We start from the raw sequence: 230,401 nt of genomic DNA, 5'->3' as shown, positions 1-230,401 counted from the left end.
AATGCCTGGTGACAACGTAGAAATGTCAGTAGAGTTAATCCACCCGATCGCAATGGACCCAGGTCTACGTTTTGCGATCCGTGAAGGTGGTCGTACTGTGGGTGCTGGTGTTGTTGCTAAAGTAACTGCATAAGCCCAATACTGTGTTACACTCAAATCGGAAGCTTCGGCTTTCGATTTGCATAATAGGCTAGTAGTTCAATTGGTAGAGCGTCGGTCTCCAAAACCGAATGTTGGGGGTTCGAGTCCCTCCTGGCCTGCCACTTTTTTTTTATAAAAAAGCTTAATTCTGGCTGAGTTGTCATATAATAAGTCGCGAATTCTACGACGAGTAAAAAAATGTCGAATGATAAATCGCGTGACGCATTAAGCGACGCGCCAATCCCTCAAAGAAATAATGCTGCAGAAGTTGTAAGCTCTGGTACTCCACTTGATGCTGTCTTGTGGCTGATTGCTATCGCTTTATTGATCGGTTCAGCATTGGTAAATCAACATTTACCTGCCTATTGGGCACCAGCAAATGATATTTGGGTGCGCGTTGGGGTAATTTTGGCTTGTATCGTCGTCGCTTTAGGTTTATTATACGCCACCCATCAAGGCAAAGGCTTTGTGCGTTTGTTGCAAGATGCGCGAATTGAACTGCGTCGAGTGACCTGGCCAACAAAACAAGAGACGATCACGACTTCGTGGCAAGTTCTTTTGGTTGTACTTGTTGCATCATTGGTTTTATGGTGTTTCGATTACGGGTTAGGTTGGTTTATTAAGTTAATTATCGGGTAAGAGTGCGATGAAACGTTGGTATATTATTCATGCCTATTCAGGTTTTGAAAAACAAGTGATGCGTTCACTTAATGACCGAATCCAGCGCAGCACTGTTGCTGATAGCTTTGGTGAAGTCCTTGTCCCTACTGAAGAAGTAGTGGAAATGAAGGATGGTAAGAAGCGTAAGTCTGAACGTAAATTCTTTCCTGGCTATGTGTTAGTCGAAATGGAAATGAATGATGATACTTGGCACATCGTAAAAGAGTGTCCAAAGGTTCTTGGTTTTATCGGTGGTACACCAGAAAAACCAGCACCGATTTCACAACGTGAAGCTGATGCGATTCTTGCGCGTGTACGTAATACTGGTGAAGCACCACGTCCTAAGACGATGTTTGAACCAGGTGAAGAATTGCTCGTTGTTGACGGTCCGTTCACTGACTTTAAAGGAGTCGTGGAGGAAGTTCAATACGATAAGTCACGTTTAACGTTGACGATTAATGTATTTAATCGACCAACTCAGGTTGAACTCGAGTTTCGCCAAGTCGAAAAAACGATTTAATCTGCCTAGGTTGATAAGCGCCCGATCTGATCGGGCATTGTTGTTCAAACACTTCGGTGTTGTTTAATTTTTTGGGGAGCCTAACGGCGTCTGTACCCAGAGGTAATTTTCAATGGCTAAGAAGATTGACGGCTATATCAAGCTGCAAGTTCCAGCTGGTAAAGCGAATCCATCTCCACCAATTGGTCCTGCTTTAGGTCAACGTGGTGTAAACATCATGGCATTCTGTAAAGAATTCAATGCTGCTACACAAAAACTTGAAGTTGGTTTGCCAATTCCTGTCGTGATCACTGTGTACAACGATAAGTCGTTCACTTTCATCATGAAAACTCCACCTGCATCTATTCTTCTTAAGAAAGCTGCTGGTATTCAAAAGGGTTCTTCTGTACCTAACAAAACTAAAGTTGGTAAGTTGACTCGTGCTCAATTAGAAGAAATCGCGACTACTAAAGAACCAGACTTAACTGGTGCTGATTTAGACGCTCGTGTTCGTACCATCGCTGGTTCTGCACGTTCTATGGGCTTGGAAGTGGAGCTATAAGACATGGCAAAGTTAACTAAACGTCAAAAAGCCATCGCTGCTGCTGTAGAAGCAAACAAAGTTTACACTTTGGAAGAAGCAGTACAAGTTCTTAACAGCCTTCCAGCTGCGAAGTTCAAAGAATCTTTAGATATCGCTGTAAACCTTGGCGTAGATCCACGTAAATCTGATCAGGTTGTTCGTGGCGCGACTACTTTACCTGCAGGTACTGGTAAAACTGTACGTGTAGCTGTATTTGCTCAAGGTGCTGCTGCAGAAGCTGCGAAAGCTGCTGGTGCTGATATCGTTGGTTTTGATGACCTTGCTGAAAGCATTCAAGGTGGAAACCTTGATTTCGACGTTGTTATTGCAGCTCCTGATGCAATGCGCGTTGTTGGTAAGCTTGGTACAATTCTTGGTCCACGTGGCTTAATGCCAAACCCTAAAGTGGGTACAGTAACTCCTGATGTTGCTAACGCGGTTAAGAATGCTAAATCTGGTCAAGCACGTTACCGTGTAGACAAAGCGGGTATCATCCACGCTGCGATCGGCCAACTTGGCTTTAGCGAAGAAGCTGTACGTCAAAACGTTGAAACTTTAATTGCAGACTTGAAAAAGTTGAAACCTGCAACTTCTAAAGGTGTATACGTTAAAAAGATCACTTTGAGCTCAACTATGGGCCCTGGTTTGATCGTTGACGTAAGCAACGTATCTAAGTAATTAGAAAGAATTTTAAAGCCTTAGATTTGCTCTTTGAGGAAATCTAAGCAAACTTTGAATTGATAAATGAATATTTATCAGCGTCAAAGACCTCAGGCGAGAAACATTTTCGAATGTTTTTCTTAATCATCCAGTCTGAGTAGACGCGGTGGTGTGATTTATTCCTCCTCCGCGTGTAAGTCTGAATAGGGCTTACGAATTGGGAGTGCATCTGTTAAAGGTGCATAAATCACCGTTAGGAGGTTTTACGATGGCTCTTCTTATCGAAGACAAAAAACAGATCGTTGCAGAAGTAAACGAAGTTGCTTCTAAAGCGTTCTCTGCCGTTGTTGCTGACTACCAAGGCTTAACTGTAGAGCAATTAACAACACTTCGTGTTGAAGCTCGTAAGTTAGGTGTTACTACACGTATCGTGCGTAACACTTTGGCTAAGCGTTCATTCGAAGGTACTCAATTCGATATCTTGAATGACGACCTTGTTGGTCCAACAATTCTCGGTTTCTCTACTTCTGAAGACGACATGGGTGCAGCTGCACGCTTGTTCGAAGAATTTGCGAAAACTAACAAAGCATTTGAACTTAAAGCTGCTGCATTTGATGGCAAAGTTTATAAAGGTGCTGACGTTAGCGTTATTGCGAACCTTCCGAACCAAGAGAAAGCGCTTACTATGCTTGCCTCTGTTCTTCAAGCTCCTATTTCGAAATTGGGTCGCCTTATTACAGCGCTCAAAGAGAAAAACGAGTCAGAAGCGGCTTAATCCTATTTTCACACCATTCAATATCCATTTGGAGTTATTCTCATGGCTTTAACTAACGAAGAAATCTTAAACGCAGTTGCTGAAAAAACAGTTCTTGAACTTGTTGAATTAATCTCTGCTTTCGAAGAGAAATTTAACGTATCTGCTGCTGCTGTAGCTGTTGCTGCTGCTCCAGGTGCTGGCGCTGCTGCTGCTGAAGAACAAACTGAATTCAACGTTGAGTTGACTTCTTTCGGTGCTAACAAAGTTGCTGTAATTAAAGCAGTACGTGAAGCTACTGGTCTTGGCCTTAAAGAAGCTAAAGATATGGTTGAAGGCGCTCCAGCTGTTCTTAAGGAAGGCGTTTCTAAAGAAGAAGGCGAAGAACTTAAGAAGAAGCTTGAAGAAGCTGGTGCTACAGTTACACTTAAGTAATTCTGTAGGGAGTCGGTTTTTTGATAATCGGCTCCAAAAAATGGCTGATGGCTCTTGGGTCATCAGCCTTTTTGCGTTACAATAATCGGCTCGTTTTTTGTTAGTTTTGCGTATAATCCGCGTATTATTTAAGCAAAACCAATGAAATCAAACGCTTACCAATATTTTTTTGCTTATAAAAATATTGTTAAGCGTTTTAATACCACTAAAAATTGCAGCATTTGTAAACAGTGGTGGCCATATCGGCCTGCGTAATTCCTTCTAAGCCCGTTCTGCAGGCGGGTTTAGTTTACTTTCCGAGGACTCCAGATGGCATACTCATATACCGAAAAGAAACGGATCCGTAAGAATTTTGGTAAATTGCCCCACGTAATGGAAGCACCGTACTTACTTTCGATTCAGGTCGATTCGTACCGTACATTCTTACAAGGCGGTAAAACACCAAAAAATCGCGAAGATATCGGTCTCCAAGCCGCATTTCGTTCAGTTTTTCCTATTGAAAGTTATTCTGGCAATGCTGCTTTAGAATTTGTTGAGTATAGCCTTGGTAAGCCTGAGTTTGACGTACGTGAATGTATTTTACGTGGTTCAACTTATGCAGCACCAATGCGCGTAAAAATTCGTTTGATCATTAAAGATCGTGAAACGAAATCAATTAAAGACGTTCGTGAACAAGAAGTTTACATGGGTGAAATGCCACTCATGACCGATAACGGTACATTCGTTATTAACGGTACTGAGCGTGTAATCGTATCTCAATTACACCGTTCACCAGGCGTATTCTTTGATCATGACAAGGGTAAAACCCACTCAAGCGGTAAAGTGTTGTATTCAGCACGTATTATCCCTTACCGTGGTTCATGGTTAGACTTTGAATTTGATGCAAAAGATTTAGTATTTGTACGTATTGACCGTCGTCGTAAATTATTGGCGACTGTGATCTTGCGTGCCTTGAATTATACCAATGAACAAATCCTGAACTTGTTCTACGAAAAAGTACCTGTATATCTTGATATGGGTAGCTATCAAATTGACCTCGTTCCAGATCGCTTACGTGGTGAAATGGCGCAATTTGATATCCTGGACAATGATGGTAAAACAATCGTTGAACAGGGCAAACGTATTAATGCACGTCACGTACGTCAAATGGAAGCTGCGAACTTAGCCAAGCTTTCTGTACCTGATGAATATTTATATGAGCGTATTACTGCTGAAGATATTACACTGAAAAGTGGTGATGTGATTCCTGCGAATACCGTTCTTAGCCATGAAGTGATGGTGAAGTTGGCTGAAGGTGGTGTTAAACAATTTAACATCCTGTTCACGAACGACATCGATCGTGGACCTTTCGTTGCAGATACATTACGTGCAGATACCACAACTGGCCGTGAAGAAGCGCTTGTTGAAATCTATAAAGTAATGCGTCCAGGCGAGCCGCCAACGAAAGAAGCTGCTGAAAACTTATTCAACAACTTGTTCTTCTCTTCTGAGCGTTATGACCTTTCTCCAGTAGGTCGTATGAAGTTCAACCGTCGTTTGGGTCGTCCTTACGAAGTGGGTACTGATCAGAAGTCACGTGAAGTTGAAGGTATTTTATCGCACGAAGATATCATTGATGTATTACGTACATTGGTTGAAATCCGTAACGGTAAAGGTGAAGTCGACGATATCGACCACTTGGGTAACCGTCGTGTACGTTCTGTTGGTGAAATGACTGAAAACCAATTCCGTGTTGGTCTAGTTCGTGTTGAACGTGCTGTTAAAGAGCGTTTAAGCCAAGCAGAAACTGATAACTTGTCTCCACAAGATTTAATCAACGCGAAACCAGTTGCTGCTGCAATCAAAGAATTCTTTGGTTCAAGCCAGTTATCTCAGTTCATGGACCAAAACAATCCATTGTCTGAGATTACACACAAACGTCGTGTATCTGCGCTTGGTCCTGGTGGTTTGACACGTGAACGCGCGGGCTTCGAAGTACGTGACGTACATCAAACTCACTATGGTCGTGTTTGTCCTATTGAAACGCCTGAAGGTCCAAACATTGGTTTGATCAACTCGCTTTCTGTTTATGCAAAAGCGAATGACTTCGGTTTCTTGGAAACACCATACCGTAAAGTTGTAGATGGCCGTGTAACAGATGATGTTGAATATTTATCTGCAATTGAAGAAGTAGGTACTGTCATTGCACAGGCCGATTCTGCAGTAGATAAAGATGGCAACTTGACTGAAGAAATGGTTTCTGTACGTCATCAAGGTGAATTCGTACGTATGACGCCTGAGCGCGTAACGCATATGGACGTTTCTGCACAGCAGGTCGTTTCTGTTGCAGCATCATTGATTCCATTCCTTGAACACGATGATGCGAACCGTGCATTAATGGGTTCGAACATGCAACGTCAGGCTGTTCCTACATTGCGTGCTGACAAGCCGCTTGTTGGTACAGGTATGGAAGCAAACGTAGCACGTGACTCAGGTGTGTGTGTGATCGCAAACCGTGGCGGTGCGATTGAATATGTTGATGCATCTCGTATCGTTATTCGTGTAAACGAAGATGAAATGATCGCGGGTGAAGCAGGTGTAGATATCTACAACTTGATCAAATATACACGTTCAAACCAAAATACATGTATTAACCAAAATGTCATCGTGAACTTGGGCGACAAAGTTGCTCGTGGTGATATCTTGGCTGACGGTCCATCGACTGACATGGGTGAACTTGCGCTTGGTCAAAACATGCGCGTCGCGTTCATGACATGGAACGGTTATAACTATGAAGACTCGATCTTACTTTCTGAGCGTGTACTTCAAGAAGACCGTTTAACGTCGATTCACATTCAGGAATTGTCATGTGTAGCACGTGATACCAAGTTAGGTGCAGAAGAAATTACTGCCGATATTCCTAACGTAGGTGAAGCTGCACTGTCTAAACTGGATGAGTCAGGTATTGTTTATATCGGTGCTGAAGTAACTGCGGGTGATATCCTTGTTGGTAAGGTAACGCCTAAAGGTGAAACTCAGTTAACACCTGAAGAAAAATTACTTCGCGCAATCTTTGGTGAAAAAGCGGCTGACGTAAAAGATTCATCTTTACGTGTTCCGTCTGGCACTAAAGGTACGGTTATCGACGTTCAAGTCTTCACACGTGATGGTTTGGAAAAAGATGAACGTGCACAAGCAATTGAAAAAGCTCAACTTGATGCATACCGTAAAGACTTGAAAGAAGAATACAAAATCTTCGAAGAAGCAGCACGCGAACGTATTGTTCGTTTGTTGAAAGGTCAAGAATCTAACGGTGGTGGTTCAACTAAACGCGGCGATAAACTTTCTGAAGACGTATTGTCTGGTTTAGAGCTTGTTGATTTACTTGAAATCCAGCCAAATGATGAAGCAATTGCTGAACGTTTAACTCAAATTCAAGTGTTCTTGAAAGAGAAGAGTTACGAGATTGACGAGAAGTTTGCTGAGAAGAAGCGTAAACTTTCTACAGGTGATGAATTAACAACTGGCGTATTGAAAGTTGTTAAGGTTTACCTTGCAGTTAAACGTCGTATCCAGCCTGGTGATAAGATGGCGGGTCGTCACGGTAACAAGGGCGTTGTTTCTAACATCTTGCCAGTTGAAGACATGCCACATGATGCAAATGGTGTACCAGTCGACATCGTATTGAACCCGTTGGGTGTACCGTCACGTATGAACGTGGGTCAGATTCTTGAGACTCACTTGGGTATGGCGGCGAAAGGTCTTGGCGATAAAATCGAAAAAATGTTGAAAGAACAACGTACAGTGATTGAACTGCGTGAATTCTTAGACAAGATTTATAACAAGGTTGGTGGTGAGCAGGAAGAGCTTGATAGCTTGACTGACGCAGAAATCTTGGCGCTTTCAGGCAACTTACGTGCTGGTGTTCCATTGGCGACTCCTGTATTTGATGGTGCTGAAGAAAGCCAGATCAAAGACTTACTTGAATTGGCAGACATTTCTCGTACAGGTCAAACAGTATTGTTTGATGGTCGTACAGGTGAACAGTTTGACCGTCCTGTAACTGTAGGTTACATGTACATGCTCAAATTGAACCACTTGGTTGATGACAAGATGCATGCGCGTTCAACAGGTTCTTACTCACTTGTTACCCAACAGCCGCTTGGTGGTAAAGCACAATTCGGTGGTCAGCGTTTCGGTGAGATGGAAGTATGGGCACTTGAAGCATACGGTGCAGCATATACGCTCCAAGAAATGCTTACTGTGAAGTCGGATGACGTCGAAGGCCGTACACGCATCTATAAGAATATTGTAGATGGTAACCATTATATGGATCCGGGTATGCCTGAATCGTTCAACGTATTGACCAAAGAGATCCGTTCTTTAGGTATCAACATTGAACTGAAAAATGGTGACTAAATCCCCCTCGATCCCCCTTTGTTAAAGGGGGGAAACTGCCTCTCTTTTTTAAGAGAGGCTAGGGGAGATTCCAAATTTCAGTAAAAACAATATTTGTGACCCAGTCGGGAGAGCGTAGCTCCTCGACACACGGAGAAAAAAATTGAAAGACTTGCTCGATATCATGCGTAAGAAAACGGATTCAGAAGGTCATGCACCTATTGAATTTGACCGTATCCGTATTGGTCTTGCGTCACCAGAGATGATTAAGTCATGGTCTCACGGTGAAGTTAAAAAGCCTGAAACCATTAACTACCGTACTTTTAAACCTGAACGTGACGGTTTGTTCTGTGCCAAAATCTTTGGTCCAGTAAAAGATTACGAATGCTTGTGTGGTAAATACAAGCGTATGAAATACAAAGGCGTCATTTGTGAAAAATGTGGCGTTGAAGTAACAACTGCTAAAGTTCGTCGTGAACGTATGGGTCACATCGAGCTTGCTTCTCCAGTTGCACACATCTGGTTCTTGAAATCATTACCGAGCCGTATCGGTTTACTTCTTGATATGACATTACGTGATATCGAGCGCGTATTGTATTTCGAATCTTATGTTGTTACTGATCCTGGTATGACTCCGTTTGAAAAGTATCAACTTTTAACAGACGAAGAATACTACAATGCACTTGAAGAACACGGTGATGAATTCACTGCGAAAATGGGTGCAGAAGCAGTTCAGGATTTATTAAAAGATATCGATCTTGAAGCTGAGATTGCGCGTTTACGTGAAGAAATTCCACAAACAACGTCAGAGACGAAACTTAAAAAAGCGTCTAAACGTTTGAAATTGATGGAAGCATTCAAAGATTCGAACAACAAGCCTGAATGGATGGTGATGAACGTACTTCCAGTACTTCCACCAGACTTACGTCCGCTTGTACCACTTGAAGGTGGTCGTTTCGCGACTTCAGACTTGAACGATTTATATCGTCGTGTGATCAACCGTAACAACCGTTTGAAGCGTCTTCTTGACCTTGCTGCGCCAGACATCATCGTACGTAACGAAAAACGTATGTTACAAGAGTCTGTTGATGCGTTGCTTGATAACGGTCGTCGTGGTCGTGCAATTACAGGTTCGAACAAACGCCCATTGAAATCTTTGGCAGACATGATCAAAGGTAAACAAGGTCGTTTCCGTCAAAACTTACTTGGTAAGCGTGTTGACTATTCTGGTCGTTCGGTAATTACCGTAGGTCCTACTTTACGTCTTCACCAATGTGGTCTTCCGAAGAAGATGGCACTTGAATTATTCAAGCCATTTATTTTCGCGAAACTACAAGCATCTGGCCAAGCAACAACCATTAAAGCTGCGAAGAAAATGGTTGAGCGCGAGACACCAGAAGTTTGGGACGTTCTAGCTTCTGTAATTCGTCAACATCCAGTCATGTTGAACCGTGCGCCAACACTTCACCGTCTAGGTCTTCAAGCATTTGAACCTATTCTGATCGAAGGTAAGGCAATCCGTCTTCACCCACTCGTATGTGCTGCGTTTAACGCCGACTTCGATGGTGACCAAATGGCGGTACACGTTCCATTGACATTGGAAGCACAGTTAGAAGCACGTGCGTTGATGATGTCTACAAACAACATCTTGTCACCTGCAAATGGTGAGCCGATCATCGTTCCTTCTCAGGACGTTGTCTTGGGTCTTTACTACATCACACGTGATGCGGTAAATGCCAAAGGTGAAGGCATGGTGTTTGCGGATACTCACGAAGTTAACCGTGCGTTAGCAACGGGTAAAGTTGCGATCCATGCGCGTGTAAAAGTACGTGTACACCAAACTGTGATTGATGAAAACGGTAACCGTGAAAAGCAAACTATCATTGTTGATACAACACCTGGTCGTTGCTTGTTATGGGAAGTTGTTCCACAAGGTTTAAGCTTCGAATCGATTAACCTTGAGATGACCAAGAAAAACATCTCTAAGTTAATCAACTCTTGCTACCGTAAACTTGGTTTGAAAGATACTGTTATCTTCGCTGACCAATTGATGTATTTGGGCTTCCGTCAAGCGACGCGTTCAGGTGTATCTGTTGGTATGGAAGACATGTTGATTCCACCAACCAAGCATACGATTATCGATAAAGCTGAAACAGAAGTTCGTGAAATCGAACAACAGTTTGAGCAAGGTTTCGTAACTGCGGGTGAGCGTTATAACAAAGTTGTCGATATTTGGGCGCGTACAAACGACCAAGTTGCGAAAGCGATGATGGATAACTTGTCTTATACACTTGTGAAAAACAAACAAGGTGAAGACGAGAAGCAGAAATCATTCAACTCGATTTATATGATGTCTGACTCGGGTGCCCGTGGTAGTGCGGCGCAGATCCGTCAGCTTGCTGGTATGCGTGGTTTGATGGCGAAGCCGGATGGCTCGATCATTGAGACCCCAATTAAAGCAAACTTCCGTGAAGGTTTGACGGTACTTCAGTACTTCATCTCGACACACGGTGCGCGTAAAGGTTTGGCCGATACCGCATTGAAAACTGCGAACTCTGGTTACTTGACACGTCGTCTTGTAGACGTAGCACAAGATTTAGTCATTACTGAATCTGACTGTGGTACAGCTGGCGGCTTAGTCATGACTCCATTCATTCAAGGCGGTGACGTTATTGAACCATTACGCGACCGCGTATTAGGTCGTGTAACTGCTGAAGATGTACGTCGTGCATCTGATGATGAAGTTGTACTTCCACGCGGTACGTTAATTGACGAGAAAATTGCTGCTCAGCTTGAAGAAGCGGGTGTCGATGAAGTTAAAGTACGTTCAGTTATCGCTTGTGAATCTACCTTCGGTGTATGTGCTCGTTGTTATGGTCGTGACCTTGCACGCGGTCACTTGGTGAACCCAGGTGAATCAGTTGGTGTAATGGCTGCACAATCAATTGGTGAACCAGGTACACAGTTAACAATGCGTACGTTCCACGTTGGTGGTGCTGCGAGCCGAACTTCTGCTGCAAACAGTGTTCAAGTACGTAACAAAGGTACTGTGCGTTTCCACAACGTGAAAACTGTACAACATGCCAAAGGTCACCAAGTATCTGTTTCACGTTCAGGTGAAATTGGTATTGCGGATGATTTAGGTCGTGAGCGCGAGCGTTATAAGCTTCCTTACGGTGCAAGCATCTTGTTGAAAGATGGTGAAGCTGTAGAAGCTGGCGGTATCGTAGCGACTTGGGATCCACATACACATCCATTGGTAACAGAAGTTGCTGGTAAAGCGCGTTTCAGCCAGATTGCTGATGGCGTAACTGCAACATCGAAAACTGATGATGCAACGGGTATGACCACTGTTGAAATCTTGCCTGTAACAGCTCGTCCTGCTTCTGGTAAAGATTTACGTCCTGCAATCGTGTTGGATACAACAGATGGCGGCGAACAGTTCTACTTCTTGCCACAAAACACAATTGTGACTGTCCGTGATGGCGAAACGATTGGTGTGGGTGACGTCATTGGTCGTGTACCACAAGAAACTTCACGTACTCGTGATATTACCGGTGGTCTTCCGCGTGTAGCTGACTTGTTCGAAGCACGTAAGCCGAAAGAACATGCGATCCTTGCAGAAGTATCAGGTGTTGTAAGCTTCGGTAAAGAGACCAAAGGTAAGAACCGTTTAGTGATTACTCCGGATGATGGTTCTGAGATTTACGAAGAATTGATTCCAAAATGGCGTACCATTAACGTGTTCGAAGGTGAGCATGTGAACCGTGGTGAAACCATTTCTGATGGTCCACAAAACCCACATGACATCTTACGCTTGAAAGGTGAAGTTGCATTAACCAACTACATCGTGAACGAAGTTCAAGACGTTTACCGTCTCCAAGGTGTAAAAATCAACGATAAGCACATTGAAGTTGTTGTACGTCAAATGTTGCGTAAAGTTGATATCACTGATGGCGGTGATACAAGCTTCATCAAAGGCGAGCAAGTGGATTACATCCGCGTTGTTCAAGAGAACCAAGCTGTCTTGGCTCAGAACAAGTTCCCTGCGAAGTTTGAACGTCAATTGATGGGTATCACGAAAGCATCGCTTTCTACTGACTCGTTCATTTCTGCTGCATCGTTCCAGGAAACAACTCGTGTGTTAACTGAAGCGGCTGTAACAGGTAAAGAAGATGATTTACGTGGCTTGAAAGAAAACGTTGTTGTGGGTCGCTTGATCCCAGCGGGTACAGGTCTTGCGTATCACTTAGAGCGTCGTCGTCAAGAAGCAGAAGCTGCTGAATTTGAACTTCACAATGATTTCAGTGAAGTTGACCAAGCATTTAGTCAAGCGTTGAACTCAGACCAGTTCTAAGTCTTAACGAATGAAAAAGGCACCTTCGGGTGCCTTTTTTTGTGGAAAAATGAAGCTGTTGTTACAAAAACGCATTACAGCATTAGTATTTGATTACTGAATGAGGGTAAACACTTCATCAAAGCATACTATGCTACCCACATCTGAGAGAGGAGTAGTTCTAATGAAAAAAATGATGATGATTGGTGGTGTTGCTTTAATGTCAACAACCCTATTTGTTGGTTGCCAAAATGCGAGTCCAGAAAGTAAGCGTATCGGTGCTGCTGCGATTGGTGGTGGTGCAGGTGGTGCTGTAGGTAAGCATGTTGGCGGTAATTTGGGTGCAGGCCTTGGTGCCGCTCTTGGCGCGGGTGTTGCCGCAAATGCTAAAGGTTCAAATAGTAAAAATACACGTAATAGCGCAATCGGCGCTGGCTTAGGTGCAGTAATTGGTGGTGCTGTATTAGGTGGCGATTCTGGCGCTGCGGTTGGCGGTGCGCTCGGTGGTAGTGCTGGTTCTGCTTACGGTGAGAAAAAAGGTAAGTACTAAGCCTGCGCTTAAACTTGTAGATAACATCGTGACGAGCTGACGATTTAAATCAGCTCATCACGATGACTGTCATCTTATAAATGATTATTTTCGCAATGAAGATAAGATGGCTGAGAAAGCTCCAATAAAAAATATAATTTATATCGATCATTTTTATATTTATTTAATTCTCTTGAAAACACTAAATTTTTGATCGGGTGCATCCAGATCATTTCTGTTCGTATTTATTTCCTATTCTTAAGTCATACCAGCTCGCTTGTTCTAATCAAAATTTGCCTTTACAAAATATCAATCGAATAGGACATAGTGATAACACAATGTGATCAAATTCCCCATAAAAGAGGACTATGCTTTGACTAGAGCATAAGAGAAGTGAGTATAGGCATGAAAAAAACAATCGGTTTAGTTTCGACTTTGGTGTTATCGGCGGTAATGTTTACAGGCTGTCAAAATATGAGTGCCTCTGATCAGCGTATTGGTACAGCAGCGCTTGGCGGTGCTGTCGGTGGTGGTTTAGGTAACCATGTTGGTGGTGGTCTTGGTGCTGGTGTTGGTGCAGCTGCGGGTGCAGGTGTCGGTGCCAATGCGAAGGGCGCGAATAGCAGCTCTACAACCAGTAGCGCGATTGGTGCTGGTATCGGTTCAGTCGTTGGTAAAGCAATCTTTGGTGGCGACTCAGGCGCTGCGATTGGTGGTGCAATCGGTGGCGGTGCAGGTGCAGCCATTCAAGAGAAGAAAAGATAATTTCTGCTGACCAGATTCAAAAATGCCTGCAATTATTGTAGGCATTTTTATTTTTATGACTTTAAATTGAGGCCTTAGGTTTTTTACGTCGGATATAAAGTATCTTCTCAACTTCAGCAATACGTGTACCTGCATCATCTACAATATTTAAGGTGTAATGACGCAAAACGGGTTCATGATTTTCTGCCAGACGCTTAATTTCGGTAATTTCATTTGCATTGAGTTGGATCTCTGCATAAACGGTATTCCGTCCTGGCGCAATAAAATTAATGGTGGCACTTTTATCCCAGACAATATATTTATTTCCCAGATGGTGAATCAGAATCAACATATAAAAAGGATCGACCATCGAATATAAACTGCCGCCAAAATGCGTTCCGACAAGATTGCGATTACGTCTTGTCAGCGGCATTTTGACTCGAATGTAGTAATCATCTAGATCAATGGTTTCAATCTCGATTCCCGCACCACGATAAGGGGAGTAGTGATTGAGCAGAAATCTGGAAATCGCAGGAATGGTTCGAATTTTTCTGAAAAAGTCTTTCATGGTCAATTTTTTTTCTTGCAACTCTATTCATACTCCATAAGTATCATTTTTAGTGTATCGCTGGCAATGGCTGTTTTATCACCAAGCCGATAGAAAACAAAATGGGAAAGAATTATGCAAACACAAGTAAAAACAGTAACGACATCAGACCAGCAAACGCTTTGTGTCAAAACATGGGGCGATGAGAAAAAAACACCTTTGGTGCTCGTGCATGGTTATCCAGATAATCAGGAAGTTTGGGAACCGATCATTGAAAAGTTAGTCGATGAATATTATGTCGTGACCTATGACGTGCGTGGTGCGGGCTTATCATCAATTCCTAAACGCATTAAGGACTATCGTTTGCCACGTTTGTCACTGGATTTACAGGAAGTTGTTGATCAGGTTTTACCAAATCGTAATTTTCATATGGCAGCGCACGATTGGGGTTCTTTGCAGTCTTGGGAATCTGCAACTGAACCAAAACTCAAAGGCCGTCTGTTGTCCTATACAACGATTTCAGGCCCTTGTCTGGATCACGCTTCGTTCTATTTACGTGAAAAATTTAAAGCTGCACCAAGCAATGTACTAAAAATGCTCACAAAATCATGGTATATCGGGGCTTTCCATTTACCTCTGATTGCACCGACGGTATGGACGTTCTTTAGCCCTGAAAAATGGGGCAAGATTTTAAGTGGTTTAGAGAAAAAGCAAGGTTTGCCATTAAATGCCAATATTGTCTCAGACGGCAAATATGGCATTAATTTGTATCGTGCCAATTTTATTCCTTCTTTAACTCAGCCACGCCAACGTTATGCACAATGTCCAGTTCAGGCCATCGTGTTAAAGCGCGATGCTTTCGTTAGCCCAGAGTACATTACTGAATCGATGCCAAAATGGGTAGAAAATTTTGAATATGTTGAACTGGATGCTAACCATTGGGCCGTGTTGAGTCAGCCAGAAAAAATTGCTGAACTGATCCGTCAGTTTGTCCAACGTCAGGCAGCTTAAGGCTTTAGTGGAATTATTAAGCTAAAAATCACTTAAGATTAGCGATAATTCGGCGATATTTTCAGCTAGGTTTTCATGAATCTGCTAGAATGTCGCCTTTTCTTTGCTCCTAAATTTGTTCATGAATGCTGTCGTAATTGCGATTGCCGTGATGTTTATCCTGTCACTGGCACGAGTTTCTGTTGTTCTCACATTAGTGATTTCAGCCATTATTGGCGGCTTGGTCGCTGGTCTAAGCCTTTCTCAAACAGTAGAAGCATTTAATGCAGGCTTAGGCGATGGGGCTGAAGTTGCATTGGCTTATGCAGTGTTGGGTGCGTTTGCATTGGCACTTTCCAAGTCAGGATTGCCCGATTTGCTGGCTCATAAACTGATTGGTTTATTGGGTATGGAAGCAGGTAAAAATCAGCAGACTAAAGTGAAATATCTTTTGCTTACGATTTTACTGATTGCTGCAATTTTTTCTCAAAACCTGATTCCTGTCCATATTGCCTTTATCCCCGTACTGGTTCCACCTTTATTGAAAGTGATGAATCACTTGAAGCTGGATCGTCGTGCAGCAGCATGTGTCATGACGCTAGGTCTGGTCGGCACCTATATTTTCCTGCCTGTGGGCTTTGGTGCAATCTTCCTTGAACAGATTCTAATGGGCAATATCAACAAGATTGGCGCTGCTTATGGCCTGCATGTCGAGCGAGGCATGATGCCAATCGGTATGGCGATTCCAGTATTAGGCATGGTGATTGGTACGCTGGTTGCGGTATTTATTAGCTATCGTAAGCCACGTATCTATGTTGACCGTTCAATTACTCCAGTTAAAACGATTGATCTGGATAAGCCACTGAAAGTCACCACGCAAGCAGAATATGATCTCAAAGCCGATGCTGAAGAGCTGAAACATGAAGCAGAGAATGTGCCTTATATTTCCAAGAAAACCATGTTTATGGCGGTGCTTGCGATCGGCTTAACGTTGGTTGCACAGCTCTATTCAGGTTCGATGATTCTGGGTGGTCTGGTCGGTTTTGCAGTGTTGTCTGCTTCGGGCATTTTTAAATGGCAAGATGCGGATGACGTGTTTGTGCAGGGTATGCGCATGATGGCGCTGGTGGGCTTTATCATGATCTCTGCGGCAGGTTTTGCTTCAGTGATGACGCACACAGGAGATATTACTCATCTGGTCAATGGCGTGGTCCATATCATTGGCGATAACCATGCACTTGCTGCATTCCTGATGCTCTTTATCGGCTTGTTCGTGACGATTGGGATTGGCTCTTCGTTCTCAAGTGTACCTGTGCTGGCGGTGATCTACGTGCCATTGTGCGTACAGTTTGGTTTTTCTCCTTTGGCCACTATCGCTTTGATTGGAACAGCCGCTGCTTTAGGTGATGCAGGTTCACCAGCATCCGATTCAACATTGGGGCCAACAGCAGGTCTAGGTGTTGATGGTCAACATGATCACATTTGGGATACGGTTGTGCCTACATTTATACATTTTAATATCCCGCTACTCATTTTTGGCTGGATTGCAGCAATGGTTTTATAATCAGAAATGGCTCATTTATGAGCCATTTTTTTTTGCTTTATAAAGTGTGGCTCAAATATAAAAATAATCATTAAATGACATTTTTTGTCTCTTTTTAAATCTAATTTTATAATGTGGTTTTAATATTAAGATATATGTAATTATATTTTTAAATCTGGCTTAATTTATTTTTAATATATTTTTTTGCTTTATCTTAATCTGATTAAAATACTAGGTTTTATAGTGATTTAAGTTGATTAAAATAGTCTGAATTACTAATTATTACATATTTTAACAATTATATTTTATTAATATTCAATGTATTATAAAGTGAATTAAAATGGTTGGAATTAATCTCTATTGCATAATGTAAATATGCGTGTTTATTATGTTGAACAAGAACATAAATTGTTAAAGAGGTTGTTTAAATGTTAAAGAAAGTTTTAGTTGTTGCTTTATTGGGGTTATCTTCAACTGCATTTGCAGGGGGCTTTCAGGTTAAATTTGGTGGAAGTGTAATTTCACCAACAGACGATACTGTGGTTTCAGGTGTTGGCACATTAAAGGCAGATCATGAATTTGCATTTACACCATCGGTTGAATATTTCTTCGGTGATACGCCTTTTTCTGCAGAATTATTACTGGCGACACCAATTTCACATGATGTGTCATTAAATGGTGAAAAAGTAGCGAAGCTTAAACAATTGCCACCCACTGTCACCTTTAAATATAACTTTAAAAACTCAACCCGTTTCACACCTTATATTGGTGTAGGTGGCACAGCTTTTGTGACTTGGGATGAAGAAACAACAGGTGCTTTAGAGGGCGCAAAATTAAAAGTGAAAGAAGACTTTGGTTTCGCGGGCCAGTTAGGTTTCAATTTCCAGCCTGCTGATGCAAAAAACTGGGGTGTATTCTTTGATGCGCGTTATGCACAAATCAGTCCTGAAGTAAAATTAAATGGTCAGAAGTTGACTGATCTAGACATCAATCCGATGGTATATACATTGGGTTATAGCTATAAGTTCTAGGCTGAACTTGCGCCTGAAAAGCCTCACTTTGTGAGGCTTTTTTATTTTTGCAATTCCCATATAAAACAGATACAGGCCTTACACAGAGAGTTTTGTATGCTGAAAAAATAATCTTAATAAAAGTGAGACCTTCATCATGAAAAAAGTAATGACTTCGATCTTATTGTTCATCCCCTTATTATTCTTATCTCAGGCGCATGCGGCCAGTTATTCGTGTAAGGCAGCAAAGTTGAAAGTCGAACAGCAGATTTGTAATGAGCGCAGTCTCAATGATGCAGATGTGAGAATGGCAACGACTTATCAGATTATTTTACATGCCTTGCCAATGGGCGGCCGTGATGCTGAAAAAGACAGACAATTTCAGTGGTTAAAACAACGTAACTCATGTGGTGCAAATACGCCGTGTATCAAACGTGCTTATGCGCAACGTCAACAGCAGCTTGATCAGCTATTACAGGAGCGAGTATTGAGCCAAGGCCCATTCTAATTGCCATTTTGTGCATTTTTTGCCTGAAAAATGCAGATCAAGGATTGAAAAATTTAAGATATGCACCATTCATAAATCATTCCAAATAGATAAGCCTCACAGATAAGGAGTGATTTATGAGTGAACAAGTCGCACAAAATTATAGTTTCCAAGCTGAAGTTGCTCAGTTATTGCATTTAGTGACGCATTCTCTGTATTCCAACCCTGAAATTTTCTTACGTGAATTGATTTCAAATGCGTCTGATGCGTGCGATAAGTTACGTTTCGAAGGCATTAATCATCCTGAATATTATGAAAATGACCCAGACTTGCATGTTCGTGTCACTTTAGATAAAGACAATAAAACGCTCACCATTTCGGATAACGGGATTGGCTTAAGCCAGCAAGAAGCGATTGATAATCTGGGAACCATTGCCAAGTCGGGCACCAAAGACTTTATGTCTAAACTGACTGGTGATCAAAAAGCAGATGCGCAGTTAATTGGTCAGTTTGGTGTTGGTTTCTATTCAGGCTTTATTGTTGCGGACAAGATTACTGTGGAATCACGCCGTGCAGGTTTAGATGCAGCAGAGGGTGTACGCTGGATTAGTGGCGGCACAGGTGAGTTTGAAGTTCAGACGATTGAGAAAGCAACCCGTGGTACAGACATTATCTTGCATTTACGTGATGATGCGCTTGAGTATCTAGAGTCGTGGAAAGTTAAACAAATCATCAATAAATATTCTGACCACATCAGCTTGCCAATCGAAATGCAAAAAGAAATCTGGCAAGAGGACGAAGTCGCTGAAGGTGAAGAAGCTAACGCTACAAGCGGCGGCCAGATGGTGAAGACCGATGAATGGGAAGCGATAAACTCGGCAAGCGCGTTGTGGACGCGTAACAAGAGCGAGATCACAGATGAACAATACATCGAGTTTTATAAAAACTTGAGCCATGATTTTGCTGAACCGTTGGCATGGGCCCATAACCGTGTTGAGGGTAGCACTGAATATACGCAATTATTGTATATTCCAAGTCAGGCTAAACAGGATTTGTTTACCCGTGAAGCGAAGGCGGGCATCAAGCTATATGTAAAACGTGTATTTATTCTAGATGAAGCGGATAACCTGATTCCGAACTACTTACGTTTCGTACAAGGTGTGGTTGATAGTGCTGATTTACCGCTCAATGTCAGCCGTGAACTGCTACAAGAAAGCCGTGATGTAAAAACTATTCGTGAAGGTAATGCGCGTCGTGTGCTGACTTTACTGGACGGTTTGGCAAAATCGGAAGATGAAAAAGACCAAGAGAAATTCAAGACTTTCTATACTGAGTTCGGTTCAGTATTGAAAGAAGGTTTGGGTGAGGATACTGGTAATCGCGAACGTATCTTAAAGCTATTACGTTATGCAACTTCAAACAATGATGAAATTTCAACGTCTTTTGCTGACTATAAAGCACGTATGAAAGAAGGCCAGAAGGCAATTTACTACGTCACAGCAGAAAACCTGACTGCCGCTAAGAACTCGCCACAGCTTGAAGTGTTCAAGAAGAAAGGTATCGAAGTCCTGCTGATGGCAGACCGTGTCGATGAGTGGGCGATGAACTTCGTATTTGAATTCGATGGTACGCCGCTTCAAAACGTATCGAAAGGTGCTGTTGACTTGGGTGACCTGCAAGATGCTGAAGAGAAAAAAGCGTTAGAGCAGGCAGCAGAGCAGTTCAAACCTGTGGTAGACCGTTTAAGTACTTCACTAAAAGACAAGACCAAAGAAGTTCGTGTTACGACACGTTTGGTTGATTCACCTGCATGTCTGGTCACCAGTGAAGGTGAGTTGTCTCCACAATTGATTCGTATGTTGAAACAGGCGGGGCAAGCAGTTCCAGAGATTAAACCAACCTTGGAAATTAACCCTGAGCATCCATTGGTTAAAAAATTGGAAAGCTCGGCGCAATTTGATGATCTCGCCAATGTGATCTTTGATCAGGCAGTGATTGCAGAAGGTGGCTTACCAGAAGATCCAGCAGCCTATGTCAAACGCATCAATAGCTTGTTGTTGAAATAAGCAATTTAATCAAGAAACCTCTGCTTCGGCAGAGGTTTTTTTATTGGTATGGATAACTTTAAAGTTATCCACAGTTGTGGTGATCTTTTCATCAGAACTGTGCTTCGAAACTCATTTGATAACTAAAATGATCGTCTTGTCTGGTGGCAGGGACATTTAAATAATTCAGATCATTCTGCATAAAAATCCAGTTGCGCCAAATGGGGCGACGCCAGGAAAAGTAGGGTCCCCATTCATTGACTCGCAGTTCTTTATTTTCATATTCCCCTGTAGTCAAAATGCCATAACTTAAATTGTCTTTGGATAAGAAGTGTAGTTGCTGGAAAGTACGATTGCTCCAGCTATAGTCTTCATCTTGTGTTTTAGAGACATTAAACTGGGTTGACAGCTGCTTTTGATGCTGCAGTTTTTGTGTCAGATCAAGATTGGTTTCGGCATAGTTTTTACTGCTTGAACCATAACGGAAAATTTGCGCCGTATTGAGCTGTAAACCTAAGGGTAAAGCCCAATTCTTTTTGGCGAGAAACTGCACATAGATATCGGTATCAGAATTTGCGCCCAGATCAAGATCATTACTAAAAGGTAATAGGCTTGAAATGGTTGACCAGCTTGCACTGAGCGGGTTTGGGGTAGCAATCTTTTGCTGGCTGTGATGTTTGTTATTCTTACCTAATTTCTTGACTGGCTGAGGCTGTTGAGCACGTTGCCATAGGGTGTCGTTGCCAAAAACAGCCATTAAATCTTGTGCAAGTTGTTGGTCATTGAGAGTAATCTTATTTTCTTCAGCACAACTGAAATTGGCTCTCGGTGAATATTTGGCTTGAATCAGGGCTTTATGCAGCGTGATGGGTGGGTGCGATCTGCTGACAGGTAAAAGCATTGGAAATAAAGGCATCAGCAGATCACTTAGACACAGGTTACCTACAATCAAAAAATACACAACCAGAGCGTATTGATGACGCATGCCATAAACAAGAACAATAAAAGAAGCTGAAGGTAACAAGCAAAGCTTAAGGATTTATTGAAAGAAATATTATTTTTAAAATAAAAATGCCCAAATGATGAATCATTTGGGCAGGTTAAGACTGGAGTGCAGATTAGAATAAAGTTTCCAGACGGACAAAGGTGCTTACGTAATGACTTCGGTCTTCACGATGATCATTGAAATAGTTGAGATCACCTTGTACATAGAACCATTCGCGCCAAAGCGGTTGGCGCCATGATACGAATGGGCCCCAGTTATTTAAACGTAGGTCACTGTTGTTGTAGTAACCACCTGTGTAGATCCCATAATTAAAGGTGTTATGCGCAAAGAACTGGTGTTGACGGAAAATACGGTTATCCCACCATAGATCATCATCCTGCTTATCTGCATAAGTTAAGCTGAACTGATTAGATAAGAAAGGCTGGTTTGGGCGCGCGTGAATCAACTCTAGATTGGTTCGTAGATAGTTTTCACTTTTACTGCCATAGCGATAGATCTGTTCGGCATTAAAACGGAAATCATTGCGTAAATCCCAATGTTTTTCAGCTCTTAAGCGTGCATAGATATCTGTGCCTGAGCGCACACCAAGATCGGCATCTGTCTCAAAAGGTAGTTTCTTGGAGAAGTTTGACCAACGTAAGGCAAGAGAGCCGTTACTATCACGGGTCTGTTTAGAATCAAACTTTTTATCTGGATCCTGATTCGGCTGGTTATTGGTGTTGCCGACATTATTCTTGAATTCATCGTCTAAGGTGTCATCACCAAAAACCACGCTGACTTTTTTCTCTAAAGTCGGTAATTTAATCTTACCGCGAATACGAGGCTTGACCTCATAATTATCATATTCGTTCCAGTAATTATCGAGCATGACACGGATCGTTGCCGAAGCAGGGTCGTCAGGATCGACTTCTCCAAACCAGTCATCAATTTTGACTGACGTATTATCTGCCCACTCGCGAATTCGTCGCTGTTTTTTGTCAAACCAGGTTTTATCCTCTGTCTCCGCCGTTGGTGGGACGGTGACCTTATCTGACTGCTCGGGAAAAATAGAGGGCGTGGCATCGACCAAACGTGGAATATAGTCCAACGCATTTTCCGACGTATTTTGTGACGTCGTATTTGGCTGTTGATCTTGCTGTTGCGGTGTAGTTTCTGCTTGGGCTGCACTTAACGTACCCATCGTCAAGGCAAGCAAAACAAAAACGATACGCGATGGCACCATTTGCTGTAAATTATTCATAATAAAGACTTATATATTGTTCTTGGTTTAACTTTTGATGATTTAATGCTTAAAATCAAGCGGCAGTCACAAAAAGCAGCAATTTAACAGTACAAAAATGCTAAAGATCATAAGGATTTAGCGCAATAAAAAGCCCTCATTGCAACGTCACGTTCATTGTGTACGTAGAAAAATGAGGGGGCTAAAATTGATCTGACTTTTAAATGGGTTTAAGACGATTCTACCGACATGCTGTTTTCCAGTGCCTGATATAAATCATGCACTGAAATCGGTTGTGGCAATCGGCTGATGACCTGACGAATCAATTGCCAAGTATAACCATCGCTGCGGTCTAATAAGAGGTATGGATAGGCCTGATCTTCACTGGAAAGATTCACTCGTTCCAAACCATGAATTACACGGATTTTCTGACGTTCCCGCAATAAAATGACAGGTGTAAAAAAGGTCGCAGAGGTTTCTTCAAATGGAATAAATTTTTGCGTATTGATAAATGACGCTGGGATATACGGATAAACGCGTTGATCACGTTGCCACACCAATGTCCCATTCATAATGCATTCATTAAACAAGCTTTCGTGCTGGTGATAATGCTGTTTGAAATTGGCCCAACTGGTTTGATGAATCGAGCTGGTGCGGGTATGACGCTGATCGGTATAGGCTTGCAGAATGGTGATGGCGTATTCCACGCTATGGGTTCCGACCAGTACCACATAATGGGAAAATTGCCCTTGCGCATAGAGCTGTTCAGCAACAAAAATCTGTGCAGATTCCCAGATTGGTTGTGCTTCGTTTTCAGCTTTTAAATATAGCCAGTCAATTTTGATGTTCTGGTCAATATCGTTATGCAGATCGACCCGATATAAAGAGGGGAAGGTACGTGCATCAATACGTTCCAGTCGGCAGATCAGGCCGTCCAGATTAAAATCATTGAGTGCCAATGGTTGTGCTTTATTTAGATTTGGTGAAGGCTTGGCACTTTGTCTAAAACCCGGTTTGATTCGGTTTTCTGTAGGTACTGGCGGCGTAATGCTTTCTGGAACAGTTCGGATTTTATCTTGAATGATTGCGTCAAGCTGGGTTTGAAAGTTGGCGGTTTCTTTTTTTAGTCGGGCAAGTGCATCGGTAGATGCATTATTATCCTGTGCAGATGGTTGCTCATTCAGAGGTTCTAGAACAGGAATTAAATGCTGGAGTTCATAATCGGTTTTGACATATTCGCTGGCATGATTTTGTAGCCATTGCAGGGCATCGGTCGATGAGTTCAGCCATGGGCTCTTTAGAAAAGATAAAGCAGGACGAATCACCCAGATTTGCCAGAGTTGTGCCTGACGTAAAGCCGCCCAGCCCATATCTGCCGAAGCGAATAAGGCATTTTCAACCCGTCCCATAAAGTTATAAGTACCCCGATAGGTCATGCTATAACCGTAACTGGCTAGATCTTCAGCCGAAAACTCTTCGTTGAGAATAAATGCCTTGAATGGCGTCAATTGATCCTGAAAGGCTGGATCGTCGCAAGAGGCGCAAATATCTTTAATCCGTTGTTTTGATTTAGCTATTTCAAAAAGTGATGTTTTCTCATTTTTGAGCCCATCGATGAGATGTTTGAGCTCATCCACCAAAAGTGCTTTCTCTAATACGTCCATCTATTGTTTCCTTAGAGATAGGCTTGAGCCTGTTTTTAAATAATGAATCAGTGCAAATTTGACCGCTGCTTTAAATCGTTCTGTATCAATTATTGTTGGTAAAGTATGTTTTCCCCTGCGACAAACTGTGATGTATCGAGCAATTGTGGCTGAATAGGCCTCTCAATCTGAGCGTGTAACTCTCGAATTTTCATAACAAAAGATTGTCACTTTATGACGATTATAGAAGAAAACCAGACAAAATCTATAGCTTAAAAATGTGTAGAAAATCACATTCAAAGATTTTAAATCGAGATATGGATCATGGTTTGTCTTTGAAAATAAAAACATTTTAAAACAATGAATCGGATATCTAGATCATAAAGTAAAAAGACATCTATAAATTTGTGGACGAGTTGTGACCAGCCTCACAGAAGCAGTGGTGAAAAGCACATCAAATAAAACGTAGGAAAGTCATCCACATGAATGGGACGAATGAAGTCGATTATAAATAATGAAAGGGAAAGATAATAAATACTGTTTTCTAATTTGAGTTGTCAAAAGCTGCCTTAATCCTTTGATTAAAGCAGCTGAGTCTTATAATTAAGGCTTGATTTCACATTGCTCATCATTACATTGAGCTGCATCGTCCTGCTCAATCTGTTCAGAGGAGGTAGATTGCGCCTGTTGCAAGGCCTGCAAGAAAATCTCACGTGGCTGTGCGCCAGACAGCGCCAGTTTTTGATCAAACACAAAAAACGGTACGCCAGTAACATTCAACTGTTCACGCGCAATTTTCTCATCGTGGCGAACGAAATCTGCCAGCTCATCAGAATCCAGTACATATTCGACTTCGGCATTATCCAGACCGATACGTGATGCAATTTCTTCTACCACTTCACGTTCGCCAATTGCCAAACCTTCGGTCATATAGGCATGGAAGAATGCCTCTTCTGCTTCATTGCCCAAGCCTTTACTTTGAGCAAGATGAATAATTCGATGCGCGTTGAAACTGTTGCCCGAGTTGGCTTTTTGCCATTGGAAGTCGATGCCCTCAGCTGCTGCCATCGCTGCAACATTGCGCTCCATGTCTTCCATTTCCGCATAACTACGGCCATATTTTTTGGCTAAGCGTTCGGTATTCGATGTGTCATGCTTAGCTGGTGCATCTGGGTCCAGCTCGAAGCTATGCCAGTGAATTTCAAGCTCAATGCCTGCTTCTTCTGCGACATGTTCAAGACGTTTTTTACCGATATAACAAAAAGGGCAGACCACATCTGACCAAATATCTACACGCATGGCGTATCTCTTCAATTCTCGTTAAACAGATAATAGGGGCGGAGCCGATGAATTTAAAGCGATGAATATGTAATGCTGCGTTACGAGAAGTGAAATAAAAATCATATAAAGGTTTGTCTTTTATCGATTAAACTAAGATTCAGAACATAAAAAAATATAATGAATTTGGAGGCAATATGCGCCGTTTTTTATTATTTTTCCTTGTGGTGGTCCTTGGCATCGGTTCTTTTTTTCTCTATCAACATCAATTACAGCAACGTGCTGCCAACAATAAACAAATGTTTGAAGTGGTGATGGCTGAGAAAATGCGTACACTTTACGATCAGGCACAAGACTGGACTACACCGGTACAACTGGATATTCATGATGATCGCTTATCTGGCGATTATAAGTTGATGTCAGAATTCCTACTCAACTACTGGATGCAGAATGTTGAAGCGCGCAATCGTTATCTACGTGAACTTAAAGCTGCGAACTGGGATACTTTTCTAGATGTAGAGCGACTAGATCAGGATCGAAAACAGGATTATAAAGAAACTGAAAAGATGCTGGCGGATGTGCGTAAAGCATCCACTGAATATGAACAAGCACGACAACAGATTCAGTCCAGTTCTATGGAACAGGCAAAAAGTCTGACCATTCAGAATGAAATGCGACATTCCTTACAGGCAAAACTGGAAAGTAACCTGAAAGCTGATAAAGCGCATGATATTTTCCCGATTGAACAGCAGATTATTGAAAAAGCACAAGCCATGTTTGACATGCTGAAAAAGCACCAATGGCAAAGAAAGGACAAAATGATTCTTTTCCGCGAAACCGCGCAGGTGAAAAAGTTTAATACGCTGTATCAGGATGTGCTGAAATTGAATAGCAAAATGGAGAAGATCAAGAAAAATAATGCAGAGGTACTGGAAGAAGAACTGTAATCCATATCGCTGACTCAATACACATTGCACGCATAAAAGGCAGACGTCGAATATATGAATTTATGGCAGCTATTTCATAAAGTAAAACCTTTTGTCCTTCCCTATAAGGGGCTGGTTGCTGTGACCTTGCTGCTGACGCTGATTGGTGCTTTAACTGCACAGGTCAATGCGTTGACCTTGCAATATGCGGTTGACCAGATCAATGCGGTGGTTGAATCAGGACAGGGCTTGAGTGCAGGCTGGCATATTCTGGTCACCATTAGTGTGATTTTGTTGAGTAAAGAGATCATCAATATCTTTATTCAGTTTGGACAAAAGTTCTTTGGTGAGAGACTCCGCATTCTGATCTCACAAGATGTGGCGCAGTCGATTATCGTGAAATTTTTACAGTATCGGCTGGCTTTCTTTACGCAGGATGATAATCAGGCTGGAAAATTACAGACCCGTATTGATCGTGGTATTGGCTCGATCACACGACTGGTACAGATTTTCTTTATCGAGATTTTTCCGCTGTTTAGTAGTGCCTTGATCGCCTTGTGCTTAATGTTTTATGCCAATGTGTGGATTGGTTTGGTGGCGTTATGTATTGTCCCGATCTATTTCTGGGTCACCTTTAAACAGGCGCAGAAATTGAGCGGCACACGCCGTAATTTACGTGATGGGCGCGAACGTAAAAGTCAGGGCATTTTGAGTATCATTAACTCAATCACCGTCATTAAATCCTTTAACCGTGAACAGATCGAAGCGGAAAAACAGCTTACGCTGCAAAAACAATTAACCGATCACCAGATGCGTACACGGCAGCTTAGTTTCTTGTTTGAAGGGCTGAAAACCTTTATTGAACAGATCGGTGTGGTCTTTATTATCATCCTCACGGCCTATTTTGTGTTAGTCGGTGATATGAGTATCGGCATGATCATGTTCCATATCCTGTTGTTTAATAATGTCTCAGCACCGATTCGGTCCTTACATCGGATCTATGACGAAGTGAATGACGCGATGATCTATGCAGAAAGTTTTTTCAAGATACTGGAAGCGGATGATGAGGTGGAGACATCGGGACAATTAAAACCATCGCCATTGACGGGAAAATTTGAGCTGAAACAGGTAAATTTTTCCTATCCAAATGGGTTTCATGCCTTGAAAGAGATTAACCTGACGATTCAGCCCAATAAGATTACCGCTTTGGTTGGCTTGTCGGGAGCTGGAAAATCAACCTTAATCAGTCTACTGGATAAATTTTATGTGCCCCAGTCGGGTGAGATTCTGCTTAACGGCACTCCGTTAAATGACATCGATACCCAATATTTACGGGATCATATTGGTCTGGTATTGCAAAAAAATCATATTTTTCAGGGAACGATTGAGGAAAATATTCGTTATGGCAAGATGAATGCGACACAGGATGAAATTGTTGCTGCCGCAAAGAAAGCTTCGATCCATGAGCAGATTTTGAAATTACCGCAGGCCTACCAGTCGGATGCCTTATTACTCTCAGGTGGGCAACAACAACGGATTGCGATTGCCCGTATGTTCCTGAAAAATCCCCCGATTATTTTTCTGGATGAGCCGACTGCCAGTCTGGATGCAATCGCAACAGAACAGATCAAACACAGTCTGGATGAGATTAAGCAGGGGCGCACAGTTATTATTATTTCCCATAGTCTGTCACAGATTATTGATGCGGATTATACCTATGTGATGCAGGATGGCATGATTGTAGAACATGGCGAACATCATCAGCTGTATCAGCAACAAGGCGTATATAAAAACATCTTTGATGCGATGGCCAAGAGCCTGAATATTGAAAAAATTTCCAAGACTTTTGAGGGTGATGATGAAGAGGAAACCCATAGTTAGTAAAAGCTTACCTACTTCAAACACCCTCAGATTTTGTTTTAATTGAAAATCTTTTCGGCAGCTTGAAATGGTAGGCTGACGACATCGATGGCAACAGCAAACGGTAGCAATACCAGCTTTTCTAAAGGATTCATACCTGATTTGGAGGTATAACTTTCTTCTTTCTGCGTATAAATAGTCACTTGATAAGGTTTACTCAAGGCTTTTAGTGAAGTGAGATTATTGGCAGTAGGGTAGACCACACCCGCCAGCTTAATATCGAAGCAGAACCGCTGTGCCTGCATACGTTCATCGCTTGACGATGAGCATTCTCTAGCGCCATTTTCAATAAAAAATTCGAGGTCTTTTTTACTCAAATCTTCTTTGAGTTTGACATAAGAAAGCGGCAAAGTTCCTGAAAAATGGCCATCATTTTTTTCAGAATAGAAATTAAGATCTCGGGTAATTTGAATATTCTTTGGATCAAGTTTGCCAATTAAAGTAACAAACTGGCTGCCTCCTTGAGTTAGGATATAACTGTTCTTTTGTCCTGCAATCACGATACTGTCTTTTGGCAAATTTGCAGAAGCTTGTGCTGGTCGTCCAAAAGCAACTACGCTGTCTTCAACCAAAGTGACTTTCGTCGTGCGTGTATAACTCCGATTGTCTTTTTTGATTAAGGTTGAAGTGGCACAGCCAGTAAGGAACGTGGCAGATATAGTCAAAGCGGTTATTGTTTTTGCAAAATCTGTAAGCATTGGGATCATCCTTGATATTTTGTAGTAGTGAGATACTTTTGCTTAACAGCAGTATCTGATCAATGGTGCTACAGAGGTATAGCGTTAGTTATTTCCATACCTCATTGGTCAGACCTATGGCCTGAAAAGGAAGTGCAATTACATCAAATGCAACGGCCAACGGAAGTAGGGGGAGCTGTCGCATGATTTCTTTATTGGAACGTTTGACCGTTCCACTTTTATAGTGGAGATATTGAATCTTGACATGATATGGTTTGGATAAAGGCGTTAACTTATCCAGATTATTTGCAGCAGGATATACCTTGCCTTCAAGTCGAAGGTCAAATGTGGCAGGTCTTATTTTTTCCAGACAGCTACAGGGTTGAACGCCATATTGCTTAAAAAGAGCGACTTCTTTGTCATTTAACTTTCCATTGGGCGGCGTATAAGAAAATCTAAAATTGCCGTAAAAACGCGGACTATCCTGTGCGGGTGCATTAAAATCGAGATCACGATCAATTTTGATATATTCTGGATTCAGTTGGCTAATGAGCTGAACCAGTCCGCTGCCTCCCTTATTAATCACATAACTATACTGTTTGCCTGCAATAACGATGCTGTCAGCAGGTTCATCGGGTAAGGCAGTAGCGGGCTTGCCGAAAGCAACCACATCATCTTCAAGTATGGTAATCCATTCGTGTCCTGAGTCATATTTGGTAAATATATCTCTTGTGGAATCACCAACCCGATTGGTTGCGCAAGCGGTAAGGAATAATGATGAACATAAGCTAAAGATTAAAATATTCTGATTTAAACCGTTGAAACGCATTTTTGTTTTTACTTTTCCAATAATTATAAAAAGGATAAATAAAAATTCTTATGAATGCGAGAACTTCCTTTATTTAATTAATCCGATGAAAATCATATGGCATGATTTAATCATTTGTTCAAATAATAGTGCCGATTGACCGTTTATCTGACCCTTACTGAATCAAATCTGACTTTGCTGTAGCCTATTTATATATGCTTTTATTTAACTCATTATTTTCTTATGGATGAGGGATATTTGGAGCAAACGATGAATTTTTTTAAACGAGCAGCTTTGATCTCCCTGTTGACTCCTTTGGGTGTACCCATGGTTCACGCGCAAGAGGGAGAGGTTACGTCATTACCGACGATTCGGATCATGGCTGAATCTGAGCTGCGGGAAGAAGTTGGATTTGTACCTTATCAGGAAGATAAGCAAGTTCGTCAAGCACTGCAACATCGTGTCTATAAAATTCACAATGACATGCAGAATACCAGTGTGGCTGAAAGTCCGACCAGCGTGAATTATCAACCGATGGCGGCGCAGCCAGATCTGTCTCAATATTCTCCGATTTTGCAACAATACATATTGGCTGTTGCTTCTGGTTTTCAGTCCTCAGATCCAACCAATGGTCTTTTTAAAATGCTGGAACCTTTGAATATTAAACGCGGTAATATTGACGGCATTCGCAATGGCACGATTAAAATCGATTTAGGCGATATTTTGAAATTGCAGCAACAGATTAGAGATGGATTAAATCCACCACAGAATCCTTTATTGCCGCGTTAACAATTTGTTCCTAGGAATAAAAAATCCCCGCAAAGTGCGGGGATTTTCTTTTTATCTCAGTGTCGATTAAACACGTTCGATAATAGTCGCGATACCTTGACCAAGACCGATACACATGGTCGCAAGACCGATTTGTGTATCTTGTTGTTCCATCACGTTCAACAAGGTTGTAGTGATACGCGCACCAGAACAGCCCAATGGGTGACCCAATGCAATCGCACCACCATTCAAGTTGATGATGTCTTGCTTGTCATAAACGCCTAGGCCTTTCATTACTGATAAGCCTTGAGCAGCAAATGCTTCGTTTAATTCGATAGTCTGGATATCCGCCATGGTTAAACCAGCACGCTTAAGCGCTTTTTGAGTTGCAGGTACTGGACCATAACCCATGATTGCAGCATCACAACCTGCAATGGCCATTGAACGAATCACGGCACGTGGTTTTAAACCCAATGCTTGAGCACGCTCAGCAGACATCAATAACATTGCAGATGCGCCGTCAGAAAGAGCAGACGAAGTCGCTGCTGTTACTGAACCACCTTTAGGATCAAACACTGGTTTCAATGCCTGGAACGCTTCAAGATTGGCATCAGGACGAATTACTTCGTCGATGTCGCAAAGGATTTTGAAGCCGTTTGCATCATGACCTTCAACACCAACGATTTCGTTTTTGAAACGACCTTCTTGAGTCGCAGCCCAAGCGCGACGGTGAGATTCAACACCGAACGCATCTTGCTCTTCACGAGAGATACCATTCATGCGACCTAACATTTCAGCGGTTAAGCCCATCATGTTAGATGCTTTTGCATAGTGTTTAGACGCTTCTGGGTTGAGGTCAATGCCGTGCATCATACCGACGTGGCCCATGTGCTCTACACCACCGATGATGAATACATCACCTTGGTTGGTTGCAATCTGAGCTGCCGCAGTGTGGATTGCTTGCATTGAAGAACCACAAAGACGGTTTACTGTTTGACCGCCAGCAGTTTTTGGAATATCAGCCAATAAACCAATGTTACGAGCAATGTTCATACCTTGCTCTAAAGTCTGGTTTACACAGCCCCAGATTACATCTTCAACCTCATTAGTATCAAACTGGTTACGAGCAACAAGTGCACGTACTAATTCAGCAGATAAACTGTCGGCACGTACATTGCGGAACATACCGTTACGTGATTTGCCCATGGCAGAACGAACGCCATCAACAATCACAACGTCACGTGGATTTAAAGTAGCCATTCACGTCGCTCCTTAACCGTAGAATTTTGTGTTGTTAGCAGCCATGTCACGCAACATTTGTGGCGCTTCATAAGCCTTACCTAAGTGTGCATATTTGTCGCAAAGCGCAACGTATTCAGCAACACCTGTTTGGTCGATGTAACGGCATGGACCACCGCGGAATGGAGGGAAACCAACACCCATAATCATTGCCATGTCTGCTTCAGAAGCAGTTGCAACGATCTTGTCTTCTAGGCAACGAACAGTTTCGTTACAGAAAGCAAGCATCATACGGTCAATGATTTCCTGATTATCAAACTCACGTTTTTCACCAGTCACGAATGGTGCAATGATTTCGTATGCTGTTGGATCAACAGTTTTCGCTTTCTTGCCTTTCTTATCTAACACGTATTTGTAGAAACCAACGTCGTTCTTTTGACCAAGACGTTTTGCTTCGTACATTGCTTCGATTGAACCTTTGTAGTCTGGCTTCATACGGTCAGGGAAACCTTCTGCCATCACTTCTGCGCCATGAACACCTGTATCGATACCAACAACGTCGATCAAGTATGCAGGGCCCATCGGCCAGCCGAATTTCGCCATTACATTATCCACTTGCTGGAAATCCGCACCGTCTTTTACAAGAAGGTCGAATGCACCGAAGTAAGGGAACAATACACGGTTAACCAAGAAACCTGGGCAGTCGTTAACAACGATTGGTGTTTTACCCATTTTTTGAGCAAGAACTACAGTTGTTGCGATTGCTTCTTCAGAAGTCTTTTCACCACGAATCACTTCTACCAATGGCATCATGTGTACTGGATTGAAGAAGTGCATACCTACAAAGTTTTCAGGACGTTGTAATGCTTTCGCCAAACGTGTGATTGAAATCGTAGAGGTGTTAGACGCAATAATCGTGTTTTCACGAACATGCTTTTCAGTATCAGCAAGAACGATTTCTTTTACTTTTGGATTTTCAGTCACCGCTTCGATCACGATATCCACTTCTTTAAACTCGTCGTAGCTTAAAGTTGGACGGATGCGAGCCAGTGTTTCACCCATTTGCGCAGGTTTCATTTTCTTGCGCTCAACTTGCTTGGTGAGCAAGCCATTCGCTTCTTTCATACCCAATGCAAGTTGTGGGTTACCAATATCTTTCATGATGATCGGTGTGCCTTTGCTTGCCGCTTGGTAAGCAATACCACCACCCATGATACCAGCGCCTAGAACAGCAGCTTGGTTGACTGGATGAGCACCTTTCTCATATTTTTTCGCAGTTTTCTTCACGACTTGGTCATTGATGAATAAACCAATCAATGCACCTGCTTGTGGAGTAATCGCAGCTTTTGCAAAACCTTGTGCTTCTGCTTTTAATGCATCATCACGGGTTGAGCTTGCGCCGGCTTGTAAAGAATCAAGCAATAATTTTGGAGCAGGGTATTGAGCAGGGTTTGCTTTCGCAAGTACTGCACCTTTCGCCGTATTGAACGCCATCATTTGTTCAAGTGGGTTCAATTTGATTGCGTCTAATTTTTCTTGACGCTTTGCTTTCCAGTTTAAACGGCCAGCGATGGCTTGTTTAACTAAATCAACCGCAGCTTCTTGTAATTTGTCAGCAGCAACAACCGCATCTACAGCACCGTCTTTCAAGGCAGCAGCTGGTTTTTTCGGGTTCGCCATTGCCATCCATTCAACGGCATTGTCGATACCGATTAAACGGCTTAAACGTACACTACCACCAAAACCTGGATAGATACCGAGTTTGATTTCTGGTAGGCCAACTTGCGCTTGTTCTGACATTACACGGTAGTCACACACCAAGCACATTTCAAAACCACCACCTAGCGCTGTACCATTGATTGCAGCAACTTTAGGTAGATCTAAGTCTTCAAAGCTATTGAAGATTTCATGTACAGGCATAAGCCAATCAACGATCGCTTGCTCACCAGCAGCGAAGTTGTCGCCAAATTCAGTGATATCAGCACCAACGATGAATGTTGATTTGCCAGAAGTTACGACTAAGCCCTTAATATCGTTATTGGCTTTCACTGCAGCAATTGCTGCTTGGAAGTCTTCGATGGTTGCACGGTTAAATTTATTAACCGACTCACCTTGTAAGTCAAAGCGGAATTCTGCAATTCCGTCCGCAAGCATTTGGACGGTAATGGCATTGCCAGCGTGGATCATGCCTGATCTCCCTTGTTGTGGAGGATTCTAAGTGGATGTCATAAAGCGTATGTGCAGTTCGGCACACAAAAAAGCTTCGCTAATCTTACGATAACTATATCCAAAAAGGACATAACAAGTTGTATCAAGCCGTGACGCTAGGGTCATCATTTGTTTTTGTTATTCAGTTTTTAGTTCTATGTTTCTGAAAAAAATGATTTTATATTTTTCTTATTCATTTTTTAGGCTTCTATGAAGCTTTATTTATCTCCTAAAAACCGCTGCGATATTTTAACAATCTGTCGTTTTTAACGATGGAGATAAGCGCGCTAAATCGAGCGCTATTTATATAAATTTCGACTTATTTATGAGTAGGAAATAACAAAGAAAAGTTCTTTATTAAATAAGTTAGGTCAATTTATAAACACTGGACAGAAAGACTTGTCTATTTTTTTATCTTTAGATAAACTTTGTGTTATAAAAATGTTTAAGAAAGTAATATTATGTTAAAAATTAAATTTGTTGTTTTGGCAATGCTTCCATTGATGCTCAGTGCATGTGGAGGTGGTGGGTCTTCATCTAGTAATGACTCAAACTCTAACAGTAATAATTCTAACTCTAACGAAGTCAAGGCTGAGCTTTTCCCGAATGGGGAAGCTAAATTATTTAGATATTCAGTTGATATTGATTATGAACAAGAAAAGTTGGATTTTGATAAATCAGAGTGGAATATTGAGAAGGGAATTCTGCTTGAGAAAACAAAAAATCCTATCTTTTATAATCACTACGTAACTGAAACCAATGGTTTATACGTTCCCGAAACGGAACAAAGCTATCGTGCGGATCGGGGCATTCGCGATAGTTTTATTCATTCAATGACTTCAACGACTTGGGTAACTTCACCCTATAACCAAGCTGGTTTTAACGATTTGAAATTTACTCAGAAGATGAAGGAAATTGATCTTCAGGGGGTAAGAATCGTTGATCAGTTTGCTCCAGCACTGATCTCTATGTATGAGTTTGAAGTGAATAATGGAGGCTCGCCTGATATGGGTGCAGTATCCAGCCAATTGGTGAAGATCTCTGATAAATTTCCAAAAGGGGCAAAGTGCATACAGACACAAGCATTTAGCTCTAATCAATTTTTCTTCGAGTTTGAACCGAATACTTCTTTTGAAGTTCTGGATGCCAAAGTCTTACAGGACTGGGCTGATAAAGTATTTGATGCTGGCTATACTAAGCAAACAGTACCAGATGTCGAGGTATGGGGAAAAATTAAAATAGGTTCACTCTTAGAGCATAATGATGATCCTTCAGCCCCTGAATATTATCAGTTTGCACTTGAATACCAGGGCAAGGTCTACCACACATATCCGCAAAAACCAGAATGGAATACCGATGAGTTCGTAGAAGACCTGAAAAAACAATTCAGGGACACAGAGTGGTTTAAAAGTGTCGTTGTTCCTTTAGGTAAAGCAAAAGAAGATCAGTTCATGGCATCAGTAGATGCAAAAATGCGTAGCCAATGTGACTATTACAATGCAGAAGCTGCTAAATCTATGGATAGCGTTCTAAGTAAAGTCAAAAAATAAGTTCTATTTAGACAGGTATGTGGAGCACCCGTATACCTGTCGATCTATTTAAATTATGCAATTCTTGTTTGAATCAATAAATACGGTGTTAAAATAGCGCTGATTTTTTTAAAGCTAAAGCAATAGTCTATGATTAAGTGGATCATATTAGCGATTTTTATCATTTCTGCATTGTATATTCAGCGTCGTGGGAAAGTGAAACATTCGTTTTATCGTCAATTTTTTGACCATTCGACGATTCTCGCGCCCATTAACTTTTTGATGTACATGTTTTCCAAAGTGCCGAATCAGCCGTATATCGACACACAGCATTTTAAGGATTTAAAAATCCTTGATGAAAACTGGGAAATGATTCGTGATGAAGCAAGAGCCTTGTATGACAAAGGTGGGATTAAAGCATCAAGTACTTATGATGACTTGGGGTTTAATTCATTCTTTAAAACAGGCTGGAAACGTTTCTATTTGAAATGGTATGACTCTGCACATCCATCAGCAGCTGAGCTTTGTCCAAAAACAACGGCTTTATTAAAAACATTACCAACTATTAAAGCTGCAATGTTTACTGAGCTTGCACCAGATAGTCGTTTGGTTCGCCATCGTGACCCTTATGCAGGTTCATTACGTTACCATTTGGGCTTAATCACACCGAATGACGACCGTTGCTTTATTGATGTAGATGGTGAGCGTTATTCTTGGCGTGATGGTGAAAGTGTTGTCTTCGATGAAACTTATATTCACTATGCTGAAAACACTACGGATCAAAACCGTATCATTTTCTTTGCAGATGTTGAACGTCCATTAAAAACACGTTTTATGGAAAAGTTTAATCACTGGTTTGGTAAGAAAGTGATGACGGCGGCGAGTTCACCAAATGAAGCGGGTGACCAGACAGGTGGTTTAAATAAGGCATTTGGTTATATTTACCAGATCCGTATTAAAGCCAAAGCCTTGAAGAAGTCGAATCGTTCACTGTATTACTTCTTGAAGTGGTTCATCATGCTTGGTTTATTCTTCCTTATTTTTATTCGTCCTTATGTATTTTAAGTTCGAATTAGATTAACGCCCGTAAGGGCGTTTTTTTATGGGGGATTGCGATAAGATATTTTAATTCATCAACATTATTTGGAAGCCCGTATGCAAGTATTCCGTTCCAAAATCGACTGGTGGTTCTGGGGTGGGGTCATCGCAACCACAGGTTTATTGTTCCAATTTTTGTGGACCATGTATATCAAGGGAACGATGCAGCAATATCCTGAACATGCGCTACTTTATTTTTTAACCATTGCATTGTTATGGTGGCCAATTCTAAATACACGCTATATCGTGACAGAATAGCACTTAATGATTCATTCAATGTTATTTAAGTGGCAAATCAATCAGTCAGACATTACCAAAATCTCGGAAAGTCATAACCTCATTTCATCTCCTGCTTTATCTTTAGATCGTTTACGCATTGATTATCATAAAAATGGTGTAGCAAGTCATATTTTGATTTCACCTAAAGATAAAGATGTTTTCTGCAAAGCACTGAACAAAACACGCTCACCTTCTAGATAAGCGTTGTACTTACAGGATATTCACATTTAAAACTTGAAAAAATCTTCCTAAGCATCACATCATGTGGTGTAAATAGAGAGAATAGGCATGCCGTGAACCCAAACGCTCGAGAACATATTGAAAAAATATTGGCGCATATGACCCAGTTACCTGGCGTTTATAAAATGCTAGGTAAGGATGGTGAATTACTGTATGTGGGCAAAGCCAAAAACCTGAAAAATCGTGTCTCGAGCTATTTTGTAAAAACCATTGATCATCCTAAAACGCAGGCCTTGGTGGCCCGTATTTATGATATTGAATCGCTGGTGGTTCGCTCTGAAACGGAAGCCTTATTACTCGAACAAAACCTGATTAAGCTGCACCGCCCACCCTACAATATTATGTTGCGAGATGATAAGTCTTACGTCTATATCTTTGTTTCTGCGGATAAACCTTATCCACGGATCGCCAGTGGGCGGGGGAAAGGCAAGCATCAGATTGGTAAGTTCTTTGGGCCTTATCCCAGTGCCTATAGTGCCAGAGATACCTTACTGGTTTTACAAAAACTATTTAATGTACGTCAGTGTGAAAACAGCTATTTTTCACAGCGCAAACGCCCATGTCTGCAATATCAGATTAAGCGCTGTACTGCGCCGTGTGTGGGCTTGATTAGTCCTGAAGATTATAAAGAAGATGTCGATAACTCGATTCGTTTCTTGCAAGGTGATACCAAAGAGCTGAATCAGGAACTGATCGGAAAAATGGAGCAGGCGGCAGAGGCACTGGAATTTGAGAAAGCCGTATTCTATCGTGATCGTCTAGGTTTATTGCGTGAAGTCCAAGCTCAGCAAGCGGTGTTTAAAATTAAGGGTGAGGCCGATATTCTGGCGATTGCTTATCAGGCTGGTGTGACCTGTGTGCAGATCATGCATGTCCGTAATGGGCGTATGCTGGGCGGAAAAAGTTATTTTCCAGATATGCTGGGCGATGATTTGGGGCAGATGCTCAGTGATTTTATGGCAAACTTTTATTTTCAGGTGGCAGATGAAGTGCCGTCTGAATTGATTGTGAATATCGACATTCCTGACAAGGCACAACTGGAAGAGGCCTTGCAGCAAACCTTTAATAAAAAGGTCCAGATCAAGCATAAAGTGCGTGAAACTCGGGCGGAATGGCTTGAGCTGGCGCAAATGAATGTGCAACATGCGATTAAAGGCAAGTTGAGTAATCATCTGGAACTGAATGAGCGTTTTCATCAGTTGGAGCAGGTGGTCGGACGCCCAATCGATCGTATTGAGTGTTTTGATATTAGTCATACCATGGGTGAAGCACCGATTGCTTCGTGTGTGGTATTCGATCAGGGTGGCGCAAGAAAACGCGATTATCGTCAGTTTGCCATTCAGGATATTACTGGTGGGGACGATTATGCTGCAATGCGCCAAGCTCTGACCCGACGTTATAAGAAGAATATGCTGCCAGACCTGTTGTTAATTGATGGCGGTAAAGGGCAGTTGCATATGGCGATGGACGTGATGCAGGAATTGCAACTCGATGCTTTTATGATTGGTGTGTCTAAAGGTGAAGGGCGTAAGCCGGGGCTGGAAACGCTACATTTTACTGATGGCACCAAGATTCAATTGCCAGAAGATCATAAAGCATTGCATCTGATTCAACAGGTTCGCGATGAAGCCCACCGTTTTGCGATCACCAAACATCGGGCTAAGCGAGATAAACGTCGTAGTAGTTCAGTATTGGAAGCTATTCCTGGTTTAGGACCAAAACGTAGACGTGATTTGCTCACCCATTTTGGTGGTATTCAAGGGGTATTAAAAGCCTCTGAAAAAGAGTTAATGCTGGTTCCGGGTTTGGGCGAAGTGATGGCGCGAACAATTTATAAAATTCTGCATGAATAAAAGGTTCAATTGACTCAATCGTCGTGATGAGGTTGTATCAATGATCATTCACAAATCGCTAAAAACATTCAAAGATAGGATGTTTGGATCATGAAGGAAAAATGATGTCATTGCTTCCGCTCTATCAGCAGGTTGAACAACAAGAATGGATTGATATCCCGTCAGGCTGGCTGCAAGGTCGCACGGTGTTTGGCGGTCTGGTCGCAGGCATTCTGATCAAGAAAGCTTTATCGGTCGTACAAGATGCGGCAAAGCAACTGCTCAGCTGTAATATCACTTTTGTAGGGCCTGTACAGCAAGGACAAGCAGAAATTACCGCGGAAGTCTTACGTGAAGGTAAGTCCGTGACTACGCTTGAAGTAAGATTGTGGCAAGACGAAGCGGTGCAAAGTATCTTGGTTGCCAGCTTTGGTTCGCCACGCGAGTCCCGAATTCATGTCGAAAATCTGCCGCAAGTGCCTGATTATCCTACGCCTGAGCAACTCGATAAAACGTTTTATATTGAAGGACTCATGCCTGAATGTTTACAGCATTTTGAACTGTGCTGGGCTGAAGGCAGTTATCCAATGGCAGGCAGCAAAGTGCCTGATTTTGGGGGATGGAGTCGTTTCTCACCAAATTTGCATCAGAACCGTGCGATGCAACTCCCTGATCTGTTTGCATTAATGGATGTATGGCCGCCTGGTGTATTGCCGATATTTAAGACACCTGCACCCGCAAGTTCATTGACCTGGCAGATTACTTATTTACATCCTGTGGCGGAGCAGATGCAAGACTGGTTTAAATATAAAGTTGTGACAGAGTATGCAGAACATGGTTATTCCACCGAATATGCATATCTCTGGAATCGTGAAAACCGTTTAATTGCGGTGCTTAGACAAACAGTTGCGGTTTTTGCCTAGTCGACACTGCGATGCATTTCGTATAAAGTTGCCTACACATGAATACAATCTCAGCACATCCTTTGTGCAAACTGCATTTGATGCGAACAACATGGCGGTGTTTATGAGCACAGGGCAAATCCTGAACATTCCTAATATCTTAACCTTGGCACGTATTGCCCTGATTCCCGTGTTTTTGGTGATTGCCTATTGGCCACCAGCAATTGGAATTGCTGAGCATCATGGGGGAATGATGCGCCATATGGTACTGACTGCGATTTTTGTTTTGGCAGCGGTGACCGACTGGTTTGATGGCTATTTGGCACGAACCCTGAATCAGACTTCTGCTTTTGGGCGCTTTCTTGATCCAGTGGCAGATAAGTTAATGGTTGCAGCGGCTTTGATCGTTCTGGTGCAATGGCAACCTACCATTTCTATGGCGTTTGCTGCGATTGTGATTATTTCCCGTGAGATTACCGTTTCTGCCTTGCGTGAATGGATGGCGGAACTCGGTGCGCGTACCAGTGTTGCGGTTTCAACAGTCGGAAAATATAAAACAGCCTTTCAAATGATCGCGATCAGTGTCTTCCTGCTGAACTGGAAACCTTTAGAGATCTGGGCCTATGCCTTGCTCTATGCTGCGGTTATTTTAACATTATGGTCCATGTTTATTTATATGAAAGCAGCTTGGCCATATTTAAAACAGCCCTAAGCATGATTTGCATACGAAAAGCCTTCTATTGAGAGGGCTTTTTTTTATGGGATGAAAAATTTAAGGCAAGAAAAAAGCCCATAACAACGATGAGCTTAGTTCTCTGAGGAAAGTCATGCTCTTTGGGAGAGTATGCTGAAGAACATAATCATAATATGAGAATTTGTTGGTATTTACAACAGTGAAAAATGTAAATGTTTTTTAATATTCTCAAATTTGACTATTCTGGTTTTCAGAAAGCGTAACGAACTTATGTTCGATTTGAGACGCATTAGTTTGTAGAATTTCGATGAGCTTTTGAATATTCAGGAAATCAAAGCGGTTCTTTGAGGCAACCAATGTCAAGGCGATAGGGGCTTCTTTGTTTGAGAAGCGAATCGGCACTGAAAGACCGCATACCATTGGGTCAATCTCACCTTGTGATAAATAGAAGCCCTGTTTCTTGATTTTTCGCATCTGCTGCATAAATTCATCTGCATTATTGGCAAAACCCACCTGCGCCAGTTCCTGCGTGAACTGTTGATAGTACGCCTGAATGCGTTGTTTGGTTAAATGTGCAATCACAATCTTCGGGGAGGCACCGACATAAACAGGGCGTGGGCAGCCTCGACCATAGGAAATCAGTTCAGCTTCCTTGAAGGTTTCATGATGCAGATCGATACAGTAATCATGATTTAAATAGGTGAGTAAACAGCATAACTCGGTACGTTCTACGATATCGCGCATAAACGGAATACTGATCTGAATCAGTGGATCAGTACTATGCGAAATATAGTCAAGAACTGCGATTTTAGAACCAAGCGTGTAGTCACCCGATGTGCCACTAATCCGCTTAAGGATATCGGCAGAAACCAGTTCTTTTAAATAACGATAGGCAGTTGGTTTGGAGAGACCAAGCTCATCACAAATATTATCGACATTGATAATCGGACGTGAAACTGAAAATAAATCCAGCACGGTGAGAATTTTACCAAAACTCGAAATTGCCATGATGCGTTGTCTACTCCTTACAAAATAACGTGAAAACCGAACTTTTATTGCTTTATAACAGAAAAGGCTTAAGTGGTGTATGGGATTTTAAATTTGCTCTTCTTCTGTGAAGAAATAGAGTCTGATGCTGAGAAAATGATGAAATATTAACGTCATTATTTTAGATTAAAATTAAAAATTATCAAATAGTGATAATTTATGTTGACTAATTCACTTTGTTTTGAAAAAATTAGCACCACAATGTCTTATTTGGATAATTATTTTTAGGGAAATCTCTCTAAAAATACCAAGCACAAGCATTGTATATCACTCCCAATATCCAGTTTTATTCCTATCGATTGCCCTGATTTGAATTCTTCAGATCAGTCTGGACGAGTCGTCACATTTTTATGGATGTGATGAGGATCAAGCTGACCCTAAATTGAGACATGTTCATGCTATTTAAACAGCTGTTGGCTTTTAGACCAAGTCGACTCGACATCATCTTTGCGTGCAAAACATTTGTAGCAGGTATGCTGGCATTGTTTATCTCGTTTGAACTGGACCTGATTAACCCGATGTGGTCGATCGGTACTGTCCTGATCATTGCCAATCCTTATTCAGGCATGGTGTCTTCCAAATGTGTGTATCGTTTAGTGGGAACTGTTACGGGTGCAATTATTGCGTTATTGCTCACACCGCATTTTATTAATACGCCGTGGCTTTTTACCATTATCCTGTCTTTATGGGTGGGTTTTGCCTTGTATGTGTCGCTACTTGACCGTACGCCACGTAGTTATGTGTTCATGCTGGCGGGTTATTCCACCGCAATGATTGTGTATAACGCAATTACCTATATCGATACCTACAATATGTTTGATATCGCTTTGGCGCGGGTGCTGGAAATTTCGATTGGGGTGGTGGCGACCGCGGTTGTTTCTGCAACATTTTTCCCTGTTCATGTCGGGGCCATGATTAAGCAACGTGTAAATAAGACCCTGAATGATCTGGAAAATACCTTTGAGCGTTTGATTACGGTTCAGAAAGAGCCAGAAAATTACACGCAGGTGCTTTCGGTAATTACCCGCGATGCTTCAGATATTCATGCGCTGGCTGTGCATTTGGCTTATGAAAAAGGTGAGTTAAATGGCATGACCAAACCGTTGCAGGAAATGCTGCATCAGGTTTCATTGGTGGTGGCGAATCTGGTGGCTTTGTCTCAACGGGTGAAACAGCTCGGGCAAATGCAAGTGACCAATCTGACCCCACATTTAGATCGGATTCGTCAGGATACCCTGACATTTCTAAAACAGGAAAGAGTTTTAAGTCCAGCAGATTTACAAGCTTTGCCTGATCGTTTTGAAGAAGATTTTGCTGAGCTGATTTCGATTGCAACTCCTGAACAGCAAATTGTGCTGGCTGCATTGAAAATGGATGTTCGTCATTTTATTGCCAATATTCTGGCGGTAAAACTGATCTGGCAACAGATTCAGCAAGGTAAAAAAGACATTCCTGCTGAAATTACGTCGATTACTACGAAATATCCGAGTTTGCATCGAGATCATGGTATTGCGATTCGTGGCGGAATTAGTGCTGTGCTGATCACTTTTATTGTTACAGGTGCATGGATTTTGTCGGGCTGGAAAGCGGGCTTCATGATGGCGCAAATGGGCGCAATCACCGCCTGTATTTTGACGGCGCTGGATAATCCTGTGCCTGTGCTACGCATTTTTATCTGGGGCAGTATTGTTTCGGCAGGACTGGTATTTTTATACGCCTTTGGTATCTTCCCGCATGTGACTCACTTCTGGCAATTGGCATTGGTATTGTTCCCTGTATTTCTGGTGGCAGTGACCATGATGGCGAATCAGATGTTGATGCCAATTGGCATGGTATTGGGCATTAACACCATGATGGGTTTGAATCTGCATAACCAATACACCATGGATGCCGTGTCTTATCTGGACAGTTCATTTGCAATGGTGTTGGGTGTAATGGTCTCCCTGATTGTGATTGATCTAGTACGTGCCGTTTCTCCAGATACCAGTGCGACCCGAATTTTAGCTTTGCATTATCAAGCGATGCGACAGGCATTACATCTGTCTTATGGCAGTGACTTCAAAATTCATTTACGTAGTATGTTAGATCGTGTCGGCGTGTTGAATACCAAGATGGTACAAAATCCAGAAATTAAAACGGCAATTCAAAATGCGCTGGTTGAAAGTAGCTCGATTGTTGATCTGGTGCGTTTGCAAGAAATTAGCCAAAAATTGCCGCAAATGGTAGAGCTACAACAAGAAGTGAATGCCTTGCAACAGCAACTTACAGCGTATTTTCAGGCACAAGAGAAACAGCTCTCAATTCACCATTTCCCAGCAGAAATTGTGCAGCAAATAGCGCGTTTGCAGCGTATTGCACCGCAGATTGAAGATGCTCAATTACGTCAACGACTGTTGATTTCGCTCAATAATATTTGCGAAAGCATTGGTCATATTTCCACAGAACAGCGCTATTCAGACATGTATGGCTTAGGTGTATCTCATGGGTGAACTTAATCTTTATGGTATTTATATTCCCATTCTTTTGGTACAGGCCATTATTGCCTATGTCTTGTTTAAGCTTGCTGGCCCATTACTGGATCGCCTGATCAGTAAAGGCTGGATTGCACTCCCGAGTATTTTTAATTTGTGCTTTTACTTGGGGCTCATGCTACTGGTGCACTGGTTGTTCGTGTGGTTATGGGCTTAAGTGTTTTGAATAAAGTGTCTATGAAATTTAATGATTTAAAGATAAATGGTAAAGGTAATGAACATGAATGCATTTGATGTGAGAAAAGTCATACGTCCAATTGTATTGCTACTGGCTGTGCTGGTTGCAGTGTATACGATTGTGCATTTATGGAATTACTACAATGCTGCACCGTGGACGCGTGATGGCCGTATTCGTGGTGATGTGATTCAGGTCGCTTCAGATGTGAATGGCTTGGTCACTGAAGTGCTGGTGCAAGACAACCAGACCGTAAAAAAAGGGCAGGTGCTGTTTAAAATCGATGTCGCACGTCAGGCACTGGATGTGGAACAGGCCAAGTCAGATTTAGCCAAAGCTAAAGCTGGTCTGGCACAAGCGCATGCCACGCTGGCAGGTGCCAAAGCCAGTTTGGTAAAAACTGAAGCAAACAAAAAATTAGCTGATAAAAATGCGGCTCGCTATGCCAGCTTAATGGATGGTGCGATTTCCAAGCAGGAGCAGGATCAGGTCTTTGCTGTGCGTGATCAAGCTGTCGCAGAGAAAGAGCAATTGACTGCCAATATTGAACAAGCCAATGCTGCTATTCAGCAACAACAGGCCTTGATTGAGGTTGCAAACAGCGCACTGCATTTGGCGCAATTAAATCTGCATCGTTCAGAAGTGGTTGCACCTGCGGATGGAACATTATCGAACTTTGATTTACGTGTGGGTAACTACGTTAAAGTCGGGCAAGCCGTAGCTGCACTTTTAGACCGTCAACAGCTTTATGTGGTGGGTTATTTTGAAGAAACTAAACTCAATCGTATTCATCTGGGTGATGCTGCAACCGTACAGTTGATGGGGGATCGTCAACAGATTCGTGGTCATGTGCAGGGGATTGCATCAGGGATTGAAGACCGTGAGCGTTCTGGCAGTTCAAACTTATTGGCGAATGTGAACCCAACCTTTAGCTGGGTGCGTCTGGCACAGCGTGTACCAGTAAAAATCGTACTGGATGAGCAACCGCATAATCCATTAGCTTTTGTTTCTGGACGTACTGCGACAGTCAGAATTATTGAAAAATAGTCAATGAGGTTCCTACGGAGTCTAATTCATTCAAGAATGAGACAACAAAAAGCGGCATGGAGCGCCGCTAAATGATAAAAAGTTATAGATTTCTTTAAGGTGTAATCCCAGCAGGATCGCGATACCAGCTTTGAATTAATAATGCAGCAGCAAAACTATCAGCCGATAAACGCTTGGCTTGACCTTTGCTCTGATAGGATTCAAGTTCTTCTCTTGCTTCGCGTGTGGTCAGACGCTCATCCACCATCCACGTTTCAATATTGGTTTGATGACGTAAACGACGGGCAAATTTCCGTGCACGAGCTGACAATTCAGATTCACTATCATCCATATTCAGCGGTAAACCCACTAAAAATAAGGTCGGTTGCCATTCTTTGACGATCTTTAATAATTTATCCCAGTCTGGAATACCGTCTTTCATGGCAAATAATGGCAGGGGATTGCTACTTTCAATACTGGATTGACCGATTGCCATCCCCATTTTCTGTGTACCAAAATCAAAAGCCATAATGGATTGAGCTGTTTGCATATCAGGCATGACCAATCTCGGAAGCAAACCAGGTGCGATCTACACCAATTTTCTTATAGGCCGCGTCCCAACGATCGCCATAAGGCAGATTGAAAATCAAATCCATATCCGACTCACAGATCAGCCAGTCGCCGCGGGTAATTTCATCTTCAAGCTGGTTTTTGCTCCAGCTGGCATAGCCCAAGGCGATTTGATAGCGACCCACACCTTCGTTATGCGCAATTGCATCCAGAATATCTTTACTGGTGGTGATACAGACATTTTCGCCCACAGCAATAGATGAATGCCATGTTGGTTGGCCTGTATGTAATACAAAACCTGCTTCTGGACGTAATGGCCCGCCTTGCAATACGGCATGCGGATGCACATTATCGGCATCAATTTCTAAATCATTGAGTAATTCTTTGATCTGTAATTCAGAAGGACGATTGATGATAATGCCCTGAGCGCCGTCTTCATCATGGCGAGCGACATAAATGACTGTATTGGCAAAGAAGTCATCGGCCATGTCTGGTGGGGCGATTAGACAACGGTGAGTTAGATATTGTTTCGTCACCTAGGCGGTTCTCCCTCAATGTATTGTGCTGATCTATCTATATAGGTTCTTTTTATCAACATACAAGAGTTGATCGGATTTCGCCAATTATTTTCTAATATTTTGTGCCGTTACTTAGACAGACTGAAATTTAAGCTGACGTAACTGTCTTGCATGCTGCAAAGTGGTCTCACTAATTTCGACCCCGCCCGACATACGTGCCAGTTCTAAAATACGTTGCTCTTCATCCAGTTCGATAATGGTACTGCTTGCTGGATCTGTTTGTTGTTTCTTCACCAGTAGATGTTGGTCAGATTGCGCTGCAACCTGAGCCTGATGGGTGATACATAACAATTGAACATGTTGTGCAAGATCAGCCAGTAAGCGACCAACAACTTCGGCGGTACCGCCACTAATCCCCACATCGATCTCATCAAAGACTAGTACTTCAGCATCTGTTTTTTCCGCATTCATGACTTGCATGACGAGGGCAATACGTGAAAGCTCACCCCCTGATGCGACACGTGCCAGCGGCTGAGGTGGAATCCCTTTATTGGCGGTAAATAACAACTGAATGAAACTTAAACCTTCTGCATTGGCTGGTTCTAAGGGTTCAAACTTAAATTCAAAATGCGCCTCAGGTAATGCTAATGGTTTGACCTGTTCAGTGAGTTGCTTCGCTAACGGAATTGCTGCTGCACGACGAATCTCATCTAAATGTTGTGCTTTCTGCATAAACGCCTGATACGAAACTTCGACTTGCTCTGCCAAAGTTTCTGGATCTTCCAGTTGATGCAACTGTTCTAATTCTTGCTGCCAGCTTTCATATTCTTGTTTGAGTAATTCGGGTTGAGTGCGATGCTTGCGGGCCAAGCGATGGAATACTTCCAAGGTTGCATTCAGTTGTTCCATACGCTCTGGATCAAAGCTTTGACGGTCAATAAATTGACGTAAGCTCGCCGTAGCATCATCGATTTCACTTTGCGCATTTAACAACGCATTGTAGATACTAGCAAGCTGCTCACTACGACCTGCATGAGATTCTAAACGACGAATGATCGACGCGACTTCCTGCGTAATATTCTGCTCAGCTTCATCTAAGACATTCAGGCTATAGCTACAGTCCTGCATGATATGTTCATGATGACTAAGACGATCAAATTCTTGCTCAATTTCCCGATAATCGGTTTGAACCACGTCTTCAAGTTCTTCAATTTGAGATTCTAGGTTTTGTATTTTTTGAATGCGTGTTGCTTGCGCATCTAAAGCGGCTTGATGCTGGCGAATATTCTTTTGCCACGTGCTATATGCTTCGCGAACGGCATTCGAGGGTTCAGCAAAATTGTGATAACGGTCTAGCCAGCGTTTTGGATAAGGCGGCTCTAATAACTGTTGTTGACTGTGCTGGCTATAGAGTTGTACCAGTAAACGGCCGATTTCCTTGAGTTCAGCTAAACTACTCGGACGGCCATTGATCCAGGCCTTACTACGGCCTGTGGCAAAAATCACCCGTCTTAAATGGATCTCACCAGAATCATCATCCAGTTCATGCTCGGCGAGCCATTGCGCTTCGGCACTGTCAGCTTGATAACTAAATACGGCTGTGACATCGGCTTTGTCAGCGCCATAGCGGACATAATTGGTATCAGTGCGTTCACCCAGACATGCAGAGAGCGCATCTAACAATAATGATTTGCCCGCGCCAGTTTCACCAGTCAGCACATTGAAGCCTTGTTCAATATCTAAAGCCAAATGGTCAGCGAGTGCAAAATTAATTAAAGTTAAATGGGTGAGCATAAACGCATCCAATGCACAGAATCTTTTGCTTAAAGATAGAGAAGTTTTAAAGTTGCTACAAGAGTTGAATGTAGGATTTTCCTTATTTACTGTATGGATAGAAGATTATTTTGTTATGTGTTTGACCTCTTGGCTTTTTCTTCAACATTTATATGGATGAGATAAGGTTTTGCGTTTGGGTAAATATATTAATGTTTCTTGCTACTCGCAGCTTGGCTACTCGTCTTCTTGCGGAATTTGAGTTGTTCCTCAGGATAAAGCTTCGCTTTGTTTTTCCTCTTTACTCACAGTCTAGCTGTTCGTCTTGCGCTCGGGCAAAGCTTCGCTTTTTGCTTCATCGCCACTCGTAGCATATGAGCCATATATGGCGCAAGGTCTTGCGCTCAGGCAAAGCTTTGCTTTACGCTTCCTCGCCACTCGCAGCATAGCTGCTCGTCTTGCGCTCAGGCAAAGTTTCACTTTGCTTATCTTCGCTCAGGTATGAAAATTGCTATGTTTAGCCCAGAAAATGGATTGATTAGTTGTCACGGCACAATTAAACTACGTCCAGCATAACCTAATATAAATGCGGCATTATTTGGAGAGTACGCATGAGTTCAGTGCAGTTTGATCATGTAACGGTCATCAAGAAATCGAATGTGTATTTTGGTGGGGCATGTATCAGCCATACAGTACAATTTGAAGATGGTACAAAAAAGACTTTAGGTGTAATTTTACCCACTGAACAGCCTTTAACTTTTGAAACACATGTACCAGAGCGTATGGAAATTATTTCTGGTGAATGTCGTGTAAAAATCGCAGATAGTACAGAAAGTGAATTATTCCGTGCAGGTCAGTCATTCTATGTCCCTGGCAATAGTACCTTTCTGATTGAAGCAGACGATGTACTTGATTATGTCTGTCATTTAGAAGGCTAACCTATTCCTTTCTAAATCGAGTACACTAGAGTCAATAAAAATCCTGTAAAGACATTTTGCAGGATTTTTTTATTAAGTACTCTTGCGGAGCTATAATCGCTCCTCACCTGTAAAGTCACTTTGCAGGATTTTTATTTTTCAAAATTCCTAATTCTCTTTTTTGTAAAAGAGGAAGTGCTAAACGAGGTTGTTCATGGCAAAACCTGAATATTATTATGGCGTTCATTCGGTGGAGTCATTGTTGGAGTTAGAGCCTGAACGCGTTTTGACTTTATTTACATTAAAAGGTCGAGATGACCAGCGTTTGCAAAAAATCTTGCAGCTTGCTGAACCTTTTGGCATCAGTATTCAAAAAGCCAGTCGTGACAGTCTGGAGAAACTGGCTGGTTTACCTTTCCATCAAGGGGTGGTTGCCGCAGTTCGCCCACATCCGACCTTGAATGAAAAAGATCTGGATGAACTCATGCAGCAGTCTCCAGATGCGTTGTTATTGGCGCTTGATCAGGTGACTGACCCACACAATCTTGGCGCGTGTATTCGTACTGCGGCAGCGATGGGGGTGCAGGCAGTGATTGTGCCACGTGATCGTTCAGCAAGCTTGACGCCGACAGCGCGTAAAGTTGCAGCGGGTGGTGCCGAGAAAGTTAAGTTTATTCAAGTGACCAATCTGGCAAGAACCTTGGCACATCTGAAAGACAGCACACACACCCGTGTGATTGGTACCATGCTGGATGAAAAAGCATTGCCGATTCATCAATGTGATTTTAAAGGTCCTGTCGTGATTGTCATGGGTGCTGAAGATACGGGTTTAAGACCAATTACCCAGTCACAATGTGATCATACCGTGTATATCCCGATGTCGGGTGATCTGCAAAGTTTAAATGTCAGTGTGGCAACAGGTATGGCATTGTATGAAGCCTGCCGTCAACGTGGTGTATAATTTAAGCTCATATTGTTCTATGTAAGCCCAAATGACTGCTCGTACGCAAGGCTATTTCTTTGTCCTGATCACGATGTGTATCTGGGGCGGATTTACGATTTTTTCCCGCCTCAATGCACATTGGCATGTCAGTGTCTGGGATCTGGTGGCCATGCGTTTCGCCATTGCTTCCCTGATTTTATTGCCAGTTTTGATCTATAAAAAAGATCTCGCCTTTTTATGGAATCCACGCCCCGTTATTTTGGCGCTGATTGGTGGACTGGTGTATTGCCTTACCGTCTATACCGCCTTTTTACATGCACCAGCCGCACATGCTGCCATTTTCCTCAATGGCTGTATTCCGCTATGTACCGCCGTCGCTGCCTATATCTTATTTAGACAACCTTTTGATAAACATACTTGGGTGAGCTTAATCATCATGATGAGTGCCTTGGTACTCATGAGCTATTTGATGCTGCATGATCAAGCCTCAGGATTGGGCGTCGGAGATCTGCTTCTGTTTGTCAGTGCAATCTGGTGGGGAATTTTTACTGTTTTGCTGAAACAGTGGAAGCTCTCTGCATGGCACGCAACTGCGGGTGTGGTGATCTGGTCTGCAATCATCTATCTCCCTATTTATCTTCTATTTATTCCCAAGCATTTTCATGAGGCAACGCCTGCACATTTATTGATTCAAGGGCTTTTTCATGGTGTTCTGGTTGTTATTGTGGCAACGCTGACTTATGTGGCTGCTATTGAGCGATTAGGTGCATTTAAAACAGGCAGTATTGTAACCTTGGCACCTTTCATTGCTGCGATTATTGCAGTTCCTTTATTGAATGAACCATTGAATGCCGCGATTGTTTGTGGCCTGATCGGGATGGGGATTGGCGCATTGCAGCCATGGCGCTGGTTCCGTAAAGACAGCTTGGCTGCGCAGTTGGCTCAGCAAAAACAGCGTTAGAAGGCGTGTTCTGCGCGTTGTAAATAACTCAAGTGCAATGGCTTAAGTTGCTGATGCAGATGCTCTAATAAGCCATCATTGATGACAATATCATTGGCAAGCTGTTGCTTTTGAACGCGGGGCATTTGTGCTGCAATGATTTTACGAATTTGTTCTTCGCTTTGCCCATCACGCTGACTGGCCCGTTGTAACTGGGTTTGCTCATCCGCATCCACCAACAAGGTATGATGCGTGAGTTCATGCTGGTTGGTTTCAAAAAGTAAAGGTGAAACTAAAATCACATAAGGACTTTCGGCCTGTTGTAACTGCTGAATAATAGACTGGCGAATGGCTGGGTGGGTAATTTTTTCCAGCGTTTGACGAGCTTCTGGAAACTGGAAAATATGCTCACGCAGCGCTCTTCGATTTAAATTGCCGTCTTCTAATAAAACCCAGTCGCCAAAGGCTTGTTGTATCGCTTGCAATGTAGGTTGGCCTGGCTCAACCACTTCTCTTGCCACGATATCCGCATCGACTACCGTAATACCTTGGGATTCAAACCATTGTGTAGCAGCCGATTTTCCACTACCAATACCGCCTGTAATACCCAAGATAAAACTCATATTAACCACCTAAATAAACTTTCATGATCTGATCGCCCCATAAAAAGGCGATCCAGCCTGCAATTGCAATATAAGGTCCAAATGCAAATGGCTGATTTTCACCTCGCATTTTCATCAAAATAATACCAATAATCGCACCCACCATTGAAGAGAGTAGCACAATTAAAGGCAGCAGCATTGGCCCCATCCATGCACCTAGGGCGGCTAACAGTTTAAAGTCGCCATAGCCCATGCCTTCTTTACCCGTGATTAATTTGAAAATGTAATACACGATCCAGAGGCATAAAAAACCGATGATATAGCCCCAGATTGCCAGACTGGCAGAGGTATAAATGGCATAACTATTAATTCCTAAACCTAAGGCAGCTAGGGGAAGGGTAAAGCGGTCTGGCAGCAATTGGGTATCAAAATCAATAAAGGTCAGTGTGATCAATACCCAAGTGAGCACTAAACCAAATAGCATCTTTAGAGTAGGGCCGAAAACAGCAACCACCACCAGCGAGCACAGCATGGTCAGCAGTTCAATGAACGGATAACGAATACTGATTGGATTCTGGCAGCTTCCACATTTACCCCGCAGCGCTAACCAGCTAATAACAGGAATATTCTGGTACCAGCGAATCGCAGAGTCGCATTTGGGGCAGGTCGAAGCAGGTTGACTCAAGGTCAGTTTGCTTTGGTCAATTATCGGTTGTTCTGGATTAAGTAGCATCTGGCATTCCTGATGCCATTCTTGCTCCATCATTTTTGGGGTGCGGAAGATGACAACATTTAAAAAGCTGCCAATGCATAAACTAAAAAGCCCAACCGCAAGATAAAGTGCAGTTGGGTTTTCAATAAAATAATAAATAATTTGTTGCATGCGTATTAGACCACAGAACCCATTTGGAAGATTGGTAGATACATGGCAACAACGAGGCCACCGACTAAAATACCAAGTATAGCCATGATTAACGGTTCCATCATAGACGTTAAACCATCTACGGCATTGTCGACTTCGTTTTCATAATGAGTGGCAACCTTATCCAGCATACTGTCTAAAGCACCAGACTCTTCACCAATTGCGACCATTTGAATCGCCATCGAAGGGAAGCGGTTTGAAACACGCATGGCGAATTGTAGTTGCTGACCTGTCGCGACATCTTCACGAATTTTCATGACTGCTTCTTCATAAATGACGTTATTGGTCGCCCCCGCAGTTGATTCTAGGGCATCAATCAGCGGTACGCCTGCGGCAAATGTCGTGGCCAATGTGCGGCTATAGCGCGCAATAATCGCTTTATACACCAGATCCCCAAAAATAGGCGCTTTCAATGCCATTTTGTCCAGAAGATCGCGGAACTTTTTACTGCGTTTTTTTGCTTCCAAAAAGGCTGCAATGATTGCACCAATCACAATAATCAGGATAAACCAGTACTCTTGCATCCATTTGGACATATTCACGACCATTTTTGTGAACGCAGGCAGATCTGCACCAAAAGAGCTAAACAAGTCCTGAAATACAGGTACAACTTTAACCATCAGAATAATGGTCACAATCACAGCCACCACAATAACGGTGGCTGGATATTTCATGGCCTTTTTAATTTTCTGTTTGAGCAGCTCACTTTTTTCTTTATAGATCGCAACGCGGTCTAACATGGTTTCGAGCGCACCTGATTGTTCACCGGATTCCACCAGCGAGCAGAACAGGTTATCAAAATATTGCGGGTATTTTTTTAAGGCGCCAGCAAAAGTATTACCGCCTTCAACTTCACCCTTGATCCCCAATACCACTTCACGCATAGAAGGGTTTTCCAGACCTTCTGCAACGATTTCAAAGCCTTGTACCAGTGGTACGCCTGCTTTCATCATGGTTGCCAATTGACGGGTGAAAATGGTGATATCCAGCGTCGTGACTTTTTTCTTCATCAGACCTTCAAGGATATTCTTGCGTTTTTCCCGAATATTCTTAATAGTGACGCCTTGCTTACGCAAGGTGACTTTCGCCAAAGCCATATTACGTGCTGGTAATTCCCCTTTAATTTTTGCTCCTTTCCGGTCGACCCCTTCATAAGCAAAAGTTGGCATCATTTGCGCTTTTTTAGCTGCCATGATTATTAATCCTTTTTATTGATTTTATTCACTTGTCACGCGGTTAATTTCCTGCAAAGAGGTAATTCCTTGCATCACCTTTCTTAAACCTGAACGACGTAAATTACTAAAACCTGCTTGTTCTGATGCGGCTGCAATTTGTAAGGCATTGCCGTCTTCCATAATAATTCTAGAAATTTCTGGCGTGACTTTCATGACTTCATAAACACCAACGCGGCCTTTGTAGCCTTCACGACATTCAGAACAACCCACAGGCTGAAAAATTTTGAAATCAGGATCAGCCATATCCTGTTCAGTAAAGCCAAGCTCTAAAAGGCTTTGTTTCGGTATGTCGATCGGTGTCTTACACTGAGAGCATAAGCGACGTGCCAAGCGTTGTGCAATCACCAGATTCACCGAAGTGGCAATATTGAAGGACGGTACGCCCATATTACGTAAACGGGTCAAGGTTTCAGGTGCGCTGTTGGTATGCAGTGTCGACATTACCATATGGCCTGTTTGGGCAGCTTTAATGGCAATTTCTGCTGTTTCCAGATCTCGAATCTCACCCACCATGATGATGTCTGGATCCTGACGTAAGAAGGCTTTCAATGCAGCAGAGAAGGTGAGACCCGTTTTAGGATTAACGTTGACCTGATTGATCCCTTCCAGATTGATCTCGACAGGATCTTCGGCCGTAGAAATATTGGTATCTTCAGTATTTAGGATATTGAGGCCTGTATATAACGAGACCGTTTTACCAGAACCCGTTGGGCCAGTGATCAGAAGCATGCCTTGAGGCTTATCCAGCGCTTCCATGAATAAAGCTTTTTGCTCATCTTCGTAACCGAGTGCTTCGATTCCGAGCATGGCGCTGGATGGATCAAGAATACGCAGCACCAGTTTCTCACCAAACAGCGTCGGCAGTGAGTTCACACGGAAGTCGATGGCTTTGGTTTTTGAGAGCTTTAATTTAATACGACCATCTTGAGGCATCCGTTTTTCTGAAATGTCCATTTGCGACATAACTTTTAAACGAGACGCTAAACGCGTTGCCATTTGTAAAGGCGGATTGGCAATTTGACGGAGTACACCATCAACGCGATAGCGAACCCGATACATTTTTTCATAAGGTTCAAAATGTAAATCGGATGCACCCATGCGAATCGCATCAATCAGTAATTTGTTGATATATTTAACAATCGGTGACTCATCGCCTTGTGGGGCATCGTCTTCTTCTTTTGCTGGATCCTGACTTACATCAATATCCAGATCAAAATCTTCGCTATCGCCAAAGTCAAAACTCCCAGAATCCCCAAATTGTTGTTCAATCAGTTTTTCTAATTTAGTGTGTTCAACAATGATCGGTTCGATATTGAGCTTGGTATTAAAGCGAATTGCATCCAGAGCTTCGATATTGGTCGGGTTACTGGTGGCAACGTATAGAATCTGGCCTCGTTGCAGCAGGGGAGCGACTCTATGTTTCTGAATCAGTTTGTTGTCAGCCAGATCACGCGGCAGCAAGGCAGTATCGTAGACTGCCAGATCAAACAGAGGTTCGCCGAACTCGGCTGCAATGGTTTCAGCAATGGTAAGTGGCGATAAACGATGATGTTCAATTAAGTGTGCGACGATGTCTTGTTGTGCTCTTTTAGCAGCATCAATCGCTGATTGCATGGTTGCCGCAGACAGATGACTGTCTTCAACTAACCGTCGAATAAACCCCGAAAACTTTGGAGACGTATGTAATCCTGACATCTGTCCGCCTTATGACAATAAATGTTTATAATATGTATCCTAAAAATTATACTTTTGTTAGGCAAAAATGCCACTAGAGAAAGTGTCGTTTTTGCCTTGATTCATCGCTAAACTTTGAACTGATCGAGTTTTTTTACAAATTAATTTTATGTAATACGTTAATTTCTAAATTGATCCTATACTTTTTCCAGCCAGAAGCTTCTTGTTTTCAAATAAATACGAGAGCGATGTGCGTTGTAAAACAAAGCATATTTTAGATTCAGATAAATTTTAAATTGATTTATATCTAAACAATAGAAAAAAACTGAATTTTATAAAAATCCGTGTAAAATATGCAGCATTTTTGAAAATTAACAGTAGGCGGGCGAAGTATGTCGAACTCGACCATTACCCCTTGGGTTGTTGGCAATTGGAAAATGAATCCAATGCATGCGAATGCTTTCCAACTAATAGAAGAATTTAAGCAGTTATTACAGCAGGACAATATTTCTCCTGAGCAATGTCATATTGGTGTAGCGCCAACGACGATTGCGCTGACTGGTGTCCATGCCCAGTTAAAAGATGCCGCCAGAGCCGTTTATACCGTGGCTCAGGATCTTTCTCGTGTGGCAGGTACAGGTGCTTACACAGGTGAAGTGAGTGCGGAACTGTTAAAAGACAGTCAGATTGAATATGTATTGATTGGACATTCAGAACGCCGTGAATTATTCGGTGACAATGTCGAAATATTAAAAGCAAAGCTGCAAAATGCCTTAAGCGCAGGTTTAACCGTGATTTATTGCGTCGGTGAAAGTCTGGAGCAACGTGAGCAGGGTGCAGCAGAGCAAGTCGTATTACAACAAATTTGTGATATTGCAGCGGTGGTAAAAGCTGAACAATGGCAAAATATTGTGGTAGCGTATGAACCGATTTGGGCAATCGGGACGGGTAAAACCGCGTCACCCGCAGATGCTCAGGCGATGCATGCAAAAATTCGTGAAGGCTTAAAGCAGATTACTGCATTTGGCGCAAATACTGCGATCTTGTATGGTGGTAGTGTAAAAGCTGAAAATGCGGTTGAATTGGCGGCATGCCCAGATATTAATGGTGCTTTGGTGGGTGGTGCATCTTTAAATGCGCAATCTTTTTACCAAATCGCAAAAGCATTTGCGCAAAGCAAATAACGAGGAATAGAGATGTATAGTTTTATACTCGTTGTACACATCATTCTAGCAATTTTGATTATTGCTTTGGTTCTGGTACAACAAGGTAAAGGTGCAGAAGCAGGCGCATCATTTGGTGGTGGCGGTGCTGCAACCGTATTTGGTGCTTCAGGCGCAGGCAACTTTTTAACTCGTATGACTGCGATTTTTACAGCGCTGTTTTTTGTCACCAGTTTGACACTCGCTGTGTTTGCAAAGAAACAAACCACAGATGCATATAGTTTGAAAACTGTTCAAACGACGACATCTGCGCCGGCAACATCGCCTGAAACTTCATCAAATGCACCTAAAACGGCTGAATAAGTCGATTTAGGACTTTCCTTTTTGTATTTAAAGGAATAGAATGCGTCCCACAAACTGCGGTGGTGGTGGAATTGGTAGACACGCTACCTTGAGGTGGTAGTGCTTTCGGGCGTGGGGGTTCAAGTCCCCCCTTCCGCACCAAACTTAATAACCAGTTAAGTACGGTGTATGCAGTGTTTGTGTTGTTGCGGGATGGAGCAGTCTGGTAGCTCGTCGGGCTCATAACCCGAAGGTCGTTGGTTCAAATCCAGCTCCCGCTACCATTTGATTAAGGTGCAACTTAATCAGACGGATATGAAGAAAACTTAAATTGACTTTTTTTCATATTTGTATATAATTTTTGCACGTTGATGCGGGATGGAGCAGTCTGGTAGCTCGTCGGGCTCATAACCCGAAGGTCGTTGGTTCAAATCCAGCTCCCGCTACCAAGTTTCTAAAAAGAGGCTCACAATAAGGTGGGCCTTTTTGCACAGTGGGCTAAGCTTTTCTGTGTAACATAGGGGCGATTTACGCCCTTTTTTATTGGTTGTTTAGCTATCGTGTAGTTGTTCGACATCAATTGGTCAAATAGTCGTGCTTCACTATACGGTTAAGATTGATTGGCTCGTATAAGAGCGACGAGAGTACATGAAATTATCAAATAAATCACAAGCATTGCATGATCTTATTGCGCCAGCTGTAGCTGCGTGTGGTGTAGATCTGTGGGGGATTGAATTCCTGCCACAAGGTAAGCGTTCTTTACTACGTATTTATATCGATAAAGTCGTAGATGAAAATGCTGAACCTGTCCTCAATGAAGATGGTGAAGTTGAACTCGGGCGTGGTATTGGCGTTCAGGATTGTGTTCTGGTAACACAACAAGTGGGTGCAATGCTTGATGTCCATGATCCAATTTCGGGTGAATATGCTTTAGAAGTATCATCACCAGGTTGGGATCGTCCATTTTTCCAACTTAATCAATTACCTGCCTATATCGGGCAACAAGTGGCTTTACGATTAATTGCTGCTGTCGAGAACCGTCGCAAATTTCAGGCGAAATTACTTTCTGTAGACTTGGAAAATGAAATCATTCAGGTCGAAGTTGAAGGTAATCATGTGCTTGAAATTGATAGTAATAATATTGATAAAGCAAATTTAATCTATCAAGACTAATATTAACTTAATTTTATAAGAAATCGGTAGGTGACTTATGGGCCGCGAAATTCTTACCGTTGCAGAAACGGTTAGTAATGAAAAAGGTGTTAGTCGTGAAGCGATCTTCCAAGCGTTAGAGCAAGCACTTGTTGCGGCAACGAAGAAAAAGTTTTACGAAGGCACACATTCTGAAGAAGCTCAACTCCGTGTTGAGATTGATCGTAAAACTGGTGATTACCGTACCTTCCGTCAATGGACAGTTGTTGCGGATGAAGATCATGAAATGCCAGCATGCCAAGACGCAATTTCTGATGTAGATCCTGCGAAATGGTCAATCGGTGATGTACGTGAGCTTGAAGTTGAATCAATTGAGTTTGGTCGTATTGCTGCGCAAATCGCTAAGCAAGTGATCGTACAGAAGATTCGTGAAGCAGAGCGTGCACTGGTTGCAGATGCGTATGAATCTAAAGTCGGTGAGTTGATTTACGGTGAAGTGAAAAAGCAAACCAAAGATGGCTTTATCATTGATCTTGGTGACAACGCTGAAGCTTACTTGGCGCGTGAAGAAACCATTCACAAAGAAATTTTACGTCCTAAACAGCGTATCAATGCAATTTTGTACAATGTAAACCGTGAAGGTCGTGGCGCACAATTATTATTGTCTCGCGCACGTCCTGAAATGCTGATTGCATTGATGAAGAAAGAAATTCCAGAAATTTCTGAAGAAATCATCGAAATTAAAGCAGCAGCGCGTCAACCGGGTGTTCGTGCTAAAATTGCAGTGAAAACCAATGACCATCGTATTGACCCAGTAGGTGCATGTATTGGTATGCGTGGTACACGTATCCAAGCTGTACAGCAAGAGTTGAACGGTGAGCGTATTGATGTGGTGGTGTGGTCTGATGATCCAGCACAATATATCGCAAGTGCGTTAGAGCCAGCTGATGTATCAGGTATTGTCCTTGATGAAGATGCACGTAGTGCTGACATCATCTTTGCGACCAATGATCAGTTAGCGCGTGCAATTGGTTCGCAAGGGCAAAATGTTCGTTTAGCATCTGAATTGACGGGTTATAAACTCGACATGATGTTAGAAGAAGAGTATCGTGCTCGTCAGCAAAATGAAGCACAGCAATATTTAGACATGTTTATTACACGTCTTGATATTGAAGAAGACTTGGCAATGGCATTGGTTGAAATGGGCTTCACTTCATTAGAAGAGATTGCTTACGTTCCAGCTGAAACATTTGACGAAATCGAGCTTGAAGCTGATTTGGTTGAATTGCTACAGAGTCGTGCGAAAGAAGCTGCTTTGACGGATGCATTGAAACAGCAAGAAAATATTCAAGAGCCAAGTGCAGAACTTCTCGGTATGGAAGGTATGACAACTGAGATTGCGTATGCATTGGCGGCGCGTGGTGTGGTTACTGTTGATGATTTGGCAGACCAAGCAACTGACGATATTTCTGATATCGAAGGTTTAGGTCATGACAAAGCGGGTCAGTTAATCATGAAAGCACGTGAATCATGGTTTAACTAGGAGATAATAGATGACGGACAAGTCGATTCAAGAGTTAGCACTCAGTGTAGAACGTCCTGTAGAGAAACTCCTGGAACAGGTTCGCGAAGCAGGCTTACCACAGCGTAAAGCAGATGACATTATTACCACTGAACAGCAAGATACTTTGGTCAATCACTTGAAAAAAGTACATGGTCAGGAAAGTGGTAACACAGGAAAGATTGCGTTGAAACGTAAAACAACGAGTACTGCTAAAGTTACAAGTACTTCAGGTAAAGCAAAAAGCATTAATGTTGAAGTTCGCAAGAAACAAGTTTTTGCTAAGCCAAATCCAGAGTTACTTGCAGCTGAAGCAAAAGCGCGTGTAGAAGCAGATGCTAAAGTACGTGCTGAACAAAAAGTACGTGATGAAGCAGATCAAAAAGCTCGTCATAGCGCTGAACAAAAAGCAAATGCAACATTAGAAGCAATGCGTGCAGCACACACTTCTGATAGTTCAGGTCAAACCACTGCGAAAGCAGCTGTTGTGGTGAAAAAGCGTAATAGCGACAAGGTCATTAAAGCACCGGTTGTTCGCCCTACAGAAACGCCAGAACAGAAAAAAGCACGTGAAGAGCAAACTGCTCAGTTGAAAGCGACTGAAGAAGCAGTACGTCGTAAAGCAGCTGAAGAAGCGCAGCAACGTACGCTTGAGCAAATGCGTCAGATGGCATCAAAATATTCAAATGATGATGCAACTGCAACCATTCGTGTGATTGATGATTCACCTTTAGCTGCTGGTCTTGTTGGTCAGGCATATGAAGATTCTTTCAATAAGGAAGACCGTGAAATCAAACGCGGTGGCGCGACTGCAAATCCACGTGGTGGTAAGAAGGGCGGTCGTGGTGGCGATGCTCAGTCTGAACAAAGCTTTAGCAAGAGCCATCACAAGCGCGGCTTGAAAACAAGCCAAGCCAACAAGCATGGTTTTGAAAAGCCTGTGAAGAAACAGGTTTATGATGTAGAGATCGGTGAGAAAATCATTGTTGCCGATCTTGCACAGAAAATGGCTGTTAAAGTTCGTGAAGTAATCAAGACTCTCATGAAAATGGGTGAGCTTGTTACTCAGAACCAAGCGATTGATCAAGATACCGCTGTACTTGTCGTTGAAGAATTGGGTCACAACCCAGTATTAGTTTCTGATACACAAGCAGAAGATAACTTATTGGTTGCAGCTGAAGAAGCACGTGGTGAGCAAACAACTCGTCCACCAGTCGTTACAATCATGGGTCACGTTGACCATGGTAAAACGTCATTGTTGGACCGTATCCGTCGCTCTAAAGTGGCAGCGGGCGAAGCGGGTGGTATTACTCAGCACATTGGTGCTTACCATGTTGAAACTGAGAAAGGCATTATTACTTTCTTAGATACACCGGGACACGCAGCGTTTACATCTATGCGTGCACGTGGTGCGAAAGCAACTGATATCGTGGTACTTGTTGTTGCTGCTGATGATGGTGTAATGCCACAAACAGCTGAAGCAATTGACCATGCGCGTGCTGCTGGTACGCCAATCATTGTTGCAATCAACAAAATGGATAAAGAATCAGCTGATCCAGATCGCGTATTAAACGAATTGACCACCAAAGGTATCGTACCTGAAGAGTGGGGCGGTGATGTTCCAATCGCTAAAGTATCTGCACACTCTGGTGAAGGTATCGATGGTTTACTTGACTTGATCCTGATTCAATCTGAATTGATGGAGCTTAAAGCTTCTGCTGAAGGTGCGGCACAAGGTGTTGTAATTGAAGCACGTGTTGATAAAGGCCGTGGTGCAGTAACGTCGATTCTTGTACAAAACGGTACATTGAACATTGGTGACCTTGTATTGGCAGGTTCATCGTATGGTCGTGTACGTGCAATGTCAGATGAAAATGGTCAACGTATCACTTCTGCCGGTCCATCAATTCCTGTAGAAATCTTAGGTTTACCAGAAGCGCCAATGGCGGGTGACGAAGTTCTTGTGGTTAATGACGAGAAGAAAGCACGTGAAGTTGCTGATGCTCGTGCAGACCGTGAACGTCAAAAACGTCTTGAGCGCGCAAGCTCGATGCGTCTTGAAAACATCATGGCATCAATGGGCAAAAAAGATGTTCCAACAGTTAACGTGGTACTCAAAACTGACGTACGCGGTACTTTGGAAGCATTGCATGTTGCACTTGATGAGCTTGCAACTGATGAAGTTAAAGTCCGTGTAATCGGTTCTGGCGTAGGTGCAATCACCGAGTCAGACGTAACGTTGGCTGAATCTTCAGAAGCAGTATTGTTAGGCTTCAACGTACGTGCCGACAATACAGCACGTCAAAAAGCTGACCAAGATGGTATCGATATTCGCTACTACAGCATCATCTATCAATTGATTGACGATGTGAAAGCTGCAATGAGCGGTAAGCTTGCACCTGAACACCGTGAGACAATCTTGGGTGTTGCTGAAGTGCGTGAAGTATTCCACTCAAGTAAGTTTGGTGCAGCAGCAGGCTGTATGGTACTTGAAGGTGTATTACACCGTAACAAGCCAATTCGCGTATTACGTGATGACGTGGTTGTGTTCCAAGGCGAGCTTGAATCTCTTCGTCGCTATAAAGAAGTGGTTGAAGAAGTTCGTGCTGGTATGGAATGTGGTCTTGCAGTCAAAGGCTATAAAGACATCAAGGCACAAGACAAGATCGAAGTGTATGATGTTCAATTGATTAAACGGAGTCTTTAATGGCGGGTAGCCAACGCTTAAAGCGCATGGCGGATTCGGTACAACGTGAGTTGTCCGAGCTCATCCGTCAGGAGCTTAAAGATCCACGTCTGGGTGGTCTTGTGACCATCTCAGCCGTGAAAGTCAGTGCAGATATGGGATATGCTGAAGTATATGTCACTGTAATGGGTCGTGAACTTGGTGATGACCAAAGTGAAGCTGCAAATAAAGAAACCTTGGATGTCTTGAATAAAGCATCTGGTTTCCTGCGTCATGAGTTGAGTCGTCGTATCAAGACACGTATTACGCCAAGATTGCGTTTCCATTACGACAAGACCAATGCCTATGGTAACTATATGTTTGGTCTGATTGCTGAAGCGGTTAAAGATCTGCCTGAACAAGAGCAAGATGAACAAAAGTAAATAGATATAAAAAAGCCACCTTCGGGTGGCTTTTTTATGCGCTGAATAAAAGTGTTAATCTTTCTTCAAAGGATGACGACGGTAGCGTTGCCAAGGAAGTGGACGATTTAACGCTTCTGGTACATCACCACTGGTTGAGCGTAAACGTAAGTGGATGGCTGCTTGAGCCATCAAATTCGCTGATACTGGCGCAGTGATAAATGCAAATAAAGTAATCAGCAGCTCTGCAAAACCAAAACGGCCTTGTGTCGCTGAGAAGATCATTGCAGCGATCAGGAAGCTCCCGAGACCCAGCGTACTGGATTTGGTTGGTGCGTGTAGACGCATAAACAAGTCTGGCAGGCGGATCATGCCGATCGAACCGACCAGCATAAAGAATGCGCCAAACACTACAAAGAATGAAATGATAATCTCAAAAATCAATTGCATGCTGGAGCTCCTTAATCAATCACGTGACCGGTTGTGAAATAGCGGGCGAGGGCAGCGGTTGAAACAAAGCCCAGCATCGCCACCAGAAGTGCACCTTCAAATAAATTGGTGCTGACCCAATAAATGCCCAATACTACGATTAAACAGGTGGCATTCAGGAAGAGTGTATCCAGTGCCAGCAAGCGGTCAATCACAGAAGGGCCGACAATCAGACGAATCAAACACATGAACATGGAGATGGTAATCGCAATTAAACCAATACCCAATGCATAAGGTAAAATAGTCATTTAGTTGCTCCTTCTGCTGTAATCTTCACGTCAAAGATTTCGATTAAAGGCATTTCATAGCGCTTTTTGATGTCCTGAATATCTAGCTCGGCATTATCGGTACTGAGCGCATGCACCAGAATATCACCACGTTCCTGATCAATACCCGCCGAAACTGTACCCGGAGTGGTGGTGATGATCATTGCCAGTAAGGTATTCACTTGTTCGTGCTCGGTGTCCAATGGAACGCGATACCATTTAGGATGCAACTGGTCCATTGGTCCGAGCACCATTTTAGCAACACGGAAATTAGAGATCACGATATCCCAAAGCACCACAAAAACTAGTTTAATGGCAGGTGTCCAGTGAATATGTGGTGTTCTGGCAATAAATGGACTCACTAAACGTGCAATCCCGACTGCCAGAATCACGGCAATTAAAATATCAGTTGCATCCAGACTATGAGCCAGCATTAGCCAGCTCAGGAAAATCAAAACAGACACAAATGGATGTGGGAACCAACGGTCAAGCAAAGATGATTTTTGCATTAGTGATCCTCCATTGGTTTTAACTGCGTGTTATTTGGAATGGTTGGTGCTTCTAAAACCTGCCCAGCGATTTGACGCTGTTTATATTCGGAAATATGTTCACCTTGTAAGGTCGGCTTGGAAATAATATCCGGAATCAATACGGCATTATGATCTTCTACTTCACCACCATACTTGGTTTCAGGTAAATAGCTTGGATCATAAGGCTGAACACTGATTGGACGACCTTGTGCATCATTTTTCAGAATGGTCTGGTTATACAATGCATGGTTCTGGATTTGCTGAGCAGTTGCTGTGGTATAGCTTTGTATTGGCGCAGCAAAAACCACATAGGCCATCAAGCTGGCAAGCAGGATGTAGATCGCCTTGTCATTACGTTTTGGTGCAACTTCAGGTAAGGCCTGATATTCGGCATAAGCAGCTTCTTTCTGGTCTTCTTCTGGAGGCGTTGCGCGCCAGAACAGAATAAAACCAACACGTGTCAGCGCGATGATGCTGAGCAAGCTGACAATCAAGATGACTGCAATGATCCAGCCTTGATACGGCGTTTCAGCTGTGGCTTGTAAAATAAAGACTTTGCCCAAGAAACCACTGAAAGGTGGTAAACCAGCCAACATTAACGCAATGATGAAATAGGTAAATGCTGCTGCTTTTTCCTGTTTGATTTTAGGTGCAACTTTCAAATGATCTTTGAAAGAACCACGTTGTGATGTCATCCAGCCACAGAATAAATAGAATGCGGCTGCGATTAAGGTACTGTGTACCAAATAATAGAGTGCCGCAGCCCATGCTGCTGTATTGAACATGGCAATTGCAATCAGCAAGGTACCAATCGATGACAACACCATAAAGCCGACAAAACGACGGAGACGTTCAGCACCAATTGCGCCAACCACACCATACAGTGAAGTAATTAAGCCTATGACCAATAAGCAATTCTTGAAAATGCTCTGTGCCATAGCATCATCAAACACGGTTCCATTGACACGTAAAATCGCGTAGATGCCGACTTTGGTCATAATGGTAAACAGTGCTGCAACAGGCGTACTGGCAACGGCATAGGTTTTTGGTAACCAGAAGCCGACAGGTAGCATGGCTGCTTTAATACCAAATACCACAAACAGTAAAAAACCACCTGCAATTGCAAGTTTGTGCTGATCACCATCCAAGGTCGGTACAAGACGACCGACATCGGCCATATTTAAGCTACCTACACTGCCATAGATCATCCCTAAACCGATCAGGAACAGGGCAGAGGCAAGTAAGTTAATGGTGACGTAGTGAATTCCGAGTTGAAAACGTGGACGACCTTGACCGTGTAATAGCAACACATACGAAGCCATCAACAGGATTTCAAAAAATACGAATAAGTTGAACAAGTCGCCTGTGAGGAATGCACCTGCGATTCCCATCAACAGGAAATGCACCATGGTATGGAAATAGCGTCCACGCGTGTCCCAGTTATCGCTTGCGAACCAGATTACAGGTACGGCAAGAAGATAAGTGAGCACCAGCATAAATGCAGAGAGTTGATCGAGAACCAGAACAATACCAAAAGGTGCAGACCATTCACTGAGTTGATAAACCGTGATTTGGCCGGTACTGGCAATCGAGAGGTAACTGATTGCGGTGATCAGACCTAAAATTGCTGAACCCAGACTGATACCGCGACGCCAAGGTTGACGCCAATCGTGTTTTAAAGAACCTGCACCCGGATTACCCAGTAAAATCAAGATAAAACTGGTAAAAGCCGGAATTAGAATACTGATAATCGGAGCGTGAGCGTGCCAGAAAGTATAAAAATCAAACATTATGGCTCATCCTCACGTGGGTCATAAGTCAAGGTAGGTTCTTCTTTGGAGTCGACATGATCAGTACCTGATTCATAACGGCTGCGTAAGGCAAGTTGCACAATAAATGCTGTGGTTGCAAAGCCAATGACAATAGCCGTCAAGACCAGTGCCTGTGGCAATGGATCGGTGACTTTGGTGGCTTGTGTCAAAACAGCAGGGGCGTTAATTTGCAAGCGCCCCATTGCGAACAGGAACAGGTTGACCGCATAACCAATCATGGCAAGGCCAAGCACAACAGGAAACGTTCTGGCACGTAGAATTAAATAAATACCTGTTGCCGTTAATAAACCAATCCCTGAAGCGAGTAAAAATTCAATACTAACCATTTTCTTTATCTCCACTTGGGATCGGGCCTGACATACTGGAGTGACGTGAGTCCCCCAAGACCGAGATCAATAACATGGCAGCCCCTACAACGGTAATATAGACACCAGTATCAAAGGCAACAGCCGATGCAAGGTGCATTTTTCCGAGTAAAGGTGCTTCCACATAAATATGTGCACTGGTGAGGAATGGACGCGCCCAGAACCAAGCTGCAATACCAGTTAAGCCTGCAATGGTTAAACCTGAACCAATCCACAATTCATAAAGACGTCCAGATTTGGCTTTGATCATCTGTTCAGTCTGGTCTTGTCCCAGCACGATGTACTGGATCACCAAGGCCATTGAGGTAATTAAGCCCGCAATGAAGCCACCACCTGGAAGGTTATGACCGCGCATGAAAATATACACACTGACTACAAGTGCAAGTGGCAAGATCCATGACGCAGTAATACGTAACATCAGTGGAGATGGGTTAAAACGATAAGTCAGACCTTGTGTCATAGTCGTGCCATGCGCACGCATGCCATCCATCAAGCACAGCGCACCAATTGCCGCGATGCCCAATACGGTGATTTCACCGAAGGTATCGAATCCACGGAAGTCCACGAGGATAACGTTGACGACATTTGATCCACCGCCAAGTGGAATCGCCTGTTGCATGAAGAACCATGAAATTGAATTATGGTCACGTGTCAGTAACAACCATGCAATCCAGCCAATCCCTAAACCGCCTGCGATTGCCAGACTTGCATCTCTCCAGCGACGTGAACGACTTGATTCATATGGCGTCAGTTGCGGTAATAACGACAGACTCATTAACAGTAAAACCGTCGTAACAACGTCTACGGTAATTTGGGTTAATGCAAGGTCAGGTGCAGACATGGTCACGAAAACCATGGTCACCACTAAACCAACCGCACCACTGATTAGAACCGCTTTGATTCGTTCATGATGGAACCAAAGCATCATCCAGCAACCAGAGAACAATGTGAGCCATAAAACGATAGCCACCCACGGTGCATGTGTCAGCTCTCGTGTACCTGTGGTGAGTCCCTGATTCAACAGCGGCAGTGCCACCATGACAATACTAAAGAGGACGATCCAGAGCAGATAGCTTTGCAGAGAACCATTTTCGGTGGTCTGCTTCATGCGGCGACTGCTGAGCAGTAAATGTTTCAGGAATAGATCGAATAGGACTCTGCCCTGAAATTTACCCAAATGAGGATCAAGATCAATCTTGCGAATGCGTCCGTCTTTCGCTAGTGCGAAATAGAACAATGCCCCACCAATCAAGGCAATCACACTCATTAGCAACGGTGCATTAATCCCATGCCAAATCGCAAGATGCACACCTTCAAATTCAGGTTGAGCCAAACTTGCACGTGTTACGCTATTCACGAGCGTGCCAGCGAGTAGGGCAGGGAGGATACCGACCAAGATACATAAAGTCGCAAGAATGATTGCAGGTAAGCGCATGCCTAATGGTGGTTCATGCGCATCTTTATTTGGAACCTGTTTACCAAGTGGGCCATCGAAGAAGACACCGTGAACCAGACGAATCGAATAACTCACCGCAAAAATACCTGCCAAGGTCGCAACGATCGCTGAGATCACCATGACTGGGCCAGATAGATTTGCCAGTAATTCAGTAAAGAACATCTCTTTGGAGATGAAACCATTGGTCAGTGGAACGCCTGCCATAGATGCAGCGGTGATCATGGTCAAGGTGGCAGTGAATGGAAGCAGTTGCCAGACGCCACTCAGCTTACGTAAATCACGTGTACCCGTTTCATGGTCGATAATCCCTGCAATCATGAACAATGCCGCTTTAAAGGTGGCATGGTTAATGATGTGGAATACTGCCGCAGCAACTGCGAGCGGTGAACCGATACCGAGTAAGCAAACAATCAAACCTAAATGACTAATGGTCGAATAAGCCAGTAGTCCTTTGAGATCTTCTTTGAAAATCGCAAAACCTGCGGCCATACACAAAGTGAATAAACCGACAAAAGTAACGATGTTGTGGTATAGCGCAGCACCAATAAAAATAGGCGCTAAACGTGCCAGCAGGAAAATCCCTGCCTTAACCATTGTTGCCGAATGCAGGTAGGCCGAAACAGGCGTGGGCGCCGCCATGGCATTGGGTAACCAGAAGTGAAACGGGAACTGTGCACTTTTGGTGAAAGCCCCAAGTAAAATCAGCAGTAAGGTCGGAACAAAAAGCTCATGTTGCTGAATGGTATCTTTCATCAGCACCAGTTGATCAATTTGATAGGTGCCTGTGATCTGACCCAGTAAGACAAAGCCCCCCAGCATTGCCAAACCACCCATTCCTGTGATCGTAAGAGCCATACGGGCACCACGCTGGGCAGCATCATACTGACTCCAGTAACCAACCAGCAGGAAAGAGGAAATACTGGTTAACTCCCAAAACACCAATAACAGGATCAGGTTGTTGGAGAGCGAAATCCCGAGCATTGCTGCCATAAACAGCATTAATAATTGATAGAGTTTACTGAGCGAGTTCTTCGGGCTGAGATAATAATAGGCATAAATATAAATGAGTGTGCCGATACCGCTAATCAGCAGACCAAACAATAAACCTAATGCATCTAGGCGAAAACTAAGATTGATTCCAAGCTGCGGAAGCCAGTCCCAGCTTTGTTGCAGGGTATTGCCCTGAAGAACCGTTTCTGCCTGAGTAAGAAGTAAAATAAAACAGCTAAGGCTGATGCCAATCGCCCCAAGTGCCGTCACGCCCCGTGAAATACGTTGCAATTGTGAGACAAGGGTGGTGCCGAGTATGAGCGGTAATAGGATAATAATCGGTAGCACACTGGTATCCATGTCGATGATTTAGGTCGAGACCTAAGGGTGAATTTTTTTCAAGACTTACAGGCACTCAAAGAGAATACCAAAAACTTTAAATCTTGAAGCCCAATCAAGTTAACGGAGGCAGCAAGTTGTATTGCACAACTTGAAAATAAAAAATGAGATTTATTTTACTACAAAACATCAATAAAAATCTGATGTTATTACATGAAAATAACAACACTTTTTGTTTTAAACCACAGAATTATCCAGTTCGGGCAATCGATTAAAGTGGGCTCTCCTGAGGGGTGTCATCTATCTTGAGCAAGTTGATTAAATCGCTCTTTTCTTGTTCATTTAGACCCTGAATCTGATGAAATAAATCATCCACTTTGTTCGATAAAGGATCAGCTTGCAGCAAATTTTGTTGTTCGATTAAGCTCATTTCTTCCGCTTGCGCTAACTCTTGATACAAGGCAGAAAGTTGCTGTTGGGATGCTTCCAGATCGATTTCATAAACGCCTTTTTGATCCAGTTTCAGGCATTGGTATTGCGCAGCATGCTCCAGCAAAGCATCACGGTTGCCTGTGCTAATAATTTGCAGGCGAGGGAAGGCTTCATGTAAGCGCGCCAGAATTTCAGCACACATATGCTGGTCGAGCTGATGATCAATCTGATCAATCAGTAAAATGCCTTCACCTTCCAGACAGGGATTAAAACAATGCTGATTCAATAAACACAATCGTCGGCTAATATCTCCCACCAACGCAATCCATGCTTTCATGGAAGCAGACAGTAGTTGAAATGGCAGCGTCTTTTCCTGATAGCGCACCATTAACTGAAGTTTAGGAACATATTGAATGTAAATATCATTCAGTTCGGGAAAAACAGTTTGCAGACTGCTTTTCAAGGCATACAAATTCGGTGCAGACAGCTGTTTAGGATGATTGACCAGTTCCTGCTGCAATTCTTGCAAAATTTCTGACTGGTTTTGCTGATTAAAATCGTTGCCCATTAAACGTCTGACAATGTGAGCCGAATGCGCATTTTCCACATCGCTGATTTCACGCAACCATTCAAAAAACCGCGCAAAAGTGGTGTAAGGAATTGCAGTCAGATCATAGGCGGCAATTTCCTGCAAAGTCCCCGGCGTATTTTTACTTTGTAAATTAATATCTTGTACAAAGCGTTCAGCGGGATAATAGGCGATCAATGGCAAGCCGAGTAGAGGATCCTGCTGATTGGTTTTCTGGTACAGCGTTACTAGTTGGTCGAGTTGCTGGGTTTCCACCTGACTGATGCCAACACCTTGTGCATTGAAGGTTTTGTACAATTTCCACATGCAGGTTTGTGTATCTCCGGCCTGTGCATTACTACTTTCAGGCAAAGCGCCATTCAGCTCACTGCTCATGCGGACATGAATCTGGATTTTGGCTTGTAGTCTATTTAACAGAATATCCTGATCGGCAATCACGACCCCAGCGGTGCGTATATCTTTATAGCGTGCAGAAAACCAGGTCAGGCTTTGGTAGATATTTTTTAGAATCGTGCTTTTACCAGTGGCCTGATCACCCAGAATCAAGGTAATGGGATGTTGTTCAGGATAGAAATCGAGTTTTAAATCCCGAAACATCCCGATGTGTTTAAATAGAACCGATTCAAGTTGCATAAGCTGACCTCAATCATGAGCGCTTTAACCTGCTGACTGACGAAGACTTGAGGGCGCCCGCTGTTTTAATTGTTGTATTAAGTCGTATAAATGATGAATATTTAAACTTACTTTAGCACGCGTGCAGGCCACGTAAAGTAGTCTTAACTCTTCATCTGTAATTTTATGTTCCATTCCATTTATTTTAAATTGGTAGTCGTCTTCGATATGAACCCGATTCCATTCCAGACCTTTGGCTTTGTGTGCAGTTGAAATGACATAATCCGCCTGTTCAATCGGCGTAATTTTTGCCAATGCTTTTTTCAGCGGTTCAGTTCCGTGATCATCAACCAGCTTCACTAAAGGTTTTATATCGCTACCATCATTGGTTTCACAATATTCATGCACATCATGCCATGAGTTGAACCAAGCCAGTTCAGGCACATCGGTAATCCGTTTACCTTGTTTAAGCAAACTTGCGGCATCGACAAAGCGGCTCAGTTTTTGATGATCGGCTTGCAGGCTGACTTTATCACCATGCACCAGACCAGAAAGCAGTAACTCCATCGCGCGGGCATTGGTACGGCAGAGGATGGCATCACGCATTTTGGTGTGCGGTTTATTCACCACACTTGATTTTACATTTGGATTGCCGAGTAGAGGAACGGTTTCATTCAATGCACCGAGCAAGCTATTGGCAACATCAGCAATCGCTTCACCAAAACGGAAAGAGGTGGTGAGCCGACTTTCAGGTAAAGGCATTTGTTGCATGGCATTGATTGCACCACGCCATGCATAGATTTGCTGATGCGCATCACCAACATAAATCACTTGGGTACTTTTTTGACGCAGTAAAATGCCCAGCATCAATGGATCTGCATCCTGTGCTTCATCGAACAGCACATAATCTGCAGGAATATTCGGTTCTGATAAGGCCCATAGTTTCAGGTAAATATCATGCCCGATTCCAGCCTGATGATTCGGATCAATCGATTCCAGCCAACGGCGTTCTACAGCAGGGTAAAGGTGCTGCTGTAAGGCTTCAATATCATCCAGATGTAACCAGCTCGGTGCCTGAATATGACGTGGGGCAGGGTATTGGGAACTGGTCGAGCAAAAGTAGCTCACCGCATTGGCCACCAGACTGGCTAGACGGCTGGGCATCAATACATATTTTTCATAACGTCCGCCCATTAAGCGACGTAGAGTAATCGGCTCTAAGCGATACTCTTTGGCAATAAAACTTGGGCTGAGACGGGGCAAACGTAATTTGTCGGTGACTCCACGTGGAACACTGCGAAATGCCAGTGAGTGGAAGGTACGACAGTTTACGTTGCCATGAAATTTATTCTGTGCTTCTGAAGCAATCGCCTTGTTAAAGGCCAGATACATACCACGCCGTTCGGGCATAGCATCACTGATCATTTGCAAGGTAGTAGTTTTACCTGTGCCAGCATACGCAATCACTTTAAAAGATTGACCTAAACGGGCATTGTCTATGGCAATGGCTTGCTCATAGGTGGCTTTTGGTTTTTCTATATTTGACACAGGCTCTATTTACGCTTCTTTACTACGGTTCGCTTTTTCAACTAAACCAGACAAACCTTGGCGACGTGCTAGCTCATCCAGTACCACTTGCGGATCAAGGTCGAAATAACCCAGCATGACAATACTGTGGAACCAGAGATCAGCGACCTCATAAACCAGATCGTGTTTATTTTCTAGTGAGGCATGTACTGCATAATCTTTGGCAGCGATAATGCTTTCGACACTTTCCTCACCGACTTTTTCTAAAATTTTATTGATGCCTTTTTTGTACAGGCTGGCAACATAAGAGTTATCTGCTTTGGCATTTTTGCGTTCTTGCATCAAACGCCCGAGATAAGCAAGCACATCAACCTGTTCACTTTGAACGTGATCATGTGCTTCAACTTTTGCAGATGCGCCGTAAATCACTGTCGGATCTTTGAGTTGGGCATCTACGATTTCCCAACCTTGTGGGGTGAGCTTGCGATAGAAGCAAGATTCACGACCCGTATGACAGGCAATGCCACCATGCTGTTCAATTTGTAGAATAATGACATCGGCATCGCAATCGAGACGAATTTCATGCACGGTTTGAAAGTGCCCAGACTCTTCGCCTTTGTGCCACAACTTTTGACGTGAACGCGAGTAATACACCGCCTGATTTTTTTCAGCAGTGAGTTGCAAAGCCTCACGATTCATCCACGCAACCATTAACACTCGACCAGTTTGATGATGTTGTGCAATGGCAGGAACAAGACCATTGGAATCAAATTTAACTTCATCTAACCAGTTTGACATGAGTGAAAATCCATTGGGTGGAAAGCAGCTAGTGTAGCGTTTGTGGCTGGGGTTGGCTATGCTTGTGGGGTAAAAAATAAGTTATGTGATTTTTGCATTAGATTAATAGGTAGAAGTTTATAACGTTATAAATAGTAGTTAACTCATTTATTTAAATTAAATACTTTTTCAACTGGTATGAATAGGATGTGAATTAAATTTAGAGGTATTCAGTATTGAAGAATAACGAAAATTTAGCTTGTCGAGTGTGCGGACTTATCCAATCTGAAGCCCCATGGGGTGAGGATGGGAGTACACCTAACTTTATTATTTGTGCTTGCTGTGGTACAGAGTTTGGTTATGAGGATTGCACAAAAGAATCCGTAAAAGTTCAGCGTACAAAATGGTTAAATACAGGTGCAAATTGGTGGGAACTAAAGAATAAGCCGAATCATTGGAATATTGACGCACAATTGCAAAATATCCCAATAGATTATCAATAACCTAAAATTGTTGATCGTTTGAGATTTCAATCAAATTCTGATCTGGATCACGAAAATAAATCGAAAGGATTTTTCCCATCGCACCTGTTCTTTGCACAGGACCTTCAATGATTTCAATCTGCTGTGCCTGAAGGTGTGCAATCACTTCATTGAGTGGTGTTTCCGCAATAAAACATAAATCGGCTGAACCTGCGGTCGGTCGAAATGCTTTAGGTTCAAACTCTTTGCCTGCTTGATGCAGGTTAATTTTTTGAGTGCCGAATTGTAGTGCCTTGCGGTTTTCACTGAAATGAATGACTTCAAAATTCAGGGCTGATTGATAGAACTTACAAGTTGTCTCAATATTGGCAACGGTCAGAACCAAATGATCTAGATGACTAATTTTCATATTTCACTGTGCTCATTCATATTCCGGGACAGATGCATTGGTATTTTTCAATGCATGGTTTGATCCAGCATAATGTGCCACTTGCTGATAATCCAGTTGCTGAAATAGTCCAGTTTTTAGACCTGAAATGGTGATAGCCATTTCTTTACGGAAGTAGGGAATTTGATACATCCATGGGAAAGTCAGATCGCGTATGCCGCCCGCCCACCAATGATCGGATTGATACAATGGCGTTAATAATCGGCTGAGAAACTGGTAGAACTGAGTCGAAGAACGTCGATGTTGATGGTAGTGTTGCCAGAGCATCGGCCAGTCAGTTTGCTGATGATGGGTTGCAGCCTGTAAAGATTGAGAAAAGGCCCATGCATCCAGTAAAGCCATATTGGCACCTTGTCCCAGTTGTGGACTCATGGCATGGGCAGCATCACCGATCACACCGATTCGACCTTGTCCAAATTGTGACATCACCACATCACGATATTGAGCGGAAAGCCATTGGGGTTGATTCTGTTCATTCGTCAAAAGCTGTTTGAGCCATTCTGCAACCTCAGGCCAACGATCGCCGACTTGCTTTAACCATTGTTGTTTCGCCGATTCATCTTTTAGGAAAGCGCCCAGTTGCGGGGTAGGCAAACTCCAGAACACGCTAGAAAGGCGTTGCTGTGGAGCGGTCGGGATTGCACCTGTAGGCAGCACACCCATCATGATTTTTGAGCGGTCATAAAATTGATGCAAAATTTCAGGATTTAAGTTTGGGCATTCTGGCACGATACTCCACGCCGCACCCCACGGATAAGCCTGATCAACTTTTACCCATGCTTTAGGGCGTAACTGGCTACGTGCACCATTGGCAATCAGTACCGCATCAAAATGTTCATCAAATTTCTGTTGCTGATACGTACCGAATAGCCGAACTGCATGCGCACTTTCCTGAATCTGGTCGATCGAGTGACTCATCCGCCAAGTGACATGACTAGAATATTCAGCCAGTTTTTGAGTAAGAACGTGACATAAAGTTGCACGATGAATGCCGAGTCCATACAGATTGCTGCCCGCCTCACGATAATGACTATTTACCAACAGTCGTTTATCTGCAAGCTGACCTTCTAATCCTGTGACTCTCGCGCCTAATTTTAGTGCAGATTCAAGTACACCTAGATGTTCAAATACGGCTAAACCTGCGGGTTGTAAAAGTAAACCTGCACCCACAGGGGAAAGTTCATCAACCTGTTCAAATAGCGTGACTTGATTGCCTGCACGTGCAAGTAAAATGGCTGTGGCAAGTCCAGCAGTACCTGCACCGACAATCGCAAAGTGTGGAGTTTTCATTGCTTATTCTTTTAAAGTCTTTATTGGAGCATTCAGTGATGATCTTAACTGATCTGCACGACTTTTTAAAAATGAAAATCTAAGCGCTTTTTTAAATAATGGATGGGTTTATTTAGGTTGATCTTGCCCAGTGGTCATTTTGAGGAGGGTGCGGTCTTTTTTGATAAAGTGGTGATACAGCGCTGCACCTGCATGCCCAAGGATCAACATCCAGATCAGCCATTGTCCAAGAATTTGCTTATGAATAAAATCAATTGGTTGCTCAAATTCTTCAAAGGTTAAGCCCAGGCCTTGTGAAATCCAGCTTTGGAACAGGGCTGTATGCTCAAACTGGGGAATCTCAAACAGGAAAAAGAATTCCGTATTTACACTGGTACCTAAATAACCTGTTAATGGTGCAATGATCATAATGGCATATAAGGCACAATGCCCTGCATGCGCTGCAAAAGTCATGAGCGGGCTGGCAGGTTCTAACTTCGGTTGTGGATTGCTGAGACGCCAGATCACGCGAAGGATGACAAGCACTGCAATACTTACGCCGACAGAAAGATGCAGTTGTAAAGCAGTCCAGTTTTCAGCTGTACCTTTTTCGGTAAACCAATGGCGGTAATAAACACTGCAATAGGCACATAAAAATAGCAATGCTGTGGTCCAGTGTAGCCATTTTGCAATTGTGCCATAATTCTCTGCGCTATTCCTTAAACTCAAATTTGCATCCTTTCATCTATTTTTTAATTTGATTGCCTTAGTTGTAACTTCGATGAGCAATCAGCAAAAAATAATCATCTACTTCACAAAACAGGAAAAGGACTCAGGCAAGGATGGCCTAAGTTCAATATAAAATTTTCCTGAAATGATTTTTAAATTGAAAATTGGCTGCGTTTTTGCTGGGTTTTAAGAAAAAATGAATTTGAGGACAAAAAGAAAGGCTATATCTATCGATACAGCCTTTGTTTGATTTAAAGCAGAATTTATTTTGCAATACGCCAAAGCGCCAACAGGCTACTCAGTGCAATCAATACAATGGAAATAAACCACGGTGTGATAATGGCAATGGTCAGCAAAATCAGCATAGTGCTGCCAAACATCCAGCTACGACGTTGCTGTTGCTGCATTTGCAAACGCATGTGCTGGATTTCACGGAGTTGCTTGTCATGCCATGCGGACTGGTTTTTTAATCCATTCAGACTATCGATCAACAGGCTTGGAATGTCTTGCGCGCCAAGTAACAGATCTGGGATTTGCTGTCCTAGCTCTTTGACATTCTTGACGGGATTCATATTGGCTTTCACCCATTCGGTCAGAATCGGTTTTGCCAGTTTCCAGATATCCAGTTGCGGATAAAGATCAGTACCCAAACCTTCCACATGCACCAGTGTCTTGAGCAGTAGCATGAGTTGTGGTGGAATTTCCAGATGGAAACGACGGGCAATATCCATGACCTGAATCAGGATACCTGCAAAATCCAGTTGATCCATCGGTTTTGAAACCATTGGCCCAACAGTACGGCGCATTTCACGCGATAATGCATCCTGATCCGTACCCGGTGGAATCCAGCCTGCCTGATGCACGATTTGAATCAATTGCATAAAGTTGCTGTTCATTACGGCAAGCAACATACGTGCAACCGTCATCTGGTCATGTTTGGACAGTTCACCCATGATGGCACAGTCCAGCGCAATAAAGCGTGGATTGCTTGGGTTAATGGTCTCGACAAAGACATTTCCCGGATGCATATCTGCATGGAAAAAATTATCTCGGAACACTTGGGTGAAGAAAATGGTCAGGCCTTTTTCTGCCAGATCCGCACGATCCATGCCTAAACGGTCAAAGGTCGCGATGTCAGAGATCGGCACGCCAGTAATACGTTCCGCTACCATTACGTCTTTACTGTCCATATAGACTTCAGGCACGTACATCATGCTTGAACCCGTAAAGTAGTGACGCATACGACGGGTATTATCGGCTTCCAGACTCAGGTCAAGCTCATTTAAAATAATCTGACGATAATCTTGAATGATCTCTGTCAGATGCAAGGCACGGGCTGCTTCCAAACGATTTTCCAGCCAGTCACCTAACCAAGCCAAAATTTCAAAGTCTTGTAAAATTTGACTGCGAATATCAGGACGAGTGACCTTCACTACGACTTCGCGACCATCATGCAAAGCTGCTGTATGCACTTGTGCAATCGAAGCGGCAGCAAGCGGTTGTTCATCAAAGCGAGAGAACAGGGTGGTCACATCTGCTTTAAGTGATTCCTGAATCCGTTGTTTTGCCAGTTGGGTGTCATAGGGCTTGACTTGATCTTGTAATAACACCAACTGCGATAATACTTCTGGTGGAATCAGGTCGCGGCGTGTAGACAGCAGTTGTCCCAGCTTAATCGCCAGTGGCCCCATTTCTTCAAGTGCTTCTTTCAGTTTAAGCGGATTCTTCTTTTCACGACTTGACCAAGCCGCTGGGTGCATTTTAATGATATTTAATGCATGACGTGCTTTAACAGGTAATTCTTCCGCAGGGAACAGGGTATCAAGGCGATAGTGTGCTGCGATACGCCAGAGTTCGTGTAACCGTGTAACATGCGGAATCATATAAAGTCTTACCTAGTCTTATGTGGGTTGCTTTTGTGGATTGAATTGGGCATTGAGCTGTTGAAGCTTGGCTTCCAGACGATCAATTTCCTGATTGAGTTGGCGGGTCTCTCGATTGAGATCATCCATTTGCCAACGTGGGGCAAATAAACCGCTATCTTCTTTTAAGGCATCTTCAACAAAAAATAAATGGCTTTGTAGTGAGCGTTTTAACTGTTTCGGTGCAAGCTGCACTTTACCCAACTCATGTGCCAGTTGTGGACCGATCCACGGGGATAAATGCGCTGCGAGATCTGGCTCTGCTTGCTGCATGATTTTTTGAATATCCTGCAATAAGTGATAATCACCTTGCAATGGAATATTGCCAATCTGATCCATGTCGCTGAGCAATAATTTAACCAGCTCAACCGTATTTTCAACATGTAAGGTTGCAGTTGCATCCTTGAGGGTATGTTGAGGATCAAAAGGGCGCTGTTCAAAAATAGAAGGGCTTTGACTTTGTCCCGTCACGGTCGGTTCGAGACGAACTCTATTCTCATCAAAAAACACATCAACCGAGAGTTGTGGGCTATCGATCACAACACGTAATAATTGACCTTGTAACTGATTGAGCTGAATGCGCGTAATCGCATCCAGGTCAATCACATGATGAATGATACGTTCGACTGCACCGAGTGCTAAAATCGACCACATATCTTAAACCTTAAAGTTTGAATCCACGATGAACTGCAACAATACCACCAGTTAAGTTGTGATAGTCACAGCTTTGGAAGCCTGCATTTTCCATCATTCCTTTCAGGGTACGCTGGTCTGGGTGCATACGAATCGATTCAGCCAGATATTTATAGCTTTCCGAGTCATTGGCAACCAGTTTGCCCATGATCGGCAATGCTGTGAATGAATAAAGGTCATACAGTTTTGAGAATGGCTCAAACACTGGCTTAGAAAACTCAAGAATCAATAAGCGCCCGCCTGGCTTAAGCACGCGATACATGGCTTGTAGCGCAGCATCTTTATCGGTCACATTACGCAAACCAAAGCTGATGGTGACTAAATCAAAACTGTTGTCTGCAAATGGCTCTAAAGTTTCAGCATTGGCAAGTACGAAATCAACGTTGGTGCAGCCTGCATCAATCAGACGATCACGACCGACATTTAACATTGATTCATTGATGTCTGATAAAACAACATGACCCTGCGGCCCAACTTCACGACTGAATACTTTGGCTAAATCGCCTGTACCGCCAGCGATATCGAGTACGTGCTGACCACGACGAACGCCTGACATATTAATCGCAAAGCGTTTCCATAGACGGTGAATACCAAATGACATCAAGTCATTCATGATGTCGTATTTGCTGGCAACGGAATGGAACACTTCGGCAACTTTTTGTGCCTTATCATCACTACTCACGGTTTGATAACCGAAGTGTGTGGTTGCACCAACGTTGCCTGTATTGGCACCGCGCGGCAAATTATATTTTGGGATTGAACCTGTTGAGGTCGGCGCTGCATCTTGTTGTAAAGACTGTTGCTGACCTTGTGGTGTGCCTTGTGGAAGTGGCGTGTTTAAGAAAGGGCTGACTTTGTCTGAACTTGGGTTTTGCTCAACTTCTGGGGTAGGCTGTTGGTTTTCGTTAGACATTGTTTTCTCCTAAACTTTCGCTCTAGCGGCACGAATCAGCAAGCATGATGACAGATTTTGTATCTTTTTACAGGGTTTCGCATGTAATTGATATGAATAATATACAGAAAGTCACTTTCTCAAAAGGGTTTTAATTTTTCTTAAGATTTGAAAAGACTCATTTTTCTATTTCAGCCATCATGTGCGTGGCTGAAATAGAAGCAGACTTATCCTAGTCACGGAATGGATTTGGATGTCCTGCATGAACTTTATCAATAATTTCACGCTCTTTTTCACTGAAGGTTTTGATAAAGGTTGCCGCAGATTTCATGGGTTTCATTGCAGCGAAACCTTCCTGAATAAACTCATACATGCCATCAAACTGGTATTTATGTGCGATGCCTTTGCACATTTTAAAGGCAGCATACATCATGGTTGAACGCATATATTTATCAAGCGTCACGCCTAATTCATCAAGAAGCTGGAGTTGTTCATAACGCGCTTCGCCCTGATCGAGTTTAATCAAGGTCTGGCGCATGATCTCATCCGTTAAAGGTGTTTCGAGGGGATAATCTTCTAACAGTTGCTGGGCAACTTGCTCATCGAGTCGTGTTGCAAGTACCGCTAAGCTCACTGATTTAGTACCTGTTTTAATCGCATTTTCCGGGAGAAGGCTTTCGGCCTTATGTGCATATTTGAGTAGACGTTCGATTTGTTGCGCCATTGCATCAAAGTCTGGCCCACCATATAAGCGATTTAAAAAGTACGCTGCCATAAGCTGGTTCTTGGGTTCGGCAAAGAACTCTGCATGCGTCTCGGCAATACGTGCTTTCATCCATGCCTGTACTTCATGCAATCTCTGCGCAATCGCTGGATTCTGGTGGTAATTCAAAGATTGATATTGTAATAAAAGTTGATCAAATGCAGCGAGTTTTGACATGTTCGAACTCAAAGAAAATAAAACGATAAAATCATAGGCATCATCATAGCGGAGAACCATGACAGCATAAACTTTAAATGCTTAATAATTAGTCACTATGGCCGTGTCGGTACAGTCAACATAAACTGTACACGGGTTTTTCTGCGAACATTTATAGTTTGAACAATAGCAATTTTAATTTTAATAATGAGCCAGTTAGAGCAGCACATGAGTAAACAACAACCCACATTTGAATTACGTGACGAAGATGAACTCTCTTTAGAGCTGATTGAGGCGCAATATGCATTAAAAGAAAGTCGTGATAAGAAAAATGCAAAAAGTGTTCTGGTTCTGGTGAGTGGTATTGAGTTGGCCGGTAAAGGTGAGGCCGTGAAACAGTTACGTGAATGGCTAGATCCTCGTTATTTACGAGTCAAGGCCGACGCACCGCAATTTTTAACTAATAACCAGCCTTTTTGGCAGTCTTACACCCGTTTTATTCCTGCTGAAGGGCAAATCGTGGTGATGTTTGGTAACTGGTATAGCGATTTGCTCACCACTGCGATGCATGTCTCCAAGCCACTAGATGAAAATCTGTTTGATGCCTATATTGAACAAATGCGGGCTTTTGAACATGATTTGCAAAATAATCATGTACATATTGTCAAAGTCTGGTTTGATTTATCGTGGAAATCGCTACAAAAGCGCTTGGACCAAATCGATGCTTCGGAACAACGCTGGCATAAATTACACGGTCTGGATTGGCGGAATAAAAAACAATACGATACCCTGCAGGGCTTGAGTCAACGCTTTACCGATGACTGGTTTATTATTGATGGCGAAGATGAAAAGTTGCGTGATCAATGTTTCGCACAATATCTTCTGCAAACCTTGCAAGAGTTGCCAGAACACCAGACTAAAGTGACCCAGAAGTGGCAACAGGCAAAAACTCCACAGCGCCTATTGGAACCAGAGCAAGCCAATCTGGAAAAAGAAGATTATAAAGAAGAACTGAGTAAACTAACCAAAAAAGTGGCGGATAAGCTACGGTTTGATGAGCGCAAAGTGGTGATCTGCTTTGAAGGGATGGATGCAGCAGGTAAGGGCGGGGCAATCAAACGCATCGTCAAAAAACTCGATCCGAGAGAATATGAAATCCATACCATTGCAGCACCCGAACGTTATGAGTTGCGCCGACCTTATTTATGGCGTTTCTGGAATAGATTAAATGATAGCGGCAAGATTACCATTTTTGACCGGACCTGGTATGGACGGGTGTTGGTTGAGCGCATTGAGGGTTTTGCCTCTACAGTAGAATGGCAACGCGCCTATAGTGAAATTAATCGTTTTGAAGAAAACCTGGTGGATAGCCAGACAGTGATTGTCAAAATCTGGCTGGCAATTAGTAAAGACGAGCAGGCGCTCCGATTCAAGGCACGTGAACAAACACCACATAAACGTTTTAAAATCACAGAAGAAGACTGGCGTAATCGCGAGAAATGGGATGATTATCTCAAGGCAGCAGCGGATATGTTTGAACGAACCGATACCGATTATGCACCGTGGTATGTAATTGCGACGGATGATAAATATTCAGCACGGATTCAGGTTTTAAAAGCAATTTTGCAACAACTGAAGGCGGACTAATCCGCCTTACAGCTAAGTTCAATTAAATTAATTGTTACTCGCCAGTTGGGCGCTATAACTGCGATGCTGTCGGAATACGATCAGTGTCGCGATTAAGCTGGTGATTGCGGCGAACATTAGCCAGAAAGCAGGCATGCTCTTATTGCCAGAGGTTTGTACCAGATAGGTTGCAATCATCGGTGTGAGTCCACCAAAAATCGAAGTGGCAAAGCTATAAGCCACGGAGAAACCGGCAATGCGGACTGAACTCGGCATCATTTCCGCTAGTGAAACCACCAGCGCGCCGTTGTAGAAGCTATACAGCAAAGAGAACCACAACAGCACCATCAACATATGCGACAGGCTAATGGTATGGGTCAGCCAAGTCAGTAGTGGATAAGCACTGATAAAGATCAACAAGGTTGTGGTGATTAACAGTGGTTTTCGACCAAATTTGTCAGAAAGATGTCCGCCAATCGGTAACAGAATAAAGTTACTCAGTCCAACCATAATGGTGGCGATTAAGCTTTCGGTGCGGGTTAAATGGAGTACTTCTTTACCGTAAGTCGGTGTGTAGACAGTAATAAAGTAGAACATTGTCGTCGTGGTGGCGACCATACAGACACCTGCCAGCACAATTTTCCAGTTGGCCGCCAAAGTACTGAGAATTTGTCGAGTGCTTGGATGTTCTTTACGCGAGGCAAAGGCTTCTGTTTCAGCCAATGACTTACGTAGCCAGAAGATAAATGGAATGATGGCACAACCGACAAAGAAGGGAATGCGCCATGCCCATGCATCAACCTGAGCTTTGGTGAAAATGACACTGACGAGATAGCCCAACACAGCAGCGAAGATCACCGCGACTTGCTGACTCGCCGATTGCCAACTGGTGATAAAACCACGGTTATGTGGCTCGGCAATTTCTGCCAAATAAACCGAGACCCCGCCAAGTTCAACGCCAGCAGAGAAACCTTGCGCAAGCCGACCCGCGAAAATAAGGACTGTGGCTGCAAAGCCGATACTGGCATAGCTTGGCGTAAATGCAATGATTAAAGAACCAAAAGCCATAATGCTCAAGGTCACCATTAGACCTTTACGGCGACCGATCCGGTCAACATAAGGGCCAAGTACCAGCGCACCAATCGGGCGCATCAGAAAACTGACAGCAAACACCAAAAAGGTTTTCATCAGTGCGGCATAACTGCTATCGGAATGGAAGAAAGTCTCGCCTATCGCCTGTGCATAGAGACCGAAAAGGAAGAAGTCGTATTGTTCAAGGAAGTTCCCGCTGGTCACGTTAAAAATTGCACGGACACGAGAAGGTGATTGGCTAGTTTGCACAACGACGCTCCATCATCTAATTATCATCGAGATGTGGAGATTAAAAATACAATCTTTATGAAAGCTTAAAAAATTAAGTGAATATTAACGTAATTGTGGTGTTTTTTTATGGATGTGTTGGTGTGATGTAAACAGGAGCCTTGAGGTGTGAAGTAAATAACACATGAATTTGGTCGAGTAATAGGGGCAATTTTCAGTTTTTCATTTCACCTGACCAAACCAATAAAAAGCAGGTATTTAAATCGATACCTGCTTATTTTTGATTTAAGCAACAATGGTATTGCGGCTTTTTTGCTGAATACGTTTTGCCAGATTATAGCAATCCTGTACATGCGCTTCAGTGATTTTACGCATCATGAAATAACCGAGACTGGCTGCCACAAGTTGTCCGCCTAAAGGAATAAATTTAGTCACCTGTTTGGTGGCAATCTTGGTGAAAAAGCCATTAAACGACTTTTTCATCGCGGTACGCGCCACCACAAAACCTGAAAACTCAAATCCGCGCTTACGTAGTTCGTCCCAGTGAACTTTTTTAGTTTCAGGATCGTAAACACTGATATGTTCAGGTGCCAAACCAAAGCGGGCATTAATATCGGGAATAATCTGGGTCAGCATGCCCAAATCAACCACCACATCAAAGAATGGAATCGGTACAATTGCTGCACCTGCGGACCAATATGCACGTTTTTTAGTGAGTTCTAAACATTCGTCACGGATTTGTTCCAAGTTTAAACTTGGGTCAATGGAATCAGGAATTTTTTCAATTTTCATAAAGTTATACCTAAAGTCTATCCCTTGATAGTACATTCAATCGTATTGAATGGTGAATTTCAAAACAATTTTTTTGTTGGATTGTGTATTTAACGTGACTTCATGATATGAAGTTGAATGTTGTATAGTGACTATTATGGACGTTTTCGTGCAACAAAATGATCATTTTTTGATGAGGTTATATTAATACATGGGTATTCATGTTATTCAAAGTCAACGTCTTGAAGTGTTATTACAAGGCGTGATGGCATCAATTACCCAGCCCAGTGATTCACCTTTTCAGGTGTTTAAAACCCAGCATTTTATTGTCCCGAGTCCTGCACAAGAACAATGGTTAACACAGAAGATTGCTGAACAGCAAGGCATGACCGCCAATTATCAATTCCATCAGCGTATTCGTGGTTTTCAGTGGTATGCCTATCAGCAGGTACTTGAAAATAAAGAGCAGGTGCGAAAGGCCAATATTCCACGATTAATTTTAAAATGGCGTATTCACCAAGCCTTACAGCCCTTTATCCGTGCTGATCAGCTCGATCTTGCTGCAGATCATCCTTTATATTCAATTGTGCAGCGCATTTATGACAGTGCGGCTCAATTACCGCAGGGCACAGAAAAACAGTTAAAAAAGCAGAGCATGTTGTATTGGGTGGCGGAGCAGGTGTCGCAACTCTTTAATAACTACATGATTTATCGCGGTCATTGTCAAAAAGGCTGTCGCAGTGAATGCAGTTGCACAACGAACTGGCTCTCGACTTGGGGGCAAAATAAAGCACTGGATATTGAACAGCTGATCGCCAAGACGGATCAGCAGACCTCAGCCTTTAGCCTAACCCAGACCGAACAACTGGAAGCGTGGCAACGTTGGTTATGGCAAAACTATTTCCATGATGACTTTATTGAAATGCAGGGGATTGATGCTGATTTCTGGAAGACTTTAGACAATGAGCAGACACGGGCAAAAGCTTTAGCACAATTACCGAATCAGGTGATCGTTTTTACGGTGCTCGATTTGCCACCCAGCCAGCTGCAGTTTTTACGCCGTTTAGGTCAATATCTTGATGTGGTGATTTTGCACTATAACCCTTCACAAGAATATTGGGCGGATAGTGTCGATCCCTTGTGGAAGCAACGTTATGACTTGGGTGTGAAAGAACGTTTTATTGCCAAGCATCCCAAGGCAACCGATGCAGAAATTACTGCTTTTTTTGAGCGTTTCAGTTTAGGTTTTAATGCTCTAAATCGTGAATCTCGTCATCCTTTACTCACCCGTTTAGGCAAGCAGGCGCGTGATCACTTTTCCTTGTTATCACAACTCGCAACAGGCGAGGAGGGGAAATGGGTTGATGCATTTGAAGATTATTTTCCCGAGACCTTACTGGGCAAAATCCAGTCGGATATTTTCTATCTGGCAGAGCCATTACCCGAGCAATATGAACTGGCAGCCGAGGATAAATCGGTTCAGTTCCATGTCTGTCATTCGAGCCTCAGACAGCTAGAGGTGTTAAAAGAACAACTCTTGCATTGGCTTTCGCAGTCCAATTCATCACCACGTCGTCCCAACGATATTCTGATTCTTACCCCGAATCTGGCTGAGCTTGAGCCGCTAATTCGTAGTGTTTTCCCTTCAGTACCCAATGATCATGATGTGTTCTTACCCGTTAAAATTGCAGGTGTGGCCCAGCTCGATGCACTGAATGCTTGGCGGGCAGTGCTAGGGCGTTTGCAACTGACGCAAACCCGAATGACGCAAGATGATTTTGCTGACTGGTTGAATCTATCGGCAACCCAACAGCGTTATGGACTGGATTATAGTCAGGCACAACGCATCCTGACCTTGCTAAATGAAGCGGGTTTTAAACGCGGTCTGGATGAGGAGCATCTCAAGCATAGTTTAAGTGCCGATGATCAAGATTACCGCTATAGCTTTAAGTTTGCTTTAGATCGTTTAGCTTTAGGTATTGCCGTGCCTGCACATGTAATGGTGCAGCAAACTTTAAGTTATGCAGGGGTACAGCCAAGTGATTTTGAACTGATTGGTATTCTGATCCAGATATATCAGGATTTGTCGGTGCGACGTCACTGGCTGGTGGCGCATGAGCAAGGCCAGCGCTTACCAGTAGAGACATGGCTAAAACGCCTGAAAGCAGATGTTCAAGAATTTGAGCAGGCCGATATTGTGGCCTTAAAAGCTGTGCGTGAGATTATTCAGAAGCAGGAGCGTATGCTGACGCTGGCAAGTTATTATGAAGATATGGAAAGCCAGTTACGCCAGATTTCTTTGCCTCTGCCTTATATCATTGAAGAAATTCAACGGACGCTGGAAAGCCAGTCAGCGCAGGTTGAACCCACAGGGCAAATTACCTTTAGCCAGATCGGTCAGATTCGGCCAATTCCTTATCGACTGATTGTGATGTTGAATCTGGATACAGGAAAATTTCCAAATCGTGATAGTCATATTCCTTTTGATTTGATGGATGCGTTACGTCAGCAATTGGGGGATCGTTCTCGTCTAGAAGATGATCAGGGGGCTTTTTTAGATGCAGTCTTGTTGGCGCAGGAACAATTATGGTTATTCTATAATGGTTTTGATGTGAATGATGGTGAAGTACGAGAGCCATCCAGTGTGTTACAAAATTTCCGTGATCATTTGGCACTGATTATAAAGCCACCCCTCTCTAAATCTCTCTCAGAGGAAGAGACTTCATTGGGGGAAATTTCTCTCAGCCCATCTTTAAAAAAGGGTGACTCTGGAGATATAGAAGATTTTTCTAAAGAATTTGCAGCCTTGCAACTCCCGACACAGTTGTATCCACTTTTCTATATTCATCGCTTACAACCCTTTGATCCATTAGGCTTTATGGCAGAACAAGGCCATATTCGTTTTCAGGATCAATGGTTTAAAGTTGCTTCGCAAATCCAGCAGGAAAAAGGCGAACGAGCGGCTTGGGTCAATACCGTTTATCCCGTTGAAAATAATGAAATGCTGATTCTGGATGGTCAGCAATGGATTCAGGATGTTACTTTTCCAGCCCGTTTGTACTTAAAAACGTTGGGTGTAGAAAACCTGAGTGCAACAGAACTCGTTGATCAAACTGAGCCTCTATTGCTAGATGGCTTGGGTAAATATGCCATTCGTCATTTTTTACAGCAGCATGATGACAAGACTTCACCTCAGTTATTACAAGATCAGTTGCCTGTTGGCAAAGTCCAGCAAAGTGCCTGGCAGCAAAGCCGCTTAGAGCAACAGCGTTTACTGGAACGTTTGCAGCAATATGCCCCAGCGCCGACAGAAACCACACAGCGTGTTTGGCGAGTGTCGAAACATTTACAGATCGGTTGTATGACCCCGAAACACATCGGGCAGGACTGGATTAGTCTGGATGCTTCAAGCGCACGCGCCAAACGTCTTGCCAAGGTCTGGCTGGAGTATCTGTTGTGGTTAACGGTATTGAATCATGAGGCTGCAACTGAAAAACGCCGTATCGTGGTATTTAGCGATCAGACCGTGATTTGTGAAGGCTTGAGTTCTCAGCAAGCACGGACTTATTTACAGGCTTGGCTGGAACTTTGGCAAACTGCACAACAACAGCCTGTGGTTTTACCTGCGGCATTGATGTTAAAGCCACTGGAAAAAGTTAAGCAATACGAATGGTTTGAGCTGGATTCAAAGCAAATTTTAATCGAAGACAGTCAAAAGCAGGTGCTGAAAGACTGGAATGATACAGGCGATTTCTCTGGCTTTGATATGACCCAGAATGAAGCCTGTAAGTTACATCGGGACTGGCAGTTTATTTTGCAAGAACAGGATGCAGCAGCATTATTGCAATATGCTTGTGATCACTATTCCTATCGCTTGTACCAGCCCATTTTTGAATTTTTACGTGTGGAATAGCAGATCGGGCAACGCCCGCTTGTTGAGTGCAGGAATATCTTGATTCTCCTATATCAACACGCGTTGGAGTATGGGGACTGTTAGTCAGCATTGAGTTTGACCAGCTCGACTCGTCTATTCTTCGCTTTTCCTTGCTCGGTCTGATTATCTGCAATCGGTTTAGTCTGTCCAAAGCCTGTTGCCTGAAGCCGATCAGATGAAATGTTGGCTCTAACAAGCTCATTCTTGACGGCTTCAGCACGTGCCTGACTCAACCTCTGGTTATGCTCAGCGCTGCCTATATCGTCTGTATAGCCCTGTATTTCAAGTTTAAGTTGAGGATCTTTATCGAGTACCTCCTTGATCTCTTGAATACTGACCATACCTTCAGGTTTTAAGGTCGCTTTATTGCTGTCGAAATTGATATATAGAATGGCTTTACCTGTGTCTTCCAGTTGTTGCTGGATCTCCTCTGACTGGAGTAATGTGATGGTCTGTTTAAATGGCTTTTCTTGTAAAATATTGATAAGGCCAGAAGCGGTATCACCAGTCAGTTGAAGGTAGATGTCATCGCCATCTGGCCTGCGAATAATATAGACTCTAATGTCCTGATCCGCGTAGCCAATCGAGCCATCTTCACCTAAATAGGGTGCCTGATCGTGATAGCGTTTATATTCCTGATCTGTGATTTTTCCGTCAAATATCTTTTTCCCACCGACCGCAGTGATTGCATCATCGTAACTTTTTAAGAAGTAAGGCAGAGACCAGTCCCCATTTTCTGGTTTCTCTAGAGAAATATGAGATTTCCATACACGGCCTTCGATGGGTGTCATCACTCCGTTAATAGGAAAGTAGACGATGTCATATTTACGTTGAATCGGTGGGTTAGTGGTGATCAACCCTGCTGGAAGATTAAAAAAGGGAAATTCTCCAAACTGATGGTTTGAGATGGGGATGTTTTGAATAGCAAAAGTATTGGATGAGTGATTTGTGTCATTATGACCCGAAATGTCATCTTCTGTTGTATCTGCTGTGGCGCTATGATTCGGGGCTGTCGAGCTATTATTTGACTTGCTACATCCACTAACTAAAGTTGCCCCAATAATGACAGATAGAAAGATAATATTTTTCATAGATTTATTTTCCTTCGAATTTATTTATTGCATATCCCGTATCGCCTATATTCATCGCGATAGATCCTGAAATACGATGAAATATAGATGTATAACATCTATTCGGAGAGATGTGGACTCAGCACAACGGCTGTGAAAGTTCGAATACAATCAGTTATGATTAAAAATGATTGCTATGCCTTTGTGCATCGTTTTAGTTTCAGAGTATGGGGCTTATGTCATCTATAGAAAATACGTCTTTTCAGCCGATTCGGGATATTCAATTCGAAGGTCTACATCTGATTGAAGCCTCAGCGGGGACAGGCAAGACTTATACACTGTCCAGCTTGATGGTGCGTATTTTCTTGGAGAAATATCTGCCCAATCAGGTCATTGCAACCACCTTTACCCGTGCCGCTGCTGCCGAGTTAAAAAGCCGTATCCGTTTACGTCTGGTGGAGATGCAGCAATATCTGGAACCGTTACGTACCGTGCTGGAACAGGATATTCAGGCATTGGCTGTACAAGAGTCAGATCCGCTCAAACAGCAGGTTTTACAGACTTTTGCACCTCGTATTGCCTACGCCTGTGAACGCTTGAAACTGGTGATTGATCAGTTAGATGAATTATTTGTTGGAACCTTGGACAGCTTTAGCCAGAAGCTGCTCAGAGAGTTTGCTTTTGAAAGTGGCAAGATCGAAACGGCACAGATTACCGATGATGCAAAAAGCTATACTCGTCAATTGATTCATGATGTATTGCGTGAGTGGATTCAGGCTCAACCACAACAAGTGATTGATGCACTTTATAGCGTCGGTGGTCTCAAGAGTGTCGACCATTTTGTCTCGATGGTCGAGAGTTCTCTCAACTTTAGTTCGGCTCAATTTAAATTGCCAGCCATGCCTGAGATTGAACTAGCGCAATTACAACAATGGCAGCAGCAAGCTGAACAGATTGAATTGGCCGAGCTGGCTGAATATTTTCATCTGGATGGTGCGCATTATTCACATATTAATGGTACGTCTTTCCGCAACCATGCTTTTAATAAGCTGTTTACAGTGCATTGTCCTACGCTATTAAATGCTTTAAAGCAACCTACATCGATACAGGTTTTTGATGCTTATTTTGAGGCAGATCGCGATGCCTTATTTAAATTTTTAGACAAGCTCGATAATCAGAAAATTTTTAAGAAATGTCCCGCAGACATTAGTGATGGATTTTATCAGCATCCTGCAATATTGCAGTTACAAGCGCTTGGTCAGGCATTACAACACACACAGCAACAATTTGAACAATTACAGGTTTATCTAAAGGCCTATCTGTGTATTGAGGTCAAAAAAAGGCTGCCACAAGTTTTGCAGCAAAAGGGCGAAACCACATTTTCCCAGCAAATTAAAACCTTGTCTGAAGCATTAAAAGGCGAGCAGGGACAACGTTTTGCTGTATTTGTACAGGCACGTTATCCGCTGATTCTGGTGGATGAATTTCAGGACACCAACCAAGATCAGGATGATATGTTGGCCAGTATCTGGCGACATCCACAGCGCTATAAAAAGGGCTGTATGATCATGGTCGGGGATCGTAAACAGGCCATTTATGGTTTCCGTGGCGGCGATATGCTGACGTTCCTGAATGCCCATCAGGATATTATGGCCAAGCAGGGGCGTGTCTATAAGCTGATTCATAACCATCGTTCAGTGAAAGAGCTGGTCGAGGTGGTAGATGTCCTGTTCCAGCGACAGACCGATTTTGGTGAGCAGGTATTGTATGACCCGATTCAGGCGGGATCACGTCCACATCCTGCCTTGATTGAAAATAACCAGATCAATCCCGCACCATTACGCTGGTTGCAACTACAGGATGGTAATGAACAAGCGACTCAAGTGGCTTGGAAAATACAGACCCTGCTCAATCAGGCACATGCAACACAACTGTATTTGGAGGGTGAAGCCCCTAAAGCCATTTACGAAGATGATATTGCCGTTCTTTCCCGTAGCCATCGCCAACTCGATGAAGTGCAATACGTATTGGAACGTTTGGGGATTCGGGTCAACCGTCCTTCCAAACGCAGTGTCTTTGATTCAGCGATTGCACAGGATATTGGGGCGTTGTTAACCGCCATTCTCAATCCTTATGATGAGGCCAAATTAAAGCGTGCCTTGCTGAGTCGTTTATTTGGCTTTGACTTAACCCGTTTGTTGGCACTTGAGCAAAGTCCAGAAGGCTTAAGTGCTTATATCCAGCAACTGGATGAAATACGGGAAATGTGGCTCAATCAAGGTTTTCTGGCGGCGTGGCAACGTTGTTTAAACCAGTTTGGCATCTGGCAGCAACTGGTCGCAACGCAGAGTAAGGATAATGAGCGTGCGGTGGTCAATTTACGTCATCTCACCGACATTCTGAGTCAGCACAGCGAACATGTGCAAGGCATACAAAATCTGTATCACTGGTATCTCAAACAACTGCATTCACCTAGTGATCGTGAATGGGAGCTAGAACATAAGCTGTCCAGTGAAGCCGGCGTACAGTTGATGACGATTCATCAGTCCAAAGGGCTGGAATATAAAATCGTGTTTTTGCTTGGTGCTAACAAAGCCTTTGCTGAAATGCAGAAGAGTTTAAATTTTTCGACTGCCGAGATTCAGCATCCAGAAACAGGGCAGATTCGTACGCAACGGGTGGTTGCTGTCGCAGATAAAAACTTTCTACAGCAGGCTGAGTTAGATCAACATCAACAACGCGCCTTAGCTGAGCAAAACCGTTTATGGTATGTGGCACTGACGCGTGCCAGCCATCGGGTTTATGCGGTATTTGAACCTGAAAAAGGGGATAAAAATAAGTTTTCTGGTCTGGCATTCTGGAAAAATCAGGGTGAGCCGTTTCAGCATCCTTGTTGTGCAGATGAAGCTTTGATACTTGAACGACCGTATGCCGCCTATCATCAGCAGGACAAACAAAAGCTCCCGCTTGCTGCCCAGCCTTTACCTGAGCAACGCTTTTATGCACGTGGCAAGACCAGTTTCAGTTATCTGGCGCAGCATCTAAAGCACAAGGCCAATCGCATTGACCGACTGGCAAATATCGACCCCGATTTTGAACAGGCCGAAGATGAACTCAATCTTGCCAGCCATCAGAGTTTAGCGACCTCTCAACCGATCGCATGGATTAAGCAATACTTTCCTAAAGGCACGCTGGCGGGCAACTTTCTGCATGAGATTTTTGAGCAGATTGATTTTCAACGACCAGAAACGTGGATTGAGGAAATTCGCCGTCGTTTTAAAAATACCTATCAAAGTTTATGGGTCGATTTACTCGAACAATATCAACAGCACTTTCCAGAGCAGGAGCAACCAGAACAGCAACTGTATGAATGGATTGCGGCATGGTTGCAGGATGTGCTGGTAACGCCACTGAATCAGGACTTTCAATTAAAGCAACTACTGGCGGGGCAATATCTATCGGAATGTCCATTCTATCTGGCGTTATCGGATCGGGTGCTGGCAATGCAGCGTGTGCAACAACTGTTTGAAGAATATGAGATAGAAATGCCTGAACTGCTTGAGGCCAAGTCTGCCCGTTATCTGAATGGTTCAATCGATTTGGTTTACTTCGATGGTCAGCGTTACCATATTGCCGATTATAAAAGTAATTATTTAGGTACGGACCAAGCCGATTACCAACATGAGCAGATTGCAGAAAGTATGTCGCTCTCTAGTTATTGGCTACAAGCGGCTTTATATCTGGTCGCGTTGCACCGTTATCTGGGCGTGAAATTGCAGAACTACAGTATAGAGCAGCATTTGGGTGGCGCGTCTTATTTATATTTACGTGGGATGAATGGACAGGCACAACAAGGCTGTCTGTACTGGAAACCTGAGGACGAATTTATCTTGCGTTTGGATGCAATTCTTGGATATTTTTCTGAGGATAAAGCAGGAAAAATGGTGTAGATAAAATGTATGAAGCTAAACTAAACAAAAACTTATCATGTGGATAAATATGTTCATAACCTTGTGGACAAGCGTGTGGGTAAGTTTGAGGATAACTCTGTGGACAAGCTAGTGGATAATCAGCCTGAGCAAATGACTTGGTTGAATATGTGGAGTAACTACCTCACACAAGCAACATTTTCTCAATCATCGCAATCCGTTGGCGCTGCACAAGTATTACAGCAACTGGTTGAGGCCAGCTTGCAAGGCGATAGTTGTATTGAAGTCAATCCACTACAGCTTGAAGCGCTCGGAGATCTTGCTGTTTCTAGTGAGCTTGCAACCACTCAGGTGGCGCCGTGCGTCTATGATCAGCAGGGCTTGGCATTATACCGATATTGGCAACTAGAGCAACGCCTCGCCCATCAGATTTGTCGATTAAAGCGACAAACAATTCAGAGCATTCAAGCTGAGGATTATCACGACTTACTGAGTGACGAATATCAGCAGGCGGCATTGAAAATGGTGTTGCAACAAGGGCTGAGTATTATTACAGGCGGGCCGGGTACAGGTAAAACCTATACGTTGGCACGTATTATTGCTGCTCTGAATCAGATGATTCCTGATATTCGGATTGCCATGGCTGCCCCGACAGGCAAAGCAGCACAACGTATGCAGGAAGCATTACAGAACTCATTTAATGATCCAAAACTGGTGGCTTCGGGACTGATCACCGATGAATTACGCCATCAGAATACACAAACCTTGCATCGTTTATTGGGCATGGGCAATCGCCAGATTCCTCGTTTTAATCAGAAACAACCTTTACCTTATGATGTAATCGTCGTCGACGAAGCATCAATGCTGGATTTAAATCTGGCAACTGCCTTATTTGAAGCGGTACCTGATGCTTGCCGCATTATTTTATTGGGAGATGCCAATCAGTTAGCTTCGGTTGATGTTGGTTCAGTCTTGGCAGATTTACAGCAAGTTCCTGCACTGGCGGAGAATCGGGTGCAACTGCAAACCAGTCGTCGTTTCTCTGGAGAGGCCAAGATTGGACAACTGGCAAGATTTATTCAGGATCAGCACAATCAGGCAGAAGCTGCTTCTGTATTGGAAAATCTGGAAAGTCAGATCGTACCAGCAACAGCTTTACAAGCAGTGGTCTTATCTAAAGATATGCCTGACCTGATTCAGCTTGAGTATCTGCCAGAACAGAATGAGGCTGATATTACGACGGCACAGCAGAAATTAATGTATGGTTTTCAAGGCTATGTCGAGGCATTAAAAACGTATCTAAAGGCAGATGAACCTGAGCAATCTATTTCACAGGTGATTCAGGCCTTCGATGACTATCGTATTTTAACCGCGATTCGCCACGGACAATTGGGGATTGAACAGCTAAATCGTCATGCTGAACAATGGCTGAACCAGCAACTCAAACAAATTGCCGTAGGAGACTGGTATATCGGACGTCCAGTGATGATGACCTATAATGATTACCAGCTCGGTATTTCCAATGGGGATATCGGGATCTGCTTCAAACATAGAACCCAGCCACAGCAATTTGAAGTCTTTTTTCCCAGCCTGAACAAATGGATTGCGGCCCATCGTTTACCACGAAATATGCAGACCGCGTTTGCCTTGACGATCCATAAATCTCAAGGTTCCGAATTTACTCATACCGCGATTGTGCTGGATGCAAGTGCGGAGAAATTGCTGAGTCAGGAATTGATCTATACAGCGGTCACCCGAGCGAAAAAAGTGGTGAGTATTTTGGCTGATCCAGATGCGCTACAACAGGCACTCACAACGCGTACAGTACGCTGCAGTGGTTTAGTGCAAAAGATCAATTTGGTTATATTGTGAACTTTTTCTACAAAATATGAGCTTTTGTAAGTAAAAGCTTACAAAGATTCGAGATATTGTCGCTAGAGCAAATTAAAGCTTTTTGAGATTATGTACCCACAAAGAGCCTAGCACGGAAAGCTAGGTAAATCGCAAAAATATAATAATAACGTCGTGATGACAGCGAACTTACAGTGAAGTAAGTGATAAGAGAGGAAACTTACAGCCGCTAAGCCTTGTAGTTTTGGGAGAGACTACAGGGCTTTTTTATTTTTACTGTTTCAGCACGTCAAATTTTTCAACATCAATCTATTTCTATAATCCAATCAAAAACGTGAATATTCATGTTTTTGTCGCTTTGTGTGTGTTGAATCAAGTCAGATAAAAAGAAGAAATGAGAATTCTGTTGTAGAACAATTTTTTGTTATTATTAAGTTAAATGTTATACAGACTTGTACGTTTTATCTTACACAGAGATAAGAAAAATGCTATTTTTCTCCATAATTGATTCTGACAGAATAGTCAGTATAGAAACAGCACACACAAGAACAAGATAATAAAGACAATGATGTGTGTAAGATCATTCAGAGGGTGTGAATGTGAAAGGAGAAGAGTTAACAAGAAAAATAAAGCAAAATATAATTATAAAACCTCAGCGCAAAGGCCCAAGTTGAAACTTGGGCTTTTTTTGTTTTGAAGAAATTAGACAAGACAGACAATTCTAGGCAAAATTAACTGTATTTTTCGATTGGTTAAATAATAACAATGTTAAGTAGTATTTTTCAGATATTAGAAAGTTTAGGTCTCAGCACTCAAAAGCGTGCCATTAGTATTCAGTTTTCAAATGCGGCTCTAAATACTCAAATCATGCTGCAACGCGTTGATGGTTATCATGGCATTAATGATGGACTCTCCCTAGAACTGATCTGTTTATCTACCAATCCTTATATTGAACTCAAACAATTTATTGGCTGTCAGATTGCCGTTGATCAAGTGACGGATTCTGGGCAACTCTTTAGAACGACGGGAATTATTACTGGTGCAAGTCAAGGACAAAGCGATGGTGCATTGAGCCTTTATCGACTAACAATGCAGGATGCAACGAGCTTATGGCATAAAAGACGCAATAGCCGCGTATTTATGAATAAAAGTGCCGTAGAGATTTGCGAAATTATTTTTAAGGAATGGCAAAGCAAAAGCCCTTTGTTTGCCGCCAGCCTTAAACTGGATAGCAGTGGTTTAACTAGAAACTATGATATTCGCCCTTTTTCAATGCAGTCCAATGAAAGCGATTATGAATATTTAACTCGGTTATTACGCGAAGAGTCGATTAACTTTTTAATTGATGAATCGAATTATATTGTTGCGAGTTCAAGTCAAAGTATCGAAGCCCAAAAGCTACGTTTGATTGATGATAACGCACAATTTAAGGCGCTTGAACGCCGATCTATTCATTACCATCGTTCCAATGCGGTTGAGCAGGCTGACAGTATTACCAGTTTTATTGCCCAGCGCCAATTACAGCCTACGGCTATACATGTGCAACGTTGGCAAGCAGATAGTCTAAGTCAAGAAGATGCCAGTGGTTCAGTTCTCAGTTCACATCAACACAGTACCCAGCGAGATAATGAGAGTTTAAGTCTGGAACAAGCCTGGAATATTTCACCTGCCTGGATTGCTGATTTAAATGGAGAAGATCAGGCTACAGCATCAGGAAATAATCAATTAGAGAAACTCAACAAGCAGCTCAATCAATATCAAGCTTTACAGGCGAAATACTTTACTGCACATAGTAGTGTTCGAGATACTCAGGTGGGTTACTGGTTTCAGTTGAATGATCATCCAGAATTAGAAAAAAACCATAGTCAAAATGATAAAGAATTCCTAATCCTAACCAAGCATTTTTATAACCAGAACAATCTTCCGAAAGAGATTAAAGAGCAAGTCGAAAAATTACTCAGTCTTAGCCATTGGCCAATCAGTAAAGATAGTGAACAAGAACGCCAAGCCAATGAATTGATGGTGGTACGTCGAACGATTGAGATTGTACCTGAATATGATCCATTGACTCACCGTCCTACCGCACATGTACAACGTGCCAAAGTCGTGAGCGATGGTGAAGAAATTCATGTTGATGAATGGGGACGAATCAAGGTTCGCTTTCTATTTACCCGTACAGAAGACCATGCACATGATGGTGGTGCAGGATCGAATGACAGTGATACCGATTCGGCGTGGGTCGATGTGCTTACCCCGTGGGCCGGCGAAGGCTATGGTGCGCGCTTTTTACCACGTAAAGATGAAATCGTAGTAATTGATTTCTTTGATGGCAATATTGATCGCCCATTCGTAACCGGTCGTATTCATGAAGCGCAACGCTCACCCACTAAATTTGATATTAAAGGGCAACTTCCTGACACCAAAAAGCTCAGTGGTATCCGTTCAAAAGAAGTGGGTGGTGAAGGTTATAACCAACTGCGTTTTGATGATACGACAGGGCAAATCAGTGCACAGTTACATAGTAGTCACAGCGCAACTCAATTGAATCTAGGCAATTTAAGCCACCCTAAGGATAAGGCTGAAAGTGATGGCCGTGGTGAGGGATTTGAACTACGTAGTGATAATGCGGGCGCAATCCGAAGCAAGGGTTTATATCTTTCAACCTTTGTACAAGATCAAGCAAAAGATACTCAACTGGAAGCGAAAGAAGCTCTGGCACAATTTTCAGAAAGCTTTGAAAGTATGAAAGCGCTGTCCGAATATGCAGAAAAACAGCAAGCAGAAGCTGCGGACATGTTGAGTCAGGTCGAGGCTTATATCAAAAAAGTTGAAACACAATGGGCTGACTTAAAAGCAGCACGTGATGCACTGATGCTCATAGCAGCGCCTGAAAGTATTGCTATGGTTTCAGGAAAGAATGTACATCTTCATGCTTTAGAGGCGGTAACAGTCGGAAGTGGGCAATCTGTAAATATTAGTGCAGACGAACATTTTGTATTAAATACCAAGAAAAAACTGAGCATGTTCGCAGGTCAGGAAGACCTTAAAATTTATGCTGCAAAAGGAAAGTTTGATTTACAAGCACAGGATAATCATTTGGAAGCTGCTGCGCGGCTAGACATCAAAATTACGTCATCAGAAGGGAAAGTTGAGATACAAAGCCCAACTGAAATTGTTTTAAAAGCGAAAGACAGCGCTTTAAAAATTAATGCTGAAGGGGTAACGGTGGTTACGCCAAATACATTCAAAGCTAAAGCTGGACAGCATATCTTTACAACAGGGGCGAGTGAAACGCCCCAACTTCCTATTTTTCCGAATAATATCTGCTGGGAATGTTTAGCAAGACGAGCTTCGCAACGTGGAGCATTTATTAACAAAGGCGAGGGTGTGTAATGCAGGGTAATCTGACTCTTTTTTTGGAAACCTTTAAAGATTATCCACTAGATGAACTGGAGCTGAATGTCTATGCGATTGCCGATGCAGCTCAAGATAAGCGCTTTCTCAAAGTATTTGAGCATTTACGCCAGAAGTGCTTGTTAAAAGAAGCCAGTGGAGAGAAAGCGCGAGCTATTTCACCTCATCTCTTGCAGTTACCTCGTGATTTTTCCAGTGCAGAATGGAGCTGGGTTGAACGTCATGTTGCTGGAACAGCAAGTATGACGTTGATTGTAACGCCTGTTTCTTTCGATTTGTTGTTTGAACATCTACGTCAGTTTTTAGAGGTTGAGTTTGAAGGTGGGCTAGAAATGGTTTTAGCCTTTTGGGATCCAGTGATATTGGCAACATTGGTTGGGCATGCTGAGGATCAAACTCTATATGTTAAAGAACCTGTGTTCAGTCCTGAGCAGATCGAAAACTTATTACGCCCTATCCAAAGTTGGTGGTATTGGGATCGTCTCGCTAATCTTCAGGCTATATTTGGTTTAAATCAGAAGCTTGATATTTTACCTCATTATACAACCCCACTCATGTTTACAGTAGAACAAGAGGAAAGAATGGTTGAGGCTACTTTACCTGATCATTTGATTTATCACCTCAAACTGAATCATTCTTTTTTAGTCGATAAAATGGATGATTATGCCTTATATCAATTTGTAATAGATACGCTTCCACAAGCACGAGAATATCATTTGTCTGGAACACGGGATTTATTAAACTTTCTCTGCCTTAAATTGATGTATGGCGACCATTTTAATAAAGATAAAGATCTACAAATCGTGCTTGCTGAATTAAGTAAAAAAGTGATTACGATGGATGAGCTAATGGCGAAGTTAATGACTAAAGCTGGATAAATAATGTGTATGGTTGATTTAGCAGGAATGTATTGTTGATCGTGATAAATTAATAATGAGTTAAGAGTATTTATTATTAAGATGTAAAAATGAAATTTAAAAAAGTATTTATAGTCTTTATCATTTTATCCCTTGTTATCACAGGTTGTGCAGGGATTGGCCCAAATGCAACTTACTATATGGGGGCAACCTCATTTAATTATGATCCTAGATATACCAGTTATATGGTTACATTAAATGATTCAAGAATTGGTGGTGGATTCGGTAGTGGAACAAATGTTGCACCAATTAAAGTTGGGTCTCAAATCATAACGTGGAAGGATACTAATACAGGGGAAGTACATAAATCAAAAAATAAAGTAATTATTACTAAAGAGCAGTTGAAAGGGAAAAAGTATTTGGCAGCACATCTATATCCAGATAATACGGTTGAAATTATAACATCAAATGAATTGCCAGACCCAACAGATAAGGGAGTCAAGTGGAGAACTCAATTGTGGAAACAAAAATATAATAATCAATAAATTTTTATTTTGGATGCTTTTATAATGTTTAAGTATATAAAGAAAGGATAGGGTTATGACATTTAAGAAAGTATTTGCGTTACTTACAGCAATACCACTAAGCTTGGCAGGTTGTGCTGGGATTGGTCCAAATGCAACTTACTATATGGGGACAACTTCCTTTCATTATGATCTAAGATATAATCCCTATATGATTGAATTAAATGGACATACTATCGCTGGGGGATTTGGGAAATCAACAATGGTTAGTCCAATCAAGGTAGGCTCTCAAATTGTAACATGGAAAGATACAAATACAGGTGAAATACATAAAGCTGCTAATCAATTGTTGATTGATAAAGAACAATTAAAAGGGAAAAAATATTTAGCTCTACATATCTATCCAGATGATACCGTTGAGGTGACCACATCAAATGATTTACCCGATCCCACACAAAAAGGATTAACTTGGTTGGAAAAGCAAGAAAGAGCAGGGGTAAAGAAGGGAGATAAATATATTAATTAAACAGTTAAAGTAGGTCATAACTGTTAGTTTTACATATATTTAAGCCATGTAAATTCAAAAAAATCGTTTATATGGCTTAAATATAGAGATAAAGATGAGGGTAGGATTATGACATTTAAGAAATTATTCGCATTACTTACAGCAATACCACTAAGCATGGCAGGTTGTGCTGGGATTGGTCCAAATGCAACTTACTATATGGGAACAACCTCATTTAATTATGATCTTAGATATACAAGCTATGTGGTTGAATTAAATGGAAATGAAATTGGTGGAGGGTTCGGTGGAGGAACAAATGTTGCGCCAATTAAAGTTGGTGTTCAAAAGGTGATCTGGGGGGAGTCAAACAGTTATAAAATGCATGAAGCAAAGAATCAATTAGTTATTACCAAAGAGCAATTAAAAGGGAAAAAATATTTAGCTCTACACATGTATCCAGATGATACGGTTGAAATTACAACCTCAAATGATTTACCCGATCCAACGCAAAAAGGCTTAGAGTGGATGGAAAAACAAAGGAGTATGGGGATAAAAAGGGGAAGTAAATAATAATTAAACAGTTAAAGTAGGTCATAGCTGTTAGTGTTACATATATTTAAGCCATATAAATTTAAAAATCTTGCGTTTATATGGCTTAAATATATAGATAAAGATGAGAGTAGGATTATGATATTTAAGAAATTATTCGCATTACTTACAGCAATACCATTAGGCTTGGCTGGTTGTGCAGGGATTGGTCCAAATGCAACTTATAATATGGCAACGACCTCCTTTCATTATGATCTCTCTTATAACGCTTATATGGTCGAATTAAATAGTAAAGAGATCGGTGGTGGTTTTGGAGGTGGAACAAATGTTGCACCAATTAAAGTTGGTCAACAGGTTATAACTTGGAAAGATAGTCATACTGGGAAATTACATAGAGCAAAAAATGCTGTAGTCATTACTAAAGATCAGCTTAAAGGGAAGAAATATTTAGCCGCGCATTTATATCCCGATGATACAGTGGAAATTACAACTTCAAATGATTTACCTGATCCAACACGAAAAGGCTTAGAATGGATGGATAAACAACGCAGTCAGGGAGTAAAACGAGGAAATAAATAATGTTATCTGAAGAGTTAAAACGAGTCGCTAATATTAATAATGATATATCTAATGATACTCCGACATCTAAACAGGACTGTAGTGATGTGGTCAATATTTCTGTCTTTTTTGATGGGACAGGTAATAATAAAGAGACTGATGAAAAGAGTGGGAAGTGGTCGAATCCTGCTCGTTTATGGCGTAATGCTAATGAGAAAGCTTTATCTGAAAGGAAAGATTCAAAGAGTAGGGTGACATTAAATCACGCCATTTATGTCTCAGGAGTTGGGACTAATTTCAATGCAGAGTTAGGCATTTTTCAAAGAACCATTTCATGGATGCAGGATAATTTGGCACTTGGTTCTGGTGCAGGACTTGGTGGCGCGAGACGTTTAGATTATGGCGAAGAACAGTTTAACGATCACCTAAAAAAAGTTTTGGAAATCAAAGTAAAGAGTGCTGAAAAAAATCTATCGCAATATGCAACAGCTGGGAAAGCCAGTAGCGAAACTGAGCTAACCCAATGTTTGTCAGAGCATCGTCTTATTAAAAAAATTAATATCTCTGTATTTGGTTTCTCTCGTGGTGCAGCATTGGCACGCGCTTTTACCAATCAAATGCTCGGGAAATGTGAATCTACGTGTGATGGTTTGACCTATGGAGAGAAAAAATCTCCGATCGAATTTCAGTTCTTGGGGATCTTTGATACAGTCGCATCCTTTGGTTTACCCTCAACCAATCTTCTGAATAATCTGACCTTTAAAGGTCGTGATATGGTGGTCGATGAACGGGTTAAGATGTGTGTGCATCATGTGGCAGGCAATGAGCAACGCTTTGCCTTTCCAGTTGATCTGATTTGTAAAAGAGAAGATGGCACATTGGCCAATCCAGCTTGGAAGGAAGTAGTCTATCCAGGTATGCATTCGGATGTTGGAGGGGGGTATATGCCATTGGATGAAGAAACCCAGATTACCGATCATTTTGCCCGTATCCCTTTACGCGATATGCTCAATGAAGCCGTACAGGCAGGTGTACGGATGTATAGCTATGAGCAATTACAAAAAGAGCATGGGGACTTATTTAAGACACAATTCGAAGTTTTACCTCAGGTTGAAACCTTATATCAGTCAGTCGTTAGTGATATGCAAAGTCAGGAAGCAACTGCCATGCAGTTAATTCAGGCGAAAAATCCAGATCAAGCGATGAAGCATCGTGAGCAAATCAAAGCCAAGATGATGGCAGCGATGAAAACTTACTATAGTGCTTATGGCACCATCCAGCGTAGCGGTGAAGCAATTGCGACTGAGCAGGAACGTAAGGGGACAATGCGTAGAACGGTAGATTATTCAGTTGCAGCTTTTGGCCCTGCCAGTATGGCCGAGGAAATCAGACGCTTGAGAGCCAGTCAGAATTTTACTGCTTCCAAGAACGGTGGTATCAATATTTTCCGTGTTTTATCACCAGTGTCTAAACTTTATGAATATCTGATTAGTATTGACGGCTGGGAGCTAGAAAGTTGGGAGCGGGACACCATCCAACCTGTCGCTGATTTTTATCAGCAATATGTTCATGACTCAAAATATGGCTTCTTATTCAATGCAGAGCCGTTTAGTTATTTCTATCAAAGAACGGTTTTTGAGCCAAGACGTAGTCGGCAAGGTCAGGAAATCGATAAAAAATTGAGTGAGCAGAAAATAATGTGCTCCAAAGATCCAGAGGTACAGCAACAGCAACTGATGGACTCATTCCAGCAATCGAAACTGGATCAGCAACAGCCAGCTTTAGATGCTGCGAGTTAAGCAGGTGGAAGTAAGGAGGTTGATGATTAACCTCCTTATTTTTACACATAAATTAAACCAGATCCGCCTCAGTACGATCTGTCGCAAACAGTGAGCGGCGCTGATTTTTCGGAATTTTTGGACAATTTGTGGAGATCTGGTACAACGTTTTTGCCAGTGCAGGCAGATGTGTACCTACGACTGATTTACCTGTGGTGAGCAAGGACACACTAATATCACGTTCGGGGTCAGCCCAACACAAAATATTTGAGAAACCGATATGACCAAATGCCTGACCTGTCATTGGACCAAATAAGCCGACAGGATTACTACCCAGCATTGGGCCCAGCGCATAGCGCATTGGTGCCAACAGGGTTCGATCCAGACTAATGCCAGAGGTCGGTAAGGTTGAGCGGAATACGGTTTTTTCACTCATGATTTGCTTGCCTTGATATTCACCACCACTGAGCAGCATTTCAAAAAATCGTCCTGCTTGTTCAGCACTGGTATAAATGTTACCCGCAGGACAAATCGTATCCATAAAGCGATGATCATTGGTGACATCCACCGCCAGTTGCAGGCCACCTCCTAACACATGGTTCAGGTAAAAATCTGTGCCTAAGCTTGGATGAATCCCTGTGGCATAGTTCAAGGCAACATCATCGCGATATTCTGGTTTTAAACCATAGTTGAAATAGTCTAAGCCCATCGGTTTTTCGATGTGCTCTGCGAGGAACTCTCGAACACTTTGTCCTGTCACGCGTTGAACGATTTCACCCAGAATATAACCCGCAGTTACGGCATGATAGGCAAGATGCGTACCTGAAGGGGAAACTGGTTTCGCGGCATAAAGCAGTTTTAAGATTTCTTCCTGATTAAAGAGCAGCTCTGGCGTTACTTCGCTATCAATACGTGGAATCCCCCCACGATGCGAAAGTAAATGAAAAATCGTGGCACGGCGTTTGCCATTGACGCCATATTCAGGAATGTAATAGCTAATCGGATCAAGTAAATTCAGGTCTCCACGCTCATCCAGCATATGCACTAACATGGCTGTTACCATTTTAGATGCAGAAAACAGGCAGACAGGTGTATCTGGGGTCGCAATCTTGGCATCAGGTGCTAAGCCTTCCGTCGAGTTGCCTTGCGCATAACCAATACTGCGGTTTAACAGAATTTGTCCCTGTCGGCGTAAACATAAGGTGATGAGTGGATAGTTCCCCGTTTTATAGAGCGCTTCGACACTGCTCCAGATTTTTTGAATCTGCTTTTCTGTCATGCCACCCAATTCAGCCGAAACTTCATCCTTGGTGCGAATCACCTGATTGAGGTCATGTGGAACGTAGCAAGTATTGGTTGATAAAATTTTCACGCATCCCTCGCAATTTTTTCATTTTCTTTTTTCCTCTGTCATGAATATAAACAGAGCAAGGGTAGTGTGCCTATTTTGTGCAATGCTGTCAGCTGCCGAAATGCCAGCAAACATAAAACAATTTTGCAATATAGCGATAGATCACTTAAAATAGCGCCTTGCTGTAGTGATGCACGGCAGTCAGTTGTTTTCAACTGATCAATATCATTTTATTTTTTAAGCATCTCGGAGAAATCGAATGGCTTTAACTAACGCAGATCGCGCAGAGATCATCGCTAAATTTGCTCGTGCTGAAAACGACACTGGTTCACCTGAAGTACAAGTTGCTTTATTGTCTGCTCAAATCAATGATTTGCAAGGTCACTTTAAAGAACACAAACACGACCATCACAGCCGTCGTGGTTTGATTCGTATGGTAAACCAACGTCGTAAATTACTTGACTACTTAAACGGTAAAGATCACGGTCGTTATGTTGCTTTGATCGGCGCATTAGGTTTACGTCGTTAATTCGATTTTACTTTGTTTTCGCTATTTCGCATGTTGCAATGCCTTATCGCTGAAAAGAGAGTTTCACCTAATTTCCGTTAGGTGAGTTTAGAAGGGGCGCTTGTTCGCTCCTTCTTTGTGTTTAACTTTTATTTAAAAATTTTTGATCTAGTGCGATGGCTTCTAAGCTTTGTCATTTATCCACACGCTAGTGGTGGTCTGAATGCCAAACCTTAGGGGTCTCACTAGAATAAAACTAGGAAAATATAATACATGTCAATGTTTAATATCATTCGTAAAGAATTTCAATTTGGTCAACATCAAGTTGTTTTAGAAACGGGTCGTGTTGCACGTCAAGCCAATACAGTTTTAGTTACCATGGGTGGCGTGACTGTTCTGGTTGCAGTTGTTGCCCAACCTAAAGCAAAAGCGGGTCAAGACTTTTTCCCGTTGACTGTTAACTACCAAGAAAAACAATATGCTGCTGGTCGTATCCCTGGTGGTTACGGTAAGCGTGAAGGTCGTGCTTCTGAAGCTGAAACTTTAATTTCACGTTTGATCGACCGTCCAATCCGTCCATTGTTCCCAGAAGGTTACTTCAACGAGATTCAAGTCACAGCAACAGTTGTTTCTTCTGACAAAACCATGGATGCCGATATTGCTGCAATGCTTGGTACATCTGCTGCATTGTCAATTGCAGGTACACCATTCCGTGGTCCAATCGGTGGTGCGCGTGTTGGTTTAATTAACGGTGAATATGTTCTTAACCCGAACTTCGAACAACTTGCACAATCTGACCTTGATCTTGTTGTTGCTGGTACTGAATCTGCAGTATTAATGGTTGAATCTGAAGCGAAAGAGCTTTCAGAAGACCAAATGCTTGGTGCTGTTCTTTTCGGTCATGACGAAATGCAAATCGCAATTCAAGCGATTAAAGAATTTGCTGCTGCTGCGGGTGCAGTTGAATCAACTTGGGTTGCTCCAAGCAAAAACGAAGTGCTTCTTGAGCAATTAAAAGCAGCTTTCGAAGCGAAGATTTCTGAAGCATATACCATTGCAATCAAACAAGACCGTTATGCGGCACTTGATGCACTTTATGCAGAAGCGGTTGCTCAGTTCGTTCCTGAAAATGACGAGACTGGTATTGCTGACGAAGTAAATGAATTATTTGAAGACCTTAAATACCGTACAGTACGTGACAACATCTTGTCAGGTAAGCCGCGTATTGATGGTCGTGATACCAAAACTGTTCGTGGTATCGACGTACAAGTTGGTGTATTAGACCGTGCACACGGTTCTGCGTTATTCACACGTGGTGAAACTCAGGCGTTGGTTACAACAACTTTGGGTAACACGCGTGATGCGTTGATGGTTGATACCCTTTCAGGTACGAAAACTGACAACTTCATGTTGCACTATAACTTCCCTGCATACTCTGTAGGTGAAACAGGTCGTGAATCTGGTCCTAAGCGTCGTGAAATCGGTCATGGCCGTTTAGCACGTCGTGGTGTTCAAGCTGTTCTTCCAGCGGCTGACCGCTTCCCGTACGTAATTCGTATCGTTTCTGATATTACTGAATCTAACGGTTCATCTTCAATGGCTTCTGTATGTGGTGCTTCATTATCACTTATGGATGCAGGTGTTCCACTTAAAGCACCAGTTGCGGGTATCGCAATGGGCTTAGTGAAAGAAGGCGAGCGTTTCGCAGTTCTTTCTGACATCTTGGGTGACGAAGATCACTTAGGTGATATGGACTTTAAAGTCGCAGGTTCTGCAAACGGTATTACTGCACTTCAAATGGATATCAAGATCGAAGGTATCACTGAAGAAATCATGGAAGTTGCATTAAACCAAGCATTTGCTGGTCGTATGCACATCCTCAATGAAATGAACAAAGTGATTTCACGTGCACGTGCAGAAATCAGTGCGAATGCACCGACATTTGAAGTGATTAACATCAATCCAGACAAGATCCGTGATGTGATTGGTAAAGGCGGCGCAACGATTCGTGCCATTACTGAAGAAACTAAAGCTGCAATTGATATTGAAGATAACGGTACAGTTCGCGTATTTGGTGAAACTAAAGCTGCTGCTCGTGCTGCGATTGCAAAAATTCAAGCACTTACTGCTGAGGTTGAACCAGGTAAGATCTATGACGGTAAAGTAATCCGTATCGTTGAATTCGGTGCATTCGTCAACATCATGCCAGGTACTGATGGTCTTCTTCATATTTCGCAAATTTCAAACGAACGTATTGCGAACGTGACTGACGTATTGAAAGAAGGTCAGGAAGTTAAAGTACAAGTTGCTGATGTCGACAACCGTGGTCGTATCAAGTTGACAATGAAAGATATCGAGCAAGCATAAGCTAGCTCAGTCTTTCGACTAAAAAAAGCGCATTGTACAAACAATGCGCTTTTTTTATTAAGTTAATGATTGTTATAAGTATAAAAAGTTGAAACTGTAAACATAAAATTTCTTTATATTAGACATTAGTCTAATACTTTAAATCTGAGCCCAACAACTAACGTAGAATTCCCCAAATTTCCGTGCCTGCCGTATTTATGTGGTTTTAGATAGACAGTCGGAAGTCTATTTGTTCATCTCAATATGAAGGAATATTGCACATGCTTGTCGATCATGTAGCCGCAGGTCAAGATGACCAACAACCTCCCAAGAAACCAAAGTTCTATCAAATTCTCTATGTACAAGTGATCTTCGCAATTGTTGCGGGGATACTACTTGGTCATTTCTTTCCTGAGTTTGGTGAAAGCTTGAAGCCACTGGGCGAAGCATTCATTAAAATGGTGAAAATGATCATTGCTCCTGTGATTTTCCTGACGGTTGTAACAGGGATTGCAGGGATGAAAAATATTGGAAGTGTTGGGCGTGTCACCGCGAAGGCAATGATTTACTTCTTGACCTTTTCAACCTTGGCTTTGATTATTGGTCTGATTGTCGGAAATGTGATTGAGCCAGGTCATGGTTTAAATATTGATCCAAGTACCTTGCACAGCACCAAAGTCGATGAATATGCAGCTAAGGCGCATGAATCTTCGATTACTGGCTTCTTAATGAATATTATTCCAGATACGTTGGTCAGCCCATTCGTATCGGGACAAATTCTTCAGGTTCTATTCGTTGCCGTATTATTTGGTTTGGCTTTGGCAAAATCAGGTGATTTAGGCCGTCCAGTCACAGACTTTCTTCAACAATTGACCAATCCAGTTTTCACCTTGGTTGGGATGTTGATGAAGTTCGCGCCAATTGGTGCGTTTGGTGCAATGGCCTTTACGATTGGTGCGTATGGGATTAGCTCGATTGGTAATTTGATGTTACTGATTGCGACCTTCTATATTACGGCTTTACTGTTTGTCATTGTGATTCTGGGTGCAGTCGCACGTTATAACGGCTTCTCGATTATTGATCTGATTCGTTATATTAAAGATGAACTCTGGTTGGTACTCGGTACCAGTTCATCTGAAGCAGCATTACCTTCATTGATGGCAAAAATGGAAAAGGCGGGCTGTGAAAAATCAGTGGTCGGCTTGGTCATTCCGACAGGCTATTCATTTAATCTGGATGGTACCAATATTTACATGACCTTGGCAGCCTTGTTTATCGCGCAGGCATGTAATATCGAATTGACGCTGACTCAACAGATCACCATTTTATTGGTGGCAATGCTGAGCTCTAAAGGTGCAGCAGGGATCACTGGTGCAGGCTTCATTACCTTGGCAGCTACACTTTCAGTTGTACCCGCAATTCCAGTTGCAGGTATGGCGCTGATTTTAGGTATTGACCGTTTCATGTCTGAATGTCGTGCATTGACCAACCTTGTCGGAAATGCATGTGCGACTATCGTAGTTGCGAAATGGGATAAGGCATTAGATAAAGAACAACTCGATCTGGCGTTAAAGCACGGTATCGTTAAAGAAGATGCATAATCTTTTATCTGTTAAAAAAGCCTCCATGTGAGGCTTTTTTATTGTGCAGTAAATAGCGGGTTGAATAGCGATAGCTTTTTACGACGCTTCATGGCAGCATTTCAGTAGCTATCCAAATTCATATTGTCCTATGCAGCTTTATTATTTTTATCGCCATAACAGTGAAAATACAATTTTTATTAGTACAGAACAACAAGCAGAACACGCGCTGGAATTTTTGTGGGTCGATAGTTTAAGACAGGATCTGGTCAATCATACCGAGACGTGGCAAAGCGATATTTGTCGGCATACGGGATTGGTTTTGAATGAATTCCATATGCGCGATTTACTCAATATTGAGCATCCTTGTGCTTTTGATACGGTTGAAGAATACGATCTCTTGGTGTTCCGTAAATTAATTAGCCCAGATGACCAAATTCTTGAAAGTGAGAATGTTCTGGAATCCCATGAGAGTGTTTTTGGGCTCGCCACCACGCCAATGAGTTTTATCCTGACGCCACAATTTCTGGTGAGTGTACGCGAGCAGGGCAATCAGGCCGTCGAAAGCTATATACAACGTCTACAGACCATTATGGGACGTCCGATTGCCGAGCAGAATAAACCACGTAAATTACCTGCGACGCCCGCAGACCTCTGCTTGCGCTTGCTGAACAGCATGATTGATGGTTATCTGAATCTGCGCACACCGTTAACACGTCGGGTTGAATATTGGCAGCAGCAGTTGTTACAGGGTAATCGCCGATTTAAGCAATGGCATCAGTTATTTCATGAAGACATGGCATTTCAGCAAATTGAAAATTTATGTGAGGAGCAGATTGAAACTTTGCAGGAGTTTAGAGATGAGCTGGTCGATAATTATCATCATGTGGTGGGTGAGCATAAGCATAAGGCGCAAGACATCTTGCTGGTGCGTTTGAATGATCTGATGAGCCATGTCGAACGGGTACAGAAACATACCTTACGTTTGCGTAATGCGATTCAGTCGGCTATCGACTTGCACTTTTCTGCGATTGCCAATCAAACCAATGAAAACATGCGCATCTTGGCGATTATTACGGCCATTTTTGCGCCATTGACCTTATTAACGGGTGTATATGGGATGAACTTTGAGTTTATTCCTGGACTGAAATCACCTGTCGGATTCTGGATCATGCTGGGCGTAATGTTGATGAGTACCGTGTTGCTGCTATATTATTTCTATCGTCAGCATCTGGTTGGACGCGGTGAACGGAGTGTGATTGATTTGCTTGCACAGCAACATAAGCAGCGTAATCTGAATTTGCTATGGTTTCTGGACTACGAACCGATTAAGCAAACGCTGAAAGAAGTGGAGAAAATGACCAAGCTGAAATAACAGATTTCGTTCAAATATTTCATTGTTAAAAAGTAATTTTAAGCGGAGTCATACTGAGTTCTCATCCGTTCTCAGGATTAACTACTTCGTCTTGCACTTCACCAAAGCTTTAATCGCTTTGGTTCGTTCAGGCTCGCCTTACTTTGGTTTCGCCCTGAGAAGCGTTTAAAGCTTCGCAAGAGCAAAGGCACCGTCATCCACATGAGGAGCGACTAAAGCTCCGCAAGGTTCACTTTTGATACCATACTCACAGCATAGCTGTTCGTCTTGCGCTTCAGACAAAGCAGTGCTTTGTTTATCTTCGCTCAGGTTGTGGATGACCCCCTCGAGTATCAGATTTTATCTAGTTGTTCGTTAAATTAAGAATATTGGTTAATGAAAATGTTTGAGCTGTTTGCGAAGCTGTTGCACTTCATCGATTAAATCCAGCATCACGGCTACTGCTGACAGGCTTGCATCAAAATCACGTTGCAGGCGATAGGCACGTCGAGCACGACTGACATCTTCACCGATAAACTGATAGCTTTGCGGATCGACAGAGATTTGCAAAATATCATAATCGATCAGTTTGAGTACCCATTCGGTACTTTGACCACATGCTTCTGCAAAGTGTTCAAGATCAAGTGCCAATTGTTCATCAATGATTTCAACTTGGCAGTGACCGTCATATTGAATTTCTTTGTATTGAATCGTTGTCATGATCTTACTCCTTATGAGGCACGAGGTTTGAATGCAGCAAAGGCTTCGGCAAATTGTTGATAAGCCTGTTGCTCTTGCTCACTGTGCGCTGGCGGTAAAACAATATTAATAATCAGGTACAGATGCCCCGCAGTCTTGTTCGGAATACCTTTCTCTTTTAAACGTAACTGTTGCCCATTCTTGGCATTTTTCGGCAAGTTCACTTTGAGCTGCCCAGCAGGGGTATCGACTTCAATACTTTGCCCGAGACCCGCTTCCCAAGGGCTGACATCAATGGTTTGATATACATCAGCACCTTCAACACGAATACGGTCAGTATCCTTGTACTGAATCTCGATATAAAGATCGCCATTTGCGCCGCCATTGATACCACTCTGGCCTTGACCATTGAGACGGATTTGCTGGCCTTCTTTCATTCCTTTTGGAATTTTAACTTCTAAGGTTTTGCGTTGAACCTCAGGCTCACCATAGACGTTATAAGTCGGAATTTGTAGCGTGATTTGCTGGGTTGATCCGTGATAGGCGATATCTAAATCGACCTCAATACTGGCATGTTGATCTTCACCACGATAGCTACGTTGTTGGCGTTGAGACCGTTGTTGCCCGCCACCAAAGCCTGATCCAAAACGACCAAACAGGTCTTCAAAGCCACTAAAATCTGCCCCTTCACCTGAACTCTGGCGATAGAACTGCGAACCATCGAAACCGCTTTGGTTACCTTGACCAAAGTTGGAAAAGCCTTGTGGATGATCCAGCATTTGATCATATTCGGCTTTCTTGGTGCTATCGCTTAAGGTGTCGTAGGCGACATTAATCGCCTGCATTTTGGCTTCCGCATCCGCTTCTTTACTAATGTCAGGATGATATTTACGCGCCAGTTTTCGATAGGCTTTTTTGATTTCATCTGCTGAGGCATCTCTGGAAACACCTAGCTCTTCATAATAATTTTTTGCCATGATCTTTAAATATAATAATGTTGTGTTTCTTTCATTATGAAACGAATCCAAGAGATTTCAATGGATTCGATTGTATAAGACTTGTTCTGTTTGAATCAGAAATGAGCGCGTAAATAATTTTATTTGGCTTGGTTGAACGTCTAGATAAAGGTTTCGATTAGACCATAGAGCGCAATCAAGACCAGCAAGGCACCGCATAAACCGAGAATTTTTGGATAAATACTGCTTTGCGATAAGCGACGGAAGAACAGATACACCAAAGATAAGGTCAAGAAATCCAGAACGATCCACGTCACGGTTAATAGACTGAGGCTAAAATTGATATTGGATGAAATTGAAATAAACTGCGGGAAAAATGCCGAGAAGAAAATAATATCTTTAGGATTGGAAATTCCGACCAGAAACCCTTTCTTAAAACCACCATTTTGTGCCGATACGGTTTGAATTGCAGTTGGATGCGGTGCCTGAATGACTTCTTTAATAATGCTATAACCAAGATAGGCAATATAAAGGCAACCTAGCACCCGAATGGCTTTTAAGTAATTTTCATCAATGGTGAGAAAGCCTTTGAGAATCAGCACTGAAATAAAAATCAGGATTAAAGAAGCAAAGTTGGTTCCAAAGATGGTCTGTAAAGCTTTTTTATAACCGCCTTTGAGTCCGGCACTGGCTACCAGAATCATCACAGGGCCGGGCGTGGCAATGAGGACCACCACACTCACAATAAACAGCAAATATTCGAAGTAATTCATAGCTTAATCATAAGGTCGATATTATTGGGAGATTTGAAAATTGTTTTATCGGGTAGACCTTAATACAAAATAAAAAAAGACGGAAGCCCGTCTCTTTTTATTTTTGAACATTGGGTAAATTAACTTAAATGTTCACCGAATAAAGCCAAAGCTTCTTCTGCTGTAAATTCATAGCGTGTATTACAGAACTGGCAATCCATCTGGATCGGGTTTTGTGCTTCTAAAGTTTCGTGTACCGCATCTACACCAATCTGAATCAATGCATTGGCACAACGCTCTTTAGAGCAGGTGCAACCAAACTTTAACTGTTCAATTTCAGGCAAACGCACTTCTTCTTCGTTATACAAACGATAGAGGATTTCATTGGCTGAAAGATCGGTCAGCTCTTCTGGTTTCAAGGTTTCAGTGAGCATGGTCAGACGAGGCCACAGGTCTTCGTCCACCATTTTTTGCTCTTCTTCATCATTACGAGGAAGTAATTGAATCAATAAACCACCTGAACGTTTGCTGTTGGTCGCCAATACGATATGCGTCGGGATCTGCGCCGATAAATCGTAATATTGCGTCAAGCAACCTGCCAAGGTCGGTTGATCAAGCGGTACGATCCCTTGATAGCGTTCGCCGTGCTCAGGTTCAATATTAATGAACAGAACTGGATTGGTTAACGCTGCAAGTACCGTGCGGCTATCATGACCTTCTACAAATCTTGGATCTTCTTCATAATCAGCCAGAGCACGAACTTCACCTAAGTGGTTACATTCAGCCATTGCCCATTTAAAGGTGCCGCTTGCCTGAATCTGTAAGCTAATACGGCCACGGATTTTCAGTGTGCTGGCAAGTAATGCTGTTGCACTTAACATTTCGCCCAACAGGCTTTGTACTGCAGGCATATATTCACGTTGCGCCAAAATGGTTTGCAATGCTTCTTCCAGATGCACCACTTCACCGCGAACAGGGCAGTCCTCAATAAAAAAGCGTTGGCGTAAATCAGACATATTTTTCTCCAGTATCCCGCACAGGGAAAACAAAGCAATGCGCTGCTTTGAAAAGCACTTAAGGCTTTATAAAAAGGTGCATGTATGCAGTCAATAATGGTGTCAGTTTGCTAAAACTCAAGATGTTTCATTGAGTGAATTTGCATCACTTTGTGTGTTTTGATCATTGCGCATGCGATCTGGCTGCAAAGTTTTTGTGTTTTCAAACAAATACTCAAGTTCTGCAATCGCACTTGGATAATGTTCAACAATCTCTTGCTGTTCTTGTACCCAATGTTGCTGGATAAGAAGTAGCTCATCCTGTTGCTTAAAACGTTCCATCTGCATTTGTGCATCAAGATTTGACAGGCCAGTTTCGACTAAAGCCTGCTGAGCCATATCCAGCGAAGCGGCATAGGTTTCACGCCACATATATTGGATGCCTAAACCATTGAGTAAATGGGCATGATGACGGTCGCGTGCCCGCACAAACAGCGTCAGGTCGGGATGATTCAAACGCAGATAACGCGCCAGATTCATACTGTCTTCAACATCATCAATTGCGAGAATTAGTAGCTTGCAGTATTCGATTCCCGCAGCACGCAAGTTGTCGACCTGAGTCACGTCGGCATCAAAAAAACGATGTCCATATTGTTCAATAAAGTCAGCATCAGGTTGGTTGCTGTCAATCACACTGAATTGTTTGCCTTGCGCATGCAAAACTCGGGCAACCACTTGTCCAAAGCGTCCAAAACCGACGATCAGAATCGGATGTTGCGGTACATCTTCAGGCGCAACGGGTACTTTTTTCTGCAATCGTGGCAAAATTTCTGCATCAAAGAGCCAGTACAGCAGAGGCGTCAATAACATCGAACCGAACACAATCAGTAAGGCAGGTTGTAATAAGGCTTTGCTGAGCAGATCTTCACTTTCTGCCAGTTTCAGTAGAATAAAAGTGAGTTCACCACTTTGAGCCAAGGTGATTGCAAACAAGGTGCTGAATCTGGCATGGCGTTGCTGATAATAACGGATTGCTGCAATAACACCCGCCTTGATCAGCACCAATCCAAAGATTGAACCTAAGATTAATAATGGCGTCTGAGCGAGGGGTTCAAGCGAAAGACCGAGACCAATCGCCAAAAAAAACAACCCGATTGCAGCATCTTTAAAGGGGTCAAGAATACGTTCAACTTCAGCTTTGAATTCGGTTTCTGCTAATAATAAGCCTGCTAAAAATGCACCAATCAAGACATGAATATTCAAAATATCCATAATTAGAATGACCGAGACAATGATCAAGGCACTCAGCACAGGGATAAGTTGGATACTGTTTTTTTGTGCTAAAAAGCGGAAGGCTGGACGTACCAGATAGCGACTGGCGAGAAACAGACCCGAAATCGTGGCAATAATTGCAGCAAAATAAGCAATCCCATGTCTTGTAGATGCGGTTTCTTCTAGCAAAGGAAAAAGCGCAATCAGAACCACTGTGATAAAAATCTGAAATTGCAGTGTGGCTAAACAGGCTTGCCCCAACTGGTTATGCAGTTGGTGTTTTTTCTGTAGTAGTTGCTGCACTAAAGTAACCGCGGAGAGTGCCAGTGCGAAGCCAAGAATGAGACTGGTCAGCAATTGATTCAACAGTAGGAAACAGGCACCGATTAAAATTGGGATAATGATTGCAAGTGGTAAGCCGCTATGTTTAAGAATACTTCGACGCTCTACCCAGAGTTGTACTGGTCGAAACGCAAGACCTAGAAAGAGCATGACCGCAATCATACCCAGCTCGAGCAATGATTGAATCAGTTGAGGATCTTCAACCAGCCCTGAGACATTAGAACCGAGTACAAGCCCTGCGATGAGATAACCCAAAACAGTGGTGCCCATATAGCGCTTGGCCAATGGAACAAAAATTAAAGTCGCAGCCAGTAAAAAAATAATGGGTAGCAGTAAGGACATCGAATGCCTCAATTTTTCTATTCTTTGTAGACTAACTCAAATGAGTAAAGGTTAAAAAGACCAATCCTGTGACGTGTCTTTTATAACGTATGCCTAAAGTATCTTAACTAAACTCTTGTGGATCAACATCAATGGAAAGTCTGAGTTGATGCTGTCGAGGTAAATGTACCACTTGTTGCCACCATTGACGCAAATAAAAGTGCAGTTTTGCCCGATCAGTAGACAAAATCACCATATGCGCACGATAACGGCCTGCTTTACGCTCCATAGGGGCAGGGATTGGGCCCCAAATATCAACCAGATCGCCAGCCATTGTTCTAAGTTGCTGGGCAATATCCGCTAGAAATTGTTGGCTATAGTCACGGTCTTTAGATTCAACCCGAACCAGTACGGCATAACGATAAGGCGGTAGCAGGGCGATTTTGCGATCAGCCAGCATTTGTTTGGCGACGGTACGATAATCATGCTCAATCAGTGTGGTCAGCATTGGATGGTCAGGGCGTAAGCTTTGTAAATACACACTACCTTTATGCTCGCCACGTCCAGCACGTCCAGCCACTTGCACAATCAATTGAGCTGTTCGTTCAGGCGCGCGCGGATCAACGCTGAGCAGACCTGCATCAATATCCAGAATCGCAACAAGTGTCACATGCGGGAAGTGATGACCTTTAGCCAGCATTTGCGTACCCAGTAAAATACTCGGCTTGTTTTGCTGAATCCGATCATAAATTTTCTGCCAGCTACCGACGCGGCTGGTACTGTCACGGTCAACCCGTATCACTTCATTGTGCGGGAAGAGTTCTTGTAAATGTTCCTCAAGCTTCGCCGTTCCTGCGCCAATCGTTTTCAAACTCTGTTTTTTGCATTCAGGACAATGATCTGGCAAACGATTGATAGTACCGCAATGATGACAATGCAAATAATGGTAAGGCTGTGAATGCAGCGTGAAGTGTGCATCACAATGCGGACAGTTGGCTTGCCAGCCGCAGCTTTCACACATCAGGATGGGTGCATAGCCACGTCGGTTTAAAAAGATCAGGACTTGTTCTTTGCGCTCTAAAGTATGTTTAATTTGCTGAATCAAGGTCTGGCTGAGACCATGCTGCTTTTTCGCAATCTTTAAATCCACCACATGCATTTTCGGTAACACTGCTACGCCTGCACGCTGATTCAGTTCAAGGAGCTGTAATTTTCCTGACTCAACCAGATGATAACTGTCGATGCTGGGGGTGGCTGAGCCGAGAATCACAGGACAGTTTTGCAAATGTCCTCGATATAAGGCGACATCACGGGTATGGTAACGGAAACCTTCTTGCTGCTTATAAGAGAGGTCATGTTCTTCATCTAAAATGATCAGGCCCAGATTTGGCAATGGGGTATAAATCGCAGAACGTGTACCAATAATGATCGAGGCTTTGCCCGTTTGCGCATGTTGCCATGCTTGTAAACGTTTCGAGTCATTTAGACCTGAATGGAGCAAGGCAATATCACAATGAAAGCGTGATTTAAAACGTGAAACGGTTTGTGGGGTCAGGCCAATTTCTGGCACCAGCACCAGTACCTGCTTGCCTTGTTTTAATACCTCATGCATCACTTGCAGATAAACTTCTGTTTTTCCGCTTCCCGTCAAACCGTCGAGTAAAAAGGCCTGATAATGATGTTGTGCCTTGAGAATCTGTTGAATGGCTTTTTTCTGATCTTCATTCGGTGTTAACGGAACTTGCGCCAATTGCACTGGTGTCGGAGTAAAATCATGCGGTTCCAGACAGCATTCGACCAGACCTTTCTTTTCCAGTGCTTTCAGGGTCGAAGTCTCGACGCCACTAAGATTCAAGACATTTTCAGTGGTGCCATGCGGATGTAGCTTTAGCACCTGATAGGCTTCATATTGTTTTTGTGAACGTTTTAATAAAGAGGCAGGGTCATCGTGTGGCGTAATTTTCCATAGATGGAACAGGATATCTAAGGCACGACCTTGTCTGAGTAACGCCGGTAAGGCACTTTGCATGACCTCACCAATCGGAAATTGATAATATTGGGCTGACCATGTCAACAAAGTTAAAACTTGTTGGTCTAAAATCGCTTCCTGATCGAGTAATTCCGTGATGGCTTTAAGTTTGAACTGACCTGTAAATACTTCGTCTGGGTCAACTTTTTCAGTGATGAGACCCACCAGATTTTGCCGCCCAAATGAAATGGCAACACGCGCACCGACTTGTGCCTGAGCATATTGCTCTGCACTGACCGTATAATCAAAGGTGTCATACAGATATACAGGTATGGCAACGCGAATACGGTAAACAATAGCGCTAGAATTTTGGGTCGGCATATAGGCTTCATTCATGTAAAGTGTATGTTGATATTTTCAGCCTTTTAAGTTGTATGATCGCTTAAAACAACTTAAATAAGGCATGACGGCATCTCATAGAATTATGCTAAAGTGCTGTGCGTTATGTCGATGAATTTCTTGTGGAACCACGTTCCTCAGGCCATACACGGATGCACTTAACAACGACTATTTTGGGACAATTAGAACAGAACCATGCCTGCTTATCAATTTACTGCTATCGATGCCTCAGGAAAGCAACATAAAGGTGTGCTGGAAGGGGATTCCGCACGCCAGATTCGCCAACAGTTACGCGATAAAGCATGGACACCAATTGCGGTCGATGCGGTTGAACAAAAAGATAAACAACAACAGCGTTCATGGTTTAAAAAAAGCTTTAGCGCTTATGATTTAGCATTGATGACGCGTCAACTCTCAGTGTTGGTCGCGGCAGGGATTCCATTGGAAGAAGCGCTCCGTGCGGTCAGTAAACAAAGTGAAAAAGCGCATGTCCGAAATTTATTGATTGCAGTACGTTCCAAAGTACTGGAAGGGCACTCACTGGCAAAAAGTATGCAACAGTCAGGACGCTTTCCCGAACTATATATTGCAACGGTTGCTGCGGGTGAGCGTTCAGGTCATCTTGATCTGATTCTGGATCAGTTATCGGACTACACAGAAAACCGTTTTGCCATGCAGAAGAAAGTTCAGGGTGCGATGATTTACCCGATTGTACTGATGCTGATGTCTTTCGGTATTGTGATGGGCTTGATGACTTATGTGGTGCCAGAAATCGTCAAAACCTTTGAACAAAGTAAAGAAGCTTTGCCGTGGATCACGGTTGCTTTAATGAAAGCCAGCGCCTTTATTCGGCATACCTGGATTGGCATGCTTATTCTTGCCTTTATTGCCATCATTCTATTTACCCGATTTTTAAGAACCAATGCAGGGCATTATGCATTTGACCGATTAACGCTCAGATTGCCACTATTCGGTAAACTTTCGCGTGGTATAAATGCGGCACGTTTTGCCAGTACCTTATCTATTTTGACCCGCTCGGGTGTGCCTTTGGTGGAAGCCTTACGTATTGGTGCCGAAGTCAGTAATAACTGGGTAATTCGGGATGCGATTGAAGTGGCGATGGAGCGTGTAACAGAAGGTGGTAATTTGGCAACACAACTAGAACGCTGCGGTTATTTCCCTCCGATGATGGTACAAATGATCCGAAGTGGTGAAGCCTCTGGTGAACTGGATCGTATGCTGGATCGGGCATCGACCATGCAGGATCGTGAGGTGACCACCTTTATTTCAACTTTACTGGCCTTGCTTGAACCCTTGATGCTGATTTTTATGGCAGCAATTGTATTGGTGATTGTGATTGCGGTAATGTTGCCAATTATTAATATGAACAATATGATCTGATGAGTGACATGAAAGAGATGAATATGAAGAATCAAAAAATATATGTGAAGCAATCTGGCTTCACGTTAATAGAAGTGATGGTTGTTATTGTAATTTTAGGTGTTTTGGCTGCACTGATCGTTCCAAACGTGATGGGTCGTGGTGAAAAAGCCAAAGTGGATACCACCAGTATTACCTTAAAAGGTGTTGCGGGTGCTTTGGATCAATATAAGCTGGACAATGGTCGTTACCCATCGATGCAAGATGGTGGTTTAGATGCATTGGTCAACCAGCCAGCAACAGCGAAAAACTGGTTACCTGGTGGTTATGTGAAAGGTGGCTATCCAAAAGACAGTTGGGAAAATGATTTACAGTATGTCATTCCAGGTCGTGAAGGCCGTCCATTTGATTTATATTCGTTTGGTGCGGATGGTAAAGAAGGCGGCGAAGGCAATGATGCCGATATTTATTATCAGCCTTAATCATTGAATAAAAATATCACTTCACTTTTGAATTATTAAATCTAGAGTGAAGTGATAATGTTTCTTAATTCGAAATTAATTAATAAATCATTGAAAAATAAAGATAGAATAAAATATTGAATATGTGAGAGTTATAATAAGAATTATTCCCATATTTAATAGTTACAAGAAAAAGAAATTATGCAGAAAAATAGACTTTTTCTTTAGATCAAAGCTTTGCATAATAAATTCAGACCATTGAAACCAACTGTGAGAAATCAGATGAAAGCATTTTTTATGTTAGATGAACTGAATCAGTTTCATTGGGCAATGCTTAAATCTGTATTGCTCATTTTAACTTTATTACCTATTAGTGAAGGTGCTTTAACATTATGGCAAGCCACTGAGGGAAGTAGTCAGATTATGATTGGTTTCTTTGCATTAAGCATGTTAAGTGCTTGGTTTGTCTTGTGCTTTTTAAGTGCCTTGAAAACCACGGTCTGGCATCATGTTGACCTGATTTCTAAATATGAGCAGTTTTTATTTAAGGCTTATCGTTATATTCCGATGTTATTTTTATCTAGTCTGGTTGCCTATTTAAGCGTGCAATTATCGATAAGCTTTTAAATGATTAAAATATTGAACGTCAAAACGTAGATATGAAATCTACGTTTTTTATTGCCTGAATTTAGCCAGCGCGAACAAACAAAAAGGTAATTTTGCGTACGATTGGCAAGACCAAAAGTAAAACAGGGAAGGCAATTAACCACGAAATTCCCCATGCGGATAGCCAGATGTGAGTAGAAAACTGTTCTAATCCCATGCTACGTAAAGTACTAATACACGACACGATAAAGGTCATGATGATAGATAGGAACAAAGGTAAAACTACGGTGGCGTAACGATTTGGAATCTTTTGAAAACGAAAAGAAGACCCTTTGAAATTTTGCATTTTTTTCTCCGTAAACCAACAAACGCCAGTGCCTGATCAAATATGAAATATCTTGATCAAATAGCTCCAAACGTTGTTGGAGATATGTTGGCACGTTGATTGACGTAAACGTTTACGGCTTTATAAAGAGCAAAATTAATTTAACATGAAGGATCAGAATAGGGAATGAAAAATGAGCATCTTTATTTAAAAATAGAGATCCTCTATATTCCATATGACTTTAAAAAATCGAAGAGAATAAGTAAATGCAACAAATTGAATGGAATGATTTTACCAAAGTGGAGTTGCGTGTCGGTCGGATTGTACAGGCTGAAGTATTTAAAGAAGCGCGAAAACCAGCCTATATCTTGCAAGTTGATTTTGGTGAAGAATTAGGAATCCGAAAATCCAGTGCCCAAATTACCAAACTTTATCAGCCTGAAAACTTGATTGGAAAACTGGTGGTTGCCGTAGTGAACTTCCCGAAGAAACAGATTGGCCCGATTCAATCTGAATGTCTGGTCACAGGATTTCATAATGCGGAAGGAGAGGTGGCACTTTGCGTCCCAGAGTTTGATGTTCCTCTGGGCACAAAGTTGTTGTGATTTATCGACGTGATTTAAACGAAATATCGACTTTACGTGGACGGTAAATCCAGCCAACGATCAATAATAGAAGTGAGAAAATCAGGATCGGATAATCGCTTAAGCGGTTATACAAGGTTTGCCCTTGCATGGCAGGCAGTTCACCACGAAGCACGGCTTCTTGATCAATGGGTGCCTGTTTCACAATATGACCGTTCTGATCGATAAATGCTGTCACACCAGTATTGGTCGCGCGAATAAACCAACGGCCATTTTCTTTGGCACGCATTTGTACCATTTGCAAATGTTGCCAAGGCCCAGCAGTGCCTGTAAACCATGCATCATTTGAAACTGTGATCAAAAAGTCGCTATTCGATGCATTACGGCGGGTCAGGTTTGGATAAGCCACTTCATAGCAAATTGCAGCTGCCAGCGCATGCCCTTTAACCATTAATGGCTTTTGGTTTGATTCACCACGAGAAAAACCACTCATGCTGACATCATTCTGCATCGCAGGCAGTACCCATTTCAGCATGCCCGATAATGGAATATATTCACCAAACGGCACCAGACGTTGCTTTTTATACAAGCCATGTGAGTCGCTGCCTGAAGCCATAATACTGTTGTAATATAGTGGCTCACCGACTTGCTGCGACTTCGCCATATCCCAATACGGAATACCGGTCACCCATGCACTGTCTGTTTTTTGGGCTTGCGCATCCATCGCCTCCAGAAACTCTGGAATATCGGTCTGGAACATTGGAATCGAGGATTCTGGCCAGACAATCAGATCACGTCCCCATTCAGCACGAGTCAGCGTGGCATAAATTTCTAAGGTCTTAATCTGGTATTCAGTTAACCATTTCAGATCTTGAGGAATATTTCCCTGAACCAAAGACACACTCAGTGGTTTGGCTGCTTTCGGTTGTACAAACTGAATAAATCCAGCGCCCCATGCACCTAACACTAGAACTGCGGAAGGCACCGCCCAAAACCAGCGACGATTTAAAATCTCGACCAGCGCACAGGCCAATACGATGACAACGAAAGAAACAGCATAAACACCAAATAGAGGTGCATAACCATCTAATAGGCGTTCAGTGAAGGCATAACCTGCGAATAACCACGGAAAACCAGTGAATACCCAGGTTTTTGCCCACTCAAACAGCACCCACAGGGGTGCAAAAGTAAGCGGCGTCTCGGGGAAAAAGCGACGATACAGCCAAGTCTGAAATGCCGTAAACAAGCCCATTGCTGCTGCCATAAAGGCAATCATCAACACGCTTAAAAAGGCATTGGTATCGCCGTAGGTATGGATGGATGTATAGAGCCAGAATGCCCCGACAAACCATAAACCAAAGCCATAGGCCCAGCCAAGCGCAAAGGCCTGACGTGGGCTACGCTGGCGCAATACGGCATAGAGTAATGCAGGCGACAAAATCGCAAGCCACCAGAAATAGTACGGGGCGAGCGCCAAACTAAAGATTGCACCCGAAATGAGTGCAATCAAAAGTGGAAAAATAAAAGGGAGCTGTTTTTGTGGTTGAGACGAATTTAACAGCTTCTCAAAATAGGTTCTCATTGACGGACAGCTCGAATCAGATGAATAGTGCGTGCATCTGCTTCAATAATGGTAAATTGCCAATCGCCAAGCTCAATGGTTTGACCTTGTAAATCGCTCACTAAACCAATCTCTTGCAGCAGTAAACCGCCCATAGTTTCAACTTCATCGTCAGAAAAATCTGCATTTAAAATAGTGTTGAAATGTTCGATTGGTGTAAGTGCCTGCACAATCCACGTATTTGCTGTGGTCGGGTCATTATCTGGAACGATATATAAGGCTTCTTCATCCGCAATATCATGTTCATCTTCAATTTCGCCGACAATCTCTTCAAGAATATCTTCAAGGGTGACGAGACCAGAGGTTGAACCATATTCATCAATCACGATGGCAATATGCGTTTGCGTATTTTTCAGCATACGCAACACCTGATCTGAACGTGCACTTTCAGGCACAAACACAGGCTGGCGCATCAATGAACGAATATCAACTTTGACATTACGCTCAGTTAAAAAAGGTAATAGGTCTTTCGCTAATAAGATGCCCACCACATTATCGCTTTGATCCGCTGAAAATACAGGGAAGCGCGAATGTGCAGAATCGATCAGGACATGCAGAATATCAAGTAATTGATCGTCTTCCTGCAAACTGATGATCGCTGTACGCGGTGTCATGACTTCTCGAATCTTTGTTGCTGGCAGGTCAAGAACACCCTCAAGCATAGCAACAGTATCTGGCTCTAAAAAGCGACGTGAGTCTTGAACTAACTTGAGTAATTCATCGCGGGTTTCAGGTGCGGTACCTAACCATTTTCTTAAGCCACGCATACCCCACGACGGACTGGATTCCTCGACCATGATCTTTCCTAAAGACTCTCTATATCAATTAGATGATTTTCATCATACCGAAGATAAAGCGGATATGCATCAACAATACTATGTAAAAAACGTACAGTTTTCCAAAACAGGCCAGATGATTTTTATATGAGCAGTTTATGCTAAAATGTGAAAATTCGAATATTTGAGTTTTATGATGTCTGAACAACCAAAACTTCCCGCTGTTCAAATCAATACGCGAGGTTTACGTTGCCCTGAACCTGTGATGATGTTGCACCAAGCCATTCGCAAAGCCAAGTCAGGTGAGATTGTTGAAGTATTGGCAACAGACCCTTCAACATCATGGGATATTCCAAAATTCTGTATGCATCTTGGACATGAGCTGTTGCTCAAAGAAGAAAATCAGGATAAAAACAGCAATACTGAATACCGCTATCTTGTGCAGAAAGGTTAACTTTTAAAGTGCATAGCGCATAAAAAATCCGAGTCTAAACTCGGATTTTTTATTTTGAATTACATATTCGGATATGAGAAGCGACTAAAGCTTCGCAAGGTGAGACCCAATAAGACAACGTCTTATCAGGTCGCAAGGAATTACATATTTGGATAGTTCGGACCACCGCCGCCTTCAGGCGTTACCCAAGTGATGTTCTGTGATGGGTCTTTAATATCACAGGTCTTACAGTGTACGCAGTTTGCTGCGTTGATTTGGAAGCGTTTAGAGCCATCATCATTTTCCATGATTTCATAAACACCAGCAGGGCAGTAGCGTTGCGCTGGCTCATCCCATTTTGGTAAGTTCACATCTACAGGAATAGATGGATCGGTCAGTTTTAAATGCGCTGGCTGATTTTCTTCATGTACGGTATTTGATACGAATACAGAAGATAAACGGTCAAAGGTCAACTTGCCATCTGGTTTTGGATAGTTTGGTTTAAACGTTGACGCATCTACAGTTTTAAGGGCAGCAAAGTCTTGTTTAAGATCATGCAACGTGAATGGCACTTTAAGGATGTTTTGATCGATAAAGTTAAACGCGCCACCAATCCACTGACCAAACTTGTGCATTGCAGGGCCAAAGTTGCGTGAGTTATATAACTCTTCTTTTAACCAAGAGTTGTTATATTTGTCAGTATAAGCAGTTAATTCTTTGTCGAAATGATCGTCGCCTTCAAGCACACGTGCAATCGCAAGATCCCCACCTTTTGCAACACCCGCAGCAATCGCTTCGAATACTGCCTCACCACACAACATACCTGATTTCATTGCAGTGTGTGAGCCTTTGATTTTTGAGAAGTTCAAGAAACCAGCATCATCACCAATCAAGCAACCGCCTGGGAAAGTGAGTTTAGGTAAAGCATTAAAGCCACCTTTCACAACAGCACGTGCGCCGTAAGAAATACGTTTACCGCCTTCAAGGAATTGCTTGATGGTTGGGTGGGTTTTCCAGCGTTGCATTTCCATGAATGGATACATGTGCGGATTTTCATACGATAAATCCACGATCATACCCAAAGTCACCTGATTGTTTTCAGCGTGGTATAACCACCAGCCACCAGATGAACCTGTTTCAGACAACGGCCAGCCAGCACCATGCATGACTAAGCCTGGCTTATGTTTAGCAGGATCGATTTCCCAAAGTTCTTTAATCCCGATACCGTAGTGCTGTGGATCAGCATCTTTATCAAGATTGTATTTTGCAATCAAGCGCTTACCGAGGTGACCACGGCAGCCTTCAGCGAACAATGTATATTTAGCATGAAGTTCATAACCAGGCGTGAAGTTATGCGTTGGCTCACCATTTTTGCCAATGCCCATATCACCGGTTTGGATACCTTTTACCGTACCATCTTCATGGTAAAGCACTTCAGATGCAGCAAAGCCCGGGAAAATTGAAACTTCCAGCTCTTCTGCTTTCTGGCCTAACCAGCGCACGACATTACCAAGAGAAATGACATAGTTCCCTTCGTTGTGCATTGATTTTGGTACCATCCAATACGGCATTTTTTGCGCTTTGGTATCAGACAATAAGAAATAAGTTTCGTCGCCTGTGACAGGGACATTCAGTGGTGCGCCTTCTTCTTTCCAGTTTGGAAATAATTCATTCATGGCACGTGGTTCAAGTACAGCACCTGAAAGGATATGCGCACCTACTTCGGAGCCTTTTTCAACAACACATACAGAAAGGTCAGGTAGGTTGTTTTCAATCGCTAATTGACGAATTTTAATCGCAGCAGATAAACCCGCAGGTCCTGCGCCTACGATCACTACGTCAAACTCCATCGCTTCACGTTCGATGTGTTCCATGTAGGACTCCTCATATTTTTAAGGGTGGCAACCGTAATATTGCGATTCGGCGCTGCCATGAGTGTTCTTAATTGCCAAACACAAATGATAGTATGTGCTTGCAAACGTTTGGGATAGTATAGTTTTAAACCTTGATCTCGCCAATTGGCTGAGCGGTCATATTTTCTCGTCAGCAAGGCATAAACTATGATAAATGAAAATGATTCTCCACAAAACTCTTTAGAAAATCAGGGAAAAATCATGTTTTCTGATGATAAAAACTTAATGAACATTGCACAATACTTAAATGATGTACAGCAAAGTCACAAAAGGTCAATTCCGCCTTTAGACCAGTGGCATCCAAAGCATTGTGGCAAAATGGATCTACGCATAAAAGCCAATGGAGAATGGTGGCACGAAGGTCAATTGATCAAACGTCAGGCTCTTCTGGATCTGTTCAGTAAGGTCTTGTGGAAAGAGGACGGCAAATTCTACCTCAAAACGCCTGTGGAACAGATTGAAATCGAAGTTGAAGATGAACCATTGTTGATCAATCAGGCGGATCAGGTGCAAATCGAAGACAAAACCTATCTGCAACTCACCACCATCAATCAGGATGTAATTATTGTAGATGAAGCGCATCCTATTTTTATGCGTGAATATGAAGGTGAGTTACGTCCTTATGTGCATGTCCGTTTTGGTATGAATGCCTTGATCCAGCGTCAGAGTTTTTATCATCTCGTCAACTACGGAACTTTGTCCGAAAATGCGCAAGGTGACACGGTTTTAACGCTAAAAAGTGGTGATTTGGTCTTGCTTTTGAGCACCTGAGGTTTAAGCTTAAAAGAGTAAATAAACCAGTGTCCATGTGTAATATGACAGCCGTTCAATCCATGCCTCTTTTACTTGATCCAATGCCACACGCATCTGCTGATGCACCCATTGGTGTTTTTGACTCAGGCATTGGCGGCTTATCGGTTGCACAAGAAATTGCACGACATTTACCAAATGAACGTATTCTTTACTATGCAGATACGGCGCATGTGCCATATGGTGCGCGTTCAGATCAGGAAATCCGTCAACTGACTGCACAGGCAATCGAATGGCTTTATCGTCAGGGCTGTAAAATTGCGGTGGTGGCGTGTAATACGGCTTCTGCTTTTAGTCTGGATTACTTACGCGATCATTATGGAGAACGTTTTCCAATCGTTGGTCTTGTACCTGCATTAAAGCCTGCCGTCATTCAAACTCAATCCAAAGTTGTGGCGGTGCTGGCGACGCCTGCAACCTTCCGTGGACAGCTGATTAAAGATGTGATGGCAAACTTTGCACAGCCTGCTGGTGTCAAAGTGTTGACGGTGACGAGTCTGGAGCTGGTGCCATTTGTTGAGGCTGGGCAGCAGATGAGCCCAGCGTGTCTCGACGTACTACAACAGATTTTACAACCTGTGGTCGAGCAGGGCGCTGACTTTCTGGTCTTGGGGTGTACCCATTATCCTTTCCTGAAAGATGCGATTCGTCAGATTTTTTCTGAAAAATTAAAATTAATTGATTCTGGACAAGCAGTTGCGCGACAAACTGCCTATCTTTTAATTAAAAATGGGTTATTATGTGACAAATTGCGTCATAACATTACCCGTATTCAATGTTATGTCAGTGGTAACAATGCGGTCGAACTAGAACCCGTTCTTCAGCACCTTATACCAGAACAATTAACATGGAAGATTCAAAATCTGGCCGAGATTGAGATAGGAAATCACTAAATCGAGCCATATTTATATATTTATTGGGGTTAATTGTTAATAAAAAATCAAGATAAATACTTGATATTATTGATCAATGAATTGGGGCCTAGCCTATGCAAGATACTCGTTATCAAGTCTTTATTTCTACCTCTGGCAATGAGATGCAACCAGAGCGAGCGGTTCTCGCACAAACATTAGTTGGCATGGGATTTCTGTCATGGGGGCTGGAACAGCGCACCCCGCTCAGTACGTCGATTGCTCGCCGTCAAATTGATGATTGTGATTATGTGGTGATTTTGCTGGGTAGCCAATATGGCGAACAATCCGTTTCAGGTGTCGGCTATATGCATCTGGAATATATTTATGCCATGACCAAACAAAAGCCTGTGATTGTATTTATGCATGAAGACCCAGAGTCTCGTGATGCCAAATTACATGATCACAAGCCAGAACTTAAAGAAAAATTCAAAGAATTTAGAAAACAGCTACAACACGAAGTGGATCAGGTCTTTTGTTATCGTACTTTGAGAGATCTGGAATTGGCTGTACGTTCAAGTATGCCGCAGATGCTAGAGCGTTACCCTGTGGTGGGGTGGGTGCGTCCACAAAATACGCAGGTATTGCGTGATGAAATTGATGCATTACGTGCCAAAGTGAAACAGTTGGAAACCGAACTGGGCAATCGTGAAGCCGATCCGCTGACCAATGTACCTAAAGTTTCGATGCATGAACTCTATTCATTTGAATATCGAATGCATGCCTATCAGGATGGCAATTTCAAGGAAGTTAAGCCACATCGCAAGATGACATGGGCGCAATTACTGAATGTTCTCGGTTCAGCCTTTGTGATCCCGACACCAGAAGAATATTTTTCCAAGCGAATTAACGAATATCTCAATGAGACAGGTTTGGACGATGCTCGCAAGGAAATGCCAAGGGCGCATGCTGTATCTCGTGCCCAAGTGAATATTCGTGCTTTGCATGAGATCAAATTACAAATGCGTCAAAATGAATGGATTGTGCCCACTGGACGTGATGACCGTCAACGTATGTTGTGGCAGCTCACCGCAAAAGGACAGAAACTACTGGAAAGTAATATGCTGGATAGCAATCGGGTTTTTCAATTTAAGACCATGCATTAATCCAATTTAGCAAACAGGGCTAAAACTGCTAAAGTAATTGTATGAACCCAATGAAAAGCGGATGCGGTCTATGTTAGCGACACAAAAACCAAAAGTGACTGTGATTCTGGCCAATTTAGGTACGCCAGATGAAGCAACTGTGCCAGCAGTACGACGTTTCCTGAAACAGTTTTTATCTGATACCCGTGTGATTGAGATTCCCAAATTATTATGGTGGATCATCCTGCACTTATTTGTTTTGACCTTCCGTCCGAAACGGGTGGCTGAAGCTTATGCTTCGGTCTGGTCGAATGACTCACCGATGCGTGAAATTGTGCTGGAACAAACACTGCTGATTAAACAACGCCTACAAGAAGAAAATCATCAGTTTGATCTGACGGTTGTACCGGCCATGACTTATGGTCAACCAAGTATCCATGATGTACTGGCGCAACTGGCAAAAGATCCACAAGAACATGTAATTTTGCTGCCATTGTTCCCGCAGTATTCAGCGACCTCGACAGCGCCATTATATGATGCGTTTGCCAAATGGATTCCACAGCAACGTCATTTACCTGGTCTGACCATTATTAAGGACTATCATCAGCATCCATTATTTATTCAGGCGTTGGCAGATAGCGTATTGCATTATCAGGGACAACATGGCAAAGCTGAAAAACTGTTGATGTCATTTCATGGTATTCCTCAACCCTATGCCGATAAAGGCGACCCCTATGCAGACCGTTGCCGAACCACAGCACGTCTGGTGGCAGAAGCTTTACATCTCAAAGAGGATGAATGGGCGATCAGCTTCCAGTCACGTTTTGGTAAGCAGGAATGGGTAAAGCCTTATACGGATCAGTTGTTACAGCAATGGGGTGAACAAAAGGTTACATCGGTACAGGTGATTAGTCCTGCCTTTTCAGCCGATTGTTTGGAAACGCTGGAAGAGTTGGCGATGCAGAATAAAGAGATTTTCCAGCATGCAGGTGGCGGAGACTATGTCTATATTCCAGCCTTGAATGCGGATCAGGCCCATATAGATTTGCTTGCTGGTCTGGTTCAGGCTAATCTTGATGCACTCACTCATACCTTAGCCCATCGTTAAATCGACGCTTTATTTCGCCAGAGGTTGCTATGCTCCAAGTCAAAATTGTCCCTGTTACTGCATTTGCCCAAAACTGCTCGATCTTATGGGACAGTGAAAGCAAAGATGCGATTTTGATTGATGCGGGCGGTGATGCTGCGGTGCTGAAAAAAGAAGTGGAAGCTTTGGGTCTAAAAGTGAAAGCACTGTGGTTGACGCACGGGCATCTCGATCATGCAGGTGCAGTCGGTGAACTTGCTGAAACATGGCAGATCCCCGTGATTGGCCCGCATAAGGAAGATCAGTTCTGGCTGGACATGATTCAGGAAGTCTCGGCGCGTTATGGCTTTCCAATTCCCCAGTCTGTCAAAGTGGACCAATGGTTAGAAGGTGGTGAAGTTTTAAAGCTGGGTGACGATGAGTTTGAAGTGCGTTTTGCCCCAGGCCATACCCCAGGTCATGTGATGTTCTATAACGCCAAACATGGTTTGTTGTGGACAGGTGACGTGTTGTTTAAAGGCTCGATTGGTCGTACAGATTTTCCAAAAGGTAATCACCAGCAGTTGCTTGATTCGATTCAGCGCGAATGCTTTAGCTTGCCTGATGATACCCAGTTTATTTCAGGTCATGGCCCGATGAGTACCATTGGTTATGAAAAGCAATTTAATCCTTTTGTGGCAAGCAAAGCAGGCTAACTGCACCTTTTAACTTGTGTATAGCAGCGTGTTATACACAAGCCAGTTTGTTGCAGGTTAAATGGTTTCCAGCCATTTTTGATTGGCCAGATTCAAATCAAAGTTCAAACTATTACAAATGCTTTGCAAGTCGAAAGAGGCTTTATCTTCTGGAATCTGAATCAGAATGGGCAGGCGGGTAATGCCATTTTCTCCTGTCGGAAAAGCATAATGGCGTTCTTTATGGTTAATTGAAATCAGTGATTCAAATTCTAAATACACGATCAGAGATGGAAAACGTCGCTGAATCCGCATAATTTCCTGATGTGCATCTTTTTTAATTTGTGCTGTTTTAAGTTTTAGCTTGAGAATATTGTCTTTTATTTTCTGAGGTTTATTCATAAGCTTGCTCAGAAACGAAGCACTTTGTTTGAGCTGACGTTGATTCTCTTTTAATTCCGAAAAAGCATCTTTATATTCCTGTAGAGAGGCTAAGCTAATGTCTTTGAGAATATTGGTTGGCTCTAGCGCTTCAGCATGATGTTTTTTCCATTCCTCATAAGAAAACACCGTGAACACATCCGAATGCCGTTTCTGTAGCAAGGTGGCATAAGATTTGAGTCGGGCAATAAACAGATTAACTTGCTTATTAAAGATCAAAGAAGGCTGTGACTGGAACTCGATAAAATGGCTAATCAGGTCATCTAGCGTTTGTTTGACACTTAAATAGAGATAATTACATTCATCCCGATGATGAACTGAATGCTTCAGCGCTTCGGCAACAGGTTCAAGAATATTGCTATTGAGTTTCTGTTCAAAATCAATCAGCCGTTGTTCTACCAGTTTTTCCATAAATACCCCATTGGGTTGCAGTGGCTCTCGTAGGAAAGGCACTAGGGTTTTGCTGGTATACAGTTCAATATTGCGCACAATATCTGAAACATACTGGTTAACAGGCTTATCAATCGTAATGATTCGGCTGATTTGCCACTCGAATTGTTCGTGATGGTGGATGTCGTCGATTTTATCTAAATGCAGAATGGCTGAATTCACATAAATATTGTCACAGCCTTCAAATTTTTCTTCTTGTAAGAAACGTCGAATTGAAAAGGTATTGACCATTCCTTCCTTGCTCGGCGCCAAAGCAAAAATATATTTGGAGGTTTTCACGATATCAAGTTGTCTGGATTTTTGTTGTTTATACAGAAAATATTTCAGAATATGAGGTTTTTCTGCTCTGAGTTGATGCGAACGCAAAAGGTTAAAAGAATATTTTAATAACTGTTGTTTGAGAAAAACCTCGGTCATAAAGGTTTTAATGATGTCGGTATTAATATGTCGCTGATTATCAGGCAGGATGATCTTTTCTTTTGCCAGAATAATTTGCGCTGCTGCATAGATAAATTCTTTTAGAATCAGTTTCTTTTGTTCTTGTAGATCAAAGTCGTCTTCGGTTTCAATGGCATGAATCTGGTTCAGGATATTTTCCAGATAATCTGAAATTTCATAAGCATGCTGATAGCTTTTTAACTTTTCTAGGGACGCTGCAATTTTTTTCACTAACACTTTGATTGGAGCGATATAAATTTTCTCAATCAGAATATCAAAGTCATGTTTGGCCAAATAGGAAAAGCTGTTGTCCTTTCGGTTCCAGTGAATTTTTTTGAGTTGCAGCACCTGCTGGGAAATTTTTTCGCAATGTTCAGGTGTATGTTCTGAAAAAAGTGTGATCAGTGCCGTTTGCCAATCAGCATCCAGATTGGGATCAATTTGTGTCGCTAAAAGCTTGAGCTGATAAGGAATATCGTTATTCATTTTTACATCCTGGTAAATTTAAATCTTTTTATTGAACAAGCTGATGCCACATAAATCGGTGCGAAACTGGATCAGAACAATGTATAAGTTGTAATGTGTAGTTTGGTCTTGTTATTCAATCCTACAGTTGTCACTAGATTTGCATAAGGTCATGAAAAAGTAAATTACTGTGATGTAAATCACATATTTAAAATGTGTAAATTTTTATTAAGAATAGCGTTGTCGGCAGACAATTTTTAAGCAGAAAGACTGAATTTGAGTGTGACTTACCGAAATTTAGCCAAAACTCACAATTATCGAACAATATCTTGGGCAGGGTAGGTCTACAAAGCGATTATTTTTATTTAGAATCAGGTGTGAAACGCTTTATTCATGTTGAACTAATTGCTTAATTTCACCTGATGAAAACCAATTGGAGACGATTTCATGCAATGGACTAAACCTGCTTTTACTGATGTACGTATTGGTTTTGAAGTGACCATGTACTTCGAAGTACGTTAATCATTCCGATTCAAATTCAAGATAAGCCCTAGTTATGCCTAGGGCTTATCTTTTTCTAACAAGAAATTAAATCTATGTATATTCATGTTCTAGGTTCGGCTGCTGGCGGGGGCTTTCCGCAGTGGAATTGTAATTGCCCAAATTGTCATGGCGTGCGTACGGGTACGATTCAGGCCAAGGCACGCACACAATCCTCAATCGCGATTTCTGAAAATGGCATCGATTGGGTGCTGCTCAATGCTTCGCCAGATATCCGTCAGCAATTATTTGATTTTAAGGCAGCTCAGCCTGCCCGTAAGTTGCGTGATACCGGTATTCGTGATGTGATCCTGATGGACAGCCAGCTGGATCACACCACTGGACTGCTGACTTTACGTGAAGGCTGTCCAATCAAGGTCTGGTGTACCGATATGGTCTATCAGGATCTGACCACAGGTTTCCCTGTATTTAATATGTTGAAGCACTGGAATGGCGGTCTGCAATATCAGCAAATCGATCCTAAACAGGCATTTAAGATTGCGGGTTTTGAAGATCTGGAGTTTATGCCACTGATTATTCAAAGTGCTGCACCGCCGTATTCACCACATCGTCACGATCCGCATGAGGGCGATAATATTGCATTGATCATTCGGGATCATAAAACACAAAAACAGTTGTTCTATGCACCGGGTCTTGGAAAAATTGATGAGCAGATCATGCAGATCATGCGTGATTCAGATTGTGTCATGATTGATGGTACGCTCTGGACGGATGATGAAATGCAAAACACGGGTGTTGGCAGCAAAACCGGACGTGAGATGGGGCATTTGTATATTAGTGGCGAGGGTGGTTCATTGTCTTATCTGAATCAGCTCAGCCGCCCTAAAAAAGTGTTGATCCATATCAATAATACCAATCCGATTTTAGATGAAAACTCGGCTCAATGTGTTGAACTTAAAGCCCACGGTGTTGAAGTCGCCTTTGATGGCATGCAGATTGAACTTTGAGGTAAATGATGATGCCAAGCGCTGATGTATTAAGTGTCGAACAGTTTAAGCAGGCCATTCTGGATAAAGGGCAGTATTACCATATTTATCATCCTTTTCATGTGATGATGTACGAGGGTAAAGCCACCCAGCAGCAAATACAGGCTTGGGTTGCCAATCGTTATTATTATCAAATCAATATTCCACTGAAAGATGCCGCGATCATGGCCAATTGCCCAGATCAGCGTGTGCGTCAGGAATGGATTCAGCGGATGATTGATCAGGATGGCGAATATCCTGATGGGGGTGGACGCGAAGCATGGTTACGTTTGGCCGAAGCCGTTGGCCTGACCCGTGAGCAGGTGATTTCAGAAGAATTGGTGTTACCCGGCGTGCGTTTTGCCGTGGATGCTTATGTCAATTTTGCTCGCCGTGCCACATGGCGTGAAGCAGCCAGCAGCTCATTGACCGAATTATTTGCGCCACAAATTCACCAATCCCGTCTTGATTCATGGCCGCAGCATTATCCGTGGATTAATGATCAGGGGTATGACTATTTCCGTTCGCGTTTAAGTCAGGCTCGTCGCGATGTGGAGCATGGTTTGAATATTACACTGGACTCATTTACCACCTATGAACAGCAGCAGCGTATGCTGGAAATTCTGCAATTCAAGCTGGACATTCTTTGGAGTATTCTGGATGCGCTGACCTTGGCCTATGTGCATGAGCAAGCGCCGTATCATACCGTGACCACACAACCTGTCTGGCATAAGGGGTTATTTCGTGACTAATGCAGAATTTGATTTAAACCTGATTCCGACTTGGCGACAAGGTTACCGCTTTCAGTTTGAGCCTGCACAAAATGCTTTTGTGATCTTATATCCAGAAGGCATGATCAAGCTGAATGACAGTGCTGGAGCGATTGGACAGCATATTAATGGACAGCAGAATGTTGCTGCCATTGTGGCCTTGTTGAAACAGCAGTTTGGTAACATTGCAGAAATCGAGCAGGATGTGGTCGACTATATGCGCGTTGCGCAGCAACAATACTGGATTGATTTGCGATGACCGAAGGCGTTGGTTTACCGCTCTGGCTTTTGGCAGAGTTGACCTATCGTTGTCCTTTACAATGTCCTTACTGTTCGAATCCTCTGGATTATGCCCAGCATAAAAATGAACTGAGCACGCAAGAATGGTGTGATGTTTTTGATCAGGCACGGCAGATGGGCGCGGTGCAACTGGGCTTTTCTGGCGGTGAACCGCTGGTTCGGCAAGATCTGGAACAACTGGTTGCGCATGCGCATCAGCAAGGTTTTTATACAAACTTAATCACCTCGGGAATGGGTCTGAATGAGCAGCGTATTGCTCAACTCAAACAGGCTGGACTGGATCATATCCAGATCAGTTTTCAGGCCAGTGATCCTGTGGTGAATGATGCTTTGGCTGGTTCAAAACATGCCTTTGAACAGAAATATGAAATGTGCCGTCTGGTCAAGCAATATGACTATCCGATGGTGCTGAATTTCGTGATTCATCGACATAATATCGACCAGATTGAACAGATTATTGAGCTGTGTCTGGAGCTGAATGCCGATACAGTTGAACTGGCAATCTGTCAGTTTTATGGTTGGGCTTTTTTAAACCGACAGGGTTTATTGCCTACGCAAGAACAGTTGACGCGTGCCGAACAGGTAACCAATGTCTATCGAGAAAAACTTCGCCAGCAGAATCATCCCTGTAAGTTGATCTTTGTAGTTCCTGATTATTATGAGGAACGACCAAAAGCCTGTATGAATGGCTGGGGTAAAATCTTCTTTACGGTGACGCCTGATGGCACGGCATTGCCATGTCATGCAGCACGTCAGCTACCGATTGCGTTTCCGAATGTTCGTGAACAATCTTTATCAGATATCTGGTACACATCCACTGGTTTTAACCATTTCCGTGGCGATGCATGGATGCCAGAAAGTTGCCGTAGTTGCCCAGACAAACAGCGCGACTTTGGCGGCTGCCGTTGTCAGGCCTATATGCTCACAGGTGATGCTGCCAATGCCGATCCTGTGTGTGGTAAATCTAGCGATCATTATCTGATTGAACAAGCACGCCGTGACAGTGAACAGCCCTCATCTCTTGCGCAACTGGTATTTCGAAATAGCAAGAATTCAAAACAATTGGCACGTCAGCAAAAAATTCCTGTGCAAAGCATTACGGGTGAATCCTCCTCATGACGCATGGCCTGAATCACGACAAAGTTGCAGTTTTCGATGGTCATAATGATCTGCTGACACGATTATGGCTCAGCGATCAAGCGGACCCCGTACAGGCTTTTATACATGAACATTTGCCAGGACAACTGGATTTAAAGCGCTGTCAGCAGGCGGGATTTGTAGGCGGCATGTTTGCGATTTTTCTACCGCCATTTACCTATGTGAAACAACATCATCCTGATAAGCTCGTGGATAAAAATGCCGAAGATTTCACTCAACAGCAGATTGAGCAGATCTGTCTGGCGCAACTCGAGCTGGCACAGCAGATGGTGCAAGCTTCCGAGCAGATTCAACTGTGTACATCGGTGCAACAGATTCAAGACTGTCGTACTCAAGGTCAACTGGCTGTGGTGCTACACATGGAAGGGGCGGAAGCTTTACAGGACAACCCTGATTTGCTCGATGTTTTTTATCAGGCCGGGTTGCGGAGTATCGGCCCCTTATGGAACAGGGTGAGCCAGTTTGGACATGGTTTAAATGCCCGTTTTCCTCATTCACCCGACACAGGTGCAGGCCTGACCATAGCGGGTAAAGCCTTGTTAAGACGCTGTGCTGAAAAGAAAATAGTGGTGGACGTATCGCATATGAATGAACGTGCATTTTGGGACACGGTCGATATTTTGCAGCAACCGATTGTCGCCACCCATTCCAATGCACACGCTTTATGTCCCCAAGCACGTAATCTCACTGATCCACAACTCAAGGCAATTGCTGAGAGTGGAGGCATGGTCGGGGTCAATTTTGATGTGGCCTTTTTACGCGCTGATGGGCAGCGGAATGCGGACACGCCACTTGAACTGATTTTGGATCATCTGGAATATATGATGGATCGTCTTGGAGAAGACCATATTGGCTTCGGCTCAGATTTTGATGGCGCGCTGATCAGTACAGAACTGCAAGACGTTACGGGCTTAGCGCAACTGATTGCTGCGATGCAACAGCGCCATTACTCAAAAGAATTGATTGAGAAAATCTGCTGGGGCAACTGGCTCAATGTGTTGAACCGAATCTGGACTTAGCACATGAGTAGAAGATGATTAATCCTCATAATCATCTTCGTGGCGTTTCATCTCTGCTTGTGGTGTATCTTGCGTTGGTAGTTTGTATTCATCACTGGCCCAGGCACCGAGATCAATCATCTTACAACGTTCTGAGCAAAATGGACGAAACGCATTACCTTCCCAAGTGCTGGTTTCACCACAACGCGGGCAGGGAAATGTACGTGGCATAGAAAATTCCTAAAACAAAAACTAAATAGATTAGGCAAAAGTAAGGTGACTTGTTAGACTTATGCCGATTTCTAGATAGTTTGATGAGATTATGTCGATTCGTCAATTTCAAGCACAACGTATGCAAGCCCCTCGCGATTTTAAGGCCATTTCTAACACCCCGATTTGTGTGGAAATTGGTGCTGGAAAAGGCAAACATGCCTTGTTATTTACGGGACAAAACCCGCAAACCACGTTGTATGCAATTGAGCGAACCAAAGAAAAATTTTTGGCGATGCAAAAACAGCATCAGCTGGAAGCTCGGGAATATTTAAATCCTGTTCATGCCGATGCTTTGCCTTGGGTCGTGCATGCCTTGTTTCCGGCACAAGTACAACAATTTTTTATTCTTTATCCAAATCCAGAACCACATAATCCAGCGCAGCGCTGGCTCAATATGCCATTTTTCGAATTCCTGCTTTCTCGCCTTCAGCCAGATGGAACCATTACCTTAGCCAGTAATATTCCAGAATATATTGATGAAGCAGAGCAACAACTGATTGAAGTATGGAAATTACCTTATGAAAAACAAAAAATTGCAGCGGATTCAGCTCGAACGCATTTTGAAATCAAATATTTGGAACGTGGCGAACTTTGCCAGCAATTGATCATTCGCAAGCCAGAAGGTTACGCAACCCGTTTTGATGATTTTGCACCGTTGCAAGGTCAAAATACCCAAGAGAACCGCGATGCCTAAGCGTGTTGCCATTATTGGGGCAGGCCCAGCCGGTTTGATGGCTGCTGAGGTGCTGAGTCAATATGATTATGAAATTGACGTGTTTGAGCAGAAACCGTCGGCTGCACGTAAGTTTTTAATGGCAGGTAAAACAGGTTTAAACATTTCCCATGCTGAGCCTGTTGAGACTTTTATCCAGCGTTATGACCAGACACAATGGTTGGGACCTTGGGTCAAGCAATGGGATGCACAATGGATTCAGAACTGGATGCAAGGTCTGGGGATTGCATCCTATATCGGCAGTTCGGGACGTGTCTTTCCCGTAGAAATGAAAGCAGCGCCGTTACTCCGTGCATGGTTAAAGCGTTTGATGAATGCTGGCGTAAAATTTCATTATCGCCATCGTTGTGTAGATTTATCCAATAATCAACTCACTCTGGAAAATCAGACGCAACGTTTTAGTGCCAGTTATGATGCGATTGTACTGGCCTGTGGCGCGGTGTCATGGTCGCAATTGGGCAGTGATGGTGCGTGGCAACAATGGCTCTCAAAAAATGAAATCGCGCCTTTTCAGGCCAGCAATGCTGGTGTTTTGAAAACATGGTCGCCGTTTATGCAAGAATGTTTCGGTCAGCCTTTAAAACGCGTCAATGCATGGGTATGGCCTGAACAGCAAACGCATGGCGATATCATCATTACCCGTTATGGTTTTGAGAGTGGTGTGATTTATAAATTGGGTCGTGATCTCAGAGCACAGCTTGCCCAACAGCAAGCTCTACAATTCCAGCTAGACCTACTGCCAGATGTCAGCGTTGAGCAATTAGAAAAGAAATTACAGGCGAATAAAAAACAGTCTTTAACCAATCTTTGGCGTAAAGCAGGATTGGACAATGTCAAAATTAATCTGCTGCGGGAAATCGTCGAAAAAAGCTTATGGTCAGATGCCAAGCAAATGGCACAGCAGATCAAACAGCTTCGTATTCCTTTGGCAGGCTTTCGCCCGATTGAAGAAGCTATTAGTTGTGCGGGTGGGGTGAAGCAAGAGGTGTTATCTCCACAACTTCAATTACACTCGAACCCTTATGTATTTTGCTGTGGTGAAATGCTCGATTGGGATGCACCAACGGGTGGCTATTTGCTGACAGCTTGCTTCGCAACTGGGCGAGCCGCTGGAGAGGGTGTACATGATCGATTAGAGTGTGCCCCGACAAGATAATGTTTTTAAAAGCGTTATTTAAAATTTCTGTATTTTTCATGTTCTAAATCACCTTATTCTTAGCTATTGGCGAGTTTTTTGCAGTGTTGATATTTATCTTTTTATTGATGAATGTTCAATGTTGCAAAAGTTCAAGTCCAGCCTATTTGCTCAAGTTGTTTTTGCATTAATTCTCGGTATTGTTATTGGGGTTAGCTTTCACGATTTTTCTTTAGCTTTAAAACCATTCGGGGATGGCTTTATTGCGCTGATCAAGATGTTGATTGCGCCTATTGTTTTCTGTGTGGTCGTTCTGGGAATCTATGGCGCAAATGACATTAAAAAAATGGGAAAGGTTGGTGCAAAAACAATTTTATATTTTGAAGTGGTCACCAGTATTGCACTGATCTTGGGGATTGTGGTTGCCTATGTATTCAAACCAGGTGTCGGGATGAATATTGATATCACCAAGCTAGATGGTAAAGATTTAAATATTTATACCGAACGTGCACATAGCATCAGTTCGGGATCAGATTTTTTACTCCATATTATTCCTAAAACATTTATAGATGCGTTTGCCCGTGGTGATATTTTACAGGTTCTGTTGATTGCGATTTTATTTGGTGTCGCCTTACTACTGATCCCAAAACATTTAGCAGAACTGGTTTGCAAGGCAATTGAAGCATTTTCTGAAGTGTTTTTTAAAATGATGGCTTTGATTATCCGTCTGGCTCCAATCGGGGTGTTCGGTTCGGTTGCGTACACCACTGCAAAATTTGGAGTGGATTCGCTGATCCAGCTTGGTTATTTAGTCTTGTTATTTTATGTGACGTGTACTCTATTCGTGCTGATTGTTTTAGGTGGAATCCTGAAAGTTGCAGGTTTAAATATATTCAAATTTCTCAATTATTTTAAAGCTGAGCTTTCCATCGTATTGGGAACAGCATCTTCTGATTCTGTATTGCCACAGATCATGAAAAAGTTGAAAAATTTAGGCATTCAGGATTCGACGGTCGGCTTGGTAATTCCTACGGGTTATTCTTTTAATCTGGATGGATTTTCTATTTACTTAACCCTCGGAGTCATCTTTATTGCACAAGCCTGCAATATTGATTTATCCATGCATGATCTACTCGCAATTCTACTGGTTTCTTTAGTGACTTCAAAAGGTGCGCACGGTATTCCTGGTTCAGCTTTAGTTATTTTGGCGGCGACTTTATCTGTCATTCCAAGTCTTCCGACCATTGGTTTGGTTTTATTGTTGTCAGTGGATTGGTTCATTGGAATTGTACGTGCTTGCACAAACTTGATCGGCAATTGTGTGGCGACGGTTGCAATTGCGCATTGGGAAAAGGATATCGATCTTGCCCATGCTCAAAAAGTATTAGACCAAAAAGTCTGAATAAATAGGATTTGTAATTTGCATGGTGACAAGATCTAGCCTATATTTTTAGTGGAAAAATCATCCAAGGAATGACCAATGTCTCAAGCTTCACCCGTGTATCGTGGCAGTTGTTTATGTAATGGAATTCATTATGAGATTCATGGTGAAATCGGCGAGATCGTACAATGCCATTGCCAGCGTTGCCGCAAAGCTAATGGTACGGCCTATGCCACCAATGCACCCGTAAGCAGTACAGCATTTAAAATTGTACAAGGTGAAGCGCTAGTTAAAAAGTTTGCTGCATCTGGTGTATATCGCTGGTTCTGTGGTGAATGTGGTTCTCCACTGGTCAGTTCACGGGATGCACAGCCTGAGCTTTATCGTTTAAGAATTGGAACTCTGGATACACCATTACAGCAAAAGCCAAGCATGCATATCTTCGCTGCTTCCAAAGCAGAGTGGGATTGTATTGCGGATGATTTACCTCAATATGCTGAACGTCCTTAAATCGGATGTATCTTTACAATGATTTTTGAGACCTCAGCGTTAGAAGCAAATGATATCTATCGTTTATTGGTCGGTGGAATTTCGCCTCGACCGATTGCCTGGATTAGTACTCTCTCCAAAGAGGGTGTCGCCAATATTGCACCTTATTCCTTTTTTAACGTTGCCAGCTGTAATCCTCCTATTTTATGGTATTCACAGGTCAACCCCAGAAATGGGCAAGACAAAGATACCATTCGCAATCTGATGGATACACGAGAGTGCGTGGTGCATATCGTGAATTCACAATTGCTGGAAAAGATGAATTTATCCTGTGCTTTATTGCCTCCAGCGCAAAGCGAATTTGAGTTTGCCGAGATTGAGTCTGAGCCAAGCCATTCGGTGGACGCGTTATCTGTCAAACATGCACCGATTCGTTATGAATGTAAGTTAAGAGAGGTTCTGCAACTGAGTACGCTTCCATCGGGTGGTACGGTGGCTTTGCTGGATGTGAAATCAATCTATGTCGATGATCGACTTTGGGATGGACAGATGATCGACCAGCAACAACTGGATAGTGTTGGCAAAATGGGTGGCGATTTTTATAGTTTAACCACCGATCTACGAAAACTTGCCCGACCAATCGTGTCATCCACAACAGATGAGCATAAAAAAGGAGGTTAACTACCTCCTTTTTCTATTATTTGGCTGTTAAAGCCTCACCTTCAAACTTGACCCCATCCCAGCCATTTTGCATAAACTGACGGATATTTTGATGGTCTGTTGCTTCAGGCGTTGCCAACACAGAGGCATAATGTTCTGCAAATAAACTGAGTGTGTCCGCTTGATTTAAGCCTTCAATTTTAGCAAAGCTGAGTACTTTGGCACTGCCTTGGTTTTCAGTCGCAGCATTTGATTGCGCGCCGTTTTGAAATGCAGTTGGGGTATGTTGATAACGCGCTTCGATAAATGCCAATACATCTGCAAACTTTGCCGAGCCATCTTTAAGTTGTGCCAATAAGCTTTGAGTCATGTCTAAAATTCCATGTTGATTGAATCAATAGCAGCATCATAACATTGAAAATGCAGAAGAGAAGTCGTTGGTGTATTCGCCGTTTATGTTCAAAGTCGTCATTTATGTATTGATGAATAATGTATAGGCACAAGCCTTTGTTTTTGTCGCACTCGCCTGAAATTTTGATGTGGCTGGGGAAAAGTTTTAGCAATATCTGGCTGAATTGTGGATAACTTTATGTTTATACACAGTGCGATTCTGCTTAAAAAGAGCGATTGAGTTGCCTAAAAAATATGTTATTTTAGAGCAAAGGAGATGGCATTCCTCCTATTACAAACCGCCAAAATGGCTAATGATGCCTACGTTACCCTGAACAGGGGACGTAGGTTCATGCGTGCTCTGTTCCCATTTTTGGAGTTCGCCCATGAAAAATCTTCAGAATAATTGCTATACATCCATGTCTCATCATTCTTTCGCTCCAACTCTGTTCTTGGAGTAAATCATGTACTATCCATTACTTTCGATTGCTTTAGGCTCGGTATTAGGTGCATGGTTGCGCTGGTTTCTGGGCTTAAAACTCAATCCTATTTTCCCGAATATTCCCTTGGGTACAGTCACGGTCAACTTTGTCGGTGGCTTTATTATTGGTTTTGCCATTTCATATTTTTCTCAAAGTTCACTCAGTCCCAATTATAAATTGTTTGTGATTACAGGCTTTTGTGGCGCACTCACAACATTTTCGACTTTTTCTGCCGAGATTATTGCCTTATTACAAAGTGGTAAATTGGGCTATGCCTGTGCAGCGATCGTGATTCATGTGGTTGGATCGCTATTGTTTACTATTCTGGGAATGAGCCTGCATCAATGGCTCAGTGCTGCATAATTGGGAGTCATCGTAATGAATGGATTTTTAATTACCTTTTATACCGCACAAAATCGTTCCTATCAGGGACAGCCGATCAGTGAATGGCTATTGGCCGTTGCCAAACAGATGAATTTACGTGGCGCGACGGTATTGGCTGGACTGGAAGGTGTTGACCATCAAGGCCTATTTCATTCTGCCAGTTTCTTTGAATTGGCGGATCGACCTGTGCAGATTCAATTTGCGGTAACAGAGCAACAGGCGACTGAATTATTGAGCTATCTCAATGCTAAAGAGATTTCACTATTCTATGTGAAAACACCGATTGAGTTTGGTGTGGTGGGACAGCAAAAGACAGATTCCTAAGGCTGGAATCAAGACATAAAAAAAGAAGTCTAAGTGGAGGAGAGTTAACCTTAGACTTCTAATGCTTTCAGCTTAATAGGTGAAACTTAAATGAAAATTAACCTTTGCGGTTAAAACGTGCAAAGCGTTTGTTAAAGCTTGCAACACGACCTTCATTGCTGGCCTGACGTTGCTCACCGGTATAAAACGGATGCGATGCACTTGAAATATCAAGCGTCACGTAGGGATAAACTTTGCCTTGATATTCCTTGGTCTGTTTGGTTTGCAGGGTGCTACCAATTAAGAAGTAAGCATCGGCATTGGTATCGTGGAACAAGACTTGTTGATAAGCAGGATGGATATCTTTACGCATTTTGAATGACTCCTATTGTTAATAGAAATGTTATAACATAACAATATATGAAGTCAATTCATGTCTTTTCAAGTCAGTTATATATAGAAATTGATCAAAGTAGATAGAGCCCTCTGACTTGTTGCAACAAGATAAGAGGGTATCAGATAGACTAATTTGGAACTAATTCTTCAAATAAATCATTGAGATTGTCATGCACTTTGAGATGAATCAGGTTCCAGTAATGTCCAGAAATAGTTCGGTTAACCATGAGCGTATCTGGTGACGGTTTAAAGACATCCCAGTATTTAAGCGATTTTTTCACCAGCAACATGCCATCATGATGTGATGAGTTTTCTGCAAAATCATAATTGGTCGTTAATGGGCGCAATAGAATTTCAATCCATTGCGTATATAACTCACTTGGAAATTTCTGTTTTTCGGCAATCGAATGCAGTTCTGCCAATAAGTCTTCAACTTGGGTAATATTTTCCTGACGAGCGGCATTGACCAGTGCCTTAAAGTGCTGAACGATTTCAGGCGATAAGGTTTTGACACTACCGTAGTCATAAATAATCACACTGCCATCTTCACGGAAAGCAAAGTTACCCGGGTGCGGGTCGCAGTGGAAGCGTTTTAAGAAAAACATTTCCTGTCCCAAGGCACGAATCAGGCGACGTCCAATCTGATTACGCGTATCAACTGACCATGTACTTGCTGTTTCGATCGATTCACCTTGTTCCAGACTTAGGGTCAGTACGCGACGAGATGAATAGTCTTTATAAACGGTTGGGATGATCACTTGAGGATCGAGCTTTTCATGGAAGGTTTTAAATACTTCCAGATTTTGTGCCTCGATTTCGTAATTTAATTCGGCTGAGAGGCTGTCCTGAATTTCCTGAAACAGTTGATCTTGTAGCTTCTTGTCAATTTTTAATACACCCATCAATCGCAAAGCCAGACGTACTTGTTTTAAGTCACTTTCACAGGCCTGATCTACACCCGGATACTGCACTTTTACTACAACGGCTTGCCCATTTGGCAGTACTGCACGATGGACTTGTCCGATTGATGCGGCAGCAAAAGGTTCTGTTTCAAAAGAGTTAAAAATCTGGTTTAACGGTTTACCCAGTTCTTTTTCCACTTGTTGTTGAATCGCGGAAAAGGGCATTGCAGGAGCCTGACGTTGCAGCTTGGCAATGGCTTTGGCGACTTCTGGCGGGAAAATATCTTTATATTGCGAGGCGATTTGCCCGACTTTCATCACTGCGCCTTTCATTTCTCCGAGTGTATCGGCAATCTGTAGACCGATATCCTGAAACAGCTGGCTACGCGCTGCATTTTTCTGTTCTTCATCTGCGGTGAGATTGCGGATAGAGTTCGCCACGCTTTTGCTGGCAATACTTGCGGTCATACCAGCCAGTTTTAGAAAACGCTTACTGGGAGAGCTTGCATGTTTTGCCATAAGGACTTGACCTCATACGATCCAGTTTCAAAGTAATACCTTGATCATAGGTGACAAAACTTAAATTGCCTATAACAAAATGTTAAGTGATGTAAGCAGGTATAAGAGGGCTACTATAAGCAACTGTATGCATGCAAACTATACTGGCTATATGGTGCATGATCTAAAAATCATGTTTTTGAAAGTAATGACGGGAGGATCAATCGCAGGCAGCGTCCATGCCGCCTTTGATGACTTTTGTTGTTAAAAATGGATTGTCATTAGGAAGTGAGCGTCAGTTTTGCCAAACGTTTATTGTTTAAATACAAACGGCTGATCAGCAATACACAGGCAATGCTTAAGCCAATAATCAGACCCAACCAGACACCTGCCACGCCCCAAGAGGTATAGCGGGCGAGATATAAACCAATCGGGAAGGCAATCACCCAATACGCCATTAAGGTAATCCACATCGGTGCTTGCGTGTCCTGCATCCCTCGTAGACAACCTGCCGCACTCACTTGCCATGCATCCATCAATTGATAAGCCATTGCAAACCAGAGTAGATACATTGCCACTGGAATTACATCTACATCTGTGGTGTAGATTGCCACGATATAAGGACGTGCCAGAACAATCAGCGTCATCGTGAAAGCCGCAAAAATCGTAGCGCTAATCAATCCCACGGTTTGTACCTGACGCATTGCGTGCCAGTTCTGCTCGCCATAATACATGCCAACACGAATCGTTAAGGCAATCGCCAGTGAAAGCGGAATCATAAACAGTTGAGAGGTGACTGAAATTGCAATTTGATGTGCTGCAATCGCATTTTCACCGAGTGGGCTGAGCACAATCGCGCCCGTGCTAAAAATGCTGACTTCAAAGAAAACGGCCAGACCAATCGGTAAACCAAGTTTTAGAATTCGTTTAATCCAGACTGGATCAATTTTTTCCCATTTGGTAAAAATAGGCGCCTGCTTATAGGCTTTGGCTTTTGACACATAGACAGCCAGTGTAATGAACATTAACCATTGCAAGATGGCTGTTGCAAAACCACAGCCTGCGCTGCCAAGTGCTGGAATCGGCCCGAAGCCATACATAAACATAAAGTTTAGCGGAATCAATACCAGCAAGGCGATTAAGCTGATTGCGGTGACTGGACGTGGATGTCCCAAGGCTTCGGAGTAGCTTCGTAACGCGGCATACATCATCACCGCAGGCATACCGAAGCCAATTGCATGAAGAAACAGGCTGGCTTTGGGTAATAAGCTTTCAGGTACGCCAAACAACGGCAAAAATCTAGGCATGCATTGCAGGATCAGCATTGCCACAGTGCCTAGAATCACAGCGACCCATAAAGACTGACGGGCAATGGTCGGTATTTTCTCTGGTGTTTTTGCGCCCCGTGCTTCAGCGACCAATGGGGTCGTTGCCAGCATGATGCCTGCAAATAACAGCATAATTGGAATCCATAGCCCGACACCGACTGCGATGGCTGCCAGATCTGTCGCAGAAAGATGACCTGCCATAATGGTATCAATCAAACCCAAACCCGCTTGAGCAAACTGGGTAATCAGGATGGGAAACATCAAATGGAATAGCTGTTTGAGTTCAAACCGCTTGGTTGTGACATGGGACACAAAAAATACTCTTATTAAAATGAGGAGGAATCAGCGTTGCAGGGTGAGGAGCACCCCAATAAAAATCACAATACTACCGAGCAGACGTTGCCAGTTAATCGGTGTTTTTTCTGTACCTAACCAGCCAAAGTGATCAATAAACATCGAAATCACCAGTTGCCCGAAAATGACCAAACCTGAAAACGTTAACAATCCGAGCTTGGGTGCAGTATAAATGCTCAAACTAATCGCATAAACCCCCAGAAAGCCACCTAGCCATAGAAACCAGGGAATTTGTGAAATTTCACTTAAACTCGGCTTATTGGCACTCTGAAAACAGACCAGTAGCGCCAGCACAATCGTGCCAATAAAAAAAGAAAGTAGAGCCGCTTGCAGGGGAGAGTTCAGATACTCTCGCAGTTGTGTATTGATTGCGGTCTGAAAGGCCATGGCAATGCCAATCCCTAAAGTCAGGGGAAGAATAAAAAGTAATTGGCTAGAAATTTTCATCATATTATCGGTCTAATTGTTCTTGGTTGTTCTCAGTCTAACTGAATACGTAGATGATGATAAGCCGAATGCGCGAGTCATGTTAAAATAGCGGGGTTCTGTCATTGAGCTGCTATCTTGAGCCATTTAAACCCTGCAAATATTCCGCTTTCCTTGTATATCCATATGCCGTGGTGTGTCCGTAAATGTCCTTATTGTGACTTTAACTCGCATGCTGTACCTGATGGACAATTGTCGTTAGAGCTGGAACAGCAATATCTGGCTGCACTGGTGGCAGATTTTGAAACTCAGGTTGAAATGGCACAAGGCCGATCGATTCACAGTGTTTTTATTGGTGGCGGAACACCTTCGCTGATCTCTGCACAAGGGTATCAATGGTTATTTGAGCAGTTGAAAACGCGTTTAGCGTTTGAGCCAGATTGTGAAATTACGCTGGAAGCCAATCCGGGAACCGTTGAGCATGACCCGTTTGCGGATTATCTTGCTACGGGGATCAACCGCTTATCCTTGGGCGTACAAAGTTTTGATCCTGAACATTTACAGCGTTTAGGACGGATTCATACAGCCAATAATGCACTAGATGCGATTCAGCAGGCACGACAAGCAGGCTTTGAGCGCGTAAATGTAGACTTGATGCACGGTTTACCTCAGCAAACAGAAGAACAGGCCTTAACGGATCTTAGATTGGCTGTAGAGCACGGAGCGACGCATATTAGCTGGTATCAGCTGACCATTGAGCCAAACACGGTTTTCTTCCGAACCCAGCCTGTATTGCCCCAAGATGAAGTTCTAGAGCATATTCAGGAGCAAGGTGAGGCATATTTGAAGGCTAATGGTTATGTGAATTATGAAGTTTCGGCTTGGCGAAAGGAAAAGCCATCGGCACATAATCTGAATTATTGGCAATTTGGTGATTATCTGGCGATTGGGGCTGGTGCGCATGGCAAGGTCACGCGTCCTGATGGAATCTATCGTTTCCAGAAAACCCGCTTACCTAAAGATTATTTAGCTAAAGTCCCTGCTGAACATGTGCAAATGAAACGTATTGAAGCAGAGGAACTGCCTTTCGAATTTATGATGAACGCATTGCGTTTAAATGAAGGTGTGGCGACTGAGTCTTATACGCAGCGTACAGGACTTGCCTTGGAAGATTTGAATGAGACATTGCATCAGTTGCGTGAGAAAAAACTCCTCGTTGCTGATGAGGGGCGAATTGCCTGTACCGAGCAGGGGCATATCTTTTTAAATTCGGTGCTAGAAAAATTTTTATAATGTAAAAAGTATGTGTGCTTTGAGCAGGGAAGCTTAAAGCACAGATTTTGGTTTTGTCATCATTTGGAAAAATATCGAAGACAAAATAAAAAAGCCTCATCAAATGATGAGGCTTTTTAGAATCTGGTGGGTCGTCCGCGACTCGAACGCGGGACCAACGGATTAAAAGTCCGCTGCTCTACCAACTGAGCTAACGACCCTGAGCGAGGATAAGTAAAACAACGTTTTACCTGAGTGCAAGAGAAAATCTATGATTTTCTGTAGCTTAACCTCTTACAGGCGTTTGTAAAATACATTTTACAAACTCTCAAAACATTAGATGGTGGGTCGTCCGCGACTCGAACGCGGGACCAACGGATTAAAAGTCCGCTGCTCTACCAACTGAGCTAACGACCCTAAGCAAGTGTTTCAACAAGCTTCGCAAGAAAAACTAATTTGTTCTAAATGCGTCTTCGTTTTGATGTTGCGTATTCTAGCAAGTTATTCAGCTAACACAAGAGGAAATTTAAAAACATGTGCATGATTGTTTATAAAAAGCACGATTTCCTCTTATTTAGCTAAAAAATAAACTAGAAACGGTATTGATAGCTTTGAATATTGTCAAAGATCTCAGTATTTACATCACAATAGCTGCTTGCACCAGGTAATAAAACCAATAAACGTTCAGAAGTTTTGCTTGGATTGAACGAGTCTTCTTTCAATTTATTCTTCTGGTATTTAAATGTACCTGTGGTTTCGACCTTTTCCTGTACGCGTAAAAACACAGGAATGGCATATGAAGGTAAACATTTTTTAAATACGTTCACCATTTCGCTTAAATCTGCATCATTCAGCTCGACACCATCCACCAAGGTAATGGCTGCCATGCCAGCACGGCCGTTGGTATTTGGAATTTCTACGCCGTATACCACTGCTTCTGCAATTTTTTCATACTCGCACACCATGTTTTCAACTTCGGTGGTCGAAACGTTTTCACCTTTCCAGCGGAATGTGTCGCCTAGACGATCCACAAACTGTGCATGACGGAAGCCGATATCACGGACCAAGTCGCCTGTATTGAAGTATGAGTCACCTTGGGTAAACACATCTTTCATAATCACAGATTTGTTCTTTTCAGGGTCGGTATAACCATCGAAAGGCGAGCGACTGGTGATCTTACCAATCAGTAAGCCAACTTCACCAGTTTTGACTTTCTTGCAATAGCCTTTTTTGTCGCGTACCAGTTCGTTCTTTTCTTTGTCAAATTCAACAATGGCATAAGGCGTAGGAGAGAAGCCGACGGTATTGTCAAAGTTAAAGATATTGCTGAAACCGACATTACCTTCGCTTGAAGCATAGAGTTCAAGGACTTCTTCAACACCAAAACGCTCTTTAAATTTACCCCAGATATTTGGACGCATGCCATTACCAATCATTTTGGTGACACGATGCGCACGATCCAGTTCTGTTGCAGGTGCATCAATCAGGTAGCGGCAAAGTTCACCGACGTAACCAATCGCAGAAGCATTGAATTTCTGTACATCTTTCCAGAAGGCACTGGTTGAATATTTACGACGTACCGCAAGCGTTGCACTGCCTGCAATCACGCCACACCAGCACACCACCACACCTGTTGCATGGTAAAGCGGTAGGGTGACATACATCACATCATCTTTGCCAAGATTGAGAATATGACCATAGGTACCATAAGCAAGTGTCCAGCGGCTATGCGTAAAAATCACGGCTTTTGGCAAACCAGTGGTGCCTGAGGTGTAGATATAGAACAAGCCATCTTTACCCGTCACGGTACGTGTGGTGGATGGATTAAATTTCGGGAACTGGTCAATTTGTAGCGCTAGATTGATGTAGCCTTCTGGTGCTACACCTGCATTTTTACGGGTTTCCTGATCAGCAAACCAGTGGAAACGGTCCTGAGCAACTTTTAAATCCTGACGTGCTTCGTCGATTGCAGCACGAACTTCTTCACCAGCAATTACTGCTATTGGATTGACCAGATTAATACTATGCGCGAGTACTTTACCGACTTGAGAGGTATTTACAAGCGCAATGGTGACCCCGATTTTTGCTAAAGCAACAATGCTGGCAATCAATTCAGGACGGTTCTCAACCATCACTGCAATCACATCACCTTTTTTTGCACCCAGAGATAAATAGTAATGTGCAATCTGGTTTGCCCATTCATTTAAGGCCTGATAACTATAGCTTTGATCTTCAAATAACAGTGCGATGCCTTGAGGGTTACGCTTGACTGCTTTTTCAAAGGCAATACCTAAACCAGCGGGAGAAGATGGCGTACGTAAATATGCCTGTTTAAGACCATTAAGGATATGAGGTACTTTAGTAATGAAGTTTGGAAGTCGAGTAGCGACATCACCAAGAGTAATAATATCGGTCTGCGTAGTTTGGCTCATATTAATCCTGTTTATTTTTCGATCAATCCAAAAATGGCTATCCGTAAGAACACAACCATTCACACCATTGTCGTTGATGCTGTTTTGTAATGGTAAGTCCCTAGAGCAATCAACCTAATTTGACAAAATAACAAAAAAGCCTAGTCACCGAAATGACTAGGCTTAGCCTTATTGAGTGCAATTTAGCAAATTACTCATTGCTAGCTGCAGCTTTTTTTGGTGGACGTCCACGTGGACGGCGCGGGCGGCTCGATTTCTCTTTTTCTGCTTTTGCAGCTTCGTCTTCAGACTCTGCTTCAGCTGCAGCTGCTGCCTGTTCTGCTTTTTCAGCAGCTTGGGCTTTTTCAGCAACTTTAGTCGTTACTTCAGACTTCGCTTCAGCTTTAGCCACTGGTGCTTCGACAGCTTCAACTGGTGCTGTTTCTGCTGGCGCAGCAACTGTCTCAGTCGCAAGCTCTAATGGTTGTTGCTCTGGCGCTGCAACCACAGTTTCTTCTACTGGAGTAACTGCTTCTTCTGTTTTCACTTCTTCTTTCGATTCAGTGTTTTCGACAGGAGCTGGAGTCGTGTTTGAAGCAATATGCGCTTCTTTGGCTTGCTCAGCAGCAAGTTTTGCTAAACGACGACGTTCACGAGGATCGTTTGCAACACGCACTGTTGATGCTTCAGGCGGTGTTAATGCTAACACTGGCGCTGGTTCAGCTTCTTCAGTGACTTGCTTGCTTGGAAGTTCAGCATCACGTGTTACAGGACGCTTTTCTTCTTCAACCACTGTTTCTACAACGAGAGTGCTTGCATATTGCTCAGCAAACTTTTGTAGAGCGCGGTTAAATGTCGTGATTAAACCAAACTGCTCAATCAAGATAGTGCAGTCTTCGCCATACACATGACGAATCAAGCTACCTAGCGTGTATTGACCCAACGCAGGAATTTGCGATGGTGCAACTTTTGGTGCAGCGGCTTTCTGAGGTGCTTGAGCACCACGTTGACGACGGCGTGAACGCGGATCATTGCTGGCACGTTTTACTGGTGCTTGAACTGCTTCTTCTACAGTTGCAGCAGGTGCTTCTTTCGCAACGACTGGTTCTGCTTGAGCTGCAGGTTTTGTTTCAGCTTTTTCAACAACAGCAGGAGCAACCTCAGCTTTTGCTTTAGGTGCAGTTGCTTGTTGTGGATTCAGTGCAACAATTTCACTTTGACCTTGGTCAATGTTCACGATCAATGCCGTGTTCATTGGTTCTGAACGTGGTGCATCAACAACATCAACTTTAACCTGTTGTGGATTCGCAGGCGCTGCAGTTGTAGCCGCAGGTGCTTCATTCAACACGCTTTGGTCACGATGACGGTTTGGACGGTTCGGACGCTGTTGGTTGCGGTCACGACGTGGTAATGGCGCATTCTCATTGCCTTGAGCAGCATCATGATGCTGTTGCTGGTTTTGAGGCTCTTGCGACTGCTGACGTTTTTGTTGACGTTTCAGTTCGCGTTGCTCTTGGCGCTGTTCCTGACGTGACAACTGAACCACTTCTTCGTGCACTTGATTTTGTTGTTCATGTGCATGGGCGTGTTGTTCACGTTGCTCTTTGTGCTTACGTTTCTTCTGGTTTTGATTCGGACGATGTGGTTTTTCGTCTTTCTCAAACTGCTCACGCGTTTCCTGTTTCACAGGATTTTGTGAGATATAGGCATTGTTTGCCGCTGGTGCAGCAGTTTCAGTGGCAACAGGTGCGTTCACCTGACCAAACTGGCCACGGCTCACTGCGCCATTATTTACCATTTGCTCAATCGCAGCTGCCGCATTTTGTGCCGAACGAGATTGATCTGTGGTTTGCGCTTGCTTTTGAACAAACAGGTTTTCTAACCATGCACAAGGACTTGCTGACTTTTGTGCAACAGCCTGTTGAGCTTGTTTTGCTGGTGCAGCCGCATTTTGTGCTGCTTTCTTCTGTGGTGCAGCTGCTTGATTTTGTGCAGGTGCATGGTGATGCTCTGCATCTTCCAAATGCCAGTCAGAAGACTCATAACCGAGTTCTTTTTCACTCGAACGAGTTGCTTCAGTACGTTCATAACTCGACGGCGCAAAACCATCTGGATTGAACTGGATCTGATAGTGCGGCGTTTCCAAGTGCGGATGTGGTAATACCGTTACACGAACATTTGACGTTTGTTCTAAGTAAACAAGGCTGTGACGCTTTTCATTCAATAAGAATGCTGCGATTTCAACAGGGACTTCAACTTGAACTTCACCTTGACGTTCGCGTAATGCAATTTCTTCAACCTTACGCATGATCGAAAGTGACAATGAACGTAAGTCACGCACCATACCTGTACCATGACAGCGTGGGCACACGTAACCTGTCGCTTCTTCAAGAGAAGGGCGTAAACGTTGACGGCTCATTTCCATCAGGCCAAAACGTGATAGTTGACCAAACTGGATACGTGCGCGGTCGCTTTGCGTTGCTTCACGTAATTTGGCTTCAACCATACGCTGGTTACGGTCTTTAGTCATGTCGATGAAATCGATGACCACTAAACCGCCGATATCACGTAAACGAAGTTGACGTGCAATTTCTTCAGCTGCTTCAAGGTTGGTGTTGAGTGCTGTTTCTTCAACATCATGACCGCGAGTTGATTTCGCCGAGTTAATATCAATTGATACCAAAGCTTCGGTCTGGTCAATCACGATTGAACCACCAGAAGGAAGTTTTACTTCACGCTCATAGGCAGTCTGGATTTGGCTTTCGATACCGAAGTGAGCAAATAAAGGCTCATTCAAAGTATAGGTTTTTAATTTATCAAGCTGACGTGGCATCACTGCTTTTACGAAGTTATAGGCTTCGTTATAGGCTTGCTCACTATCAATCAGGATTTCAGCCACATCATCACGTAAATAATCACGAATGGCACGTGTCACCACGCCTGCTTCTTGATGTACCAGCATTGGTGATGGACCTGAACTTGCTGAACCTTGGATTTGTGCCCAAAGGTCAAGTAAGTGTTGTAGGTCGAGTTGAAGCTCTTCTTGAGTGCGACCAATACCTGCGGTACGAACGATCACGCTCATGCCACGCGGTACATTTAAAGACGCTAAAATTTCTTTGAGTTCTTCACGTACAGAACCTGAAATCTGACGGCTGATACCGCCACCTTTCGGATTGTTCGGCATTAAAACTAAATAACGGCCTGCAAGTGAAATGAAAGTCGATAGGGCAGCACCTTTGTTGCCACGCTCTTCTTTTTCAACTTGAACCAGTAATTCAGTGCCTTCAGTGATGAGTTCACGGATGTTTGAAGTTTGACGAGGGTCAGCTTTGAAGTACGAGTTTGCAATTTCTCGCATTGATAAAAAGCCTTGACGCTGTGCGCCGTACTCTACGAAAACCGCCTCTAAAGATGGCTCAACGCGAGTAACATGACCTTTATAAATATTTGATTTTTTTTGTTCGCGAGTACGATTCTCTAAATCGAAATCGTAAAGGCGATTACCAGTGATAAGTGCAACGCGAACTTCTTCGGCGTGGGTTGCATTAATCAACATACGTTTCATGGGTGTGACACCTAATAGTGATACACAAACAATAAGCCCAATATTTTTGAGCAAACATCAAATTGGCGCGATCAAGACTCAGAAGCAACTTTGTGTAGGAAGCTCTGAAACCACTGGCTGTAAGTATCCAGCTGGGGGCTTTGATTCGGTTATTCCGATGTTAGCAATACTGCTTCAATCTTGAATCCGTTGATATTTCATGGCATGTCTTACATCTGTGAAATATCACTAGATCCGACATAATCAAAGTTTCCTGTACGCTTCACTGGCGGGTGAGCGGTGCATTGGATGGTGACTTTCACTGTCATTAAGCATTGAAGTCGATCCATCTGGAAGTCTTGATACGGAATGATCATCGTATCTCTGCTTGGCAGTTCCAATGCATCAACGCTTTAGCCTGAATGCGACATCAGGGAGCAAATTGTCTGATGTGGATCAGTTTACGTTTAATAACCAGCAAATTGCTGGCGACATATTTTTTCTGAACAAACTGTATGTGCTGATGCACAATTAAACGCAACAGTTTGCCATTTTGCCGATATAATAAGCCTTCGGCGTCGGCATAATTCTTTAGGACCTATCCGAGTTATTGGTGAATATCTCATCGATTTAAAATTTTATCTAAATAAAATTTCTGATTTGATGCTCACTTACGGTGGTATCCGTGCGCTGAATATACCAAACCTTGCAGCATCTGCCTATGGGCTAAGTTTAGGTTTCTTGTGAAATAACTTAGCTAAATGATCATTTTTTAATCATATTTAGCAAATCTTGGATTAATCGAGCGTATGAATTCTACACAACAATGGCAAAGTGTCACTTGGTTTGACGTGGATGAGCATCAAGACGGGCAGCGAATAGATAATTTTTTATTTACCCGATTAAAAGGTGTTCCAAAAAGTCGAATCTACCGTTTGATTCGTGAAGGGCAAGTACGCGTAAACAAAAAAAGAATAAAAGCAGAAACACGTTTGAGCATTGGCGACCAGATTCGTGTCGCACCAATTCGTTATGAACAAAAGGATGAAACGGCTGCACCTGTAAGCGATAGCGTTGCGCAAAGCTTATTGAGCCGTGTAGTTTATGAAGATGAAGGTCTGTTGGTCATTAATAAGCCTTCGGGTATCGCCGTGCATGGCGGTAGTGGTGTGGCCTATGGCCTGATCGAAGCGTTACGGGCTGCCACAGGTAAAAAATATTTAGAACTGATTCATCGTATTGACCGTGATACCTCAGGTCTGGTGATGGTCAGTAAAAAGCGCAGTACCTTAAAATTGCTACAGGATCTGCTGCGTGAACATAAGATCCAGAAAACGTATGCGGCTATTGTCAAAGGGCAAGTCAGTTTGGATCGCCAAATGATTGATGCGCCTTTATTGCGTTATGAACTAGCCAATGGCGAGCGTCGTGTCCGTGTTACTTCTGAAGGTAAGCCAAGTAAGACAGACTGGAAAGTGGTTGAGCGCTTTAAAACAGCAACTCTGGTTCATGCATCACCATTATCAGGTCGTACCCATCAAATCCGTGTACATGGTTTAAGTATCGGTCATCCTTTGGTGGGGGACGATAAATATGGACACAATACAGTGTATAACGGCCCAGCAGCACGCCGTTTGTGCCTGCATGCCATGCGTTTGGAAATTCCGAATTATCCAGTGATCGAAGCACCGATGCCCGAAGATATGCAGCAGGTGATTGACGAGTTGAGAAAGCAGAAATGAAGCAGAATATCGAACTCATCATTTTTGATTGGGATGGCACCTTATTCGACTCGGTAGGCCAGATTGTGGCGAGTTTGCAATATGCTGCACAGCAATTTGAACAACCACTGACTGATGAAGCCGCGAAAAGCATTATTGGTTTAGGTTTGCCCGAAGTGATGCAGATCCTGTTTCCACAAGTACCGCATTTGCATCAGGAGCTTTTGCAATGCTATGCCGATCATTATGTGGCAAACTCGAAAGGCGATGTCTGGTTCAATGGTGTCGCTGAGCTATTGATGGATTTAAAGCAGCAAGGTCTCAAGCTTGCCGTAGCGACAGGCAAAAGCCGTAAAGGTCTGGACCGTGTATTGACACAAACCAATAGCCATGCACTGTTCGATATTACCCGTGCCGCGAGTGAAACCAAGTCCAAGCCAGACCCATTGATGTTGCAGGAGATTCTTGCCGAGATGGATGTAGCGGTTGAACGCGCTATTATGGTGGGGGATACCAGTTACGATCTGGAAATGGCACAAAACTTGAGTATGCCGCGTATCGGGGTCAGTTATGGGGTGCACAGTATTGAAACTTTGCAGCAATATCAGCCTTTAACCATCGCGCATAACGTGCAGGACTTGCATGGTTATTTACAAAGCCTCCTCAAGGTTACTGATTTAACTGAAAGTTAAGCCGCTTAAGATAAAATGATCATGAGGGGAGAGTTCGCTTTCCCATCATCCATAATAACAATAGGGACTATATGAGCCGATCGATCCGTTTGCTCAATTTATTACAGCTACTCAGAGAATATCGCTATCCAGTCACTGCGCAGGTATTGGCAGAGCGATTGCAGATTAGTCAGCGCAGTGTCTATCGTGACATTGAAACATTACGCGCCGAAGGTGTGAATATTGATGCTGCGGCAGGCTTGGGTTTTCAACTCAAAGAAGATTTCCTGTTACCGCCAATGACCTTGAACGAAACCGAAATTGAGGCCATCTTCCTAGCCTTAAACTGGTTAAGTGAAATTCCAGATCTGGCTTTAAAATCGGCTTCGACATCGGTATTGGCGAAACTCAATGCGGTATTGCCTGAACATTGTCGACATTTACTTGAACAAACCACCTTACGCTCAATTAACGCCTGGTTACCCGTGGATGAAAATCTGGTAGAGCAAGTACGTTTGGCCATCCGTCAGCAAGTCAAAATTGTCGTCGATTATGCAGATGAACAACAACGTATCAGTTCTCGTACCGTGTGGCCTTTTGCTTTAGGTTATTTTAATGATCGGATTGTGCTGGCGGCATGGTGTGAGTTGCGACAGAGTTTTCGGCACTTTCGGATTGACCGTATTCGACAGTTAAGCCTGAGTCAGGAGCTTTATCCGCAATTTAAACAGCAGCTCTTTCAACAATGGTGGATTCAAGAGGTGTGTTCGACTACTGACAGAAACTGACAATCTAAACAATTACATTGAAATAAGAATAACTCACTAAGGAAATATCAACATGGCACTTAAACTTTATACCAATAATTTCTCACGTGGCGTCGTTGTAGACTGGTTACTCATCGAATTGGGTGTGCAGTGTGAGCGCATCGAAGTGGCCTTTGAAACAGAAATGAAAGCGCCTGAGTACTTAAAAATCAATCCATTTGGCAAAGTCCCGGTATTGGTGGACGATGATATCGTGGTGTATGAGCTTGATGCGATTTGTGCGTATTTAGCCGATAAGTTTGCTGACAAAGGTTTGGCACCTGCACTCAATGATCCAAAACGCGGCCTTTATTATCGCTGGTTGTTCTTTATTTCTGGGCCTTGGGAGGCTGCTTCAACCAATAAAATGCTGGGCGTTGAGGTGAAACCCGATCAGAAAGGATCTGTCGGATATGGAGACTACCACGATGCCTATAATGCCTTTGTACAAGGCTTGAGTGAGGTTGATCCATATTTATGTGGAAAGCAGTTCACCGCTGCGGATGTAACTGTTGCCGCAATGTTGTTCTGGCAGCTTAAGATGGGCGAGGTTGAGTCTCATCCTGCAATTGAACGCTATCTGGACAATATTAAGCAGCGTCCAAGCTATCAAAAATTTGCTGCCTTTTTTAGTAATGCTTAGATTCTCATCCTCCTAAAAAGCCGACTCGTTCGGCTTTTTTAATTTTTGCAGTGCCTATAAACGATCAAATCAAAATAAAAAATATAAATGAAAAACTCTTTGTTTAACGTTTAGATGGAAATGTCACTGAGCGTTATTAGTTCAGTAAAATTGTGTTGACTCAGCTCTAGAAAATCAGCATAACTAAAAACCTTATGTTAGGATCAAAGACCGATTGTGTTGTGATGAAATGTCATCTTTGTAGTCAAAAAATCATGATGATTTAAAACGCGATAACATTGAAAACACGCCGTAATCATAGGGATATAACATAATGGACCTCATGCGATTAGATTCCACCAAAGAAGAAGTACATGAAAGATAAGCCGACATTAACCTATCAATTGCCGACACAATCTTGCTTGAGTCATACTTGGGTGAAACCTCCGTTTCCACATGAGGCTTCTGATCATTGCGGGATAGACCGTTTCTATAATTTGCAGAAACCGTTAACGCCGTTTGATCGAAAAGGGCTGCTAAAGTGGTTGGCGACACGTCAGTCCTATACATGGAATGTTGATCGTGTTCATGAGTCCAATTTACGCAATCAAATGCTGGAACTGCCTCAAAACCGTCCGCATGCGGACTTAAATGACTGGCAAATCTGGTTCGTGGGACACGCTACGATTTTAATTCAAATCGGCCCTTATAACTTTCTGACTGATCCTGTCTGGTGTGAATATGCTAGCCCGAAACAGGGCAATGGCCCACGTCGTGTATGTCTCGCAGGAATTGCACTAGAACATCTCCCGACTATTCATGGGGTGTTATTGAGTCATAATCATTATGACCACATGGATCTGGCGACTCTGGAATGGTTACATCAGAAATTTGAAATGCCGATTTATACCGGTTTAGGTAATGCCTATTACCTGCCGAAGCATTTGCATGTGATTGAAATGGATTGGTGGCAGGAAATCCCGTTTCATGATGAGTTAAAGATTGCCTATACACCTGCACAACATGCATCTGGACGCGGCGTGCGCGATCAGAACCGTGCCTTATGGGGCGGTTTTTCTTTGCTTGCCAAGACAGGGCACTGTTTTTTTGCGGGGGATACAGGTTATTCAGGGCATTTTAAACAAATCCATGAGCGTTATGGTGATGCCCGAATTGCATTATTGCCGATAGGGGCGTATGAACCACGAATGTTGATGCGTTATGTGCACATGAATCCACAAGATGCATTTCATGCGCATTTAGATTTGCATGCGCACCGTTCACTGGCGATTCATTACCGTACCTTTCAGTTGACAGATGAAGATCGTGATTCTCCTGAACATGAATTACAGCATGCCATGAAATCTTCTTCGAAACTGGTTAATCCTTTCTATTGCATTCGAGAAGGACATTTTATTCGGGCTTAAAAGTTGGCGTCAGTTAATACACCCATGGTCATGGTTGTCGTTCTAATCAAATTTTGAATAAATCGTTATGCACACAAATAAAAAAGCCATCCGAAGATGGCTTTTTTATTCAGAATGTCAAAGTTTAAAGAAAGCTTGGTAAATGACGCGCTGGATCAGTTTCGCGTGCAGCTTGTGCATCAACAACGGTCATACCCAATGCTTTCGCAACACCTTCACCATAGGCTGGGTGGCAAGCGTAGCAATTACGGATATGGCGATACTTGATGAAGTCGAGTGCATCGCCCATGGCACGTGCTGTATTGCCAAATAATGCATCTTGTTGCTCTGGTGTCATGAGTTCGAACAAGGCACGTGGTTGACTGAAGTAATCATTGTCATCTTCACGATAATCCCAGAAATCGGCATCACCATTAATTTTCAATGGTGGCTCTTTATACTGAGCTTGCTCTTGCCACTGACCGAAGCTGTTTGGCTCGTAGTGCGGTAAACCACCATAGTTGGCATCGATACGGCCTTGACCGTCACGGTGATTACTATGTACAGGGCAGCGTGCCGCATTGACTGGAATTTGCTGATAGTTCACACCTAAACGATAGCGTTGCGCATCTGCATAGTTAAACAGGCGCGCCTGCAACATACGGTCTGGTGAAGCACTAATCCCTGGAACCAGATTGCTTGGTGCAAAAGCAGATTGCTCTACATCAAGGAAGAAGTTTTCAGGATTACGGTTCAGTTCAAACTCACCTACTTCAATTAACGGATAATCGCCGTGTGGCCATACTTTGGTTAAATCAAACGGATGATAGGGAACTTTTTCCGCATCTTGTTCTGGCATAACTTGAACGAAGAGTGTCCATTTTGGATAGTCTTTACGTTCAATTGCATCGAATAAATCACGTTGATGGCTTTCACGATCCTGACCAACCAGTTCACCCGCTTCAGCATCCGTCAGATTTTGAATACCTTGCTGAGTTCTGAAGTGAAATTTCACCCAGAAACGCTCATTGGCTGCGTTAATGAAACTATAGGTATGACTACTGAAGCCATGCATATGACGGTAGCTTGAAGGAATACCACGATCTGACATGACGATGGTGACCTGATGTAATGCTTCTGGCAATAAAGTCCAGAAATCCCAGTTATTGGTTGCACTACGCATGTTGGTTTTCGGGTCACGTTTTACTGCTTTGTTTAAATCTGGGAATTTACGTGGATCACGCAAGAAGAATACAGGGGTGTTATTGCCCACCATATCCCAGTTACCTTCTTCGGTATAGAATTTTAGGGCAAAGCCGCGAATGTCGCGTTCCGCATCTGCTGCACCACGTTCACCTGCAACTGTGGTAAAGCGGGCAAACATTTCGGTTTTTTTGCCGATTTCGCTAAAGATTTTAGCGCGGGTATATTGGGTAATGTCATGAGTAACCGTGAACGTACCAAATGCACCTGAACCTTTGGCATGCATACGGCGCTCAGGAATCACTTCACGGACAAAGTTAGCAAGTTTTTCATTTAGCCATAAGTCCTGGGCTAATAATGGTCCTCTGGCGCCTGCGGTCATACTGTTCTGGTTATCGACAACGGGTGCACCAAAATCAGTGGTGAGGTGGCTATAAGGACATTTTTTTTCGTCTTGGCTCATGTTCTATCTCCATCAAGATGACCTGTGAGCTTGGTCATCTCAATCATTTGACCGTTCAAAGATATGAATGCTTCACTGGGACATATACAAATTGGGTATCAAAATTTCAGATGCCTAATTGAGATTTGTAATGAATCAGATTACATCCTTTGTATTTTTACTCTAGGTTGATGAAAGCTTTTTTTCCAATGGATTAAAGTTGATGTCATAAATGCTTTATTCGATTGAAGCTGTCTAAATCTTAAACTTGAGCTGAGCATTTTTGGATATAAAAATTGTTAAAAAAATCAAAAAACTCATGAAAAATAAAAGTTTTATTGTAATTTTGCTCAACCATTCAATTACATGGAAATCGCTGAACGAAGAAATGAAAGATGGTGATGACTGGTGCAGAAATAGGGGAATTGACCTGTTGCAGTTGTGTAAAGCAGCATTCAATTGCACAAATAGTTTAATGATTCGTCAATATTTGAGCATTCATCCTTAAGAGCAATATTTCATTAAGAGGGCTGAGATAAGAGATTAGGTTGAAAATATGTAAGTCGTCATGATTTTAATTCAGGGCATGCTATGTTTGAGCTCTTTCATGATGAGATAAAAACAATGAAAAAAATAGTAACGGGTCTTGGTTTATCTTTCACTTTACTGACAGGTTGTACCTCCATGTCGCAGAATTCTGAGCTTAAGGCCAACCAAGCCACCGCTTTGACGGTTGAGTTTGTGGGGGCAGACAACCATGCCGTTCAGCTACAGCAAGGTACAGTCAGTTTATATGCGGTAGAAAGTCGCATGGCTGATGTGCCAGCAACTTTAATTCAGCAAAAGAAAGTGCAGGTATCACAAGTGCCGTTTAGTGTTGAGTTTAGTGTGCCCGCAGGACATCGTCAGTTGATTCAACCGCAAGTCCGTGATGATGCCGAGATTAGTTATTATGTGACTTGGCAATCTGATAGCAGCAATCTAACGGCTAAAGATGCCATTATGATTGATTACGACCGCCAATTTCCGAAGGTGAGTCTTGGTCAAGGAAAGCAACAGGTTTATTTAAAATAAAAAATCTAGCTATAAAAAGAGCGCCACTTTTAAAGTGGCGCTCTTTTTATGATTGTGTGAATGATATTTTATACGCTCACCAAACGATTCGATTTCACCATGTCGGCAAGACCGTGAGTTCTGAAATAATGTTCAAGCCAGCTTTTAATCACCAGCGGATTGTTCATTTGCAGCACATCTTCAAGCAGTTTTTTGGCATCGCTCATTGGCACATGGCAAATTGCTTTGCGTACTCGCAAAATATTACTAGAACTCATTGAGAGCGTATTGAAGCCCATTGCCATTAACAGGATCGCAGACAATGGATCACCCGCCATTTCACCACACACACTGACAGGTTTTTGATGTGTATGGCAGTCTTCTGCCAGACGTTTCAAGGCCCGTAAAATTGATGGATGGAAGTGTGAATATACGTTGGCAACATGTGGATTATTACGGTCAACCGCCAACAAGTACTGGGTTAAATCGTTGGAGCCCACCGAGAAGAAATCGACCAGTTCGGCAAACTCATCAATTTGCAGCAGCACGCTCGGCACCTCGACCATAATCCCGATTTTAGGTTTGGTAATCTTGACCTGTTCTTCTTCCTGTACCGCAACCCAGTCACGCTCAAGCAGATACAGCACTTCTTCTACTTCGCTGACACTGGTTACCATCGGCAGCAGGATATGCAGATTATTCAGGCCAATGCTGGCTTTGAGCATGGCACGGATTTGTGCAGAGAAAATCTCAGGATGATCCAGCGTAAAACGCAGTCCACGCCAGCCGAGCGCTGAGTTTTCTTCTTCAATACTGAAGTAGGGCAAGTCTTTATCCGCACCAATATCAAGGGTACGCATAATCACTGGTTTATTGGCAAAATGGCTAAGCTGCTGACGATAGATGGCGCGTTGTTCTTCTTCGCCAGGGAAGCGCTCACGTAGCATGAAGGGAATCTCGCTACGGTATAAACCTACACCTTTGGCACCGCGCTGAACACCACGCACCACATCAATCATTAAACCTGTATTGACGAATAACGGAATAGAAATGCCATCAGGCGTAATCGCATCTTTGGTTTCGTATTGCTTTAAATCTTTAGCGATCTGTTCTTCTTCTTTCTGAACTTCTTTGTAACGTTGGCGTAAACGACGTGGTGGATTGACAAAGACACGACCTTGATAAGCATCGACAATCATTTCAATGTCATCCAGCGTGGTGATTGGCAACTCTGTAACACCAACCACTGTTGGAATACCTAATGCACGCGCCACAATCACCATATGTGAATTGGCTGCACCTTCCGAGGTGACGATTGCGGCAATATTATCAACTGGCAATTCCACCAGAGCGGCAGTACTGATTTCTTCACCAATCAGAATACTGTCAGGGCTGAGCTCACGATGGCTTGAATCCGCCTCTTGCAGGCAGGCTAGAATTCGACGGCCCAGATCTTTGAGATCAGAAACGCGTTCACGCAGGTAGTCATCTTCCATTTGCGCAAACAGCGCAACATGTTTGTCGATCACTTTACGCACTGCACCTTGGGCCCAGCTTCCTACACGAATATGGTCTTTAATTTCACTTGGTAAGGCATTTTCATCCAGCATTCGTAAGAACACGCTAAATAACGCCCGTTCTTCCGACATGAGGGAATCTTGCATTTTTTCATCTAAGGACTGAATTTCCTGACGAACCGAAGCAATGGCTTGATCCAGTAAATCGAGTTCTTCACTGATATCTTCTGCTTCACGATCTGGAATGGCAGCAAGATCGGCAGGTGGGTAGAGCACGATGGCGCGACCCAGTGCAATACCGCCTGCACCTGAAACACCTTGGAATGTTTTGTAAGTTGAGCCAGTGGTTGGCTTGCGGAACACATCAATATTGCCGACCGCATGTGCATGTGCGATGACACCTGAAAGTTGTGCGCACAGTGTCACTAAAAAGGATTCTGCGGCTTCGCTGAAGTCTTGCGATTCTTTATTCTGAACCACAAGTACACCCATGACCTTACGGCGATACATCACAGGCACGCCAAGGAACGAGTTAAACAGCTCTTCGCCTGTTTCAGGTAAATAAGCAAAGCGGTCATGCTTCGGCGCATTGTCGAGGTTCACAATCTCCTCGCGTTGCCCGACTAAACCGACCAGACCTTCACCGATATTTAACGAGACATTGCCGACGGCTTCAGGTTTCAGACCTTTCGATGCCATCAGCACATAACGGCGATTACGTTCGTCCAGTAAATAAATCGAGCAGACATCCACATGCATGGCTTCAGCCACATGATTGACCATAATGTCCAAAGAATCATGCAAACTGACGGACGCATTAATTTCTTGCACAATGCGTCTAAGGGTGTCGAGTTGCATGTTTGACATGGATGTTTACTCCAGTTTATTGAATCGTTATAGGCCTAGTTATAACAGCTCTCTTGCCAAAAATCATTGCTTAAAATGATGATTCTATGACAATTAACGCTGAGGTAGTTGTAAACATAATTCCATCATGGCTTTACGGTAAACATCACGTTTGAAGTTGACCACTTGACCCAATGGGTACCAGTAACTCACCCATTGCCATTCATCGAACTCGGGTGGGTCTGACAGGTTTAACTGAATATGATGAGGCGAGGCCGTTAACTTCAGTAAAAACCATTTTTGCTTTTGTCCAATACATACCGGATCTGAATCTGACCGAATGTACCGATGTGGCAAACGATAACGCAGCCAACCTTTTGTTTGCGCTATAATCTGGACGTGTTCGGGCAATAAACCGACTTCTTCTCTCAGTTCACGAAAAAGTGCCTGTTCAGGGGTTTCACCAAATTGGATCCCTCCTTGTGGAAATTGCCAAGCATTGTGACCAATGCGTTTTGCCCATAAAACCTGTCCGTCATCGTTTGCCAAAATGATCCCGACGTTGGGTCGGAAACCTTCTGAGTCGATCATTTGGCTACCTAAATTTTATCTATATCGTTGACTTTGATCTCGGGGACAGACTATCTTCCATGTCCAACTCGAAAAAGGTCAAAGTAAAATGTTTAAATTGCTATGATCTTAACGAATTTTTAGTGACTTACGGAAATAGATTTACGTTTTTTTTCTTTAATTTGCATTTAAATGAGCATTTATATGAAATTGGCTTTGTTTGATTTAGATCATACCCTGTTAAATACCGATTCTGACCATTCATGGGGCGAGTTTTTGGTCAGTGAAGCTTTGGTTGATCCTGTTCATCATCGTCAAATGAACGACAAATTTTACGAAGACTATAAAGCAGGGCAACTGGATCCGATTGCCTATAATGAATTTGTTTTTGAATTTCTCACCAAGCACGATAATCACTATTTAACTGAATTACATCAGTTGTTTATGCAAAAAATCATTCGTCCACAAATGCGCCCGAAAGGATTTGATGCGATTAAAAAGCATCAGGATCTCGGGCATGCCATTGTGGGGATTACCGCGACCAGTGATTTTATTACCGCGCCGATTTTCCGTGAGTTTGGTATTACAGAAATTATTGCCACCAGTGCTGAAGTTGTTGATGGTAAATACACGGGCAAGGTCACAGGAATTCCATGTTATCAACAAGGTAAGCTGGCACGTCTGGATCAATGGCTGGCTGGACGCACCGTAGATGAATCTTGGGCTTATTCAGATTCGATCAATGACCGTTTCTTGCTGGAATATGCGACCCATGCGATTGCAATCAATCCAGATGACCGTTTAGAAAAACTGGCGCAAGAGCAGGCTTGGGAAATTCAGGACTGGTCAATCTAAAGCCTCTATATCCCTGTCTATTTTGAAGAATGTAAAAAAACCTCCCATAAGTGGAGGTTTTTTTATCGTACCAATGTTTATACAGCAAAGGATGGATTATTTATCCTACCTGCATCATCCGAATCAGCTCCTCAGCCGCTTTAGACTGGATGCGAGCTGGATGCCAGACCATACCAAGTTGGCGTTGCATATCCAGCTGTAGATCCAGCTGTTTTAAATCCTGATTGACCAGTGTTTTGGGTAAAACAGACCAGCCTAAACCAATCGATACCAACATGCGGATGGATTCTAACGGATTGTTACTCATGGTGATTTTGGGTTTGAGATTATTCTTTTCAAATTCCGCCAAAGTAATCTGACTGGTATAGGTTTGTGCTGCTGGTAATAAGCTTGGATAAGCTATCAGGTCTTCGAGCTTAAGCTGAGTTTGCTGTGCCAAGGGATGGAAGGGCGCGGTAACAAATACCAATGGATCATTCCAGATGGTGACATAGTTGAGCCGATCATCCCCGACTGGAGGTAAGGTTAAAAAGGCCAGTTCGAGTTCGCCTGCCAATACCTGTTCATGAGCCTGCTCAGAATCGACAAAATGGACATCTAAAGTGACTTGAGGAAAAAGCTGAACAAAATTTTTAAGCGGCTCAGCTAGGTGATGTAAACCGATATGGTGACTGGTACCAATCTTGAGACGACCTTGTACCTGTGCCTGTTCATGACTTAGGGTATGATGAATCTCACCCAGTTTATTCAGCCAGGTTTGGACTTTGGGCAATAGAGAATGTGCTGCATGGGTCGGTTGAATGCCACGACCTGCGGATTCAAATAGCTTGACGCCAAAGTAGTCTTCCAAGCTATGAATCCGTTTGGTCACTGCAGGCTGGGTAATAAATAATTGTTCTGCTGCAATAGAAATTGAACCAGTTTCCATCACTTTTACAAATGCTTCAAAAGCTGCGAGGTTCATACACGCTTATCCGGGAGAGATTTTAAATTGGTTTTATGTGCAATTTTTTGAATTAGAAATAATTCCAGACTTTTTCATGAAAGAAAAAAGCAAAGGCTTGTACTGTTGGCTCAATCAAACTTAAGGTTGCTGCCATGATCCAATTGCCTGTAATGATATATGCAACGAGCATCGCCACACTAATATGCATGATGTAATAACTCAAGGTTTTTTTCAAAGTCCTACTATTATTCATTACGAATTGTTGAATATTTGACATCGGCTTCACCCTACAGAATCTCTATTTAATTAAATAATAATCATTATCATTTGAAATGTAAAAAAGAAATTTCAATTTATGACGATTGTTTTTATAAATAGAATGAACATTCACTTAAATATGATTAAAAAAAATGACATTAAAGTTAAGATCAGGCAGGATCAGATTGATTTCGCATGCTTTTCATTTGAAAGCACAAAGATGAGCCGAGAAGAAAATTTATCATTCCAAAAAGTTTGTCAATTTATAAAAATGATAAATTAGATTTATGTAAAAGCATTGCTATAATCAATTCAAGATAAAAAATACCCAGTCCGATGGCAAGCACGATGGAGAGCGACGACATGGCAGGCAAAACTTTGTACGACAAATTATGGGACGACCATTTAGTAAAACAACGTGATGATGGTTCTAGCCTTATTTATATTGATCGTCATTTATTGCATGAAGTGACCAGCCCTCAGGCATTTGAAGGCTTACAACTTGCTGGTCGTCAACCATGGCGTTTAAGTGCCAATGTCGCAACCCCTGACCATAACGTACCGACTTCTAAAAAAGAGCGTGAACAGGGTATCGCTGGGATTGAAGATGATACTTCTCGTATTCAGGTTCAGACTTTAGACGATAACTGTAAAACATTTAATATCGTTGAGTTTGGTATTAATGACATTCGCCAAGGCATCGCGCATGTGGTTGGGCCAGAGCAAGGTTTGACTTTACCGGGTATGACGGTGGTGTGTGGTGACTCGCATACCGCAACGCATGGTGCCTTTGGTTGCTTGGCACATGGTATTGGGACTTCAGAAGTTGAACATGTATTGGCAACACAATGCTTGGTACAGAAGAAGTCGAAAAACATGTTGGTGCGTGTCGATGGCGTATTGGGCAAGGGCGTAACCTCTAAAGACGTGGTTTTGGCGATTATCGGCAAAATTGGTACTGCGGGCGGTACAGGCTATGCCATCGAGTTTGGTGGGCAAGTGTTCCGTGATATGTCAATCGAAGGCCGTATGACGGTATGTAATATGGCGATTGAAGCCGGTGCTCGTGTGGGAATGGTGGCTGTTGATGACAAGACCATTGCCTATGTCAAAGATCGTAACTATGCGCCAACAGGTGAACAGTGGGATCAGGCGGTTGAATACTGGAATACTTTGCATTCAGACGAAGATGCCGTATTTGATGCGGTTGTGGTATTGAATGGTGCCGAGATTGAACCGCAAGTGTCTTGGGGCACCTCGCCAGAAATGGTGATTCCGGTGACACAAGCCGTGCCGACTTTAGAGCAAGCTAAAGATGACGTACAACGCAATGACTGGACGCGTGCTTATCAATATATGGGTTTAACAGCTGGACAAGCCTTGGCTGATATTCAGTTAGATCGCGTATTTATTGGTTCATGTACCAATTCACGTATTGAAGATATCCGTGCAGCTGCCGACGTGGTAAAAGGTCGTAAAGTGGCTGCGAGTATCAAGCAGGCCATGATCGTTCCAGGTTCTGGTTTGGTGAAACAGCAGGCGGAACAGGAAGGTTTGGATCAGATTTTCTTGGAAGCGGGCTTTGAATGGCGTGAACCAGGTTGTTCAATGTGCTTAGCGATGAATGCCGATAAATTACAACCCGGTGAGCATTGTGCCTCGACTTCAAATCGTAACTTTGAAGGTCGTCAGGGCAATGGCGGACGTACCCATTTGGTGAGTCCAGCGATGGCGGCTGCGGCAGCAATTGCAGGCCATTTTGTTGATGTTCGTTCATTCTAAGGGAGCAGAATCATGGAAAAATATACTGTAGAGCAAGGTATTGTTGCACCTTTAGATCGTGCCAATGTTGATACCGACTTGATTATTCCAAAACAGTTTTTGAAATCAATTAAACGTACTGGTTTTGGCGACAATTTATTTGATGAGTTGCGCTATTTGGATGAAGGTTATTTGGGACAGGACATTAGCAAGCGTCCAAAAAATCCTGATTTCGTTTTAAATAAGCCGCGTTATCAAGGTTCTAGCATTTTATTGGCACGTACCAATTTTGGTTGTGGCTCAAGCCGTGAGCATGCGCCGTGGGCATTGAGTGAATATGGTTTCCGTACCGTGATTGCACCAAGCTTTGCCGATATTTTCTTTAATAACTGTTTTAAAAATGGCATGTTACCTGTGATCTTGTCTGAACAGATCGTGGATCAGTTATTTAAAGAATGTGCTGAAAATGAAGGTTATCAGTTAACCATTGATTTGGATGCTCAGGAAGTTCGTACGCCAACAGGTGAAGCATTTAAATTTGAAGTTGATCCATTCCGTAAACATTGTTTATTGAATGGCTTGGATGATATCGGCTTAACTTTACAGGTTGCAGACGATATTCGTGCCTATGAAGCGAAAGCAAAACAGGCGCGTCCTTGGGTCTTTCAGGACATTCAGGCTTAATTTGAGTGGACGAAATTACACTTCGTCTTGGACATTTTTAACATAGCCATAGCGCAGACATTGAACTCTTGTTAACATGCTAGCGAATAATTTTTTGCTTACATGTTAACAAGGCATGAGGACTGGGCTTGAATAATGAGAAGAAGACTCGCTCGCAGTATTTTACTGTGTCTATGTGTTGGTACGACTTTAACCGCGTGTCAAAATGCACCGAACGTGGTTGATCAGGTTCGTATTGCACAGAACATGCTGGAAAGTAAGGCGGACAACACGACTTTATATTGTTCAGGCGTTGAGAGTTGTGAGTTTGAACGAATCGGGGATATTGCGGTAATCGATGCAAAGACCCACCGAATCAGCCAGCAGGCAATGGGACGGGGGATTGTTCGATTACATGGTTCGGTATTCAGCCGAAAGCAGCAGGTGTATTTAAGCGTACCTGCCAAGCAATATGAAGTTGTCATTCGTTTCTATCCTATTTCTCCAGATCGTGCAGAAACTTTCCATGTCATTCATGCGTTTAAACCGCATGTGCGCTATACCTTTAAAATGTATCGAGACAGAACACATCGCTCTTCAGGCAGCTTACTCAAGGTTTCTGTACCTGATCCGCTATGTGTAGATTTACAGCAAGAGCAACATACCATTCGCCGCTTCTGCCGTCCTTTTGATGTCAGTACAGGCTTAGGCGAGTTTGTTGAGAAAAAGGTTTAATCGGCTCGCAGTGTCAAAACTGCTTATATGAAAACTGGAAAAGTAGATGTCTAAACATATTTTAATTTTAGCGGGTGATGGCATTGGTCCTGAAATCGTAGCTGCAGCGGAACAGGTTTTAACCAAGGTCAATCATAAATTTAATCTAGGTTTGACATGGGAACATGGTTTACTCGGTGGTTCAGCAATTGATGCGCATGGCGAACCTTATCCAGCTGTGACCAGTGAACAAGCAAAAAAAGCCGACGCCATTCTACTTGGTGCTGTGGGTGGTCCTAAATGGGATAGCATTGAGCGCTCAATTCGTCCAGAACGTGGTTTGTTGAAAATCCGTAGTGAATTAAATTTATTCGCTAATCTTCGTCCAGCAATTTTGTATCCGCAATTGGCTGATGCTTCTAGTTTGAAGCCAGAAATTGTAGCGGGTCTGGATATTCTCATCGTTCGTGAATTAACAGGCGGGATTTATTTTGGTCAGCCGCGTGGTATTCGTGAACTGGAAAATGGCGAGAAACAGGGTTATAACACCGATGTTTACTCAGAAAGCGAAATCAAACGTATTGCTAAGGTTGCTTTTGAACTGGCGGGATTACGCGGTGGAAAAGTATGTTCGGTCGATAAAGCCAACGTACTTGAAGTGACTGAGTTGTGGAAGCAAACGGTGACTGATTTGCAGCAAGCTCAATATTCAAATATTCAGTTATCGCACATGTATGTTGATAATGCAGCGATGCAACTGGTGCGTGCACCAAAGCAATTTGATGTCATCGTAACAGGTAATCTGTTTGGCGATATCCTGTCTGACGAAGCAGCGATGTTGACTGGTTCAATTGGCATGTTGCCTTCGGCTTCTTTAGATGAAAATGGCAAAGGCATGTATGAACCATGTCATGGTTCTGCACCTGATATCGCAGGACAGAATATTGCCAATCCATTGGCGACCGTGCTGTCAGTTGCGATGATGCTACGTTATACCTTCCGTGAAGAAGCGGCTGCCAAAGCGATTGAAGATGCTGTAGGTCAGGTGCTGGATCAAGGTTTACGTACTGCCGACATTATGTCTGAAGGTATGACCAAAGTGGGTACAGATGCGATGGGTGAGGCGGTTGTTTCTGCGCTGAACTAATCTGTATTGAAAGCAAAAACGCAGCAATTGCTGCGTTTTTTGTGGCTGTTTAGCAAGCCTTACCTTCATAACGTATGGCGCGGGCGATTTGCTGCTGATCCAGTTCGAAGATGATATGACAATAGAAATTCACATCATAAGATTGCTGGCTGGTTGAGATCGATCCTAATCGTACTGAGCCACCGGTCGGTGAACTCGGATCTCCATAAGCCTGTGCAATCGGAACTGGAATATTAATCGGACGAAGGACAGTAAAAACTAAACTCTCTTTGCTTCTCTGAGGTTGTTTTAAGGTCTGGAAGCCTAAACTTCGTAAGTTTAGGTTTTGCTGGATCTGATCAGCGGATTGGCCCACATAAGGCTGTAAATAGTCTTGTAGTTGTACAGATCGCCATCCTGCGGTTGCACATCCTTGTAAACCTAAAATGAAAGCAGCCAGATATATTTTATAATTTGCCATTTTATTTTCCTTAATTTTTAGCCCATCTCTCTATTCTAACGATATAGACAAACAAAGACAAAAACGTACAAACTTGTCTACTTTTGGGTAATACTAAAGAGAAGCAAAATATGCTTAGATGAGCCCGAGAGTTAAGAGATGTGGAAAGTTTGATGCACAGGTTAATATTCGGATTGATGGGTAGTGTGATGGCGACACTAAGTTATGCGGATAATTGTGATAAGACACGTAATGGTTATGATGATGTTTACTGTACCAATAAAGTCTATGTGAGTGCGGATACGGATTTAAATAAAAACTATCAACTATTACGCAAATACCTGAATGAAACACAAGAAAAAATTTTAAAGAAATCCCAGTTGGCGTGGATCCGTTATCGTGATGTTGAGTGTAGTGAAGACTTGCAAAGCACGGCGAATATTCAATGTCGTTTGAACATGACCCAAGACCGTAACAACTGGCTACAAGAGCGCTTACGTGAGTGTGAAGCGGGTGCGTGTAAAACTACACGCTTAAGCGAATAAGTTCAGGTTATGTCCTGTTGGAATAAAAAAAGCCACATAAAGATGTGGCTTTTTTGCATTCACTAATCTGACTTAGCGTGCACGATAAGTGATACGACCCTTGGTTAAATCATAAGGTGTCATTTCAACTTTTACACTGTCACCTGTCAAAATACGAATATAGTGTTTACGCATTTTACCAGAAATGTGAGCAATAACTTCGTGACCGTTTTCTAAACGTACACGGAACATCGTATTAGGAAGCGTTTCGGTGACAACGCCTTCGAACTCAATGAGTTCCTCTTTATTGGCCATAGCCTACCTGATGATCAAATTGGGAAGGCGCAAATTATAGTCAATTTATTTAAAATTTACAAGATCAAGTCGCGGTAAGGCTGTCAGATATTAACCGAAAGAAACTGTCGGACAATTTGGGATTTTTTTTAACAAAATAAGCAGAATATTGTTGTCAGTTTGGTCAATCAACGTTAATCTAAAATTGTTGTTCATTGTCATAATAACGTATCTACAGGGAAGGGCACTGCGTGGGTCAGCTAACAGATGCATCAGTTGTATTGCGCTTTGGTTATCAGGCAATTCGTAAAGCAGGATTACCAACCGAAGAGATTTTAACAAAAGCCGGCGTGGCGCTAAATCAGGTTGATACCAATGCGAGAACGCCACTGAGTGCACAAAATGCCTTCTGGATTGCGGCACAGGACGTGAGTAAAGATCCAGATATTGGATTACATCTCGGCGAGCATTTGCCTTTATACCGTGGGCAAGTCATTGAACACTTATTTATCAGTAGTGAAACTTTTGGTGAAGGCTTAAAGCGCGCTTTGGCTTACCAGCGTCTGATTAGTGATGCCTTTGATGCCAAGTTGATTATTGAAGATGGTCGTTGCTATTTGACCAATGGTGAACAGTTCTGGTCGGATAATTTGGTCAATCGCCATTTTTCTGAATGTGCAATGTCTGGCATTTTACGTTTCTTTAAATTTATTACCGAAGGGCAGTTTGAGCCGATCTACATTGATTTTAATTTCAGTGAAGGCGCTGCTGATGATGAATATTTCAGAGTTTATGGTTGCCCAGTCAGCTTAGGACAAAAAGAAACTCGTCTTTATTTTGATGCTGCGGTACTGGACTATCCATTGTGGCAAGCTGAGCCAGAATTACTGCAATTGCACGAGCAACTGGCGATTGAGAAATTACAGGAACTTGCGCGATACGATCTGGTCGGAGAAGTGCGCCGTGCCATTGGTTCAACTCTAGAAAGTGGTGAAACGACACTGGAAACGGTCGCTGCACAATTGAATATCACACCGCGTCGTTTAAGAACGCAGCTGAGTGAAGCCAATACCAGCTTCCAGCAAATTCTTTCAGACTATCGTTGTCGTCTGGCGAAAAAACTCTTGGCGAATACCAGTGAAAGTGTAGAACGTATTGTGTATTTAACCGGTTTTTCTGAGCCAAGTACTTTTTATCGGGCTTTTAAGCGCTGGACCAATGAAACGCCTGTTGAATATCGTAAGCGTAAACAGCGTTAAACTGTCTAAAATGAAAAAAAGCCTGATCAAATCGATTAGGCTTTTTTTTATGTGCTTGTCTCGTCCTAGATAAGGTTGACACTTTCTAAACTTAAATTTGGAGAGTGTAATGAAAACAATAGTTAAAAGAACACAACGAGATTACAGCTTAGCTTTTAAATTATCAGTCGTAGATCAAGTTGAAAAAGGTGAAATGACTTATAAACAGGCTCAGAGCCGATATGGTATTCAAGGGCGTTCAACAGTTTTAGCCTGGTTAAGAAAGCATGGTAGATTAGATTGGCGTCAAGGCAGCCCATTTCATCATGGAGAAAAACAAATGTCCGATCCTCTACCACTCACTCCAGAACAAAGAATTAAAGAGCTTGAGCAGCAATTATATGAAACCAAAAGAAAAGCAGAGTTATTTGAATCTATCATCAACATACTTGAAAGAGATTACGGAGTAAGTACCACAAAAAAGCTACAAGGCAAGCAATCAAAGAAAAGCAAACGGTAGGTTTTAGCATCACTGAATGTTGTTATTATCTTGGCACAACACGGCAAGCTTATTATAAGCAAAGCAAGCAGCCAATATAAGACATAAACATGAACAAGATGTATTACAACGAATTCAACAAGAAAGAATGTTTCAACCTCGTATAGGGACAAGGAAACTTCACTACTTGCTGAATAGGGTAATGGGTATCAAAATTGGTAGAGACCGGTTGTTTGATGTACTCAGAGAACATCGTTTATTAGTGCGGCCTAAACGTGCCTATCATAAGACAACTAATAGCCATCATCGTTTTTACAAGCATCCCAACTTGGTAAAGTTAGGAATTAAGCAAGAGATACCACGAAAACCTGAGCAACTTTGGGTTGCAGATATAACCTATCTACCTATAGAAACAGGAGAAGCTTATCTGAGCCTAATAACCGATGCTTGGTCTAGAAAAATAGTGGGTTATCATGTGGATGACAATTTAGGTGCGGAAGCTGTTAGTCAAGCCTATTTAAAAACATTAAAAACAAGACAAACACCGCAATCTTCACTCATTCATCATTCGGATCGAGGTATCCAGTATTGTTCCAAGAAATATCAGGAATTACATCAAGAACATAATATCCGGTGTTCAATGACAGATGGATATGATTGTTACCAGAATGCTTTAGCAGAAAGGGTTAATGGTATATTGAAGAATGAATATTTACTTCATAAGCCAAGGAATCTTGAAGATGCTAAACGAATGGTTGCAGAGTCCATAGAGATTTACAATAGTCGTAGACCTCATCTATCGTTAAAATACAAAACGCCTAATGAAATGCATCAGGCGTTTGTTTGAAATAAGTGTCAACCTATTTCAGGACGAGACAGCTTAGTGCATTGCATTATTCAGGTAAGTTAAGCCATTGAGGCCCTAAAGGCATCTTTGGTAATTCAAACTCATCTGGATAATAGGCCTGAATAAAATAGAGACCATCGGAAGGGGCGGTAATACCAGCAGCGGTACGGTCTTCTGCTGCAAACATGGTATCGATATGGTCGATGTCATACATGCCTTGACCGATTTCAAGCAGGCAGCCCATGATGTTGCGCACCATGTGATGTAAGAAACCATCTGCCTGAATATCTAAAACTAAATAGCGGCCATGTTCAAACAAGCGGCAATGTTTTACATGACGCACAGGTTGATTCGACTGACACGCCGCAGCACGGAAGGTTTCGAAATTGTGCGTTCCTTCAAACTTGGATGCAGCCGCAATCATTTTCTGGACATCAAGCGTTTGATAGAGATGCGTGACTTGCTTGTATAGCAACGCAGGGCGAGTAGGGGCGTTATACACCACATAACGATAACGACGCGCTACTGCCTTAAAACGGGCATGGAAATTTTCATCCATGCATTTAATCCACTGAATGGAAATATCTTTGGGAAGTTGGCTGTTGGCACCACGGATCCAGCCAAGTTCTGGACGGATCGCTTCGGTATCAAAATGCGCCACCATATTGGTTGCATGCACCCCTGCATCGGTACGGCCTGCGCCATGTAACACGATGGGTTCATTGGCAATGGTACTCAACACTTTTTCTACGGTTTCCTGAACAGTGATCACGCCAGCCTGTTGGGTTTGCCAACCACGGTATTGAGTACCGCAAAATTCAATACCAATTGCATAACGTTGCATGTTCTAACCTCAATATTAGTGTTGATGCCAATGTTCGAACCATTGTTCGTGGGTCGGGTATTTTAAATACATTTGCAGGGCTTTTGCATATAAATCGGCATGGCTATGGCAATCATTGACCAAAACTTTGGCAGATTGAATCCATGAGCTGACTGCATAACGCTGATCCAACTGTCCGAAGGTGACCTGTGTACTAATAATTGGCAGACATCGCTTCTGATAAAAAGCGTCAAATAACGCAAGAATTTCATCATTGACGGCAATATTGCCTGTTCCGAAACCTTGTAAAACCAGAAAGTCAGGTGGAGCAGCCACAAGATTTTTTAACTGCATGATGAGCTGCTCTTTTGCAATCGGCTGTAACATCAGATTGAGCATGTTCAGTTGTGCTGCTTTTTCGATATGCTCATTGTGGATGACAAAAGGATCAGCCGTGGTCTTGCAACTTTGCTCTGCCTTGATCCCGACAAACGCATCCAGTTCAGTTGTATGTGCTTTTAGCGTGGTTTGGGCATGGAAAATTTGTTGATGAAAGGCCAGATAAATACCGCTTGCTAAGCTTAATACCTGCTCTAGAGCTAGATATAAGTTACCGATTGCATCGGTAAACTCGCGTGTGTCATTGCCTTCAATATTCAGTAATGGATATTGGCTGCCCGTAATAATCGCATGGCAAGAATGGCCTAAGAATCGTGCCAGTGTTGCAGCAGCATAACTGAGCGTATCCGTACCGTGAATAATCACAAAATGCTGGAAACCATTCAGTTGTAGTTGCTGGATTTGTTGGACCAGTTTGAGCCAATCGGTTGCAGTACAGGCGCTGCTGTCTTTAATACTGGGTGCAGCGTAGCATTCGACCTGTAAATGTGGTGGGATCACCTTGCCAAGTAGCGGTAAAAAGTCCTGTTCTGGCATTGGCATTAACGGTTCGCCAATACAGCCAAAAGTTCCACCCATATAGATTAAAGCGATTTTTTTCATCATAAAAAAAGCAGTCTTAGAGACTGCTTATATTAGACTGATCAAATTCAGGAAGCTATTTTATTCAGTAAAATTTCTGAACGTTGTTGTTGTTCCTGATCGAATGTTGAAGTGTTTTTTAACAATTCACGGGCAGACTCGTAGGCGCCCAGTTCAACATATTGTTCAGCCAGTTCCAAATTGAGCTGTGCCTCATCCAGTTGTTGCAAATCAGGGAATGATTGCACCAGTGGATCGTGGCTTGCAGAAATTTGAGAGGGTGCTGGAGTTAATTCAACTTTAGGTTCCGCAACAGGCGCTGGTGCTACAGTTTCAAATGAAAACTCAGTCTTTTCAATCGAGGTTTTTTCTTCAACCTGCGCTTGAGACGGTTCAAAATTGAAATCAAGGTTCGGTGCTGTTTCTGTACTTTGCTGTTTGGCTTCAGGTTGATTTGCAACAACCTCTAAATCCGCAAAGTTAAAGTCTAATTCTGGCTTGCTGTCTGCAACTTTGGTTTCTTCAGTCTTCGGTGTTGCTGAATCCAGATTAAAAGAAAACTCAAGTGGTTGCTCTTGTTTTGCTTCTGGTGTTTCAACTGGTGCAGGAGCTGGTTCAACTGTTTCCTTTTGTTCAAATGAAAAGTTGAAATCTAAAGGCTGTACTTCAGGTGCTGGTTCTACTGTTCGAGCTTCTTCCGCAGGAGCCGTATATTCAGATTGTAAATCGTCAAAAGACTGTGCTGCTGGTGTTTGCACTAAAGCATCGAAATCTGCGCTATTGTTTTGAGCGACAGGTTCTGTGGTCGTATGCGTTTGATGAAAACTTGCCGAATTAAAATCAATAGAGTCAGGCTGTTTATTCTGTAGATATTCGCGGTGTTTGATTTCAGCGGCTTGCGCAATATCTTCAAGTTTCAGTGCATGCACATGCTTGATCAGTTGATCAATTGCAAAATCATCTTTCTGTTTAAGATGAATCTCAAGTAAAAAAAGATAAAGCTCATGTTGAGAATTATCTTGTTTTAAAGCCTGATTGATTTGTGCTTCAGCGGCTTGGAAATTGCCACTCTGAATTTGCTTTTCAAGCTGTTGGCGAAGGCTTTCAGAAATTGCAGTGCTAACTTGAGGGGCAAGTTCTTGTTCTTCACGAACTAAAGCTGTGCGTGAAGCTGTTTTGGTCGCAGATTTTTTCGGTGTTTTAGCTGTACCTTTCTTTGGTGCAGCATTGGCTTGATTACTTTCACGTTTTTTTAAAAAGATCGCAACCACCAGCACAATGACCAGTAGTACGATGATTATATTTGACATGATCTTTACCCCTTAAAGATTGAGCCGCTTTTATGCAAATTTATGAGAATCTTCTCGTAACCTAGCGTGTTGACTTTTTAGTTTCCTGCTGCGCTTTTAACTGATCTTGTAGTTCGGCAAGCCGAGCATTTAACAGCTGAATACGTTGTTCCTTTTGATGCAGTGCCAGTTCTAACTGTGTTACGTTTCTTTGTAATGTAACGGTTTTTTCCCGTGCTGTCATAACTTTTAATGACAAGTCTGCACTGGTTTTCTGTTGTAATGTGTCTTTTTTGGCACTTCCCGTACTTGAATCTTGATTACTTTCAGCGACTAAGGACATTTCCGCCTGTTGTAAGCGATATTTGGCTTTAGCTGCGGCAGGGCGTTGGGTTTGAGCCGCGATTTGGTTGATATTCTTATTCTGCTGCGTTGCTGTCGCACTGAAATTAAAATTCAAATGTGAACCTTGTCTGAGTCGATTTGCATTGCCTCCAATAAAGGCATGCTCATTTTGTGCCTTGATTTGATGCATCACCTGAGCGACAGGTTGCTGGGTTTGTCCTGCAATACGTTGTGCAATACTCCAGAGCGATTCATTGCGTTGTACAACATGTTGTTGTGCCGTTTCACTTGATGTTGTTGGCGTACTTTGAACAGGTGCTTTTTTCTTCGCAGGGGCTGAAAGCTCTTTGGCCTGATATTGGGCTTTGGTTATCTCTCCATCTTCAACAGATTTGAAGGCCGTATTTTTTAGCTCATTTGCAGGTGGAGCGGTCTCTGTTGCAGGTGTCGTTGCTTGTGCCGTTTGAATATTTTCCTGTTTAATTGCAGGAGCTTCAGTTGCTTTCTCTGCTTTGCTACTTACATTCGACGCTGTTTGTTGGAGTGGTGCTGCTAAAGAGGGGTCTATTTTTGCAGGCACAGCAACAGATATTGCGGCTGCTTCAGGTACAGAAGATTGCTGTTTCTTTAATACTGGCGGCAAGGCAAAGGGCGCATTTAATAGCGTTTCCTGTTTAGCTGCTGCTTTGGTATTGTTGTCTGCAACATTGAAACGGGTACTTTCAGGCAGGTTTAAGGCAATATCTTTTTCACTGACAATAAATTTAGGTGTGAGTGACTTTTCATTATTACTTTTTGCGCTGAGCGGTGGCTTTGCTGCCTGACGCATAGACTGTCGAATATGCTTTAAATGAGAAGCGCCGCCTTCTTGGATTTTGATAATGATGTTTAGTTCAGCATCCGTCATTGGACGGGAAGAGGTGATCACAATGACACCTTCTCCCTGATTGTTGCGACGTGTAAAAAAGTTCAGGTTTGAAGGGGGCTGATGTACGGCGCCAATCATCAATAAGTCTTCAGGCGTTGCTAGACTCACATCAAATTTCGAGTTGATATCAGCTTGATGGAAACTCATTTCCGCATAAAGTAACTCACCCGGAGCAGACTGAATTTGCAATGGATCAAGTGTAATTGCATAAAGATGTTGCGAAGAAATTATGGTTAAAATGGCAATTTTTAATTTGTTATAAACAGTCATCTCGATCCATGAAAAAGTGATGTTATGGTCAGAAAAAAGTATACATTACCGTGATGTAAATGAATTGTAAATTCTTCATTTTCCATCCACATAAAAAAGCCGATCAAATGTGATCGGCTTTTGATTTTTCGGGATTTTTGCTTAAGCGTTCTTGTATTCAACCAGAATACGAAGCATACGACGCAATGGTTCAGCAGCGCCCCAAAGCAACTGGTCACCAACTGTGAATGCACCTAGATATTCTTTACCCATATTCAGTTTGCGTAAACGGCCCACTGGAACAGTTAAAGTTCCTGTTACTGCAACTGGGGTAAGATCAGTCATTGATGCTTCGCGTGTATTCGGAACCACTTTTGCCCATTGGCTAGAGTTACGAATCATGTCTTCGATCTCGTCCAGCGCCACATCTTTTTTCAATTTCAATGTAATCGCTTGAGAGTGACAACGCATCGCACCGATACGGACACAGTGTCCATCGATTGGAACAATTTGCTGGTTACCGAGGATCTTGTTGGTTTCAACCTGACCTTTCCATTCTTCTTTTGATTGACCACTTTCGAGCTGTTTGTCGATATATGGAATCAATGAACCTGCCAATGGCACGCCGAAGTTTGCTTTCGGGAAACCTTCGCCACGTTGCAAGTCTGCAATTTGACGATCAATATCAAGAATCGCAGATTTAGGATCATCCAGTAAGTCTTTGGTATTGTTATACAGATAGCCCATACCTGTGATCAGTTCACGCATGTTTTGCGCGCCTGCACCCGATGCTGCCTGATAAGTCATTGATGTTGCCCACTCAACCAGATTGTTCTGGAACAATGAACCTAAGCCCATCAACATCAGTGAAACAGTACAGTTACCGCCAACAAATGTTTTAGTGCCATTCATTAAACCATCTTTGATCACGTTCAAGTTTACTGGATCAAGTACGATGATTGCATCATCAGCCATACGCAAGGTAGAAGCTGCATCAATCCAGTAGCCATCCCAACCTTCAGCTTTGAGTTTCGGGAAAACTTCAGATGTGTAATCACCACCTTGACAGGTTAAAATGACATCCATTTGCTTCAGACTCTTAATGTCCGTTGCATCCATAAGTGCTGGGGCAGTCTTACCACCAAATGCAGGCGCTTCACCACCTGCATTACTGGTAGAGAAATAGAATGGCTCGATATGAGCAAAATCATTCTCTTCAACCATACGTTGCATAAGGACAGAACCAACCATCCCACGCCAACCGACCAGACCTACTTTCATGTCATTGTGCCTCGGTATGTAAAAAAATTAAAAGGGGTTTGAGTGTATCAAAAGCGTCCACAACTGCAAGCGTTACCTCGCTAAAACAGCTTGTTTATTGAGTGGAATATCTTGTTTATATTAGATAGAAAATTGATAAAGCTACAGCTTTATTGTAAATCTATGCTATCCCAAAGAGAAAAATGAACATGATGTGGATTCAGATTTGCGCAGCAGTGGTGATATGGCTTTCATTTTGGTCTTTGATCCCTCGAGATGAGTGGTGGTTTCGAGGGGCGGATTTTCCCAGATTACAAATCTTGGCATTAGGGATTTTGACCGCTTGTGTAATGTTATTTGGTGTATCGGATTGGACCTTGAGCACGGAGCTATTTTTTCTTGGTTTAATGGCTGCGATTGCCTATCAGCTCAAAATGGTTTTGCCTTATACGCCGTTATGGAAAAAGCAGGTTCAAAAAGTAAAGAAGGCGCAGTTAAAACCTGAACAGCAAGTTTCATTACTGGTTGCGAATGTACTGACCCCAAACGATAAATATCATCTTTTGCTAGCGCATATTGAAAATCTAAAACCTGATGTGGTACTGACCCTTGAGTCGGATGCTGCATGGCAACAAGCGCTGAGCAAAATCGAAGCAGATTATCCTTTCTGCGTGCCTGTGCCTTTAGACAATCTATATGGAATGCATCTGTATAGTCGTTTGCCGTTAAATGGCACCGAAGTGAAATTTATCTTAAGTGACGAGATTCCTTCGATTCACACTTGTCTGACGTTAGCGTCGGGTGTGCAGGTTAAGTTGTACTGTTTACATCCTAAGCCTCCGAGTCCAACTGAGGCGAAAGACTCAACTTTAAGAGATGCCGAACTCTTGATTGTGGGTGACCAAATTAAAGACCTAGATCAGAGCTGTATCGTGATGGGAGATCTGAATGATGTGGCATGGTCGAGAACAACGCGCTTATTCCAGCGTATCAGTGGCTTGCTTGATCCACGAGTTGGGCGCTATTTCATGAATACTTTCCATGCTGATTATCCTTTACTGCGCTGGTCACTGGATCATCTGTTTCATAGTACGGATTTTGGTTTAGTCAAAATGAAACGCTTGTCGCATATCGGTTCAGATCATTTTCCGATTTATGTGGTGTTACAAACAGATCGTCTATTTGAACAACAGCAGGAATCACTGGAACAGACAGCCGAAGATGAACAGGAAGCTCAAAAGGCGATACAGGAAGGCATAGAGAAGGCTGAGGAAGAGGAGAAAGAGGTCATTGATCCTTTGGCTCAACCTCATAAATAGTGGATTGTATAAGGTTAAATTACGTGATTTATTTAGATTTCAGTGATTTGAGGAATTATGTGATTTTAAACTTTAGCTAATTAATGTACGTTATTTCGTACATAGATTTAAGTTTGTAACGAATAGTCCTACAGCCGCAAAAGATTTATTCTAAATACATCAGCACAAGGACGCAGGAATGGATTTCCGATTAAGGATAAGCAGCGCTGAAATGGAACAGTCATCATGGATATGATGCATGCGATGGACGCAAGATAATAAAAATAACGTGAAAGCACAACCTCATTTGCCCGAGTTTTGCAGGATGCAGGACTCGGGTTTTAATTTTTTCATGATCAGCATTATTCTGGCTTTTCCCCGACAGGTTGTTCAGGAACCGTGATCGGTGGTTCTATAATTTTAGGTTCTTTAGGAATACGTTTCTTATAAATAGGTGCAGTGATCTGGGCTGCGTCACATTTTTCCCATACTGTCCCAATACTAGGCAAATCAGTACGATAAAAAGCTTTATAGTTTACGATTAAGGGAAGTTCCGTCTCGGCAAAGCTGAGATCGAGCTCATAAGTCCGTGTTTCATAAGGGCGCAATACTTGTATTTCATCTTGATCTGTAGCGCATCTTAATGATTGTCCATGAAACATGATAGTTTCACCTACTTGAAACTCAATCGGACGGCATAGCGGTACGAGCTGATAGACATAATTCGGGGTGGTGTTGCTAATTTCAATTTGCAGGGGTGATGTGGCTAAGCTCTGAAGGGAGTTTACAGCTAAAGGTTGTTTGGTTTCAGCATCGATAAAACGCATGCTGCGTTGCACCCCCATACAACTGCTTTGGGTCTCTTGCGGGATTACGACGACATATTCATAAAATTCACCTTTATCTCCCGTAGAGGGATGCGAGCCTCCACCATTTCCCCCACCAGGTAAGGGTTTCTGGGTACCAGAACCACTGCCTCCCAAGCTGACATTGGCCGCAGAAAAATTTTCTCCACAGGCGGTTAAAGCAATCGCTGAAACTAAAATAATGCTCGGGAAAAGTATTGTTTTCATTTTTATTTATCCTTAAATATATAAGGCACTTGTAGTTTTATCTGTGTATCGTACTGGTAGACCCCAAATCGAAATTGATAAGTTGCATCTGTTTTGTTCTGGTCTTGTTCGCAATGATGAATGGCAGCATTTAATAATTGTTTTGCCATATTTTGCCAAAGTTCGATACTAAGTTGTCGAAGTGCCTCAACCGACTGCGGTGTTAATTTCTCGGCATGGACTGCCTGTTCGAGATGAGTAAAAGGTTTTTCGCTGATAAAGTTATCAATTCCAGCTGCCAGATGATCTGTGAGGTTGGCAGAAAATAGGGCTTTACTTTCCTGCATTTGATTATCTGGTGTAAAGCTATTTTGCTGCAAGATAACCTGTTGTCCTTGTTGTTCAACCACGCCTAAACGTTGTAATTCAAATAGAATTGAACGGGGATGTTTTTCTGTCGAGATGTGTTTCACCAAAGCTTCAAAACTGTTCTCTTCACCAGAAACTGGAATCTGATGAGGAAGATCCAGCGCAATCCAGCGTGCAATGACACGTGCAGGAACACTAATGGCAAAGTTGGGAGCCTCGGTCGTATTTTGGGTGGCTTGTTGCCGAAAAGCACTGACATCTTTACGGTGTAATCCTGATAATAAACTCACGGCTGAATCTGTTTTATTTTGTTGAATCCGATCTAATTCTGAGAGTGCCTGTTCATAAAAAATTGGCTTCAATGCGGCAACAAAGTCGGTATAACCTACGCCAGAATGAATCAACCAGCGCGCAATGTGCTGCATCATTGGAAAAATACTTTCCAAGGTTGTTTCTGCTTCTTGAGCAATAACACCTTGCGTATCATTCGCTGTTAATTCGTTTTCGGTTATGACCTGATTTGTTGGTTTTACCATTAAAGTACCTGAAGAGTTAAAGCGTGATTAATTATGGGTTGATCTGATTTTAACAATAGTTGGTTGTTGGAAATGATTCAGCACCACCATTGTCGATATTAAAATGAGTAAATGAAACACTCATGGAAATATCCAGACTTTCGACACAATGCCACCAGCCGAGAGGAATAAATAAAGCATCACCCGGTTCGAGAATACATTCGATTTTGCTGCTCAGTGCAAAGTCTGGAAATGATTTTTCTACATCTATTTGATAAGGATCAGCAATTTTGCTAAAAACTGCGACATCATTATATAAATTTGGCACTTGTAGTGCGGGAATTAAGGTGACCTTTTTACGTCCATAGATTTGAACAAGGATGTTATTGGTCAAGTCATGATGCAGTGGCGTAAAGGCACCTTTCGGTCCAAACCAGATAAAGCTGCGATCATAGACCTGTGCATGATCTGTATAGCCATGAAAATGATCAATATCTTGAAATAATGTGGCTAAACTTGACTGACTGGCTTTGGCATTATTAGCCGTCATATAAAAATTATTAGAGTGAGGAGTTTGTTCAATTAACTCGACAAATTCACGCATCAGCATCTTGGTTTTATGTTGAATCGAGTTGCGTTCAAACATTGGATCTTGTTCACGATTGAACTGCACCTCAACTTCCTGATTCCCGACTGTTTTTTTGAAATATTGAGGTGACCATTTCTGTAAGGCAGGCCAATGGGCGACTGAATCTGTGAGAATGACAGGTAAATTTCGACTGTAATATTGTTGAATAAATTGCTCGAAAGAGGGAAGTGTGATCCGGCTAATATGCTGATATTGGGGATTCAAACGGGCAAAACAATCGAGGGTATTGAGCAACCAGTTTCGTTTCCGCACTAAAAAATGCTGTTCTTGGGCGATTTGAAAATAAGGATGTTGTTTTAGCTGAGCCAATTCCAGTGTGATATCAATTTCACTTAAGCCTTGTTGTTGCAACGTTTGATAAATATAGGCCTGATCTGTTCCATTCAAAACGGCCTGCGCAAGCCATTTTTGCTGTTGTTGATTGAACGTAATGCTGAGCTGCACCTGTTTTTCTAGTGCAGTTTGTTCTTGTTGATGATCGTGTTGTGGTTCTAGCGGTACTTGAGCTGCAAAGTTCTGACCAAGATCAATTAAGCCTTCACGTAGCAAAATATTGACTAAATCAGTGGGGCGACAGCCACGTTCTAAATTTTCTTCTAGCCAGATCTGCCATTCCTTTGGTAAGGCACTGAATTGTCTGGCTAAGTTCTCTTGTGCATCCATACATTCTGACCATGAGTAAAAATATTTTTGACCTTTCGTTATTAATTTACGCAGAAATATATTTGCACTCAAGCATAAAAGTGTTAAATTTTCACACGTAATTTATGTGAAAAAATCACACAGAGGGTAAAATAATGAAAAAAATATGGACACAACTGGCATTAAGCGTGACATGTGCTGTACTGGTCGGGTGTGGCTCGGATAATGATTCTGATTCCAAACCAACACCTACACCGACTCCAACGCCTACACCGACTCCAACGCCTACACCGACCCCAACCCCTACGCCAACTCCAACACCGACCCCAGTCGTGGCTGATCGCTTTGTCGGCTCTTGGCTAGGCGGCTTTTGCCATAAAGGTGCACGAACAAACTTAACCGTGCATAAGACTTCAGATAACAGCGTTCGTTTTACCGAAGAAACACGTCAGTTTGAAAAAGAAGATTGCACAGGAGCCGTGATTAAAACTTACGATGTAGCTTCTGATGATGCGTTGATTACTGAGATTGCAGCGACTGAAACCAGTGGGACGACCACAGCGAATCGGGTGAAATATATTGATCGATATCGTCAGAATGGTATTGCCGCTGCTTATGGGTTTAAAGGTGAGGGTATGTGTGATGTACCAGCAACGGCCTCGATCAAGGATATTCAAGCTTATATGGATGCTATTGATCCATCGAAGACAGTAACTTGTTATACCCGTACCAATGTTGAGGGTTATAGCTTATTCAAACCGACTGTAAAAAATGCAACTGCAAGTTATCGCTTATTAGATAACCAAAGCTCTTTTGAGAATTTTCTGGCGCAAGCCAATGAGCAAGGGCGTCAGGGCTTTGCTTTAGCTAGTAATTCTTTGGATGTAAAAAAAGCCAATAGTGATTTTCCAGAACCTAAAAACTTATATGTGAAAAATAATACTTCGACGGATACATACAGCTATAAAATTGTTGATGTCAAAACCAATGTGCTTGCCAATGTTTATCTGTTCTGGTTGGCTGAGATTAAAAAACAAGGTGAAGCTGGCTTTGCGTATAAGTCATCATTGGGTGAGTCACCAAGCAATACTTATAAATATTTATTTGTTAAAAATGATAAAAAACCAGCAACTTATACTTATGACAACCGCTTCTTAACCGATACCAGTCGCGCTAATATTCTGGCAGCATTTAATGAGCTGGGGGCACAGGGTTGTAAGTTAATTTTTGCAGGCAGTACCTTTACCAATAACGGCACAACCAATGGTACGTTTTATGTACCAACCTGTGTGAACAGTAGTACCCATAATGGAACCTATGCATATCGCTATTTTGAAATGCCAAAAACAGAAGCAGGATTCTATGATGATAATCCTACCAAACTAGACCTGTTACTCAAGCAGCAGGCTGCAGAAGGCTATCACCTGATTGATAAGGACAATGCAATTGTGTTCTTTAATACCAAAGGCTATTTATTTGAACGTGATAGTACGAGCACAGCCAATATTGAATCTAAGGTCTTTAAGGAAGATGCGATTTATAAACTGGATCTACCAAGCGAAGTTCAAAACCGCTTACAAGATCAGGGTAATTTAGGCTGGTTTATTAATGTGAAATTAGGATCGGTCTATAGTAATAATCCAACTTATTATGATTTAAGCTCAGGCGTGATTTTCCCGAACTAATATTTATCTTTTCCTCATTGAAAAAAGAGCCGATTCATTACAATGGATCGGCTCTTTGCGTATCAATAGATTTTTTCGTAGCCTTCGGCTCTGGTTTTAAAACGGCGGTGGAACCACATCCATTGCGTCGGTGCGATACGTAATTGCGCTTCAATAATCTGATTCACTCGGATCGCATCACTCACTTCATCTTCGCTTGGCATATTGTCCACAATCGGTTCAATCAGGACTTTGTATTGTGGATTACGCACATCTCCGTACCGATAGAAATACAGCGGAATCGCGACAGCTTTCGAGATTTTTAATAAACGACGATGTGCCGTGACCGTCGCTGCGGGAACACCAAAGAAAGGGGCCATCACGCCTTGTTTGAGACCGAAATCCTGATCAGGGCTATACCAGATTGCGCCACCGTCTTTTAGGCGACGAATCAAACCACGCATATCATCATGATCAATCTGGTGCTGATAAATGGTTGCACGGCAACGATAAATCAGCATATCCAGCATCGGATTATTCTGCGGTCGATACACCACATCCGGCTCGAAATACTGGGCGCAGATATAACCGCCCGCATCTAGCAAGGTACTATGTGTGCCGAGTAATAAGATGCCTTTGCCTTGAGCTTTGGCCTCATGAATATATTCTAGGCCTTCAATGCTATGACGATCTTTAAACCATTGTGGGCAATACCATGCATTCAGGGTTTCAAACACACCCAGCATCATATCGACAAAAACTTGTTTTGCTTGGGCTTCGACTTCCGCTGGTGACCATTCTGGAAAACACAGTTCCAGATTTCGAAGTGTGGTTTTTCGGCGAGACTTGAGCAGATGCCAGAATAATCCTGCTAAGCCATGTGCCAAGCGCCACTGAATTGCCCATGGGAGAATGGCCAATAACATAAGAAAAAAAATGGCGATCCAAATTTTCCAATATTTGGGTAATAGAAATTCCCATTGAAATTCGCCAGGTATATAAGACTGCTTTTGACTCATAAACTTAGTAGAGTGAATAATGTTGAATTTTGGAGCAGTGTAACATGAAGTGAGCCTGAGAATATGCCAACACGCTTTTGTTCGGCTGTTACTCGGCGGAAATTGAATGAGAAATTTTTTGCTTCTACTTTAGCTGTAATACAATGCAGGTCATACCTGACTCAATCCAGATTGAGTTGAGGATCAATAAAACAAAAAGGGAAGGGATGATGAATATTCAGGAAATATCACAAGGGAAGAAAATCGACGCTCAGGAAATGATCGAGTTTTATGATCAATTGGATGAGGTTGACTGTCCATTTATGTATGGTCGCTGGAAAGGATTTGAGGTGGTAACAGGTCATCCGATGAATGGTCTATTGGAGCGGGCAAACTGGTATGGGAAATTATTTATTGATCAGGAAACGGTATATCCGTTAGTGCTCCTCAATGCGAAGAAAACAGCGTTATTTTTCCTTGATCCGAAATGGTTGCCTCTAAATCTCGATTTTAGCCTTTTGAAAAATAACAGTAAGTATCTGGCTGGTGGTTTGAAACTATTAAAAACCAAAGACAGTAAAGCCCGCTTAAGAATGACTGAGTTTCGGGGGAAAATATCGGCGACGATGATTTACGATGAAAAGCCCATTCATGATGTGTTTCGAAAAATAGATGAAAATACCGTATTGGGCTGGATGGATCTAAAACAGCAAGCCCAGCCCTATTTTTTTATTCTGCAACGCGATCATCAAAGCTCGCTTGGCTTTGAGTAATCCAATTCTCTGCGAGGATTTATCTGTTGCGAATTGGAACTTAGATCAAGTTGTGCGTACACTTTTAAATCTAAAAGATAAAGCGCATGCTTTTTGTCGAGAGATCAATCATTATTTCGATCAGGAGATCATGGTGAAAACGATAAACATCATTCAGGGAGATATTACTCAGATTACGGCCGATGCCATTGTGAATGCTGCGAATACCTCGTTACTCGGTGGAGGCGGTGTAGATGGCGCAATTCACCGAAAAGGCGGCGCAGCGATTTTGGCAGATTGTCAAAAAATAAGAGCAAAACAAGGTGGTTGTGCTGTTGGCGAGGCGGTGGTGACGACGGCTGGAAATTTGCCTGCGAAATATGTCATTCATACCGTTGGGCCCACTTGGGTCGATGGACAGCACGATGAAGTTTTATTATTGGAAAATGCTTATCGTAACAGTTTTAAACTGGCTGAAAATTTGAAACTACAAAGTGTGGCATTTCCGAATATTTCCACAGGAATTTATCGTTTTCCTAAACAGCTTGCTGCTCAAATTGCGTTAAAAACAATTGCTGAGCAATTAAAACAGAGTCAGTTTATAACGGAAGTCATTTTTGTATGTTTTGATGATGAGAATTTTAATATTTATCAGTCATTAAAAGATAATTTTAAGATTTAATCTTCGATTTGATTTTGAATAGAGCATCTATCCTCAAGAGATAGATGCTCATAGAGGATTTAATTACCTTTGCTTAGATTTTCTAGCTCATCCCAGCGCTCTAACTTTTCTAGCAATAATTCGTCAATTTCTGCGAGACGTTGGCTGGCTTGAGTCGCTGCATTGGCATCGCTGACAAACCATGAACCATCAGCCAGTTTCGCTGATAATGTGGCTTGTTCAGTTTCCAATGCTTCAATTTCAGCAGGCAGCTGTTCAAGTGCACGCTGATCTTTATAGCTCAGCTTCACTTTTTTGGGTGCAGGAGCGAGTGCAGCTGCGGCAGCCGCTTCAGCTTTTGCCTGTGCTTTTTTGACATCACTTTTTTGATCAACGACTTTCTGGTCTGGGCGTTGCTCTAGATAGTCCTGATAGCCGCCGATGTATTCATCAATATTCCCTTTGCCATCAAACACCCACGTTGAGGTCACAACGTTATCCATAAAGGCACGGTCATGCGAGATGAGCAGCAAGGTCCCTTTGTATTCGGATAACATTTCTTCAAGCAACTCAAGCGTTACCATATCCAAGTCATTGGTTGGCTCATCCATCACAATCAGGTTCGATGGCTTAAGTAACAATTTTGCGAGGAGAATACGATTTCGTTCACCACCAGAGAGCGCTTTTACCGGTGTACGTGCACGTTCTGGAGAGAATAAAAAGTCTTGTAAATAGCTATAGATATGACGGCGGTTACCATTCACATCGACAAAGTCTGAGCCTTCTGAAACGTTCGCCATCACGGTCTTTTCAAGATCGAGCGCATTACGTAACTGGTCAAAATAGGCGATTTCAAGTTGTGTACCAGTCTTGACTGAACCGCCATGCTCGATTTCACCCAGAATAGCTTTGATCAAGGTGGTTTTACCGACACCGTTGTCACCCACCAAACCGATACGGTCGCCACGCAACACAATCGCAGAGAAATCTTTAATCAGTGCTTTGCTGTCGTAGCTCACGCTTAAGTTTTCAATTTCAAACACCAGCTTACCTGAGCGATTCGCCTCTTGGGTTGCCATGCTGACCTTGCCTTGTTGTGAACGACGGGCCTTCGACTGTTCACGCAAGTCTTTCAAGGCACGGACACGACCTTCATTACGGGTACGACGTGCTTTAATACCTTGACGAATCCATGCTTCTTCTTCAGCTAACTTTTTATCAAATAAAGCATTCTGCTTTTCTTCTGCTTCCATTTGCTGTGCTTTGAGGTCGAGATAACGTGAATAGTTACCTTCGTAGCTACGCAAAATACCACGATCTAGCTCGACAATACGGGTTGCGATGCTGTCCACAAATGAACGGTCATGCGAGATGAACAGCAGGGTCAGGTTATTCTGATCCAGTAAGAATTTTTCTAGCCATTCGATACTTTCAACATCGAGATGGTTAGTTGGTTCGTCGAGTAACAGGACATCGGGTTGAGTCAGTAAAGCACGCGCCAATAATACGCGGCGTTTACGTCCGCCTGATAAATCTGCCAGATCTGCATTCGGATCAAGTCCCATTTTACTGAGAATCGAGTTGACCTTGTTTTCGAGTGCCCAGCCATCGAGTTGATCGAGTTTGTGCTGAAGCATGCCCATACGGTCACAGGCTTCCATATCGCCTAGCACGCAGGCATCGCTGGCTTCATGATATTCTTTTAAGACATTGGCTGCTTCGCCTGCACCTTCGGCAACGATATCAGCAACTTTACCAGAGTCCATTGGGACATCTTGGGCTAACATTGAAACAGTTAAACCGTTTTGAATGGAAACTTCGCCGTTATCAGGCAACAGGCTTCCCTCAATCAGTTTTAATAAAGTAGACTTACCTTCGCCATTACGACCAATTAAACAGACTCGTTCGCCACGTTCCAGGTTAAAGTTCGCGCCGTCGAGTAAGGCAGGTCCGCCAAATGCGAGATGGACATCCCTTAAAGTAATATAGGCCATAATGTTTCCTAAAAGTTCAGATGAGGTCTGAAATGACTAAACCACAAAATTTTGATGATCACGCGTCATTTTCCGCACCCATTGAAGATTTGCAAGTCCGAATTGCATTTTTAGATGATTTAGTTGAACAATTAAATCAACAACTGGCAATTCAGACGCAAGAAATTGCCGATTTAAAAAAACAGATGCAACTTTTATATCGTCGGGTTGAATCTTCAGATTTATCGGAAGGTATTGCAGCTTTTGATCCTGTGAATGATAAACCGCCGCATTATTAAGCTATTCGCCACGATAAAATAAGTCATTCATATTTACAGTCAAAACTGAGTCATGTATTTATTGTATATTTCCGAAATCAATCATATTTTAAACTTGAGAATAATAAGGTTTGATGACTGCGATCTATTCAAGTTTGAATGATAAATCAATGTCCTGAATATAGACTGTAAGGAAAACTTGCCTTTTTGATTCAACTTATGTAACGCTAGTAAAAGGATGTTTTGGGCAACTTTATGAGTAATATTGGAATTTGGATCACAGTTGCGATTGTACTGTTTGTACTTGGCTCGATTTTTGGCTTACGTGTTAGTCCACGAGAAAAAGCATTGGGCATGATGCGTGATCAGGCACGAAAAATGGGCTTGCATCCACGTTTAATCGCAGCGCCAGAATGGACAAAAATTCCAATGGCATCGGAAAAGCGTGCCAGTATGGTGGCCTATTATAGTGTCCTGATTCCAGATGCCCGCTTACCACTTATGCGTGCACGAGTGGTAGATGGTAAGCTTCAGGTGGTGCAAGGTGATCAGAAATTTAATGATTTAACCATTGCATTAAAAGGAGTTTATGCTATTGATATGCAGGCAAACTGTGTTGGGCTATATTGGGATGAAGAAACTGACTTAAAAGCCACACAGCTTGAACAGATAAAAACTTATTTACATGAATTGGCTCAGCGCTAATTTATTGATTGAACACAGGAAAAACGATTTATTATGGCGAAAACTCCACGCTCTGCTTCAGAAAGCACAGCAGCTTCCGCATCTGCTGCAAAGAAACGTGCCTTAGTGATTGTGGAGTCGCCTGCAAAAGCGAAAACAATTAATAAATATTTAGGTTCACAGTTTGTGGTGAAGTCATCGGTCGGTCATGTGCGTGATTTACCGACAGGAGGCGGAGCGAAGTCTACTGAAAAGAAGCCTGCAACGCGTGTCAAACTGACTGAACAGCAAAAAGCGGAAAAAGCCCAGTCTGCACTGATTAACCGTATGGGTGTTGATCCGGAACATGACTGGATTGCCCATTATGAAGTGCTGCCTGGCAAAGAACATGTGGTTGCTGAACTGAAAAAACTCGCCAAAGATGCCGATGCAATCTATCTCGCAACGGATTTGGATAGAGAAGGGGAAGCGATTGCTTGGCATTTAAGAGAAGTGATTGGTGGGGATGACAGCCGTTACCACCGTGTGGTCTTTAACGAGATTACTAAAAATGCCATTCAGGAAGCGTTTAAACAGCCAACACGCCTCGATTTGAACCGTGTTAATGCACAACAGGCACGTCGTTTCCTCGACCGTGTGGTGGGCTTCATGGTTTCGCCATTGCTGTGGGAAAAAATTGCCCGTGGATTATCGGCAGGCCGTGTGCAATCGGTTGCGGTAAAACTGGTGGTTGAGCGTGAACGTGAAATCCGTGCCTTTATCCCAGAAGAATACTGGCAAGTTTTTGCAGATACTTTGTCGAAGAAAGATGACATTCGTCTTGAGGCGGTTAAACAAGCGGGCAAGACGCTTAAGCTCAAGAATAAAGCCGAAACCGATGCGCTATTAAGCGTATTAAAAGATGCTGAATATAAAGTTGCATTACGTGAAGATAAGCCGACTAAGGTTAATCCAAGTGCACCGTATATCACTTCAACCCTACAACAGGCTGCCAGCACACGCTTGGGTTTCTCGGTAAAGAAAACCATGATGTTGGCACAGCGTTTGTATGAAGGTGGTTTTATTACCTATATGCGTACGGACTCAACTTTCTTGAGTGATGATGCGGTGAATATGGTACGTAATCATATTCAGCAAAATTTTGGTGAAAAATATGTTCCTGCCAAGCCAAACCGTTATGGCAATAAAGCAGGCGCGCAAGAAGCCCATGAAGCGATTCGTCCATCAGATGTAGGATTGACGGGTGATAAACTTGCAGGCGTTGAGCGTGATGCTCAGCGTTTATATGATTTGATCTGGCGTCAATTTGTCGCTTGTCAAATGACACCAGCAGAATATTTATCTTCGACTTTGACCGTTGAAGCAGCAAATGTTGAGTTAAAGGCAAAAGGCCGTACTTTAGTCTTTGATGGTTTTACCCGTGTTCGTGGTGCCAACAAATCAGATGATGATGTGTTACTGCCAGCCGTAAAAGTCGGCGAAGTCCTCAAGTTAGAAAAGCTTGATCCAAGTCAGCACTTTACTAAACCACCTGCACGTTTTACCGAAGCATCTCTTGTAAAAGAACTTGAGAAAAAAGGCATTGGCCGTCCATCGACCTATGCTGCGATTATCTCAACGATTCAAGAACGTGGTTATGTGAAACTGGAAAACCGTCGTCTCTTTGCCGAGAAGATGGGCGAGATCGTTACAGATCGTCTGGATGAAAGTTTTAATAACCTGATGAATTATGCCTTTACTGCTGATTTAGAAGGTCAGTTAGACCGTGTTGCGACAGGTGAGCGTAACTGGAAAGAGTTGTTGGATACATTCTATGGCGACTTTAAAAAGCGTTTGACCAATGCACAGGGCGAAAGCGGTATGCGCCGTAACCAGCCCGTCGAAGTACCCGATGTCCCTTGTCCTGAATGTGCGCGTCCAATGCAGGTACGTACAGGAACAACAGGCGTATTCTTGGGATGTTCAGGTTATAACCTGCCTCCGAAAGAGCGTTGTAAAGGTACACTGAACCTAACACCAGTTGAGTCTTTAGCTGCATTATCTGATGATGATGGTGCTGAAACAGCCGATTTGATGTCGAAACATCGTTGTCCTAAATGCGGTACTGCAATGGACAGTTATGTGGTTGATGGTGGTCGTAAACTGCATGTCTGTGGTAATAACCCTGATTGTGATGGCTACGAAGTCGAAGAAGGTGAATTCAAGATCAAGGGTTATGATGGCCCAACCATTCCATGTGATAAATGTGATGGTGAAATGCAGTTGAAAACAGGCCGTTTTGGTCCATATTTCGCCTGCTCAAGCTGTGATAATACCCGTAAGGTCTTGAAGAGTGGTCAGCCTGCGCCACCGCGTGTTGATCCGATCAAGATGGAACACCTGCGCTCAACCAAGCATGATGATTTCTTTGTATTGCGTGACGGTGCTGCTGGCTTATTCCTGGCTGCAAGTAAATTCCCGAAAATTCGTGAAACACGTGCGCCAAAAGTGGCTGAGTTACGTAGCGTTGCGGAACAACTTGATCCGAAATATCAATTCTTGCTGCAAGCGCCAGATGTTGATCCTGAAGGCAATCCAACAGTTGTGAAATTTAGTCGTAAGAACCAGTCACAATACGTAGGTTCTGAAACGGCAGAAGGCAAACAAACCAAGTGGAGTCTGGTTTTCCAAGACGGAAAATGGGTTGAAGCTTAAACATTCAGATTTAAAAAATGCTAGCACTTGCTAGCATTTTTTATAGCATTAAGAAAAACAAGAAATATATTTTTATTTGGGAAATGAGATGTGGAAAAATATTCGGGTCGCGATTTTGCTGGTTGTGTTGCTGGTGGTCGCCGTAAATGCCTATCGTGATCAGAATCAGAACTGGAATCAACCGATTCATATTTTATTGCATCCGATTAATGCTGATGGTTTAGCGACTACACAGCATTATATTCAACAATTACAGCAAGATGACTTTGCTGAGGTAAAAGAGTATTTAGAGAAAAATAGCCAGCAGTATCGCGGGCAAAGCAGCTATTTCATGGTTCAGGTTGGACGTGAGTTACAGCAAATACCACCAAAGATGTCTGAACAGCCGAGTATCTTGAACAATATCTTGTGGAGCCTAAAGTTTAGATTCTATGCATGGAAACAGCATCAGTCTGTGGATGGCTCTCCGAGTTTGACCTTATATCTGAATTTTTACGATCCTAAGCAGAATCGGGAACTGAAGCATTCGACTGCGCTGGAGCGTGGGCGGATTGGCTCGGTGAACTTATTTGCTTCATCAAAACAGGCCGCACAGAATAATGTCGTGTTGGTACATGAGTTACTACACGGGTTTGGCGCGACAGACAAATATAATTTGAGTAATGGCGAGCCTATTTTCCCCATCGGTTATGCCCAAGCAGATCGGCAACCTTTATATCCTCAGACTGAAGCAGAAATTATGGGAGGAAGAATCCCACTGTCTGAACACAAAAGTAAAATGCCAAATGACCTGAATGAAACGGTGATCAGCATTTTAACGGCCAAGGAAGTGGGTTGGGTGAAGTAAATTGTGGATAAGTTCAGATTTATCCATAGCATTAAACAGAATGCTCAAAAATATGAAATAAAACACAAGTTTTCTGACATTCCGTCATTAATTTTCAACATGCCTTATACAGAATTTAGTGCTGAACAGGCCCAATATAGGCTTATAACATTGATGATAAAAGAGTAATAATGATGAAAACAGTGGGTAACGACCTGATTCGCAATCAGCTACACGCTGATCGTAAATGGTATCTGTTATTGGGCGTTTTATTGGTTATTTTTGGCTTGGTTCTTTTAGCTGCGTTACCATTCGCCACCTTGTCTGCCGTACTTCTATTTGGCGTATTGATGATGCTAGGCGGCATTTTGCATTTTATTGCCGCATTTACCGTTTTTAAAGGCGGCACGCGCTGGTTGTGGGCATTATTTGGCGTGCTATATCTGGTAGCAGGTTATTTTGCATTTACGACACCTGTGATCACTGCGGTGGTATTAACCAGTTTTCTGGCGATTGCCTTGATTATTGCGGGGATTATCCGCACGGTGAATGCATTTATTCTGAGACCCGTTTCTGGTTGGGGCTGGGTGCTGTTTTCAGGCATATTAACTTTACTCACCGGGATTCTGATTCTCTCATCGCCTGATTCACCGTTCTGGGTGCTGGGAATGTTCCTTGCGATTGATATTTTATTTCAAGGCATCAACTATCTGACTTTTGCGGGAGCGATTAAACAATTGCCGCATAGCTCGACCAGCGTATAAGTCATTATTTAGAATTTTGGAGCATGCATATCGCATGCTCTTTTTGTTTTGTAGCAAGAAACATTTGCATGGGTTTAGTCTGTTAAAATATCGATACGTTTTTAATTGACCGATTGTATGACGCTTGCCAAGCTAATTGATGAACTAAATCCACAACAGAAACAAGCTGCCACCACGACTGCGCAAAATTGTCTGGTCCTGGCAGGAGCGGGATGTGGTAAAACCAAAACAATTGTGGCGAGATCGGCATATTTAATTGATCAAGGTTTGCCTGCACAGCAGATCCAGATTCTGACCTTTACCCGTCGGGCAGCAAGTGAAATTGTCACCCGTGTCGAACAGCATATGGGTGCCCAAGCCAAAGGTTTGCGTGCATCCACCTTCCACACTTTTTGCATGTACTTGTTACGTCGTAATCCACGCGCTTTTGGTCTGACCCAGTTCAGTATTATTGATCGTGATGATCAATTGCTGATGTTCCGTTTATTACGCGGAAAAGATAAGGGCAACGTGTTGCCTAAAGCGGCTGAGTTATGTGATCTGTATTCTTATGCCCGTAATACCAAGACCAAACTTTCAGATGCTTTGTTGGAGCAGTTGCCGCAAGCGGTTGAGCACAAGGCGCAAATTGCGGAACTGATGAAAGCGTATGAGCAACGTAAGCAAGAGCGCAATTTTCTTGATTATGATGACATTTTGTCGATTGTCGCAGTGCATTTGCAAAATTCACCTGAGTTGGTGAAATGGGTTACAGGTTTCTGTTCAGCATTGCTAGTCGACGAAATGCAGGACACCAATCCTTTGCAATGGGCTTTGCTGCAACCTTTAGTCGGCAAGGTGAAACTGTTTTGTGTCGGTGATGATGCACAATCGATTTATGGCTTCCGCGGTGCAGATTTTGAAAATATCCATCATTTTAAGGAGCGTGTACCCGATGCCGAAGTGCTGACGCTGGAAATGAATTATCGTTCCACGCAAGGCATTCTGGATTTATCCAATTGGTTGCTGGATCAAAGTCCGATTGAGTATGACAAGCATCTGCAAGCGTATCGTGGTAAGGGTTTAAAGCCTCAGTTGCATATCTTGAGCAATGAGTTTGAAGAAGCAAACTGGATTATTCAGGATTTAAACCGACGCCATATGCAGGGTGCTGCATGGGCAGAGCATATGGTGCTGTTACGTTCAGGTTTTAGTGGACGTTATCTGGAAGGGGCTTTGATTGCAGCCAATATTCCATACCGCTTTATTGGTGGGGTGAAACTGCTCGAATCGGCACATGTTAAAGATGTATTGAGTCTGCTTCGGGTCAGTGTCAATCCGCAGGACGATCTGGCATGGATGCGCTTTCTGACGCTCTGGGATGGCGTGGGGGATGTTGGTGCCAGCAAGTTAGCTCAGGAACTGATTCAACTGCCCGATATTGAGGCACGTTGCCAGCGTTTAGAACGTCATGGCAAAGTACCGCAACAGGCCATTCTGATCTTGATGCAACTGGATGTGTTGCAGCAACATGTCGAAGCCTGCATTGGGCTGGCGCTAGATGCATTGAATGAACAGCTGGAAAATAATTATAAAACCAAAGACTGGACACGCCGTATCAAAGATTTTGACTTAGTTAAGCAACTGGCGCGAAAGCACAGTTCACTTGGAGAATTTCTGGAGGAGTATGTACTCGATCCAATCTCCGTCTCGGAAATTGATAAAACGCCAGATCAGGATTTGGTGACGTTGATTACCATCCATTCGGCTAAAGGTGCTGAGCAAAAAGTCTGTTATGTTCCCCATGTCTCTCCAACACAATATCCGCATGCACGCGCACAGGGTGATTTTGATGATGTGGAGGAGGAGCGCCGTGTACTGTATGTTGCCTTGACGCGTGCTGAAAATGAATTAATTCTGACGAAACAGAATTTAAATTTGTGGGCACATGATCAATATGATGAGTTAGGGCGCAAAATAGAAAGTTATTTTCTGAATGATTTACCTCAACATTTAGTTGAGACGCAGATCCATCGTGATATTCCCCGTGCTTATGGGCAAGCCAGTCGTTCGCGTTCGGCTGCAATCAATTTAGGTTTTGGGATCGATTTCGATTAAACTACCCAGATTCAATTTATTTTTGATTCACTGATTTGATGGTGAATCATGTTTTAGGTTTTAGCATGAAAATTTTAGTTCGTAATTTAGATCGTAGCGTGACCGATGCAGAAGTGCTCGACTTGTTTAAAGCCTATGGCAAAGTCGATTCTTGTGTGTTGGTTAAAGATGCTGAAACAGGAAAATCAAAAGGTTTTGGTTTTGTTGAAATGCCGAATCCACGTGAAGCGGTCAAAGCAGTGAAAGGTTTAAATACCTTGAAAGTAAAAAACTATGGCATCCGTGTGAAAATTGCGGAAGATCAAGCTTAATTCTATATGTTAAAGCAATATACCGCTTTATCGGTTGTTGCGCCTAGTGCTGAGCGGATTGTTCAAGGCCAGAAAACCTTGGAGATTCGCTCATGGCAACCTCAAACTATTCCGCTTAAAAATCTTGTTATTGTCGAAAATCAGCATTTTCTGCGGAACGAAGGAGAGCAAGAGATCGGCCGAGCTTTGGCCTTGGTGGATATTGAGTCGATACATGTCTGGCAAGCAGATGAAATAGAGGCAGCCTGTGCATCATATTGGGCAGAAGGATATTTTGCCTGGACAATGAGTAACGTTCGTCCCTTTTCTCAACCTGTTGCCTGTTTGGCCCAGCGAAAACTGTATACGCTTGAACTCGATCTCGAAGGATTGATATCAAACTGATTGCCCGAAAATTATTTATTTTGGCAGGGATTGATAAAGTAGTGGTAAATGTTGGTGATTTCTTGCTGATCAATCAGGCCATTATTATTTTGGTCGAGTGATTTAAAAATTTTTATTCGTTTATGGTCTAGCGAGAAGAATTGTTTCTGCCATGAAACGGACTGTCCTCTAAGCTCAATCAGTTTTGTCCATTCTTTTATATCAATCATTTGATCGCTGTTGATATCATAATCCGTATAAAGTTTTTCCCAGTCTAAGCCTGTAGGTTCACAGCTATAAGTTGCTGAAATTGCCATACAGCATATTAAGCTCAGGATGGCTTGTTTGATATGACGCATGGACAGGCTCAAAAGGATATTGATTTTATCATTAAAGCATTTAATCTTAAGCTATCCAAGAGAAAGGGTTTTTAAGGAAAATATTATGTCCCGTGTTGCTCGTTATCATGCAGATCGTACCAATCAGAAACTGTATTTCGCTCGTCTTGCATGTCAACAAGCTGAGCAAACAGAACATATTCAGCAGGCGCAGGCCTATCGTGAAGCCGCTGTTTTTCATTTACATGGCGCAATATTAGCGTTTTTGCAGGAGCTGGTTCGCTATTATCGTCTCAATGATTTGCAACCGACCTTTAAGTCGATTGAAGAACATATGGCAGATAAAGGGCAGGTCTCTCCAGAAATTCTGGTATTACAACAACTGGCGAAAGATGGTTTTGTCGCTGAATTGAAGCGTGCATACCGAATGTGTCAGTATGCGCCTGAGCCCTCTGCGCCAGAACCGGAAAATGAAACGTCTTCTAATCTGATTATTAAGGTGACCCAAAGTCCGCAGGCATGGTTACCTGATGCCAAAATCTTACGTGAATGGCATCGTGAATTAAGTCACTTAATTGATGGTTTTCGTAATGAAATGGTGGAGTTCTAAGTCGAAACTTTAAGGCGACTTGAAATCTACCGCATCAGCACTTATATAAATAAGACGTGAGAGCGCAAAGTGCCAAATACTTTGCCACCATGTTGAAACATGGAGAAAATTTATGTCAATGCAACAGTTAAAAGAATTATTTGGTAATCAGGAAGCAATTCTTGAATTGGTTCAACTCGAAGGTGGTGAGCTTGCTTTGCGCAATGCGGGTTCTGAAAATGAGCCTTTGGTCAAGATTCAGTTTAGTGACGAGGTGAAAGCCATTCTCGGAGACCAGACGCCAACCGTCGCACAGCATATGATTCAAGCGGCTTTGTTTGGATTGCTGGAAAAACAGATGAATCAGTGGCAAGCAGAAGTGCTAGACGAGCAACCTTCACATTTTAGCTAATCCTGAAAGATAAAAAAAGCGTACCTTGAGTACGCTTTTTCGTTTTGAGAAATTTATTAATGTGCTTCGGACTGATGGGCAAGTTCGATCTGATTCAGAATATGGTGACTCATATTCTTCGCCATTTCTTCTTTCGCATAGAACACTTCACCGATATTTTCTTCACGGATAATCACCGCTTCTTCTTTGCTTTCTGCACAGATCAAGACCTGAATTTCAGGATTGAGCTGTTTGGAAATATCCACGATCCGATGAATATCTAAAATATCCATCGGTGAAATCACCAGCAGACGGGCATGTTGAATATGTGCCTGAATCAAGACATTCGGTTCAGTCGCTTCACCACTCACTGCAGCAATGCCTTGAGTACGTAATTTTTCAACGATTTCCCGATTTTCTTCTGCAATCACCACTTTGATGTTTTGCTGCATCAGATTTTCACTGATACGACGACCCACGCCACCATAGCCGATAATCACCACCTGATCGCGCAGGTAGGCCTGATCTACCTCATCTGGGAGCATTGCCAGTGGGTCACCACTACGCTCCAGTAAACGAGCCAAATGCGAGCGCTCACGAATCCAGCGTTGCACAGGTTCAATTGCAGAGAACACAAATGAGTTCAGAGTAATCGAGAATAACGCACCTGCAAGAATCAGATTTTGCGCATCAGGTGTCAGTAAACCGAGTGATAAGCCTAGGGTTGCCAGAATGAAAGAGAATTCCCCAATCTGGGCCAAACTTGCACCTACCGTTAAAGCGGTATTAATCGGATAGCGGAAGAAAAGTACCAGAGCCATCGCAGCCAAGGTCTTACCCACCATAATGATGGCAACAACTGCTAAAATCTTTAATGGTGCTTCGACCAAGATACTTGGATCGAATAACATACCGACTGAAACGAAGAATAAAATCGAGAAGATTTCACGTAGTGGCAGAGTCTCTTCTTCAGCACGGTGACTAAAGTCAGACTCTTTGACTACCATTCCCGCAAAGAAGGCGCCAAGTGCCATTGATACGCCAAATACCGCATACGAACCATAAGCAATTGATACCGCAGCCGCAACCACAGTCAGGGTAAATAGCTCACGGGAACCCAGACGTGCCACAAATTGCATGATCATCGGGACGAGACGTTTACCAATAATCAGCATGAAGGCAATAAAGCCCGTCACTTTAAGCAGGGTGATCCCAATAGTGATCCAAATACTTTGTGATGAATCTGTTTCCGGGAGTGCCTGTCCACCAAGTAATACTGCCGTTGCAGGGAGAAGTACCAGCGCTAACACCATCACAAGGTCTTCGACCAAGAGCCAGCCGACCGCAATTTTTCCGTTAACCGAGTCCAGTAGACCTCGATCGCCTAAAGCTTTGAGTAATACAACCGTACTGGCACACGATAAACTTAAACCGAAGATTAATGCGGAACCAAAGCTCCAGCCCCAATACATGGAAACGCCAACACCCAGTAAAGTTGCCACGGCAATCTGTAAAATCGCACCAGGTAAGGCGATACGTCGAACTTGGAGTAAATCTTTGAGGGAGAAATGCATCCCTACACCGAACATTAGGAACATGACGCCAAGTTCGGCCAATTGATTGGCAAGCTGGATATCACCGACGACACCGGGCGTATTGGGACTAATGATAATGCCGGCAACGAGATAACCAATTAGAGGGGGGAGGCGTAGACGAGCTGCGATATAGCCAAAAATAAGGGCCATACCAAAACCAACAGCAAGTAATATAATTAAATCAACATCATGTGGCATCGGAGCTCCTTAATCGTTGCGGTTAAGGTAGAAATAAATGAGCATAAAACATGCCAAGAAAACAGCGAATAAATTGTAACAACTAAAATCGAATTTGTTGATGATAATTTTTTTAATTATCAAAAAAAATTATGTAAGTGATTTATTCATTTCTTTTTCTATTTATACCGCTTTTTTCGGGCAAAAAAAACGACTTCAAAAGAAGTCGTTTTTTTTAAAGAACTAAAATTATTTAATTTTAGCTTCTTTGAAAATTACGTGTTGACGGATTTTTGGATCAAATTTTTTGATTTCCATTTTTTCCGGCATAGTACGTTTGTTCTTAGTAGTGGTATAGAAATAACCTGTACCAGCTGTAGAAACGAGGCGAATCTTATCACGCATTGTTCAGACTCCTTAGATCTTTTGACCTTGAGCACGGAGATCAGCAACAACTTTCTCGATACCCAATTTATCAATAATACGCATACCTTTAGTGGTTAAACGAAGACGTACAAAACGCTTTTCGCTTTCTAACCAAAAACGGTGGTGGTGCAGGTTCGGCTCGAACCGGCGTTTGGTTTTGTTGTTTGCGTGCGACACGTTGTTACCAACGATAGGACGCTTGCCGGTAACTTGGCAAACCTTAGACATGGTGAACTCCATTGCTAGTTTATACAGCACAATTTCGTGCAACTAGCCATTCAAGTAAACGGATGAAATCATTCAAGGGGCGTTTTATACCAAAAATACGATTAAAAGACAAGCGAATTTGGTAAAAACAAGGCATCATCTGGTGTGATAGATCATGCCTTAACCAAGTGAGGGTTTGTTAATATGCTAACAGCCCTTTTCTAGCGAAATAGTGTTTTTAAAAGCAGCTTATGGGTTGTTTTATTATAAGGCGGTAGGATGAATTTTAAACTGTAAAGTTTAGGGCTGACTGGATTCGACATCATTGAGCGTTCGTGTGAGAAGCTAAAGAAACCTTCCTTGCCATGATATTTGCCCATACCTGACGCACCAATACCACCAAATGGTAAATCATCCTGCGCGACGTGAGTCAGCGTCTGGTTAATACCAAAGTGTCCTGAATGCGTGCGACCTGCGACATAATCTGCACGTGCACTATCCGTATCGAAGTAATAGAAGGCGAGTGGACGTGGGCGACTATTAATGAACTGCAGTGCATCATCGATATGGTCGTATTCCAGAATAGGAAGAATTGGACCAAAGATCTCATGCTTCATAATTTCCATTTCGGTAGTTACGCCTGTTAATAAGGTTGGCGCAATTTTACGAACTTCAGTCAGGGATTCATTTTTGGCATTGAGTTCAACAATATTGGCACCTTGATCACGGGCATCTTCCAGATAACCTTGCAGGCGGTTGTACTGCTTGTCATTAATAATAGAAGTATAGTCATTATTATCACGCAAGCTTGGATACATCATGGTCACAAAGTCATTGTAGTGCTTGGTGAACTCGGCAGTTTTGCCTTTAGGCAGGAACATATAGTCAGGCGCAACACAGGTTTGACCTGCATTCCAGAGTTTACCCACTGCGATACGTTGTGCCACATCACGAATATTCATGGCTGAATGAACCAGTGCAGGTGATTTGCCGCCTAATTCTAAAATCACAGGCACCAGATTTTCAGCCGCTGCTGCCATAACAGTTTTACCCACAGAGGTTGAGCCTGTGAAAATCATTTTGTCAAAAGCAAGATGACTGAATGCATCTGAAATTACACCGCCGCCATTCACCACCGCGACGAGTTCTTGAGGAAATGCTTCTGAAAGGGCATTTTCAAGTACATAACCAAAGTTTGACGATGCGCTTGAGATTTTGATCATGGCATGGTTGCCTGCTGCCAGCGCACAGATCAGTGGGCCGACCGAAAGCAGTAGTGGATAGTTCCATGGCGCAATGACGCCGATAACACCCAATGGCTGATATTCTACCCAGCCTTTTGCTGGTTGGTGTAACATGCTGATATGGCGTTTAGATGGCTTCATCCATTCCGTCAAGTTCTTGCTATAGTATTTGATATGTTCTAGACAAGTCAGGACTTCGCCGATCTTAGTTTCCATAATGGCACGGTTGCCATAATCTTGATTAATTGCGTTAGCAAATTGATCTTGATATTTTACCAAGATACTTTTAAGTCGAGCTAAGCGTTCAAGACGTTCTTTGGCGCTTGGTACAGGATGGCGTTGGTAAGCTGCTTTTTGCTGCTCAAGCAAATCATGTAGCCGTTTCACATCAACATGAGGTGTCATAGCGGTTGTTTTTGTTTGACTGTTCATAGGAGTGGACCAAAAGAAAGCTTATTATTTTTTAATTTTTAGAGTAAATACTCTAAAGTGTCAAGTCGCTTTATAGGTTTGTTTTATAACCTATTGATAATGTTATAGATGGTTAAAATCAATGTCACACGCTAAACCGAACAAAACAAAAGATCGTATTTTGCAAATCAGTTTGCAGTTGTTTAATGAGCGTGGAGAGCGTTCGGTCACAACCAACCATATTGCGGCTGAGCTAGGGATTAGCCCAGGCAACCTGTATTACCATTTCCGTAATAAACAGGAAATTATCAAGGAACTGGCGCAGCAATATCAGGCAGAAACCTTGGAAATGCTGGCCTTACCGACAGATCGTCCATTGAATGCCAATGATAAAATTAGCTATTTCCAAGTGCTAAGCAATCAGTTGTGGGCGTATCGCTTTATTCACCGTGATGTGTATCATCTGGTTGAAAATAATGAAGACTTTAGAAAAATCTATCCGCGTTTTGCAGGGCAGGTGATGCAGCAGGGGCAAAAAATTTATCGTGCCTTTGTGGATGCGGGTCTGATGAAAATGACTGATTCTGAAATCGAGGCCTTGATTATTAACCTGTGGATTGTGCTCACCAACTGGACCAACTTCTTGTATATGTCGGGTCATATCAGTGATAACAATCGTCTGGAAGAAAAATGGGTATGGCAAGCCTTACGTCAAATGGTGTTCCTGGAAGGGCCATATTTGATGGGTGAAAGCCGCCAGACTTATGAACAATTATTGAAATCACTGGGGCCATCAGACCTGTTTGCCAGCTTATCTAATCTTAAAAATGACGACGAGTGAGCCTTAGCTATTTAGTCAAGGGCAAAAAAGGGTTAGAATGCTCGGCTTGATTTTAATTTGATTCGAATAAGTGATATTAACCAAATGAACACGACTACAGCCCACACAGCGCGATTACTGATTACTTGTGAAGACAAGCCGGGGATCGTGCAAGCCGTATCGAGCTTTTTGTATCATCAGGGAGCAAACATTACCGCACTTGATCAGTACGCAACAGAAGCTCAGGGCGGGCGTTACTTCATGCGTGTTGAGTTTGAACTTGATAACTTGCCATCTCGTAAAGAAGCCTTAATGCAGACTTTTGCTGCAAATGTGGCTGAGCGTTATGAAATGCAATGGAAATTGAATTTCGTTGGCGAGTTGAAAAAAGTCGGTATTCTGGTTTCGAAAGTCGACCATGCTTTATTAGAACTGTTATGGCGTCATGCGCGTGGTTCATTACCATGTGAAATTACCCAAGTGATTTCAAACCATCCAGATTTGCGTGAAGCGGTTGAGAACTTCGGTATTCCTTTCCACGTTGTGCCTGTCAATAAAGACAATAAAGTTGAAGCTTACGCTCAGATCGATGAAATGATGCAAGGCAACGATTTATTGGTCTTGGCGCGCTATATGCAGATTCTGAGCGAAGACTTTGTTGCTAAATGGGAAATGAAGATCATCAATATTCACCATTCATTCCTGCCAGCTTTCGTGGGTGCAAATCCATATAAGCAAGCCTATGAGAAAGGCGTGAAGTTAATTGGTGCAACAGCACACTATGTCACTGCTGATCTGGATCAAGGCCCGATCATTGAGCAAGACGTTGAACGTGTGAGCCATGACTACAACGTTGAGCAGCTACGTGAGTTAGGCGAAGACGTTGAGCGTAATGTCTTGGCACGCGCTGTGAAATGGCATTTAGAAGACCGTATTATTGTTGATGGTAACAAGACTGTGGTTTTCTAAGAAAAACATTTGCTCCGCTGTATAAAGAAGAACATGCCGTCAGGCATGTTTTTTTATGTCTGTTTTTAAAAGCTTAGCAAATATACAAGAAAAAACGGTTGCAAATGAAAACACTTCTCATTTATTATTACGGCACTTTCATTGTTCTATCCGATGAGTGAAATCGCTTTTTTGAAAGCGCCACCATCTATTAGGTACTTAGATTCTTATGAGTCAATCTCCTGCTACATTCAACACGCCACACCCGATGAAAAAGAAAATCATCACTGCCTTAGTTGCGGTTGTGATTGGACATGTAGGAGTTCTGTGGGCGGTGAGCCACATGAAAACGATGGAGCTTAAGCCCGTCGAGAAAGAGCCATTAAAAGTACGCTTTTTAACAATTAAAGAAGATGTACCGCCACCTCCTGCAAAAGTAGAGCCGATCAAGCCTAAGGTAGAACCTAAACCTGTAGAGAAGAAGGTAGAGCCTAAGCCAGTTGAAAAGCCAAAAGTTATTGCCCAGAAAGTACAAAAGGTAGAGCCAAAGGTTATTCAACAGGATGATACTCAAGAAAAATTAAAGAAACAGCAAGAGTTGGAAAAACAGAGATTAGAACAGCTTCAACGTGAACAAATGTTGAAAGAGCAGCAGGCTCGTGAACAGGCTTTAAGGGAACAGCAGGCTCGTGAGCAAGCTCAAAGAGAGCAAAAAGCACAGGAAGATGCTCGAAAGAGCCAGCCTATTGCACCTGGTGAAGTATCTTGGTCTAGAAAACCTGCACCTTCATATAAAGATACAGACTTAGAAGGTAGTGAGCGGACGATTATTGTACATATCGAAGCTGAGCCTTCAGGCAAAATTTTGAGTGTAACGGTAAAAAAATCAACTGGTTTATCGAAACTAGATGACATCGTACTCAAAGCAGTACGAAGAGCGAAATTTAAACCAACTAAAGATGGGCGAGCTATTAATGGTGATCTTCCATTAGAGCTAGTGAAGAGTTCCTCTTAGCCTTTGTAGCAAATTAAATCAGGAGTTCGTATATGAACTTTTCAGTTTATTGGCAACATGCAGATGCAGTAAGTAAAACACTGTATTTCATCCTATTAGCAATGTCGATTGCAACGTGGACTATTTTTATTCTGCGCATTTTAGGAACACGCCAGTTAAAACAACAGGCTTATAACCAACTGGTGCAAGCTTTGGCGGCGCTTAAGTCAAAATTACAGCCTTTATCGTTTGAACAACGTAAAGCTGTTGCTGAACAAGCATTACTTCGCCAAATCTCTGCTGAGAAATCTCAGGCAGAAAAAGGTGTATCAGTTCTTGGAACAATCGCTTCATTGGCACCGTTTGTGGGTTTATTCGGTACAGTGTGGGGGATTTTCCATGCGCTTGTTGCCGTAGGTAAAAGCGGACAGGCTGGTTTAGCTCAGGTTGCAACACCAGTAGGTGAAGCCTTGATCATGACAGGTCTTGGTCTTGCAGTGGCGATTCCAGCGGTAATGGCTTATAACATTTGTGTACGTTTCAACCGTGGTTTGGCACATGATTTACAAGATCAAGCGCACAGCCTGTTAATCGATACCATGTTGCAGCAAGAAACAGCGGCAAAAACAGAAACTAAAGCGACTCAACAAAGTTTAGTTGGAGGTCAAGCTTAAGATGGGCTTTCAATTGGGTGAAGACCACGACAGTGGCATGAATGAGATGAATCTCATTCCTCTGATCGATATTATGTTGGTATTGATGATTATCTTTTTAGTCACAGCAACGGTTGCTAACCCATCAATTCCATTAAGTTTACCAAAAACAACTGCTGAAATTGTTGATCCACCACCAAAAGCAATCACCATCAGTATTAATAACAAAGGTGAAGTGGCTTGGGATGCGCAAATCATTAGCTTAGACGAGCTAGAGAAGCGTTTCCAGGAAGCGGGTCAGGCTCAGACTAAACCGACAGTGCAGTTACGTGCAGATAAAGAATCAAAATATGATACGGTTGCACAAGTGATGTCGCGTGCTAGTGAAGCAGGCTTAAGTGATATTGCGTTTGTTAGTGAAAACTAAGACAGCGTGATCGCAATAAATAAAAAAGCAACTCGGTGAGTTGCTTTTTTATTGCTTATTCATCTTTGAGCAGGTCAAGATACTTGGCTCGGAGTTTAGAAAGCTTAGGTGGAATACTAAAGTTGCAATAACCTTGTGATGGATTACGGGCAAAGAAATTCTGGTGATATTCTTCAGCAGGGTAGAAGGTTGGTAATGGACTGAGCTCAGTCACAATATTGAGGCCTTCATCTTCTAGACTCTGAATGACCTGCTCAGCTTGCTGCTTTTGCTCGTCATCGAAGTAATAAATCACAGAACGGTATTGTGTGCCAATATCGTTACCCTGACGGTTTAATGTCGTTGGATCATGAGTGGTAAAGAATACATTCAACAATTGGGTATAACTGATCTGCTGCTCATCAAAATCAATCAGAATCACTTCGGCATGTTGTGTATTACCCTGACAGACTTGCTCATAGGTCGGATCTTGGGTAATCCCGCCCGCATAGCCACTCACCACTTTTTCAACGCCTTTAAGTTGTAGAAATACGGCCTCTACACACCAAAAGCATCCACCACCTAACATTGCCTGTTGCATAAAACTTCCCAATTTTTAATTTTAAGAATGCTACTAAATTAAACGAAGTACTCAAAAAGTAAAAGCCCGTGTTTGAAACGAGCTTTTACTTTTATCATCATCGCATTAAGGCAGCGGCTGAATAACAGTTACGAAACTTACGAGTACTTGTCCTGAAGCATCAAGGAATTTCAACTCATGTCCTTTGAGTTCATAACTGGTTGTACTTGCCAAAGCATGGCTATATTGACGAGAAAGCGCACTGTTGTCATTGCCTAGACAAGCCATCATGGTTGAGGCAATTGGACCTAAACGTAATACAGCACCTTGGCTTTCAAAGGTACCTTGAATCTGGTTACATCCATCTGCACCAAAGAAGCGTTTCGCTTTAGCATCAAACTGGATCGCAGGGCGTTTATTCGAAAGATCATTAGTTTTGACTTCAACACCATTAATCTGAGTTGCAATCCAAGTACGGTTGTACAGATCAATGCTTTGTTTTTGAGATGCATTTGGTGAAGTCTGGAGAGATTCTGAGCTTGCACAGCCCGTCATTGCTACGGCAATTGCCAAAGTACAAGAAGTTAAAAGAGGCTTTAACATAAGATTTTAAATCCGAATCATTGTGTTTCTATAAGCGTTATTAAAATAAAAAAACGTGGAGCTTAACGGTATATTGCGTATCCTTTTGTAAATGTTCAGATACTTTTAATAAAATTAGTGGAAAAATCACTCAACTTTTGGAATGCCTGAGCGAATTACATCTGAAAAATACTCGCTACTTTTATTAGACTGCTGATCGTACTGTTCGGCACGCGGATTGATGTGCGCCAGACGATACCATTCATTCATGTTGTAATTCTGATTAAGCGCCTTCAAGTCATAGAGATAATTCGGTAAATAGCCTGAAGCCAATAAGCGATAATCTTTTGGTAATTTTTGTGGATTAATGGCCTGTACCATATCAAAAACCAGCGTTGTGCAATTACTGGTTAAGGTGTTGTACCATTTTGCTTCACTGCGGAGCTCATCAGCCTGATTGAGATATTCAATAAACAGGGCTTTACGCTCTGCCGCAGGCATTTTAACAGGGAATAAATAAACTTGTTCATGGCGAATATTGCTGCGTGTATACACAATATCTTTTTCGTCTGAAGCGACTAAGCTGAGTTCATATTTACGGAAAAATCCGCCAATCGCAGAAAAATCTTCGCCTTTCTCTTTGCGGATCTCAATTGAAAATACCAGAGGCTTTTGATCTGCAAAATCAAAACTAACCAAAGTATGTGCAATCTGAGGGCCCATCCAGTAGGACGTGATGACATTGATCCCTGTAATCTTGTTCAGATCAATGGTGCGATCTTCCCAGTGGATGTCATAAGTCCCATCTGCATGCCAGTTAAAGTTACGAACTTTATGTAAGGTAACCAGATCACCCTGTCTGCTATAGCTAAGCTGTTCTGCAACTTCTGGATTCCAGTCTCGGTCCTGTTTGGCTTCGATAGAAAAATACCAAAACAATGAACAAGCAAAAGCAACGCAATAAATAATGATATCAGTACGACGGCTGATGAGATGACCACTGAAATACACGCCAAGCAGGCTCAGCGCAAACAAGCCCCAAAGTACAATCGCGACTCGGCTAAACAACGTACCGAGCGGCTGTTGAATCCACAGCGCAAGGCAAAGCCAGACACTTGAAAGGACCACGCACAAGGTAAATAGACCGTGTAAAAGTCCAATCCCTAAAGCAATAAAAAACTCACGTGATCCAATGTTATGCATGGCAAATGCGATCCATTATTATTTTTGGTAGGTCGCAAACTCGAAAGCCACACCAGATTTTTCATCTGTATGTTGTTCTGAGTTTACTTTACGGAAATCCTCAGAGATTTCTGGGTAATGCGCATCGCCTTGAACATCAAGATCCACATGGGTTAACTCTAGGCGATCTGCAATGGCAAGTGTTTGAGTAAAAATCTCTCCACCACCAATAATAAATAAAGACGCTTTTTCAGCGTGTTGTGCATCTGTAAGTGCGCCGTTTAATGCCTCTTCGATACTATGTGCGACTTTAACCCCTTCAAACTGCCATTCAGGATCACGCGTAATTACCCAATTGACACGATTAGGCAGGGCACGCCCCATAGACTCAAGGGTTTTTCGGCCCATGATCACTACGCCGCCTTGGGTGATCGCCTTAAAGTGTTTCAGATCAGCAGAGATATGCCACGGCAAAGCATTGCCTTTGCCGATACAGCGATTTTTATCCATCGCAACTACGTGAACAACTTCAGTGTCTTGCCATGTCATTTTATATTCTCTCTAATCTTTTAAACTGCGACGGGTGCTTTAATTGCTGGATGTGATTCATAGCCCACAATTTCAATATCTTCAAATTTAAAGTCAAAAATATCGGTGATTTCTGGATTTAACTTTAATTCGCATAATGGCAATGGTTCGCGCGAAAGCTGTAATTGAGCCTGTTCAAAATGGTTGGCATATAAATGTGTGTCGCCACCTGTCCAGACAAAATCGCCAACGCCTAAACCGCATACTTGCGCAATCATATGGGTTAGCAGGGCATAGCTGGCAATATTAAAAGGTACGCCTAAGAAGACATCGGCACTACGTTGATACAGTTGGCATGACAATTTGTTATCTTGTACAAAAAACTGGAACAGGGTATGGCACGGTGGCAAAGCCACTTTTCCAGCTTCATTTGGATTCCAGCCTGACACGATCAAACGACGTGAGTTTGGATTGGTCTTGATTTCATTAATCAACCATTTGATCTGGTCAAACCCGTCTTGCTGATAGCTGCTGTCTGCATTTTGGGTTGCGCCAAAGTTACGCCATTGATGACCATAAACAGGCCCAAGCTCGCCTTCTGGACGGCCAAAGCGCGCTGTTTGCTCAGCCGTTGCCCATTCATCCCAGATCGTGACTTTATTGTCTTTAAGATACTGAACGTTGGTATCGCCTTTGAGGAACCAGAGCAGCTCGATCACGATTGAACGGAAATGCACCTTTTTCGTGGTCAGTAAGGGAAAACCTTTAGAAAGATCAAAGCGCATCTGATGACCGAATACTGAACGTGTTCCTGTTCCTGTACGGTCACCTTTGTCGCCGCCATTGTCGAGGATATGTTGTAAAAGGTCTAAATATGTACGCATCGTCATTCCTATCGCAGATTTTGCTCGGGCTAATCTTATCAGAATTTATGTGATAAATAATGGGTCAATTGAGCGTCATTAATTGTCGTAGTTCAGACTTTGTTCTCTATTTTAATTTAGCTGCTTGTTTTATATTAAGTTCTATAAATAACGACATGGACAAGCAACATAATGAATCTTCAAGCTGAGAATTTACCGAATACTTTACATCCATACCTAGAAAAAATTTCAGCAACGATTTTGCCGACTGTCTCTATGCAGCTAACAGCAAGTGATGACTTGGCATTATGGCAAAGTAAGATTGGGGGGCAGCCTTACTTCCCGCTAGAGGTCGCCTATCCAGTTGACTCGGATGGCAATCCCTTGGTTTTATTGGCGCAGTTCAATTTTGCTGAAATTCCAGATTTACCTCATTTTCCAGACACGGGTATTTTGCAGTTCTATATTGCTGCCGATGATTTGTATGGCATGAACTTTGATGACCAACAGCTGCAATCGGGCTTTAAGGTTTTATATTTTGATCAGGTGATTGAAGATCTTACGCAATTAAAACAGGATTTTTCAGAGCTTGAGTTCGATGAAGAGGCATATTTGCCTTTTAGTGGGCAATATTCAATTGAATTTCAGCGTGCTGAGCAGGCCATTAGTCTGGAAGATTTTGCTTTTGGAAAGAAAATTCTCAATGTTGATGAGCTTTATGATTTTGAAGATCAATTCGAGGGTGGCGATTTCGAAAATGATTTTATTGAGCCTTATCATGAATTGCTTTCTGCAAGTGGGCATCGTTTAGGCGGGTATCCATTTTTTACTCAAACTGATCCACGTCAGTATAATGAAAAAATTCAAGACTATATTCTGCTTTTCCAGCTAGATACTGATGATGCTGAAAACGATATTATGTGGGGAGATTCGGGTGTTGGTAATTTCTTTATTCACCCAGAAGATTTAAAGAAACGAGATTTTTCTAAAGTTGTATATAACTGGGATTGTTATTAAATAAAAAAAGCGGATGAAAACTCATCCGCTTTTTTCTAGATTTTTAATCTTATTCAGTGACAAAAGTAACTTTGCCATCTGTTAAAGACTTTACACGTGCAAGTGATTCAACACGGTAGCCTTTTTCAAGCAGCACATCGCGGCCTGGCTGGAATGATTTTTCAATCACGATACCCACACCAACCACTTCAGCTTTGGCTTGGTGAATCAAGTCGATGAGACCGAGCGCTGCTTGACCATTTGCAAGGAAGTCATCAATCACAAGCGCTTTGTCGCTTGAGCTGATGTGCTTGTTTGAAATCGCAATAGTACTTTCAGTCTGTTTGGTAAACGAGAACACTTTAGAACGGTAAAGGTCGTCTTTGAGTGTTAATGACTGGTATTTACGAGCAAAAATAACAGGAACGCCAAGTTCTAAACCTGCCATGATTGCAGGTGCAATACCTGAAGCTTCGATGGTAATAATTTTAGTAATACCTGCATCTTTAAAACGAGCGGCAAACTCTTTACCAATCAGCTGCATTAACACAGGATCGATTTGGTGGTTTAAGAAAGCATCAACTTTCAAAACCTGATCAGATAGAACGATACCTTCATTTAAGATTTTCTGTTCTAAAGCGTACACGGGAGAATCCTCTAAACGGATGCTTATTCAAGCAAAGGCATATTTTAAAAAGCATCAAAAAAAATGCAAGCCAAAATTGACCAGTTGCTTAGTTTGTTTTGCCCGAATAGCCAGTTAATAACAATCCGTATGACGATTTTCCATCATTATGCGCCATTTTTACTGGCAGATAGTCGAGTTTAGGTGCTAACCAGAATACGGTATTACGTTCAGGTTTATCGTGCTGCATGACCACTTTAATGGCATTAAATGTACCATAAGGTGTTTTGACACTTTCGGTTCCTTGCTTCACAAAACGGCGTTCATCCAGCGCTTTGGCATCTGCGATCAAATATTTGCTTTTCAGGGAGTTATTTTTCAAATCTTCACGGATTTGCAACTCGGCATTGAGCTCATCCAGCGCGCCTGCCTGCCATGCAAATGAACGGGTCTGATCATCCTTCTTGGTATTCACAACTTTACTGCTTGGATTAAAGTTAATACTCATCGTATTGCTGTGAATCAGGATCTTGCTGCTACGGCTAAAGTTTTGTGAGGTAATTTTGTTATTGGCAAAATTAAACTGACTGGTTTCAGAGGCAGAAGCAATCGCACCAGCTTTGGCACTGAATTTATACGTCCAGTTATTGCCTTGTTGAGAAAGGGTACGTGTTGCAGAACCTAAATTCTTATTGTTGTAGCTAAATTGATAGCTGGCCTGGAAAGGAGCCATTGCCAATGCATGACTAGATAAGCTTGCACTTAGAATGGCCGCAGAGGTAATACCCGCTACTTTCAATAATTTCTTGGTCATAACATTCTATCCTCTGAGTGACCTTGATAAGTCAATCACTCAATTATCACTACGATTTAAGACTATTATGCTTGTAGATTGTGAAGAAAAGATCAGGCTTTTTACTAAGCGCTTGTTAATTTTTCGTATAAATCATGAAGTTGTGTATATGCGTGGTATGCGTTATGGTGCAACATACCACCGAGCAATCGATTTGCTATTTGTTTGGGTCTTTTTGTTGAATTGGAGTGACTTCAGTATCTTCCAGACTGTCTTCATCAAAGTCATCATCGTTTGACGGTGACAGAATTGCGGCCAGATTGACGTTGCCCCACACAATAAGTTCTGCTGGGCGAACACGGGCACGATTCACATGCACTTTGCTCAGTGTTTCGATAATACTTGCTTTTTTGCCTAGCCAACGGTTGAGGTCCAGATAAAGTAAGTCATCTTTAACCTTTACGATGTCAAAATGTTCCAGAATTTTACCTAGTGGATCTTCTTCACGGAATTTCTGGTAATACCAGATGGCAATGTAAAAGCCCCATTTTTGAAAGATATTCTTAAATTTTGCTTCTATCACCTGAGTGTTGCTGATCTGTTCAAACACCATCAGTTGTACGTTCTGATTCATTTCCATCTGAATCAGTTTCAAGTCGACCGAAAGCGTGGTATGTAAGCCTTTCACATCCAGTGTCGTATATAAGCGTAACCAGCCATCATATAAATCGGCATGCAGGTCTTGCATCATGTCGACATTTTCGGTGACATAACGTTCCATGGTTGCATTCACAAAAACTTGTGAAAGCGAAAACTCTCTTTCTTCTTCGATGAATTCTTCTGCTTTTTGGTAAACTTTACGTAGACGTTTAAAAACGGATGAGATTAGCGTTTGCATAAAAGTTGTTCCAGAAAGTGAATTGATAGGTCATGCAATGCCACGATCTTTGTATTAACTAAAAAATAAAAATAAATTTCTAACTTGCAGTGTAGCAAAATTAATTGCTACATTTTCATAAAATGATGGTATGGAAACACTGTAACTATAAGTGGATCACATTTTTGTAAAATTTTGAATATTGTTTTGGTTTTTATACGGTTATCACCGTTGGGGATGGGACATTTTTTGTCGCTTTAATACCATGTGGAATAAAATAAATTTTCGTTCAGCGTTGTCTCCTTATTGGTGGCAAGATCCAGTTTTTGTGGGTGCAGTTGCTTTGGCAATGCTGCTGCATGGAGCGGTGTTGGCTATTCATTTTACCATGCCATCTCCTTCAGACACCTCAACCAAAGAAATTGCAGTCACTGTGCGTCCAAGTACGGATAAAGTCAAAGATGCTGATTTTCTGGCACAGGCAGATCAACACGGTTCGGGGGATTTCCGTCAAGCGCATCGTATGGCGAGCGATATGCCAGCGCCCATGCAAGCAGATGCGACAACAGGGGAGGCTGAGCTAGAAAGTCTGGAAAAAGTTCAGCAAAAACGTGAACTCAAGTTTGAAGAAAAAGTGTTGATGACTGTTTTAAGCTGGCAAAAACAGGCCGAACAAAGCGAACGAAAAAAGACTCTGGATGATTTACAAAGCCAGTTTCAGGCCAAAGCCGCAATGGTGGCCAGTTTAGAGGCGCAATATTTACAACGTCAGCAAAATTTTAGCCGCAAACAACGCATTAAAACAGTAGATGGTATTCAGGCCAAACAAGATGCATCCGCTGCCTATCTGGATAAATTTCGTCAGAAAGTCGAATTGTATGGCAACCGTTATTATCCTGATGAAGCAAAGCAGCAGCGTTTAGCGGGGGAAGTCCGTTTAATGGTGATTCTGAATGCAGAGGGTGGGATTCGGGCGATTCGTTTAATCGAAAGTTCGGGGCATTCCGTTTTGGATGACGCTGCCAAAGCGTCAGTGCGCCGTGGTGCACCATTTGGAGCATTTGATGCAGCGATGAAAAAGGATATTTCGGAGTTGCGAATTATACGGACTTGGCGTTTTGATCCCGTCGATGCAGAGTTTGAAGTGCATTAATGATCTTTAGATGAATAACATACTGAATAAAATGTTATTTCTTATCTTCGGTTAGAGAAGAAATAATAAAAAACGGCTAGATTTAGCCGTTTTTTAAAGAGGTTTGTGGATAAGTTTGTATTTATTCACAATTCCTTTTGACTGGAATAGGCACGTTCAATCTTACAGATTTCAACACTAAAGTCCTGATACCATTTCTCTTTACCCAAGCGCTGAGCCACTTGATGCTCTGCATCTTGTTGCCAACGTTTAATATCTTCAAGGCTATGCCAGTAAGACAGGGCAATTTCAAAACCATTTTCACTGCATGCTTCAAACTTGGCACAGTTAAATTGGCTTAAGGCTTTATTTCTGAGCATTTGTGCCATTTCTGAATAAGTTGTATCGAGTGCTTTAATCGTGGCTTTAAAAATAACGATATACATAGGACCTTGGATTAGCTTTCATCAGCTTGGTAAGGATTGGCGATACCCAGTTTTTTCAGAATCTCAATTTCCAAAGCTTCCATTTCTTCAGCTTCGGCTTCACTGGTCTCATGGTCATAGCCGAGTAAATGTAAAATGCCGTGAACCAGTAAATGAGTGAAATGATCATTTGGCGTTTTTTGCTGTTCAGCAGCTTCTTGTAAAACCACAGGAATACAAATCACTAAATCGCCGAGTGGCTCGGCATCAAGTAAGCTGAGCATTTCCTCTGGGATGTCACTTGGGAAAGACAAGACATTGGTGGGTTTGTCTTTTTCACGATATTGCAAATTGAGTTCATGGCTTTCTGCGAGATCAACACAGGCAATCCCAATTTCACAATTGACATCGAAACCGACATGACGTAGTGCAGTTTCGATATTTTTTTTGATTTGACCACGTTTGAGTGGCAATTCAGCAGCTTGAAAGTCTTGTTGAAGACTTAAATTGATTTTCAAAATAGATCCTTAGATATAAATTAGATCTACGAGCTTAGATTGAGTCTAAGAAATGTAGATAAAGATCATGGTGGAATCGTGCCACATTCTCATCCATTTGCTGGATAAGCCTTCGGCGCGACCTACTTTTGTTTTGGCAAAAGTAGGCAAAACCTGATTTTACATTATTGTAACGTTAGATCCGCATCCTTCATTCACAGCATAGCTGTTCATTTTGCGCTCAGACAAAGCATAGCTTTGTTTATCTTCGCTCAGGTTACGAATGACAGCTCCGAGTATCGAATTAGATTAATATTATTTAATGCTGAGCATCAGCTTTCTCATCATTTTCTGCAATCAGTGCTTCTTGTTTTGCTTTGCGTTCGGCGCGGGCTTCAGCTGACAAGCGTTGCTGTTCGCTGTCCCAGCCTTCGTAAGCTTCAACAATTCTTTGTACCAGTTGATGACGAACCACATCTCGCGAGTGGAAACGGGTGATATGAATTTCATGTACATTTTCAAGTACACGTAATGCATGAGCCAAACCAGATTGCTGACCGCGTGGTAAGTCAACTTGAGTAACGTCACCTGTAATCACTGCACGAGAGCCAAAACCTAAACGGGTGAGGAACATTTTCATCTGTTCAGGCGTAGTGTTTTGCGCTTCATCCAAAATAACAAACGAGTGATTGAGGGTTCGTCCACGCATATAAGCGAGGGGAGCAACTTCAATCACTTGGCGTTCAATCAGTTTAGCCACTTTTTCAAAGCCCAGCATTTCATACAGGGCGTCGTAAAGTGGGCGCAAGTAAGGGTCGATTTTCTGGGTAAGATCGCCCGGTAAGAAACCGAGCTTTTCACCTGCTTCAACTGCTGGACGAACTAGCAGGATCCGCTGAATTTCATTACGTTCCAGCATATCAACCGCAGCAGCGACCGCCAGATAAGTTTTACCTGTCCCTGCGGGGCCAATACCGAATGAAATATCACTTTGTAGAATACGTTGTACGTAGCGTTTTTGATTGGCGCCACGTGGGTTGATGCGCCCTTTGCGGGTCTGCAACCAAACACTATCAAGGCCAGTATGCTCTTGTTCTGAATCATCCATGAGTTCACGGTCGGTCTGTGAACCCTGAATCATCAAATGAATCACATCGGCACTGATTTGTGAGGAAATTTCTGATTCTTGATAGAGCCGTTGCAATAGTGCTTCGGCTCTTTCGACTGCTTCCATATCACCATCGAGATAAAAGGCATCGCCACGGTGAGTAATTTTGACATCTAAACGTTGTTCGATTTGTTTTAAATGCCCGTTATACGCACCGAGCATGCTTTTCAATCGTTCCAATGGAATTTCAGGGAACGTTACTGTACGTCGAATCGCTGCAGTCAAGATAAACCCTTTTTGTTGCTTTGTAGGAATAACCCTTACATTACGCCACGTCAGGTTCAAGATTCAAGAGTTCTCCGTAAACTAAATTTAAAGTTTTAATTTCAGTGATCTCAATCTCTGCAAAACGACCAACCCACGTTGCATCACCGATAAATGTCACTAAACGTGTATTGTCCGCCGTACCCATTAAAACATTTGGATCTTTATCAGATACTTTTTCAATCAAGACACGCTCAATTTTACCTAGCATGGCATCCGTTTTATCGATACTTGATTTCTTAATCACTTCTTGTACTTGTGCAAGACGATCTTTTTTCACTTGCTCAGGTGTACTGTCTGGTAAGTCTGATGCAGGTGTTCCTGGACGTTTTGAATAAACGAAACTATAAGAATGATCGAAATCTAAATCTTTAATGAATTGCAAGGTTTCAGCAAAGTGTTCATCAGTTTCACCCGGGAAACCGATAATGAAGTCACTCGATAAATGCATATCTGGACGTACTTTGCGTAGCTTGGCAATTTTATCAATATAAACATCAATAGTGTGGTTACGCTTCATTGCTTGTAATACATCGTTTGAACCACTTTGTACTGGCAAATGTAGATGCGAAACCATTTGTGGTAAATCACGGTAGCACTGAATCAGATCATCTGAAAATTCAAGCGGATGAGAGGTGGTATAGCGTAGACGACCAATTCCAGGAATTTCTGCAACTAAGCGCAATAATTCAGGGAAGGTACAGATGCCACCTTCGAAGGTTTCACCGCGATAACCATTCACGTTTTGACCCAGTAAGCTGATTTCACGCACGCCTTTTTCAGCTAAGCCCGCAATTTCAGCCAACACATCATCGAGTGGGCGCGAAACTTCTTCACCACGTGTATAAGGAACTACACAGAACGAGCAGTATTTAGAACAGCCTTCCATGATAGAGACAAATGCCTTAAAGCCTTCTACGCGTGGTTCAGGCAGGAAGTCGAACTTTTCGATATCTGGGAAAGAAATATCAACCAGTTTGATTTTTTCTTTCTTTGGCTTTTCCACTTGCTCATTATGCTGATCCAGCATTTGTGGTAAACGGTGCAAGGTTTGCGGACCAAAAACCATATCGACATAAGGTGCGCGTTTTTGAATGTTGTCACCTTCTTGAGAGGCAACACAACCACCGACACCAATCACCAGATCAGGATTTTTTTCTTTAAGTTTACGCCAGCGACCTAAACCACTGAAAACCTTCTCTTGCGCTTTCTCACGAATCGAGCAGGTATTCATGAGCAGAATATCAGCATCATTAGGATTGTCAGTGAGCACATAACCATGCGAATCACCTAACAAATCTGCCATACGATGACTGTCATACTCATTCATCTGACACCCTTGCGTTTCAATATATAACTTCTTAATTGAAACATCAGCGGTGTGCATTGGCTGGGTAACAGTGTTTTCTGAGGCAGCTTTTACAGCACTGGGAATGAATGTTTGAACCGTCATGCAGGCTCCTAAACAAGGTGGATTTAAATAAACCGCGGATTATAGCAGTATTTTTAGTTGTGCGCAGAGAATAAAAAACTGACAAAAATGGACAGTTTGTGAATAAAATTGTGTGAATTTTAATGAATATGAATCAGTAATTTACATAACACAACAATAGTGAGAAGCTAGACTTATTACACTATGTAAGCAGGCAAAATTGGGCATAGATATTGATGAAGATGAAAAAGCAGTGTGATTTAATAACAACAGGAAGACGTAAATCGAATAATAAGAACAGTTTCCGTCGTTTTATTGCCATGAGTGGAATGATTGCCTGCTCGTCGGTCTATGCTTTAGATGAACAATTCAATGATGCTCTACGTGCTGCCAATTCGGGTAACACGGCTCTGCTCGACCAATATCAATATGAAATGCAGAATGATGCATTGGGTTATTATCCAGAATACTGGAAACTTAATACCAATCTTGGCTTTCAGCCTGCCACATCCATTATCAGTTTTGCTCAGCGTTATCCGCAATCAGCGATGGCTGAAAAACTTGCGGCCGATTATGTCGAAGAAAAAGTCAAACAGGCCAGCTTTGCTGATGCCAAGCCTGTATTGAGCTATGTCACCAATCCAGATCAGGAAGAAAGTTGTGCGGTGGCACAAGTGCGTGCCAAGACGGGCGATAGTCTGGTTTTTGCTGAATATAAAGACATCTGGTTAACCACCAATACTCAACCTGAATCATGTAATGGCTTAGGTCGCTTAATGTTGTCTAGTCCACTCATGACATCACAGGATCGTCAGCAACGTTTGTGGGGACAGTTACGTGCAGGCCAGTCTGGTCAGGCCGTTGCAACCGCCCAAACCATGGGTTTGAATCTTTCACTGGCTCAGTTTAACCAGATACAGGCCAATCCATTGGGCTATTTGTGGAGTGCACCTAAGTCTAATGATGCTGATTATGCCTATCTGATTTTTGCTTTAGGCCGTGTGGCAGATAGTGACCTAACCAATGCGTTAGGAAATGTGCAACGCGTTGTTCAGGATGTGCCTCAACCTGTACAGAAATATCTATACCGTACTATTGGTTATGTGGGCGGTACGACCGTGATGAAAAATGGTTTTAACCGTGAAGTACTCAATGCTTTCGATCAAAGTTATGGTTATCCGTTTAGCCCTGAAGAGGCTGAAATTTATGCGCGTCAAGCGATTCGTTTCGGAGCTTGGGAAAGTCTGATTCGTGCCATTGATGCGATGTCGGTGACACAGAAGCAGGAAGACCGTTGGCAATACTGGTTAGCGCGTGCATCTGAGCAACGTTCAGATGGTGGCTCAAAGCAGGCTGCTCAGCAGATTTATCGTAAGCTCGCACAAGGTGGCGATGATTATCATAATTTGTTAGCCAAAGACCGTATTGGCGAACGCTATAACCATCAGCCTTATAATGAACAGCCGAGTGCCCAAGATACTCAGCGCCTCAATCAAAATATTCATTTTAGACGTGCCTTTGCGCTAAGAAATGTCAATGCACCTGCAACGTATACCAACCGTGAGTGGAACTGGGCTGTTCGACAGGCTTATTTGCAACACGATGATGGCTTGTTACTGGCGGCTGCAAAACGTGCACATGACATGGGCTGGTATGATCGTGCCATTTATGCGGCTGACCGCACCACCTCTCGTCATAACGACACCTATCGTTATGCAACACCGCATCGCAGTAATGTCACCAGCCATAGTTACAATGCTGGTATTGATCCCGCTTGGGCGTATGGTTTAATGCGCCAAGAAAGTCGTTTTGTGACTTCTGCTCGTTCGCATGTGGGTGCAGGTGGCTTAATGCAGATTATGCCAAACACCGCAAAACTGATTGCACGACAAATGGGTGAAACCTATAACCCTGCGGCATTAAGTGAAATGAATACCAATATTCGTTACGGTACTTATTACCTTTCAATGATCCAGAGTCAATTGAGTGGTAGCTCGGTATTGGCAACTGCTGGCTATAACGCTGGCCCGAATCGTGCACGCCGTTGGCAGCCAGATATTCAGACCATGGCAGCAGATCAGTACACCGAAACCATTCCATTACTGGAAACACGTGACTATGTGAAACATGTCATGACCAATGCGACACATTATGGTGTAGTGCTGGGGCAGGGTGCACAGTCGTTAGAAAAACGGATGAGTACAATTCCTGTGCGCAATAGTCCTTAAACACACGAAGATGTTTAATTGAGATAATGAAGTTTTTGCATTTGATGAAAGCAGTCGACTTATTTAAAGGGCAGTGGAAAAGAGCTATACAGGCATTGATCTGTTATCTGGCTCTATCATTCGCTGCACCATTATATGCAGCTGATAAACAGGATGTTGCAGGTTACGTCATGCATGTGCAAATGACACCTGCTGCTTGTTCCTTTGATTCATCAAGACAAAAACAACGTAAATGTCTAGAAGGTTATTCGCTTACCATTGCCAGTTTGCTGCCCGAAGTATCTCCAAATCGGGATTGTTCCACTAAAACATCTGCAAGACTATCTCCTTTGCAAGCGAAAGTGGTTGCACGGGTCATGCCTGATGAAAATGCACGGGTGCAATTATGGCAAGATGTTGGCGGTTGTATGCCAATGAATGCCAGCCAATATTTTAGAACGATTATTAATTTTGCTGAACGCTTGAAAATACCTGCTGATTTGACCAGTCCAAATACCATTGAAGTACAAAAAGAAAGTCTTAGACAGCAATTTACCAAGCTTAATCCATCGTTGCCGCCAAATGGCATTCGTTTTACCTGCCAATCTTCAAAATTTAATTCGGTTTTGACTGAAATTCGTGTCTGTTATCAGAAAAATGGGCAATATAAACAATGTGCTAGCCATATTGTGACAGGCTGCCCAAGTGAGTTTACGATTAAAGGCAGTTATTAGGCTTTTACCTAGTTTGATTTGTATTTTCTATTAGACTTTCGTTGAAATTCATTCTCTTTTACATGCATATGCATTCGCTTTAGAGTACAATCTTTGCCGTTTATGATAATTCGGTTGAATAACAATAAAGTTCAATCGTGCTAACGCATCTCATTGGAGAATATCACATGAAGCAACCCGTTCGTGTTGCCGTTACAGGCGCTGCTGGTCAAATTGGTTATAGCTTATTATTCCGTATCGCAAGCGGTGAAATGTTAGGTAAAGATCAACCAGTCATTTTACAATTGCTTGAAGTTCCTTTTGAGAAAGCTCAACAAGCGCTTAAAGGCGTGATGATGGAACTTGATGACTGTGCTTTCCCATTATTGGCAGGCATGATCGGGACTGATGATCCTAAAGTTGCATTTAAAGATGCTGACTATGCGTTATTAGTTGGTTCTCGTCCACGTGGTCCAGGTATGGAACGCGCTGACTTATTAAAAGTAAATGGCGAAATCTTTATTGGCCAAGGCCAAGCATTGAACGAAGTTGCTAGCCGTGACGTTAAAGTATTGGTTGTTGGTAACCCAGCAAATACAAATGCTTATATCGCAATGAAATCTGCTCCAGATCTTCCAGCGAAAAACTTCACAGCAATGTTACGTCTTGACCACAACCGTGCGTTGACTCAACTTGCTCAAAAAGCAGGTGTTGCAGTTTCTGATATCGAAGATATGACTGTTTGGGGTAACCACTCTCCAACAATGTATGCTGACTACCGTTTTGCAACGGCAAATGGCGTAAGCTTAAAAGACAAAATCAATGATGCGGCTTGGAACAAAGATGTGTTCCTTCCAACTGTTGGTAAACGTGGTGCTGCGATTATCGAAGCGCGTGGTTTGTCTTCAGCTGCTTCAGCTGCGAATGCTGCAATTGACCATATGCGTGACTGGGCGCTTGGTACAAACGGCAAATGGGTAACTATGGGTATTCCATCTGATGGTTCTTATGGTATTCCAGAAGGCGTAATGTTCGGTTTCCCTGTAACAACTGAAAACGGTGAATACAAAATCGTTCAAGGTTTAGAAATTGACGAATTCAGCCGTGAGCGTATCAACTTCACGCTGAATGAGCTTGAAGAAGAACGTGCAGCAATCGCTGACATGGTAAAATAATTTATCAGTTTGATAAATTGAAAAAGCACTCTCCCTGAGAGTGCTTTTTTTATACATAGCACACAAAAAACAACAAGAAAATATAGACATACCTAAGCATGTCCGATGCATTTACTGATAAATTATTTTGATCGGAAGCACTGTATGGAGAATAACAATGTTTGAACAGCAACCCACATTAGAACTTTTATTTGAGCAACTTGGGCTTGGGGCAGATGAAGCAGCAATTGAAAGTTTTGTGAAAGCACATCAGCTTAGTGCGGATCAGAAATTGCATGAGGCTGAATTCTGGAGCGCGGGTCAGCGAGATTTTCTAAAAAGTCATTGGGACAAAGATGATGAATGGGCCATTGTGATTGATGAACTGAATCAACAGTTGCATGTAGACAGTACCAAGTAATGATTCAATAAAAATAAAGCTCACATCAGTGAGCTTTATTTTTTATAAGGGCTGTAAACCAGTCTTCTTGACGTGCTTGATTAAAAGCAGGGTGGAGTTGTAATAACTCTAAATCATGATCCAAGCAAGATACGTATTTCGTTAGCCAATGTCGTGTTAATGCGAGTTCTTGCTTAGAGGCCGAAGCGTAAGCCAAGAAGAAATAAATATCTAAGTGTTCTGTATATGCCAAAGGCTTTAAGATCTGCTGAGTAATGAGGGCAAAACGTTGCTCTTTAGTCAGCTCGAAATAAATCATATAGGCTTTGGCCAAATATAATGACAGATTGAGATACAGGCTTAATGGCATTTCGTCATATTCAATTCGTGCTTGTTCCAGCAGTACGATTGCTTCCTGTAAGAAGTGTAATTGTTCCTGACGCACATGACTGAGTACGACCAGCTGTAAACGCAGGTCAGCACGCTCTAAAGCAAGTTCAGGGCTATTATTCTCTAAAAAGAGTTGGTCAGTTTCACCAATTCGTGCAATGACTTGTTTCGTCTCGTTCGACATGTATTGATCCAGAATCGTCAGTTATGCCTAGGTATATAAGGCTGTTTTCAGGAATTTAAAGGGCTTAGCTCTGATTCCAGATTGAGCCTCCACTGCGTAACCATGCAGTAATCGACAGGCGCTGTTGTTTTGAGCGTAGAACCTCATGCAATAAATCGCTCTGGAAAATCGCCAGACGATTAGGCGAGGGCTGGATAATATGCCATTGACCATTTTTATCCTGCAAACGTAATTGACCGCCCCAATCTTCTTGCCAGCTTTCATGCACATAGAATACGGTGGAAATCATCCGGTCATTTTTTTGTTGAGGATTGTCACGATGTAAAGCATAAAATTCACCCGCGTTATAGCAGGCAAAATGTGCTTCTACTTCTTTGATCCCAAGATAAAACGCTTGATTTAAAGCTTGTGAGAACTCTTCTAAAGCTTTGATATGCTGTTGGGCAATCGGTAACTGACCATCAATCCAGAGAATATGATCACTACGAATATGACTGACAACGCCGTTTTGTACTCCAGCTGCTCTGAATTCAGCAAGATGAGAGGTGCATTCATGAACAAGAGATTGTACATATTCATTTGAATAGACATCATCAATTAAGGCAAAGCCAAATTCATTTAAATCATCCAGAATTTGGTCTAGATTCCATGATTCAGCAAGAGAGGTTCGTTGCATAGAACTCCAGTTCTGTTGGTTTGATTGCAGTATGATTTTAGATGATCACATCAACGCTAAAGAATAGTTGAGGGGTCGCTGATATTTCAACCATGCCTTGCGTTATAAGCTAAAACGACATAAACGAGGCATGGAACGTAGGCAATGGCGATCCCATTGTCAAGTTTCATAACGAAGTTTAGGGCAGTTTTAGCTATAACCCTTCGGGACTGCGACATTTTTTGCTACTTCGGCGTTATGCTTTTCTTATTTAGAATGCTAAATTTCGAAAACCATGCCTTGTATCAGCTAAAAAATGTCAACAGTCGCAAGCATCTGTGAAATGTCATCGGCCCCTATTTTCATGTTAAACTATCCTTTGAATTGAGGAATAATTGTCAACATGAATTACCGTCACCATTTCCATGCAGGTAACTTTGCCGATGTTATGAAGCATGTACTTTTGCTTCAACTGCTTGCTCGCTTAAATGCTAAAGATAAACCTTATCGTTATATAGATACCCATGGTGGTGCCGGTAAATATGATTTATCGACTTCTGAAGCACAAAAATCAGGTGAATTCTTAACGGGTATCCATCGTTTGGTTAAACTTGACGATTCGATTAAACGTAATGCGCCTGAAGGTGTAAAGCAATATCTTAAAATTGTTGAAGATATGCGTGCGGGCTCGGGCAAAGGTGCTTATCCAGGTTCACCGTGGTTTGCCCTTGAAGGCATGCGTGAAATGGATAAAGCGACTGTGTTCGAAATGCAGCGTGATGTGTTTCAACAATTATATTTTAATATTCGCGATAAACGTGCGGGCTTGCATGAGCGTGATTTCTATGAAGGCCTGATGGGTGTCATTCCACCTAAAGAAAAGCGCGGTTTGGTCATGATTGACCCACCTTATGAAATCGAGCGTAAAGATTTCCCGCAGTTGGTTGAATTACTGCAAACAGCACATAAAAAATGGCCAACAGGTGTATTCGCTGTTTGGTATCCAATCAAAGATCGCGCGATGATTGACCGTTTTGAAAAGAAAATGTTTAAAACGGGTATCCGCCGTCAATTGATTTGTGAAATTTGCGTATGGCCAGATGACACACCAGTTGGTTTGAATGGTTGTGGTTTATTGGTAATTAATCCACCTTGGAAATTCTCGGAAGATGCGGATCAAGCATTACAATGGTTATTTCCACATTTACGCATGAGTGAAAATGGTGGACATGCTGCTGTGCGTTGGTTGGTGGGTGAATAACCCATCAACGTCCAAAGATTCTCGAGGAATTGAAAATAATGACAAATTCTCTTAAACCTGATTCTGATTTAAATAAAGATGCTCATTCTTTTGATGGCATCACTTTTGAAGTAGAAGAAGAAGAGCATACGCACGAAGGACAAAAAGTGAAACGTCGTGGCATTTATTTGTGGCCTAATTTAATTACAACAGCTGCACTTCTTTCTGGTTTCTACTCAATTATTGCGAGCATGAATGGCAATTTTAACCAAGCGATCTATGCAATTTTCTTGGCTGCATTGCTTGATGGTTTAGATGGTCGTGTTGCACGTGCAATTGGCGCACAAAGTGCATTTGGTGAACAATATGATTCACTTTCTGATTTATTGGCCTTTGGTGTCGCACCTGCAATCTTGATGTATAGCTGGAGTCTGCACGATCTTGGGCGTATTGGTCTGGCATGTTGCTTTATTTATACCGCTTGTGCTGCATTCCGCTTGGCTCGCTTTAACGTACAGATTGGTGTTGTGGATAAACGTTACTTTATTGGAATTGCTAGTCCGCTTGCTGCTGTCACTGTGATTTCATTGGTATGGGTCGGTCGTGATTTCCCATTTATCTTTGATTTAAGAGACATTGTGATTCAGGTCATCAATGCTGTTGTGATGGTTGCCGTTGGTCTGTTGATGATTTCAAACATCAAATACTATTCATTTAAACAAATGGATCGTAAACGTGTACCTTTTGTCGTGATGTTGCCTGTAGTCTTGATTTTTGCTGCAATCACGTACAACATTCCTGTAGGGATCCTGATTGTATGTATTCTCTATGTACTCTCTGGATTTGTAACGACCTTATTTGCCAAAAAGAATGATGAAAAAATAACAACTTAAAATTCAGGAGGTTCAGTATGCCAATATTGATGAGTAATAATCAATTAAAGCAGCTGAACCTCAATAAGTCAGATGCTTTAACTTTTCACCCGCCTAAAGGCCTTTTTAAAATTGTTTATCAGGCATTGATCCTGCCAAATTTGCCTGAGCCTTTTCATTATTTCAATTTTATTAGCCTGATTGGGCAGCCTCGTATTCCGATTTGCTATAACGCCAGTGCCATTACCACAACCGCGATTGATACAGCTACTGTTTTGGTCAGTAGCAGCGCATCAACTGTAGGGCATCTAAAAAGCTATAGTGCAAAAGAACAATGTCAATTAGAAGTAGATCGTTACCAGTTTCTTGATGTCGATCATATTCAGGCCGATTTTCCCAACTATTATTTTAAACGTAAAGATGACGAATTAAGTTGTCAGCTCAAAGTGAAAATCTGCACCGACATTGAAAATCATTCGGCTCTGCAATGGGGAATAGCCGACTACTGGTATGTTTCTTGCCAATGCGAAGGTGAAATCATTTATAAAAAACAAAAATACCAAATCGAAGCATTAGGCGTTTTAAAGCATGCCAGAGCAATTTATTTCCCTTTTATTGCTTTCCATTTCTTCACTTACCAAATTATTCAGATCAACGCTGACTTGCAAATCATTTTGTCTGAGCTCAGGAATCAATGGAATAACATCATTTTTTCACGGATAGAAATACAAACAAAAGAGGCAGCTACTCTCTATGAGCAGCAAGTCGTTCTGGATATCACACGGGTTTATCCGAAAGTCAAAACACCGAATGGACGTGAAATGTATTTGCCACGAGAGTTTATTTGGCAGTATCAAGAAAAAAGGGAAGTGATTTTTCAGTTACAAGCCAAAAGTAGAGGCGATTATAAATTTGGTCTCGCTGCAGGCTATGTAGGCAGTTTTAATTATCGACTTTTATGGAAAAATAAAAACTATGAGGGCTCTGGATACTGTGAATATATCGATTGTCGACCATTACACTGGCAAGAAAAAAATAAAACTGAGCAAATAATCGACCAAATTCCGCATTTTCAGCCTTATTTGTGTAAAAAATAGACGCTCGGTAAGATAATTCCAATAAATTTAAAAAAGGGTGTTGCATTGGATTAGGAATGCTGTAGAATGCACATCCATCGGCGGTGATGCAGATAAAAACTTGTTGAGAAACAAGGATTTGGCTAGATAGGTTGGATTCTTGGGTTGATTGATAAGTTTTAAAAATATCGAAATTACCTGTTGACTTTGAAGAAATTTAGAGTAATATAGCCGACCTAGCTTGATGATGACGAATCATCGAGAAGATCATTAAGAGAATAGAAGAACAACTTGTGTGGATTTTTACTGGTTGATCAATCGAAAATATTTCATTGATTGAATGGTAGAAATTTCTCGAAGTTTATTTGAGCGAATTTTTAGTCAGAAAATTGATGAGCCAAGATTTGTAGCC

Annotated in this window: 208 protein-coding genes, 6 tRNA genes, 5 pseudogenes and 1 riboswitch; of the genes and pseudogenes, 124 read left to right on the top strand and 95 right to left on the bottom strand. The window is 42.6% G+C overall.

The features are described 5' to 3' along the window. The 12 genes and pseudogenes from PJ15_RS18435 to PJ15_RS13150 all read left to right on the top strand — a co-directional run. Window positions 1-133 (top strand): annotated as a pseudogene (locus tag PJ15_RS18435) (elongation factor Tu); the annotation flags it as partial. A 54-nt stretch (window positions 134-187) separates the two neighbouring features. Then, window positions 188-263, top strand: a tRNA-Trp gene (locus PJ15_RS13200). A 76-nt stretch (window positions 264-339) separates the two neighbouring features. Continuing rightward, window positions 340-780 carry a preprotein translocase subunit SecE gene (secE, locus tag PJ15_RS13195; protein WP_004774015.1) on the top strand — a complete coding sequence of 147 codons (441 nt, stop codon included), beginning with the start codon at window positions 340-342 and terminating at the stop codon, window positions 778-780. 7 nt (window positions 781-787) lie between these two features. After that, window positions 788-1,321 (top strand): transcription termination/antitermination protein NusG, encoded by a 534-nt coding sequence (nusG, locus tag PJ15_RS13190; RefSeq protein WP_004774016.1) that lies wholly within the window; start codon window positions 788-790, stop codon window positions 1,319-1,321. 112 nt (window positions 1,322-1,433) lie between these two features. Further along, entirely contained in the window at window positions 1,434-1,862 is a 429-nt protein-coding gene (gene rplK / locus PJ15_RS13185; protein ID WP_004637639.1) for a 50S ribosomal protein L11, read from the top strand. Between the two features lie 3 nt (window positions 1,863-1,865). Continuing rightward, the gene (gene rplA / locus PJ15_RS13180) at window positions 1,866-2,561 is read left to right on the top strand and encodes a 50S ribosomal protein L1 (protein ID WP_004656290.1); all 696 of its coding nucleotides are present in this window, start codon (window positions 1,866-1,868) and stop codon (window positions 2,559-2,561) included. A 250-nt stretch (window positions 2,562-2,811) separates the two neighbouring features. Beyond that, complete coding sequence (gene rplJ, locus PJ15_RS13175; protein ID WP_004774017.1) at window positions 2,812-3,318, top strand: 50S ribosomal protein L10; 507 nt, start codon at window positions 2,812-2,814, stop codon at window positions 3,316-3,318. A gap of 42 nt (window positions 3,319-3,360) precedes the next feature. Further along, window positions 3,361-3,732, top strand: coding sequence for a 50S ribosomal protein L7/L12 (gene rplL, locus PJ15_RS13170; RefSeq protein ID WP_004774018.1), 372 nt, complete (start codon window positions 3,361-3,363; stop codon window positions 3,730-3,732). A gap of 309 nt (window positions 3,733-4,041) precedes the next feature. Beyond that, complete coding sequence (gene rpoB, locus PJ15_RS13165) at window positions 4,042-8,130, top strand: DNA-directed RNA polymerase subunit beta (RefSeq protein WP_047431533.1); 4,089 nt, start codon at window positions 4,042-4,044, stop codon at window positions 8,128-8,130. A gap of 142 nt (window positions 8,131-8,272) precedes the next feature. After that, window positions 8,273-12,466 (top strand): DNA-directed RNA polymerase subunit beta', encoded by a 4,194-nt coding sequence (gene rpoC, locus PJ15_RS13160; RefSeq protein ID WP_004774020.1) that lies wholly within the window; start codon window positions 8,273-8,275, stop codon window positions 12,464-12,466. 163 nt (window positions 12,467-12,629) lie between these two features. Beyond that, window positions 12,630-12,995 (top strand): DNA transfer protein p32, encoded by a 366-nt coding sequence (locus PJ15_RS13155; protein ID WP_047431529.1) that lies wholly within the window; start codon window positions 12,630-12,632, stop codon window positions 12,993-12,995. 384 nt (window positions 12,996-13,379) lie between these two features. After that, on the top strand, window positions 13,380-13,739 hold the full coding sequence (locus PJ15_RS13150; protein WP_004774022.1) for a YMGG-like glycine zipper-containing protein: 360 nt from the start codon (window positions 13,380-13,382) through the stop codon (window positions 13,737-13,739). 61 nt (window positions 13,740-13,800) lie between these two features. Here the strand turns inward: PJ15_RS13150 and PJ15_RS13145 are convergent, their stop codons facing one another. Next, window positions 13,801-14,286, bottom strand: a complete 486-nt coding sequence (locus tag PJ15_RS13145) for a DUF4442 domain-containing protein (protein WP_047431552.1) — start codon at window positions 14,284-14,286, stop codon at window positions 13,801-13,803. A gap of 114 nt (window positions 14,287-14,400) precedes the next feature. Here PJ15_RS13145 and PJ15_RS13140 point away from each other — a divergent pair, with 114 nt between their 5' ends. From PJ15_RS13140 to htpG, 5 genes are all read left to right on the top strand, one after another. After that, the gene (locus tag PJ15_RS13140; protein ID WP_047431526.1) at window positions 14,401-15,276 is read left to right on the top strand and encodes an alpha/beta fold hydrolase; all 876 of its coding nucleotides are present in this window, start codon (window positions 14,401-14,403) and stop codon (window positions 15,274-15,276) included. A gap of 121 nt (window positions 15,277-15,397) precedes the next feature. Further along, window positions 15,398-16,819 carry a Na+/H+ antiporter family protein gene (locus tag PJ15_RS13135; RefSeq protein WP_004774030.1) on the top strand — a complete coding sequence of 474 codons (1,422 nt, stop codon included), beginning with the start codon at window positions 15,398-15,400 and terminating at the stop codon, window positions 16,817-16,819. Between the two features lie 407 nt (window positions 16,820-17,226). Beyond that, window positions 17,227-17,829 carry an OmpW/AlkL family protein gene (locus tag PJ15_RS13130; RefSeq protein ID WP_047431522.1) on the top strand — a complete coding sequence of 201 codons (603 nt, stop codon included), beginning with the start codon at window positions 17,227-17,229 and terminating at the stop codon, window positions 17,827-17,829. Between the two features lie 136 nt (window positions 17,830-17,965). Continuing rightward, window positions 17,966-18,316: a lysozyme inhibitor LprI family protein gene (locus PJ15_RS13125; protein ID WP_047431519.1), complete on the top strand. Its 351-nt coding sequence runs from the start codon at window positions 17,966-17,968 to the stop codon at window positions 18,314-18,316. A gap of 116 nt (window positions 18,317-18,432) precedes the next feature. Further along, window positions 18,433-20,361, top strand: coding sequence for a molecular chaperone HtpG (gene htpG / locus PJ15_RS13120; protein WP_047431516.1), 1,929 nt, complete (start codon window positions 18,433-18,435; stop codon window positions 20,359-20,361). A gap of 91 nt (window positions 20,362-20,452) precedes the next feature. Here the strand turns inward: htpG and PJ15_RS13115 are convergent, their stop codons facing one another. From PJ15_RS13115 to PJ15_RS13100, 4 genes are all read right to left on the bottom strand, one after another. Further along, window positions 20,453-21,325: a hypothetical protein gene (locus PJ15_RS13115; protein WP_047431513.1), complete on the bottom strand. Its 873-nt coding sequence runs from the start codon at window positions 21,323-21,325 to the stop codon at window positions 20,453-20,455. A gap of 133 nt (window positions 21,326-21,458) precedes the next feature. Next, window positions 21,459-22,586 (bottom strand): hypothetical protein, encoded by a 1,128-nt coding sequence (locus tag PJ15_RS13110; protein WP_047431510.1) that lies wholly within the window; start codon window positions 22,584-22,586, stop codon window positions 21,459-21,461. Between the two features lie 209 nt (window positions 22,587-22,795). Further along, window positions 22,796-24,229 carry a hypothetical protein gene (locus tag PJ15_RS13105; protein ID WP_047431507.1) on the bottom strand — a complete coding sequence of 478 codons (1,434 nt, stop codon included), beginning with the start codon at window positions 24,227-24,229 and terminating at the stop codon, window positions 22,796-22,798. Window positions 24,230-24,811: 582 nt separating this feature from the next. Continuing rightward, entirely contained in the window at window positions 24,812-25,507 is a 696-nt protein-coding gene (locus PJ15_RS13100; protein WP_005255509.1) for a DsbA family protein, read from the bottom strand. Between the two features lie 176 nt (window positions 25,508-25,683). On the opposite strand from PJ15_RS13100, the gene PJ15_RS13095 reads away from it, so the two are divergent. Together PJ15_RS13095 and PJ15_RS13090 are read left to right on the top strand one after the other, a co-directional pair. Continuing rightward, entirely contained in the window at window positions 25,684-26,433 is a 750-nt protein-coding gene (locus tag PJ15_RS13095) for a hypothetical protein (protein WP_047431502.1), read from the top strand. Window positions 26,434-26,487: 54 nt separating this feature from the next. Next, on the top strand, window positions 26,488-28,293 hold the full coding sequence (locus PJ15_RS13090; RefSeq protein ID WP_047431499.1) for an ABC transporter ATP-binding protein: 1,806 nt from the start codon (window positions 26,488-26,490) through the stop codon (window positions 28,291-28,293). 38 nt (window positions 28,294-28,331) lie between these two features. Here the strand turns inward: PJ15_RS13090 and PJ15_RS13085 are convergent, their stop codons facing one another. Then, on the bottom strand, window positions 28,332-29,030 hold the full coding sequence (locus PJ15_RS13085) for a hypothetical protein (protein WP_047431496.1): 699 nt from the start codon (window positions 29,028-29,030) through the stop codon (window positions 28,332-28,334). An 88-nt stretch (window positions 29,031-29,118) separates the two neighbouring features. Further along, window positions 29,119-29,838: a hypothetical protein gene (locus PJ15_RS13080; protein ID WP_047431493.1), complete on the bottom strand. Its 720-nt coding sequence runs from the start codon at window positions 29,836-29,838 to the stop codon at window positions 29,119-29,121. Between the two features lie 249 nt (window positions 29,839-30,087). On the opposite strand from PJ15_RS13080, the gene PJ15_RS13075 reads away from it, so the two are divergent. Then, complete coding sequence (locus tag PJ15_RS13075) at window positions 30,088-30,606, top strand: hypothetical protein (protein WP_047431490.1); 519 nt, start codon at window positions 30,088-30,090, stop codon at window positions 30,604-30,606. Window positions 30,607-30,672: 66 nt separating this feature from the next. On the opposite strand, the gene fadA is transcribed toward PJ15_RS13075, so the two are convergent. Then, complete coding sequence (gene fadA / locus PJ15_RS13070) at window positions 30,673-31,845, bottom strand: acetyl-CoA C-acyltransferase FadA (RefSeq protein ID WP_004876444.1); 1,173 nt, start codon at window positions 31,843-31,845, stop codon at window positions 30,673-30,675. A 12-nt stretch (window positions 31,846-31,857) separates the two neighbouring features. Beyond that, on the bottom strand, window positions 31,858-34,011 hold the full coding sequence (fadB, locus tag PJ15_RS13065; protein WP_047431485.1) for a fatty acid oxidation complex subunit alpha FadB: 2,154 nt from the start codon (window positions 34,009-34,011) through the stop codon (window positions 31,858-31,860). 482 nt (window positions 34,012-34,493) lie between these two features. On the opposite strand from fadB, the gene PJ15_RS13060 reads away from it, so the two are divergent. From PJ15_RS13060 to pgsA, 6 genes and pseudogenes are all read left to right on the top strand, one after another. After that, window positions 34,494-35,582, top strand: a complete 1,089-nt coding sequence (locus PJ15_RS13060; RefSeq protein ID WP_047431482.1) for a hypothetical protein — start codon at window positions 34,494-34,496, stop codon at window positions 35,580-35,582. A gap of 129 nt (window positions 35,583-35,711) precedes the next feature. Next, the gene (gene lpxO, locus PJ15_RS13055; protein WP_004774061.1) at window positions 35,712-36,626 is read left to right on the top strand and encodes a lipid A hydroxylase LpxO; all 915 of its coding nucleotides are present in this window, start codon (window positions 35,712-35,714) and stop codon (window positions 36,624-36,626) included. A gap of 90 nt (window positions 36,627-36,716) precedes the next feature. Further along, window positions 36,717-37,139, top strand: a pseudogene (locus PJ15_RS13050) (PH domain-containing protein). 92 nt (window positions 37,140-37,231) lie between these two features. After that, complete coding sequence (uvrC, locus tag PJ15_RS13045) at window positions 37,232-39,031, top strand: excinuclease ABC subunit UvrC (protein ID WP_004774064.1); 1,800 nt, start codon at window positions 37,232-37,234, stop codon at window positions 39,029-39,031. 104 nt (window positions 39,032-39,135) lie between these two features. Continuing rightward, window positions 39,136-39,933, top strand: coding sequence for a thioesterase family protein (locus tag PJ15_RS13040; protein WP_047431479.1), 798 nt, complete (start codon window positions 39,136-39,138; stop codon window positions 39,931-39,933). Between the two features lie 103 nt (window positions 39,934-40,036). Beyond that, entirely contained in the window at window positions 40,037-40,624 is a 588-nt protein-coding gene (pgsA, locus tag PJ15_RS13035; protein ID WP_005255491.1) for a CDP-diacylglycerol--glycerol-3-phosphate 3-phosphatidyltransferase, read from the top strand. 210 nt (window positions 40,625-40,834) lie between these two features. Here the strand turns inward: pgsA and PJ15_RS13030 are convergent, their stop codons facing one another. After that, window positions 40,835-41,614: an IclR family transcriptional regulator gene (locus tag PJ15_RS13030; RefSeq protein ID WP_005255489.1), complete on the bottom strand. Its 780-nt coding sequence runs from the start codon at window positions 41,612-41,614 to the stop codon at window positions 40,835-40,837. Window positions 41,615-42,048: 434 nt separating this feature from the next. On the opposite strand from PJ15_RS13030, the gene PJ15_RS13025 reads away from it, so the two are divergent. The 3 genes from PJ15_RS13025 to PJ15_RS13015 all read left to right on the top strand — a co-directional run bounded on the left by PJ15_RS13025 (window position 42,049) and on the right by PJ15_RS13015 (window position 45,406). Next, window positions 42,049-44,142 (top strand): FUSC family protein, encoded by a 2,094-nt coding sequence (locus PJ15_RS13025; RefSeq protein ID WP_047431476.1) that lies wholly within the window; start codon window positions 42,049-42,051, stop codon window positions 44,140-44,142. Further along, window positions 44,135-44,341 (top strand): DUF1656 domain-containing protein, encoded by a 207-nt coding sequence (locus PJ15_RS13020; RefSeq protein WP_004774072.1) that lies wholly within the window; start codon window positions 44,135-44,137, stop codon window positions 44,339-44,341. The genes PJ15_RS13025 and PJ15_RS13020 overlap by 8 nt, the downstream gene beginning before the upstream one ends. 63 nt (window positions 44,342-44,404) lie before the next feature. Beyond that, a complete protein-coding gene (locus PJ15_RS13015) occupies window positions 44,405-45,406 on the top strand; it encodes an HlyD family secretion protein (protein WP_047431474.1) in 1,002 nt (333 codons plus the stop codon). 94 nt (window positions 45,407-45,500) lie between these two features. Here PJ15_RS13015 and ruvX read toward each other — a convergent pair whose 3' ends face one another. The 3 genes from ruvX to recN form a co-directional block, all read right to left on the bottom strand. Then, entirely contained in the window at window positions 45,501-45,944 is a 444-nt protein-coding gene (ruvX, locus tag PJ15_RS13010; RefSeq protein WP_047431471.1) for a Holliday junction resolvase RuvX, read from the bottom strand. Next, window positions 45,937-46,491: a YqgE/AlgH family protein gene (locus PJ15_RS13005; protein ID WP_047431469.1), complete on the bottom strand. Its 555-nt coding sequence runs from the start codon at window positions 46,489-46,491 to the stop codon at window positions 45,937-45,939. The genes ruvX and PJ15_RS13005 overlap by 8 nt, the downstream gene beginning before the upstream one ends. A 114-nt stretch (window positions 46,492-46,605) precedes the next feature. Continuing rightward, window positions 46,606-48,267: a DNA repair protein RecN gene (recN, locus tag PJ15_RS13000; RefSeq protein ID WP_047431465.1), complete on the bottom strand. Its 1,662-nt coding sequence runs from the start codon at window positions 48,265-48,267 to the stop codon at window positions 46,606-46,608. Window positions 48,268-48,857: 590 nt separating this feature from the next. Here recN and PJ15_RS12995 point away from each other — a divergent pair. The 3 genes from PJ15_RS12995 (at window position 48,858) to PJ15_RS12985 (ending at window position 51,067) form a co-directional block, all read left to right on the top strand. Continuing rightward, window positions 48,858-49,184, top strand: a complete 327-nt coding sequence (locus PJ15_RS12995) for a pyrimidine/purine nucleoside phosphorylase (protein WP_004774082.1) — start codon at window positions 48,858-48,860, stop codon at window positions 49,182-49,184. 193 nt (window positions 49,185-49,377) lie between these two features. After that, complete coding sequence (rlmB, locus tag PJ15_RS12990; protein ID WP_004774084.1) at window positions 49,378-50,124, top strand: 23S rRNA (guanosine(2251)-2'-O)-methyltransferase RlmB; 747 nt, start codon at window positions 49,378-49,380, stop codon at window positions 50,122-50,124. A gap of 31 nt (window positions 50,125-50,155) precedes the next feature. After that, complete coding sequence (locus PJ15_RS12985) at window positions 50,156-51,067, top strand: DMT family transporter (RefSeq protein ID WP_047431461.1); 912 nt, start codon at window positions 50,156-50,158, stop codon at window positions 51,065-51,067. On the opposite strand, the gene coaE is transcribed toward PJ15_RS12985, so the two are convergent. From coaE to pilB, 4 genes are read right to left on the bottom strand one after another with little or no spacing between them, the layout of a single operon-like run. Further along, window positions 51,064-51,669, bottom strand: coding sequence for a dephospho-CoA kinase (coaE, locus tag PJ15_RS12980; protein ID WP_047431458.1), 606 nt, complete (start codon window positions 51,667-51,669; stop codon window positions 51,064-51,066). The genes PJ15_RS12985 and coaE overlap by 4 nt on opposite strands. 1 nt (window position 51,670) lies before the next feature. Then, window positions 51,671-52,531 (bottom strand): prepilin peptidase, encoded by an 861-nt coding sequence (locus PJ15_RS18895; RefSeq protein WP_047431455.1) that lies wholly within the window; start codon window positions 52,529-52,531, stop codon window positions 51,671-51,673. Between the two features lie 5 nt (window positions 52,532-52,536). Beyond that, entirely contained in the window at window positions 52,537-53,763 is a 1,227-nt protein-coding gene (locus PJ15_RS12970; protein ID WP_004774089.1) for a type II secretion system F family protein, read from the bottom strand. 24 nt (window positions 53,764-53,787) lie between these two features. Further along, window positions 53,788-55,500 carry a type IV-A pilus assembly ATPase PilB gene (pilB, locus tag PJ15_RS12965; RefSeq protein ID WP_004774090.1) on the bottom strand — a complete coding sequence of 571 codons (1,713 nt, stop codon included), beginning with the start codon at window positions 55,498-55,500 and terminating at the stop codon, window positions 53,788-53,790. A gap of 371 nt (window positions 55,501-55,871) precedes the next feature. On the opposite strand from pilB, the gene tpiA reads away from it, so the two are divergent. The 9 genes from tpiA (at window position 55,872) to PJ15_RS12920 (ending at window position 62,805) form a co-directional block, all read left to right on the top strand. Then, complete coding sequence (gene tpiA, locus PJ15_RS12960; protein WP_004774091.1) at window positions 55,872-56,663, top strand: triose-phosphate isomerase; 792 nt, start codon at window positions 55,872-55,874, stop codon at window positions 56,661-56,663. 12 nt (window positions 56,664-56,675) lie between these two features. Beyond that, window positions 56,676-57,005, top strand: coding sequence for a preprotein translocase subunit SecG (gene secG / locus PJ15_RS12955; protein WP_005255466.1), 330 nt, complete (start codon window positions 56,676-56,678; stop codon window positions 57,003-57,005). A 56-nt stretch (window positions 57,006-57,061) separates the two neighbouring features. After that, a tRNA-Leu gene (locus PJ15_RS12950) sits at window positions 57,062-57,146 on the top strand. A 45-nt stretch (window positions 57,147-57,191) separates the two neighbouring features. Continuing rightward, a tRNA-Met gene (locus tag PJ15_RS12945) sits at window positions 57,192-57,268 on the top strand. Between the two features lie 88 nt (window positions 57,269-57,356). Then, window positions 57,357-57,433: transfer RNA gene (locus PJ15_RS12940), tRNA-Met, on the top strand. Window positions 57,434-57,632: 199 nt separating this feature from the next. After that, window positions 57,633-58,157 carry a ribosome maturation factor RimP gene (rimP, locus tag PJ15_RS12935; protein ID WP_004774094.1) on the top strand — a complete coding sequence of 175 codons (525 nt, stop codon included), beginning with the start codon at window positions 57,633-57,635 and terminating at the stop codon, window positions 58,155-58,157. Between the two features lie 37 nt (window positions 58,158-58,194). After that, on the top strand, window positions 58,195-59,679 hold the full coding sequence (gene nusA, locus PJ15_RS12930) for a transcription termination factor NusA (protein ID WP_004774096.1): 1,485 nt from the start codon (window positions 58,195-58,197) through the stop codon (window positions 59,677-59,679). 10 nt (window positions 59,680-59,689) lie between these two features. Then, a complete protein-coding gene (gene infB, locus PJ15_RS12925; RefSeq protein ID WP_004774098.1) occupies window positions 59,690-62,404 on the top strand; it encodes a translation initiation factor IF-2 in 2,715 nt (904 codons plus the stop codon). After that, complete coding sequence (locus PJ15_RS12920) at window positions 62,404-62,805, top strand: ribosome-binding factor A (protein WP_004774100.1); 402 nt, start codon at window positions 62,404-62,406, stop codon at window positions 62,803-62,805. Before infB ends, PJ15_RS12920 begins: the two co-directional genes overlap by 1 nt. 54 nt (window positions 62,806-62,859) lie before the next feature. On the opposite strand, the gene PJ15_RS12915 is transcribed toward PJ15_RS12920, so the two are convergent. The 9 genes from PJ15_RS12915 to hisIE form a co-directional block, all read right to left on the bottom strand. Beyond that, window positions 62,860-63,234, bottom strand: coding sequence for a Na+/H+ antiporter subunit G (locus PJ15_RS12915; RefSeq protein WP_004774101.1), 375 nt, complete (start codon window positions 63,232-63,234; stop codon window positions 62,860-62,862). Window positions 63,235-63,245: 11 nt separating this feature from the next. Then, window positions 63,246-63,521 carry a monovalent cation/H+ antiporter subunit F gene (locus tag PJ15_RS12910; protein ID WP_004774102.1) on the bottom strand — a complete coding sequence of 92 codons (276 nt, stop codon included), beginning with the start codon at window positions 63,519-63,521 and terminating at the stop codon, window positions 63,246-63,248. Beyond that, window positions 63,518-64,048 (bottom strand): Na+/H+ antiporter subunit E, encoded by a 531-nt coding sequence (locus PJ15_RS12905; RefSeq protein ID WP_004774105.1) that lies wholly within the window; start codon window positions 64,046-64,048, stop codon window positions 63,518-63,520. The genes PJ15_RS12910 and PJ15_RS12905 overlap by 4 nt, the downstream gene beginning before the upstream one ends. Continuing rightward, window positions 64,048-65,859, bottom strand: coding sequence for a monovalent cation/H+ antiporter subunit D (locus PJ15_RS12900; protein ID WP_047431449.1), 1,812 nt, complete (start codon window positions 65,857-65,859; stop codon window positions 64,048-64,050). Before PJ15_RS12900 ends, PJ15_RS12905 begins: the two co-directional genes overlap by 1 nt. Then, entirely contained in the window at window positions 65,859-66,227 is a 369-nt protein-coding gene (locus tag PJ15_RS12895; RefSeq protein WP_004774108.1) for a Na+/H+ antiporter subunit C, read from the bottom strand. The genes PJ15_RS12900 and PJ15_RS12895 overlap by 1 nt, the downstream gene beginning before the upstream one ends. Then, window positions 66,220-69,072: a monovalent cation/H+ antiporter subunit A gene (locus PJ15_RS12890; RefSeq protein ID WP_005255459.1), complete on the bottom strand. Its 2,853-nt coding sequence runs from the start codon at window positions 69,070-69,072 to the stop codon at window positions 66,220-66,222. Before PJ15_RS12890 ends, PJ15_RS12895 begins: the two co-directional genes overlap by 8 nt. Window positions 69,073-69,322: 250 nt before the next feature. Next, a complete protein-coding gene (locus PJ15_RS12885; RefSeq protein ID WP_047431446.1) occupies window positions 69,323-70,705 on the bottom strand; it encodes an ATP-binding protein in 1,383 nt (460 codons plus the stop codon). A gap of 24 nt (window positions 70,706-70,729) precedes the next feature. Beyond that, the gene (locus PJ15_RS12880; protein WP_004774114.1) at window positions 70,730-72,232 is read right to left on the bottom strand and encodes a UvrD-helicase domain-containing protein; all 1,503 of its coding nucleotides are present in this window, start codon (window positions 72,230-72,232) and stop codon (window positions 70,730-70,732) included. 9 nt (window positions 72,233-72,241) lie between these two features. Beyond that, window positions 72,242-73,009 carry a bifunctional phosphoribosyl-AMP cyclohydrolase/phosphoribosyl-ATP diphosphatase HisIE gene (hisIE, locus tag PJ15_RS12875; protein ID WP_047431443.1) on the bottom strand — a complete coding sequence of 256 codons (768 nt, stop codon included), beginning with the start codon at window positions 73,007-73,009 and terminating at the stop codon, window positions 72,242-72,244. A gap of 215 nt (window positions 73,010-73,224) precedes the next feature. On the opposite strand from hisIE, the gene PJ15_RS12870 reads away from it, so the two are divergent. Beyond that, the gene (locus PJ15_RS12870; RefSeq protein ID WP_004774117.1) at window positions 73,225-73,491 is read left to right on the top strand and encodes a hypothetical protein; all 267 of its coding nucleotides are present in this window, start codon (window positions 73,225-73,227) and stop codon (window positions 73,489-73,491) included. A 1-nt stretch (window position 73,492) separates the two neighbouring features. Here PJ15_RS12870 and PJ15_RS12865 read toward each other — a convergent pair whose 3' ends face one another. From PJ15_RS12865 to PJ15_RS12835, 7 genes are all read right to left on the bottom strand, one after another. Beyond that, window positions 73,493-73,879, bottom strand: a complete 387-nt coding sequence (locus PJ15_RS12865; RefSeq protein WP_047431440.1) for a VOC family protein — start codon at window positions 73,877-73,879, stop codon at window positions 73,493-73,495. 12 nt (window positions 73,880-73,891) lie between these two features. Then, entirely contained in the window at window positions 73,892-75,208 is a 1,317-nt protein-coding gene (locus tag PJ15_RS12860; RefSeq protein ID WP_047431437.1) for an FAD-dependent oxidoreductase, read from the bottom strand. A gap of 108 nt (window positions 75,209-75,316) precedes the next feature. Further along, window positions 75,317-75,916, bottom strand: a complete 600-nt coding sequence (locus PJ15_RS12855; protein ID WP_047431434.1) for a cytochrome b — start codon at window positions 75,914-75,916, stop codon at window positions 75,317-75,319. A gap of 263 nt (window positions 75,917-76,179) precedes the next feature. Continuing rightward, the gene (locus tag PJ15_RS12850; RefSeq protein ID WP_047431431.1) at window positions 76,180-77,799 is read right to left on the bottom strand and encodes an ABC1 kinase family protein; all 1,620 of its coding nucleotides are present in this window, start codon (window positions 77,797-77,799) and stop codon (window positions 76,180-76,182) included. A gap of 18 nt (window positions 77,800-77,817) precedes the next feature. Beyond that, window positions 77,818-78,492: an SCP2 domain-containing protein gene (locus tag PJ15_RS12845; protein ID WP_004774122.1), complete on the bottom strand. Its 675-nt coding sequence runs from the start codon at window positions 78,490-78,492 to the stop codon at window positions 77,818-77,820. Between the two features lie 10 nt (window positions 78,493-78,502). After that, window positions 78,503-79,444, bottom strand: coding sequence for a bifunctional demethylmenaquinone methyltransferase/2-methoxy-6-polyprenyl-1,4-benzoquinol methylase UbiE (ubiE, locus tag PJ15_RS12840; RefSeq protein ID WP_004774123.1), 942 nt, complete (start codon window positions 79,442-79,444; stop codon window positions 78,503-78,505). A gap of 211 nt (window positions 79,445-79,655) precedes the next feature. Continuing rightward, complete coding sequence (locus PJ15_RS12835; protein WP_200045940.1) at window positions 79,656-80,363, bottom strand: FFLEELY motif protein; 708 nt, start codon at window positions 80,361-80,363, stop codon at window positions 79,656-79,658. Between the two features lie 207 nt (window positions 80,364-80,570). Between PJ15_RS12835 and PJ15_RS12830 the strand changes: the two genes are divergently transcribed. After that, window positions 80,571-81,989 (top strand): phosphate--AMP phosphotransferase, encoded by a 1,419-nt coding sequence (locus tag PJ15_RS12830; protein ID WP_047431424.1) that lies wholly within the window; start codon window positions 80,571-80,573, stop codon window positions 81,987-81,989. A 27-nt stretch (window positions 81,990-82,016) separates the two neighbouring features. On the opposite strand, the gene PJ15_RS12825 is transcribed toward PJ15_RS12830, so the two are convergent. Both PJ15_RS12825 and PJ15_RS12820 read right to left on the bottom strand, forming a co-directional pair. Beyond that, window positions 82,017-83,309, bottom strand: a complete 1,293-nt coding sequence (locus PJ15_RS12825) for an MFS transporter (protein ID WP_047431421.1) — start codon at window positions 83,307-83,309, stop codon at window positions 82,017-82,019. Between the two features lie 264 nt (window positions 83,310-83,573). Beyond that, window positions 83,574-84,080 carry a hypothetical protein gene (locus tag PJ15_RS12820; protein ID WP_047431420.1) on the bottom strand — a complete coding sequence of 169 codons (507 nt, stop codon included), beginning with the start codon at window positions 84,078-84,080 and terminating at the stop codon, window positions 83,574-83,576. A gap of 190 nt (window positions 84,081-84,270) precedes the next feature. On the opposite strand from PJ15_RS12820, the pseudogene PJ15_RS12815 reads away from it, so the two are divergent. Both PJ15_RS12815 and PJ15_RS18950 read left to right on the top strand, forming a co-directional pair. Then, a pseudogene (locus tag PJ15_RS12815) lies at window positions 84,271-86,758 on the top strand (exodeoxyribonuclease V subunit gamma); the annotation flags it as partial. Window positions 86,759-86,862: 104 nt separating this feature from the next. After that, window positions 86,863-87,972 (top strand): annotated as a pseudogene (locus tag PJ15_RS18950) (exonuclease V subunit gamma); the annotation flags it as partial. 80 nt (window positions 87,973-88,052) lie between these two features. On the opposite strand, the gene PJ15_RS12810 reads toward PJ15_RS18950, so the two are convergent. Continuing rightward, window positions 88,053-89,084: an OmpA family protein gene (locus PJ15_RS12810; protein ID WP_047431415.1), complete on the bottom strand. Its 1,032-nt coding sequence runs from the start codon at window positions 89,082-89,084 to the stop codon at window positions 88,053-88,055. Window positions 89,085-89,299: 215 nt separating this feature from the next. Between PJ15_RS12810 and PJ15_RS12805 the strand changes: the two genes are divergently transcribed. From PJ15_RS12805 to PJ15_RS12765, 9 genes are all read left to right on the top strand, one after another. Further along, window positions 89,300-93,013, top strand: a complete 3,714-nt coding sequence (locus tag PJ15_RS12805; protein ID WP_047431412.1) for a UvrD-helicase domain-containing protein — start codon at window positions 89,300-89,302, stop codon at window positions 93,011-93,013. A gap of 99 nt (window positions 93,014-93,112) precedes the next feature. Beyond that, on the top strand, window positions 93,113-94,864 hold the full coding sequence (gene recD, locus PJ15_RS12800) for an exodeoxyribonuclease V subunit alpha (RefSeq protein WP_200045941.1): 1,752 nt from the start codon (window positions 93,113-93,115) through the stop codon (window positions 94,862-94,864). 744 nt (window positions 94,865-95,608) lie between these two features. Beyond that, a complete protein-coding gene (locus PJ15_RS12795) occupies window positions 95,609-98,236 on the top strand; it encodes a type VI secretion system Vgr family protein (protein ID WP_047431406.1) in 2,628 nt (875 codons plus the stop codon). Next, entirely contained in the window at window positions 98,236-99,135 is a 900-nt protein-coding gene (locus PJ15_RS12790; RefSeq protein WP_047431403.1) for a DUF4123 domain-containing protein, read from the top strand. Before PJ15_RS12795 ends, PJ15_RS12790 begins: the two co-directional genes overlap by 1 nt. An 89-nt stretch (window positions 99,136-99,224) precedes the next feature. Further along, window positions 99,225-99,659, top strand: a complete 435-nt coding sequence (locus PJ15_RS12785) for a hypothetical protein (RefSeq protein WP_047431400.1) — start codon at window positions 99,225-99,227, stop codon at window positions 99,657-99,659. A 55-nt stretch (window positions 99,660-99,714) separates the two neighbouring features. Further along, complete coding sequence (locus tag PJ15_RS12780; RefSeq protein ID WP_047431398.1) at window positions 99,715-100,164, top strand: hypothetical protein; 450 nt, start codon at window positions 99,715-99,717, stop codon at window positions 100,162-100,164. A gap of 108 nt (window positions 100,165-100,272) precedes the next feature. Next, the gene (locus PJ15_RS12775; RefSeq protein WP_047431395.1) at window positions 100,273-100,713 is read left to right on the top strand and encodes a hypothetical protein; all 441 of its coding nucleotides are present in this window, start codon (window positions 100,273-100,275) and stop codon (window positions 100,711-100,713) included. A gap of 117 nt (window positions 100,714-100,830) precedes the next feature. Further along, on the top strand, window positions 100,831-101,271 hold the full coding sequence (locus PJ15_RS12770) for a hypothetical protein (RefSeq protein WP_047431392.1): 441 nt from the start codon (window positions 100,831-100,833) through the stop codon (window positions 101,269-101,271). Continuing rightward, window positions 101,271-103,049 carry a T6SS phospholipase effector Tle1-like catalytic domain-containing protein gene (locus PJ15_RS12765; RefSeq protein WP_047431389.1) on the top strand — a complete coding sequence of 593 codons (1,779 nt, stop codon included), beginning with the start codon at window positions 101,271-101,273 and terminating at the stop codon, window positions 103,047-103,049. The genes PJ15_RS12770 and PJ15_RS12765 overlap by 1 nt, the downstream gene beginning before the upstream one ends. Window positions 103,050-103,101: 52 nt before the next feature. Here PJ15_RS12765 and PJ15_RS12760 read toward each other — a convergent pair whose 3' ends face one another. After that, entirely contained in the window at window positions 103,102-104,400 is a 1,299-nt protein-coding gene (locus PJ15_RS12760; RefSeq protein ID WP_047431387.1) for a serine hydrolase domain-containing protein, read from the bottom strand. Between the two features lie 238 nt (window positions 104,401-104,638). Here PJ15_RS12760 and rpsO point away from each other — a divergent pair, with 238 nt between their 5' ends. The 4 genes from rpsO (at window position 104,639) to PJ15_RS12740 (ending at window position 110,188) form a co-directional block, all read left to right on the top strand. After that, a complete protein-coding gene (rpsO, locus tag PJ15_RS12755) occupies window positions 104,639-104,908 on the top strand; it encodes a 30S ribosomal protein S15 (RefSeq protein ID WP_004774141.1) in 270 nt (89 codons plus the stop codon). A gap of 258 nt (window positions 104,909-105,166) precedes the next feature. Next, window positions 105,167-107,254, top strand: a complete 2,088-nt coding sequence (gene pnp / locus PJ15_RS12750) for a polyribonucleotide nucleotidyltransferase (RefSeq protein WP_171067053.1) — start codon at window positions 105,167-105,169, stop codon at window positions 107,252-107,254. A gap of 260 nt (window positions 107,255-107,514) precedes the next feature. After that, window positions 107,515-108,834 carry a dicarboxylate/amino acid:cation symporter gene (locus tag PJ15_RS12745; RefSeq protein ID WP_005255404.1) on the top strand — a complete coding sequence of 440 codons (1,320 nt, stop codon included), beginning with the start codon at window positions 107,515-107,517 and terminating at the stop codon, window positions 108,832-108,834. 130 nt (window positions 108,835-108,964) lie between these two features. Then, on the top strand, window positions 108,965-110,188 hold the full coding sequence (locus PJ15_RS12740) for a magnesium transporter CorA family protein (RefSeq protein WP_047431384.1): 1,224 nt from the start codon (window positions 108,965-108,967) through the stop codon (window positions 110,186-110,188). 372 nt (window positions 110,189-110,560) lie between these two features. On the opposite strand, the gene PJ15_RS12735 is transcribed toward PJ15_RS12740, so the two are convergent. From PJ15_RS12735 to PJ15_RS12710, 6 genes are all read right to left on the bottom strand, one after another. Beyond that, complete coding sequence (locus tag PJ15_RS12735) at window positions 110,561-110,887, bottom strand: chaperone modulator CbpM (RefSeq protein WP_004774148.1); 327 nt, start codon at window positions 110,885-110,887, stop codon at window positions 110,561-110,563. 11 nt (window positions 110,888-110,898) lie between these two features. Next, window positions 110,899-111,843, bottom strand: a complete 945-nt coding sequence (locus PJ15_RS12730; RefSeq protein ID WP_047431381.1) for a DnaJ C-terminal domain-containing protein — start codon at window positions 111,841-111,843, stop codon at window positions 110,899-110,901. 140 nt (window positions 111,844-111,983) lie between these two features. Beyond that, the gene (locus PJ15_RS12725) at window positions 111,984-112,595 is read right to left on the bottom strand and encodes a LysE family translocator (protein ID WP_004774151.1); all 612 of its coding nucleotides are present in this window, start codon (window positions 112,593-112,595) and stop codon (window positions 111,984-111,986) included. Window positions 112,596-112,714: 119 nt separating this feature from the next. Continuing rightward, window positions 112,715-113,590, bottom strand: a complete 876-nt coding sequence (gene hslO, locus PJ15_RS12720) for an Hsp33 family molecular chaperone HslO (RefSeq protein WP_005255398.1) — start codon at window positions 113,588-113,590, stop codon at window positions 112,715-112,717. A 117-nt stretch (window positions 113,591-113,707) separates the two neighbouring features. Continuing rightward, entirely contained in the window at window positions 113,708-115,525 is a 1,818-nt protein-coding gene (locus PJ15_RS12715) for a cation:proton antiporter (RefSeq protein WP_047431377.1), read from the bottom strand. A 103-nt stretch (window positions 115,526-115,628) separates the two neighbouring features. Then, window positions 115,629-117,854: a primosomal protein N' gene (locus PJ15_RS12710; RefSeq protein WP_227504697.1), complete on the bottom strand. Its 2,226-nt coding sequence runs from the start codon at window positions 117,852-117,854 to the stop codon at window positions 115,629-115,631. A gap of 213 nt (window positions 117,855-118,067) precedes the next feature. Between PJ15_RS12710 and gspF the strand changes: the two genes are divergently transcribed. The 3 genes from gspF (at window position 118,068) to PJ15_RS12695 (ending at window position 120,340) form a co-directional block, all read left to right on the top strand. Then, the gene (gspF, locus tag PJ15_RS12705) at window positions 118,068-119,273 is read left to right on the top strand and encodes a type II secretion system inner membrane protein GspF (protein ID WP_047431372.1); all 1,206 of its coding nucleotides are present in this window, start codon (window positions 118,068-118,070) and stop codon (window positions 119,271-119,273) included. A gap of 23 nt (window positions 119,274-119,296) precedes the next feature. Beyond that, a complete protein-coding gene (gene gspG / locus PJ15_RS12700; RefSeq protein ID WP_032810915.1) occupies window positions 119,297-119,734 on the top strand; it encodes a type II secretion system major pseudopilin GspG in 438 nt (145 codons plus the stop codon). 261 nt (window positions 119,735-119,995) lie between these two features. After that, window positions 119,996-120,340 carry a hypothetical protein gene (locus tag PJ15_RS12695; RefSeq protein WP_047431369.1) on the top strand — a complete coding sequence of 115 codons (345 nt, stop codon included), beginning with the start codon at window positions 119,996-119,998 and terminating at the stop codon, window positions 120,338-120,340. 61 nt (window positions 120,341-120,401) lie between these two features. Here PJ15_RS12695 and PJ15_RS18430 read toward each other — a convergent pair whose 3' ends face one another. Then, window positions 120,402-120,665, bottom strand: a complete 264-nt coding sequence (locus PJ15_RS18430) for a DUF2798 domain-containing protein (protein WP_081402771.1) — start codon at window positions 120,663-120,665, stop codon at window positions 120,402-120,404. Window positions 120,666-120,910: 245 nt separating this feature from the next. Here PJ15_RS18430 and PJ15_RS12690 point away from each other — a divergent pair, with 245 nt between their 5' ends. After that, a complete protein-coding gene (locus tag PJ15_RS12690) occupies window positions 120,911-121,249 on the top strand; it encodes a tRNA-binding protein (protein ID WP_004774166.1) in 339 nt (112 codons plus the stop codon). A gap of 1 nt (window position 121,250) precedes the next feature. Here the strand turns inward: PJ15_RS12690 and lnt are convergent, their stop codons facing one another. Beyond that, window positions 121,251-122,810 (bottom strand): apolipoprotein N-acyltransferase, encoded by a 1,560-nt coding sequence (gene lnt, locus PJ15_RS12685; protein ID WP_047431366.1) that lies wholly within the window; start codon window positions 122,808-122,810, stop codon window positions 121,251-121,253. Continuing rightward, entirely contained in the window at window positions 122,807-123,646 is an 840-nt protein-coding gene (locus tag PJ15_RS12680) for an HlyC/CorC family transporter (RefSeq protein ID WP_004774169.1), read from the bottom strand. The genes lnt and PJ15_RS12680 overlap by 4 nt, the downstream gene beginning before the upstream one ends. A 175-nt stretch (window positions 123,647-123,821) precedes the next feature. Between PJ15_RS12680 and tusA the strand changes: the two genes are divergently transcribed. Next, a complete protein-coding gene (gene tusA, locus PJ15_RS12675; RefSeq protein WP_047431363.1) occupies window positions 123,822-124,079 on the top strand; it encodes a sulfurtransferase TusA in 258 nt (85 codons plus the stop codon). Window positions 124,080-124,219: 140 nt separating this feature from the next. Here tusA and PJ15_RS12670 read toward each other — a convergent pair whose 3' ends face one another. Continuing rightward, entirely contained in the window at window positions 124,220-125,932 is a 1,713-nt protein-coding gene (locus PJ15_RS12670; RefSeq protein WP_004774172.1) for an electron transfer flavoprotein-ubiquinone oxidoreductase, read from the bottom strand. Window positions 125,933-126,118: 186 nt separating this feature from the next. On the opposite strand from PJ15_RS12670, the gene PJ15_RS12665 reads away from it, so the two are divergent. The 5 genes from PJ15_RS12665 (at window position 126,119) to PJ15_RS12645 (ending at window position 130,559) form a co-directional block, all read left to right on the top strand. Beyond that, window positions 126,119-126,742 (top strand): DUF1285 domain-containing protein, encoded by a 624-nt coding sequence (locus PJ15_RS12665; protein ID WP_047431361.1) that lies wholly within the window; start codon window positions 126,119-126,121, stop codon window positions 126,740-126,742. Between the two features lie 44 nt (window positions 126,743-126,786). Beyond that, on the top strand, window positions 126,787-127,674 hold the full coding sequence (murI, locus tag PJ15_RS12660; protein WP_047431357.1) for a glutamate racemase: 888 nt from the start codon (window positions 126,787-126,789) through the stop codon (window positions 127,672-127,674). A 95-nt stretch (window positions 127,675-127,769) separates the two neighbouring features. Then, window positions 127,770-128,798 carry a DUF4062 domain-containing protein gene (locus tag PJ15_RS12655; protein ID WP_004774177.1) on the top strand — a complete coding sequence of 343 codons (1,029 nt, stop codon included), beginning with the start codon at window positions 127,770-127,772 and terminating at the stop codon, window positions 128,796-128,798. Between the two features lie 70 nt (window positions 128,799-128,868). After that, a complete protein-coding gene (gene hemH, locus PJ15_RS12650) occupies window positions 128,869-129,885 on the top strand; it encodes a ferrochelatase (RefSeq protein ID WP_047431354.1) in 1,017 nt (338 codons plus the stop codon). A gap of 29 nt (window positions 129,886-129,914) precedes the next feature. Further along, complete coding sequence (locus PJ15_RS12645; RefSeq protein WP_047431350.1) at window positions 129,915-130,559, top strand: MBL fold metallo-hydrolase; 645 nt, start codon at window positions 129,915-129,917, stop codon at window positions 130,557-130,559. A 57-nt stretch (window positions 130,560-130,616) separates the two neighbouring features. Here the strand turns inward: PJ15_RS12645 and PJ15_RS12640 are convergent, their stop codons facing one another. Continuing rightward, window positions 130,617-132,353: a hypothetical protein gene (locus tag PJ15_RS12640; protein ID WP_047431348.1), complete on the bottom strand. Its 1,737-nt coding sequence runs from the start codon at window positions 132,351-132,353 to the stop codon at window positions 130,617-130,619. A 426-nt stretch (window positions 132,354-132,779) separates the two neighbouring features. Between PJ15_RS12640 and pqqA the strand changes: the two genes are divergently transcribed. The 6 genes from pqqA to PJ15_RS12615 all read left to right on the top strand — a co-directional run bounded on the left by pqqA (window position 132,780) and on the right by PJ15_RS12615 (window position 137,105). Further along, the gene (pqqA, locus tag PJ15_RS18425) at window positions 132,780-132,854 is read left to right on the top strand and encodes a pyrroloquinoline quinone precursor peptide PqqA (protein ID WP_009514286.1); all 75 of its coding nucleotides are present in this window, start codon (window positions 132,780-132,782) and stop codon (window positions 132,852-132,854) included. Window positions 132,855-132,928: 74 nt separating this feature from the next. Continuing rightward, complete coding sequence (pqqB, locus tag PJ15_RS12635) at window positions 132,929-133,840, top strand: pyrroloquinoline quinone biosynthesis protein PqqB (protein WP_047431345.1); 912 nt, start codon at window positions 132,929-132,931, stop codon at window positions 133,838-133,840. Between the two features lie 11 nt (window positions 133,841-133,851). Further along, a complete protein-coding gene (pqqC, locus tag PJ15_RS12630; protein ID WP_155757675.1) occupies window positions 133,852-134,610 on the top strand; it encodes a pyrroloquinoline-quinone synthase PqqC in 759 nt (252 codons plus the stop codon). Beyond that, on the top strand, window positions 134,603-134,887 hold the full coding sequence (gene pqqD / locus PJ15_RS12625; RefSeq protein WP_047431342.1) for a pyrroloquinoline quinone biosynthesis peptide chaperone PqqD: 285 nt from the start codon (window positions 134,603-134,605) through the stop codon (window positions 134,885-134,887). Before pqqC ends, pqqD begins: the two co-directional genes overlap by 8 nt. Next, window positions 134,884-136,047 (top strand): pyrroloquinoline quinone biosynthesis protein PqqE, encoded by a 1,164-nt coding sequence (pqqE, locus tag PJ15_RS12620; RefSeq protein ID WP_047431339.1) that lies wholly within the window; start codon window positions 134,884-134,886, stop codon window positions 136,045-136,047. The genes pqqD and pqqE overlap by 4 nt, the downstream gene beginning before the upstream one ends. After that, the gene (locus PJ15_RS12615) at window positions 136,044-137,105 is read left to right on the top strand and encodes a dipeptidase (RefSeq protein WP_047431336.1); all 1,062 of its coding nucleotides are present in this window, start codon (window positions 136,044-136,046) and stop codon (window positions 137,103-137,105) included. Before pqqE ends, PJ15_RS12615 begins: the two co-directional genes overlap by 4 nt. Window positions 137,106-137,123: 18 nt before the next feature. Here PJ15_RS12615 and PJ15_RS12610 read toward each other — a convergent pair whose 3' ends face one another. Then, window positions 137,124-137,315 carry a DNA gyrase inhibitor YacG gene (locus PJ15_RS12610; RefSeq protein WP_004774191.1) on the bottom strand — a complete coding sequence of 64 codons (192 nt, stop codon included), beginning with the start codon at window positions 137,313-137,315 and terminating at the stop codon, window positions 137,124-137,126. A gap of 91 nt (window positions 137,316-137,406) precedes the next feature. Here PJ15_RS12610 and PJ15_RS12605 point away from each other — a divergent pair, with 91 nt between their 5' ends. From PJ15_RS12605 to PJ15_RS12585, 5 genes are all read left to right on the top strand, one after another. Further along, a complete protein-coding gene (locus tag PJ15_RS12605; RefSeq protein WP_047431333.1) occupies window positions 137,407-138,051 on the top strand; it encodes an SAM-dependent methyltransferase in 645 nt (214 codons plus the stop codon). Continuing rightward, entirely contained in the window at window positions 138,044-139,246 is a 1,203-nt protein-coding gene (locus tag PJ15_RS12600; RefSeq protein WP_047431330.1) for a TIGR03862 family flavoprotein, read from the top strand. The genes PJ15_RS12605 and PJ15_RS12600 overlap by 8 nt, the downstream gene beginning before the upstream one ends. A gap of 118 nt (window positions 139,247-139,364) precedes the next feature. Further along, a complete protein-coding gene (dctA, locus tag PJ15_RS12595; RefSeq protein WP_047431327.1) occupies window positions 139,365-140,627 on the top strand; it encodes a C4-dicarboxylate transporter DctA in 1,263 nt (420 codons plus the stop codon). A gap of 78 nt (window positions 140,628-140,705) precedes the next feature. Then, complete coding sequence (locus PJ15_RS12590) at window positions 140,706-141,116, top strand: GFA family protein (protein ID WP_047431324.1); 411 nt, start codon at window positions 140,706-140,708, stop codon at window positions 141,114-141,116. An 18-nt stretch (window positions 141,117-141,134) separates the two neighbouring features. Continuing rightward, window positions 141,135-141,776 carry a flavin reductase family protein gene (locus PJ15_RS12585; protein WP_047431321.1) on the top strand — a complete coding sequence of 214 codons (642 nt, stop codon included), beginning with the start codon at window positions 141,135-141,137 and terminating at the stop codon, window positions 141,774-141,776. A gap of 16 nt (window positions 141,777-141,792) precedes the next feature. On the opposite strand, the gene PJ15_RS12580 is transcribed toward PJ15_RS12585, so the two are convergent. After that, complete coding sequence (locus tag PJ15_RS12580) at window positions 141,793-142,125, bottom strand: HopJ type III effector protein (protein ID WP_009514235.1); 333 nt, start codon at window positions 142,123-142,125, stop codon at window positions 141,793-141,795. Between the two features lie 284 nt (window positions 142,126-142,409). After that, a riboswitch (Fluoride riboswitch) is annotated at window positions 142,410-142,476 on the top strand. Between the two features lie 133 nt (window positions 142,477-142,609). Between PJ15_RS12580 and crcB the strand changes: the two genes are divergently transcribed. Both crcB and PJ15_RS12570 read left to right on the top strand, forming a co-directional pair. Further along, window positions 142,610-142,990 (top strand): fluoride efflux transporter CrcB, encoded by a 381-nt coding sequence (gene crcB, locus PJ15_RS12575; RefSeq protein ID WP_004774202.1) that lies wholly within the window; start codon window positions 142,610-142,612, stop codon window positions 142,988-142,990. 15 nt (window positions 142,991-143,005) lie between these two features. Continuing rightward, window positions 143,006-143,335, top strand: a complete 330-nt coding sequence (locus tag PJ15_RS12570; RefSeq protein WP_047431318.1) for a DUF190 domain-containing protein — start codon at window positions 143,006-143,008, stop codon at window positions 143,333-143,335. 97 nt (window positions 143,336-143,432) lie between these two features. On the opposite strand, the gene PJ15_RS12565 is transcribed toward PJ15_RS12570, so the two are convergent. The 4 genes from PJ15_RS12565 to PJ15_RS12550 form a co-directional block, all read right to left on the bottom strand. Continuing rightward, window positions 143,433-143,687 carry a type B 50S ribosomal protein L31 gene (locus tag PJ15_RS12565; RefSeq protein WP_004774205.1) on the bottom strand — a complete coding sequence of 85 codons (255 nt, stop codon included), beginning with the start codon at window positions 143,685-143,687 and terminating at the stop codon, window positions 143,433-143,435. A gap of 151 nt (window positions 143,688-143,838) precedes the next feature. Continuing rightward, on the bottom strand, window positions 143,839-145,131 hold the full coding sequence (locus tag PJ15_RS12560) for an ABC1 kinase family protein (protein ID WP_047431315.1): 1,293 nt from the start codon (window positions 145,129-145,131) through the stop codon (window positions 143,839-143,841). 260 nt (window positions 145,132-145,391) lie between these two features. Next, window positions 145,392-146,750, bottom strand: coding sequence for an MATE family efflux transporter (locus PJ15_RS12555; protein ID WP_047431313.1), 1,359 nt, complete (start codon window positions 146,748-146,750; stop codon window positions 145,392-145,394). Window positions 146,751-146,780: 30 nt separating this feature from the next. Then, window positions 146,781-147,242 (bottom strand): DMT family transporter, encoded by a 462-nt coding sequence (locus PJ15_RS12550; RefSeq protein ID WP_004774211.1) that lies wholly within the window; start codon window positions 147,240-147,242, stop codon window positions 146,781-146,783. A gap of 114 nt (window positions 147,243-147,356) precedes the next feature. Here PJ15_RS12550 and hemW point away from each other — a divergent pair, with 114 nt between their 5' ends. Beyond that, a complete protein-coding gene (gene hemW, locus PJ15_RS12545) occupies window positions 147,357-148,511 on the top strand; it encodes a radical SAM family heme chaperone HemW (protein ID WP_047431310.1) in 1,155 nt (384 codons plus the stop codon). A 124-nt stretch (window positions 148,512-148,635) separates the two neighbouring features. On the opposite strand, the gene PJ15_RS12540 is transcribed toward hemW, so the two are convergent. From PJ15_RS12540 to PJ15_RS18655, 5 genes are all read right to left on the bottom strand, one after another. Further along, window positions 148,636-148,711 (bottom strand) — tRNA-Lys (locus tag PJ15_RS12540). A gap of 120 nt (window positions 148,712-148,831) precedes the next feature. Continuing rightward, window positions 148,832-148,907, bottom strand: a tRNA-Lys gene (locus PJ15_RS12535). Between the two features lie 173 nt (window positions 148,908-149,080). Continuing rightward, a complete protein-coding gene (locus PJ15_RS12530; protein WP_047431307.1) occupies window positions 149,081-150,922 on the bottom strand; it encodes a long-chain-acyl-CoA synthetase in 1,842 nt (613 codons plus the stop codon). Between the two features lie 190 nt (window positions 150,923-151,112). Beyond that, window positions 151,113-154,469, bottom strand: coding sequence for an Rne/Rng family ribonuclease (locus PJ15_RS12525; RefSeq protein WP_047431304.1), 3,357 nt, complete (start codon window positions 154,467-154,469; stop codon window positions 151,113-151,115). Window positions 154,470-154,678: 209 nt separating this feature from the next. After that, window positions 154,679-154,825, bottom strand: a complete 147-nt coding sequence (locus tag PJ15_RS18655) for a hypothetical protein (RefSeq protein WP_004637771.1) — start codon at window positions 154,823-154,825, stop codon at window positions 154,679-154,681. Window positions 154,826-155,257: 432 nt separating this feature from the next. Here PJ15_RS18655 and PJ15_RS12515 point away from each other — a divergent pair, with 432 nt between their 5' ends. From PJ15_RS12515 to PJ15_RS12495, 5 genes are all read left to right on the top strand, one after another. Continuing rightward, window positions 155,258-156,190, top strand: a complete 933-nt coding sequence (locus PJ15_RS12515) for an RluA family pseudouridine synthase (RefSeq protein WP_004774219.1) — start codon at window positions 155,258-155,260, stop codon at window positions 156,188-156,190. Next, entirely contained in the window at window positions 156,187-156,861 is a 675-nt protein-coding gene (locus PJ15_RS12510; protein ID WP_047431294.1) for an HAD-IA family hydrolase, read from the top strand. The genes PJ15_RS12515 and PJ15_RS12510 overlap by 4 nt, the downstream gene beginning before the upstream one ends. Window positions 156,862-156,932: 71 nt before the next feature. Further along, the gene (locus tag PJ15_RS12505; RefSeq protein ID WP_047431292.1) at window positions 156,933-157,628 is read left to right on the top strand and encodes a helix-turn-helix transcriptional regulator; all 696 of its coding nucleotides are present in this window, start codon (window positions 156,933-156,935) and stop codon (window positions 157,626-157,628) included. A 52-nt stretch (window positions 157,629-157,680) separates the two neighbouring features. Continuing rightward, window positions 157,681-158,289 (top strand): glutathione S-transferase family protein, encoded by a 609-nt coding sequence (locus tag PJ15_RS12500; protein WP_047431290.1) that lies wholly within the window; start codon window positions 157,681-157,683, stop codon window positions 158,287-158,289. A gap of 353 nt (window positions 158,290-158,642) precedes the next feature. Next, entirely contained in the window at window positions 158,643-159,695 is a 1,053-nt protein-coding gene (locus PJ15_RS12495) for an MBL fold metallo-hydrolase (protein WP_047431288.1), read from the top strand. 124 nt (window positions 159,696-159,819) lie between these two features. Here the strand turns inward: PJ15_RS12495 and PJ15_RS12490 are convergent, their stop codons facing one another. Beyond that, window positions 159,820-161,340, bottom strand: a complete 1,521-nt coding sequence (locus PJ15_RS12490; RefSeq protein ID WP_047431286.1) for a catalase — start codon at window positions 161,338-161,340, stop codon at window positions 159,820-159,822. Window positions 161,341-161,943: 603 nt separating this feature from the next. Between PJ15_RS12490 and PJ15_RS12485 the strand changes: the two genes are divergently transcribed. Beyond that, window positions 161,944-162,393 (top strand): hypothetical protein, encoded by a 450-nt coding sequence (locus PJ15_RS12485; RefSeq protein ID WP_047431283.1) that lies wholly within the window; start codon window positions 161,944-161,946, stop codon window positions 162,391-162,393. Window positions 162,394-162,461: 68 nt separating this feature from the next. On the opposite strand, the gene ptsP is transcribed toward PJ15_RS12485, so the two are convergent. Together ptsP and PJ15_RS12475 are read right to left on the bottom strand one after the other, a co-directional pair. Beyond that, window positions 162,462-164,756, bottom strand: coding sequence for a phosphoenolpyruvate--protein phosphotransferase (gene ptsP, locus PJ15_RS12480; protein WP_004774229.1), 2,295 nt, complete (start codon window positions 164,754-164,756; stop codon window positions 162,462-162,464). A 93-nt stretch (window positions 164,757-164,849) separates the two neighbouring features. Beyond that, the gene (locus tag PJ15_RS12475) at window positions 164,850-165,326 is read right to left on the bottom strand and encodes an RNA pyrophosphohydrolase (protein WP_004656060.1); all 477 of its coding nucleotides are present in this window, start codon (window positions 165,324-165,326) and stop codon (window positions 164,850-164,852) included. A gap of 183 nt (window positions 165,327-165,509) precedes the next feature. Between PJ15_RS12475 and PJ15_RS12470 the strand changes: the two genes are divergently transcribed. After that, window positions 165,510-166,160, top strand: coding sequence for an HAD family hydrolase (locus PJ15_RS12470; protein ID WP_047431280.1), 651 nt, complete (start codon window positions 165,510-165,512; stop codon window positions 166,158-166,160). A 100-nt stretch (window positions 166,161-166,260) separates the two neighbouring features. On the opposite strand, the gene PJ15_RS12465 is transcribed toward PJ15_RS12470, so the two are convergent. Both PJ15_RS12465 and PJ15_RS12460 read right to left on the bottom strand, forming a co-directional pair. Next, entirely contained in the window at window positions 166,261-167,124 is an 864-nt protein-coding gene (locus PJ15_RS12465) for a LysR family transcriptional regulator (protein ID WP_047431277.1), read from the bottom strand. 52 nt (window positions 167,125-167,176) lie between these two features. After that, window positions 167,177-167,383: a DUF2061 domain-containing protein gene (locus tag PJ15_RS12460; protein ID WP_004774234.1), complete on the bottom strand. Its 207-nt coding sequence runs from the start codon at window positions 167,381-167,383 to the stop codon at window positions 167,177-167,179. Window positions 167,384-167,727: 344 nt separating this feature from the next. On the opposite strand from PJ15_RS12460, the gene leuC reads away from it, so the two are divergent. The 4 genes from leuC (at window position 167,728) to leuB (ending at window position 171,649) form a co-directional block, all read left to right on the top strand. After that, on the top strand, window positions 167,728-169,146 hold the full coding sequence (leuC, locus tag PJ15_RS12450) for a 3-isopropylmalate dehydratase large subunit (RefSeq protein WP_004774237.1): 1,419 nt from the start codon (window positions 167,728-167,730) through the stop codon (window positions 169,144-169,146). A 12-nt stretch (window positions 169,147-169,158) separates the two neighbouring features. After that, on the top strand, window positions 169,159-169,809 hold the full coding sequence (leuD, locus tag PJ15_RS12445) for a 3-isopropylmalate dehydratase small subunit (protein ID WP_005255344.1): 651 nt from the start codon (window positions 169,159-169,161) through the stop codon (window positions 169,807-169,809). A 135-nt stretch (window positions 169,810-169,944) separates the two neighbouring features. After that, window positions 169,945-170,523 carry a hypothetical protein gene (locus tag PJ15_RS12440; RefSeq protein ID WP_047431271.1) on the top strand — a complete coding sequence of 193 codons (579 nt, stop codon included), beginning with the start codon at window positions 169,945-169,947 and terminating at the stop codon, window positions 170,521-170,523. Window positions 170,524-170,569: 46 nt separating this feature from the next. Beyond that, entirely contained in the window at window positions 170,570-171,649 is a 1,080-nt protein-coding gene (gene leuB / locus PJ15_RS12435; RefSeq protein ID WP_004774241.1) for a 3-isopropylmalate dehydrogenase, read from the top strand. Window positions 171,650-171,698: 49 nt separating this feature from the next. Here leuB and PJ15_RS12430 read toward each other — a convergent pair whose 3' ends face one another. Then, on the bottom strand, window positions 171,699-172,109 hold the full coding sequence (locus PJ15_RS12430) for a hypothetical protein (protein ID WP_005255342.1): 411 nt from the start codon (window positions 172,107-172,109) through the stop codon (window positions 171,699-171,701). A gap of 152 nt (window positions 172,110-172,261) precedes the next feature. Here PJ15_RS12430 and PJ15_RS12425 point away from each other — a divergent pair, with 152 nt between their 5' ends. Continuing rightward, complete coding sequence (locus tag PJ15_RS12425) at window positions 172,262-172,633, top strand: lysozyme inhibitor LprI family protein (protein WP_005255340.1); 372 nt, start codon at window positions 172,262-172,264, stop codon at window positions 172,631-172,633. A gap of 72 nt (window positions 172,634-172,705) precedes the next feature. On the opposite strand, the gene infA is transcribed toward PJ15_RS12425, so the two are convergent. Then, on the bottom strand, window positions 172,706-172,927 hold the full coding sequence (infA, locus tag PJ15_RS12420) for a translation initiation factor IF-1 (RefSeq protein ID WP_001284370.1): 222 nt from the start codon (window positions 172,925-172,927) through the stop codon (window positions 172,706-172,708). Window positions 172,928-173,157: 230 nt separating this feature from the next. On the opposite strand from infA, the gene PJ15_RS12415 reads away from it, so the two are divergent. Both PJ15_RS12415 and PJ15_RS18415 read left to right on the top strand, forming a co-directional pair. After that, entirely contained in the window at window positions 173,158-174,165 is a 1,008-nt protein-coding gene (locus tag PJ15_RS12415; protein ID WP_004774248.1) for an AraC family transcriptional regulator, read from the top strand. Between the two features lie 109 nt (window positions 174,166-174,274). Continuing rightward, window positions 174,275-175,490 (top strand): annotated as a pseudogene (locus PJ15_RS18415) (IS3 family transposase). A gap of 46 nt (window positions 175,491-175,536) precedes the next feature. On the opposite strand, the gene truA reads toward PJ15_RS18415, so the two are convergent. The 5 genes from truA to asd all read right to left on the bottom strand — a co-directional run bounded on the left by truA (window position 175,537) and on the right by asd (window position 181,386). Further along, window positions 175,537-176,334 carry a tRNA pseudouridine(38-40) synthase TruA gene (gene truA / locus PJ15_RS12400; RefSeq protein WP_004774249.1) on the bottom strand — a complete coding sequence of 266 codons (798 nt, stop codon included), beginning with the start codon at window positions 176,332-176,334 and terminating at the stop codon, window positions 175,537-175,539. A gap of 15 nt (window positions 176,335-176,349) precedes the next feature. Next, window positions 176,350-177,318, bottom strand: a complete 969-nt coding sequence (locus tag PJ15_RS12395) for an asparaginase domain-containing protein (RefSeq protein WP_171248598.1) — start codon at window positions 177,316-177,318, stop codon at window positions 176,350-176,352. A gap of 44 nt (window positions 177,319-177,362) precedes the next feature. Beyond that, on the bottom strand, window positions 177,363-178,604 hold the full coding sequence (locus PJ15_RS12390; RefSeq protein ID WP_047431265.1) for a FimV domain-containing protein: 1,242 nt from the start codon (window positions 178,602-178,604) through the stop codon (window positions 177,363-177,365). 61 nt (window positions 178,605-178,665) lie between these two features. Beyond that, window positions 178,666-180,126: a FimV family protein gene (locus PJ15_RS12385; RefSeq protein WP_047431262.1), complete on the bottom strand. Its 1,461-nt coding sequence runs from the start codon at window positions 180,124-180,126 to the stop codon at window positions 178,666-178,668. A gap of 141 nt (window positions 180,127-180,267) precedes the next feature. Next, window positions 180,268-181,386 (bottom strand): aspartate-semialdehyde dehydrogenase, encoded by a 1,119-nt coding sequence (asd, locus tag PJ15_RS12380; RefSeq protein ID WP_047431259.1) that lies wholly within the window; start codon window positions 181,384-181,386, stop codon window positions 180,268-180,270. A gap of 188 nt (window positions 181,387-181,574) precedes the next feature. On the opposite strand from asd, the gene PJ15_RS12375 reads away from it, so the two are divergent. Next, window positions 181,575-182,684, top strand: coding sequence for an endonuclease/exonuclease/phosphatase family protein (locus tag PJ15_RS12375; protein WP_047431254.1), 1,110 nt, complete (start codon window positions 181,575-181,577; stop codon window positions 182,682-182,684). Between the two features lie 341 nt (window positions 182,685-183,025). Here PJ15_RS12375 and PJ15_RS12370 read toward each other — a convergent pair whose 3' ends face one another. Genes PJ15_RS12370 through PJ15_RS12360 form a run of 3 tightly spaced genes read right to left on the bottom strand, consistent with a single transcriptional unit; the run spans window position 183,026 to window position 185,911 of the window. After that, window positions 183,026-183,736, bottom strand: a complete 711-nt coding sequence (locus PJ15_RS12370) for a hypothetical protein (protein WP_047431253.1) — start codon at window positions 183,734-183,736, stop codon at window positions 183,026-183,028. Between the two features lie 2 nt (window positions 183,737-183,738). Beyond that, window positions 183,739-184,620: a DUF6502 family protein gene (locus PJ15_RS12365; protein ID WP_047431251.1), complete on the bottom strand. Its 882-nt coding sequence runs from the start codon at window positions 184,618-184,620 to the stop codon at window positions 183,739-183,741. Window positions 184,621-184,669: 49 nt separating this feature from the next. Next, window positions 184,670-185,911, bottom strand: a complete 1,242-nt coding sequence (locus PJ15_RS12360; RefSeq protein ID WP_047431245.1) for a cupin-like domain-containing protein — start codon at window positions 185,909-185,911, stop codon at window positions 184,670-184,672. A gap of 134 nt (window positions 185,912-186,045) precedes the next feature. Between PJ15_RS12360 and PJ15_RS18650 the strand changes: the two genes are divergently transcribed. Further along, the gene (locus PJ15_RS18650) at window positions 186,046-187,575 is read left to right on the top strand and encodes a PT dipeptide repeat lipoprotein (protein ID WP_047431242.1); all 1,530 of its coding nucleotides are present in this window, start codon (window positions 186,046-186,048) and stop codon (window positions 187,573-187,575) included. A 62-nt stretch (window positions 187,576-187,637) separates the two neighbouring features. On the opposite strand, the gene PJ15_RS12350 is transcribed toward PJ15_RS18650, so the two are convergent. Further along, window positions 187,638-188,573, bottom strand: coding sequence for a lauroyl acyltransferase (locus PJ15_RS12350; RefSeq protein WP_047431239.1), 936 nt, complete (start codon window positions 188,571-188,573; stop codon window positions 187,638-187,640). A 209-nt stretch (window positions 188,574-188,782) separates the two neighbouring features. On the opposite strand from PJ15_RS12350, the gene PJ15_RS12345 reads away from it, so the two are divergent. After that, a complete protein-coding gene (locus tag PJ15_RS12345) occupies window positions 188,783-189,325 on the top strand; it encodes a DUF4334 domain-containing protein (protein ID WP_047431545.1) in 543 nt (180 codons plus the stop codon). A gap of 133 nt (window positions 189,326-189,458) precedes the next feature. Further along, window positions 189,459-189,986, top strand: a complete 528-nt coding sequence (locus PJ15_RS12340; RefSeq protein WP_032810918.1) for an O-acetyl-ADP-ribose deacetylase — start codon at window positions 189,459-189,461, stop codon at window positions 189,984-189,986. A 59-nt stretch (window positions 189,987-190,045) separates the two neighbouring features. On the opposite strand, the gene PJ15_RS12335 is transcribed toward PJ15_RS12340, so the two are convergent. Continuing rightward, on the bottom strand, window positions 190,046-191,959 hold the full coding sequence (locus tag PJ15_RS12335; protein WP_004774269.1) for an ATP-binding cassette domain-containing protein: 1,914 nt from the start codon (window positions 191,957-191,959) through the stop codon (window positions 190,046-190,048). Between the two features lie 32 nt (window positions 191,960-191,991). On the opposite strand from PJ15_RS12335, the gene PJ15_RS12330 reads away from it, so the two are divergent. The 8 genes from PJ15_RS12330 to PJ15_RS12295 all read left to right on the top strand — a co-directional run bounded on the left by PJ15_RS12330 (window position 191,992) and on the right by PJ15_RS12295 (window position 199,976). After that, on the top strand, window positions 191,992-192,237 hold the full coding sequence (locus PJ15_RS12330) for a SlyX family protein (protein WP_004774270.1): 246 nt from the start codon (window positions 191,992-191,994) through the stop codon (window positions 192,235-192,237). A 234-nt stretch (window positions 192,238-192,471) separates the two neighbouring features. After that, complete coding sequence (locus PJ15_RS12325; RefSeq protein WP_004774271.1) at window positions 192,472-192,921, top strand: hypothetical protein; 450 nt, start codon at window positions 192,472-192,474, stop codon at window positions 192,919-192,921. 33 nt (window positions 192,922-192,954) lie between these two features. Further along, window positions 192,955-195,594, top strand: a complete 2,640-nt coding sequence (gene topA / locus PJ15_RS12320) for a type I DNA topoisomerase (RefSeq protein WP_047431237.1) — start codon at window positions 192,955-192,957, stop codon at window positions 195,592-195,594. 88 nt (window positions 195,595-195,682) lie between these two features. Continuing rightward, complete coding sequence (locus PJ15_RS12315) at window positions 195,683-196,441, top strand: hypothetical protein (RefSeq protein WP_047431235.1); 759 nt, start codon at window positions 195,683-195,685, stop codon at window positions 196,439-196,441. Between the two features lie 170 nt (window positions 196,442-196,611). Then, the gene (locus PJ15_RS12310; protein WP_004774274.1) at window positions 196,612-197,184 is read left to right on the top strand and encodes an HdeD family acid-resistance protein; all 573 of its coding nucleotides are present in this window, start codon (window positions 196,612-196,614) and stop codon (window positions 197,182-197,184) included. Window positions 197,185-197,301: 117 nt separating this feature from the next. Beyond that, window positions 197,302-199,281, top strand: a complete 1,980-nt coding sequence (locus tag PJ15_RS12305) for an ATP-dependent helicase (RefSeq protein WP_047431232.1) — start codon at window positions 197,302-197,304, stop codon at window positions 199,279-199,281. Window positions 199,282-199,346: 65 nt separating this feature from the next. Further along, the gene (locus PJ15_RS12300; protein ID WP_047431542.1) at window positions 199,347-199,592 is read left to right on the top strand and encodes an RNA recognition motif domain-containing protein; all 246 of its coding nucleotides are present in this window, start codon (window positions 199,347-199,349) and stop codon (window positions 199,590-199,592) included. 6 nt (window positions 199,593-199,598) lie between these two features. Then, complete coding sequence (locus tag PJ15_RS12295) at window positions 199,599-199,976, top strand: ASCH domain-containing protein (RefSeq protein ID WP_047431230.1); 378 nt, start codon at window positions 199,599-199,601, stop codon at window positions 199,974-199,976. Between the two features lie 11 nt (window positions 199,977-199,987). Here the strand turns inward: PJ15_RS12295 and PJ15_RS12290 are convergent, their stop codons facing one another. Further along, window positions 199,988-200,314, bottom strand: a complete 327-nt coding sequence (locus PJ15_RS12290) for an EF-hand domain-containing protein (RefSeq protein ID WP_047431227.1) — start codon at window positions 200,312-200,314, stop codon at window positions 199,988-199,990. Window positions 200,315-200,399: 85 nt separating this feature from the next. Between PJ15_RS12290 and PJ15_RS12285 the strand changes: the two genes are divergently transcribed. Both PJ15_RS12285 and PJ15_RS12280 read left to right on the top strand, forming a co-directional pair. After that, on the top strand, window positions 200,400-200,903 hold the full coding sequence (locus PJ15_RS12285) for a DUF6586 family protein (protein ID WP_004774279.1): 504 nt from the start codon (window positions 200,400-200,402) through the stop codon (window positions 200,901-200,903). 112 nt (window positions 200,904-201,015) lie between these two features. Further along, entirely contained in the window at window positions 201,016-201,294 is a 279-nt protein-coding gene (locus tag PJ15_RS12280; RefSeq protein WP_004774280.1) for a hypothetical protein, read from the top strand. A gap of 56 nt (window positions 201,295-201,350) precedes the next feature. Here the strand turns inward: PJ15_RS12280 and PJ15_RS12275 are convergent, their stop codons facing one another. The 4 genes from PJ15_RS12275 to PJ15_RS12260 form a co-directional block, all read right to left on the bottom strand. Beyond that, window positions 201,351-203,066: a cation:proton antiporter gene (locus PJ15_RS12275; RefSeq protein WP_047431224.1), complete on the bottom strand. Its 1,716-nt coding sequence runs from the start codon at window positions 203,064-203,066 to the stop codon at window positions 201,351-201,353. Window positions 203,067-203,294: 228 nt separating this feature from the next. Next, on the bottom strand, window positions 203,295-203,450 hold the full coding sequence (gene rpmG, locus PJ15_RS12270; protein WP_003654787.1) for a 50S ribosomal protein L33: 156 nt from the start codon (window positions 203,448-203,450) through the stop codon (window positions 203,295-203,297). Between the two features lie 12 nt (window positions 203,451-203,462). Then, window positions 203,463-203,699 (bottom strand): 50S ribosomal protein L28, encoded by a 237-nt coding sequence (gene rpmB / locus PJ15_RS12265; protein WP_004649871.1) that lies wholly within the window; start codon window positions 203,697-203,699, stop codon window positions 203,463-203,465. A 200-nt stretch (window positions 203,700-203,899) separates the two neighbouring features. After that, window positions 203,900-205,354, bottom strand: a complete 1,455-nt coding sequence (locus PJ15_RS12260; RefSeq protein WP_047431216.1) for a coniferyl aldehyde dehydrogenase — start codon at window positions 205,352-205,354, stop codon at window positions 203,900-203,902. A 121-nt stretch (window positions 205,355-205,475) separates the two neighbouring features. On the opposite strand from PJ15_RS12260, the gene PJ15_RS12255 reads away from it, so the two are divergent. The 5 genes from PJ15_RS12255 to PJ15_RS12235 all read left to right on the top strand — a co-directional run bounded on the left by PJ15_RS12255 (window position 205,476) and on the right by PJ15_RS12235 (window position 209,175). Next, on the top strand, window positions 205,476-206,174 hold the full coding sequence (locus tag PJ15_RS12255; RefSeq protein WP_004655980.1) for a TetR/AcrR family transcriptional regulator: 699 nt from the start codon (window positions 205,476-205,478) through the stop codon (window positions 206,172-206,174). A gap of 84 nt (window positions 206,175-206,258) precedes the next feature. Continuing rightward, the gene (purU, locus tag PJ15_RS12250; protein ID WP_004774285.1) at window positions 206,259-207,122 is read left to right on the top strand and encodes a formyltetrahydrofolate deformylase; all 864 of its coding nucleotides are present in this window, start codon (window positions 206,259-206,261) and stop codon (window positions 207,120-207,122) included. Between the two features lie 208 nt (window positions 207,123-207,330). Further along, on the top strand, window positions 207,331-208,116 hold the full coding sequence (locus PJ15_RS12245) for a TonB family protein (protein ID WP_047431211.1): 786 nt from the start codon (window positions 207,331-207,333) through the stop codon (window positions 208,114-208,116). 32 nt (window positions 208,117-208,148) lie between these two features. After that, window positions 208,149-208,769, top strand: coding sequence for a MotA/TolQ/ExbB proton channel family protein (locus PJ15_RS12240; RefSeq protein ID WP_004774288.1), 621 nt, complete (start codon window positions 208,149-208,151; stop codon window positions 208,767-208,769). Between the two features lies 1 nt (window position 208,770). Next, window positions 208,771-209,175: an ExbD/TolR family protein gene (locus tag PJ15_RS12235; RefSeq protein ID WP_004774290.1), complete on the top strand. Its 405-nt coding sequence runs from the start codon at window positions 208,771-208,773 to the stop codon at window positions 209,173-209,175. Window positions 209,176-209,230: 55 nt separating this feature from the next. On the opposite strand, the gene msrA is transcribed toward PJ15_RS12235, so the two are convergent. The 5 genes from msrA to thyA form a co-directional block, all read right to left on the bottom strand. After that, window positions 209,231-209,755 carry a peptide-methionine (S)-S-oxide reductase MsrA gene (msrA, locus tag PJ15_RS12230; protein ID WP_047431208.1) on the bottom strand — a complete coding sequence of 175 codons (525 nt, stop codon included), beginning with the start codon at window positions 209,753-209,755 and terminating at the stop codon, window positions 209,231-209,233. 105 nt (window positions 209,756-209,860) lie between these two features. Further along, window positions 209,861-210,337, bottom strand: a complete 477-nt coding sequence (locus PJ15_RS12225) for an META domain-containing protein (RefSeq protein ID WP_004774294.1) — start codon at window positions 210,335-210,337, stop codon at window positions 209,861-209,863. 126 nt (window positions 210,338-210,463) lie between these two features. After that, window positions 210,464-211,519, bottom strand: coding sequence for a DUF4105 domain-containing protein (locus PJ15_RS12220; RefSeq protein WP_047431205.1), 1,056 nt, complete (start codon window positions 211,517-211,519; stop codon window positions 210,464-210,466). An 18-nt stretch (window positions 211,520-211,537) separates the two neighbouring features. Further along, window positions 211,538-212,047 (bottom strand): dihydrofolate reductase, encoded by a 510-nt coding sequence (locus PJ15_RS12215; protein ID WP_047431201.1) that lies wholly within the window; start codon window positions 212,045-212,047, stop codon window positions 211,538-211,540. 20 nt (window positions 212,048-212,067) lie between these two features. Continuing rightward, a complete protein-coding gene (gene thyA, locus PJ15_RS12210) occupies window positions 212,068-212,910 on the bottom strand; it encodes a thymidylate synthase (RefSeq protein ID WP_004774299.1) in 843 nt (280 codons plus the stop codon). A 171-nt stretch (window positions 212,911-213,081) separates the two neighbouring features. On the opposite strand from thyA, the gene PJ15_RS12205 reads away from it, so the two are divergent. After that, entirely contained in the window at window positions 213,082-213,906 is an 825-nt protein-coding gene (locus PJ15_RS12205; RefSeq protein WP_047431198.1) for a YwqG family protein, read from the top strand. Window positions 213,907-213,955: 49 nt separating this feature from the next. Here PJ15_RS12205 and PJ15_RS12200 read toward each other — a convergent pair whose 3' ends face one another. The 3 genes from PJ15_RS12200 to PJ15_RS12190 all read right to left on the bottom strand — a co-directional run bounded on the left by PJ15_RS12200 (window position 213,956) and on the right by PJ15_RS12190 (window position 216,201). Continuing rightward, window positions 213,956-214,531, bottom strand: a complete 576-nt coding sequence (locus PJ15_RS12200) for a xanthine phosphoribosyltransferase (RefSeq protein ID WP_004774302.1) — start codon at window positions 214,529-214,531, stop codon at window positions 213,956-213,958. An 88-nt stretch (window positions 214,532-214,619) separates the two neighbouring features. Beyond that, window positions 214,620-215,324 carry a DUF3108 domain-containing protein gene (locus tag PJ15_RS12195; RefSeq protein WP_005255301.1) on the bottom strand — a complete coding sequence of 235 codons (705 nt, stop codon included), beginning with the start codon at window positions 215,322-215,324 and terminating at the stop codon, window positions 214,620-214,622. Between the two features lie 196 nt (window positions 215,325-215,520). Next, window positions 215,521-216,201, bottom strand: a complete 681-nt coding sequence (locus tag PJ15_RS12190; protein WP_047431195.1) for a hypothetical protein — start codon at window positions 216,199-216,201, stop codon at window positions 215,521-215,523. Between the two features lie 244 nt (window positions 216,202-216,445). On the opposite strand from PJ15_RS12190, the gene PJ15_RS12185 reads away from it, so the two are divergent. Beyond that, on the top strand, window positions 216,446-217,333 hold the full coding sequence (locus PJ15_RS12185) for an energy transducer TonB (RefSeq protein ID WP_047431193.1): 888 nt from the start codon (window positions 216,446-216,448) through the stop codon (window positions 217,331-217,333). 125 nt (window positions 217,334-217,458) lie between these two features. Here PJ15_RS12185 and PJ15_RS12180 read toward each other — a convergent pair whose 3' ends face one another. The 4 genes from PJ15_RS12180 to miaB form a co-directional block, all read right to left on the bottom strand. Further along, on the bottom strand, window positions 217,459-217,758 hold the full coding sequence (locus PJ15_RS12180; protein ID WP_047431190.1) for an antibiotic biosynthesis monooxygenase family protein: 300 nt from the start codon (window positions 217,756-217,758) through the stop codon (window positions 217,459-217,461). 11 nt (window positions 217,759-217,769) lie between these two features. Further along, window positions 217,770-218,255, bottom strand: a complete 486-nt coding sequence (gene ybeY / locus PJ15_RS12175) for an rRNA maturation RNase YbeY (protein ID WP_047431188.1) — start codon at window positions 218,253-218,255, stop codon at window positions 217,770-217,772. Between the two features lie 298 nt (window positions 218,256-218,553). Further along, window positions 218,554-219,627, bottom strand: coding sequence for a PhoH family protein (locus PJ15_RS12170; protein WP_047431185.1), 1,074 nt, complete (start codon window positions 219,625-219,627; stop codon window positions 218,554-218,556). 40 nt (window positions 219,628-219,667) lie between these two features. Further along, the gene (miaB, locus tag PJ15_RS12165) at window positions 219,668-221,119 is read right to left on the bottom strand and encodes a tRNA (N6-isopentenyl adenosine(37)-C2)-methylthiotransferase MiaB (RefSeq protein ID WP_004774314.1); all 1,452 of its coding nucleotides are present in this window, start codon (window positions 221,117-221,119) and stop codon (window positions 219,668-219,670) included. Window positions 221,120-221,418: 299 nt separating this feature from the next. Here miaB and PJ15_RS12160 point away from each other — a divergent pair, with 299 nt between their 5' ends. From PJ15_RS12160 to PJ15_RS12145, 4 genes are all read left to right on the top strand, one after another. Further along, window positions 221,419-223,326, top strand: a complete 1,908-nt coding sequence (locus tag PJ15_RS12160) for a lytic transglycosylase domain-containing protein (RefSeq protein ID WP_171248599.1) — start codon at window positions 221,419-221,421, stop codon at window positions 223,324-223,326. Between the two features lie 26 nt (window positions 223,327-223,352). Continuing rightward, window positions 223,353-224,039: a ribonuclease I gene (locus PJ15_RS12155; protein ID WP_047431178.1), complete on the top strand. Its 687-nt coding sequence runs from the start codon at window positions 223,353-223,355 to the stop codon at window positions 224,037-224,039. Window positions 224,040-224,206: 167 nt separating this feature from the next. Next, window positions 224,207-225,193, top strand: coding sequence for a malate dehydrogenase (locus PJ15_RS12150; protein ID WP_004655942.1), 987 nt, complete (start codon window positions 224,207-224,209; stop codon window positions 225,191-225,193). Between the two features lie 157 nt (window positions 225,194-225,350). Beyond that, window positions 225,351-225,593 (top strand): DUF2789 family protein, encoded by a 243-nt coding sequence (locus tag PJ15_RS12145; protein ID WP_005255278.1) that lies wholly within the window; start codon window positions 225,351-225,353, stop codon window positions 225,591-225,593. 25 nt (window positions 225,594-225,618) lie between these two features. On the opposite strand, the gene PJ15_RS12140 is transcribed toward PJ15_RS12145, so the two are convergent. Then, complete coding sequence (locus PJ15_RS12140) at window positions 225,619-226,146, bottom strand: hypothetical protein (RefSeq protein ID WP_047431172.1); 528 nt, start codon at window positions 226,144-226,146, stop codon at window positions 225,619-225,621. A gap of 64 nt (window positions 226,147-226,210) precedes the next feature. Next, the gene (locus PJ15_RS12135; RefSeq protein ID WP_047431170.1) at window positions 226,211-226,822 is read right to left on the bottom strand and encodes a 2OG-Fe(II) oxygenase; all 612 of its coding nucleotides are present in this window, start codon (window positions 226,820-226,822) and stop codon (window positions 226,211-226,213) included. A gap of 382 nt (window positions 226,823-227,204) precedes the next feature. Between PJ15_RS12135 and PJ15_RS12130 the strand changes: the two genes are divergently transcribed. The 3 genes from PJ15_RS12130 to PJ15_RS12120 are packed head-to-tail and all read left to right on the top strand — an operon-like array spanning window position 227,205 to window position 230,010. Continuing rightward, complete coding sequence (locus PJ15_RS12130; RefSeq protein WP_004774321.1) at window positions 227,205-228,062, top strand: 23S rRNA (adenine(2030)-N(6))-methyltransferase RlmJ; 858 nt, start codon at window positions 227,205-227,207, stop codon at window positions 228,060-228,062. Window positions 228,063-228,100: 38 nt separating this feature from the next. Next, window positions 228,101-228,934, top strand: coding sequence for a CDP-diacylglycerol--serine O-phosphatidyltransferase (gene pssA / locus PJ15_RS12125; RefSeq protein ID WP_004774322.1), 834 nt, complete (start codon window positions 228,101-228,103; stop codon window positions 228,932-228,934). A gap of 17 nt (window positions 228,935-228,951) precedes the next feature. Beyond that, window positions 228,952-230,010, top strand: coding sequence for a DUF6670 family protein (locus PJ15_RS12120; RefSeq protein ID WP_047431166.1), 1,059 nt, complete (start codon window positions 228,952-228,954; stop codon window positions 230,008-230,010). Window positions 230,011-230,401 lie beyond the last annotated feature (391 nt).

The sequence above is a fragment of the Acinetobacter sp. neg1 genome (assembly GCF_000788125.1).
GTDB classification, from domain to species: Bacteria; Pseudomonadota; Gammaproteobacteria; order Pseudomonadales; family Moraxellaceae; genus Acinetobacter; species Acinetobacter vivianii.
Note: the sequence above shows the minus strand (reverse complement) of the source record. Positions and strands in the feature narration are given on the sequence as shown.

Excerpts from the sequence above, each read along its gene's own strand:
- PJ15_RS12475 (WP_004656060.1), bottom strand. The coding sequence starts at position 165,326 with ATGATCGACTCAGAAGGTTTCCGACCCAACGTCGGGATCATTTTGGCA.
- PJ15_RS12915 (WP_004774101.1), bottom strand. The coding sequence starts at position 63,234 with ATGCAATTGATTTTTGAGATTATCATTTCATTCTTTGTAGTGTTTGGC.
- secE (WP_004774015.1), top strand. The coding sequence starts at position 340 with ATGTCGAATGATAAATCGCGTGACGCATTAAGCGACGCGCCAATCCCT.
- fadA (WP_004876444.1), bottom strand. The coding sequence starts at position 31,845 with ATGGCTACTTTAAATCCACGTGACGTTGTGATTGTTGATGGCGTTCGT.
- PJ15_RS12780 (WP_047431398.1), top strand. The coding sequence starts at position 99,715 with ATGACATTTAAGAAAGTATTTGCGTTACTTACAGCAATACCACTAAGC.
- PJ15_RS12330 (WP_004774270.1), top strand. The coding sequence starts at position 191,992 with ATGACTAAACCACAAAATTTTGATGATCACGCGTCATTTTCCGCACCC.
- msrA (WP_047431208.1), bottom strand. The coding sequence starts at position 209,755 with ATGCAACAGGCAATGTTAGGTGGTGGATGCTTTTGGTGTGTAGAGGCC.
- PJ15_RS12180 (WP_047431190.1), bottom strand. The coding sequence starts at position 217,758 with ATGTATATCGTTATTTTTAAAGCCACGATTAAAGCACTCGATACAACT.
- PJ15_RS12260 (WP_047431216.1), bottom strand. The coding sequence starts at position 205,354 with ATGAACAGTCAAACAAAAACAACCGCTATGACACCTCATGTTGATGTG.
- PJ15_RS12280 (WP_004774280.1), top strand. The coding sequence starts at position 201,016 with ATGTCAATGCAACAGTTAAAAGAATTATTTGGTAATCAGGAAGCAATT.
- PJ15_RS12775 (WP_047431395.1), top strand. The coding sequence starts at position 100,273 with ATGACATTTAAGAAATTATTCGCATTACTTACAGCAATACCACTAAGC.
- PJ15_RS12605 (WP_047431333.1), top strand. The coding sequence starts at position 137,407 with ATGTCGATTCGTCAATTTCAAGCACAACGTATGCAAGCCCCTCGCGAT.
- PJ15_RS12515 (WP_004774219.1), top strand. The coding sequence starts at position 155,258 with ATGAATTCTACACAACAATGGCAAAGTGTCACTTGGTTTGACGTGGAT.
- pqqC (WP_155757675.1), top strand. The coding sequence starts at position 133,852 with ATGCCAAGCGCTGATGTATTAAGTGTCGAACAGTTTAAGCAGGCCATT.
- PJ15_RS12790 (WP_047431403.1), top strand. The coding sequence starts at position 98,236 with ATGCAGGGTAATCTGACTCTTTTTTTGGAAACCTTTAAAGATTATCCA.
- PJ15_RS12290 (WP_047431227.1), bottom strand. The coding sequence starts at position 200,314 with ATGCGTCATATCAAACAAGCCATCCTGAGCTTAATATGCTGTATGGCA.
- PJ15_RS12910 (WP_004774102.1), bottom strand. The coding sequence starts at position 63,521 with ATGACTATTTTACCTTATGCATTGGGTATTGGTTTAATTGCGATTACC.
- PJ15_RS12485 (WP_047431283.1), top strand. The coding sequence starts at position 161,944 with ATGAAAAAAATAGTAACGGGTCTTGGTTTATCTTTCACTTTACTGACA.
- gspF (WP_047431372.1), top strand. The coding sequence starts at position 118,068 with ATGCCTGCTTATCAATTTACTGCTATCGATGCCTCAGGAAAGCAACAT.
- PJ15_RS12735 (WP_004774148.1), bottom strand. The coding sequence starts at position 110,887 with ATGACAACGATTCAATACAAAGAAATTCAATATGACGGTCACTGCCAA.
- PJ15_RS12645 (WP_047431350.1), top strand. The coding sequence starts at position 129,915 with ATGCTCCAAGTCAAAATTGTCCCTGTTACTGCATTTGCCCAAAACTGC.
- PJ15_RS12490 (WP_047431286.1), bottom strand. The coding sequence starts at position 161,340 with ATGAGCCAAGACGAAAAAAAATGTCCTTATAGCCACCTCACCACTGAT.
- PJ15_RS12695 (WP_047431369.1), top strand. The coding sequence starts at position 119,996 with ATGAAAGCATTTTTTATGTTAGATGAACTGAATCAGTTTCATTGGGCA.
- PJ15_RS13090 (WP_047431499.1), top strand. The coding sequence starts at position 26,488 with ATGAATTTATGGCAGCTATTTCATAAAGTAAAACCTTTTGTCCTTCCC.
- PJ15_RS13020 (WP_004774072.1), top strand. The coding sequence starts at position 44,135 with ATGGGTGAACTTAATCTTTATGGTATTTATATTCCCATTCTTTTGGTA.
- PJ15_RS12570 (WP_047431318.1), top strand. The coding sequence starts at position 143,006 with ATGAATGGATTTTTAATTACCTTTTATACCGCACAAAATCGTTCCTAT.
- PJ15_RS12350 (WP_047431239.1), bottom strand. The coding sequence starts at position 188,573 with ATGAGTCAAAAGCAGTCTTATATACCTGGCGAATTTCAATGGGAATTT.
- PJ15_RS12985 (WP_047431461.1), top strand. The coding sequence starts at position 50,156 with ATGACTGCTCGTACGCAAGGCTATTTCTTTGTCCTGATCACGATGTGT.
- htpG (WP_047431516.1), top strand. The coding sequence starts at position 18,433 with ATGAGTGAACAAGTCGCACAAAATTATAGTTTCCAAGCTGAAGTTGCT.
- PJ15_RS12150 (WP_004655942.1), top strand. The coding sequence starts at position 224,207 with ATGAAGCAACCCGTTCGTGTTGCCGTTACAGGCGCTGCTGGTCAAATT.
- PJ15_RS12615 (WP_047431336.1), top strand. The coding sequence starts at position 136,044 with ATGACGCATGGCCTGAATCACGACAAAGTTGCAGTTTTCGATGGTCAT.
- PJ15_RS13040 (WP_047431479.1), top strand. The coding sequence starts at position 39,136 with ATGTCATTGCTTCCGCTCTATCAGCAGGTTGAACAACAAGAATGGATT.
- PJ15_RS13145 (WP_047431552.1), bottom strand. The coding sequence starts at position 14,286 with ATGAAAGACTTTTTCAGAAAAATTCGAACCATTCCTGCGATTTCCAGA.
- PJ15_RS13085 (WP_047431496.1), bottom strand. The coding sequence starts at position 29,030 with ATGCTTACAGATTTTGCAAAAACAATAACCGCTTTGACTATATCTGCC.
- PJ15_RS12235 (WP_004774290.1), top strand. The coding sequence starts at position 208,771 with ATGGGCTTTCAATTGGGTGAAGACCACGACAGTGGCATGAATGAGATG.
- PJ15_RS12495 (WP_047431288.1), top strand. The coding sequence starts at position 158,643 with ATGAAAGATAAGCCGACATTAACCTATCAATTGCCGACACAATCTTGC.
- thyA (WP_004774299.1), bottom strand. The coding sequence starts at position 212,910 with ATGCGTACATATTTAGACCTTTTACAACATATCCTCGACAATGGCGGC.
- PJ15_RS12890 (WP_005255459.1), bottom strand. The coding sequence starts at position 69,072 with ATGGATACCAGTGTGCTACCGATTATTATCCTATTACCGCTCATACTC.
- asd (WP_047431259.1), bottom strand. The coding sequence starts at position 181,386 with ATGAAAGTAGGTCTGGTCGGTTGGCGTGGGATGGTTGGTTCTGTCCTT.
- PJ15_RS13115 (WP_047431513.1), bottom strand. The coding sequence starts at position 21,325 with ATGCGTCATCAATACGCTCTGGTTGTGTATTTTTTGATTGTAGGTAAC.
- PJ15_RS12795 (WP_047431406.1), top strand. The coding sequence starts at position 95,609 with ATGTTAAGTAGTATTTTTCAGATATTAGAAAGTTTAGGTCTCAGCACT.
- tpiA (WP_004774091.1), top strand. The coding sequence starts at position 55,872 with ATGTCGAACTCGACCATTACCCCTTGGGTTGTTGGCAATTGGAAAATG.
- rpsO (WP_004774141.1), top strand. The coding sequence starts at position 104,639 with ATGGCTTTAACTAACGCAGATCGCGCAGAGATCATCGCTAAATTTGCT.
- PJ15_RS12550 (WP_004774211.1), bottom strand. The coding sequence starts at position 147,242 with ATGATGAAAATTTCTAGCCAATTACTTTTTATTCTTCCCCTGACTTTA.
- PJ15_RS12155 (WP_047431178.1), top strand. The coding sequence starts at position 223,353 with ATGAAGTTTTTGCATTTGATGAAAGCAGTCGACTTATTTAAAGGGCAG.
- PJ15_RS12300 (WP_047431542.1), top strand. The coding sequence starts at position 199,347 with ATGAAAATTTTAGTTCGTAATTTAGATCGTAGCGTGACCGATGCAGAA.
- PJ15_RS12770 (WP_047431392.1), top strand. The coding sequence starts at position 100,831 with ATGATATTTAAGAAATTATTCGCATTACTTACAGCAATACCATTAGGC.
- PJ15_RS12375 (WP_047431254.1), top strand. The coding sequence starts at position 181,575 with ATGATGTGGATTCAGATTTGCGCAGCAGTGGTGATATGGCTTTCATTT.
- PJ15_RS12195 (WP_005255301.1), bottom strand. The coding sequence starts at position 215,324 with ATGACCAAGAAATTATTGAAAGTAGCGGGTATTACCTCTGCGGCCATT.
- PJ15_RS12580 (WP_009514235.1), bottom strand. The coding sequence starts at position 142,125 with ATGACTCAAAGCTTATTGGCACAACTTAAAGATGGCTCGGCAAAGTTT.
- lnt (WP_047431366.1), bottom strand. The coding sequence starts at position 122,810 with ATGAGAACCTATTTTGAGAAGCTGTTAAATTCGTCTCAACCACAAAAA.
- PJ15_RS12145 (WP_005255278.1), top strand. The coding sequence starts at position 225,351 with ATGTTTGAACAGCAACCCACATTAGAACTTTTATTTGAGCAACTTGGG.
- rplA (WP_004656290.1), top strand. The coding sequence starts at position 1,866 with ATGGCAAAGTTAACTAAACGTCAAAAAGCCATCGCTGCTGCTGTAGAA.
- PJ15_RS12465 (WP_047431277.1), bottom strand. The coding sequence starts at position 167,124 with ATGAACCTCGCAGCTTTTGAAGCATTTGTAAAAGTGATGGAAACTGGT.
- gspG (WP_032810915.1), top strand. The coding sequence starts at position 119,297 with ATGAAGAATCAAAAAATATATGTGAAGCAATCTGGCTTCACGTTAATA.
- PJ15_RS12730 (WP_047431381.1), bottom strand. The coding sequence starts at position 111,843 with ATGGCAAAAAATTATTATGAAGAGCTAGGTGTTTCCAGAGATGCCTCA.
- PJ15_RS12670 (WP_004774172.1), bottom strand. The coding sequence starts at position 125,932 with ATGGAACACATCGAACGTGAAGCGATGGAGTTTGACGTAGTGATCGTA.
- PJ15_RS12190 (WP_047431195.1), bottom strand. The coding sequence starts at position 216,201 with ATGCAAACGCTAATCTCATCCGTTTTTAAACGTCTACGTAAAGTTTAC.
- PJ15_RS12360 (WP_047431245.1), bottom strand. The coding sequence starts at position 185,911 with ATGGATGCACAAGAGAACTTAGCCAGACAATTCAGTGCCTTACCAAAG.
- pnp (WP_171067053.1), top strand. The coding sequence starts at position 105,167 with ATGTTTAATATCATTCGTAAAGAATTTCAATTTGGTCAACATCAAGTT.
- PJ15_RS12740 (WP_047431384.1), top strand. The coding sequence starts at position 108,965 with ATGCAGCTTTATTATTTTTATCGCCATAACAGTGAAAATACAATTTTT.
- PJ15_RS12460 (WP_004774234.1), bottom strand. The coding sequence starts at position 167,383 with ATGTCAAATATTCAACAATTCGTAATGAATAATAGTAGGACTTTGAAA.
- PJ15_RS18430 (WP_081402771.1), bottom strand. The coding sequence starts at position 120,665 with ATGCAAAATTTCAAAGGGTCTTCTTTTCGTTTTCAAAAGATTCCAAAT.
- pqqB (WP_047431345.1), top strand. The coding sequence starts at position 132,929 with ATGTATATTCATGTTCTAGGTTCGGCTGCTGGCGGGGGCTTTCCGCAG.
- PJ15_RS13015 (WP_047431474.1), top strand. The coding sequence starts at position 44,405 with ATGAATGCATTTGATGTGAGAAAAGTCATACGTCCAATTGTATTGCTA.
- PJ15_RS12905 (WP_004774105.1), bottom strand. The coding sequence starts at position 64,048 with ATGCAAAAATCATCTTTGCTTGACCGTTGGTTCCCACATCCATTTGTG.
- PJ15_RS12565 (WP_004774205.1), bottom strand. The coding sequence starts at position 143,687 with ATGCGTAAAGATATCCATCCTGCTTATCAACAAGTCTTGTTCCACGAT.
- PJ15_RS18650 (WP_047431242.1), top strand. The coding sequence starts at position 186,046 with ATGAAAAAAATATGGACACAACTGGCATTAAGCGTGACATGTGCTGTA.
- PJ15_RS12725 (WP_004774151.1), bottom strand. The coding sequence starts at position 112,595 with ATGAATTACTTCGAATATTTGCTGTTTATTGTGAGTGTGGTGGTCCTC.
- pgsA (WP_005255491.1), top strand. The coding sequence starts at position 40,037 with ATGAGCACAGGGCAAATCCTGAACATTCCTAATATCTTAACCTTGGCA.
- leuC (WP_004774237.1), top strand. The coding sequence starts at position 167,728 with ATGGCAGGCAAAACTTTGTACGACAAATTATGGGACGACCATTTAGTA.
- PJ15_RS12680 (WP_004774169.1), bottom strand. The coding sequence starts at position 123,646 with ATGGTCGAGGAATCCAGTCCGTCGTGGGGTATGCGTGGCTTAAGAAAA.
- PJ15_RS12970 (WP_004774089.1), bottom strand. The coding sequence starts at position 53,763 with ATGGCAGCTAAAAAAGCGCAAATGATGCCAACTTTTGCTTATGAAGGG.
- purU (WP_004774285.1), top strand. The coding sequence starts at position 206,259 with ATGAACACGACTACAGCCCACACAGCGCGATTACTGATTACTTGTGAA.
- PJ15_RS12810 (WP_047431415.1), bottom strand. The coding sequence starts at position 89,084 with ATGAAAAATATTATCTTTCTATCTGTCATTATTGGGGCAACTTTAGTT.
- pqqE (WP_047431339.1), top strand. The coding sequence starts at position 134,884 with ATGACCGAAGGCGTTGGTTTACCGCTCTGGCTTTTGGCAGAGTTGACC.
- PJ15_RS12640 (WP_047431348.1), bottom strand. The coding sequence starts at position 132,353 with ATGAATAACGATATTCCTTATCAGCTCAAGCTTTTAGCGACACAAATT.
- PJ15_RS12785 (WP_047431400.1), top strand. The coding sequence starts at position 99,225 with ATGAAATTTAAAAAAGTATTTATAGTCTTTATCATTTTATCCCTTGTT.
- hslO (WP_005255398.1), bottom strand. The coding sequence starts at position 113,590 with ATGTCTGATTTACGCCAACGCTTTTTTATTGAGGACTGCCCTGTTCGC.
- PJ15_RS12715 (WP_047431377.1), bottom strand. The coding sequence starts at position 115,525 with ATGTCCTTACTGCTACCCATTATTTTTTTACTGGCTGCGACTTTAATT.
- PJ15_RS12315 (WP_047431235.1), top strand. The coding sequence starts at position 195,683 with ATGTGGAAAAATATTCGGGTCGCGATTTTGCTGGTTGTGTTGCTGGTG.
- PJ15_RS13080 (WP_047431493.1), bottom strand. The coding sequence starts at position 29,838 with ATGCGTTTCAACGGTTTAAATCAGAATATTTTAATCTTTAGCTTATGT.
- ptsP (WP_004774229.1), bottom strand. The coding sequence starts at position 164,756 with ATGTCAAACATGCAACTCGACACCCTTAGACGCATTGTGCAAGAAATT.
- PJ15_RS18895 (WP_047431455.1), bottom strand. The coding sequence starts at position 52,531 with ATGCAACAAATTATTTATTATTTTATTGAAAACCCAACTGCACTTTAT.
- PJ15_RS13105 (WP_047431507.1), bottom strand. The coding sequence starts at position 24,229 with ATGGACGTATTAGAGAAAGCACTTTTGGTGGATGAGCTCAAACATCTC.
- PJ15_RS12385 (WP_047431262.1), bottom strand. The coding sequence starts at position 180,126 with ATGACTGTTTATAACAAATTAAAAATTGCCATTTTAACCATAATTTCT.
- PJ15_RS12160 (WP_171248599.1), top strand. The coding sequence starts at position 221,419 with ATGAGTGGAATGATTGCCTGCTCGTCGGTCTATGCTTTAGATGAACAA.
- PJ15_RS12525 (WP_047431304.1), bottom strand. The coding sequence starts at position 154,469 with ATGAAACGTATGTTGATTAATGCAACCCACGCCGAAGAAGTTCGCGTT.
- PJ15_RS12585 (WP_047431321.1), top strand. The coding sequence starts at position 141,135 with ATGATTTTTGAGACCTCAGCGTTAGAAGCAAATGATATCTATCGTTTA.
- PJ15_RS13060 (WP_047431482.1), top strand. The coding sequence starts at position 34,494 with ATGTTAAAAATTAAATTTGTTGTTTTGGCAATGCTTCCATTGATGCTC.
- PJ15_RS12120 (WP_047431166.1), top strand. The coding sequence starts at position 228,952 with ATGCCAATATTGATGAGTAATAATCAATTAAAGCAGCTGAACCTCAAT.
- PJ15_RS12860 (WP_047431437.1), bottom strand. The coding sequence starts at position 75,208 with ATGAAAACTCCACACTTTGCGATTGTCGGTGCAGGTACTGCTGGACTT.
- murI (WP_047431357.1), top strand. The coding sequence starts at position 126,787 with ATGACAGCCGTTCAATCCATGCCTCTTTTACTTGATCCAATGCCACAC.
- nusG (WP_004774016.1), top strand. The coding sequence starts at position 788 with ATGAAACGTTGGTATATTATTCATGCCTATTCAGGTTTTGAAAAACAA.
- coaE (WP_047431458.1), bottom strand. The coding sequence starts at position 51,669 with ATGAGTTTTATCTTGGGTATTACAGGCGGTATTGGTAGTGGAAAATCG.
- rplK (WP_004637639.1), top strand. The coding sequence starts at position 1,434 with ATGGCTAAGAAGATTGACGGCTATATCAAGCTGCAAGTTCCAGCTGGT.
- recN (WP_047431465.1), bottom strand. The coding sequence starts at position 48,267 with ATGCTCACCCATTTAACTTTAATTAATTTTGCACTCGCTGACCATTTG.
- PJ15_RS12220 (WP_047431205.1), bottom strand. The coding sequence starts at position 211,519 with ATGCATAACATTGGATCACGTGAGTTTTTTATTGCTTTAGGGATTGGA.
- PJ15_RS13130 (WP_047431522.1), top strand. The coding sequence starts at position 17,227 with ATGTTAAAGAAAGTTTTAGTTGTTGCTTTATTGGGGTTATCTTCAACT.
- PJ15_RS12830 (WP_047431424.1), top strand. The coding sequence starts at position 80,571 with ATGAGTAAACAACAACCCACATTTGAATTACGTGACGAAGATGAACTC.
- PJ15_RS13135 (WP_004774030.1), top strand. The coding sequence starts at position 15,398 with ATGAATGCTGTCGTAATTGCGATTGCCGTGATGTTTATCCTGTCACTG.
- PJ15_RS12865 (WP_047431440.1), bottom strand. The coding sequence starts at position 73,879 with ATGAAAATTAGTCATCTAGATCATTTGGTTCTGACCGTTGCCAATATT.
- PJ15_RS13075 (WP_047431490.1), top strand. The coding sequence starts at position 30,088 with ATGAATTTTTTTAAACGAGCAGCTTTGATCTCCCTGTTGACTCCTTTG.
- PJ15_RS12900 (WP_047431449.1), bottom strand. The coding sequence starts at position 65,859 with ATGTTTGATTTTTATACTTTCTGGCACGCTCACGCTCCGATTATCAGT.
- PJ15_RS12305 (WP_047431232.1), top strand. The coding sequence starts at position 197,302 with ATGACGCTTGCCAAGCTAATTGATGAACTAAATCCACAACAGAAACAA.
- PJ15_RS12275 (WP_047431224.1), bottom strand. The coding sequence starts at position 203,066 with ATGCCACATGATGTTGATTTAATTATATTACTTGCTGTTGGTTTTGGT.
- fadB (WP_047431485.1), bottom strand. The coding sequence starts at position 34,011 with ATGATCCACGCTGGCAATGCCATTACCGTCCAAATGCTTGCGGACGGA.
- topA (WP_047431237.1), top strand. The coding sequence starts at position 192,955 with ATGGCGAAAACTCCACGCTCTGCTTCAGAAAGCACAGCAGCTTCCGCA.
- rlmB (WP_004774084.1), top strand. The coding sequence starts at position 49,378 with ATGGCAAAACCTGAATATTATTATGGCGTTCATTCGGTGGAGTCATTG.
- PJ15_RS12835 (WP_200045940.1), bottom strand. The coding sequence starts at position 80,363 with ATGTCAAAACTCGCTGCATTTGATCAACTTTTATTACAATATCAATCT.
- PJ15_RS12345 (WP_047431545.1), top strand. The coding sequence starts at position 188,783 with ATGAATATTCAGGAAATATCACAAGGGAAGAAAATCGACGCTCAGGAA.
- PJ15_RS12295 (WP_047431230.1), top strand. The coding sequence starts at position 199,599 with ATGTTAAAGCAATATACCGCTTTATCGGTTGTTGCGCCTAGTGCTGAG.
- PJ15_RS13110 (WP_047431510.1), bottom strand. The coding sequence starts at position 22,586 with ATGAATAATTTACAGCAAATGGTGCCATCGCGTATCGTTTTTGTTTTG.
- PJ15_RS12425 (WP_005255340.1), top strand. The coding sequence starts at position 172,262 with ATGCACAGGTTAATATTCGGATTGATGGGTAGTGTGATGGCGACACTA.
- PJ15_RS13100 (WP_005255509.1), bottom strand. The coding sequence starts at position 25,507 with ATGCGTGTAGATATTTGGTCAGATGTGGTCTGCCCTTTTTGTTATATC.
- rplL (WP_004774018.1), top strand. The coding sequence starts at position 3,361 with ATGGCTTTAACTAACGAAGAAATCTTAAACGCAGTTGCTGAAAAAACA.
- PJ15_RS12205 (WP_047431198.1), top strand. The coding sequence starts at position 213,082 with ATGAATCTTCAAGCTGAGAATTTACCGAATACTTTACATCCATACCTA.
- PJ15_RS12505 (WP_047431292.1), top strand. The coding sequence starts at position 156,933 with ATGAGCCGATCGATCCGTTTGCTCAATTTATTACAGCTACTCAGAGAA.
- PJ15_RS12845 (WP_004774122.1), bottom strand. The coding sequence starts at position 78,492 with ATGTGGTCGATTTTAGCACTCGGTGCAGTCGAACGTATCATTCATCAT.
- crcB (WP_004774202.1), top strand. The coding sequence starts at position 142,610 with ATGTACTATCCATTACTTTCGATTGCTTTAGGCTCGGTATTAGGTGCA.
- PJ15_RS12850 (WP_047431431.1), bottom strand. The coding sequence starts at position 77,799 with ATGATTCCGCATGTTACACGGTTACACGAACTCTGGCGTATCGCAGCA.
- PJ15_RS12255 (WP_004655980.1), top strand. The coding sequence starts at position 205,476 with ATGTCACACGCTAAACCGAACAAAACAAAAGATCGTATTTTGCAAATC.
- PJ15_RS12395 (WP_171248598.1), bottom strand. The coding sequence starts at position 177,318 with ATGATGAAAAAAATCGCTTTAATCTATATGGGTGGAACTTTTGGCTGT.
- PJ15_RS12310 (WP_004774274.1), top strand. The coding sequence starts at position 196,612 with ATGATGAAAACAGTGGGTAACGACCTGATTCGCAATCAGCTACACGCT.
- PJ15_RS12885 (WP_047431446.1), bottom strand. The coding sequence starts at position 70,705 with ATGCAACTTGAATCGGTTCTATTTAAACACATCGGGATGTTTCGGGAT.
- PJ15_RS12225 (WP_004774294.1), bottom strand. The coding sequence starts at position 210,337 with ATGTTAAAGCCTCTTTTAACTTCTTGTACTTTGGCAATTGCCGTAGCA.
- leuB (WP_004774241.1), top strand. The coding sequence starts at position 170,570 with ATGTCTAAACATATTTTAATTTTAGCGGGTGATGGCATTGGTCCTGAA.
- infA (WP_001284370.1), bottom strand. The coding sequence starts at position 172,927 with ATGGCCAATAAAGAGGAACTCATTGAGTTCGAAGGCGTTGTCACCGAA.
- leuD (WP_005255344.1), top strand. The coding sequence starts at position 169,159 with ATGGAAAAATATACTGTAGAGCAAGGTATTGTTGCACCTTTAGATCGT.
- rpoB (WP_047431533.1), top strand. The coding sequence starts at position 4,042 with ATGGCATACTCATATACCGAAAAGAAACGGATCCGTAAGAATTTTGGT.
- PJ15_RS12765 (WP_047431389.1), top strand. The coding sequence starts at position 101,271 with ATGTTATCTGAAGAGTTAAAACGAGTCGCTAATATTAATAATGATATA.
- PJ15_RS13155 (WP_047431529.1), top strand. The coding sequence starts at position 12,630 with ATGAAAAAAATGATGATGATTGGTGGTGTTGCTTTAATGTCAACAACC.
- PJ15_RS13030 (WP_005255489.1), bottom strand. The coding sequence starts at position 41,614 with ATGGCAATTTCGAGTTTTGGTAAAATTCTCACCGTGCTGGATTTATTT.
- hisIE (WP_047431443.1), bottom strand. The coding sequence starts at position 73,009 with ATGTCAAACTGGTTAGATGAAGTTAAATTTGATTCCAATGGTCTTGTT.
- PJ15_RS12820 (WP_047431420.1), bottom strand. The coding sequence starts at position 84,080 with ATGAAAATTGAAAAAATTCCTGATTCCATTGACCCAAGTTTAAACTTG.
- PJ15_RS12240 (WP_004774288.1), top strand. The coding sequence starts at position 208,149 with ATGAACTTTTCAGTTTATTGGCAACATGCAGATGCAGTAAGTAAAACA.
- PJ15_RS18655 (WP_004637771.1), bottom strand. The coding sequence starts at position 154,825 with ATGATCATTCCGTATCAAGACTTCCAGATGGATCGACTTCAATGCTTA.
- PJ15_RS12920 (WP_004774100.1), top strand. The coding sequence starts at position 62,404 with ATGGCGGGTAGCCAACGCTTAAAGCGCATGGCGGATTCGGTACAACGT.
- ruvX (WP_047431471.1), bottom strand. The coding sequence starts at position 45,944 with ATGCCTGATATGCAAACAGCTCAATCCATTATGGCTTTTGATTTTGGT.
- PJ15_RS12325 (WP_004774271.1), top strand. The coding sequence starts at position 192,472 with ATGAGTAATATTGGAATTTGGATCACAGTTGCGATTGTACTGTTTGTA.
- PJ15_RS12440 (WP_047431271.1), top strand. The coding sequence starts at position 169,945 with ATGAGAAGAAGACTCGCTCGCAGTATTTTACTGTGTCTATGTGTTGGT.
- rimP (WP_004774094.1), top strand. The coding sequence starts at position 57,633 with ATGAAATTATCAAATAAATCACAAGCATTGCATGATCTTATTGCGCCA.
- rpmB (WP_004649871.1), bottom strand. The coding sequence starts at position 203,699 with ATGTCTAAGGTTTGCCAAGTTACCGGCAAGCGTCCTATCGTTGGTAAC.
- PJ15_RS12135 (WP_047431170.1), bottom strand. The coding sequence starts at position 226,822 with ATGCAACGAACCTCTCTTGCTGAATCATGGAATCTAGACCAAATTCTG.
- PJ15_RS12805 (WP_047431412.1), top strand. The coding sequence starts at position 89,300 with ATGTCATCTATAGAAAATACGTCTTTTCAGCCGATTCGGGATATTCAA.
- PJ15_RS12530 (WP_047431307.1), bottom strand. The coding sequence starts at position 150,922 with ATGAGCCAAACTACGCAGACCGATATTATTACTCTTGGTGATGTCGCT.
- PJ15_RS12600 (WP_047431330.1), top strand. The coding sequence starts at position 138,044 with ATGCCTAAGCGTGTTGCCATTATTGGGGCAGGCCCAGCCGGTTTGATG.
- PJ15_RS12655 (WP_004774177.1), top strand. The coding sequence starts at position 127,770 with ATGCAAGATACTCGTTATCAAGTCTTTATTTCTACCTCTGGCAATGAG.
- PJ15_RS13025 (WP_047431476.1), top strand. The coding sequence starts at position 42,049 with ATGCTATTTAAACAGCTGTTGGCTTTTAGACCAAGTCGACTCGACATC.
- ubiE (WP_004774123.1), bottom strand. The coding sequence starts at position 79,444 with ATGTCTAACGAAAACCAACAGCCTACCCCAGAAGTTGAGCAAAACCCA.
- PJ15_RS12390 (WP_047431265.1), bottom strand. The coding sequence starts at position 178,604 with ATGTCAAATATAATCATCGTACTACTGGTCATTGTGCTGGTGGTTGCG.
- PJ15_RS12500 (WP_047431290.1), top strand. The coding sequence starts at position 157,681 with ATGGCACTTAAACTTTATACCAATAATTTCTCACGTGGCGTCGTTGTA.
- PJ15_RS13150 (WP_004774022.1), top strand. The coding sequence starts at position 13,380 with ATGAAAAAAACAATCGGTTTAGTTTCGACTTTGGTGTTATCGGCGGTA.
- PJ15_RS12710 (WP_227504697.1), bottom strand. The coding sequence starts at position 117,854 with ATGCCGACCCAAAATTCTAGCGCTATTGTTTACCGTATTCGCGTTGCC.
- PJ15_RS12185 (WP_047431193.1), top strand. The coding sequence starts at position 216,446 with ATGTGGAATAAAATAAATTTTCGTTCAGCGTTGTCTCCTTATTGGTGG.
- miaB (WP_004774314.1), bottom strand. The coding sequence starts at position 221,119 with ATGACGGTTCAAACATTCATTCCCAGTGCTGTAAAAGCTGCCTCAGAA.
- lpxO (WP_004774061.1), top strand. The coding sequence starts at position 35,712 with ATGATTAAGTGGATCATATTAGCGATTTTTATCATTTCTGCATTGTAT.
- PJ15_RS12665 (WP_047431361.1), top strand. The coding sequence starts at position 126,119 with ATGATAAATGAAAATGATTCTCCACAAAACTCTTTAGAAAATCAGGGA.
- PJ15_RS12560 (WP_047431315.1), bottom strand. The coding sequence starts at position 145,131 with ATGGCAAAACATGCAAGCTCTCCCAGTAAGCGTTTTCTAAAACTGGCT.
- rpmG (WP_003654787.1), bottom strand. The coding sequence starts at position 203,450 with ATGCGTGATAAGATTCGCCTCGTTTCTACAGCTGGTACAGGTTATTTC.
- truA (WP_004774249.1), bottom strand. The coding sequence starts at position 176,334 with ATGCAACGTTATGCAATTGGTATTGAATTTTGCGGTACTCAATACCGT.
- PJ15_RS12335 (WP_004774269.1), bottom strand. The coding sequence starts at position 191,959 with ATGGCCTATATTACTTTAAGGGATGTCCATCTCGCATTTGGCGGACCT.
- PJ15_RS12610 (WP_004774191.1), bottom strand. The coding sequence starts at position 137,315 with ATGCCACGTACATTTCCCTGCCCGCGTTGTGGTGAAACCAGCACTTGG.
- dctA (WP_047431327.1), top strand. The coding sequence starts at position 139,365 with ATGTTGCAAAAGTTCAAGTCCAGCCTATTTGCTCAAGTTGTTTTTGCA.
- PJ15_RS12365 (WP_047431251.1), bottom strand. The coding sequence starts at position 184,620 with ATGGTAAAACCAACAAATCAGGTCATAACCGAAAACGAATTAACAGCG.
- hemH (WP_047431354.1), top strand. The coding sequence starts at position 128,869 with ATGTTAGCGACACAAAAACCAAAAGTGACTGTGATTCTGGCCAATTTA.
- PJ15_RS12745 (WP_005255404.1), top strand. The coding sequence starts at position 107,515 with ATGCTTGTCGATCATGTAGCCGCAGGTCAAGATGACCAACAACCTCCC.
- PJ15_RS12285 (WP_004774279.1), top strand. The coding sequence starts at position 200,400 with ATGTCCCGTGTTGCTCGTTATCATGCAGATCGTACCAATCAGAAACTG.
- tusA (WP_047431363.1), top strand. The coding sequence starts at position 123,822 with ATGTCTGAACAACCAAAACTTCCCGCTGTTCAAATCAATACGCGAGGT.
- nusA (WP_004774096.1), top strand. The coding sequence starts at position 58,195 with ATGGGCCGCGAAATTCTTACCGTTGCAGAAACGGTTAGTAATGAAAAA.
- PJ15_RS12895 (WP_004774108.1), bottom strand. The coding sequence starts at position 66,227 with ATGGTTAGTATTGAATTTTTACTCGCTTCAGGGATTGGTTTATTAACG.
- PJ15_RS12140 (WP_047431172.1), bottom strand. The coding sequence starts at position 226,146 with ATGTCGAACGAGACGAAACAAGTCATTGCACGAATTGGTGAAACTGAC.
- PJ15_RS12370 (WP_047431253.1), bottom strand. The coding sequence starts at position 183,736 with ATGAAAACAATACTTTTCCCGAGCATTATTTTAGTTTCAGCGATTGCT.
- infB (WP_004774098.1), top strand. The coding sequence starts at position 59,690 with ATGACGGACAAGTCGATTCAAGAGTTAGCACTCAGTGTAGAACGTCCT.
- PJ15_RS12590 (WP_047431324.1), top strand. The coding sequence starts at position 140,706 with ATGTCTCAAGCTTCACCCGTGTATCGTGGCAGTTGTTTATGTAATGGA.
- PJ15_RS12430 (WP_005255342.1), bottom strand. The coding sequence starts at position 172,109 with ATGGCAAATTATAAAATATATCTGGCTGCTTTCATTTTAGGTTTACAA.
- PJ15_RS12690 (WP_004774166.1), top strand. The coding sequence starts at position 120,911 with ATGCAACAAATTGAATGGAATGATTTTACCAAAGTGGAGTTGCGTGTC.
- PJ15_RS13125 (WP_047431519.1), top strand. The coding sequence starts at position 17,966 with ATGAAAAAAGTAATGACTTCGATCTTATTGTTCATCCCCTTATTATTC.
- PJ15_RS12510 (WP_047431294.1), top strand. The coding sequence starts at position 156,187 with ATGAAGCAGAATATCGAACTCATCATTTTTGATTGGGATGGCACCTTA.
- PJ15_RS12245 (WP_047431211.1), top strand. The coding sequence starts at position 207,331 with ATGAGTCAATCTCCTGCTACATTCAACACGCCACACCCGATGAAAAAG.
- pssA (WP_004774322.1), top strand. The coding sequence starts at position 228,101 with ATGACAAATTCTCTTAAACCTGATTCTGATTTAAATAAAGATGCTCAT.
- pilB (WP_004774090.1), bottom strand. The coding sequence starts at position 55,500 with ATGTCAGGATTACATACGTCTCCAAAGTTTTCGGGGTTTATTCGACGG.
- PJ15_RS12215 (WP_047431201.1), bottom strand. The coding sequence starts at position 212,047 with ATGACATGGCAAGACACTGAAGTTGTTCACGTAGTTGCGATGGATAAA.
- PJ15_RS13140 (WP_047431526.1), top strand. The coding sequence starts at position 14,401 with ATGCAAACACAAGTAAAAACAGTAACGACATCAGACCAGCAAACGCTT.
- secG (WP_005255466.1), top strand. The coding sequence starts at position 56,676 with ATGTATAGTTTTATACTCGTTGTACACATCATTCTAGCAATTTTGATT.
- PJ15_RS12995 (WP_004774082.1), top strand. The coding sequence starts at position 48,858 with ATGAGTTCAGTGCAGTTTGATCATGTAACGGTCATCAAGAAATCGAAT.
- PJ15_RS12130 (WP_004774321.1), top strand. The coding sequence starts at position 227,205 with ATGAATTACCGTCACCATTTCCATGCAGGTAACTTTGCCGATGTTATG.
- PJ15_RS12470 (WP_047431280.1), top strand. The coding sequence starts at position 165,510 with ATGAAATTGGCTTTGTTTGATTTAGATCATACCCTGTTAAATACCGAT.
- rplJ (WP_004774017.1), top strand. The coding sequence starts at position 2,812 with ATGGCTCTTCTTATCGAAGACAAAAAACAGATCGTTGCAGAAGTAAAC.
- PJ15_RS13095 (WP_047431502.1), top strand. The coding sequence starts at position 25,684 with ATGCGCCGTTTTTTATTATTTTTCCTTGTGGTGGTCCTTGGCATCGGT.